The organism is Candidatus Berkiella cookevillensis, from assembly GCF_001431315.2.
In the GTDB taxonomy this organism is placed as follows: domain Bacteria; phylum Pseudomonadota; class Gammaproteobacteria; order Berkiellales; family Berkiellaceae; genus Berkiella_A; species Berkiella_A cookevillensis.
Map to the genome: position 1 here is coordinate 2249189 of NZ_LKHV02000001.1, position 230686 is coordinate 2479874.

220 protein-coding genes, 3 tRNA genes and 1 pseudogene (2 of these 224 cut by a window edge) are annotated in these 230686 nt (G+C 37.4%); 96 read left to right on the forward strand and 128 right to left on the reverse strand.

The window, feature by feature from the left end; genetic code table 11:
• The 5 genes from cas1f to CC99x_RS09355 all read right to left on the reverse strand — a co-directional run.
• A protein-coding gene (cas1f, locus tag CC99x_RS09335) for a type I-F CRISPR-associated endonuclease Cas1f (protein WP_057625028.1) crosses the window boundary here: on the reverse strand, positions 1 to 337 show its 5' end (the start). It extends 638 nt beyond the left edge of the window; only the first 337 of its 975 coding nucleotides appear in the window; it begins with the start codon at positions 335 to 337; the stop codon falls past the left edge of the window.
• 504 nt (positions 338 to 841) lie between these two features.
• Positions 842 to 1828 carry a HEAT repeat domain-containing protein gene (locus CC99x_RS09340; RefSeq protein WP_057625027.1) on the reverse strand — a complete coding sequence of 329 codons (987 nt, stop codon included), beginning with the start codon at positions 1826 to 1828 and terminating at the stop codon, positions 842 to 844.
• A 458-nt stretch (positions 1829 to 2286) separates the two neighbouring features.
• The gene (locus CC99x_RS09345) at positions 2287 to 2781 is read right to left on the reverse strand and encodes a hypothetical protein (protein ID WP_057625025.1); all 495 of its coding nucleotides are present in this window, start codon (positions 2779 to 2781) and stop codon (positions 2287 to 2289) included.
• Complete coding sequence (locus CC99x_RS09350; protein WP_158003224.1) at positions 2781 to 3107, reverse strand: type II toxin-antitoxin system Phd/YefM family antitoxin; 327 nt, start codon at positions 3105 to 3107, stop codon at positions 2781 to 2783. Before CC99x_RS09350 ends, CC99x_RS09345 begins: the two co-directional genes overlap by 1 nt.
• A gap of 513 nt (positions 3108 to 3620) precedes the next feature.
• Positions 3621 to 6974, reverse strand: coding sequence for a DEAD/DEAH box helicase (locus tag CC99x_RS09355; protein ID WP_057625023.1), 3354 nt, complete (start codon positions 6972 to 6974; stop codon positions 3621 to 3623).
• Between the two features lie 295 nt (positions 6975 to 7269).
• Here CC99x_RS09355 and galE point away from each other — a divergent pair, with 295 nt between their 5' ends.
• Together galE and CC99x_RS09365 are read left to right on the forward strand one after the other, a co-directional pair.
• Positions 7270 to 8250 (forward strand): UDP-glucose 4-epimerase GalE, encoded by a 981-nt coding sequence (gene galE, locus CC99x_RS09360; RefSeq protein WP_057625022.1) that lies wholly within the window; start codon positions 7270 to 7272, stop codon positions 8248 to 8250.
• A gap of 18 nt (positions 8251 to 8268) precedes the next feature.
• Positions 8269 to 9159, forward strand: coding sequence for a metal-dependent hydrolase (locus tag CC99x_RS09365; protein WP_057625021.1), 891 nt, complete (start codon positions 8269 to 8271; stop codon positions 9157 to 9159).
• Here the strand turns inward: CC99x_RS09365 and CC99x_RS09370 are convergent.
• Together CC99x_RS09370 and ald are read right to left on the reverse strand one after the other, a co-directional pair.
• The gene (locus CC99x_RS09370; RefSeq protein ID WP_057625020.1) at positions 9146 to 10069 is read right to left on the reverse strand and encodes an alpha/beta hydrolase; all 924 of its coding nucleotides are present in this window, start codon (positions 10067 to 10069) and stop codon (positions 9146 to 9148) included. The genes CC99x_RS09365 and CC99x_RS09370 overlap by 14 nt on opposite strands.
• A gap of 51 nt (positions 10070 to 10120) precedes the next feature.
• Positions 10121 to 11233 (reverse strand): alanine dehydrogenase, encoded by a 1113-nt coding sequence (gene ald, locus CC99x_RS09375; RefSeq protein WP_057625019.1) that lies wholly within the window; start codon positions 11231 to 11233, stop codon positions 10121 to 10123.
• A gap of 254 nt (positions 11234 to 11487) precedes the next feature.
• On the opposite strand from ald, the gene CC99x_RS09380 reads away from it, so the two are divergent.
• The 5 genes from CC99x_RS09380 (at position 11488) to CC99x_RS09400 (ending at position 17122) form a co-directional block, all read left to right on the forward strand.
• Positions 11488 to 12054, forward strand: a complete 567-nt coding sequence (locus CC99x_RS09380) for a tetratricopeptide repeat protein (RefSeq protein WP_057625018.1) — start codon at positions 11488 to 11490, stop codon at positions 12052 to 12054.
• Positions 12032 to 13153, forward strand: coding sequence for a GNAT family N-acetyltransferase (locus CC99x_RS09385; RefSeq protein ID WP_057625017.1), 1122 nt, complete (start codon positions 12032 to 12034; stop codon positions 13151 to 13153). Before CC99x_RS09380 ends, CC99x_RS09385 begins: the two co-directional genes overlap by 23 nt.
• A gap of 17 nt (positions 13154 to 13170) precedes the next feature.
• Positions 13171 to 15069 (forward strand): asparagine synthetase B family protein, encoded by a 1899-nt coding sequence (locus CC99x_RS09390; RefSeq protein ID WP_057625016.1) that lies wholly within the window; start codon positions 13171 to 13173, stop codon positions 15067 to 15069.
• A gap of 160 nt (positions 15070 to 15229) precedes the next feature.
• Positions 15230 to 16099, forward strand: coding sequence for a hypothetical protein (locus CC99x_RS09395; protein WP_057625015.1), 870 nt, complete (start codon positions 15230 to 15232; stop codon positions 16097 to 16099).
• 333 nt (positions 16100 to 16432) lie between these two features.
• Positions 16433 to 17122, forward strand: coding sequence for a hypothetical protein (locus tag CC99x_RS09400; RefSeq protein ID WP_057625014.1), 690 nt, complete (start codon positions 16433 to 16435; stop codon positions 17120 to 17122).
• Between the two features lie 167 nt (positions 17123 to 17289).
• Here CC99x_RS09400 and CC99x_RS09405 read toward each other — a convergent pair whose 3' ends face one another.
• From CC99x_RS09405 to CC99x_RS09485, 17 genes are all read right to left on the reverse strand, one after another.
• Entirely contained in the window at positions 17290 to 18279 is a 990-nt protein-coding gene (locus tag CC99x_RS09405; RefSeq protein ID WP_057625013.1) for a polysaccharide deacetylase family protein, read from the reverse strand.
• A 17-nt stretch (positions 18280 to 18296) separates the two neighbouring features.
• Complete coding sequence (locus CC99x_RS09410; RefSeq protein WP_057625012.1) at positions 18297 to 19592, reverse strand: putative O-glycosylation ligase, exosortase A system-associated; 1296 nt, start codon at positions 19590 to 19592, stop codon at positions 18297 to 18299.
• Positions 19589 to 20440 (reverse strand): phosphotransferase, encoded by an 852-nt coding sequence (locus CC99x_RS09415; protein WP_158003223.1) that lies wholly within the window; start codon positions 20438 to 20440, stop codon positions 19589 to 19591. Before CC99x_RS09415 ends, CC99x_RS09410 begins: the two co-directional genes overlap by 4 nt.
• Positions 20430 to 20996: a hypothetical protein gene (locus CC99x_RS09420; RefSeq protein WP_057625010.1), complete on the reverse strand. Its 567-nt coding sequence runs from the start codon at positions 20994 to 20996 to the stop codon at positions 20430 to 20432. The genes CC99x_RS09415 and CC99x_RS09420 overlap by 11 nt, the downstream gene beginning before the upstream one ends.
• An 87-nt stretch (positions 20997 to 21083) precedes the next feature.
• On the reverse strand, positions 21084 to 22064 hold the full coding sequence (locus tag CC99x_RS09425; protein WP_057625009.1) for a glycosyltransferase family 2 protein: 981 nt from the start codon (positions 22062 to 22064) through the stop codon (positions 21084 to 21086).
• Positions 22061 to 23533, reverse strand: a complete 1473-nt coding sequence (locus CC99x_RS09430) for a lipopolysaccharide biosynthesis protein (RefSeq protein WP_057625008.1) — start codon at positions 23531 to 23533, stop codon at positions 22061 to 22063. The genes CC99x_RS09425 and CC99x_RS09430 overlap by 4 nt, the downstream gene beginning before the upstream one ends.
• Before the next feature lie 12 nt (positions 23534 to 23545).
• The gene (locus CC99x_RS09435; protein ID WP_057625007.1) at positions 23546 to 24907 is read right to left on the reverse strand and encodes a phenylacetate--CoA ligase family protein; all 1362 of its coding nucleotides are present in this window, start codon (positions 24905 to 24907) and stop codon (positions 23546 to 23548) included.
• Positions 24888 to 25982: a glycosyltransferase family 4 protein gene (locus tag CC99x_RS09440; protein ID WP_077065457.1), complete on the reverse strand. Its 1095-nt coding sequence runs from the start codon at positions 25980 to 25982 to the stop codon at positions 24888 to 24890. Before CC99x_RS09440 ends, CC99x_RS09435 begins: the two co-directional genes overlap by 20 nt.
• A complete protein-coding gene (locus tag CC99x_RS09445; RefSeq protein ID WP_057625005.1) occupies positions 25966 to 27180 on the reverse strand; it encodes a TIGR04063 family PEP-CTERM/XrtA system glycosyltransferase in 1215 nt (404 codons plus the stop codon). The genes CC99x_RS09440 and CC99x_RS09445 overlap by 17 nt, the downstream gene beginning before the upstream one ends.
• Entirely contained in the window at positions 27149 to 29086 is a 1938-nt protein-coding gene (locus tag CC99x_RS09450) for an XrtA/PEP-CTERM system amidotransferase (protein WP_057625004.1), read from the reverse strand. Before CC99x_RS09450 ends, CC99x_RS09445 begins: the two co-directional genes overlap by 32 nt.
• Positions 29087 to 29331: 245 nt before the next feature.
• Complete coding sequence (locus CC99x_RS09455; RefSeq protein ID WP_057625003.1) at positions 29332 to 30438, reverse strand: glycosyltransferase; 1107 nt, start codon at positions 30436 to 30438, stop codon at positions 29332 to 29334.
• 8 nt (positions 30439 to 30446) lie between these two features.
• The gene (gene xrtA, locus CC99x_RS09460) at positions 30447 to 31970 is read right to left on the reverse strand and encodes an exosortase A (protein WP_259596677.1); all 1524 of its coding nucleotides are present in this window, start codon (positions 31968 to 31970) and stop codon (positions 30447 to 30449) included.
• A gap of 25 nt (positions 31971 to 31995) precedes the next feature.
• Complete coding sequence (locus CC99x_RS09465) at positions 31996 to 33198, reverse strand: TIGR03087 family PEP-CTERM/XrtA system glycosyltransferase (protein WP_057625001.1); 1203 nt, start codon at positions 33196 to 33198, stop codon at positions 31996 to 31998.
• On the reverse strand, positions 33195 to 34271 hold the full coding sequence (locus CC99x_RS09470; protein ID WP_057625000.1) for a FemAB family XrtA/PEP-CTERM system-associated protein: 1077 nt from the start codon (positions 34269 to 34271) through the stop codon (positions 33195 to 33197). The genes CC99x_RS09465 and CC99x_RS09470 overlap by 4 nt, the downstream gene beginning before the upstream one ends.
• Positions 34216 to 35115, reverse strand: coding sequence for an XrtA system polysaccharide deacetylase (locus CC99x_RS09475; RefSeq protein WP_200953478.1), 900 nt, complete (start codon positions 35113 to 35115; stop codon positions 34216 to 34218). The genes CC99x_RS09470 and CC99x_RS09475 overlap by 56 nt, the downstream gene beginning before the upstream one ends.
• Positions 35108 to 36262, reverse strand: a complete 1155-nt coding sequence (gene wecB, locus CC99x_RS09480; RefSeq protein WP_057624999.1) for a non-hydrolyzing UDP-N-acetylglucosamine 2-epimerase — start codon at positions 36260 to 36262, stop codon at positions 35108 to 35110. Before wecB ends, CC99x_RS09475 begins: the two co-directional genes overlap by 8 nt.
• 398 nt (positions 36263 to 36660) lie before the next feature.
• Complete coding sequence (locus tag CC99x_RS09485; RefSeq protein ID WP_077065456.1) at positions 36661 to 37686, reverse strand: L-threonylcarbamoyladenylate synthase; 1026 nt, start codon at positions 37684 to 37686, stop codon at positions 36661 to 36663.
• 133 nt (positions 37687 to 37819) lie between these two features.
• On the opposite strand from CC99x_RS09485, the gene purE reads away from it, so the two are divergent.
• A complete protein-coding gene (gene purE, locus CC99x_RS09490) occupies positions 37820 to 38305 on the forward strand; it encodes a 5-(carboxyamino)imidazole ribonucleotide mutase (protein ID WP_057624997.1) in 486 nt (161 codons plus the stop codon).
• Positions 38306 to 38308: 3 nt separating this feature from the next.
• Positions 38309 to 39391 carry a 5-(carboxyamino)imidazole ribonucleotide synthase gene (locus CC99x_RS09495; RefSeq protein ID WP_057624996.1) on the forward strand — a complete coding sequence of 361 codons (1083 nt, stop codon included), beginning with the start codon at positions 38309 to 38311 and terminating at the stop codon, positions 39389 to 39391.
• Positions 39392 to 39454: 63 nt separating this feature from the next.
• Here the strand turns inward: CC99x_RS09495 and CC99x_RS09500 are convergent, their stop codons facing one another.
• The gene (locus CC99x_RS09500; protein ID WP_057624995.1) at positions 39455 to 40663 is read right to left on the reverse strand and encodes a hypothetical protein; all 1209 of its coding nucleotides are present in this window, start codon (positions 40661 to 40663) and stop codon (positions 39455 to 39457) included.
• A gap of 158 nt (positions 40664 to 40821) precedes the next feature.
• On the opposite strand from CC99x_RS09500, the gene CC99x_RS09505 reads away from it, so the two are divergent.
• Complete coding sequence (locus tag CC99x_RS09505; protein ID WP_057624994.1) at positions 40822 to 41805, forward strand: endonuclease/exonuclease/phosphatase family protein; 984 nt, start codon at positions 40822 to 40824, stop codon at positions 41803 to 41805.
• Between the two features lie 48 nt (positions 41806 to 41853).
• Here the strand turns inward: CC99x_RS09505 and CC99x_RS09510 are convergent, their stop codons facing one another.
• The 11 genes from CC99x_RS09510 to CC99x_RS09560 form a co-directional block, all read right to left on the reverse strand.
• A complete protein-coding gene (locus tag CC99x_RS09510) occupies positions 41854 to 43233 on the reverse strand; it encodes a TIGR03016 family PEP-CTERM system-associated outer membrane protein (protein ID WP_057624993.1) in 1380 nt (459 codons plus the stop codon).
• 186 nt (positions 43234 to 43419) lie between these two features.
• Positions 43420 to 44229 carry a P-loop NTPase family protein gene (locus CC99x_RS09515; RefSeq protein ID WP_057624992.1) on the reverse strand — a complete coding sequence of 270 codons (810 nt, stop codon included), beginning with the start codon at positions 44227 to 44229 and terminating at the stop codon, positions 43420 to 43422.
• A gap of 12 nt (positions 44230 to 44241) precedes the next feature.
• Positions 44242 to 45801 (reverse strand): XrtA system polysaccharide chain length determinant, encoded by a 1560-nt coding sequence (locus tag CC99x_RS09520; protein WP_057624991.1) that lies wholly within the window; start codon positions 45799 to 45801, stop codon positions 44242 to 44244.
• Positions 45801 to 46430: an XrtA/PEP-CTERM system exopolysaccharide export protein gene (locus tag CC99x_RS09525; protein ID WP_057624990.1), complete on the reverse strand. Its 630-nt coding sequence runs from the start codon at positions 46428 to 46430 to the stop codon at positions 45801 to 45803. The genes CC99x_RS09520 and CC99x_RS09525 overlap by 1 nt, the downstream gene beginning before the upstream one ends.
• An 18-nt stretch (positions 46431 to 46448) precedes the next feature.
• Positions 46449 to 47855 carry a PEP-CTERM-box response regulator transcription factor gene (gene prsR / locus CC99x_RS09530; RefSeq protein WP_305790518.1) on the reverse strand — a complete coding sequence of 469 codons (1407 nt, stop codon included), beginning with the start codon at positions 47853 to 47855 and terminating at the stop codon, positions 46449 to 46451.
• Positions 47856 to 47860: 5 nt separating this feature from the next.
• Positions 47861 to 49975: an XrtA/PEP-CTERM system histidine kinase PrsK gene (prsK, locus tag CC99x_RS09535; protein ID WP_057624989.1), complete on the reverse strand. Its 2115-nt coding sequence runs from the start codon at positions 49973 to 49975 to the stop codon at positions 47861 to 47863.
• A 19-nt stretch (positions 49976 to 49994) separates the two neighbouring features.
• Positions 49995 to 51398: a TIGR03013 family XrtA/PEP-CTERM system glycosyltransferase gene (locus CC99x_RS09540; RefSeq protein ID WP_057624988.1), complete on the reverse strand. Its 1404-nt coding sequence runs from the start codon at positions 51396 to 51398 to the stop codon at positions 49995 to 49997.
• 83 nt (positions 51399 to 51481) lie between these two features.
• Complete coding sequence (locus CC99x_RS09545) at positions 51482 to 53059, reverse strand: methyltransferase regulatory domain-containing protein (protein WP_057624987.1); 1578 nt, start codon at positions 53057 to 53059, stop codon at positions 51482 to 51484.
• A 205-nt stretch (positions 53060 to 53264) separates the two neighbouring features.
• The gene (locus CC99x_RS09550; protein ID WP_259596574.1) at positions 53265 to 53402 is read right to left on the reverse strand and encodes a hypothetical protein; all 138 of its coding nucleotides are present in this window, start codon (positions 53400 to 53402) and stop codon (positions 53265 to 53267) included.
• An 11-nt stretch (positions 53403 to 53413) separates the two neighbouring features.
• Positions 53414 to 54088 carry a transposase gene (locus tag CC99x_RS09555; RefSeq protein ID WP_057625119.1) on the reverse strand — a complete coding sequence of 225 codons (675 nt, stop codon included), beginning with the start codon at positions 54086 to 54088 and terminating at the stop codon, positions 53414 to 53416.
• A gap of 60 nt (positions 54089 to 54148) precedes the next feature.
• The gene (locus tag CC99x_RS09560; protein WP_259596678.1) at positions 54149 to 54583 is read right to left on the reverse strand and encodes a hypothetical protein; all 435 of its coding nucleotides are present in this window, start codon (positions 54581 to 54583) and stop codon (positions 54149 to 54151) included.
• A 278-nt stretch (positions 54584 to 54861) separates the two neighbouring features.
• On the opposite strand from CC99x_RS09560, the gene CC99x_RS09565 reads away from it, so the two are divergent.
• Entirely contained in the window at positions 54862 to 56826 is a 1965-nt protein-coding gene (locus CC99x_RS09565; RefSeq protein WP_057624838.1) for a hypothetical protein, read from the forward strand.
• A gap of 146 nt (positions 56827 to 56972) precedes the next feature.
• Here CC99x_RS09565 and CC99x_RS09570 read toward each other — a convergent pair whose 3' ends face one another.
• The 3 genes from CC99x_RS09570 to CC99x_RS09580 form a co-directional block, all read right to left on the reverse strand.
• Entirely contained in the window at positions 56973 to 57989 is a 1017-nt protein-coding gene (locus tag CC99x_RS09570; protein WP_057624839.1) for a hypothetical protein, read from the reverse strand.
• A gap of 111 nt (positions 57990 to 58100) precedes the next feature.
• Positions 58101 to 58547 carry a hypothetical protein gene (locus CC99x_RS09575; protein WP_057624841.1) on the reverse strand — a complete coding sequence of 149 codons (447 nt, stop codon included), beginning with the start codon at positions 58545 to 58547 and terminating at the stop codon, positions 58101 to 58103.
• A 151-nt stretch (positions 58548 to 58698) separates the two neighbouring features.
• Positions 58699 to 59262 (reverse strand): AAA family ATPase, encoded by a 564-nt coding sequence (locus tag CC99x_RS09580; RefSeq protein WP_057624844.1) that lies wholly within the window; start codon positions 59260 to 59262, stop codon positions 58699 to 58701.
• A 126-nt stretch (positions 59263 to 59388) separates the two neighbouring features.
• Between CC99x_RS09580 and CC99x_RS09585 the strand changes: the two genes are divergently transcribed.
• Positions 59389 to 59964: a glucosaminidase domain-containing protein gene (locus CC99x_RS09585; protein WP_057624846.1), complete on the forward strand. Its 576-nt coding sequence runs from the start codon at positions 59389 to 59391 to the stop codon at positions 59962 to 59964.
• A gap of 66 nt (positions 59965 to 60030) precedes the next feature.
• Here the strand turns inward: CC99x_RS09585 and corA are convergent, their stop codons facing one another.
• From corA to CC99x_RS09605, 4 genes are read right to left on the reverse strand one after another with little or no spacing between them, the layout of a single operon-like run.
• Positions 60031 to 61005: a magnesium/cobalt transporter CorA gene (gene corA / locus CC99x_RS09590; protein ID WP_057624848.1), complete on the reverse strand. Its 975-nt coding sequence runs from the start codon at positions 61003 to 61005 to the stop codon at positions 60031 to 60033.
• A 30-nt stretch (positions 61006 to 61035) separates the two neighbouring features.
• Positions 61036 to 61998 (reverse strand): phosphotransferase, encoded by a 963-nt coding sequence (locus CC99x_RS09595; RefSeq protein WP_057624851.1) that lies wholly within the window; start codon positions 61996 to 61998, stop codon positions 61036 to 61038.
• Complete coding sequence (locus CC99x_RS09600) at positions 61998 to 63779, reverse strand: ABC transporter ATP-binding protein (RefSeq protein ID WP_057624854.1); 1782 nt, start codon at positions 63777 to 63779, stop codon at positions 61998 to 62000. Before CC99x_RS09600 ends, CC99x_RS09595 begins: the two co-directional genes overlap by 1 nt.
• A gap of 4 nt (positions 63780 to 63783) precedes the next feature.
• Positions 63784 to 64839, reverse strand: coding sequence for an SGNH/GDSL hydrolase family protein (locus tag CC99x_RS09605; RefSeq protein WP_057624856.1), 1056 nt, complete (start codon positions 64837 to 64839; stop codon positions 63784 to 63786).
• On the opposite strand from CC99x_RS09605, the gene CC99x_RS09610 reads away from it, so the two are divergent.
• The 6 genes from CC99x_RS09610 (at position 64838) to CC99x_RS09635 (ending at position 70670) form a co-directional block, all read left to right on the forward strand.
• Positions 64838 to 65266, forward strand: a complete 429-nt coding sequence (locus tag CC99x_RS09610; protein ID WP_057624858.1) for a YraN family protein — start codon at positions 64838 to 64840, stop codon at positions 65264 to 65266. The two genes, CC99x_RS09605 and CC99x_RS09610, sit on opposite strands and share 2 nt — an antisense overlap.
• Positions 65267 to 65319: 53 nt before the next feature.
• Positions 65320 to 65916 (forward strand): phosphoheptose isomerase, encoded by a 597-nt coding sequence (locus CC99x_RS09615; RefSeq protein ID WP_057624859.1) that lies wholly within the window; start codon positions 65320 to 65322, stop codon positions 65914 to 65916.
• A complete protein-coding gene (locus tag CC99x_RS09620) occupies positions 65904 to 66512 on the forward strand; it encodes a BON domain-containing protein (RefSeq protein ID WP_057624860.1) in 609 nt (202 codons plus the stop codon). The genes CC99x_RS09615 and CC99x_RS09620 overlap by 13 nt, the downstream gene beginning before the upstream one ends.
• A gap of 6 nt (positions 66513 to 66518) precedes the next feature.
• Positions 66519 to 67904, forward strand: a complete 1386-nt coding sequence (locus tag CC99x_RS09625; RefSeq protein ID WP_057624862.1) for an FAD-binding oxidoreductase — start codon at positions 66519 to 66521, stop codon at positions 67902 to 67904.
• Between the two features lie 155 nt (positions 67905 to 68059).
• Positions 68060 to 68512: a hypothetical protein gene (locus CC99x_RS09630; protein ID WP_057624863.1), complete on the forward strand. Its 453-nt coding sequence runs from the start codon at positions 68060 to 68062 to the stop codon at positions 68510 to 68512.
• Positions 68439 to 70670, forward strand: coding sequence for a WH2 domain-containing protein (locus CC99x_RS09635; protein WP_259596679.1), 2232 nt, complete (start codon positions 68439 to 68441; stop codon positions 70668 to 70670). Before CC99x_RS09630 ends, CC99x_RS09635 begins: the two co-directional genes overlap by 74 nt.
• Positions 70671 to 70880: 210 nt before the next feature.
• Here the strand turns inward: CC99x_RS09635 and CC99x_RS09640 are convergent, their stop codons facing one another.
• Positions 70881 to 71798 carry a histone deacetylase family protein gene (locus CC99x_RS09640; RefSeq protein WP_057624866.1) on the reverse strand — a complete coding sequence of 306 codons (918 nt, stop codon included), beginning with the start codon at positions 71796 to 71798 and terminating at the stop codon, positions 70881 to 70883.
• Between the two features lie 104 nt (positions 71799 to 71902).
• Here CC99x_RS09640 and def point away from each other — a divergent pair, with 104 nt between their 5' ends.
• Both def and CC99x_RS09650 read left to right on the forward strand, forming a co-directional pair.
• Positions 71903 to 72586 carry a peptide deformylase gene (def, locus tag CC99x_RS09645; RefSeq protein WP_057624868.1) on the forward strand — a complete coding sequence of 228 codons (684 nt, stop codon included), beginning with the start codon at positions 71903 to 71905 and terminating at the stop codon, positions 72584 to 72586.
• Between the two features lie 181 nt (positions 72587 to 72767).
• A complete protein-coding gene (locus CC99x_RS09650; RefSeq protein WP_057624870.1) occupies positions 72768 to 73676 on the forward strand; it encodes an SDR family oxidoreductase in 909 nt (302 codons plus the stop codon).
• A 130-nt stretch (positions 73677 to 73806) separates the two neighbouring features.
• Here the strand turns inward: CC99x_RS09650 and CC99x_RS09655 are convergent, their stop codons facing one another.
• The 5 genes from CC99x_RS09655 to CC99x_RS09675 form a co-directional block, all read right to left on the reverse strand.
• Positions 73807 to 74721 (reverse strand): class I SAM-dependent methyltransferase, encoded by a 915-nt coding sequence (locus CC99x_RS09655; RefSeq protein WP_057624871.1) that lies wholly within the window; start codon positions 74719 to 74721, stop codon positions 73807 to 73809.
• Positions 74722 to 74723: 2 nt separating this feature from the next.
• Positions 74724 to 75473: an outer membrane beta-barrel protein gene (locus CC99x_RS09660; protein WP_057624872.1), complete on the reverse strand. Its 750-nt coding sequence runs from the start codon at positions 75471 to 75473 to the stop codon at positions 74724 to 74726.
• Positions 75474 to 75531: 58 nt separating this feature from the next.
• Positions 75532 to 75777, reverse strand: coding sequence for a hypothetical protein (locus CC99x_RS09665; protein WP_057624874.1), 246 nt, complete (start codon positions 75775 to 75777; stop codon positions 75532 to 75534).
• Positions 75778 to 76185: 408 nt separating this feature from the next.
• Entirely contained in the window at positions 76186 to 77202 is a 1017-nt protein-coding gene (locus CC99x_RS09670) for a hypothetical protein (protein ID WP_057624876.1), read from the reverse strand.
• 91 nt (positions 77203 to 77293) lie between these two features.
• Positions 77294 to 78514, reverse strand: a complete 1221-nt coding sequence (locus CC99x_RS09675; protein WP_141651910.1) for an amidohydrolase family protein — start codon at positions 78512 to 78514, stop codon at positions 77294 to 77296.
• A 139-nt stretch (positions 78515 to 78653) separates the two neighbouring features.
• Here CC99x_RS09675 and CC99x_RS09680 point away from each other — a divergent pair, with 139 nt between their 5' ends.
• On the forward strand, positions 78654 to 79490 hold the full coding sequence (locus CC99x_RS09680; protein ID WP_057624879.1) for a hypothetical protein: 837 nt from the start codon (positions 78654 to 78656) through the stop codon (positions 79488 to 79490).
• Between the two features lie 21 nt (positions 79491 to 79511).
• On the forward strand, positions 79512 to 79730 hold the full coding sequence (locus CC99x_RS09685; RefSeq protein ID WP_057624880.1) for a hypothetical protein: 219 nt from the start codon (positions 79512 to 79514) through the stop codon (positions 79728 to 79730).
• A gap of 121 nt (positions 79731 to 79851) precedes the next feature.
• Here CC99x_RS09685 and CC99x_RS09690 read toward each other — a convergent pair.
• Positions 79852 to 79924: transfer RNA gene (locus CC99x_RS09690), tRNA-Thr, on the reverse strand.
• Positions 79925 to 80227: 303 nt separating this feature from the next.
• On the opposite strand from CC99x_RS09690, the gene CC99x_RS09695 reads away from it, so the two are divergent.
• The 16 genes from CC99x_RS09695 (at position 80228) to CC99x_RS09770 (ending at position 94841) form a co-directional block, all read left to right on the forward strand.
• A complete protein-coding gene (locus tag CC99x_RS09695) occupies positions 80228 to 80650 on the forward strand; it encodes a pilin (RefSeq protein ID WP_057624882.1) in 423 nt (140 codons plus the stop codon).
• Positions 80651 to 80778: 128 nt separating this feature from the next.
• Positions 80779 to 82632: a hypothetical protein gene (locus CC99x_RS09700; protein ID WP_141651911.1), complete on the forward strand. Its 1854-nt coding sequence runs from the start codon at positions 80779 to 80781 to the stop codon at positions 82630 to 82632.
• A gap of 251 nt (positions 82633 to 82883) precedes the next feature.
• Positions 82884 to 83243, forward strand: coding sequence for an endonuclease domain-containing protein (locus CC99x_RS09705; protein WP_057624884.1), 360 nt, complete (start codon positions 82884 to 82886; stop codon positions 83241 to 83243).
• Positions 83244 to 83368: 125 nt separating this feature from the next.
• Positions 83369 to 84298, forward strand: coding sequence for a glycosyltransferase family 2 protein (locus CC99x_RS09710; protein ID WP_057624886.1), 930 nt, complete (start codon positions 83369 to 83371; stop codon positions 84296 to 84298).
• Positions 84291 to 85247: a lysylphosphatidylglycerol synthase transmembrane domain-containing protein gene (locus CC99x_RS09715; protein ID WP_057624888.1), complete on the forward strand. Its 957-nt coding sequence runs from the start codon at positions 84291 to 84293 to the stop codon at positions 85245 to 85247. Before CC99x_RS09710 ends, CC99x_RS09715 begins: the two co-directional genes overlap by 8 nt.
• Positions 85248 to 85341: 94 nt before the next feature.
• Positions 85342 to 87063: a type IV-A pilus assembly ATPase PilB gene (gene pilB / locus CC99x_RS09720; RefSeq protein WP_057624890.1), complete on the forward strand. Its 1722-nt coding sequence runs from the start codon at positions 85342 to 85344 to the stop codon at positions 87061 to 87063.
• A 2-nt stretch (positions 87064 to 87065) separates the two neighbouring features.
• The gene (locus tag CC99x_RS09725) at positions 87066 to 88304 is read left to right on the forward strand and encodes a type II secretion system F family protein (protein WP_057624891.1); all 1239 of its coding nucleotides are present in this window, start codon (positions 87066 to 87068) and stop codon (positions 88302 to 88304) included.
• A 27-nt stretch (positions 88305 to 88331) separates the two neighbouring features.
• On the forward strand, positions 88332 to 89222 hold the full coding sequence (locus tag CC99x_RS09730) for a prepilin peptidase (RefSeq protein ID WP_057624893.1): 891 nt from the start codon (positions 88332 to 88334) through the stop codon (positions 89220 to 89222).
• Positions 89219 to 89839 (forward strand): dephospho-CoA kinase, encoded by a 621-nt coding sequence (gene coaE / locus CC99x_RS09735; RefSeq protein ID WP_057624894.1) that lies wholly within the window; start codon positions 89219 to 89221, stop codon positions 89837 to 89839. The genes CC99x_RS09730 and coaE overlap by 4 nt, the downstream gene beginning before the upstream one ends.
• 37 nt (positions 89840 to 89876) lie before the next feature.
• The gene (gene zapD, locus CC99x_RS09740) at positions 89877 to 90653 is read left to right on the forward strand and encodes a cell division protein ZapD (protein ID WP_057624896.1); all 777 of its coding nucleotides are present in this window, start codon (positions 89877 to 89879) and stop codon (positions 90651 to 90653) included.
• Positions 90650 to 90853 (forward strand): DNA gyrase inhibitor YacG, encoded by a 204-nt coding sequence (gene yacG, locus CC99x_RS09745; RefSeq protein ID WP_057624898.1) that lies wholly within the window; start codon positions 90650 to 90652, stop codon positions 90851 to 90853. Before zapD ends, yacG begins: the two co-directional genes overlap by 4 nt.
• A gap of 125 nt (positions 90854 to 90978) precedes the next feature.
• Positions 90979 to 91287, forward strand: a complete 309-nt coding sequence (locus tag CC99x_RS09750; RefSeq protein WP_057624899.1) for a hypothetical protein — start codon at positions 90979 to 90981, stop codon at positions 91285 to 91287.
• 161 nt (positions 91288 to 91448) lie between these two features.
• Positions 91449 to 91991 carry a hypothetical protein gene (locus CC99x_RS09755; RefSeq protein WP_057624900.1) on the forward strand — a complete coding sequence of 181 codons (543 nt, stop codon included), beginning with the start codon at positions 91449 to 91451 and terminating at the stop codon, positions 91989 to 91991.
• Between the two features lie 190 nt (positions 91992 to 92181).
• A complete protein-coding gene (locus CC99x_RS09760) occupies positions 92182 to 92517 on the forward strand; it encodes a hypothetical protein (RefSeq protein ID WP_057624901.1) in 336 nt (111 codons plus the stop codon).
• A 213-nt stretch (positions 92518 to 92730) separates the two neighbouring features.
• Positions 92731 to 93564: a hypothetical protein gene (locus CC99x_RS09765; RefSeq protein ID WP_141651912.1), complete on the forward strand. Its 834-nt coding sequence runs from the start codon at positions 92731 to 92733 to the stop codon at positions 93562 to 93564.
• Between the two features lie 266 nt (positions 93565 to 93830).
• Positions 93831 to 94841, forward strand: a complete 1011-nt coding sequence (locus CC99x_RS09770; RefSeq protein ID WP_057624905.1) for a hypothetical protein — start codon at positions 93831 to 93833, stop codon at positions 94839 to 94841.
• Positions 94842 to 94853: 12 nt separating this feature from the next.
• Here the strand turns inward: CC99x_RS09770 and mutT are convergent, their stop codons facing one another.
• From mutT to CC99x_RS09785, 3 genes are all read right to left on the reverse strand, one after another.
• Positions 94854 to 95291 (reverse strand): 8-oxo-dGTP diphosphatase MutT, encoded by a 438-nt coding sequence (gene mutT / locus CC99x_RS09775; protein WP_057624911.1) that lies wholly within the window; start codon positions 95289 to 95291, stop codon positions 94854 to 94856.
• Complete coding sequence (secA, locus tag CC99x_RS09780; RefSeq protein WP_057624912.1) at positions 95275 to 97983, reverse strand: preprotein translocase subunit SecA; 2709 nt, start codon at positions 97981 to 97983, stop codon at positions 95275 to 95277. Before secA ends, mutT begins: the two co-directional genes overlap by 17 nt.
• Before the next feature lie 247 nt (positions 97984 to 98230).
• Positions 98231 to 99193 carry a M23 family metallopeptidase gene (locus CC99x_RS09785; RefSeq protein WP_057624913.1) on the reverse strand — a complete coding sequence of 321 codons (963 nt, stop codon included), beginning with the start codon at positions 99191 to 99193 and terminating at the stop codon, positions 98231 to 98233.
• Positions 99194 to 99252: 59 nt separating this feature from the next.
• On the opposite strand from CC99x_RS09785, the gene CC99x_RS09790 reads away from it, so the two are divergent.
• From CC99x_RS09790 to CC99x_RS09800, 3 genes are all read left to right on the forward strand, one after another.
• Positions 99253 to 99720: a DciA family protein gene (locus CC99x_RS09790; RefSeq protein WP_158003218.1), complete on the forward strand. Its 468-nt coding sequence runs from the start codon at positions 99253 to 99255 to the stop codon at positions 99718 to 99720.
• 291 nt (positions 99721 to 100011) lie between these two features.
• Positions 100012 to 100821, forward strand: a complete 810-nt coding sequence (locus CC99x_RS09795) for an arylamine N-acetyltransferase family protein (RefSeq protein WP_057624915.1) — start codon at positions 100012 to 100014, stop codon at positions 100819 to 100821.
• Between the two features lie 188 nt (positions 100822 to 101009).
• Positions 101010 to 101684, forward strand: coding sequence for a hypothetical protein (locus tag CC99x_RS09800; protein WP_141651913.1), 675 nt, complete (start codon positions 101010 to 101012; stop codon positions 101682 to 101684).
• A 9-nt stretch (positions 101685 to 101693) separates the two neighbouring features.
• On the opposite strand, the gene CC99x_RS09805 is transcribed toward CC99x_RS09800, so the two are convergent.
• Positions 101694 to 102626 carry a DUF4238 domain-containing protein gene (locus CC99x_RS09805; RefSeq protein WP_057624917.1) on the reverse strand — a complete coding sequence of 311 codons (933 nt, stop codon included), beginning with the start codon at positions 102624 to 102626 and terminating at the stop codon, positions 101694 to 101696.
• 166 nt (positions 102627 to 102792) lie between these two features.
• Positions 102793 to 103872 carry a Fic family protein gene (locus CC99x_RS09810; RefSeq protein ID WP_057624918.1) on the reverse strand — a complete coding sequence of 360 codons (1080 nt, stop codon included), beginning with the start codon at positions 103870 to 103872 and terminating at the stop codon, positions 102793 to 102795.
• A gap of 1010 nt (positions 103873 to 104882) precedes the next feature.
• Between CC99x_RS09810 and CC99x_RS13050 the strand changes: the two genes are divergently transcribed.
• Both CC99x_RS13050 and CC99x_RS09815 read left to right on the forward strand, forming a co-directional pair.
• Positions 104883 to 104990, forward strand: coding sequence for a DUF4236 domain-containing protein (locus CC99x_RS13050; protein ID WP_077065444.1), 108 nt, complete (start codon positions 104883 to 104885; stop codon positions 104988 to 104990).
• A gap of 203 nt (positions 104991 to 105193) precedes the next feature.
• Entirely contained in the window at positions 105194 to 106747 is a 1554-nt protein-coding gene (locus tag CC99x_RS09815) for a VRR-NUC domain-containing protein (protein WP_057624919.1), read from the forward strand.
• A gap of 61 nt (positions 106748 to 106808) precedes the next feature.
• On the opposite strand, the gene CC99x_RS09820 is transcribed toward CC99x_RS09815, so the two are convergent.
• The 7 genes from CC99x_RS09820 to CC99x_RS09850 form a co-directional block, all read right to left on the reverse strand.
• Positions 106809 to 107501: a hypothetical protein gene (locus CC99x_RS09820; RefSeq protein WP_057624920.1), complete on the reverse strand. Its 693-nt coding sequence runs from the start codon at positions 107499 to 107501 to the stop codon at positions 106809 to 106811.
• A 556-nt stretch (positions 107502 to 108057) separates the two neighbouring features.
• Entirely contained in the window at positions 108058 to 108483 is a 426-nt protein-coding gene (locus tag CC99x_RS09825; protein WP_057624921.1) for a ClpXP protease specificity-enhancing factor, read from the reverse strand.
• Positions 108480 to 109115 carry a stringent starvation protein SspA gene (gene sspA / locus CC99x_RS09830; protein ID WP_057624922.1) on the reverse strand — a complete coding sequence of 212 codons (636 nt, stop codon included), beginning with the start codon at positions 109113 to 109115 and terminating at the stop codon, positions 108480 to 108482. The genes CC99x_RS09825 and sspA overlap by 4 nt, the downstream gene beginning before the upstream one ends.
• Positions 109116 to 109132: 17 nt before the next feature.
• Positions 109133 to 109897 carry a cytochrome c1 gene (locus CC99x_RS09835; RefSeq protein WP_057624923.1) on the reverse strand — a complete coding sequence of 255 codons (765 nt, stop codon included), beginning with the start codon at positions 109895 to 109897 and terminating at the stop codon, positions 109133 to 109135.
• Between the two features lie 23 nt (positions 109898 to 109920).
• Positions 109921 to 111165, reverse strand: coding sequence for a cytochrome b (locus tag CC99x_RS09840; protein ID WP_057624924.1), 1245 nt, complete (start codon positions 111163 to 111165; stop codon positions 109921 to 109923).
• Positions 111166 to 111168: 3 nt separating this feature from the next.
• A complete protein-coding gene (gene petA / locus CC99x_RS09845; RefSeq protein ID WP_057624925.1) occupies positions 111169 to 111753 on the reverse strand; it encodes a ubiquinol-cytochrome c reductase iron-sulfur subunit in 585 nt (194 codons plus the stop codon).
• Positions 111754 to 111971: 218 nt separating this feature from the next.
• Complete coding sequence (locus tag CC99x_RS09850) at positions 111972 to 112808, reverse strand: peptidoglycan DD-metalloendopeptidase family protein (protein ID WP_158003219.1); 837 nt, start codon at positions 112806 to 112808, stop codon at positions 111972 to 111974.
• A gap of 61 nt (positions 112809 to 112869) precedes the next feature.
• Between CC99x_RS09850 and CC99x_RS09855 the strand changes: the two genes are divergently transcribed.
• The gene (locus tag CC99x_RS09855) at positions 112870 to 114156 is read left to right on the forward strand and encodes a spore maturation protein (RefSeq protein WP_057624927.1); all 1287 of its coding nucleotides are present in this window, start codon (positions 112870 to 112872) and stop codon (positions 114154 to 114156) included.
• Positions 114157 to 114172: 16 nt separating this feature from the next.
• Here CC99x_RS09855 and CC99x_RS09860 read toward each other — a convergent pair whose 3' ends face one another.
• A complete protein-coding gene (locus tag CC99x_RS09860) occupies positions 114173 to 114802 on the reverse strand; it encodes a hypothetical protein (RefSeq protein ID WP_057624928.1) in 630 nt (209 codons plus the stop codon).
• Between the two features lie 214 nt (positions 114803 to 115016).
• On the opposite strand from CC99x_RS09860, the gene CC99x_RS09865 reads away from it, so the two are divergent.
• Positions 115017 to 115679: a tetratricopeptide repeat protein gene (locus CC99x_RS09865; RefSeq protein ID WP_057624929.1), complete on the forward strand. Its 663-nt coding sequence runs from the start codon at positions 115017 to 115019 to the stop codon at positions 115677 to 115679.
• 242 nt (positions 115680 to 115921) lie between these two features.
• On the opposite strand, the gene CC99x_RS09870 is transcribed toward CC99x_RS09865, so the two are convergent.
• Positions 115922 to 116476, reverse strand: coding sequence for a hypothetical protein (locus CC99x_RS09870; protein WP_141651914.1), 555 nt, complete (start codon positions 116474 to 116476; stop codon positions 115922 to 115924).
• 244 nt (positions 116477 to 116720) lie between these two features.
• Between CC99x_RS09870 and CC99x_RS09875 the strand changes: the two genes are divergently transcribed.
• Together CC99x_RS09875 and CC99x_RS09880 are read left to right on the forward strand one after the other, a co-directional pair.
• On the forward strand, positions 116721 to 117338 hold the full coding sequence (locus CC99x_RS09875) for a riboflavin synthase (protein WP_057624931.1): 618 nt from the start codon (positions 116721 to 116723) through the stop codon (positions 117336 to 117338).
• 170 nt (positions 117339 to 117508) lie between these two features.
• A complete protein-coding gene (locus CC99x_RS09880) occupies positions 117509 to 118330 on the forward strand; it encodes an SLC5/6 family protein (protein ID WP_057624932.1) in 822 nt (273 codons plus the stop codon).
• A gap of 499 nt (positions 118331 to 118829) precedes the next feature.
• Here the strand turns inward: CC99x_RS09880 and rpsI are convergent, their stop codons facing one another.
• The 3 genes from rpsI to CC99x_RS09895 all read right to left on the reverse strand — a co-directional run bounded on the left by rpsI (position 118830) and on the right by CC99x_RS09895 (position 120310).
• Complete coding sequence (gene rpsI, locus CC99x_RS09885; RefSeq protein ID WP_057624933.1) at positions 118830 to 119297, reverse strand: 30S ribosomal protein S9; 468 nt, start codon at positions 119295 to 119297, stop codon at positions 118830 to 118832.
• A gap of 41 nt (positions 119298 to 119338) precedes the next feature.
• Positions 119339 to 119773 carry a 50S ribosomal protein L13 gene (rplM, locus tag CC99x_RS09890; RefSeq protein WP_057624934.1) on the reverse strand — a complete coding sequence of 145 codons (435 nt, stop codon included), beginning with the start codon at positions 119771 to 119773 and terminating at the stop codon, positions 119339 to 119341.
• Between the two features lie 222 nt (positions 119774 to 119995).
• Positions 119996 to 120310 carry a (2Fe-2S) ferredoxin domain-containing protein gene (locus CC99x_RS09895; protein ID WP_057624935.1) on the reverse strand — a complete coding sequence of 105 codons (315 nt, stop codon included), beginning with the start codon at positions 120308 to 120310 and terminating at the stop codon, positions 119996 to 119998.
• A 41-nt stretch (positions 120311 to 120351) separates the two neighbouring features.
• Here CC99x_RS09895 and CC99x_RS09900 point away from each other — a divergent pair, with 41 nt between their 5' ends.
• Together CC99x_RS09900 and CC99x_RS09905 are read left to right on the forward strand one after the other, a co-directional pair.
• Complete coding sequence (locus tag CC99x_RS09900) at positions 120352 to 121680, forward strand: (Fe-S)-binding protein (RefSeq protein ID WP_057624936.1); 1329 nt, start codon at positions 120352 to 120354, stop codon at positions 121678 to 121680.
• Between the two features lie 78 nt (positions 121681 to 121758).
• On the forward strand, positions 121759 to 122181 hold the full coding sequence (locus CC99x_RS09905; protein WP_057624937.1) for a hypothetical protein: 423 nt from the start codon (positions 121759 to 121761) through the stop codon (positions 122179 to 122181).
• A gap of 105 nt (positions 122182 to 122286) precedes the next feature.
• Here CC99x_RS09905 and feoB read toward each other — a convergent pair whose 3' ends face one another.
• From feoB to CC99x_RS09960, 11 genes are all read right to left on the reverse strand, one after another.
• The gene (gene feoB / locus CC99x_RS09910) at positions 122287 to 124605 is read right to left on the reverse strand and encodes a Fe(2+) transporter permease subunit FeoB (protein WP_077065446.1); all 2319 of its coding nucleotides are present in this window, start codon (positions 124603 to 124605) and stop codon (positions 122287 to 122289) included.
• Positions 124553 to 124834, reverse strand: a complete 282-nt coding sequence (locus CC99x_RS09915) for a FeoA family protein (RefSeq protein WP_057624939.1) — start codon at positions 124832 to 124834, stop codon at positions 124553 to 124555. Before CC99x_RS09915 ends, feoB begins: the two co-directional genes overlap by 53 nt.
• A gap of 148 nt (positions 124835 to 124982) precedes the next feature.
• A complete protein-coding gene (locus CC99x_RS09920; protein WP_057624940.1) occupies positions 124983 to 125273 on the reverse strand; it encodes a type 2 periplasmic-binding domain-containing protein in 291 nt (96 codons plus the stop codon).
• Positions 125274 to 125523: 250 nt separating this feature from the next.
• The gene (locus tag CC99x_RS09925; protein ID WP_057624941.1) at positions 125524 to 126192 is read right to left on the reverse strand and encodes an alpha/beta hydrolase; all 669 of its coding nucleotides are present in this window, start codon (positions 126190 to 126192) and stop codon (positions 125524 to 125526) included.
• On the reverse strand, positions 126176 to 127450 hold the full coding sequence (murA, locus tag CC99x_RS09930) for a UDP-N-acetylglucosamine 1-carboxyvinyltransferase (protein ID WP_057624942.1): 1275 nt from the start codon (positions 127448 to 127450) through the stop codon (positions 126176 to 126178). Before murA ends, CC99x_RS09925 begins: the two co-directional genes overlap by 17 nt.
• Positions 127451 to 127559: 109 nt before the next feature.
• Positions 127560 to 129419, reverse strand: coding sequence for a hypothetical protein (locus tag CC99x_RS09935; protein ID WP_057624943.1), 1860 nt, complete (start codon positions 129417 to 129419; stop codon positions 127560 to 127562).
• Positions 129419 to 129721 carry an STAS domain-containing protein gene (locus CC99x_RS09940; protein ID WP_057624944.1) on the reverse strand — a complete coding sequence of 101 codons (303 nt, stop codon included), beginning with the start codon at positions 129719 to 129721 and terminating at the stop codon, positions 129419 to 129421. Before CC99x_RS09940 ends, CC99x_RS09935 begins: the two co-directional genes overlap by 1 nt.
• Positions 129722 to 129748: 27 nt before the next feature.
• Positions 129749 to 130366 (reverse strand): MlaC/ttg2D family ABC transporter substrate-binding protein, encoded by a 618-nt coding sequence (locus tag CC99x_RS09945; RefSeq protein WP_077065453.1) that lies wholly within the window; start codon positions 130364 to 130366, stop codon positions 129749 to 129751.
• Positions 130367 to 130386: 20 nt separating this feature from the next.
• On the reverse strand, positions 130387 to 130914 hold the full coding sequence (gene mlaD / locus CC99x_RS09950) for an outer membrane lipid asymmetry maintenance protein MlaD (protein ID WP_057624946.1): 528 nt from the start codon (positions 130912 to 130914) through the stop codon (positions 130387 to 130389).
• Positions 130914 to 131705 carry a lipid asymmetry maintenance ABC transporter permease subunit MlaE gene (gene mlaE, locus CC99x_RS09955; protein ID WP_200953474.1) on the reverse strand — a complete coding sequence of 264 codons (792 nt, stop codon included), beginning with the start codon at positions 131703 to 131705 and terminating at the stop codon, positions 130914 to 130916. Before mlaE ends, mlaD begins: the two co-directional genes overlap by 1 nt.
• Complete coding sequence (locus CC99x_RS09960) at positions 131702 to 132508, reverse strand: ATP-binding cassette domain-containing protein (protein WP_057624948.1); 807 nt, start codon at positions 132506 to 132508, stop codon at positions 131702 to 131704. Before CC99x_RS09960 ends, mlaE begins: the two co-directional genes overlap by 4 nt.
• A 206-nt stretch (positions 132509 to 132714) precedes the next feature.
• On the opposite strand from CC99x_RS09960, the gene CC99x_RS09965 reads away from it, so the two are divergent.
• The 13 genes from CC99x_RS09965 to CC99x_RS10025 all read left to right on the forward strand — a co-directional run bounded on the left by CC99x_RS09965 (position 132715) and on the right by CC99x_RS10025 (position 142827).
• Positions 132715 to 133692, forward strand: coding sequence for a KpsF/GutQ family sugar-phosphate isomerase (locus CC99x_RS09965; RefSeq protein ID WP_057624949.1), 978 nt, complete (start codon positions 132715 to 132717; stop codon positions 133690 to 133692).
• A 7-nt stretch (positions 133693 to 133699) separates the two neighbouring features.
• Positions 133700 to 134272, forward strand: a complete 573-nt coding sequence (gene lptC, locus CC99x_RS09970; protein ID WP_057624950.1) for an LPS export ABC transporter periplasmic protein LptC — start codon at positions 133700 to 133702, stop codon at positions 134270 to 134272.
• Complete coding sequence (lptA, locus tag CC99x_RS09975; protein WP_057624951.1) at positions 134262 to 134813, forward strand: lipopolysaccharide transport periplasmic protein LptA; 552 nt, start codon at positions 134262 to 134264, stop codon at positions 134811 to 134813. The genes lptC and lptA overlap by 11 nt, the downstream gene beginning before the upstream one ends.
• A 43-nt stretch (positions 134814 to 134856) precedes the next feature.
• Positions 134857 to 135585, forward strand: coding sequence for an LPS export ABC transporter ATP-binding protein (gene lptB, locus CC99x_RS09980; protein WP_057624952.1), 729 nt, complete (start codon positions 134857 to 134859; stop codon positions 135583 to 135585).
• A 199-nt stretch (positions 135586 to 135784) separates the two neighbouring features.
• Positions 135785 to 137272, forward strand: coding sequence for an RNA polymerase factor sigma-54 (locus CC99x_RS09985; protein WP_057624953.1), 1488 nt, complete (start codon positions 135785 to 135787; stop codon positions 137270 to 137272).
• A gap of 21 nt (positions 137273 to 137293) precedes the next feature.
• Positions 137294 to 137602, forward strand: coding sequence for a ribosome hibernation-promoting factor, HPF/YfiA family (gene hpf, locus CC99x_RS09990; RefSeq protein WP_057624954.1), 309 nt, complete (start codon positions 137294 to 137296; stop codon positions 137600 to 137602).
• A gap of 66 nt (positions 137603 to 137668) precedes the next feature.
• Entirely contained in the window at positions 137669 to 138145 is a 477-nt protein-coding gene (gene ptsN / locus CC99x_RS09995; protein ID WP_057624955.1) for a PTS IIA-like nitrogen regulatory protein PtsN, read from the forward strand.
• 14 nt (positions 138146 to 138159) lie between these two features.
• Positions 138160 to 139020 (forward strand): hypothetical protein, encoded by an 861-nt coding sequence (locus CC99x_RS13000; protein WP_057624956.1) that lies wholly within the window; start codon positions 138160 to 138162, stop codon positions 139018 to 139020.
• A 20-nt stretch (positions 139021 to 139040) separates the two neighbouring features.
• Positions 139041 to 139883 (forward strand): RNase adapter RapZ, encoded by an 843-nt coding sequence (rapZ, locus tag CC99x_RS10005; protein WP_057624957.1) that lies wholly within the window; start codon positions 139041 to 139043, stop codon positions 139881 to 139883.
• 5 nt (positions 139884 to 139888) lie between these two features.
• On the forward strand, positions 139889 to 140383 hold the full coding sequence (locus CC99x_RS10010) for a PTS sugar transporter subunit IIA (RefSeq protein ID WP_077065447.1): 495 nt from the start codon (positions 139889 to 139891) through the stop codon (positions 140381 to 140383).
• 150 nt (positions 140384 to 140533) lie between these two features.
• Positions 140534 to 140803, forward strand: a complete 270-nt coding sequence (locus CC99x_RS10015; RefSeq protein WP_057624958.1) for an HPr family phosphocarrier protein — start codon at positions 140534 to 140536, stop codon at positions 140801 to 140803.
• Between the two features lie 41 nt (positions 140804 to 140844).
• Complete coding sequence (locus CC99x_RS10020) at positions 140845 to 141813, forward strand: tetratricopeptide repeat protein (RefSeq protein WP_057624959.1); 969 nt, start codon at positions 140845 to 140847, stop codon at positions 141811 to 141813.
• 78 nt (positions 141814 to 141891) lie between these two features.
• Positions 141892 to 142827 (forward strand): pyridoxal-phosphate dependent enzyme, encoded by a 936-nt coding sequence (locus CC99x_RS10025; protein WP_057624960.1) that lies wholly within the window; start codon positions 141892 to 141894, stop codon positions 142825 to 142827.
• Between the two features lie 52 nt (positions 142828 to 142879).
• On the opposite strand, the gene CC99x_RS10030 is transcribed toward CC99x_RS10025, so the two are convergent.
• Positions 142880 to 143293, reverse strand: coding sequence for a DUF805 domain-containing protein (locus tag CC99x_RS10030; protein WP_057624961.1), 414 nt, complete (start codon positions 143291 to 143293; stop codon positions 142880 to 142882).
• Between the two features lie 343 nt (positions 143294 to 143636).
• Positions 143637 to 145349, reverse strand: coding sequence for a tetratricopeptide repeat-containing sulfotransferase family protein (locus tag CC99x_RS10035; RefSeq protein WP_057624962.1), 1713 nt, complete (start codon positions 145347 to 145349; stop codon positions 143637 to 143639).
• A 207-nt stretch (positions 145350 to 145556) separates the two neighbouring features.
• Here CC99x_RS10035 and CC99x_RS10040 point away from each other — a divergent pair, with 207 nt between their 5' ends.
• Positions 145557 to 147101 (forward strand): alpha/beta hydrolase, encoded by a 1545-nt coding sequence (locus tag CC99x_RS10040; protein WP_141651915.1) that lies wholly within the window; start codon positions 145557 to 145559, stop codon positions 147099 to 147101.
• Here CC99x_RS10040 and CC99x_RS10045 read toward each other — a convergent pair.
• The 4 genes from CC99x_RS10045 to CC99x_RS10060 all read right to left on the reverse strand — a co-directional run bounded on the left by CC99x_RS10045 (position 147090) and on the right by CC99x_RS10060 (position 150535).
• Entirely contained in the window at positions 147090 to 147542 is a 453-nt protein-coding gene (locus CC99x_RS10045; protein WP_057624964.1) for a hypothetical protein, read from the reverse strand. The genes CC99x_RS10040 and CC99x_RS10045 overlap by 12 nt on opposite strands.
• 217 nt (positions 147543 to 147759) lie before the next feature.
• Entirely contained in the window at positions 147760 to 148614 is an 855-nt protein-coding gene (locus tag CC99x_RS10050) for a hypothetical protein (RefSeq protein WP_057624965.1), read from the reverse strand.
• A 73-nt stretch (positions 148615 to 148687) separates the two neighbouring features.
• Complete coding sequence (gene hspQ, locus CC99x_RS10055; protein WP_057624966.1) at positions 148688 to 149008, reverse strand: heat shock protein HspQ; 321 nt, start codon at positions 149006 to 149008, stop codon at positions 148688 to 148690.
• Between the two features lie 186 nt (positions 149009 to 149194).
• The gene (locus CC99x_RS10060; protein WP_141651916.1) at positions 149195 to 150535 is read right to left on the reverse strand and encodes an alpha/beta fold hydrolase; all 1341 of its coding nucleotides are present in this window, start codon (positions 150533 to 150535) and stop codon (positions 149195 to 149197) included.
• A 427-nt stretch (positions 150536 to 150962) separates the two neighbouring features.
• On the opposite strand from CC99x_RS10060, the gene CC99x_RS10065 reads away from it, so the two are divergent.
• Positions 150963 to 151364 carry a hypothetical protein gene (locus CC99x_RS10065; RefSeq protein ID WP_057624968.1) on the forward strand — a complete coding sequence of 134 codons (402 nt, stop codon included), beginning with the start codon at positions 150963 to 150965 and terminating at the stop codon, positions 151362 to 151364.
• On the opposite strand, the gene CC99x_RS10070 is transcribed toward CC99x_RS10065, so the two are convergent.
• Both CC99x_RS10070 and CC99x_RS10075 read right to left on the reverse strand, forming a co-directional pair.
• On the reverse strand, positions 151356 to 151583 hold the full coding sequence (locus CC99x_RS10070; protein ID WP_057624969.1) for a helix-turn-helix domain-containing protein: 228 nt from the start codon (positions 151581 to 151583) through the stop codon (positions 151356 to 151358). The two genes, CC99x_RS10065 and CC99x_RS10070, sit on opposite strands and share 9 nt — an antisense overlap.
• A 12-nt stretch (positions 151584 to 151595) precedes the next feature.
• Positions 151596 to 152090, reverse strand: a complete 495-nt coding sequence (locus CC99x_RS10075) for a DUF2975 domain-containing protein (RefSeq protein ID WP_158003221.1) — start codon at positions 152088 to 152090, stop codon at positions 151596 to 151598.
• A gap of 275 nt (positions 152091 to 152365) precedes the next feature.
• Here CC99x_RS10075 and CC99x_RS10080 point away from each other — a divergent pair, with 275 nt between their 5' ends.
• From CC99x_RS10080 to CC99x_RS10100, 5 genes are all read left to right on the forward strand, one after another.
• Entirely contained in the window at positions 152366 to 152551 is a 186-nt protein-coding gene (locus CC99x_RS10080) for a hypothetical protein (RefSeq protein ID WP_141651917.1), read from the forward strand.
• A gap of 353 nt (positions 152552 to 152904) precedes the next feature.
• Complete coding sequence (locus CC99x_RS10085) at positions 152905 to 154080, forward strand: radical SAM protein (protein WP_057624972.1); 1176 nt, start codon at positions 152905 to 152907, stop codon at positions 154078 to 154080.
• A gap of 205 nt (positions 154081 to 154285) precedes the next feature.
• Entirely contained in the window at positions 154286 to 154981 is a 696-nt protein-coding gene (locus tag CC99x_RS10090) for a hypothetical protein (protein WP_141651918.1), read from the forward strand.
• Between the two features lie 285 nt (positions 154982 to 155266).
• Positions 155267 to 155608 (forward strand): type II toxin-antitoxin system RelB/DinJ family antitoxin, encoded by a 342-nt coding sequence (locus CC99x_RS10095; protein WP_057624974.1) that lies wholly within the window; start codon positions 155267 to 155269, stop codon positions 155606 to 155608.
• Positions 155592 to 155867: a type II toxin-antitoxin system mRNA interferase toxin, RelE/StbE family gene (locus tag CC99x_RS10100; protein ID WP_057624975.1), complete on the forward strand. Its 276-nt coding sequence runs from the start codon at positions 155592 to 155594 to the stop codon at positions 155865 to 155867. The genes CC99x_RS10095 and CC99x_RS10100 overlap by 17 nt, the downstream gene beginning before the upstream one ends.
• A 42-nt stretch (positions 155868 to 155909) precedes the next feature.
• Here the strand turns inward: CC99x_RS10100 and prmC are convergent, their stop codons facing one another.
• The 3 genes from prmC to hemA are packed head-to-tail and all read right to left on the reverse strand — an operon-like array spanning position 155910 to position 159089.
• Positions 155910 to 156746: a peptide chain release factor N(5)-glutamine methyltransferase gene (gene prmC / locus CC99x_RS10105; protein ID WP_057624976.1), complete on the reverse strand. Its 837-nt coding sequence runs from the start codon at positions 156744 to 156746 to the stop codon at positions 155910 to 155912.
• Positions 156746 to 157831 carry a peptide chain release factor 1 gene (gene prfA, locus CC99x_RS10110; RefSeq protein WP_057624977.1) on the reverse strand — a complete coding sequence of 362 codons (1086 nt, stop codon included), beginning with the start codon at positions 157829 to 157831 and terminating at the stop codon, positions 156746 to 156748. The genes prmC and prfA overlap by 1 nt, the downstream gene beginning before the upstream one ends.
• A gap of 1 nt (position 157832) precedes the next feature.
• Positions 157833 to 159089: a glutamyl-tRNA reductase gene (hemA, locus tag CC99x_RS10115; RefSeq protein WP_057624978.1), complete on the reverse strand. Its 1257-nt coding sequence runs from the start codon at positions 159087 to 159089 to the stop codon at positions 157833 to 157835.
• Positions 159090 to 159233: 144 nt separating this feature from the next.
• Between hemA and CC99x_RS10120 the strand changes: the two genes are divergently transcribed.
• Positions 159234 to 160973: a tetratricopeptide repeat protein gene (locus tag CC99x_RS10120; protein WP_057624979.1), complete on the forward strand. Its 1740-nt coding sequence runs from the start codon at positions 159234 to 159236 to the stop codon at positions 160971 to 160973.
• 128 nt (positions 160974 to 161101) lie between these two features.
• Here the strand turns inward: CC99x_RS10120 and CC99x_RS10125 are convergent, their stop codons facing one another.
• A complete protein-coding gene (locus tag CC99x_RS10125) occupies positions 161102 to 161809 on the reverse strand; it encodes a murein L,D-transpeptidase catalytic domain family protein (protein WP_057624980.1) in 708 nt (235 codons plus the stop codon).
• Positions 161810 to 162073: 264 nt separating this feature from the next.
• Between CC99x_RS10125 and lolB the strand changes: the two genes are divergently transcribed.
• From lolB to CC99x_RS10165, 8 genes are all read left to right on the forward strand, one after another.
• Positions 162074 to 162724 (forward strand): lipoprotein insertase outer membrane protein LolB, encoded by a 651-nt coding sequence (gene lolB, locus CC99x_RS10130; RefSeq protein ID WP_057624981.1) that lies wholly within the window; start codon positions 162074 to 162076, stop codon positions 162722 to 162724.
• Between the two features lie 4 nt (positions 162725 to 162728).
• Positions 162729 to 163649: a 4-(cytidine 5'-diphospho)-2-C-methyl-D-erythritol kinase gene (gene ispE / locus CC99x_RS10135; RefSeq protein WP_077065448.1), complete on the forward strand. Its 921-nt coding sequence runs from the start codon at positions 162729 to 162731 to the stop codon at positions 163647 to 163649.
• Positions 163629 to 163703, forward strand: a tRNA-Gln gene (locus tag CC99x_RS10140). The genes ispE and CC99x_RS10140 overlap by 21 nt, the downstream gene beginning before the upstream one ends.
• 20 nt (positions 163704 to 163723) lie before the next feature.
• A complete protein-coding gene (locus tag CC99x_RS10145) occupies positions 163724 to 164668 on the forward strand; it encodes a ribose-phosphate diphosphokinase (protein WP_057624982.1) in 945 nt (314 codons plus the stop codon).
• Positions 164669 to 164807: 139 nt separating this feature from the next.
• A complete protein-coding gene (locus tag CC99x_RS10150; protein ID WP_057624983.1) occupies positions 164808 to 165455 on the forward strand; it encodes a 50S ribosomal protein L25/general stress protein Ctc in 648 nt (215 codons plus the stop codon).
• Positions 165456 to 165475: 20 nt separating this feature from the next.
• Positions 165476 to 166060 carry an aminoacyl-tRNA hydrolase gene (pth, locus tag CC99x_RS10155; RefSeq protein ID WP_057624984.1) on the forward strand — a complete coding sequence of 195 codons (585 nt, stop codon included), beginning with the start codon at positions 165476 to 165478 and terminating at the stop codon, positions 166058 to 166060.
• Between the two features lie 35 nt (positions 166061 to 166095).
• Positions 166096 to 167181, forward strand: coding sequence for a redox-regulated ATPase YchF (ychF, locus tag CC99x_RS10160; protein ID WP_057624985.1), 1086 nt, complete (start codon positions 166096 to 166098; stop codon positions 167179 to 167181).
• Positions 167182 to 167269: 88 nt separating this feature from the next.
• Positions 167270 to 167346, forward strand: a tRNA-Met gene (locus CC99x_RS10165).
• A gap of 176 nt (positions 167347 to 167522) precedes the next feature.
• Here the strand turns inward: CC99x_RS10165 and CC99x_RS10170 are convergent.
• Genes CC99x_RS10170 through CC99x_RS10195 form a run of 6 tightly spaced genes read right to left on the reverse strand, consistent with a single transcriptional unit; the run spans position 167523 to position 172432 of the window.
• Positions 167523 to 168293: a hypothetical protein gene (locus CC99x_RS10170; RefSeq protein WP_259596682.1), complete on the reverse strand. Its 771-nt coding sequence runs from the start codon at positions 168291 to 168293 to the stop codon at positions 167523 to 167525.
• Between the two features lie 56 nt (positions 168294 to 168349).
• The gene (locus CC99x_RS10175) at positions 168350 to 169732 is read right to left on the reverse strand and encodes a multicopper oxidase family protein (RefSeq protein ID WP_057625642.1); all 1383 of its coding nucleotides are present in this window, start codon (positions 169730 to 169732) and stop codon (positions 168350 to 168352) included.
• 20 nt (positions 169733 to 169752) lie between these two features.
• Positions 169753 to 171192, reverse strand: a complete 1440-nt coding sequence (locus tag CC99x_RS10180) for a TolC family protein (RefSeq protein ID WP_200953523.1) — start codon at positions 171190 to 171192, stop codon at positions 169753 to 169755.
• On the reverse strand, positions 171179 to 171511 hold the full coding sequence (locus CC99x_RS10185; RefSeq protein ID WP_057625641.1) for a hypothetical protein: 333 nt from the start codon (positions 171509 to 171511) through the stop codon (positions 171179 to 171181). The genes CC99x_RS10180 and CC99x_RS10185 overlap by 14 nt, the downstream gene beginning before the upstream one ends.
• A gap of 37 nt (positions 171512 to 171548) precedes the next feature.
• On the reverse strand, positions 171549 to 172082 hold the full coding sequence (locus tag CC99x_RS10190) for a DUF2231 domain-containing protein (protein WP_057625640.1): 534 nt from the start codon (positions 172080 to 172082) through the stop codon (positions 171549 to 171551).
• An 8-nt stretch (positions 172083 to 172090) separates the two neighbouring features.
• Positions 172091 to 172432 (reverse strand): DUF6488 family protein, encoded by a 342-nt coding sequence (locus CC99x_RS10195; protein ID WP_057625639.1) that lies wholly within the window; start codon positions 172430 to 172432, stop codon positions 172091 to 172093.
• A 356-nt stretch (positions 172433 to 172788) separates the two neighbouring features.
• Here CC99x_RS10195 and CC99x_RS10200 point away from each other — a divergent pair.
• Positions 172789 to 173019: pseudogene (locus tag CC99x_RS10200) on the forward strand (efflux RND transporter permease subunit); the annotation flags it as partial.
• Between the two features lie 227 nt (positions 173020 to 173246).
• Here CC99x_RS10200 and CC99x_RS10205 read toward each other — a convergent pair.
• The 4 genes from CC99x_RS10205 to CC99x_RS10220 form a co-directional block, all read right to left on the reverse strand.
• Positions 173247 to 174701, reverse strand: coding sequence for an ATP-binding protein (locus CC99x_RS10205; RefSeq protein ID WP_057625637.1), 1455 nt, complete (start codon positions 174699 to 174701; stop codon positions 173247 to 173249).
• 41 nt (positions 174702 to 174742) lie between these two features.
• Positions 174743 to 175972, reverse strand: coding sequence for a site-specific integrase (locus CC99x_RS10210; protein ID WP_057625636.1), 1230 nt, complete (start codon positions 175970 to 175972; stop codon positions 174743 to 174745).
• A gap of 377 nt (positions 175973 to 176349) precedes the next feature.
• On the reverse strand, positions 176350 to 177336 hold the full coding sequence (locus CC99x_RS10215) for a HEAT repeat domain-containing protein (protein ID WP_057624050.1): 987 nt from the start codon (positions 177334 to 177336) through the stop codon (positions 176350 to 176352).
• A gap of 549 nt (positions 177337 to 177885) precedes the next feature.
• Positions 177886 to 179136 (reverse strand): Fic family protein, encoded by a 1251-nt coding sequence (locus CC99x_RS10220; protein WP_057624051.1) that lies wholly within the window; start codon positions 179134 to 179136, stop codon positions 177886 to 177888.
• A 277-nt stretch (positions 179137 to 179413) separates the two neighbouring features.
• On the opposite strand from CC99x_RS10220, the gene CC99x_RS10225 reads away from it, so the two are divergent.
• Together CC99x_RS10225 and CC99x_RS10230 are read left to right on the forward strand one after the other, a co-directional pair.
• On the forward strand, positions 179414 to 180565 hold the full coding sequence (locus CC99x_RS10225; protein ID WP_057624052.1) for a leucine-rich repeat domain-containing protein: 1152 nt from the start codon (positions 179414 to 179416) through the stop codon (positions 180563 to 180565).
• On the forward strand, positions 180562 to 181821 hold the full coding sequence (locus CC99x_RS10230; protein ID WP_057624053.1) for a hypothetical protein: 1260 nt from the start codon (positions 180562 to 180564) through the stop codon (positions 181819 to 181821). The genes CC99x_RS10225 and CC99x_RS10230 overlap by 4 nt, the downstream gene beginning before the upstream one ends.
• Positions 181822 to 182102: 281 nt before the next feature.
• Here the strand turns inward: CC99x_RS10230 and CC99x_RS10235 are convergent, their stop codons facing one another.
• The 3 genes from CC99x_RS10235 to CC99x_RS10245 all read right to left on the reverse strand — a co-directional run bounded on the left by CC99x_RS10235 (position 182103) and on the right by CC99x_RS10245 (position 185630).
• Entirely contained in the window at positions 182103 to 182879 is a 777-nt protein-coding gene (locus tag CC99x_RS10235) for a hypothetical protein (protein WP_141651881.1), read from the reverse strand.
• 365 nt (positions 182880 to 183244) lie between these two features.
• Positions 183245 to 184897, reverse strand: coding sequence for a tetratricopeptide repeat protein (locus CC99x_RS10240; protein ID WP_057624055.1), 1653 nt, complete (start codon positions 184895 to 184897; stop codon positions 183245 to 183247).
• Between the two features lie 154 nt (positions 184898 to 185051).
• Positions 185052 to 185630, reverse strand: a complete 579-nt coding sequence (locus CC99x_RS10245) for a hypothetical protein (RefSeq protein ID WP_057624056.1) — start codon at positions 185628 to 185630, stop codon at positions 185052 to 185054.
• 179 nt (positions 185631 to 185809) lie between these two features.
• Between CC99x_RS10245 and tmpT the strand changes: the two genes are divergently transcribed.
• The gene (gene tmpT / locus CC99x_RS10250) at positions 185810 to 186517 is read left to right on the forward strand and encodes a thiopurine S-methyltransferase (RefSeq protein ID WP_083477308.1); all 708 of its coding nucleotides are present in this window, start codon (positions 185810 to 185812) and stop codon (positions 186515 to 186517) included.
• A gap of 16 nt (positions 186518 to 186533) precedes the next feature.
• On the opposite strand, the gene CC99x_RS10255 is transcribed toward tmpT, so the two are convergent.
• Entirely contained in the window at positions 186534 to 187190 is a 657-nt protein-coding gene (locus CC99x_RS10255) for a class I SAM-dependent methyltransferase (RefSeq protein ID WP_057624057.1), read from the reverse strand.
• A 15-nt stretch (positions 187191 to 187205) separates the two neighbouring features.
• On the reverse strand, positions 187206 to 188114 hold the full coding sequence (locus tag CC99x_RS10260) for a cation diffusion facilitator family transporter (RefSeq protein WP_057624058.1): 909 nt from the start codon (positions 188112 to 188114) through the stop codon (positions 187206 to 187208).
• Between the two features lie 322 nt (positions 188115 to 188436).
• On the opposite strand from CC99x_RS10260, the gene CC99x_RS10265 reads away from it, so the two are divergent.
• From CC99x_RS10265 to ycaC, 4 genes are all read left to right on the forward strand, one after another.
• On the forward strand, positions 188437 to 189729 hold the full coding sequence (locus CC99x_RS10265) for a TolC family protein (RefSeq protein WP_057624059.1): 1293 nt from the start codon (positions 188437 to 188439) through the stop codon (positions 189727 to 189729).
• 32 nt (positions 189730 to 189761) lie between these two features.
• Complete coding sequence (locus tag CC99x_RS10270) at positions 189762 to 190721, forward strand: efflux RND transporter periplasmic adaptor subunit (RefSeq protein WP_057624060.1); 960 nt, start codon at positions 189762 to 189764, stop codon at positions 190719 to 190721.
• An 11-nt stretch (positions 190722 to 190732) separates the two neighbouring features.
• Positions 190733 to 193900, forward strand: coding sequence for an efflux RND transporter permease subunit (locus CC99x_RS10275; protein WP_057624061.1), 3168 nt, complete (start codon positions 190733 to 190735; stop codon positions 193898 to 193900).
• 233 nt (positions 193901 to 194133) lie between these two features.
• Positions 194134 to 194760: an isochorismate family cysteine hydrolase YcaC gene (ycaC, locus tag CC99x_RS10280; RefSeq protein WP_057624062.1), complete on the forward strand. Its 627-nt coding sequence runs from the start codon at positions 194134 to 194136 to the stop codon at positions 194758 to 194760.
• Positions 194761 to 194801: 41 nt separating this feature from the next.
• Here ycaC and CC99x_RS10285 read toward each other — a convergent pair whose 3' ends face one another.
• Entirely contained in the window at positions 194802 to 195638 is an 837-nt protein-coding gene (locus tag CC99x_RS10285; protein WP_057624063.1) for an SDR family NAD(P)-dependent oxidoreductase, read from the reverse strand.
• A gap of 223 nt (positions 195639 to 195861) precedes the next feature.
• On the opposite strand from CC99x_RS10285, the gene CC99x_RS10290 reads away from it, so the two are divergent.
• Positions 195862 to 196281: a hypothetical protein gene (locus CC99x_RS10290; RefSeq protein ID WP_057624064.1), complete on the forward strand. Its 420-nt coding sequence runs from the start codon at positions 195862 to 195864 to the stop codon at positions 196279 to 196281.
• 58 nt (positions 196282 to 196339) lie between these two features.
• Positions 196340 to 197119, forward strand: a complete 780-nt coding sequence (locus CC99x_RS10295) for a penicillin-binding transpeptidase domain-containing protein (protein WP_057624065.1) — start codon at positions 196340 to 196342, stop codon at positions 197117 to 197119.
• Between the two features lie 211 nt (positions 197120 to 197330).
• Here the strand turns inward: CC99x_RS10295 and CC99x_RS10300 are convergent, their stop codons facing one another.
• A complete protein-coding gene (locus CC99x_RS10300) occupies positions 197331 to 197996 on the reverse strand; it encodes a hypothetical protein (protein WP_141651882.1) in 666 nt (221 codons plus the stop codon).
• A 245-nt stretch (positions 197997 to 198241) separates the two neighbouring features.
• Here CC99x_RS10300 and CC99x_RS10305 point away from each other — a divergent pair, with 245 nt between their 5' ends.
• The gene (locus tag CC99x_RS10305; protein ID WP_057624067.1) at positions 198242 to 199273 is read left to right on the forward strand and encodes a methyltransferase; all 1032 of its coding nucleotides are present in this window, start codon (positions 198242 to 198244) and stop codon (positions 199271 to 199273) included.
• Here the strand turns inward: CC99x_RS10305 and CC99x_RS10310 are convergent.
• The 6 genes from CC99x_RS10310 to CC99x_RS10335 form a co-directional block, all read right to left on the reverse strand.
• The gene (locus CC99x_RS10310) at positions 199270 to 200532 is read right to left on the reverse strand and encodes a pyridoxal-dependent decarboxylase (RefSeq protein WP_141651883.1); all 1263 of its coding nucleotides are present in this window, start codon (positions 200530 to 200532) and stop codon (positions 199270 to 199272) included. The two genes, CC99x_RS10305 and CC99x_RS10310, sit on opposite strands and share 4 nt — an antisense overlap.
• Positions 200505 to 201521, reverse strand: a complete 1017-nt coding sequence (locus CC99x_RS10315; RefSeq protein WP_077065372.1) for a hypothetical protein — start codon at positions 201519 to 201521, stop codon at positions 200505 to 200507. Before CC99x_RS10315 ends, CC99x_RS10310 begins: the two co-directional genes overlap by 28 nt.
• Before the next feature lie 406 nt (positions 201522 to 201927).
• Complete coding sequence (locus CC99x_RS10320) at positions 201928 to 202401, reverse strand: GNAT family N-acetyltransferase (protein WP_057624070.1); 474 nt, start codon at positions 202399 to 202401, stop codon at positions 201928 to 201930.
• Between the two features lie 33 nt (positions 202402 to 202434).
• The gene (locus CC99x_RS10325) at positions 202435 to 202854 is read right to left on the reverse strand and encodes an acyl-CoA thioesterase (RefSeq protein WP_057624071.1); all 420 of its coding nucleotides are present in this window, start codon (positions 202852 to 202854) and stop codon (positions 202435 to 202437) included.
• Positions 202855 to 203068: 214 nt separating this feature from the next.
• Positions 203069 to 203755 carry an SDR family oxidoreductase gene (locus tag CC99x_RS10330; protein WP_077065373.1) on the reverse strand — a complete coding sequence of 229 codons (687 nt, stop codon included), beginning with the start codon at positions 203753 to 203755 and terminating at the stop codon, positions 203069 to 203071.
• 105 nt (positions 203756 to 203860) lie between these two features.
• Positions 203861 to 205177, reverse strand: coding sequence for a hypothetical protein (locus tag CC99x_RS10335; protein WP_057624073.1), 1317 nt, complete (start codon positions 205175 to 205177; stop codon positions 203861 to 203863).
• 232 nt (positions 205178 to 205409) lie between these two features.
• Between CC99x_RS10335 and CC99x_RS10340 the strand changes: the two genes are divergently transcribed.
• Both CC99x_RS10340 and CC99x_RS10345 read left to right on the forward strand, forming a co-directional pair.
• Entirely contained in the window at positions 205410 to 205640 is a 231-nt protein-coding gene (locus CC99x_RS10340) for a YheU family protein (RefSeq protein ID WP_200953425.1), read from the forward strand.
• Positions 205641 to 205681: 41 nt separating this feature from the next.
• The gene (locus CC99x_RS10345) at positions 205682 to 206866 is read left to right on the forward strand and encodes a hypothetical protein (RefSeq protein ID WP_057624074.1); all 1185 of its coding nucleotides are present in this window, start codon (positions 205682 to 205684) and stop codon (positions 206864 to 206866) included.
• 69 nt (positions 206867 to 206935) lie between these two features.
• Here CC99x_RS10345 and CC99x_RS10350 read toward each other — a convergent pair whose 3' ends face one another.
• The gene (locus CC99x_RS10350) at positions 206936 to 207904 is read right to left on the reverse strand and encodes a glycerophosphoryl diester phosphodiesterase membrane domain-containing protein (protein WP_057624075.1); all 969 of its coding nucleotides are present in this window, start codon (positions 207902 to 207904) and stop codon (positions 206936 to 206938) included.
• A gap of 272 nt (positions 207905 to 208176) precedes the next feature.
• On the reverse strand, positions 208177 to 210330 hold the full coding sequence (locus CC99x_RS10355; RefSeq protein WP_057624076.1) for a patatin-like phospholipase family protein: 2154 nt from the start codon (positions 210328 to 210330) through the stop codon (positions 208177 to 208179).
• 518 nt (positions 210331 to 210848) lie between these two features.
• Here CC99x_RS10355 and CC99x_RS10360 point away from each other — a divergent pair.
• Complete coding sequence (locus CC99x_RS10360; protein ID WP_057624077.1) at positions 210849 to 211448, forward strand: outer membrane beta-barrel protein; 600 nt, start codon at positions 210849 to 210851, stop codon at positions 211446 to 211448.
• A gap of 74 nt (positions 211449 to 211522) precedes the next feature.
• Here the strand turns inward: CC99x_RS10360 and fghA are convergent, their stop codons facing one another.
• From fghA to CC99x_RS10395, 7 genes are all read right to left on the reverse strand, one after another.
• Positions 211523 to 212371, reverse strand: coding sequence for an S-formylglutathione hydrolase (gene fghA, locus CC99x_RS10365; protein ID WP_057624078.1), 849 nt, complete (start codon positions 212369 to 212371; stop codon positions 211523 to 211525).
• A 16-nt stretch (positions 212372 to 212387) separates the two neighbouring features.
• Positions 212388 to 213497: an S-(hydroxymethyl)glutathione dehydrogenase/class III alcohol dehydrogenase gene (locus CC99x_RS10370; RefSeq protein WP_057624079.1), complete on the reverse strand. Its 1110-nt coding sequence runs from the start codon at positions 213495 to 213497 to the stop codon at positions 212388 to 212390.
• 19 nt (positions 213498 to 213516) lie between these two features.
• Positions 213517 to 214791, reverse strand: coding sequence for an acetyl-CoA C-acetyltransferase (locus CC99x_RS10375; protein WP_057624261.1), 1275 nt, complete (start codon positions 214789 to 214791; stop codon positions 213517 to 213519).
• 4 nt (positions 214792 to 214795) lie between these two features.
• Positions 214796 to 215761 carry a CorA family divalent cation transporter gene (locus CC99x_RS10380; protein WP_057624080.1) on the reverse strand — a complete coding sequence of 322 codons (966 nt, stop codon included), beginning with the start codon at positions 215759 to 215761 and terminating at the stop codon, positions 214796 to 214798.
• Between the two features lie 152 nt (positions 215762 to 215913).
• Positions 215914 to 216471 (reverse strand): GrpB family protein, encoded by a 558-nt coding sequence (locus CC99x_RS10385; protein ID WP_057624081.1) that lies wholly within the window; start codon positions 216469 to 216471, stop codon positions 215914 to 215916.
• Between the two features lie 66 nt (positions 216472 to 216537).
• Positions 216538 to 218193, reverse strand: coding sequence for a hypothetical protein (locus tag CC99x_RS10390; protein ID WP_057624082.1), 1656 nt, complete (start codon positions 218191 to 218193; stop codon positions 216538 to 216540).
• A gap of 735 nt (positions 218194 to 218928) precedes the next feature.
• The gene (locus CC99x_RS10395) at positions 218929 to 220368 is read right to left on the reverse strand and encodes a catalase (RefSeq protein ID WP_057624084.1); all 1440 of its coding nucleotides are present in this window, start codon (positions 220366 to 220368) and stop codon (positions 218929 to 218931) included.
• Positions 220369 to 220607: 239 nt separating this feature from the next.
• Between CC99x_RS10395 and add the strand changes: the two genes are divergently transcribed.
• The 3 genes from add to CC99x_RS10410 all read left to right on the forward strand — a co-directional run bounded on the left by add (position 220608) and on the right by CC99x_RS10410 (position 223849).
• A complete protein-coding gene (gene add / locus CC99x_RS10400; protein WP_057624085.1) occupies positions 220608 to 222026 on the forward strand; it encodes an adenosine deaminase in 1419 nt (472 codons plus the stop codon).
• Positions 222027 to 222154: 128 nt separating this feature from the next.
• The gene (locus CC99x_RS10405) at positions 222155 to 222715 is read left to right on the forward strand and encodes a LysE/ArgO family amino acid transporter (RefSeq protein WP_200953427.1); all 561 of its coding nucleotides are present in this window, start codon (positions 222155 to 222157) and stop codon (positions 222713 to 222715) included.
• 192 nt (positions 222716 to 222907) lie between these two features.
• Entirely contained in the window at positions 222908 to 223849 is a 942-nt protein-coding gene (locus tag CC99x_RS10410; protein WP_057624086.1) for a hypothetical protein, read from the forward strand.
• A gap of 5 nt (positions 223850 to 223854) precedes the next feature.
• Here CC99x_RS10410 and CC99x_RS10415 read toward each other — a convergent pair whose 3' ends face one another.
• The 4 genes from CC99x_RS10415 to CC99x_RS10430 all read right to left on the reverse strand — a co-directional run bounded on the left by CC99x_RS10415 (position 223855) and on the right by CC99x_RS10430 (position 227681).
• Positions 223855 to 225015 (reverse strand): hypothetical protein, encoded by a 1161-nt coding sequence (locus CC99x_RS10415; protein ID WP_057624087.1) that lies wholly within the window; start codon positions 225013 to 225015, stop codon positions 223855 to 223857.
• A 233-nt stretch (positions 225016 to 225248) separates the two neighbouring features.
• Positions 225249 to 225998: a hypothetical protein gene (locus CC99x_RS10420; RefSeq protein WP_057624088.1), complete on the reverse strand. Its 750-nt coding sequence runs from the start codon at positions 225996 to 225998 to the stop codon at positions 225249 to 225251.
• 62 nt (positions 225999 to 226060) lie between these two features.
• Positions 226061 to 226630, reverse strand: coding sequence for a hypothetical protein (locus CC99x_RS10425; RefSeq protein ID WP_057624089.1), 570 nt, complete (start codon positions 226628 to 226630; stop codon positions 226061 to 226063).
• Between the two features lie 298 nt (positions 226631 to 226928).
• Positions 226929 to 227681: an F-box protein gene (locus CC99x_RS10430; RefSeq protein WP_057624090.1), complete on the reverse strand. Its 753-nt coding sequence runs from the start codon at positions 227679 to 227681 to the stop codon at positions 226929 to 226931.
• A gap of 191 nt (positions 227682 to 227872) precedes the next feature.
• Here CC99x_RS10430 and CC99x_RS10435 point away from each other — a divergent pair, with 191 nt between their 5' ends.
• Entirely contained in the window at positions 227873 to 228916 is a 1044-nt protein-coding gene (locus CC99x_RS10435) for an NAD(P)-dependent alcohol dehydrogenase (protein ID WP_057624091.1), read from the forward strand.
• Positions 228917 to 228991: 75 nt separating this feature from the next.
• Here the strand turns inward: CC99x_RS10435 and CC99x_RS10440 are convergent, their stop codons facing one another.
• Complete coding sequence (locus tag CC99x_RS10440) at positions 228992 to 229249, reverse strand: hypothetical protein (RefSeq protein WP_141651884.1); 258 nt, start codon at positions 229247 to 229249, stop codon at positions 228992 to 228994.
• Between the two features lie 152 nt (positions 229250 to 229401).
• Positions 229402 to 230686: the 3' portion of an FAD-dependent oxidoreductase gene (locus CC99x_RS10445; RefSeq protein WP_158003200.1), read on the reverse strand. Its footprint extends 8 nt past the window's final position; 1285 of the gene's 1293 nt are visible here — the last part of the coding sequence; the start codon falls outside the window, past its right edge; it ends in the stop codon at positions 229402 to 229404.

Sequence of the window (230686 nt, forward strand, 5' to 3'; positions counted from 1 at the left end):
GCAGATATTCTGTAGGACGATATTCACTCTGAGGTGTCATCCATTCTATATCGTTCCCCATGTAAAGTGGGGTTCCGCCACCACCACAGAATCCTATCAAAACACCCGCTTGTGAAAGCATACGAACAGCCGCTTGAGTAATAGATGTTCCCGTGCCCAACAATATAACAGTGGTATTTGCGATAGGAATATTAAAGTAGAGATTCTCTTTTTTTGCTTCAGTAAGATAAAGCACGCGCCCATCTTTTTGCATCACGCGGCAGTGTTCTAAGTAATAAAGATTCGCCCTTTTTGAATGTAATATCGTTTTTAAGTCAGATGAGGAAATAGCATCCACGATTTTTGTTCTCTACTATTATGTTATTTTTTCATCAAAATGTTTTACATACACATTTTATCTGTCAATAAAGCCCGTATTTTATTGTATAATTAACAATTATGAAATAAGCACTATTAAATCAATAAAAAAAACAGGACTATTCAAGAAACATTTTGATATGAAAAGCAAATACAAAAGAATTTAAGATGTCTTGTTTGATTCAAACAGTATAGTCACTAATATTATTTTATAAAAAGGAAATAGATTCAGCCTGCTAGATTTTACAACTACTTTCAAAAATTTAAGTATCACTCATAGGCTGCATTCTAAGACTTGTATTTGGATACTCAGTATTAAATTAGCTCAAACAATGCCTGAAAATCTTTTTCAGTCAAACAACTTTATCTATATTTTTATCAGAAGGGAACGCTCTTTACATCAAAATACACTTTTAAAATTCTATATTTAGTTGTTTATTTTCTACTAGCATGCGCATCTTGATTATGCGTAATAATTAAAACCTTAGACATCTTCCATTAACCTCAAGATCTGTTTCGCAACACCTCCCACATTATTCAGAATACTCATTTCTGCAATATAAGAAATATTATTCTTACATTCCGGATCTATTGCAGAAATAATATCTGGATGATTTTTTATAATTTCACGAATAGAATATAAAGCCTTATTTCGATCTGAGTGTAACGGTAACATCGCCATTTTACAGTATGCAGGCATTATGTCTCTGAGAGCTGATTTATCTTTTACTAGGCTCATGAAATGAATATAAGATCTGGCAACATTATTTCTAACAGCACTATTAGGATCTTGCAGTAAATTTGCTTTTGCAATATAGCTAAGATTACTAGGATGTTGAGACCAAGAAAGAAGTATTCCAGCTGTTTCTCTTTCTTCTACATCTTTAGAAAAATGAAGAATTTTCAATAAATCATCATTATGCTTTTTGGCAAGAACACTGAGTTTCAGAGCAATATCATGCATAATAGGATCATCAAAATCCAAGAAGCCTTTGTCATAATATTCCTCATGATCTACGCGATTGTGCATCAATTCAATTCGACGCTCATTAAGCTTATTATAAAGAAAAACTAATTTTTTAGGTAATTGTTTAATTTTTTGAGAACATTCTGGAATAGTTCTATACATTATTGCACTATTTGTAGGAAGAACATCTAACACAAAATAAAAATCTCCATTTGAAAGCGCCATAAATGAACACTTCATATCCTCAACAGACAGTTTATTTTTAACTTGCTCAATGCTTTCTTCACAGTATTCATTTGAAGCTAATAATCTAAAAACATCGCCCACCTGCATAGTAGAAAGTTTTCTTATCTCTTTTGCTGTATCATGGTCTACTCCCATTACCTCAATTCCAGCACAAGTCACCTTTAAAGTATCCAAAGAAAAGTCTGATTTAACAATTTGAGGATGAAAAATGAAAAATATAAAAATAATACTGAGATAGATTTTTTTAAATATCTGCATAAATCTAGATGAGCCTTAAATTTAATTAATAACAATTTTCTGCACTTATAGTTCCTGATTTTAACATAAAGAATTGAAATACAAACATAAAATCATAAACAAGCGATTAAATGCTAGGAGGGTATCGGCAAGTAATTAGCTAAAAAAATATTTTCCAATATACCAATGAGTAGCCGTATGCAAAACAAAAAAACTATGCAGCAAAAAAAGAAAGATTAAGCCTTTTTTGAAGGTAACACTATTCAATCTTTTATCATTATCTGCAAATCCATAAAACCATGGTTTTCTTTTTTTTGCTATAGTAAAAAAAAGTAGTAATGGATATATATAATAAATAAAATTAGTTGTATTCATGTTAAAAAATTCATAAAATCAAAGTTATGTCATTATAAGATAAACTGCAAATAAAAAATTAACCGCTATGAGTATAGCCATTGGAAACGCACGAAAGATCTGAACTAATTTATTAGCTTAATAGGGAAAATAAATTCATTTGCTTTAGAGGGAATTTTCTTAAAGCCATATCGTATATAAAACTTTTCGGCCTTTTGATTTTTTGCATGCGCCACCACGAACACAGCACCTAAATCCTGAGATATTTGCTTTGCCTGTAGTAATGCTGCAGCTAGTAGCTCTCCACCACTTAGCAATGTTTGGTTTAAATCTTTTGCTAATCTGCCGATAAGAATAGCCGGAATATGTGGATATTTCCTTTCTTTAATATCAAAAAGCTCAGCAGCTACGCCTCGTAATAAAAAAAATGAATTTAAAGTAAAATAACCATATATTTTCTTCAATGGTAATTCATCACCTACCACCACATACACCGCTGCATAACCGTCTTCTAATTCCTTTCTTGCTTGTAGTGCCAAATAACTATTAAGTGCTTCCTCACCACAGTCAAAATTATCTCTATCATGCTTTTTTTTATCTAGCTTTTCTAAGGTCAGCACTATAAATTGCTTATTTTATCTTTCGCAGAACTAAACGCTTTTTTAGTTTCTCGATTTAGCTTACCAGGATTTTTTTCTAAAGCACTTAAAAACTCAAAATCTTCATCCGTGATATTAATTGCATAATTTGCAATTATTTTTGATAGTGATTTTTTTTGCTTAGATGCATCTAGCAGTTCTTTAAGAAGATATATCATTTCTATCGGAACAATACCAATATAAGGTTTATTATTCTTCGTCAAAATATAGTTTTCTCTACCATATTTTACATTATTACTGATTTCACTTAGTTCTTTTCGAACATTTTCAAAGCTGACAGATTTCATTTTCATACCCCACATACATAAAGAGTACCTACTACTATATGAATTATAGTACAATCTCAATAACATTACAAACTTTAAAGTTTTTAATTATTTTAAAAGTTTATCGGTCTAGATGCATATACTCATAACAGTCGATTTTTACCCTCAAGGGGCACAATGTAGGTGAGGCGGCAAGGGAGCGAATCCCCAGGAGTGCACAAATAGTGCAGACTTAAGGTGAGGAAGTGCTGCCAACAAAACCTAAAATTCGAATGTGAAGAGTATATACACCTTACAGTAGTAATGAGGATACCTTTGGTATACAGCTTTTTGCTCTTAAGGTTACGAATTTGTTGTGTATGCATATATTTAAACGGCTCTGACAAGCCACAATGCTTAGAAAGTTTAAATCTGATAAAAATCGCATCTGCTATTTTGCCAAGATTAATTAAAGATTGAGGCGGGATTATTCAGATACTTTTCTAAGCCACTCATCATGTGTACGCATTCGCTGCGCAAAGCCAGAGTCGTTATTTAAAATGGCTCAAACAATGCTTGAAAATCTTCTTCCGTAAAGCCGACCTTCGCAGCACCTTTATTAGAAGATAATACCCCTTGCATCAACGCATGTTTTTGGCTCTGCATATTCAGAATTTTTTCTTCAACGGTTGATTTCGCTATTAATTTATACACAAAGACTGTTTTATCCTGACCGATACGATGTGCTCGATCGGTTGCTTGATTTTCAACCGCAGGATTCCACCAAGGATCGTAATGAATAACCGTATCAGCAGCAGTTAAATTTAATCCAGTACCACCCGCTTTTAAACTGATTAAAAATAAAGGAACTTCACCGGATTGAAACTGCTGTACCGGCGTAGCTCGGTCTCGGGTTTGGCCAGTTAGTTTGACATAAGCTATTTTCTCTTTCAGTAAGGCCTGCTCAATCAGCGCTAGCATTTCAGTGAATTGAGAAAACAACAAAATTCGTCGCCCCTCTTGCAACAATTCTGAGATCATGTTCATCAACAACGACAGTTTTGCTGATTTATTTTGCTTTTTGCTACTTGCTAAGGCACCCTTAATCAATCGCGGATCGCAACATGCTTGACGCAGTTTTAACAAAGCTTCTAAAATAAAAATATGACTGCGTGCCAGTCCCAATTTAGCAATCTCTTTTTGCACTTTAGACCGCATCGTGACACGAATGGTCTCATATAGATCACGCTGCCATCCTTCTAATTCCACATGCTGTAAAATTTCAATCTTCTCCGGCAAATCAAGCGCTACTTCTTCTTTGTTTCGGCGCAATATGAAAGGAGCAATACGATTCTTAAGATGTGCACGTCGCACCTCATCTCCATGCTTTTCTATAGGGGTTCTAAAGATACTTTTGAAATGTTTTTCTTCCCCTAACACCCCTGGCAGCATAAAATGAAATAAAGACCAGAGTTCCCCCAAATGATTTTCCATGGGTGTACCCGTTAAGCAAATTCTATATTTTGCATTAATTTGTAATGCAATTTGCGCAGTTAAATTTTTTGCATTTTTAATAAATTGCGCTTCATCCAATATCAAAAAATAAAAGGATTGCTCTAATAATGTTGTTTTATCATAGCTTAACAGGGTATAAGTGGTTAATATCACATCGTATTGATTCAAATCAGAAAAATGTTTTATACGATCAGGACCATGTGACACCAGAACTTTTAAATTCGGTGCAAAGCGTTGCGCTTCCATCTGCCAATTAAACATCAAGCTTGTTGGCGCAATCACCAAGCTTGGCCCTTTTAATCTGCCACTTTCTTTTTCTACCACAAGATGAGCTAAGGCCTGAATGGTTTTTCCTAATCCCATATCATCTGCTAATATCCCACCTAACTCATACTCTCTTAAAAACTGTAGCCAATTTAAACCCTCTTGCTGATAGGGTCTTAACTCACCTTTAAATGTTTTGGGAAGAGGGACAGATTTAATACCTTTAAAGTGTGTTAATTTATCAGCAAGCTGTTTTAGTCGTTCCCCACCTATCCATCGTAATTGTGCCGCACCCCATGCTTTTTCCAATTCCACAAGCCTAGCAGCATGCAATCTTGATAGGCGCAATTGAGCAGCATCATTTAAACTTTCACGATCATATAGCTCAACTAAAACATTTAATATTTGACGCACGCGGTCTGTTGGTAACTGTAAATAACGACCATTCGGTAGCTTAACGACGACCTGTTCTGCTTCTTGGACATTCATATGCCCATTTATCTGCCACTTCTGAAGCAGATCTTTTATTATAGGTAGCAAATTTATTTTCTCACCATTAATAATAATCCCTAGCTCTAATCCAAACCAATCGTGGTTAGACTCTTCTTCAATCAGCGAATACCAGTCTTCAATCTCATTTTCTTCTAACTGATAAGGATAATTTTCTGCAATTTCAATATGCCATCCTTTGGCGCGTAGCTCGGGTATGGTATTGATACTAAAATAGGCAGGATTTTTGCACTCATAACCAATCAGAAAGTTATACTTGTGCTCTGAATTGTAATAAGACGCATCATCGACAAGAACCAAATCCTCCGAATTTAATTGTTCAAGGGCTTTTTTTTCCGCATTTTTATCTCGGCGCCATCTTATAATATTGTCATTTTCAAGGTGATGAAAAACATCTCGCTTATCACCTAGCTTGATTTTTGTGCCTTGATAGTCAAAACTGATTTCAGCCATAGGATGCTCTAGCGCAACAGACTCCCAGCCTGTTTTGTAATTACCAGGCAAGCTAACATTCCCTTGAAATAACCGCATACAGGGTACTGGCTTTATTTTTTGAGTGCGTGTGCTTTTAAATATTTTTGGCTTTGCAATTCCTGCTGTTACGGGTTCATTATCAAAAAAATCTGAAACTTCCTTGATATATTCTGGTGAAATTTTAGGCGCTTCTAATAATAACGATGCAACTCTTTTATTAACATTTAGCGCTAAGCAGCCTATTTCATTCTTTTTCTTATCTAAATACCAAAGATTATCAATTGAGAAAAAATGACAGGCTCGTTCTTCTATCTTGGGCTGTAAGCTTTGCAGACCTTCATTATCAATCTGCCATTGAAAATGACCTTGTATTTCCCCTCCCATTTTCAATGCATTACCTTTCACTGAATCCCAATAGCAACGCTCAGTAGCCAGGATTTCTGGTAATAGCTGTTCTGCATATTCTCCTTTTAATACATAATCACACCCCATTATGCTATGCCTTTCTTTAGCCAGCCTTTGACCAATCTCTAATTTGACAATCAATTCTTTGTCTACTAAAAGCAAATGTCTTCGTTGACTATTCGCTGTATTACTAAAATATTTTGTCGCCCCTAATCCCCCTGCTTTTAACTGCCTGATAAGTATCAATTCTACTTTCAAGCTAGCAGGAGGATATTGGCTTGGTTTCAAAAGATAAAATAGGGAATAGCTTTTATCAATTTGGCTTTCAATAGATTGTTTGGTCTCTTTTGCACAAGCATTTCGAATCTGCTCTAGCCAAGTTGTCAATTTTGGATCTTTTGGCATTTGTACATTAGGTAAGAGTGCACGAGTCATGCTACGTGTTTGTGCTTGATTTTTGATGCACATCAACAACGTAGCCACAGCGTGTTTACAATTATATTGTACTGGACAAGAACAAGTGCTGAATAAATGAAGCTTATACGATTTCTTTGTTACATCAATTCTGGTTTTATAGAGTTCTTTACCTTGAACAGTTGAATGAACACGCGTTATGTCATCATCACTCACTATTTCTAAATCACTGACTCGTTGCTGAAGAAAATATTTTTTTCCCTTTTCGTAGACAACACTAGAGAAGTAACTTCTAATATCTGAAAGAAAGAGTTGGTTTGATGACATTTTTAACCAGTAAAAGTTCTAAAATCCGTTTAAGCATATTTTATGTAAATTGCGCTTATATGCCAAATTGAGACGCATGCGTTACTCAACAATTATCTGAATTATCTAGACATCTACTCATATATGATTGCTTGGGATAATAAATTCGTCTTAACAAAAATAATGAAATATATCCTAGCGACCCTTTTTAGTTGGTCAAATTTCTACATTATATTGTTTATTTTCCGTTAACGCACGCTTATACTCGTGCTCATCAATATTTAAGAATTATACTTGACCCAATAGGAGCAAAATCATGGCTTGCAATGTTCTCGTCACAGGAGGCGCTGGTTACATTGGATGTCATGTTGTCAAAGATTTGCTTAAAAATAATGCCTACAATGTGATTGTGTTTGATAATTTAAGCTCAGGTTATGCAGATCTAGTCCAGCAAGCAAAATTGGTAGTCGGTGATCTTCAAAACAGCGATTTGCTATGCAATGTATTAATACAAGAAAAAATTACCGCAGTGATGCATTTAGCTGCTAAAACATCCGTGCCAGAATCAATAGCCGATCCTGAAATCTATTATGACAATAACACCATGGGTACTCTGAGCTTACTTTCTGCCTGTAAAAAGGCTCAAATCCCTCATTTTATCTTTTCTTCCACTGCCGCAGTCTATGGCTTACCCACAGAAAGCTATGTACAAGAAAGCTCACCCACCGCCCCCATTAATCCTTATGGCCACTCAAAACTCATGGGTGAACAGATGATTAAAGATTTTGCTAATGCCTATGCTATGAAATTTGTTATTTTGCGCTATTTTAATGTTGCTGGTGCCGATCCTGAAGGAAAATTAGGCCAGCGCTCTAAAAAAGCTGAGCATCTCATTAAAGTCGCGCTCGAAGCAGCCTGTGGCAAACGCACAGCCTTGCCCATTTTTGGCACTGACTATCCAACCCCAGATGGAACCTGTGTGCGCGATTTCATTCATGTCAGTGATATTGCCCATGCGCATATTGAAGCTTTAAATTATTTACAAAACAAAGGTCAATCTACAATCCTCAATTGCGGTTATGGTCAAGGTTATAGTGTAAAAGACGTTGTCAAAACTGTAGAAAAAATTGCTGGTGTTCATTTAAAGACAGAAAATGCGCCACGCCGAGAAGGCGACAGCCCTTCTGTCATTGCCACTAATGAAAAAATAAAAAAGATACTGAAGTGGCAACCCCAATTCAATGATCTAGAATTTATCGTTAAAACTGCTTACAATTGGGAAAAAAAAGCAAGTTAACACTTGCTTTATCACCTTATGCAAAAGTATTCACCAAATATAGAGCCTCGCGTCTTAGGCTTTTCTTATCAAAATACCCCTAGCATCGAAGGATATTATGAATCAGATATTCATGCTTATCATTTTCATGCTGTCGCGCTTTTTCTGCCAAGCTTAGAAAAAATGCTGGTACTCAGCTTGAGAAAAGCACTAACGCTTGTCGAAAATACACAATTACGTCAAGAAATTACGAGTTTAGTTGCACAAGAATCAATTCATGGTGCTGAGTTTAATCGTTACAATCATGCTTCGTTGCATAATACACAAAAAACGATTGTAGCAGATGCTTATGGTATGAAATGCTTTCGTTTTATCGCAAGCATGATACATCACCTCTCCCCCACTTTTCATTTTGCACTGTCTGCCGCTGGAGAACATTTTACCGCCATTTCTGCTGAACTTTTTCTCAAAGAAACAAGATGGTTTGCAAACGTCCCCCCAGAATACAGTGCGCTCTGGCGATGGCATTGTATTGAAGAGTTAGAACATAAAGCAGTTGCTTTTGATGTTTATCAATCTCTGAATGGGCGCTATACAACACGAATAAGCGCTATGCTTTTGATGACTATTGCTTTTAATTGGTTATATCTGGTCGCTATTTTTAAAATAGCCAAACACAATAAAAAATTATTCGATTTTTCTTTTTATAAAAGAATGCTGCATTTTTATTGGGGAAGATATGGTCTTATGCGTTCATTGCTAAAACCCTATTGGCAATATTTTAAGCCTCGCTTTCATCCTGCAACCCATATCGACAGTACAATCATTACAAAATGGAAAGATTTTCTCAACACAGCCACAAAAGAAGAAAGTTTACAGGGGCTACAAGCGACGACTCCCCCACAAGTAAAGAATCTCAGCAATTCTTAATATAATCTGCAGCATACTCTATCGCATAACGTGCAAGTGGCACTCTGGGTGCATACCATAAAAAACCATGAATCATGCCTGGTAAGCATAAGCCATGTACACTCACTTTAGCATCTCTTAATCGTTCAATATATTGAGCAGCCTCATCTCGCATAGGATCGTATTGAGCCAAAATAAGCAGTGTCTTGGGTAATTTAGCGAAGTTATCTGCTAACAGTGGTGAAACGCGTATATCTTCATAATCATCTACTGTTCGCACATACTGACTTAAAAACCAATCACTGAGCCGCTTATCCATGAGAAAGCCTTCAGCATACAAACGCTTGGAGTGATATTCATTGAGGTTTGAATAATCCAACATGGGATAAAAGAGAATTTGTTTGCTAATAAAATTAACCTGCTCACTGGCCAAATACTGACAAAGTGCTGCCGCTATATTCGCACCGGAGCTTTCACCCCAAATCGTTGCATTTTGAATATCCAAATTCAACTGCGGATGATGATTATAAATATATTCAATACTTGCAATACAATCTAAGAAAGGCTCTGGGAATTTTTGCTCTGGTGAAAGCCTTGGCTCAATGGATATCACATTGACATCAAGCGAGTTTGCTAAAGTATGACAAAAATACCCTGCATCCTCTATGCTACCCAACACATACGCACTTGCTCTTAAGTAGAAAATCACAGGTTTGCATTTTCCTGTGGACTTGCTCATACTCGGTCGATAGATACGCAAGGAAACCTTTGGTTTTATTGCATGTTCTTCATAAACATGCGCACTTAATTGTTCAATTGGGTGCTGATAATAATAGTGGCGGACTTGTTCCAGTGATTTTGTGGGTAAATCTGCATGACCGTGGCGATAGGCGCGTTGAATCGCTCGTAGAATAACGGGATTAACAGCCATATCACCACCTTTATTGATAAGATAAACAACAGAAAATAGCCTATGAGAAGACTACAAGATTTGCTCAGCAGCATGGTACTCATAACCTAAAGCCTGAGCAACTGCTTGATAGGTTACTTTTCCTTTGTGCACATTCAAACCATTTTTTAAATGAATATTATCTAATAAAGCTTGTTTTGCACCTTTATTGGCAATATCAATGACAAAAGGCAATGTTGCATTATTCAAAGCAAAAGTCGAAGTACGAGGTGCGCCACCAGGCATATTAGCAACACAATAATGCACTATACCCTCTACTTGATAGGTTGGCTCTTTATGAGTCGTTGGAATGCTGGTTTCAAAGCATCCGCCTTGATCAATAGAAACATCAACAAGCACCGCACCGCGTTTCATTTCTTTTAAGAGTGTGCGTGTTATCAATTTAGGTGCTGAACCACCAGGGACAAGCACTGCCCCAATAACCAAATCCGCTTTTTTGACATAGCTTTCAATCGCAGCATCGGTTGCAAATATAGTATTTAAAGAAGCCCCATATTGATTGTCTAAACGGCGCAGCTGCGCGATTGATTTATCGATAACGGTTACATGAGCCTCCATACCAATGGCAATTCTCAATGCATTAGAACCAACCACACCGCCACCTAAGACAACGACATCTGCAGGAGGTACGCCTGGCACACCGCCCAGCAATACGCCACGGCCACCTTGTGCAATTTCCAAAGTATGTGCGCCAGCTTGCACCGCCATCCGCCCTGCGACTTCACTCATCGGTGCTAATAAAGGTAATCCGCCTGTTGCATCTGTAACAGTTTCATAACTAATAGCCGTACATCCAGAGGCGAGTAACAACTTGGCTTGTTCAGGATCGGGCGCTAAATGCAAAAAGGTAAACAATATTTGGTTTTCTTTGAGCATTTTGCATTCTTTAGGCTGGGGTTCTTTCACTTTAACAATCATATCTGCGCGCGCAAATATTTCTTCTGCGGTGTCTACAACAATAGCACCTGCTTGACGATAGGCATCATCTGTTAAATCAATGGCTGCGCCTGCCCCAGCCTCTATCATAACACTGTGCCCACGAGCCACTAATTCTCTAACGCTACCCGGTGTTAAGCCAACGCGATATTCATAACTTTTAATTTCCTTTGGAACACCAATTTTCATTTTTCAGCTACCTTACTATATGACTTTCCTTGATGGATTATTAAAACATGTTATGGATTTGAAGAGAATGTTTGTAGAAATAACAAATCTGAATATTTAGTTTTTCAACCAAACATGGGTGTCCTAAATATTATCTTGGGTGTCCCAATAATTTAGTTGATTTAAGAACAATATTAAGTGCATTGTATAAAGTAGTTACAAAGGATCAGTCTTCGTTGATGAATATGCATATAGTCAGGATAATTACTATAATAATGCTTTTGCATACAAGTTATTTATCTGCAGGAGCCGACGAACCCCATAACTATTATTTCCCTGCGCCAGACAAATTACTTGAAAATGTTGAAAAATATCACCTACAACCAGGGATTGATAAAGTTAAAAAAGGTGAATTTGAATATGCATGGAACGAGTTTGCCTTCATATTGCATTATTTCCCTAACCATCCTCAAACACTACAATTAATCGGCGATTTAAGCTTGCAAATGGAAGACAATGCACGTGCATTGAAGTATTTTGAACGAGCGTTAAAGCTCTACCCCAATGAAGCTTCTACTTATGCACTCTATGGTGTTTTCTTACATAAAGCTGGCCAACCTGAAAAAGCCATTGAGCAATACATGCATGCACTCAAAATCGACAATCAACCTGCTGAATACCATTATAATTTAGGTCTTGCTTACTACGCGGTACATCAATTTGATAAGGCATATGATGCTGCTCAAAATGCCTATCGTCGCGGTTATCCATTACCAGGACTCAAAGACAAACTTATTAGCAAAGGTGTTTGGAAGTCAGATGCAAGCACTCAAACAGGATAAATCACTCTGCAATAAGTTAAAACTACAGTGGATCACCGATGCAACGACATTTTATCAACTTAAACTGGATTGGAACAAACTGGCATCTTATTATCCCACTCAATTTTATTTTAGACATGAGTGGTTTGACAGTGCCTGGCAATGGGCGCAAACGCTTGGACAATTAAAAATTCTAACAGTCTATGATCACGATCAGCTGATTGCCATAGTACCGCTTCTCCTTAAAAATATTATTTACAAAGGTATTCCTTTCAAACAACTCGAATTTCTCACCGTTCCTGATACACAAATGTGCGATATCATCATTTCTCCACCTTATTATGCAACTGGCACATTTATCTTAGAGTATATTCTCAAAGACAAATCCTGGGATAAATTAAAATTACACTATTTAAAACCCAATAGTCTGTTATCTCTCTTTTCTCAAATGCTCTCACAGTCTTTTACCTTGGAAGTTACAACACAACACCCTATTGTGCGTATCAATGAGAACTGGGACAGCTTTTACGCAACTAAAGGTAGACGACTCAAAAAAGGCAATAATCTTTGCCGCAATCATTTAGAAAAGGAAGGCACGGTAGTACTTGAAAATCTAATATATCTCCCCAAAAATGAATTATTACAGGTGATTCAACGAATTTCCCAACATAGCTGGAAGCAAAGCACACATACCACCTTTGATCAAAAAGCCCCCTACGCCTTTATCAAAAGGCTCACTGAACTTGCTTTAGAAAAGCATTGGCTGAATGTTTGGGGATTGCGCGTCAATCATGAAATAATCGCGCTTGAATATCACATTGAATATAGTCATCAAATTTACGCACTTCGTGCAGATTATTTAACATCAAAAGCCAGTCTATCACCAGGCACTTACTTGAACTGGAAAATATTAGAGACCCTTTTCGAACAGAAAAAATCTATTTACTACATGGGACCAGGTAAAAATACTTACAAAAATCGTTGGCAAAATTATTTAGAAGACGTTTGGACTTTTAGCAGCTTTAATAAAACAATCTGTGGCACCCTTTTAAAAACCATTGAACAAAGCCTGATCCCAAGGCTTCGCATCATTAAAGACAAAGCCCAGATACTGACGTAACAAGAATAAGACAGAAAATGAATAAATTATTTGGCTGGATGGGTAATCGTCAAACAGAAAATCAAATAGAAGTGCAGATCAAAAATCATTCACATCATGCACCTTTCCGCACAATGCTGCTGCAAAATAGTGCGATTGGTTACGATCAAGACAACATCGCTATTTTAAAAAATGATCAGGCACTGATTGCATGCATCGGAAGCGCTTATCTAAAAAATAATATTTACTATCCTAATGATGCAGAAAAAAATCTTGAAGCCATACTTGAGCAATATTTACATCTGGGGCCTCAAATTACCCATCAGCTTGAAGGGCAATATCTATTGCTGATACTGCGACCACAAATACAAGAAGTTTTTATTGTGCAAGACAAATTAGGCACTCATCCAATATTTTACAGCAAAAATCACCAAGGCTTATTTTTTGGAAATCACCTTAGACCTTTTAGCAAAATTTTACAGTTGAAAGATAATATATCCACAGATGCTTTATATCATTACTTGTATTATCACAATATTCCAAGACCTTTATGTATTTATCAAAAATTCTCCAGCATTTTACCAGGACACTATTTAATCTTTCAAAATGAGCATTTACAAATACTCCCCTATTGGCACCCGACTTATGTAGAACATGCCACAATAAGCACTGCTCAAAAACAATCTGAGCTGCACGCTCACTTAAGAGAATCTGTGCAAAAAAGTATAACGCATCAAAATGCCGGCGTCTTTCTCAGTGGCGGTATCGATAGTACCAGTGTATTGGCAATGATGAGCGAGCAAACACAAGCACCTGTTGATGCCTTTACCATTGGTTTTGATGTGGATAATTATGATGAAGTATTTTATGCAAAAACAGCAGCAAAGGCTTATAAAGCCAATCACCATATCTACTATTTGCAAGCTGAAGATATTATTCATTGTTTTGATAATTTGCAGGATTCGCTTTCGCAGCCCTTTGGTAATGCTTCGATTATTCCAACTTATTATTGCGCTAAAATGGCACAAGAACAGAATATTTCTTTGTTATTAGCCGGGGATGGTGGAGATGAACTCTTTGGTGGCAATGCACGCTATGCCAAACAACGATTACTCTCTTATTATCATTTGATACCTAAATTCTTTAGGAAAAATCTGATAGAGATACTTGATCAAAAACTATCTCCCTTAAAGAAAATATCGCTTATTAGCAAAATATCAAGCTACATTGAGCAGGCAAATACATCTATGCCGGCGCGTATGGAATCCTATAATCTCTTAAATCACATTGGTAATCAGACTTTATTACATCCAGATATGATGGCGCAGATAAACATGCATGCACCCCTGCAATTACTCAGTCATTATTATGCTCAGGTTGATGCCAAAACAATGCTGGGAAAAATGTTGGGGACGGATTTGAAATTTACTTTAACAGACAGCGATCTTGTCAAAGTCCGCAACGCTTGCCAGCTTGCGAACATAAACGTAAATTTTCCATTTTTACAAGCACCCCTCATCGATTTTTCTTTGCAGTTATCCGATAAAGACAAAGTAAGTGGCAGGCATTTAAGATATTTTTATAAAAAGGCCATACAGGCTTATATTCCTTCTTCTATTATACAAAAACAAAAACACGGCTTTGGTATGCCCTATGGATTGTGGCTGCTTAGCAATCAAAAACTCAAAGACTTTAGTTTCGAGCGGCTCCACGCATTTAAACATCGTTCTATTATTAAAGCTTCTTTCATAGAGAGTCTTACTCAGAATCTTATTCATCAACATCCCAGCTATTATGGTGTATTGTGCTGGATCTTCTTAATGTTAGAAGGATGGTTAGACAAACATGAACACCCTCAAAATGAATATGAACTCGTTTTTAAGCATCATAGTGCTTCCCCCATTACACCCACTACATTAGAGAAGCATCCAAATTAACTCTAAAATAGCCCTATTCAGGGTTATCTTCACCATATGCGCCACTCATACAACAGATAAAACCACTTATCATTTTTTGCTGAAATATGTTTGAACTTTGCAAGCTGGCTAGATAATATGCTGGGAGTTTTCAACCACAATCAATATGAGGCAATTAATTATGAAACGCGGAATATCTGCATTAGACAATAACGACCAAGATCTAGGTTCTGTTGATACACCAGAACAAATCGCAGATCGCCCCAAAGTACGCGCAAGAAGCAAAAGTCTTAGGAATACAGTAGTAGCTGGTGGTCTTACAACTGCAGGCTGGGCAGGTGGTGCATTAGCACTATCAAGCGCACCTCTCACTGCACCTTTAGTACTCGGAACGGTTGGTATCGCTGGTGTACAAGTAGGTGGCATCATGTTGGCTGGCTATGCTGGTTATAAAACAATAGAAGGCGTTGGCCGCCTTGGCTATAAAGCAGCGTCAGGTGTTACAAGCATGTTTGGCAACTACTTCAACAGAAATACAAATGCACAAGAAGTAGCGCAAGAAGTAGCAGAGGTACTTGCAGACAATAGTATGGACGTTCAAGCAGAACAAACTGTTGAACAACAAGAAGTAGCGCAAGAAGTACTTGCAGACAATGGTGTGGAAACTCAAGTCGAAGAAGTACTCGTAGAACAACCTACTAAACGCCGCAAACTTGTAGAAGAAGCAGAAACAGAAGAAACGACTTATCAAGGTAATCTTGTGAGTGTGAATTTACAAATTGCAGCATTAAGATCAGAGCTAAAGAACTGCAAAACGCTTTTTAATGCATTTGATAAAGAAGCAGAAAAATTCCAAGATGCTCAATTTGAAAACGGTACCCTAGCAGCGGAACAACCTGGTAGAAACAAATTACAGTTTTTACGTTGGGAATTGAAGAAATTAGGTGAATTAAGTGAAACTGGTTCTAAGCTTCAACCAAGACTCAAAAAAGAGATTACTAACCAAGTAACGGACAAAATTTCTAAAGCATCGAACAAGCCCAAAATCTAAACGGCTGCTTTAGATCGCTCTCATAAACGCCATCACTATCCTACCCCCTAAGGTAGTGATGGCTCCTATCTTAAAGCCCACAATCTTTTATCTCTTTTTCCAAGTCAGTAAAGACTAAAAATCTTAAGCAAAGAATAGATCTTAGATAACTCATTTTATGTTCAGTATAACGCTTACTCAGGATATCCAAGAAATTCAGCTTGAGAACTTGGCTATTATACTAGTAATCTCGGTCTTTATTACAAGCAAGCCATTTCTATTCGTTTGTCTGACTATTTTTAATATGTCTTACTGGATATCCCCTTTAGCAAACAAACATTGACAAGGAATGTCATGAGTAAATCAACTGAAGGTGTAGTTATACCAAGCAATCAAAACCGTAGTTTTCACATACTACCAGAGCACATCGAGCAGGAATTGAGCGCAGCTCATATCCCATTGGCTTCGCTTCTAAAAATTGCTCGCTCGCAATTTGTACAGGATGTGAAAAAAGCGATTGGTGTTATAGCCAATCAAAGCCTGCCACTCAGTGTTGTTCCTGCCTTAGAAGCGGTATTGTTAGAAAGCGATCATTATCTTGAGCACGGTAATGAATCTTCTTTTGTTCATACTTGTGAACGCGCTATCCACGTCTGTGGTCAAGGATGGAATTATCTCAGTTATTGGGTTTCGACAGAACAAAGCACTTGCTACTCAATTTTTTGGGGACTCAAGGCTGCCATCGAAAAACATAACAAATACATGGTAATGTACCAAGGATCTAAAAATGATGGACAGCCTAAAAACGATCCTTTTTTACCTAAGAAAGAAAACAATAATATTGCTCAACTGCTAGAATGGAGAAAAAAGCTTTTAGCTAAGGCTTCACACCAGCAAGCGCCAAGTAAGTTGATGGATATTTTAAAAGCGAAAGCCAAGAAATTTCAAGAAAACTTACACAATAATCTTTCGTCCAATAGCGCTCATGGATTAGATCGCTATTTATATGTGCGACAGAAGGTTAGATCAGAAAAACAAAAGTAGAAGTTGTATGTATGCAGATGTTGATTTATGGCTCTTTATATAAAACAATAATAACCATAAAACAAAAATAAAACTTATCAATACTTCTCTTTTTCCTGCGTCTCTTATACATCATTGCAGAAGATTATAAGAGACGCTCCTAAGTAAAGCCATCACCTATACTATAGTCACAGCGCATGTATTTTATTGGGTATAGTCTTCCTATTCATACGATATTGTGTCATACGCAGCATAAATTTAAATGCACTTTTATCCCATGGTGTAAAGCGAGGTAATTGAAATTTATCTTGCATTCTGGTTGCAGCACCCCACCACGTTGAACAAGCAGCATCAAAACCAATATTTTTAACCATCTTACAATGAATAGAGGAATAATCTCTTGTTGGACAACCATTCGGATAAGCAAAATATTTGAGCCTTTCTTGAATCAGCGCTTCCAATACCTCTTTGCTTTGACCAATTTCATTTCTGGCTGCTTCAGGACTAATGCTATTTAAAATAGGATGTGTAACCGTGTGTGCGCCTATTTCCATGCCTTTGCGGTGCAAGGTCACAACCGACTCCTCTGTCATCATCATATGTGGCAATTGACATTGGCTTTCTTCGACTATTTTATCCACAATGAGCATTCTATTTTGAGGTGGCAAATATTTAAGCTGATTCACCAGCCTGTAAATTGCTTTAACTTTTTGCTGTTCATTAAATAATGAATATTGCGATAACCCAATGGATCGCAGATCCAACTCATGCACTTTCATGTTACGCACACTTTCTATGATGGCATCATTCCACATAATGCCATCTCTCAAAAATTTCGTTGCGATAAAAAAAACGGCAGATAATTTATATTTCTCTAAAATCGGCAACGCTACAGAAAGATTATCTTCATAACCATCATCAAAAGTGATACAAACAGCCTGAGGCGGTAAAGAACCTTTCTCAAGGCGCTCTAAGCCTTCACTCAGTGACAGTACATTATAATAGCGCGATAATATACGCATTTGCTCATCAAATTGCACAGCTGCAATTTCCCAGGGTCTTAAGGGATCCAGCTCTGCCAAAACCCGATGATAAAGTAATATCTGTAATTTACCAAAACGCCCTCCTGGAGAAATCATACCTAAGCTTTGACGCAGAACTGTTGAATAGCTGCTCATATCATTTTTCTCAACATCTATGCCATGCTTGTTCGAAATTCTCGCTTAACAACAGGTATCACTCCCTGCTTTAAAACTGTTTGAGAATTAACAACACTGTGATGCGTTAAAATTAAAATAGCAATTAAGCTATAATATAAATCAAAATAGGCAACACCTAAAAATGCCCCCCCTACCATATAAGCAATGATGCTTACTTGAATCATTGCCACGAGCTCATGTGCCCATTTTAGATCGGGATTATTTTTAGATAATTTTTGTGTTTTTTGACAGGTTCGCCATGCTAAGGCCAAAATACTTAAAAAAATCAACAAACCGAAAAACCCTTGCTCACCCAGTATTTCAAAGTAAATACTGTGTGCATCATGATAATCTTCTGGAACAGGCGCATATCTTTCAAAAAGCCCTGGCCGAAAAGCTTCGAAACCACCTCCTTTGAAAGGTCTATCTTTTGCTAAATTGTAAGCAAAATACCAAGCATTGATTCTCCCCATTGCTGAAGCATCTTGCTCATAAGTTTGAATCGTATGCATTCTTTCAAACCAAGCTGCTGGCATAAAATGCACTAAGACAGGAATAATCAGCGCTAAAAAAAGTCCAAGATAAAATCTTCGTTGGCTTTTTAATACTAAAAAGAGTAGCATTGCACTCGCAGCAAGCAAAGCACCACGCGAATGAGAGCCTAAAATAGAAAGACCACACAGCAAAGTACTAACTAAAAGCAGCCATTTGAGCCATTTTTTATCGGTCATTCTACCTAAATAAATCATCAAAGGTACAACCATAATAAGCGCTAAGGCCAGTGTATTATTATCCTCAATTTGTGAACCACGAGGCCCCAAGACAAGAAGATTACCACCATTCATCAATGTGAAAATACCACCTTTGATGCCAAAATAAGCAACTGACAAGGTTATTACCCAAAGCAGTTGTATAATGCGTTTTTGCTCTTGCATGCATGATAATGCAATGAAAATAAAAATTTGTATTTTCATTACTTTTTTCCATTGATGAAAGGCATCCTCTGGAACCAGTGCATAGTAGGTTGTAACATTCATCCATACAATTAAGCATAGGAGCGCTACAACCAAAGGTGTCATAGGGATCATTTTTCTATCTTTTGAAAAAATGAAACCAATCATGGTTGTCGCTGCAATCACTGCGCCAAATTTAAAGTAAAATGCAGATCCCCACCCTAAACGATGTGGATTCATAAAACCAATCCAATTCCACAGCAAAACACCAATAGGTGTACGAATCAATGCCAGTGGTAACAGCGAAAACACAATGGCAAAGACAAGCAGATCTCTCACGGCATAGCCTTCAGCATGGCATATGAAGCCAATAAACTCTCTTTGGTTCGAAGAACGCTTTCTTTGCTATAACCCTGTTTTTCTTTTAATACTAGAAACAAGTACAGATATAGCGGCAATAATTGCATAAAGCTTTGTTTACTTATATTGAGTGCGGTCAGATAACTCATGATTATTCTATCTAGTTTTTCTGTTGCAAGCGCTTCAAAGAGTGTTGCACTATTGAATTGATGAATAGAATATAAAAATATTGCCAAATCAAAACCAACGATATTGACACGCGCATAATCTTCCCAATCAAAGACAATAAGATGTCCACGAGTGATCGCAATATTATTCAAAACAAAATCACCATGCTGAGGCTGATACCCCCAGCTCATTGCTTGGGAATATAGCTTTGCAAGATGCACTGCCACTTCATCTTCCAGTCCAAAGCTCTTTTCAATCTGCAAAGTAGATTCATCGTGTTTTCGTTGCAAAGACCAATCAGCAATAGAAGATATAAAATAATATTTAAGTTTATCTTGCAGATCGGTACTTGCTTCAATCTGAGCCTTATTAAAAGCTTCATGTTGATAAGCTTGGCAAATCAAAAATTCATATCCTTCATATTCAATATAATCAATAAACTGAGGAATATATTCTGAATATTTATTTTGAATTTTTTTTAAATTTTTACATTCAGTCTTTAGATCTTTGTGTGTATTTATTTTAATGTGGTAAAATTTTTTAGGTGGAGCAAATACAAGCATGCTCCAATTATCTACCAATCTTGATGAAAAGTAGATTTTATCTTTACTATTAATATAATCATATTCAAAAAGCATATTTGAAATTTTATTTAGCATTTTTAGAAATCCAAAATAAAAAATAATTCTCATTAAGATAAAATGCATTAAACATATACATCAGATGTTTAAAAAGCCGCTTCATTTTCTTTGACTCTTCATTATATTGCCAATGATAATATTTATGAAAATACTGCTGTGCCAAATATCTTTGACAGGATACAACCTGCGTAGGATTTGTCTCCTCTGGAAGCAAGAAATATCCTCTGAATTTTAACTGCCATTTTTTAGCACATAAATGAAGAGAGATGATACGAAGCGCAATGCATAATTTTTCTTTGAATGTTTTGTTTTTCAGCAAAACAACAGCACAACCACCCTCTGTTGCGTTGTCTAACAACTTCACAAGTTCAGAAGTTTTCCCCAAATTATCTAAAATCAACACATCATATTTGCTTGATATAGATGAAAGACTGCTTACATGCCTTTGCTCAATATCAGGACAAATATCAGCGTCTAAAAATGGTTTTTCCTCATACAAGGCCAATTTAGCCCCTTCAGAAAAAAGAGAGAAAACATTATTTATATTGGGAACAGAAGATTGATTCGATTTCATTATGTTATTCCAAAACATTCAGCACAGTTCTGCTATACTCTTCGCACATGAATTTTCGGGGGTGTTGTCTTCGTCCTCTCGCAATCCTCATGTACTTTTATGTACACTCCGGTTGCTCGAGGCTTGACGCCTACCCGAAGACTCATGTGCTGTGACTATATTTCTAACTTTAGATAATAATTTCTCACCTAAAAAAGATTTAAATAAAAGATAATATAGTTTTTTTTCAAAGGGCTTATAACGCAGTGCGTGCATAAGATCTCTACGTGCTTTAGGCAGCTGCAGTTTCCATAAATAATTTTCACCAAAAAACTGATGCGCTTTATAAAAGGCTTCTTTGACAAGCTGATTAAAATTGGGAAAATGATTATGATAGCTTTGTGCATTTTTTTCAAGCACATACAATCTATTTCTTCTCATTTTATCTATATTGTGGCTCATGTTATTATCATGTCGCCTGTAGCGTGTTAATGGCATGTCTATTACTGCAAGTTTTGAATGGGAGGCAAAACGCGTCCATAACTCCCAATTTTCACACGCACTAAGATTCTCATCAAACAATCCTGTTTTCTTGAGTAATGCTGAACGGATCATAACAGAAGATGCGACAATGGCATTTCCCATAAACAGTTCTCTTAAGCATTCTCCTTGAAGTTTAGCCTCAATCTCAAATTTCTGATGTATATGATCATCTACATCAATATAATAACCATTGGTATAGCACAGTCCAACGTCCCTTTCTTTTTCCATGCATGCATATTGATACAATAATTTTTCATTGTCCCAAACATCATCACTATCAATAAAGGCGATATATTTGCCTTTGGCAACTTTAAGCGCGTCATTTTTTGCTTTAGTTTGTCCTTGGTTTGCTTTATCAATCACAAGCATATTTTTATTTAAAAGCGAATATTGTGCTAATATTTTTGCTGTGCCATCGGTAGAACCATCATTGATGCAATACAGTTTAAATTCTCGGAATGACTGTGCGAATACACTGTCCAATGTTTTTTGAAGTGTTTTTTCACCGTTATAACACGGCATTACTACTGAAATAATTTCATTCATAATGTCTCTTCCCTTAGACTTCTGCGCTTAAACCGACTATAAAATTGAACTAAATGTTGAGAAAGCGGATGCTTAAAATACAGCACTACAGCTAACCAAAGCAAAGCACACAGCGCTATCGCACTCATTATTAACTGCCAGTGCGATATTGCATAATTTGCAGATAATAATTTTAAAGAGAAACAAACAACACCCAATAAAATACTAACAAGCAAACTCAATCGAACCTGCTCAAACCAATTCATAAAGTTTAGTTTAACAACTGATTTCAAACCATGAAATATGTATAGCTGCGCAATAAATTCGGACAGCACCAAACTCAATGCAGCATATATTAAACCATAACAACTACCTATCAAAATAGCCATAATCTTCATACCAGAAGTCATAAATTGAAGTTTTAAATTCAATTGAGTATTACCTAAAGCCACTAATAAAGGCGCACGAAAAGGAAATGATGCTTCAAAAATAGCCGATAAACATAGTATCTGAACCAAGAGAATAGAGGCATGCCATTGTTGCCCATACAGCAAAAGCACAATGGGTTCTGCTAATACCATTAATGCAATGAAAAATGGCCAAGCAAATATTGTATAAATCGATATTGCTGTTAAATAATCTGGCAGTAATTGAATACCTGCTCTATTTTTGATTGAGAAATAAGGCAATATAACAGGCCATACACTTGCTGTTACAAATATTTTAAATAAGCCAACACAACCTTGGGCACGGCTATATATACCGACAGCCTGCATATTCATGAATTTGCCAATAAATAAATCCGGCGCACCTTCTGCAAGATTTTCTATAATATTGGCAAGCGTAATATTAAAACCAAATTTTATAACCGCTCTTGCGCCTTGTAGACTTGGGAAATACCAATAGTTCTTTCTACAAACAAGCACACACCCCAGATTGGTTGCCAATACGCCTGCAAGTTGTCCCCATACCAAAGCCATAAAACTAAATTTGAAATAGCATAAAACCAAAGTCACAATAAAGAGTGTAATGTAAGAAAAGATATTTATTTTTGCGAGTGTTTTGAACATCATTTGGCGTCGCATTAATGCAATGCGAATAGAACCAAAGGGTGCGAGTAAGAAAATAATAATTAGTATGTTTAAAGCCGATGTTAACCTTGGCTCATCGTAAAATGCTGCCAAGAGATCTTTTCCAAGATATAAGATAAACCACATACTCCATGCAATCATAAACATTGTAGCAAAGGCAGCTTTAATTTTATGATCTCTTAAATCTTTTTCTTGAATTAAGTATTGCGCCACTCCAAAATCACGTAACACATGCCCTAAGCCAATAATCACAAAAGCAACGGAAAATATTCCAATTTCTTCAGGCGATAAAAGACGTGCAATAATGATGGTAGATATAAATCTTAAAATATATCCCAAATATTTATCCATAAAGGAAAATAAAAGAGAGCTTTGAAATTGCTGAGCTAATTGACTCAATCGAATACTTCCTTATTGGTACAATTCCGAAATAACAAATTTATATTTTCCAGACTTTTCAAACAGTAGATCATCAACATAATCAATTTTCAAATCAAGTTCTTGCCCTAATAGTATCTTCAAATCAGCGGTTAATTTAGAAACCTCTATCTTGTCTAGAACTTCTCCCTTGATCTTCAAAATAGAAGATTGAAGTGTTTTTTGAACAAACTGAAATCGCTCGATTTTTTTAAAAGCTGTAATGGGCTTAACAATTTCTGCACGATGTACAGCAGCACCATTAAAAGCGTAAATTAAATCACTTTTTCTTCCAATAATATCTTTTAAGATAGGCAACCCTCTATGACAAGCACAAGGACTTTCATCATAAATTGCTAAATCGCCTGTTCGATATCGAATAAAAGGAAAGCCATGGCTTGCTAAATGTGTAACAACCACTTCTCCCAAGTGCCCAGGTGGGACAACCTTCCCATTTTCATCAATAATTTCAACAATAATGTCTTCTGCTGTAATGTGCATATTTCCCATAGGGCAGCTATGTGCAATAAAACCTGCATCTCTACCCCCATAACCATTGGCAACCACACAGCCAAATGCCTTCTGGATCGTTTGCTTTAGTGCATCATCCAATACTTCCGAAGTAACAAAAGCAACTTTTATCCCAAGCTTATTGAGTGGCTGATTCGTTTGTTGCGAATATTTACCGATATATCCTAGAATAGAGGGATAACCAAAGAGCATTTTAGGTTTATAATCCTTTATAAAATTTATGATTTTATCCATTTCTTGGCTGCTTAGATTTTTAGCAGGAATCAGATAGCTTCTCATGAGTTTATCGCGCATATTTCTAAGCCAGCCTTGTCTCTGGCACTCAATACCAGAGCCCCAAAGCACTAATTCTTTATCACCCATATCAACACGCCACCAACGCGTTGCTCTCCATTTTGCAGCCACGTCATGTGCAATTCGCATTTTCGAAACCAATAAATGTAAAGGCTCACCTGTTGAACCACCGGTGCGATAAGCTATCAGGTTTTTAGCATGTCTGTGTTTAATACCTTCAAAATTTTCTCTGATTAATTTTTTGTCTAAAAATGGCAGTGTGGAAAGTATTTCTAATGATCGAATATTATTTGCATCCAAATTAGCTGCCACAAATACATCTCTGTAATAGGGAGAATGTAGTTCAGCCTCTTTTAAAAGTATGTGCAATCTTTGGAGCTGTCTTTTTTTAATTTGCTCTACGGTCTCCCATTGCGTCTTCTCAAGTTGTTTGAGACATTGTACCGTTCGATGTCCTTTGATCTTTTCATGCATCGGGAATAAAATTTTTGATACAAGTTTGCTATACATTTTATCGACACTCTTTGCCATAATAAGAATCCATCCATTGAGGCCCAATTTTTTCCCAAGTATAATTTTGGATATTTTCTAATCCATTGAGGGATAATCTTTCTCTTAATGCTGGATTTTTAATTAAATGAATGATTGCTTCCGCCATACTTTCAGGATTTCTCGGTTTGATCAGTATTGCATTTACATCATTTTTAACAATAAAGGGTATGCCACCAACATCAGTAGAAATAACAGGAACACCAAATGATTGAGCCTCTAATATTGCATTAGGCATATTATCAACCGTACTTGCATTCAATAAAATATCTGCTGACAAATATAATTCTGTCATTTGATTTCTAGCCAAACGCCCTAAAAATTCCACAGAATCAGTCAATGACAATTGCTGTACTAATTTTTCCAAGTTTTCTCTTTCTGAACCACTACCCGCAATTTTAAGTGTCACTTTAGGGTAGCTCTGAGAAACTCGATAGAATGCGCGAATAATTGTTTCAATGCCATAAATAGATTCTAAATTTCTTGTAACAATCAAATTCATGTTGTCATTCAATTTTATGGGGCGCAATGAATGTTCTTTATTTTCAGCAACAATATTGGGGATTATTTTGGCATCAAGATCATACGTCTTAAAAACATCTTTCAAAAAATCGGAAGGAACAATGATTTGATCGGCACATTTTAAAAAAGGTAAAATCCAACTTTTATGTTTATGAAAGAAAGATTGTGCATTTCCACCTCTATAGTTAATAATAACATAGCATCTTTTTAATTTTGCAATAGCAATTGCAGGTGTCGCATATAAATACCAAGACAGCCCTGAATTTGCCAAAATATGAAATATTTTATATTTTTTAGTAGCAGCCCTTAGTTTTGATAAATAAATAAAAAATCGAATGACGGCTCTCATAATCCGAATATTATTAAGCCAATAGGGGCGCAAAGAGAAGTTTACTGGCACATAGCCAACGCTAACACCCTCGCTTTTTAAGCGCTCACTCAATAACTTCCCTTGCATTGCCATACCTCCATTGGGTGGAGAAATTGGCCCAACGATAGCAACACTTAAATCATTTTTTTTATATACATTGCTCATACACATTCTCATAGCGCTTTACACTATTAGGCCAATTTCTTTCTAAAGTAACAAATTTAAGCCCACGTGCAACCAATGATTCTCTAAGTTTTTTATTACTGATTTCAATAATTTTGTTTTTAAAGTCTTGAGCATCTTCTGCCCTAAATAACAAACCATTCTCACGATTGCGAATGAGTTCTTTGTGTCCACCGACATCAGAAGCAACCACCCCTTTGCCCATTGCCATCGCCTCCAATGGTTTTAAAGGTGTCACAAGATCAGTTAATCGCATCTTTTTTCTTGGATACACAAGCACATCAATGATTTCATAAAACATTTTCACCTCATTATGTGGCACTTTGCCTGTGAAAATAATATCATTTGCAAATTTATTTGTTTGCGCAATGCGTCTCCAGACCTCAAGTTGTGGCCCATCCCCAACAATAAGTAACTTTGCATTGGGAATAACGCTTTTAATAGATCTAAAAGCTTCAATGGCCACATCTAAACCTTCATAGGCATACAATGAACCGATAAAACCTATAACAAACCCGTTTTGTAGTTGATATTTCTGTGCAATACCGTGTTTATTTTTTGAAATAAGTGCTACTTGAGTAAATTTACTCAAATCCACCGCATTTGGAATAACCGTTATTTTGTTATTTGAAATACCACGCGACAGTAAATCATTTTTTAATCCATCACAAATAGTGGTAATATGATTGGCTTGCATGCAAACTTTCGTTTCAAGATATTTTATCAGTCTGTATCGCAATCCCAATTCAGAATGTGTGCCATAATCAACAGCAGCATCTTCCCAAAAAGCGCGAATCTCATATACCAAAGGAATATGATAGTGGCGACAAATAGACAACGCAGCCAAAGCACTTAATACAGGCGAATGTGAATGGATCACATCTGGCCACCAATCTTCTACCACTGCTTTGATTTTTGTTCTTAAACTCATGATTGTTTCTATCTGCTTCACAATAGGAAAACGATAGAAGGAATGCTCTCCCATATCAGAGCGGTAGAATTCAATACCGTCAATGCTTTCTTGATTATGCGCTGTTTTTCCTTGTCGATTACTGGTAATCGCTTTAACCTCATAGCCCATCTGCTTTTGCTGCATTAATATTGCACGACTTCTAAAGCTATAACCACTTTGTAATGGGATGGAGTGATCAAACAGATGCAGTATTTTTTTTGTTGACATAATGATTCCCTTTATAGTCTTCGCACATGAGTTTTTTCTGAAAATTTTCAAACACCAATAGACTCCACAGCATAGCACTATGATCATGTGTTGCAGATAAATGTTGTTCGACAATTTTGTCAATTAATTTAATATTGAAAATATTCGATTGCTTTAATAGAGTACTCTCTTTTAAGGCATATACCCTGGCACGCAAACTACCTTTAAACCATTGTTGTAAGGGTACTGCAAATCCTTGCTTTTTTCTATATAAAATCTCTTTGGGAAGGCGTTTACACAAGGCTTTCTTAAAAAGATATTTACCATCATCTTGCTTGATTTTCAGTGTATCTGCCAAACGTGCAGACCACTCAACCCATTTATGATCCAAAAGTGGCACTCGCACTTCTAAGCCATGTGCCATACTGGCTCTATCCACTTTTGTTAAGATATCACCCGGCAAATAGGTTTTCATATCCAGATACTGAACCAGTGCTAAACCAGAATGCCCTTGAAAATTTTGAGCATGCTCTTTAAATACATCTAATGGATGACTGTCTCTCAGTTGACGACTAAAGCTATCGTGATACAAAAGCTTTCGGTAATCATCTTTAAACAAAGCAATGCTATTCATATAGCCAGAGAGCGTATCGCGGCTCAATGCTTGAAAAGTTGATTTTGCACGCAAATAGCGCGGCGCCCAATCTAGTTTTGGGTAGAATCTCCCTAATAATCCAAATAATGGAGAACGTATGGTATAGGGCAATATACTTTTTAAACGCTCTTCACGTGTGTGAAATCTATATCTTCTGTATCCCGCAATGGTTTCATCACCACCATCTCCTGACAACATTACTTTTACACGTGTACGCGCTACTTGACAGACTCTATAGGTAGGAATAGCAGAGCTATCTGCAAAAGGTTCATCATAAAGAGTAGAAAAATCATCTAATAAATCAACATCGATAGGCTCTAAGCGATATTCCTGATGCTCGGTCTTAAAGAGTTTAGAAAGTTGCGCAGCATACATAGCTTCATCGTGAGATTTTTCTGAAAATACCACTGAGCAAGTTTTTATATCATTTGTATATCGACTCATTGCAGAAACAACCGCACTTGAATCAACACCACCCGATAAGAAAGCACCTATAGGTACATCTGATATAAGGTGACTATTGACAGTAGCATCTAACATTTCCAAACATTCTTCTATGGCATCTGATTCTTTTATGATATTAGGCTCAAAACAAAGATCCCAATATTGCTTAGGCTGGCTCATAACGCCACTTTGATTGATTGTTAAATGGTGACCAGGCGCTAATTTAAAAGTATTTTTATAAATTGTTTTAGGATCGGGAACATAACCAAAAGTAAAATATTCATCCACACTTTGCGCATCGATTGTGAAATTAAAATCGGGATGTGCTGTTAGCGCTTTTAACTCCGAAGCAAAAATAAACATCCCTGAGCGTAAATAGCTATAGTAAAGTGGCTTAATACCCAATCGATCTCTTGCAATAAAAAGAGATTTTTTTAGATTATCCCAAAGTGCAAAAGCAAACATGCCTTGGAAGCGATTCACACAGGCTTCACCCCATTGCTCATAGGCATGTACAATAACCTCCGTATCTGTCAGGGTTTGAAATTGATGCCCTTGACTCACCAATTCATTTCTCAGCGCTATATAGTTATATATTTCACCATTAAACACCACAACCACTGATTTATCTTCATTGTAAATGGGCTGTTTTCCAGTGCTAAGATCAATAATAGATAAACGTCTATGTCCAAGCGCAATTTCAGACTGAAAATGAAATCCCTCATCATCTGGGCCACGATGTGAAATACGATGATTCATTGCAGTCAGCACTGCTTTATCAATTTGCTTTGATGCTTGATATGCAAAAATGCCTGAAATGCCACACATAGGCTAAATCTCCATAATATGCAGTATTTTTTCTGCAAAAACCTATACTCTGCTACTAATGAACGAAGTGAATAATTTTCTTCCCTTGAAGTCAAGGGAAGAGGCTCGCTTTAGCGAGTAGATGGATTTTTTCAAAACATTTTTTTGAAAATCCTTCTCTGCACCTAAAGGTGCCTCTTTCTTTGATAACAAAGAAAGAAATGATTCGCTACGCTCATCAAGACAGATACAAAAACATCTAACACTCAAAAACGAAGACTATACAGATTGTGATATTGCTCAACCATTAGCTCAAGCGAAAAACACTGCTCTACCCGTTTTCTGCTGTTTTCACCTTGCTGTATTCTCATTGATTGATTGACTACATAATCTTTTATTATATCCTTCAGTTGGATTGCATTATGGGGATCAAAAAGCTGTCCATTATAATCTTGTTGTATCAATTCAGGATTCCCACCGACCTCTGAGGCAATAATCGCTAAACCACATCCCATTGCTTCTAAAATAGTGTTTGAAACACCTTCAACCAATGAGGGTAATACAAACAAATCCGCCTCTTGCAACAATTCAGGAATATCCTGCCTTTCTCCCCAGAAAATAACGTTTTTTTCTATAGTGAGTTCTTGGCACAATGCCACTAAAGATTCTTTCAGCGGCCCATCTCCCACTATCCATAATTTTAATTCTGTCTGCATTTCTAGCTGCAATCTTGAAAAAGCTTTTATCAAAATCTCAAAATTTTTAACAGCTTGAAGTCTACCAACAGTTACAATAACAAAAGGCTCTTCTACATAGTTTTTTATGCGCTTGTACCGATTTTGAAATCTATTTATATTGACACCATTATAGATTTGTATAATTTTATCTTGTGCCACAGATGCATTTTCAATAAGCTTAGATTCCAGCTCTTTAGATAATGGTATAAATTTATGTATAAAGGGCTTTAACAGTGCCTTTAAACGTAGATTTTTTTTATTTTCACCTTTTAGATCGGTCGTGTCACGTCCATGCTCACCATGCAAGCGTACTGGAACAGATGCTAAAAAGGCCAGAAACTGGCATTCAATCGATGCTAAATTTCTCGTATGAACGATATCTGGCTGATATTGCTTTATAATATGAAAAATTTTCGCATAATACCAAAACAAAGGGCCTATTTTTTTGTCCAAACAACTCACAATACAATTACAACTTTTAATTCTCTCTTTGAAATGACTTGCTGTTGTTAAACTTAAAATATGATGCTCATATTTATCTTCTGGCAAGCTATTGATCAGATTTACCAATCCATTTTCTAGCCCACCGACGCTTAATTGATAAATAATGTGTAATATTTTTACTCTTTTAGTCATTATAATTATCAACCATGATCAATATTCAAATTTACAGCGGTTGAAAATTCTTTTAGCTCTGCGCGCGCCTGCTCTGGATAATATTGATAGCCAGAACTGACTGCAATCACCATGGGTGGCTGTAAATTCCCTAATAACTTAAAAAATACAATCAATATTTTTGTTATAATCGGACTGTGTGTATCAATGCCATTGACCCGATACCAGACCCAGATTAATCGCCGGTCAAATCGATTGAAAATATCATATTCAGTGCAGCGAATAGATTTTCCTGAAAACTGCATCTGCGTTGTTTTATGCGCTGCTAAACGCCAAACGCCAGAATCAAAAAAATAATTATTTGAGGCAATTAACTCTTTACCTTCGGCCTCACTCAAAAAACGTGCATAAAATAAGTCTATTTCTTTATTTTCTCTGCCTACAAAATGAGAAAGCACACGCTCATCAGCTCCTGGAAACACAGGCAACCATTCTATACTCTTTTTTTCAATGGGATGCCAATCTGCAGATGATAACTCAAAGCTAAAAGCTTTTTGCTGTATCGGAGCAATGTTTAGATTACCCCAAAAAGAGTGATTAATCGCGAGCAACCCAACAAATCCCAAGACAAGTATCCAGCTTTTAATGGCATCTATACTCACAACAAGTGAATCTTCGGCGTTGCTAGATTCGTTGCAGATTTTTTTAAGCGGCACATTCACTTCTACCTCTGTTTCAGAGCGCAATTTATTTCCCAACCAAAACAACGACAACATAATCAGCCCAAAAAACAGCCAACCGTAAATGAGATGATCAAAGCCAATGGCTAATTTCATATGTGTAAAATGCGCTAATACAATGATGCCATACGCTCTGATCCCATTACCCACCAGAGGTATGACAATACATAAGCCAATAAACAATGTCTTGCGCCAAAATGTGCGATAAGCAAAATGTGCAAAAATAATTCCTAAGGCAATGGATGCAATCAAATAACGAATACCACTACATGCAGCAGCAACCTCAAAGCTACCGCGCGAGGTTGTAATGTTCCATCCTTCCGCATAAACCGATATTCCTGAAAGCATTAGAGCTTTTACTGTGATAAAGGCAGTGAGATTTTGTAGAGGTTCAATCAAAAAATTACCAAAGGGTATACAAAAATATAAATAAGCCAATGGAAACCAAAGCGATTGAAAGATTTTTCGACCTAAAAACAAATAAACCAAGGCAATCAGAAGCGTTACAACACTCAATTGCTGCACTATCAACACATAAGCAAATTTGCCAGCTTGCCATAATAAAATACATGCAACAATCGGGAGCAATCCCCAGGCAGTTGGTTTAACTGTTAAGCTTGCCACCTCATCTTTTTTAAGCCAAATCAGGTATAAAGAAACAATAGGAATTAAAAAACCATGTGCATAGGTACCAGAAGTCATCCATTTTTGCCATAAAGTACCAAAGCTTTCATGAAATAAAACAAGTACTGTTAAAAAGCTAAACAGCAAACAGACATAAGGCTCTATCCGTTTTTTAGAGAATATTTGCATGCGCTCTTGCTGCACCCAAATATTATTATTTATCATCATTTGCATCTAAATACTGTATCAATGGTTCTAGCTTATTGTTCCATGCATAGCATTGCTCAATCACTACATGAGAATTTACTGATGGCCTGTTGCTTTGATTCATCAGCGTTTGGATTTGATGAATCCATTCATTTTTTTCATTGGCTATCTTAACCAGATTGTTTTGTGGTAGCTCTATACCTTCAAGTGCTGCCGTACTCACCATGATAGGTGTATTCATGCTTAAGGCTTCTAATACTTTATTTTGAATACCACGCGCAATACGCAATGGTGCAACTGCTAAATCTGCATATTTTAAAAATGGACGAATATCTTCAACTCTGCCAGTGATTCTAATCTGTGGTATTTGAGCAAGCATTTGAAGGTCAAGGCTCGGATTCGCACCTACGATATAAAATGAAAAGGGAATACTCTGCTGTTGCAACGCAGGTATTACCTCGGTAACAAACCATTTCACAGCATCAATATTGGGCCAATAATCCATCATACCCGTAAATACAATTTTAAATTCTTTGTTCACATACGGATTTTTAAATTCAATACTTGGATTAAAATATTCAGTATCTACACCATTGGCAATGCTGATCACATTTTTAAAAAGACCTGAACGTTTTTTAAATATATTTGCTTCACTTTCACTGACAAAGATATTTACATCACTGGTAATCGCCAGTTTTCGCTCAAAATAGGACAGTGTTTTTCCTTCTCTTTTATAAAGCCATTTCTTTATGCCCTTATGCTGCTGGCTGTATTGTTCCCATTTTAAGGAATCAACATCTACAAAATCTATCAGTATATTTAGATTGCGTTTATGCTTTTGAATATATTGTCCCATGCTCGACGAGAAAACAATGCTATCGTCTATTTGCTTTTCTGACAGAATTTTATCCACCCATTTTTGCATTTTAGGCTGATAAAATAAATCATTAGACAAGGGAGTATCTTTAAAAATTGATTTTGCAAATCCAGGTATTGCTTGATAATGTTTTCTTCTGGGCAATACAAAAAGCGCTGTGCATAAGTCTTTGACTGTTTCTACATATTGCCAATCATTGGGATCATCAATAAAAGTTCCCAAATAAACATCTCGGTGCTGCCTTAAAAACTTTAATAAATGATAAGAGCGAATTTTATCGCCTTTATTAGGTGGATATGGCAGCCTATGTACTAATAATAAAATGGGTTTCATCCAATTCTCCTGGCAATGAGGGGGCCAATTGTGTTACTCACAACCAAGGGCAATTTCCGCCATGTTTTAATCATGAATTGATATTTTGGATTCGTTGGATTTAAATTAGGCGGTGATTTTGCGCTGATCGGAATGATGGTGTAATGCAAGGGTGTTTCTTCAAATCCCCAATGTTTTTTAAAACGATAGGATCCTGTGCCTATCTTACTTCTCCCATAATCAAATTGCTTCAAGCCTTGCTCTGTGGCAGCCTTCATCAACTGATGGTACAGGTAATCGTTTGCCCCTAGCGCTCTGGCTTTAGGACTCCCTCCCCCATAATAAGGGAACACGGTATCTTGATGGTAAAAGCTCAACACAGAACTAACGGCTTGGTTTTTATGAAAAACGGTTAAAACTGAACACTTATCTTGCAATATTGTTTTCAAATTTTGAAAGTATTGTTTAGCTAATACAGGCGTTCCCAAATTACGGAGACTCTGTGCATATAAATTATAAAAATTATCAATACTATTTTCAAAGACATGAGATAAGTTGCATTGCTCTGACTTCCGAATGACTGCGCGTTGCTTGCGAGGAACGAGCTGCAGATTCTCTTCGTGTGTCAGACACAATTGGCGTTTGAAATTTACATAAAGCACTTGCTTCCATCCAATATCTATTCTCTTATGCTGACAACGTAAATCAATGTAATCAACCTCTTTTTCCTCGCCTAAGAGAATAGCTTTCTCAATTAAGCGTGCACGCGCTTTTTCTTCTCCCAAAGGCCCACCGTAAACCAAAAAAGGCGTTGAAATTAGAGCATGACCAAATAACCAACTTTTCATCTCAACTAAGGGTAAAATTGCTTTAATTTTATTCTCAGCTTCAAAAAATAAATAATAGGTATTAAAATGAAAAGTTGTTTCCATAATCCTTTTAAAATCGCTTCGATGATAGGGATGGCAACCTTGCGCATCAACAAAATCATCCCATCGCTTATAGTCAAGCGCAGTAAGCTGTTTTACACATCCAGAATTAAGAGATTGAGTATTGCTGCTTTGCTTCGTAGTTTGTGGTTCTAAGAAATACATTATCGATGGTTCCCCACTTAAACTCTTCTAATAATTTTGTAATTTTATTTTTCATAAAAGAAAGATTATGATAGTGCCGGAATTTTGTTTTGACACTTAAATTAGTCTGCTTAGGCTGATTCGGATCAATCTCCCATGGATGAAAATAAAAAATACTGGGTTTACCTTCTTTTTTATTAAGATGAGAGATTGCCCAACGGCTAAATGCGTATGGAAATAATCTGAAATAGCCCCCACCACCACAGGGGATATTACACCCAGCCCATTGTACAGTGGAAATAGGAATTTCAATCAGTCCACCGGGCGTTGAAGTAAAGCTAAAGCGTGGTGCCGATGGCCAACCATATAAATCATGTTTGATGGGATAAATACTAGAACTATAGATGAAACCACATTCTTCAAGAATAGCTAATGCCCATTGTGTTTGAAAATTAATACTATAAGTGGGTGCTCGATAACCTTTAACGGGCAAGCCGGACAAATCTTCTAATAATTGCTTGCTGTTTAAAACATCTTTTTTAAATTCTGCAGGGGTCAGTAAATTCACACGTTGATGCCAGTAACCATGACTTGCTATCTCATGCTTCTCTTTTACAATTTCATCAATCAACGCAGGAAATTTCTCTGCAACCCAGCCAAGGATAAAAAAAGTTGCCTTTACCCCCTGCTGATTAAACAATTCTAAAATTTCTCTTGTATTGTAATCAACCCTTGTTGGGAGTATTGACCACACATCTTTAGGAAATCTATTTTCAAAAGCACTGACTTGAAAATAATCTTCCACATCCACTGTCATTGCATTGGTTAATATAGCTGATTTTTGTTTTGTTTTGGCGTCAAGCAACTTTCTGCTCCTTTTTACTGGATGCAACTTCATGCATCCAGGGGACAAGGATCTCTGCAATGCGGTGTGCCGCTTTACCATCCCATAAAGGAGGCGTGTGGATCATTTGCTTAGGATGCTCTAATAATTGCCTAGCCATTTTAATAATATTTTGAGGATTAATGCCCACTAGGTGATTGCTTCCTTTTTCAAGGGTAATGGGACGTTCTGTATTTTCCCGCAAAGTTAAGCAAGGAACCTTTAATACAGAGGTTTCTTCTTGTATCCCTCCAGAGTCTGTAAATACAAGTTTGGCTGTTTTCATAAGCCCTAAGATCTCAAGATAATTCAGCGGTTTTGTGTAAATCAAGTTTTGCTTATTAAAATAGGACTCTAAACGAAATTGTTTTATTTTTTGCTGCGTTCTTGGATGCATGGGAAAAATAAGCGGTAAATCTTGAGAAACCGTTTGCAATGCGGTCAGAATATTTTCAAACACTGCTTTATCATCTACATTGCTCGGTCTGTGCAATGTGACAATACCATAGTGTTTTGCAAGCACAGCAGCCGATAGTCCATTCTCATTTATAATCTCAGAGGCTGTCTTTACTTTGGGCAAAAAACTGAATAATGAGTCAATCATTACATTACCAACAAAATGTATTTTTGCAGGTGAAATCCCTTCTTTGAGCAAATGCTCTTTAGCAGATTGCTCTGTGATAAAATGAAGTGCAGTTATTTGATCGGTCAGCTTACGGTTGATCTCCTCTGGCATACTATCATCAAAGCTACGCAATCCTGCCTCGACATGAATGACGGGAATCGCTTTTTTTACAGCAACCAGGCTACAGGCTAAGGTTGAATTGACATCTCCCACAACCAACACAGCATCTGGCTGATAACGCTCTATGATTGGCTCAAAGCGCTGCATAATCAAGGCCGTTTGTTCTGCATGTGTGCCTGAATGAACCTCTAAGTTTTCATCTGGTTGACGAATCTCTAGTGAGGCAAAAAAAGAAGCATCCAAGTCAGAGTCATAATGCTGACCTGTATGAATGAATTGAAGCATCAGTGATGATTGAGAAGTCTCTAGTACTTTTAATATAGGCGCTATCTTTACAAAATTTGGTCTCGCACCCGCAATGCACATCAACTTAGGAATGGGCATACTACAAATCCTTTTATGTAGAGAACTAGAGAACTCTGATCCTTAACTTATGATTTCATGCTCCTTGTCTTTTGACAAGGATCTTATCTATATGAGAGAAACAGATAGCATTCTAGCTTTACCCTCTCACTATCAAGGCTACGTTAAGCTCAGTAATGCGTTTTTACTAAGAATGGATAAGATAGATCATGTAGGGGCGGATCGCTGTGTCCTGACGGACCGGCACAGAGACCGGCCCCTACGAATGAATTGCACCCTGCGTGGCTCGGCTGCCACCAATTGCTAGGACCACCAATTGCTAGGACAGCCATAATTAGCAGGACAGCCACATTAAAATTTGCAAGTTAATTAAATAATGTAGATGTACGTGAGTAGTTTTAGAGTGGGTTTCTTAGGCGCTAACTTGGAATATCTGCCATCATTGCATGATTCATCTCTTTTAAATGATGCTGCGATTTTGCCGTAGACTTTAATAATCTATCCCAGATCCCATTCCATAGTACTGCACGCGAAGGTGCTTGAATTGCAATTGCTTGGCAAGATGATTGATCAGCTCTTCTTAAAGATTCATATAATTTTTGTGCATATTGCTCAACCGTAGTCGGCATTTGAATCCATTGTAAGCATTCTACGCTCTCATTAGTATTCGTGGCTTGAGCCAAGATACATAGCTCAGCGCTATATAATGCTTGTAAAAAAGCAAGCTCCTGCTCATTTTCATATAAATAGGTAGGTTTAGAAGGCTCATAATGATATTTCAAAGAGCCGGACACTTGCGGGCTTTGTTTACTACCTACAGTCACAAGAACCCTATCTCCCACTACTTTTTGAATATCTTCAATAGTGATCATACCAGGACGCAATATTCTGCACTGCGTAGGCTCTGTTGCATCTAAAATGGTTGATTCAATGCCAACCATACATTCGCCGCCTTCTAACACGCGTACCGATGTTCCAAATTCATCCAATACATGCTGCGAAGAAGTAGGGCTTACTTTGCCAAACTGATTGGCAGAAGGTGCCGCTAAAGGTGCGCCCACCTGCTCAATCAATGCCAAAGCAACAGGGTGATTCGGCATCCGAATACCCACGGTGTCTTGTCCACCCGTAACCCAATAAGATACCTTGTTTGATTTCTCTAAAATAAGGGTGAGTGGCCCAGGCCAAAAAGCCTTTGTAAGTGCTTGCACATAGTCAGGAATATTCACAGCATAATCAGACAAATTCATATCTTTGGCGATATGAATAATCAAAGGATGCTCGGTAGGGCGATGCTTTAATGCAAAGATCTGTCTCAGTGCTTGCTCTTGTGTGATATCTGCGGCTAAGCCATAAACCGTTTCCGTGGGTATAGCAATAACGTGGCCTGATTTAAGCACATTCGCTGCTACAACAATTTCATCCGGGTTTAGAATCAGTTTCATTTTTGAGGGATATACACAAATCACTAAGGTTTAGTCATTTTAACAACATTCATCCTTAATAGGCAAACCTTAAGCAAGTTGTTAAAATACTGCCCTGCACTCAATAGATGGCACATTTTTAAGGAAACACTCAATGAAAAAGCTTGTCGCAGTCGTTTATGGCTCATTATCAGACTGGGAAGTGATGAAAAATGCCACAGATATCTTAAATGACCTTCATATTCCTTACCATACCCAAGTGATTTCAGCGCACAGAACACCCCATCTTTTATATGAGTTTGCAAACTCAGCTAAAACCAAAGGCTTTGAAGTCATCATCGCAGGTGCTGGTGGCGCAGCTCACCTCCCAGGTATGATTTCTTCTCTCACAACTTTACCCGTACTCGGCGTGCCTGTTCCCAGCTCAAACTTAAATAGCATGGACTCTCTACTCTCTATAGTACAAATGCCCGGTGGTATACCTGTGGGTACACTGGCCGTGGGTAAAGCAGGCGCAAAAAATGCAGCCCTTTTGGCAGCAGCCATTCTTGCCAATAAATATCCTGAGATTGACAAGCAATTAACTGATTTTAGAGCCGAACAAACACAAAGCGTTTTGAATCAATTATATCCGGAGTAATGAATGAAAGTTGGTATTTTAGGTGGTGGTCAATTAAGTCGCATGTTGGCATTAGCAGGCATACCGCTTGGCTTTGATTTTTGTTTCTATGAACCCAGCCTTGAAAATGGTGTCTCTCAATTAGGTCAAGTCATTCAAAAGCCCTATAGTGATATTGAAGCGCTGGCGTCATTCATCGAAAGCTGCGATGTCATCACCTATGAAAATGAAAATATTCCCGTAGAAACAGCAACACTGATTGCAAAATGTAAGCCCTTACACCCCAATACCAAAGCACTCAAGACCACACAAGATAGGCTCTTGGAAAAAACCATGTTCGATCATTTGAGCATTCCCACCGTTGCTTATCAAGCCATTGATTCAAAAGCTACACTCGAAAATTTTCTTAAATTGCATGGTAGCCCAATAGTTCTTAAAAAAAGACGTCAAGGCTATGATGGTAAAGGGCAATGCAAAATCAATTCTATGCAAGACATTATCGAGCTTTCAAATGATTTTCTAAATGATGCTATTGCAGAACAATTTATTGCTTTTGATAGAGAAATATCCATCATCGCTGTCAAAGGAATCAATGGCGATTGTCGATATTATGATATCTGCCAAAACTACCATGAAAAAGGCATTTTGCATCATACTCAAAACAAAATTGACGATCCTATGTTTAATACGGCCAAAATCTATGTCGACAAAGTCATACAACATCTTGATTACGTGGGTTGTATTTCCTTTGAATTCTTTCAAAAAGGCACACAACTCTTTGCTAACGAGATTGCCCCTCGTGTACATAATAGCGGCCATTGGACGATTGAAGGAGCACAAACCAGTCAATTTGAAAATCACCTCCGCGCTATCACTGGCATGGGATTAGGCAATACCGCAAGCACAGATCATTTCCAGATGTTTAATTTGCTGGGTGCTATCCCTGATAAAGAAGGCATGATGAATTATGATTTTGTTCATTTGCATGATTATCAAAAAATTGCAAAACCAGGACGTAAGGTGGGGCATATTACACTACTACTATCAAAAGATACGACTGAACAAAAAGAGAAATTCTTAAAAGAATGTCTGAACAAAGTAATCTAAAACAGAGATCTCCTCTAGAAATTTTAAATATTCAAAACTTCTAGAGGATTGAACAAAAACCGATTAATGAACAATCTTTGCTTCCTTTGCTTCTAACTTTTTAAAATGCTCAATAGCCATTTTAATTTCAGAAATTAATCTTTCCTTGCTTAAAATAGGTGCATTTTTTGTTATATCTTCACCTTCTTCTCCGCGCATGAGCAAATAAGGCTCCGCGCTTTCAACCGGAGGTGCAGTAATAATTAAGGTTGCAATCATGTCCTCAGGATCAGAGATCAATCGATGAGCTAAGGTATAATGATGGAAATAAGACTGTCCCTCTTTAATTTCATGAACCACTGGAAAACCTAAATGTTTAAGGCCTATTTTTTTCAAGCCATATTGTCCAGATACATTAGGTAACGTTACATAACTCTCATGTACAGATATGACATCAAAAAAATCTTTTTCAGATAGATCAAATTTTTTCATAATATCTTCTTTGGTCAAGACAGATCCCTTATCTACACTACAGCGAAATTTTTCTTTCTGAAAGCGAGTCATTCCATACATAGACATTTCAATAATACTTATACTATCGAAAACTTTCTTTTGTTCTTCTTTAGAAAGAGCATTTACTTTCTCGATAAATTTGTCATAAACCATCTTTTCATCTGGTCGCACATCATTGATTAAATATAATTGATCTTCAAAGCTTCCCGAATACATCTTAGAAGCAAAACTCCATTTATGAGCATGTTTATCTTCAACAACAAGTTTTGTTGTATCTTTTTCAGCATTTGGCCACCACAAATGTAACCGTACTTTATATTCTTTGTCTTTGGGACCAGTTACTAAAACAATTTTTGTAAAGCCCGTCACATGGATATAAGATCGAGCAGCCATTTCGTCCAATAATTTATCATTTTCCAAAACAGATTCTAACGCACTGATTAAAGCTTGAGGCGTAATATAATTCATGAGCTCTTCATGAAATTGTTGAGCATTCGGTTGGTCATATTTGGTAAATAAATTTTTCGTTTTTTCTTCTAGATCCTTGATGTTTTTAATATCAGAAATAAAATTTTTATCCGAATCAAAAATTACAAACTGACCTTCAGGAATAATAGTAGGCGAATGTTTATATTCTTTTAAATCATGATTAACTAAATAATCTGTGGATACGCACTCTTTTTCCACATCTAATAGGAAAAATGAATCTGCATCTTCTGTTGCTTGAACTGCCTGTGAAAATGTGAATAAAACTAATATATATTTTAGAAAACGCCGCATTCTAAATTACTCCCTCATCCTTTCATATATTTTAAAGATTTATCAATGCATTCTTAAGCCATTATAGACAATTTTATAGACTTTATGGTTTGTTAACTGATATAATTAACACTTTTTTAGTGCATATACTTTAAATCATTTTAAATACGCAGGATATTATGGGCAAAGACACTATTCCTTATGAAATTAAAACCAAACCACTATTTACGCATGCCCTAAAACCTGTGAAATTTATCAAATCTTGGCTAAGCTGGTTTGGAAATTGGAAATCTGCATCATCACCCCCAATTAAATTGCCCTCTCCTGAACAGCTCAAGGTACTGAGTTATAACCTATGGGGAGCACCACAAGATGCCAAGAATCCATATTTTCAATTTAAACAAAGATCACAAGCGGTTTTAAAGCTCATTAGCACCATCGATGCTGATGTGATCTGCTTGCAAGAAGTCTCTAGAGATTGGGCCGATAAATTACTTGCAGATCCGTTTATTCGGAAAAATTTTTATTCAACAGATTTTAATACAGATAGAGTACACAGCTATTTTGGTCTTAGCCAAATTACACTGTCGAAATTCCCAATTATCTCTGCAACTGCATATGGGTTACCCGGATACGAAATATATTCTCTATTGAATACTCAGATACAGTTTGGTACACAGACAATATCTGTTAATAATGTACATTTGCATTCTGGTAAAGAACATTCAAGCTTCCGTATCGCACAACTAGAAACGATATTTAATATTCTAACCTCTCAAGAACAAAGTGATAGCACTCTCATTGCAGGAGACTTTAATTTTGGAGATAATTGGGATGAAAACAGTGTACTCGATTCAGCACCAATGCCATTAACTGACATTTGGAAGCATCTCAAAGACAACGATCCAGGATACACTGAAGATTCTCATATAAATATAATGCGCTTTAATCTAAAAGGTTGTCATAAACAAGAACGATTTGATCGTATTTTAGTACAAAGCAATACAATGGATGCAACTGATATTAAATTGATTGGTCAAGCCCCAATCGATCCAGATGCGCAGATTTGGCCTTCTGATCATTTTGGCTTATTGGCACGTTTTGATATCCATTCAAGAAAAGAGGTGATTAGCTCCAATAGTTCATCTTCTAAGTCAAGATAGTAAAAGCAATGAAAATGAGAGACACTTTAAAATGGGTTAACTGCCTTGTTAACCTCCATAACGAAAACCGATGGAGGCTAAATTCTCGCCTGTCTTGCGAAAATAATTGTCGGAATGATTTAAAAAATACTGATAAGAGCCACTTAAAGACAAACTTCTTGCCAACTGCCAACTCATCCCCATCGCCATCACATAGCGCTGATCTTGTTCTTGATTAAAATAACGTTGATACACATCAGAGGCTTTTGCAGAAATATGTATGTTTCGTCTAAACTCATAATCAGCAGAGAAACTAACACCTTTGCCTTTCTCTTCCGAGGAGGAAGCTAAGACTATATTCTTATTTTGAAATGCATTCACTGAAAATTGCACTCTCTCTAAATTGTAACGATAAACTGCATCTAAAGTTTTGCTAATCAAAATTTGGTTTATTTGTGTTGGTGTAAATTGAGAGGGAGAGAAAACAATATTATTCAAATTACCTCGGGGTGAAAAATCGATTTGTTGCCGAGCACGTGTCGTAATCTCTTCACCGTAATCAAGGCTAAAGCTTTGACGCTTTCTATACCATGAAGCATTGACAATGCTACTATCACCAAAAGAGCGATGACCTTTTTGAATGGTAATTTGTGTGCGCTTATTGGGAAAATACTGAAAACCTGCATACCAAAGATAGCCATCTAAAGATTGCTGTATGCCACGTAGGTTTTGATTATCTTCATAGCCAACACGGAAAAGCGCAATCAATCGTCTTGAAATTTCATACTGCATTAATCCATTCAGTGTTAATGTTTTTAATGTCAAATCATAAGATTGCGCTGTCTCTCTGTATTGATATTGAAAACTGGAACTTAAGCGTTGAACATGCGTACCCATCCAAGCCCCCCCCTCTGCAAGCCAATCATTGACGTGCGATAGGTTTGATGAGGGATAATGTGTTTGGCCATATTTTATTTTCAAATCACTACGAATCTTTTGACCAAACGAATATCTAAAATCAGGGCCTAACTGAAAACTACCAACATCTGATCGATTATCGCCACTTTGCATGCCGCTAAATGCTTGGTTTTCTGGATAAAGTACCTGCTGCGTATAAATGCCATCCATCGAAAAATCCATATGCTTTCTAGATATTTGACGCTCATAATGCAAACTACCACGGTGATATATTTTATCGGCGTGGCTTTTGTTCCAATAACCTAAACCTTGCAATAAATACTCCGCATCCATATGGCTACGAGGCGATTCTGCTTGCAATAAGAGTGCTGGCATTACCTCTAGAATCCATTCTGATTTTTTCATACTGCGTGGCATTAACTTTACATTATCAGAATAATACTGAGAAACTGAAATCTCAGGACTCAAATGATAATAAGCCGATGTATTTACAGAAAAAAAGCTAATAAAACTGAGTAATAATATACCCACAATAGATGATTCTTCGGTTAGGTGGCAAGCGTTCGAGCAATAGGCGTGTATACAAAATACATGACGATTGTGAGATTCGCGAAGCCAACAACACCGACATTGTGCCCCTTTGCGGGTAAGATTCATCTGTAAAGGGCATATTCGAGTTCTCAAAATATTAAGGCTCATTAACTGACAATCTAGCGATTATGTAAGAGATTGAGGAAATAAAGAGGCATGACTTGCAACAATACCCGCTATTTTATCCATAGGCATTGCTTGCAAGCTTTGTTTTAATACACTTTGCGGAGTCTTTAAAATGTTATTAACAAAAATAATACGATCACAATACTGAGATAATATTTTACTTGCTGGATCGACATACGATGGAGGGGCATCAATGATCACAAAAATTCTTGGACACATGTTTTGTATTTGGCTAAAAAATTCATGCATATGAACGCTATCAAAGTACTCTGAACGACAAGGATTCAAACGACCATGCGGAATAAAATAGAGCTGTGGTACAGGTAAAGTATGAATAATGTTGGTAAGCACGTGCTTATTTTCCAAAAAATCCATTAATCCTGGCAAAGCATCTGCCTTAAGCTGCGCACTTAGGCTATTAGCACCACCACAAGCATCCACAATAATTGCTTGATATTCTCGCTCAAGTGAAAAATTAGTCGCTAAATTAAAAGCAGTTGTTGATACTCCCTCAGAAGCGATACTACTGGTCACCATAAAGACATGCGAGCGCTTCTCCTGTTGAGATTTATTTTCAGGCAAAAGTAATTTTTTTATCTTACGATAATGCATCGTCAACTGGCCACTATGAAAAGGTGGCGCAACCAAAGCTGCATTATTTTCAAAGAATGCAGCCCAATTTTTCTTTAGTGTATTAGGCTTAAAATCGTCTTCTGTTCCAACAACTATTTTTCCCTTTAATGCTTCATGATTTTTTACATCACTTTGGGCTAGCATTTCTGTATTTTTATTTTTTTTGAAAATTGACATAGTTGTATCTACTTAAAACCTAGGCCCTATTTGATAATAATATAAAACCACTAAGCACAATGCGGTTAAAAACAAGAGTGCTGAACAACTGCAAACTGTCCATATTGTCCGATATCTGTATAGCAAATGGCTTGACGCGTGTGATGCAATAATAGGGATCTGCTCTAGCACAGGTAACCCTGTAAAGGATTCCAAATTCATTTTATGTAATGCCGCTGGATTTAATTGTGAACGTGCAAAGGCAACACCAAGGCCAGTAAACACACCTATCAAAAGCATCGCTAAGCCATACAATATTCTATTGGGTCCCGCGGGTTCCAAAGGCACAAAAGGCGGATCAATGATTCTGAACTTAATAATCTGTTGCGTATCATCCATTTCTTCGGCTAATTTAGCGGCTTCTCGTTTTTCAAGCAAAGATTGATATTTCTGTTTATGGGTTAAATAGTCTCTATTTAAACTGGCAAACTCCATCTCTGACTTAATAACAGCATCTATTTTCTGACGCATGTCGTTACTTATTGCCTCAAGCTCTCTGACAGCTGCTTGCACAGATGCTACTTCAGCATGGGCCTCATTGAATGCAATTCTCATCTGTTGGTATACTGGATTCTGGCTCAAAGAATCAAAGGCATCGCCGAGTAAATCAGTCTCTTCAATTTTACTAAGACTTATCTTTATTTCCTCAATTTCTTTTTTAAGATTCTTAACATCAGGGTGATTTTCGGTGTAGCGTGTTAAAAGTAAAATTTCTTGTGCTTCAAGTTGGTTCAATTTTTGTGCCAATGGGTGATTTTTTAGAGGATTTCGATGGCTTACAGAAAGGCCAAAGATAGGCTCTTCACCGTCAATTTGTTTCTGAATAGCATCTCTGCGCTTGATGGCGACTTCTAATTTCATCTTTGTATTTTCAAGCGTGCTCATTGTTGTCTGCAAGCGTTCATAATAAGTCTTATCTTCTCTTGGCAAAGTGCCAAGATGCTCACGCTTAAAATTTGCCAAACGCATTTCTGCCAAAACCAATTGTTCTTCGTAAGCACCAATCTGCTCATCTAAAAATTTTTGGGCTTGCATTGTATCTGTGCGTGTATTACTTAAAGTGGATTCTTGAAATAAATTCAAGATAGATTGCACAACCAATTTAGCCTTATCACGACTATGATGCTCATAACGAATGACAAATAAATTAGTAGCACCTTCTCGCTTTAATTTTATTTCATGCAATAATTTATCAAGCAATACTTCTTTGTCATGTCTGGATTTTACATTCAAATCTAAATCTGACATTTGAGCAATTTTTTCTAAATTAGGTCGGTTAAAAATAGTGCGTGCAACTTGACTGATTCTTTCATTTGAATCAGTACTGACAGATAAATCTTTCATCAATGGTTTGATGAGTGATTGTGTATCAATATAAACACGTGCAATAGACTGATAGTGATTTGGTAAATTAGCAATCACTGACCAGCCTATTAATACAACAATCCAAGCGCTAATCACAGCATACCAGCGATACAACCAAATACCGATTAAATAATTTTTTGCTTTATCTAATAGCAACGATAGATCCATTAAAAAAACGCCTCAGGAATTATAAGTACATCGCCAGGCAATACTAATGCATTTGCTTTAATATCTCCCTCTCTCAACAAATCATCTAAACGTGCGCGATATGATTTTTCTACATTATTCTGTTTTCTAACCAATGTTGCACGATTGCCATCTGCAAAATCTGTCAGACCACCCACAATAATCATAACATCCAATATCGTCATACCAGAACGATAAGGTATTGCCTGCGGTTGAGAAGCCTCACCGACAACCCTGATATTATCTTCATAAGTTCCCACAAAATTAGAAACCATAACTGTCACAATAGGATCTTTTAAATAATGCGAAAGTGCTTGTTCAAGATCATGAGCAAGCTGTGTAGGTGTTTTATGCGCAGCTGCAATATCCTCAATAAGTGGAATGCTTATTTTGCCATCCGGTCTTACGAGTACAGACAATGAAAATTCCGGATTCTTCCATACAGATATTTGTATGGAATCTCCTGGGCCAATATGATATTGCGTATCAGGTAAGGCATTGATAGGTACTTTTTCCAACAAAGGCAAACTTGAGTGGCATCCCAACAAAGCAATGAAACACAAAGCAATAATAATAAATAATCGCATAAATAATCTTTTTTTAAACTTCATTTCAAACTCATTTAGGTTTTATGTAAACCTTTCACATTGTGAACTTCCTTCCATTGCTGTGTATTCTTTTTCTTTGATATCCAATTTTTCCATCAAATTATAAAGTGTTGGCCTTGTAACCCCCAAAATAACAGCTGCTTTAGATACATTGCCTTGACTAAAATTTAAAGCACGTTGTATCGCTTGTTTCTCTGCCTCATGCTTTATGGCCTTTAAATTGAAAGCCATATCAGGTGCATCTGTGGCAGCAAAATCAAGATCTTCCTCTTTTATTTCATTGCCTTCCGCCATAATTACTGCGCGTTTAACACGATTTTCCAATTCTCGCACATTACCAGGCCAAGCATATTGCAATAAAAGCTTAAGCGATTGATGAGAAAAGCGTTTTGTTGTTTTCTTAAAGCTTTCGCTATATTTACTCATAAACATTTTTGCAAGCAGCAAGATATCTTCTTCCCGCTCTCGTAAAGGCGGGATCGTGATTGTCACTTCAGCTAAACGATAATATAAATCTTCTCTAAATTGATTCGTTGCGATCAGCTCTTTTAAATCTTGATGCGTGGCGCAAATAACACGAACATCTACAGCAATCGACTCTCTGCCCCCCAATCGTTCAATTTGTCTTTCTTGTAAAAATCTCAGCAATTTAGGCTGTAATTGAATCGGCAGATCACCTATTTCATCCAAGAAAAGTGTTCCTTCATTCGCTAATTCAATCTTACCCTTGGTTTGTTTATGTGCGCCTGTAAAAGCGCCTTTTTCATAACCAAATAATTCGCTTTCTAATAGATTTTCTGGGATTGCAGCACAATTAATTGCAATAAATGGCCCTTTCATCCGAGGGCTTAAATGGTGGATCCCTTTAGCAAGTACCTCTTTACCAGTACCACTCTCTCCTGCTAACAATGTCGTAACGTTATTAGGAGCAATTTTTTCGATCATTTTACAAACAGAAGTCATTGGTTTACTGGCTGTCAGCATCCCTGGGATCTGTGTTGTCACTGAATGCTCGAATATTTTCTTTCTTTCTACTTCTAAAGCTTGAAGATAAAAAGCACGTGTTACAATAAGATGTAAGTTTTCAGGCTCAATTGGCTTAACATAAAAATCATAAGCACCACGCCCAATTGCCTCTATTGCAATTTTTTTATCGCTTTGCCCTGTCACCATAATGACTTTAGTTAAGGGGGCTAATTGCAATATCTCACTTAATGTTTGCATTCCTTCTTCATAACTATCTGCTTTAGGTGGTAAACCTAAGTCTAATGTCACGACAGCAGGTTCAAAACGTCTTAATTGTTTAATCGCATCGTGTCTATTTTCAGCCTGCACCACTTCAAACTCATCAAAAGCCCAGACCAGCTGTTCTCGAATGCCTGCATCGTCATCGACTACTAATAAGCAAGGTTTATCATTCACTGGCATTTTCCTTAATTTGCTATATCGCTTACTTTTTCAATCTGTTCAATGATATCTGACTCACGATAGATGATGTTACTTTGTTGAACAACATGTAGTATCGGAAATTCTATACAGAATTGCGTGCCAAGCCCTTCTTGCGAAGTTGCTTGTATACGCCCTTTTTGATTCTCAACATAAGTTTTTGCTTGAAACACACCAATTCCCATGCCTTTTTTACCTTTGGTGGATACAAAAGGCTTAAATAAATGGCTTCTCATAAAATCCTGTGACATACCTTTACCTGTATCTATCACTTTAATCATTACTTTTCTATCTTGAATAGAAATCTCTATACTCACTGTACCTTCATGGGAGGTTGCTTGTTGCGCATTTTCTACCAAATGAGTAAGAATATTAACAAATTGGCTATAGTCCCCTATTATTTCAACCTCATCAAAATCACACTGCCAAGATAAAGAAGGGATAGGAAAATCTTTGCTGCGTATTTCAAGTACTTCTGCTAATGCTTTTCTCAAAGCAATTGTTTCAGAAATCTCTTGTGTGGGCACATTAATCTGCTTAAGAAGTTTATCAAATTTTAGGTTTAGATGATCGATGGTTTGATATACGCTTGCAATGAATTTAGGATTATCACCATGCTTTTCTTTGTTTCTACTCATCAAAATCAACTGAGCCGCAATATTCTTAAGATCATGGGCAATAAAAGTAGAAACTTGATTAAACGCTTCAAATTGCTTTGCAACCATTAAGTCTTTAGCAGCTTGTGCCTGAACCAAAGTAACGGCTAATTGTCTTCCCACCATCATCAAAACATCTTGTACTTCCCAATTAATAGAAAAAGATGTTCGTGGAAATCCTAAAACAATTAAATAAGCACAGTGATCCAAATATTTTAAAGGAACCATTAACCATATCCATGACTGCTCACGCATGGCCTCTGGCAATATAATGGCATCAGTGCTGAGATCGAGGGGTTTATTCAGTTGATCTAAGATAGCAGCAAAGGCAGGATCTTGTATCTCCAAACCTTGCTCAGGAAGTGCAATATTCCATCCTTCAATTAAAGAAAACTGATTATTTTTCCCTTTCTCAAATAGCCATCCTTTAGGACTCTCTACTAAATCCGCTATCATCTTTATCACAAGCTGATTTCTATTTTGATGCTCATTTTCAGATAATATATTAGAGATATTTAACCATTGCTGACGATAATCATAACGTAATCTAAATAAATTTTTAGCAAATAATTGTGAAATGAAGGCACGCACACGACCAGAAGTTAATAGCAATGCCAATACAAGCAAGCTACTCGAGAGAAACAAAACTTGTAATGCTTTTCCCCAATTGCCCCCAAATTGCCGAATACCATAACCAACAGATGCCATAATCAATAAATATACACCACACCCTACAAAGGCAGCGCTACTAAAAATAAGTTTACGAGATGGCGCCAATGGGTAATGCCAATTTTGATTACGAAAAACACCAATGGTGATAAAAGGAGCAATGAGTGCGCAAACAGCGCCCCTCATTTCCCACATAGTTGGATTAATTTGACTGAGTAATAACGCATTTGCAAATAGATAAAAATCATAGCAAAACATTAAGCCTAAACCGCAGGCAATAAACTGAATGCCCCCTCGACGTTCAGGCATTGTTCCCAAATAGAGCTGCTCAATCAAGGCCAAAGCAATAACGGACATTGAGATATTGCCAATAAAACTTAACTTAGCAAAACGATCCATCCACGCAGGATTGACTTCAATCTGTATTAAAACGGCATTAATGCTTAATATAGTAACCCATATTCCCATAAATATCTTAAAAAGCGAATGATTAAACCAACGCTTTCCTTCAATATTTTGTGTCAAAGCAATCAACTGAATCAGGCAAAAGCACCAACTCACATCTTGCAGTGCCTCCGTAAAGGCAACAATACCGTAATGTGGCAAAAATTCAGCAATATACAGGGACGCGAAAATGCACCACAAACTTGTAATAAAGGTGCTGATAATCAATAGTGGGATTTTTTCACGCGTGCTTCGATGAAAGCAGAGTAGTATCGTTGTCGTTAAAAATACAACAGCCCCAAAATTGTGACTGATAGAAGCTATCTGTGGCATAGATAAAAGAGCATCCTTGTTAGCGTGAGCCGCGCCTTAACAATACCACTTCGGCTGTTTGCAGTAAAATAACAAAGTCAAGAAACAAACTATTATTCTTCACATAATATAAGTCATATTGTAATTTTTCAAAAGCATCTTGTTCTGTGGCACCATAAGGATAACAAACTTGTGCCCAACCCGTAATGCCAGGTTTAACGGCATGCCGCTCTTGATAGTAGGGAATCGTCTTTTGCAGATTTTCAACAAATTCAGGACGCTCTGGCCTTGGACCTACAAAACTCATTTCTCCCCTGAAGACATTAATGATTTGAGGAAACTCATCAAATCGTAAACGACGTATGACATGGCCAACCCGAGTGATACGATTATCATTTTGCTGTGCCCATTGTGGAATGCCATTTTTTTCCGCATCCACTTTCATGCTGCGAAATTTAAGTAATTCAAAAATTTTACCATTCTCGCCAACACGTTTTTGCTTATAAAGCAAAGGCCCTTTACCCCTGTCTTCGACATAAATAGCAAAAGAGACCAATAGCATAATTGGCCAGAACAAAAACAATAGCCCTGCGCTGCACACCACATCAGAATAACGCTTTAAGCGTTTGCGCCATTTTCCTCTTTGAAAACCATCGGCAAAAATGAACCAACTGGGAGATATCCAATCAATTTTAATGATACCCGCTTCTCTTTCATAAAAAGTTACAATATCGTTTACTTCAATACCAAATAATTTACAACGTAATAAAGCGTTGGTAGGAAAACTTTCTTTTTTATTATCGACAGCGACGACAATTTCATCTGCTTTTACTCTTTTAGCAATCTCAAGTAAATTACTCTCTGTGGCCAACAACAGATTAGATCCTACTCCCTTTGTAATATCAACCAAAGGCACATATTCAACAATTTGAAATTGGCCATTGGCAAATTTCGATGCCGATTCTTTAAGGCTTGCTGCCTTTTCTCCAGAACCCAAGACCAAAACTCTGCGCTGTAAGGCTTGTGAAGATAAAGCTTGAAACATAAGCAACCGTGTAATCAAAACGCCTATAAAAGCAATAGAAATAACCGATAACCAAGCTTCTCTGCCCATATCCAATTCTGGCAATGTATAAGAAATTTGATGAATGAGAATCGTACCAATACCAACCCCCAACACCACCCTGGATATCATTTCTACACGCCCATTTTTCAGGCGTCGTTGATACAAACCTACAATAGATAAAGATATCAACATCACCGTAGCAAAAAAGATCGCTTCAGGTGCTAAGAGGTTGATGTAATCAAGCAATTCAAGCCAACTTACTCTTAAACCTGCCATCAATCCAAAATAAAGGGAAAAGATAAAAATAAATGCTTCTATTGTTGCGAGGACAATAAAGCGTGTTGCAACATACTGCCTAAATATCCGTATCGTACCCATAGGGTTGCATCCGTAAACCTAGGCTTAAAGCTAGGCACAAATTGAAGTTAGTAGAAAAACTATTACTATTTAAAAGTCTTCAATTAAGCATCTAACAATAAGGCATTCCCTGCAAATAAATTTAAAATTTCTTTAGATATATATTCACTGCGCCTATATATTTCTTCTTTTTCTTGTACAATGGAACCATCTTCTTTTAATAATGGTACTTTTTCAGCAATCAGTTTCTCGGCAAATGCACGTCCAATATGTTGTGGACTATGCGTACCATTGCATAATTTTAAAAGTACTTTTTCTACAGTGTTCAGCCTAACAACTTCATGTCGCTGATTGGTAACCAAACTAGAACGCAAGAGCTGGTGCTGTACTAAAGGCGTTGAACGCAGGGTTGTAGGTGGTTTTAATGCATAGTGTAAAGGCTCACATGACAGTGTAATAATGCCACCCAAAGCAAGACGCATCAAATTCAACTCCTGATTCAGCATGTGTTGAATTTTATTTCTGTCTTGAATTTTTGTTTCTCTGAGCAAAAGACTAATAAAATCCCCATAAAAAATAGGTTTTTTCTGCTGAGATAACAACCACATTGCAATTTTTGAAAAATGATTTTTAACGGTCAGTGTAATAAGGTTATTTTTAAAAGAAAGTGGTGCCTCATCGACAGAAAGCGCATTCTCATCACCTTCGACCACGCCTTCAAATTTCAGATGAAAATCCATGATCTGATCGGTTTGGAGATTGCGATTAAGCACAATAGATTCATGACACAATAAAGTTTGCCTAAATCGTTGATTACGAACAAAATCCATATATTGCCCTAAACGTACAATATCTGTAATTTTGCTGATCTCTTGAGAAATACCTGCCGGTAAATTTGCTGGAAACATATGAGAAATTTCAGTGTCTGACAAATAATTTAAACGATTTTGTTTTGCATGTTCAACAAATTCATAAAAATAAAGCGCATGATTTACATCTTCTAAATGATCGTGTAATAAATAATTGTCACTTTGCTTCGACAATAAATTAATTTCTGACTCTAAGAAATTTGAATAAGGCGTTTTCTGATCTTTGATACCCGCTAAAATAAATTTCAGAATAGAACGTGCTTGAGTTGCTTTTTCTTGTGGCGTGTTAAAACTTTGAACATGATATTTCATCATATCCCGAATACTTTTCACCATATTCCAACCAGGCAAAGTATTGTAACTCATAAATACAATGCCTTGTTCTGCTAAATTTTCTCGACAAATTTGCATGATTTTATTACGAATGGGTTCATCCACCCATGAGTAAATACCATGACAAATAATATAATCAAACTGCCCTTCACTCGCATGAAAATCCAAAATGGATTGATGTCTTAAATCAATATTTTTTAAGCCTAAGGATTGAACAACCTGTCGACCCTCTTCAATTTGTTTGATGGATAAATCGATACCCACACATTCATTCTCAGGCGCACCACATGCCATCGGAATAAGATTGCCACCACTGGCACACCCTAATTCAAGAATTCTGGCAGTAGCATAAGGTTTAGGTTTCAAACCAAATAAAGAACCTAGTGTATATAAATGGTTAGGATGTGTTTGCTTGTATGGAAAGCTTTCATACTGGGTAACATCATAAGAATAGGTATTTGAATCCATGGCTAACTCCATTTGTTCCTTCTAGGGAGGGATATGATTCATCGAAAGGATATGAAAGTCAATTAAGTACTCTGTCTTATTTTTCTTCTTTCTTGAGCATTTGAAACTTTCACTTTCATCGCAGCTAAAGATTGTAAAAATTACCATGCATCCTCACCTTCTAGGAAGATATAGCCACAGCTGTGTAATTAATACACGTATTGCCTCATAGCAAAACCTAACCCAAGGGGTCGTTCGTTGCCTCATAACTAAAGTAACCGAGAACATTTAATTCAAAGACTTTTATTTTGTTAAAAGCAGATAAAAAACAAACAGTAAGCTCGAGGCCGTTGCTGAATAGATATGCAATATTCATCTTTCTTCTCCTTAGAGTCGTTGCCTCACATTTGAACTAACTTTTATGTGCTTAAATATTTCAACCAATTTTGTTTCTATTATTTTCTTAAGTGTAAACGGATTAAGGGTTGCATGAATAGCCTGTAGTTTTTCTTTTGTGGTATCTGCAACAGAATCTGACTCTAATACCCGCTCATAAGGCGTTTTTGCAGGTTCATATTGTTTCTTGTATTTAGCGCCAATACGCTCTTTGCTTTTTAGCTTCATCGATGGCATGAAGTGATTTTGAAGCAGGCTCCATTCGTTTCGGTATAAATCATTCATCAAAACAACCGTTTTCTTTTTGTCTAGCCTGTCATACCCAAATAGGTTTCGCACATGCGTCCAATTTTTCTGTTCTACATGAGCATTATCATTCTTTTTATAGGGGCGTGAACGTGTAAACTGAACAGGCTTTTCTCTTTTAGTAAAATAATCATGTAATGCATGATTAATAAACTCACCGCCGTTATCACAATCAAACCCTAAAACCTCAAAGGGTAAAACCTTTTCTATATCACTGATACGTTCATAAACAAGGCCACCTTCTTTATTCCACATGGCTCGATTTTCTGTCCAACCTGTAAAAATATCTGTAACGGTTAGACTCCAAGCAAAACGACCAGCAACACTATCGCCACAGTGCGCAACAGTGTCTGCTTCCACATAACCTGGCCGTGTTATATCCCAATGACTAAATTGTATTTGTATATGAGATTTTAATAATCAGCCAGGTTTGGTTGTACAGCGTCCTTTAAGTTTGTTTGTCGCTCGTATAGGCTTTAGTAAGCGATCGATAGTAGCAGGGCTAATTGATAATAGCCGGTGCCTTATTTCAGGTGCTAGAGAGCCATAGGTTGACTCATAGCTTGGCAGCCAGAGTTTAATGATGGGTTTTAGCCTTTTGCCACAGGGTTGGTCGGCGGTAAACCAAATCTGCTTTAATGGCTCTAAGAGGGCGGGTTTATCATACACTGGTTTTAATCCCGCTCTCTTTTTTTCCTTAACTGGTTTCTTCTTTAGTAGCTGAATCGCATATTTTCTATTGTATCCACATACAGCACAAAACTCATTGAGTATTGCACTCTTTTTTGACCTATCAGCATTCACGTATCGCAACAAAATCGCTTGAAGATAGCTCTTTTTTTCTTGATACCCCATATGTGTAACCTCCCGTTCCCTGGTTACTTTTAATATGAGGCAACGAAGCCTACTTTGCGTTCATAGAGTTAGATTTAATTTGAGGCAATTCGATACAGTGATTGACGTTGATATACAGGGAACTATTTATATACCCCAAGGTCCTAAGCTATAGTCGCAGCACATGAATTCTAGCTGTAAGGGGCACAATGTCAGATAGACACTGAGCCCTGAATAATCTTCATTCCTAATGAAATACATGCGGATTGCAAGAAATAGCCATTAAAGAGGATAGTAATATGTCAAAGACAGGTCCCTCACAACCAACAGAATATTGTTTCGCGCAACAACGTGATTCAAGCTGTCACTTAATGCCCTTTATCAATTTACAAATACTAAATACACTGCGAACAGGAAAGGCTGAAGATTTAGACTTACATCAAAAGGGAAGTTGGCACACAAAACGTGCATGGTTGCCAGAAACCTTTAAACACACTAAGAGCTGGCAAAAAGCCATTACCGCTTTACACACAGTAGATGGTCCATTTTCTAAACGTCAAAAAAGACAACTTGCAGAAGGTATTCTAAATGGTCATATCTATAGAGCAGATGGCGTTCGCGTCGACAATACGTGGAATCCTATTACAAATTATGCAAATATGATGCTTTATCCCTATAATTTCACAGATGCAAATACACTTCCAGAGGATCTTGCTTGGCAACATTTTCACGCAGCTTTTAAAACGCTGCCTTTGTTTTGGAACGACGGTAAAGCACTTTGTTTTGATGAGGCGCAAAAAGATTATCTTGAACTAACAGAAGTCAATAATAGTGGAGATTGGGATATCGCACTTCCTATTATCTCTGGCACAAGCATGGCTAATCCCACTGTACTTGAACAAGACACACAAGACAATTCAAAGCTTAACCATTCACAAACAACAGAAAATACAATTAATTCTAGTATAGAAGGAATAGAAAATTCTGAAATATACTCACAAATCTATAGCTTAGCGGATGATTATTGGTCCAGCGTTGAAGAGAGTTATGATCGATTATTTCCCGCCACTGCTAGTAAAGTAGATCCAGGAACCCTTAGCCTTGACTATCAAAACAATCCTTATCATTCAACGACTACTCACCGATATTTCAAATTAAATCCTGCACAAAAGGCCCTATTAGACTTGCCTGAGAAAACGGTGTTGTTCTCTTCCTCTCCTTCTGTTTTAGGATTTGAGATGGCATTCAAATATCGCTATCTACCAGCAGAGTCCCAGGTACACTCATATTACATGTCTAATTTATGCCAACTTATATTATTTGGCATGGGATTAGACTCAAATAACAACCCCATTCAGGAAGGACATCCCGACTATGACGCTTTTATAGAATTCAGAGAGGCTATGTCAGAAGAAAAAGAGAATCCATGGAATTTTCAGTCTTTTGCAAAAGAGAATTTTTTAGAGTATCACATTACAGAAATGATTAAAGCAGATCCTAATTTAAGGAAGAAAATGGAAGAAACAGTATCTATATTCTTCCCTGCTTGGGAAAAATATCAAGAACTTGATCATTTATACGATGAAAATCATGTTTCTCTGAGAGACAAAAAGAAAGAGTTAATGGGAGAAGAACAATACTTAGCATATTGCTACGTCCAATCTGCTCGTTTTCTTTGGGGAGCCTCTGTCTCTCGAGCAGCATTTAATGCAATTTTAGAACTCAATCCAACTCTAGCACATTTATTAAGGTTACCCCTTGCGCCCGGTCCTAACCAAATCATTCGAAACGCACAAGTTAAAATAAATGGAAATTCTTTTTTAGATGTGTGGAAAGAAATTCAAGCAAATTTAGTCATTAATCCTAATATACCAAAAGATTTAGCCTCTTTTTCTGGCCACGGTATTGTCATGAGTGTACGAAATGATTTATTCGATGCACAAATGAAAGCCGGCGTGCAGAACCCCAAAATCATGAACCAATTAGGCTTTTCTATTATTGATTCTTATTATGGGGATCAACTACAACCCATGTATCGTCGTGCACAAGCCAATAAGACGCCACATGCAGCTTGCGATATACAAAAAATGACTACACCGGAAGTAGACACAACGATCTCTTTGTCAACAACCAAACCCTATAGTATCCGTGGCTCTCATATTTTGAAGGAAAATCCATCCGTCTCCGCACAAAATCAATCTGCCTCCTCAAAGAGCTTAGCCCACGAAAAAGATAGAAAATCAAATAAAAACCGAAAATTGTGAGGGAGAAAATCAGGACAGCCATAATTAAAAATCACTGATTCAAGTAATAATGCAATAGTTAAATAACAACAGTAGCAATTGCCACTATGATTGATAATGCTGGCTATGAATAATTTATAAAATGATTAACAAGATGAAATATTGAATTAAGCGACGTGTGTACTAGAATATAATTTCTTTACTTGGGTAATGCCTTTTAAAGCTTTCCTCCCCTCTTTAGCAAAATTTAACATTAAGATTTCACTGCCCACTGCATGAGAGAAGCTCTTGCTTAAATTTTTGACCAATGATATCCAGTTTTGAGGTTCAAACTGTAATCTGCTTAAAATGGGGGCTAGATGTTCAGGAATAGAGCCTGCTTCTTTATCATCTCGAATCACTCGACCTGTATAGTCTACAAGCTCTAAATAATCAACCAGTTTAAAATCAATGGCATGAGAATGATGCGTTGAAATGTTTGCAAAAGGTACTAAGAACTTGGGTTGTGCAAGATTATTATATATATCGGCTTTTTCACGCTTGAGCTGTTTGATGGATTTTGGCTTGTTGATTTTTAATTGCTTAGAAATATGCTGGATACGCTCATAAACAGAGGTAAATTCTGAATCTTCTGGTTTTTGAACAATACCTGCTCTGACTGGATTTAAATCAACATAGACCATTGCGCTTAAAAGAGCCCCTTCATCCAATAAAGCTTGGGATTTAAAACGCCCTTCCCAAAACCTCCCAGCGGTATCATCTTCTTCATTGACATCACGAGCAATTCGTTCATTTAAGCAACGCATAAACCAACTGATGCTTGTTAAACGCTCTTTCCAAAACTGAATTTTCTGTTTTAGGTGCTTATTTTTTTGAGCATCTTTGGGGAAAATAGAAGCCCAACGACGAATGATTTCTGCTTCTGACCATGCTTCAGCTTTTTTATCTTCAACATATAAAACAACATGATAATGGTTGCTCATGATGGCATAAGCACAGATTTTTATAGCAAAGATATCAGCTAAATATTTTAATCGATCAACAATCCATGCTTTACGATGCGAATAATCTTTTTGGGTTAGCTCATCAAAACCACACAAAAAGCTGCGGCGCACACATCGGTTCATGACGTGATAATACGGCGTTGCATTCAAATCAATTTGTTCTGAGCGAGCTAAAGTCATAACTTAAAAAATATCCCTATTACTGAAAGGAATTCTAGCTCAAAGATTTTGGGTAAAGCAACTTAATGTGGCTGTCCTGGATTTTGATATGCAAATATAAAGAGAAGAGTATTAGAGAGCATAGCGAAATTTAATACCATAGCCTCTCTCTGCATCATCACTCACATTGTTTGTACGCGGCAAAAATGCTTCATGCGTTTCGATGAGCTGCATTTGCTTATCACTCAAGGGGGCGAGTTTGAAGGTCCCTACTGTCACAGCAAGTTGATTGGTGACTTGCAATTCTGAGTATTTTCTCAAATTTTGAACATACTGCCTTATGTTGTGTGGCGACAGAAAAGAATGCTTTGGTCGTGTACTCTCAGGTGAACGATATAAAAAATCTCGATTATTTTTTACCTGATTTCGCTCAACCGCATCATATGAGTCTGCACTCTCTAAAAGTAGCGGCATCAACAATTTTAAATTTGGGAGACTGTGTATTTTACTAGTATTTGCATGAAGCATAGTTGTACAGCCTAATAATCCCAAAGGTATGATGATAATGCCGAGCCTCATTGATCTAATCCCTAAAATCTGAGTCTATGTTTTTAAGCTTAGAACAAGATTTTAGTTTATCAAGCAAGGTAACTTTATTCAGGCCTATGAAAAATTAAAGGCTGTAACTACTTACTCCTAGCCTGTCAAACTTAAGACTGGATAATATAGTTTAAGACAAAATATCAATCACACGATTAATAATAAACTTCGCTCTAGCAGAAGGTGTATCAAAAGGCACCTCTATCAAGTTATAACCTAAACCTCGATAGATGGATGAAACAGCTTCTCCAAAGTCACGAGCTTCCTCAAATGAGATGGTTCGCTCATCATCGATAGCATAAATATCTTTCCAGGCTGGTAATAAAAAAACGTTTGTATTGTATCGATAAACTTCTGAAGCTTTCATATCTGCACTATCATCCAACTCAAACAAACGTGCATACGCCACATTGTCAGGAATGCCACGATCAAAAAAGCAAGGGATCTGCTTATTGGCCATTTGCTCATAACGCAACAATGAGCGTGATAGCATTAATTCTTTAAATAACCGCTTATCTTTATCATAAACACCTGCCCCATCAATTGCACGTTGCTCTTTTAAAATCTCACGCGCTGGCTCATCTACACAGAAAAACCCAAGTGTTTTTAACTGCCGTACAATTGTTGATTTTCCGCCCCCCATTGCACCTGTGATGACAAATAATGGCTGGGCATTTTTTAGCGCTATCTTCATAGAAGGCCTCTTCTCAATATGTTAGTTGATATTCTTAATTTTTGACAATTGCTTCAAGAGCCGATATCATAGCCCCTCATTAAAAGTTATTATTAAAACTAAATTGGGTGTTAGAAGATTTACCGCATGATTTCACAAATAAAAAATAACTTCATTTATCCAATGCTTTTGACATTATGTTTGATAGTACCTACTGCCAGCATGGCAGCAGATCAGCCTACTGAAAAAACAAAATTTAATTCGGCAGCTGACTTTGCGCAAACTATTTACCCGCATGCAAAAGAAGCAGCAAAAGAACTGGGCATTGATCCAAAAGTACTCGTAGCCCAAGCGGCGCATGAAACAAACTGGGGTAAAAAGATCCCTAAATGTCGCGATGGCTCCAGTAGCTACAATATATTTGGCGTTAAATCCTCTCAAGGAACCTCACAAAAAAAGGTGATCACTAATACCAAAGAATATAGACGTGGCAAATTGGTGAAAGAAGTTGCTGGTTTTAGGGCTTATGATGGTTTTCAAGAATCCTTCTCAGATTACGTTGCTATGCTTAAAAGATGTGCGCGTTATCAAGCCGCTTTAGAAGCAGAAAGTCCCTATGATTTTTTAATTAACCTACAAAAATCAGGTTATGCAACCGATCCTTCCTATGCTAAAAAAATATTCTCTGTCTATCAAAGCAAAACCCTTAAATGCTTAGTATAAACACATAGACTGCTTGGTGTGGGCATTGCTGGTTCACACCAAACCTACACTACCTTTTAAAACTCACTATAACCATCGACGATATTTAAAATAGCAAAAAGGCAAGATGGCCGAAACAATCATCAAACCAATGGCAAATGGATAACCAAATAACCAATCAAGCTCAGGCATATATTTATAGTTCATACCATAAATACTAGCGATTAAGGTGGGTGGCAGGAAAACCACTGCGGCTACTGAGAATATTTTAATGATTGCATTTTGTTCAATGTTAATCAGACCTAAGGTTGCATCCAGCAATAAATTTACTTTGTTGGAAATGTAGGTAGCATGCTCTGATAATGAACTAATATCCTTTGCATAGGTATCTAACACCTCTTTATGTTTTGCTTTGTGCTCAGATCCAACCATTAATAAATAACTAAACACCCTAGAAAGACTAAGCAAACTTTCTCTAATTTTTCCATTTAGATCACCTTGTCTACCAATATTTTTTAATATATTTTGCAAGTCATTGTTTTTCTCTTCATCAAACCCATTATTTTGAAAAACAATATGTGAAGTTTCATCTAAATTTTTCCCTATCATTTCCAAGCTATCAGATAATCGATCAATAACTGCCTCCATCAATCCTAAGAATACCTGAAAACCATCTTCAATTTTAGAACTAGGGATACGGGATGCACGATTTAAAAATAAAGTAAAAGCTTTAGGATCAGAATATCTTAATGTAACAAGTACTTTATCTTTTACGATAAAGGTAACAGATTTGGTTTGTGGATTCTCTGAATCTGCTTGAGTGACTAAAGTCGTTGTGAGATAAATCGCCCCACCTTCAGCATAAAGTCGGCTGGAGGCTTCCAACTCTTGCATTTCCTTAGGCGTTGGCGCATCAATGCCTAATATTGCTTCTAAATTTCTTTCTTCTGCGGCATCAGGACTGATCATATCAAACCATATGATATCTTTCTTTGTCAGTGTAGAAAAATCTGCTTCACCCTCATACAATTTTCCATCTTTCTTTTTGTATGTTTTAATCATACTTACAGTCCTATTTTGTGGGTTGTCTTTTTAAGGTGCGTATTTCATAAATAATCTCAACGCTTCAGTAATTGTACCTTTATATTCACTGACTTTAATATTATCTTCATCTGTCTGTGCACACAATGTGATGCGATAGAAACTGATTGCGAATTTAATTGGATGGATGACCTTACTTAAATCATATACTTCTAATAACCTTTGATTTGATTCAAATCCAGTCCACATTTGCAAATAAGCATTTTTGAGCGCACTATCTATTTCACTATTCTCTGCAAAACCATGATTACGCCGAGCACTTTGTAAAAATGAATGTAACGAAAAAAATGGATGTGCAACCACAGCATCTGCCCAATCACTAATCGTGACACGCGCTTGTTGAAGCAAAAGATTATTGTCTTGAAAATCACAATGCTCTATTGTCTCAGGTATTTTATAGTACGCAAGTTGTTCACAAAGTTCACTAAACTGTGAATGTAATTTTTTCAAGTTATCAAGCTCAGTCATACTTAAGCCATCATTTAACAACCAAGCATCATGACTCAATAGCGTATGATAATGTTGCGGTAAGTACTGCAGCCGCCAATCAGGAATGCCCAGTGCAAAAAGTGCTTCAAGAGATTGGCTCGTTTCTTGCTGTATATTTGCATATGTAACCAGCCCTTGGATCGCAATATCTATGTCATAGTGTTGCATCAATATCGTGCGTAAGGTCGTCCCTGAGTCCTGCATCATAAAACAAAGCAAGGCTTCATTATAAGCAATCAATTTTGGCAACGCATGCAGCCCTCTACCCACAAGATAATGGATTAATTTTGCTTCAATCGCAAAAGGCGCCGTCATCTGTTTGATATAAATATACCCTTCTGACGTTAGGATTCGATACACCTTTGACCATAACATCAATCGAACCGGCTCTATAGAGCCAAGCAAGCTATAGCCTTTGCTTTTTAGTACTGTTTCACACCAAATAACAACTGCTTGGTGCTGCATTATTCAGCCCTCTCAGGAAAAGGCATATCTGGAATAAAACCACCTGCTTGCATTTCCCAGAGACATTTAAAATGCCCATCTGGTATTTTCAATAATGTTTCAAATGACCCATCTTCTATAATTTTTCCATTTTTGAAAAATAATATTCTATCCATCTCCGATAAAGTAGAGAGACGATGTGCAATCACAATGGTGGTTTTATTTTCCATCATGGCATGCAAACTTTCTTGAATATAGCGTTCTGTAACCGAATCTAAAGCGGATGTAGCCTCATCCAGTAGCAGGATAGGTGCATTTTTTAAAATTGCTCTTGCGATTGCAATACGTTGTTTTTGCCCACCAGATAATTTAATGCCACGCTCCCCTACTAAGGATTGATATCCCTCAGGTAATTGTTCAATAAATTCATGGCAATGTGCTTTTTTAGAAGCGGCAATAATTTCTTTTTCACTTGCCTCTAATCGCCCATATCGGATATTGTCAAAAACAGAACGATGAAAAAGCTCTGTATCTTGTGGAATGAATCCAATCTGATTGCGTAAACTATCTTTGCTCACCGTTTTAATATCTTGATCATCGATCAGAATACGTCCACTGTTTACATCATGCAATCGCAACAAGAGTTTCACAAAAGTTGATTTACCTCCCCCTGAATATCCCACCAATCCTACTTTTTGACCAGCAATAATTTCCACACTCAGTTCATTAAACAGTGAGCGATTGTCTGCATAGGTAAAATCTACTTTTTCAAATTTTATATTGCCTTGCTTGAGAATAAGAGGCACAGCATTGGGAAGCTCTTGGATTTCATGTGGTTCAGAAATAATGTTCAATGCTTGTTTACATTTTCCTACCTCTTTGGAAAAACGTATCATTTCTTTGCCAACGTTCCACACATTCATAATAATATAGCCGGATAGATTGAGCACTAATGCAAAGTCACCCACCGATACCCAGTTATGCAATCTTCCATATACTAAACCTACCATCATGGAAGCAGATAAAGTGGTCACCATAAGCCCTTGCACAAAGAAAGTTTTTAGCATATGCATTTGCAACTTTCGATCTTTATCGATTAATTTTATCGCTGCATCAGAAATGAGTGTTTTTTCATAGCGTGTATTAGAAAATATCTTTGCACTGATCATATTAGAAATACTATCAACCACATTGCCGCCCAGTTGATTATCTGTCTCTGATAATGCATAAGATAAAGCCTCAGAACGCTTGGAAAGCGTATATGAGATGCTCACAAAAAACACTGTCCATAACGACAATACAGCACAAAATATGGGGTGTACGGAGTACATGACAACCGAAGCAAGTATTGTAGCAATCGTCACAGGAATAAAATTAGTATTGGGGATCTGAATAATCGGCTCAATCCCTGAATACAGATCAAATATTTTCTTTGATAAATTACCAGAAAAATGCTGAGCAAAATAACGATGCGAATGCTTAGAAAGATATTCAAACATGGAGGTAACAATATCTGCTCTTATTTTCGGAAAAATTTTCAAACAGGTATAATCAAACATTCTAAAATTGAGATTAATGACAATGGACATACATGGATACAATATAGCTGGCAGTATAATGACCGCTAGCATTTGATCGGGAGAAGCCGCTGTACGGATCACACCATCAATCACCATTTTGAGAAGATAAGGGCTTAAAGAGAGTTCAATCGACCACACAATGGTCACGATGGCAAAAACAACCAACGCCCAACGATGAGATTTTAAAAAATACCACACGAATGATCTTAAATTTTTGGGCATATACTTAACCTGATTTCTCATTATCCTGGGGCTTTACCGCAAAAATATATTCAAGCTCGCGACTGATAATACGCGCAGCGAAGGCACTTCCTTTTGCTGTATAGTGATATGAATCATACATCATTTCTAAGTTTCTAGGGATTTGTTGTGCTAGATCAATCACTGTAATTTTATGCGCCAAACCAATCTCCCTGATAATATCGTTGAATCGATGATACAAGACATCATCCTCAACACGGTTTGCTTGCGTCATCAAGACAGGGACAATATTATTAATATTACATATTGCAATAAAGGTTTCTAAATTCCGCTTAAAAGCTTCTTCAATCTCGGCATTGCTTACCGCAGGATCATTCGGTGGATATTCAAAACGCGTAAACACATTTTTAGAGCTTTGTAAGTGGCTTTTAAGTGAAGTTTGATACCAATACGTTCCTTGCAAACGTAACATCACTAAATCATTAATATTGTGCATGAGCACAACAGCCTGAGGTTTCATTGCAAGTACTTTATTCAGTAAGATATTGATCGAATGCATGGACTCATTCGCGGAGACACCGCCATTATAACTATTGATTTTTAAACCTGTTGCTTTCTCTAAAGAGCGCCCTACCAAATAAGGAAAACGCTCTGTTTCTTCCATATACAAACATTCCGTTGTCGAGCCTCCCAGAAATACGATTTTTGCATCTGGCATCTCATGTATATGGCTTGGAGCAATGAAACCATCAGCATCTGTATTCAATGCATAGTATTTGCGCTCCAATACGCCAGGTATTTTTTGTACATAATGACGAGTGGGTCTTTCTTTCCGCTGCTGCAAAGGCGCATGCTCTCGCAATTTAATAAAACGCCCAATATTTTGATCAATCATGTTAGCAACGTAATATTGCTTAATCATCGTTTTGAGATTTTTTGCTTCAAACTCAGTATAACGATTATTAATACATTTAATGGAAAAAAGACCATACAATAATGCAAGAAGCACAGCTAAAATCACAAGGATAGATAGGGTAGGATGCTTTTCAAAAATATTTGATTTATGCTGTAGATCTTGCATGAATGGTAACTACGATATGTTCACAAAAGTTAACAAAGATAAACCCTTCTTTGCTAAAAAGCAAAGCAGTCTATCCAACACGAAACAAGTGGGTGATCTTGCCGAAAAAGTTGCGTTAGATTTCTTGATAAATAAAGGCTTAGGCTTATTACATCGACAGTTTCGCTGTGCCATGGGCGAATGTGATCTCATTATGAAAGAAGGCAAGGTGATTGTCTTCGTGGAGGTTCGCTATAAACAAAATACTTCTTTTTGTACCCCCGAGGAAACCATTCATCGTAATAAACAACGCAAGCTCATTCGAACCGCTGAGTTCTTTCTACAACGCTATCCTGACAGCGATTGCCGGATGGATGTCATCTCTATCTCAGGTAAACAACCAAATTTTAACATTGCCTGGATTCCTGATGCGTTTGGAGTAGAATGATGCGCTAAAGCATAAACATTTAACTTGTCAGAAATCCAAATATAAAAAAACCTATGCAAAACAAAATCAGACAATTATTCAACGATAGTATCGATACTAAGCTCGCCGCTTTAGATACCTTACCACCATCCATTGAAAATGCTGGAAAGCTATTGGTCGCTGCCTTACAGGATAAAGGCAAGATCTTAGTTTGTGGAAATGGTGGCTCTGCGGCAGATGCCCAACATTTCTCATCTGAGTTACTAAATAGATTTGACCGAGAGCGTCCCAGTTTAGCGGCAATCGCCTTAACAACAGATGCCTCTACGTTGACCTCTATTGCCAATGACTATCAATACCAAGAAATATTTTCTAAACAAGTAAAGGGATTAGGTCAACCTCAAGATGTGCTTATGGTGATCTCTACGAGTGGTAACTCAGAAAACATTACCAATGCCGTTTATGCAGCACATAGCAAAGGTATGCGTGTGGTTGCGCTCACTGGCCGAGATGGTGGTGAATTAACAAGAATTTTAAAAGGTCAAGATATTGAATTGCGAGTGCCTGGAACGAATACAGCACGTATTCAAGAAGTGCACATCTTGATAATCCATTGTCTCTGTGAATTAATCGATCATTTGTTATTTGGAACAGAATCATGCGTTGCTTAAAATATTCTCGCCTACTCAATTTAGCTAAAATGGCTTTACTCATTCCTGTAACACTCAGTGTGCTACAAGGTTGTGCAGCAGTTGTTGCAAGCTCAGCAGCCACAGGTGTTGCCGTGTCTCAAGACAGAAGAACCACAGGAACCATTGTGGATGACAAAGGCCTTGAATTAAAAGCCGTTCAATCTATTCATAATGCTCTGACCCAAGATGAGCAAAATACCAATGTCTCTGTTATTAGCTACAACAATAGAGTTCTGCTGATTGGTCAAGCGCCTTCTAACGAAGTCAGAAGTAGAGTAGAGGCAGCGGTTAAAGATGTTGCTAAGTTCAAACAGCTGCATAATGAAATTGTTATAGCAACACCAACCTCACTGATGACACGCTCTGCTGATAGTGTGATTACAACAAAAATTAAAAGCGCTATGTTACTTAACCGTGATCTCAATCCTGCGCGTGTGAAAGTGATCACTGAAGACAGCGTTGTTTATTTATTAGGTATTGTCACACCAGAAGAAGAGGAAATTGCAGTAGATATCGCTCGCAATACAAAGGGTGTAGCGAAAGTTGTTAAGATTTTCGAATACCAAAATCCCTAATACAAGATGAAAAAAGACGCGTCCCAGCTCATTGCCATATTAAAATCACAATTTGACGATGCGTCTTTTTATACAGAGCCTAGCGATTGCTGGGCTTATGGTTATGATAATAGTAGACGACATGCACTCCCAGATGCTGTCGTGTTTGCTTCTAACCACGAAGATGTTGTAAAACTTGTAAAGCTCTGCGCACAACATAGCATTCCTTTAATCGCAAGAGGTCGTGGCACTAATACAACCGGCGCAGCAATCCCTATCAACGGCGGTATTGTTCTCTCTTTAGAACGCATGCAAAAAATCATCGAAATCGATCCGCAAAACAGATTCATGGTTGTAGAGCCTGGCGTATTAAATCAAAATGCACAAGAAGCAGCCCAAAAAATGGGGTTATTTTGGGCACCTGATCCAACCAGTGCCCCCTACTCCAGCATTGGCGGTAACATTGCTTGTGGTGCAGCGGGTCCCCGCTCAGTCAAATACGGCACAACAAAGGATAATGTGCTTGGTTTAACCGCTGTTACAGGCACAGGGCATACCATTCATACTGGGGTATACACAACTAAAGGTTCTGTGGGTTATGATCTAACCCGACTCATGATTGGCTCAGAGGGCACTTTAGGCATCGTCACCTCTGCTATTTTAAAATTATTACCTATTCCAGAAACGAAACGTACTTTACGTGCCTTCTTTTCTTCCATGCCAAGCGCTTTATCGGCTGTCATTAAAGTAATGCAACAACCCATCATCCCCTGTGGCGTTGAATTTATGGATGGCAATGCTATTCGCATGGTGCGAAATTTCTCTCATCCTGAACTGCCTGAAAAGGCACAAAGCATGCTCATTATTGAAGTAGATGGTAGTCACTCTATTATCGATCATGATCTACAAGCCATTGTTAGGGCTATCCAGCATCCAGATTTACTCGAAGTAAATATTGCACGCTCAGAAAAAGAAGCCACAGAACTATGGAAAATTAGAAAGTCTCTTTCTGCTTCTTTAAGGAGCTTATCTCCGCATAAAATTAACGAAGATATTATTGTCCCTGTTAGCAAAGTCAGCGAAATTTTAGAATTCACCGAAGTGCTTTCTAAACAATATGAAATACAAGTTGTTAATTTCGGTCATGCTGGCAATGGGAATATTCATGTTAATTTTTTAGTAGATCCCTTTGATCCTATCAAAGGCCCTCAAGCCAAAGAATGTCTGCATCAACTTTTTGATAAAGTATTAAGTCTAAAAGGCTCTTTGTCTGGCGAGCATGGTGTAGGGATTGAAAAGCGAGATTATATTGGTAAAGAAATAAACAGTGACACACTCTGCCTAATGAAAAATATCAAAGCACAATTTGACCCCCAGAATATACTCAATCCAGGTAAAATCTTTCCTGAATAGCACTGACATTTACTTTATGTGTAGTCACACATCATATGACTTTTTAACCATTTAACCATCTGATTTTGCTCAGTATTAAAATGAATGAACTTTCTTAATTTTGCTTGAGTCACTTATGTCAAGCAAAGCTAATTCTTAAATGAAGAGAGAGTACTATGTCAAATACAGGCTCTGAATCCGAAGATACTTTCCCCTCCATACGTGTAGACACAGCCAAAATTGAAGAAATAAAGCAAAGGAAATATGGCCACAAGGGTGCTATAGCCAAAGTTTACAATGAGGCAACAGAAGCATTTTTACAACAAGTGAAAGATGCGCAAGATCAGATGAAACCTAAGATTTCAGAAGCTGAAGAGCGCCTTAATACTTTAGCCGTTGTCAAAAGTGCCAAACAGAGCATCATTTCAAAACTAGAAACGCAATCAAAACAAAATGAAAAAATAATCGCAGATGCAGCTGCAGAAATCAAAAAACTTGAAGCCCAAATTCGAGCTGCAGAAACAAAAACGAAGCTCCACGAGCCACAATCATCCAATGGCGGCCCACCACCTCCACCTGTTGGTGGCCCCACCCCCACCACCTCCACCACCAGGAGGTCCTGGATCTAAACAACAGAAAACAACGGCGCCTATAAAAAAAGCCTATGTATCTGCACCTATCGATAAAGGTGCTATGTTTGCGCAAATCCAACAGGGTGCAAAGCTCAAAAAAGTAGATTCTAAAGATCCCAATGCAGAAAAGCCCACGCCACCTGTTAACGACATGGCAGCTATGCTTCAGCAGATTAGAGAACGTGGTGGCACAAGAAAGGAACAACAAACAACGCATCAAGCAACATCAAATGAAGCCAAAAATCCAGGTAATGTCTCCAATGAAGAAGCCATTGCAGCACAAATTAAAGAACTAAGTGATAAAGCAAAAACCTTAGAAAACCAACAACACCGTGAATTAAGAGGACAAACTCGAAAATTAGCAGAATTAGAAGCAAATTTTGATGCGGCAAAAGATTTCTTATTCACTGCCGATGATCAAATTGCCTCCTTAGAAAGCTTAGTCTCTGCACAAACAAGTGCCATAGAACAACAAAAGCAACAATTAGCACATTTGCAAGCAGTTGCAAAACTATACCAAGAATTAGAACAAGCTACTCAAATAAAGCCTTTGCCTGAGGTGGTTCTACCTGAAGCTGAGCCAGAATCTGAAAGTAAAGAGCTGGAAGCTGAACAACCCGCAAATGATACTCCTTCAATATCAATGCCACCACCACCACCACCACCACCACCACCACCACCACCTCCTCCTCCTCCTCCTCCTCCTCCTCCTCCTCCTCCTCCTCCACCGCCTGGAATCAATTTAGGGGGTGCTAAATTACGCAAAGTAGAGAAAACAGAAAAAGTAGATAATCCAGAACCTCTCAAACCTCCACCTAAAACGCCTATGAACATGGCTGATATTATTGCATCCAGTCCAAAATTTAAGGCTACACAAAAACAACAAGAACAAGAAGCCAAACAGGAGATGCTAGCAGAACAACGAAGAAAGCAAGAAGAGGCTCAAAGAGATGCCGCAATATTGGCCGAACGTCAGGCCAAAGCGGCTATCATAATGGCAGATGCAAAAAAAGATTTTAAACCAAACGATGAATTTCTGAAGCAACAACAAGAGCGTCAAGCTCGCACAGTTGACTTAATACAACCCATTGTCAATCAGCAAGCACAAACTTCTGAGATAGAACAACTCAGAAAAAAAATCCAAGAAGCACAACTTGAACAAGAACGTGATTACAGAGAAAGATTGGATGCCAGAGATAATCCTTCACCTGTTGTAGAATCAGAACCTCTTCAATCTGAAGTTCTCGCAGAAGAAAACAAAGCTGAAGAAGAAGCGCAAGAACTTGAAGCACAAGAACCTGAGATAGCACTTCAATATCTTGAAGTGCAAGAACTTGAGGAACAAGAATCTGAAGTACAAGAACTTAAAGAGCCTGAAGCGCAAGAACCTAAGGTGCCAGAACCAGATCCAGAAGCTGAGATAGAGGAAAACAAAGATGAAGAGAGTCTTGAGCATGAAGAGGAAGCTGATCAAGAAATAGAGGCAAAGAGCAGTGTGGAAATACCCCAGAATCCACCCTCATCTAGTTGGATAAAAGCTGAACCTAGTGTTCAAGCAAAACGAGAAAGAGAAGCAAGAATACAACAAGATCAACCGCAGGAACAAAAAATACCTGCGCCTCTCGAACAAGATCAATTAGCGCAAACTATACAACTCACAGTTAAATTAGATGGTATGGATCTGTCTAAAGACAGCAAGAAAAGAGAAGCATCGGCAATTTCAGACGTTTTAAAAGGAACCTCATTTGAACCAAGGGATTTTTTAAGTGCTGCAAAAACCACGGACATCGCAAGCTCTTTATTCAGTAGGGCAAAACAAAAAGCGTCCAATCATCGCCTTTTATCTGACACCCAAGTATTAGACGGTATTAGTAAATTACTTGAAATCACAACACGACATCCACTAACAGATCCTAACGATGGTCTTAAGAATGCACATATCATTTATGGTGCTATTTTGGATTTGCAAAGAGATAACCCTAAGTTCACAGATCCTAAAAATAAAGCAGGATCACTGATGGAAGACATGAAACGTGTAATTGTTTCTTCGGCTGGAAGTGCTAACAAAGGCATCAGCCAAAATGAAGCAATCAAAGCTTATGAAGAAGTTAAACCAAAAGAACCTGATGTGCAGGGAAAATTAAAAAATAAATAATTAAATCTAAATAATACAGACAATATTTATTTTCTATATATGATATGGCTTAATGACTCAAATGCTACACTAGAAAAATCGCTTTTAAAGATAAAAGGTAGGTATCGTGCTTCATTATAAAAAGAAGAAAAACAGGAAAATGCGCACAATCAACTCAGCCTTTAGCACATATACCAAAGGCTGTGATTTGCTCAATCTAAACATTGTTCGCTAACGCATTGCTTTTAAATGCGCAGAAAAGCAATGCGACAAAGCTTTTAGATGATAACCACCTTCAAGCGTCGAAATCACTTTACCTTCACATACCCTTTCTGCAATTTTTACAATTTTATCTGTAACGTAAAAATAATCTTTTTGTAAGAAAAATAATTCTGCAAGCGGATCTTTGCGATGCGCATCAAAACCAGCAGAAATAAAAATAAGCTGAGGCGCAAAGGCTTCTAAGGCATCCACAAGATGGTTATCTACTAAATCATGAAATGCTTCACTACCACTACCCGCGGCAAGTGGATGAAAATGAAAATGAGAAGGTTGCTTATCCAGCTCAACACCCGGATAAAAAGGATGTTGAAAAGACGACCAATAAAATACGCGTGGATCATCTCGAAACATTTTCTCTGTACCATTACCATGATGGACATCAAAATCAATAATGGCAATGCGATCTAACTTATAGACATCTAAGGCAAATGCAGCACCTACAGCAACATTATTAAAAAAGCAAAATCCCATGGCTCTATCAGGCTCTGCGTGATGACCTGGTGGTCTTATCAAACACACTGCTCGTTTTGTTTGCTTATCCATCACTGCCTTCACTGCATCTTTAACGCTACCAGCGGCAAAACATGCGGCTTCCAATGTGAGAGGATTCATTGCAGTATCCCCATCAAAATAGTAATACCCTTCTTTAGGAGAAGCGGCAAATACGCTATTTATGTATTCTTCATGATGCACGCGCAACAAATCTTCTTTCAAAATGATGTGGGGTGTTTGCCATAAGAGTTCGTCATGCCATTGCAATTGATGCAAAGAACTAATAATGAGTTCTAGTCGTTGAGGCCGTTCAGGATGCCCCAATCCCATTTCGTGTTCTAAAAAGATAGGATGGTAAAAAAGAGTAATTGCCATAGTTTTCTTAAATTGAGTCTGAAACCTTAATTTTGTTAAGCCCGAATTCTACTTTCTCTATGCTATACTAGCCAATTATTATCCATTTTTAAGTTAGTTATGTTATGCCATTAGATGTTGTAACAATAGAGCATGGACCACATCCTGAAGTATTACGATCAGAAGCTCAAGCGGTTATTTTCCCACTCACAGAACAAGATATCACTTTTATTGACAACCTAAAGAATACCTTCCTACAGCTAAATGGCGTAGGCTTAGCAGCCCCTCAAGTGGGTGTTGCTAAGAAAATTATTGTTTATGGCATTTCACAAAAGGCCGCATTTATCCGAAAAAATGCTAAAGTCGTTCCTACAACCGTTCTCATCAATCCGCAATATGTTCCTACAACAGATGCTAAACGCGTATATGACTGGGAAGGTTGCTTCTCAGTTGAAAAACTTACTGGTAAAGTGCCTCGCTATGATAAGATTCACTATACCGCTTTCCTAACAGATGGTAACTTTATCTCTGAAACAGCAGAAGGCTTCACCGCACGCGTACTACAGCATGAAATTGATCATATTAATGGTAAACTGATCACCGATCGATTAAGCACGGATTGTATACAAGGCTCACCCCAAGAAATGTCACGGTTACGCTATAGCGAAATGACTATTGAGCAACTGGAGCACATTCAGAAAATGATAAAAGATGATAGCTTGTCAACTACAACAAATACCGATCGCAAACAAACTTTAGCGGCAACGCTCGAAATGGTTGAAGCCATCCTTGCAGAGAAATCATCATAAAAAGTATCCATAAAGCCCCTCTGTCGTATAAACTCGAGTGGCGCTTTGATATAGGCTTCAGGTACACTTCCCTCTTAAATCCCATAGGCAGGGGAGAATTCATGCATAAGCCGGTATCGCTTTAGGTAAATTTTCAGCCTTGTGGATGTAGCATATTTTCTAACTTACATGGGATGTTCGCATGAAATTTGTAAAACTCATTTTTGTATCGACTTTATTGTGTAGTCTGCCCTTTTCTCATCTAACAGCAAGAACAAATCCAAGTCAGCCAGCAAAAACTGTCCTTATTACTGGCGCATTCGATGGCATTGGTAAAGCAACCGCTCAAGCCTTCGCACAAAAAGGTTGGCAAGTATGGGCAACTGATCAATCGATAAATAATACTACCTTTAAAGCCTATCCCAATGTACATGTTTTAAAATTAGATGTTACAGATGAATTTGATATTCAGCAGGCCGTAGACAGTATTTTAGCAGAACAGCCTAACATAGATGTGCTCATCAACAATGCAGGTTATGGCTTAATCGGCGCTCAAGAAGCCGTGAGTAAAGAAGAAATTCAACATCAATTTGAAGTAAATGTTTATGGACCTATTATGCTAACGCAAGCAGTCCTACCTAGCATGCGCGAAAATAAGCAAGGTCATATTATTAACGTCAGCAGCACCTCAGGTATGCGAGCTATCCCTGGCCTTGGTACTTATGCGGCCAGCAAATTTGCAATGGAAGCTATTTCTGAAGCATTAGCGAGCGAAGTATCTCATTGGAACATCAAAGTCAGCGTTATTGAACCTGGCACCGTGTATACCAACTGGGCAAATCATTCTGTACTTACAGAAAAGAGTGTTGTTAAAGACTATGATAAATTAGCGAATAATCTACAGCGCTATCTAACCAAACGCCTCATAGAAGGACAGCCCCCAGAAGAAGTAGCAGAGTTAATTACTAAAGTCGTCGATGATCCGAATCCGCACTTCAGATATCAAACCAGCCATCATGCACGAGAAATTGCCAGCGTAAAATGGCGTGATGTTACTGGTGATACACAGATTAAACAACAGAAAATCTTTGTGGAAGAGCTGTATTCTTAGACTCTAATGAACGAAGTGAATAAAAAATCCCACTTTTTGAAGGGGGATGCGCACTGATAAGTGCGCAAGGGGGGGGGGTATACTGGGAATTTAAGTTCACTCTCCTCAATCCCCCATCCAACCTTACCCACTACCTCTTAATCCCCACCACAGTTGGAAACATCTTTGCTTCATCATAATAAAATTCAATATCTTGAAATCCAACCTGTGAAAGCATCTGTCTGATCTGAATGGTTTTGCGAAAGGATTGCCATTTTACGCCTAATATTTCACTAAATAATACTTTTTGTTTTCGTAACATCGCGGGGCAAATTTTAGAAAAATCCCATTCACATTCTATATCATGAGATGCAGGCGGTGTTAAAAAACAAGTGATAAACTTACCCTTCGTTTTGAGTGTAGTAAAACAACGTTGATAAAATTCTAATACTTTTTCATCATCCGGCTCATAGAGTGTTAAACCATTACTTGAGATGGCATCATAGCTTTCTTCTTTTGCAAACTTAAAGGCATCTATTTTTTGAAAGTTTAGCCAACGCGCTATACCACGAGATTCACAGATCCCTTTGGCAAGGGAGAAAGCTTTTTCATCATTGTCCATAGCATGTAGGGCAATATGATCGATATGTTTATAATCCAAATAAGCAACTTCTTCCATTAGACCCGATGGAATGCTTAAAAGACAAGCTTGATTCTCAATGGATTGTTGTAACTGTTCAACGAAGATTCTATGTCGCTGCTGCGTGGCCAAAACAATAGGGAATTGCGTCAAAATTTCCCATTCCAGCTGTGATTGTAACTTTTCCAACACGGGTGGACAGATAGAAATATAGTGGCGCCAATAACGCGATAAACTTCTATGCTCAATGAGAGAACGGCCTAATTCAAAATCACATAACTGATCAAGCAAGCTCAGTCGCTCAGCCAGTGGCGAATACGCGCTTTCAGGCGTCTTCAGCAACTTGGTTTTTAAAGATTGATAAGCCTTCTGAAACAAAGACACAGAGGATTGTAGTTCATTTTGTGTTACATCCACACTACTCATTATTATCCAAAATTCCACACTAGAGAAAATTTCCAAGCATGAAATTTCGGCGCAGTATCATTGATAAAAAAGGGATTTGTCAGGTTATCAATGATTAAGCCCTGTGACTGTAATTTTTTTCCACTCGATAAAAAGTTATATTCAAGCCTTGCTGTTAAGAAGCATAAATAAGGAACCACAGATTCTAAGCCAAAACCTGCTAATAATCGGTATATGCGTTTTCCATCAGTCGTTGTATATTGACCAGGATATTCAGGCGCGCCATGATAACTCACTCGGAGTTCGTCTTTGCTGGTGTCTATACCTAAACGAATAAAAGGCATTACATAAGGCGTCACTTGATAAGCAAGCCGAGTACTCAAGGCAACAGAAGTACCCTTTTCATATTCAGCCATGCCACCCCAGCCTCTTACACCAAATCTGTCTGCAATGGCAAAGGATTGTAGAAAATCTAAGTGATGCGCATCCACACCCAATTCTAAACCAAAAATCCAAGCTTGGTAGTTAATTTGGTATCCACCAAAGATACCACCAATGGCACTGTTACTATTAAGATTGTTATCAAAATAAGTTCTAAATATGCCAGGCGGTAAAGCATTTTGCGTATAATCAAGGCTACTATGCAGCTTAGCATCTTGATAAAGATAGCCACCTGAAAGACCAAGTAACCAATTTGATTCACAATGAGCATGCGCAGCATAAGGGAGTAATAATGTGGAGCAAGCTATTCCTATTGCTTTTTTTATATTCACAAAAAATCCTTTGCAGATGAAAAACTTTCCCCTATTTTACACGCTTCTTCAATAAGATCTAATGCTGCGCATAGGTGGCACCATGACTTATCTCTGCTAAGGCCTGATCTTCCACATCTATTAATTGTTGATAAACTGACTCGCTTATATGAGACTTTAGCTTTATCACTAATTCACAATAACCTGAAATAGCACCCAAGTAATGAAAACGCCAAATAGGGCAAGTTGTTAGCTTAATTTTAGCCAATAAAGCGCGAGACTCAATGACCAACGAATGCTCAAAATGTTTTGTATCTAAACTCATAATTCCTATATCCAAAGACCTAACACTAAATGATAATCATTATCATTTATGCAATGGTTAGTCAAACGAACAAATCTTACTCATACAGGACATCCATAATTATTATGTTCCTAATCCAGGACAGCCAATAAAAACAAATACCATAAATCTTGCTACATATAGCCACAAAAAATAATGATGCAAATAATAAATTAAGAGAAATGTATTTTTTAAAAGAATGTAAAGTCGTAGAAAATTATGAAGTTATAGTCACAGCACGTGACTTTTACCCGCAAGGGGCACAATGTCGGGTAGGCGTCAAGCCTCGAGCAACCGAAGTGTACATAAAAGTACATGAGGATTGCGAGATGGCGAAGACAACACCCCCGAAGACTCATGTGCGAAGACTATATTAATAATGCGGATAAATTAAGCAACATCTACATGAGTATATGTTTTCTTGGCCTGACCAATACCTTTCAACCCCTTCCTCCCCTCTTTGGCAAAATTAAGCAGTAAAATTTCACTCCCTACTGCATGAGCAAAACTTTTTCCTAAGTTTTTCACTAAAGATATCCAATTTTTAGGCTCAAATTGTAATCTGCTTAATATGGGTGCCAGATGCTCTGGAATAGAACCTGCCTCTTTATCTTCTCGAATCACTCGGCCTGTATAGTCCACAAGTTCTAAATAATCTGATAATTGAAAATCAATGGCATGTGAATCATGCTTTGAAATGTTCGCAAAAGGCACTAAGGATTTAGGTTGTGCGAGGCTATTATATATACCTGCTTTTTCGCGCTTGAGCTGTTTAATGGATTTTGGCTTATTAACCTTTAATTGCTTAGAAATATGCTGAATGCGTTCATAAATGGAAGTAAATTCTGAATCTTCTGGCTTTTGAACAATCCCAGCTCTGACAGGGTTTAAATCCACATAAACCATTGCGCTTAGAAGTGCGCCTTCATCCAATAAAGCTTGGGATTTAAAACGCCCTTCCCAAAATCGTCCTGCGATATCATCCTCTTCATTTACATCTCGTGCAATTTTTTCGTTTAAACAACGCATAAACCAGCTGATGCTCGTTAAGCGCTCTTTCCACAGTTGAATCTTTTGCTTTAAATGTTTATTTTTTGGGGCATCTTTGGGAAAGATAGATGCCCAACGATGGATAATTTCTTTTTCTGACCAAGCTTCGGCTTGTTTTTCTTCTACATACAAAACAACATGATAATGATTACTCATGATGGCATAAGCACAGATTTTTATTGCAAAGATATCGGCTAAATATTTCAACCTATTAATAATCCATGCTTTACGATGAGAATAATCTTTCTGTGTTAGCTCATCATAACCACAAAGAAAACTACGACGCACACATCGATTCATGACGTGATAATACGGCGTTGCATTTAAGTCAATTTGTTCTGAGCGAGCTAAGGTCATAAGCTAAATAATATTTCTTTTAATGGATGGGAGTTTAGCGTAAAAATTTTGGGTGCATCAACTTATTGTGGCTGTCCTAGATACCAGGAAGCTAGAGGGCTTCATGATTTAAGAATATTTTTACATCAAAGTTTTTGGCACTTTGTGGAGAGCTTAAAGTACGCTTTAGAACAAAATCAAAAATTAAAGGATTATAATAGTAGATTTCTTTTAGGTACTTTGCTTGCTCTTGACTAATAAAACCTCGACTCACCAGTTGATAGGTAGAAACCATTGCATTAATAGCGGGAATAGGATAATCGCTACCATTAACTAAACGGGTTTGCAAATCCTCACCTGACACAAGTGTCTCAATTACTTTTTCTTTACGATTGAAGGATGTAATAGAAGAAATATCTGCAAATAAATTATTGCGATATTTGTCCTCTTTTAACAGGCGCACCGTTAAATCAAAACAATCTACCTCTGGTGATACCCCGCTACTATCACGAGACTCAAAATCTTCACAAGTACCCAAGCTACCCGCATGTGCAAAAATCACTTTAGTACCGATAGACAATGCGTTGCGCCAACGTAAGGGATTACCATATGCTTGATGCGCTTCTGCATCTACAGCAATTTCTTCGCCCACATGCGTCAAAATCACCATATCTAAATCTTTTACCAAGCGATAAAAAGCCTCTAAGTTTTCATCCATGGGATCCATTCCCATAGCATTAGGCAACCATTTGATAAAACGCACACCTTTCTGATGCCACGCTTTGATAGCCTCAAGTGCATCTTTTCGATAGGGATGCACCGATATAACGGGAACAAACAAGGAAGGATCTCTTTGCGCGAGCTTATAAACATAGTCATTAGACACATAAAATTCTGTTTCATCAATATTCGCATCACCATTTCGTTCATAAAATTTATCAAAAGCTAACAGATGCATTTTTCCTGGTTTGGGAAATTGGGCACGTAATGCTTTTAATCGCGCTATATATTGCTCATTTGCCTTAGAAATATCTGTAATACCAGAGGCACGCAAATAAACCAAATAACGATAGTATTGATAAGGGTTCCATAAAGATTGCATCTTTGGGTTGACAAACAAATCTTCAGTTCCCATACCCACAACATGCACATGATAATCAAGCCACTCTTCTGGTAAGTCTTTAAAAGCTGCATCAACTAAGCTTTGTGCTTCTTTACTCAATGCTTTACCGGAATAGATTGGGTGTTTACCGCCTAAAATTGGCAATAATAAGAATAATGTCACACATGCAAAAATCACGATGCCAAAGCTAATTATGGAAAATTTTTTCATAGTCTTGACCCAATAAATTTTGTCTATCAAACTAAGTACATAAATATAAAGAATTGTAGTTAAAAAAATGACTTTTGCGAAAACAACCACGCTCATTATTATAGCACTATGTACTTTGGTCATAGGCTGCTTTTATTACATGGAATATGCAGAATCAAAAGCATCTCAATTAAAAAAAGCTATGAGCATTACCCATAATGTGTATTCAAATTTTTTAATGATGCGTCGCAGTGAAAAGGATTTTTTTACGGATTTTGACGCTACACAAGTGGATGATCATGCCTATTATGCAAATGATATTAGCCAAGAAATCCAAAACATCAACGCACTCAAAGTACGCACGGTAGAAAGTGCAAAATTATTACCTGAAATAGAAAATGCACTCAAAAAATATGTAGAAAGCTTTGCTCAGCTGGTAAAACTACAAACGAGCCTTGGGATCAACCCCAATCATGGTGATTATGGAAAATTAAGGCAAGCTGCCCATCAAATTGAACATTTTTTATCGCAAAATCATCAGGAATCACAGCTCAATCATTTACTGAATCTTCGTAGAATAGAGAAAGATTTCATGCTCTATCCGTCAGAAGATAAATTAGCGGAGTTTGAAGCACTCTTTAAAGCATTTGATGAAATAAATATCCACACAAACTACGCGCTTGCGCCACTCAGTAGCTACATTGAAGCCAAGAAAGCCTATTATTCACATTTTCGAGATTTTTCTCAAAAAACACTCAAAATGGGTTTAAACGATACAACCGGATTATTTGGTACCTTATCTCAACAAGCCGATCACCTAGAGCAACTCATTGAGGTTTTGGTGGACTCCTTTGTCAAATTGTCGAACACAACAGAAAACAAAGTACGTCAAGAAGCAAAAATTTTATCTTTTGTTTTTCCTATTTTAGTATTTTTACTTGCTTTCTTACCCTTCCTTTCATTACTATCTCAGCGTTCAAAAGAACCTGTCTTATAACTTACTGTGGAGAATATTCTGTTGCGATTACTTAATATTGAAGAAACAAATCATGTGAGCGCAGGAAGCGGAATCTGTCTTAATACAGGGATGGCAATTTTAACCGGCATCACAAGTGCGTACTTATGCTATGTTTTAAGCGAAGTGGCTATTCTCAGCCTTGGTGTAGGTGGCATTGTAACTTTTGCCTATTTAGTATCAAGTGAAAATGAACATTCAGGGGTGATGCATATGTGCTGATGAGCAGCACTTTGTTTTTTAGTTTTGAATCTACTGCCATCGCCTTCCACAAGCATCTTCCCAGATGCATGGTGCTTTTTAACTAACTTAATATGTCAGTCAAGATGTGATGCGAAGGATATGCCGGAGCGCGGAATCGAACCGCGGACCTACTGATTACGAATCAGTTGCTCTACCGACTGAGCTACTTCGGCGTAGTGCAAAGTATACGGATTCAGATCGATTCTCACAAGTAAATCAATGAGCTGCAAATATTTTTAGTATATTAACAAACAAATTCAAGATCACATACCTTAAGTATAGATAAGCACAGTCTGACAAATTTGGTCACCACCCGACCATTCTAGGTAAGCTTTTCTTTATTTAAAATGATGATTAACTTACTAAATGATATATATCTCTTTGATTCGATTAATCTATTTGCTTAAATCATGAATTGGCATGAATACTGCAGTAAAGGTTTTAGACCTTAATACTTAATCTTCTGGAGAATTGTTATGAACACTCAAAAAGCTGCTTCTGGTTTTACCTTAATTGAATTGATGATCGTCGTTGCTATCATCGGTATCCTTGCTGCCATTGCCATACCGGCTTATAACGACTATATGGTACGGGCAAGAACCTCTGAACTCATCAACGTTGCTGCTAATGCTAAAACGGCTGTGTCCGAATTCAGAATTGCTCAAGGCTCTTTCCCAACCTCAAATGCCACGGCAGGTGTTACCACCATATCAACAGCTTTAGTAAGTAGCTTAGGTGTTGGCGCAAATGGGGTGATTACCATTACCGGCAACCAAACAGCTTTAGGAACTGGTGCAGCCTTTGCTATCACTTTAACACCTTCCTTTGCAAATGGTGCTGTTTCTTGGGATTGCTCTGCTACAGGCGCCACCCAATTTGCACCCGCTTCCTGCAGGTAATTATCTACTTAAAAAAGGGGCAAAATTGCCCCTTTTTTTTTGAGTCTTTTTTAAGGTAGTCTTATTCAATGCTTTCTAAAATACAACGCCACCTTCCTCTCTCTCTCTGGATTCTACTGGGTTCTAGCATGAGCCTTCTAACTTTAGTTTCTCTCTACTGGTTTGGTTTGATGGGCCCTTATTTGCTGGATGATATGCAGTCCATACAGCCCGCACAGCTACAAACATTTTCATGGTCGATTCTTATCGAAATCAGCAGTCAAAATGAAACCGGACCTTTTGGGCGCCCCTTATCTATTTTGAGTTTTGCTTTAAACCATCTATGGTTTGGCGCTGAGCCTTTTAGCTATAAATTGATTAACCTATTGTTACATTTCTTAACCGGCATGACGCTTGCTTGGTTTGTGTATCTTCTGCAAGTAGCCTATAGACCAAAGCTTAAACATAAAGCAATGCTTTGCTTTCTCACTGCTTTTATTTGGTTAATACATCCCTTACAAGTCAGCACAGTACTCTATGTTGTGCAACGCATGACTATTTTATGCCAACTGTATACACTCTTAGCTTGTTGTTTGTATATTTATGCACGCTTACGCCAACGAAGCCAAAAATCTTATGTATTCTTCTTTATACTCAGTGGCTTTTCTGCAGTCTTGGCTCTTCTTGCAAAAGAAACAGCGGTGCTGATTCCTTTTTATCTCTTTATTATTGAATATTTTATTATAAATTTTAAACAGTCTTCACAAGAAAGCAGCAAGCGTTTTTATCAATACGCTAAAATTTTCATACTCAGCATTATTTTCTTCGCACTATCCGCCTATTGGTACAACCTTGATCATTATATGGCCATCTTTGCAGAAAAGCCTTTTTCATTATGGGAGCGTCTATTAACACAAATCAATGTGCTGAGTTTTTACATCAAGCTTATTTATCTGCCGAATTTATCACAGATGAGTTTATATCACGACGATTTTGCAATCGCAGGCAGCATCAATCTCGAGGTAATTTTAAATCTAATATTGCTCTCTTCTTTTCTTTTATGCATCTATCTCTGCCGAAAAAGAGCAGCGCTGATTGCCTTTGGCTTTGCCTGGTTTTTTGTTTCTCATTTACTGGAGTCAACACTTTTACCCTTAGAACTTGTCTTTGAACACCGCAATTATTTGGCAAGCTTTGGCTTAATCTTAGTGCCAGTGTATCTTATTCTTCATCTAACACACGTGAGCACTTCTAAATATCGATATATTTTTAGTCTGTTAGGGGTGAGCCTTATTGCTGTTCTGATGCTGATGACCTGGATGCGCAGTAATAGCTGGTCTTCAACAGAAAAGTTTCTACAAAACGCCTTAGTTGATAAGCCAAATTCAGCACGCACCCATATTGAATTTGCCAACTGGCTCATGGAAAAAGGCGCCTATAGCATTGCCTATGCCGAGCTATTGCAGGCACAAAAAATAGAACCCCATAATCTGGGTATTCTATTACACATGCTGTTAATGCACTGCTATGCAGAAGAGGTTCCTGAAGCACTCTATCAACAAGCAAAAGAGAAAATAAGCCAATACCCAATCACGCCCTATGCTATTTTGGTGTTAGATCAATTGGTTAATAATTTTTATCAACAACAATGTAAAAGTATAGATAAAGATAAAATACACAAGATCATTCAAAGCGCTTATAAAAATTCGTATTTAAAACACAGGCCTCGCTATAAAGCGGTGTTATATAATTTAGAAGCAGGACTTTTGCTCTTAAATAACAATAAACAAGATGCTAAAATATTGCTGATGCGTTCATTTGAAACTTACCCAAAACGCATGCAACCTCTGATTACAAAAGCAACACTTGAATTACAAGCGGGTGAACAAATAGAAGCTAAAAAAACCATTGATATACTGGATAAGAATAAAATGCTGCCCTATGCACCACGTACCCAACTCAATCAATTAAAGCATTTGTATGAATTGCAGGAAGAAGAGTAAGTGAGCATGGCCTTGTAGTTGAATATTAGATTCTTATCTTGAAGCATTAACAGTAGTTCTGATTTTCTGCTTCAAAAAATATTAGTATCTACACAAATACATAGTTTGTTGCTAAGCTATTTATCAGTGGTGCGAAGCACCCTATGCCCCCTTTGGAATCAAAGGGGGTCGCCGTCTGCGGCGGGGGGATTTATCATTTTAGATTAAACGATATACACAAAGAAAGTTATATGAGTTGCGACAAATCGATAATGAAAAATAATGCACGACATTTGCGCACTAATATGACGGAGCATGAACTGTTAATCTGGCATTACATTCGCAGAAAAAAAATAAACAATATCCAATTTTATCGCCAAAAACATCTTGGCCCATTTATTGTTGATTTTTATGCACCTTCTATAAGACTAGCCCTCGAAATTGATGGTTCACAGCACTTTGAAAAAGAGCATTACGAACAAGATAAGTTTCGCGATGCATATTTAAGAGAAGCTAAAATACATGTTTTAAGATTCAATAATCATGAAGTTAAATATCAGATGAATAGTGTGCTTGAAAAATTAAATGATATCATAGAACAGATAAAACAGTTTGGAACAGTAGAAGATTGATAAATCCCCCCGCCGCAGACGGCGACCCCCTTTGATTCCAAAGGGGGCATAGGGTGCTTCGCACCACTGATAAATAGCTTAACAACAAACTATACTGTGGATACTAATGTGAATGGAAAGAACAAATGACAAAACTCAACATTAATACCGACATTAGCTTAGTCTTACCTGCTAAGAATGAAGAACATGGCTTATCAAGCTTTCTGCCAGAATTATTAAAACGCTATCCAGGTTTAGAAATCATTGTCGTTGATGACGGCTCAACGGATAAAACCAAAGAGGTTGCCATTCAATGTGGTGCAACCGTTGTATCTCATCCTTATAGTATTGGAAATGGTGCTTCTGTCAAAACAGGAGCAAGACATGCAACGCGAGAATATTTAATGTTAATGGATGCGGATGGTCAGCATCAAGTAGATGATATTCAGAATATAATTAATAAATTTGAGCAAGGCTTTGACATGGTTGTAGGCTATAGAGATAAAGCCTCTCAAGCCAGTATGCCACGTTGGCTAGGTAATCGATTTTACAATTTTATTGCTTCTAATATCGTAGGCCAACCTATTTTAGATTTAACCTCTGGATTTAGATTGGTTAAGAAAGATAAATTTTTAGAATTCTTACATTTATTACCCAATGGTTTCTCTTATCCATCCACTATCACAATGGCTTTTTTTAGAAGTGGATACTCTGTTGGCTATCAAAAAATAACCGTAAAAAAGCGTATTGGCACCAGTCACCTGCGATTGTTTTCGGATGGTTTTAAGTTTTTGCTGATTATCTATAAGATGACCACACTGTATTCACCTTTTAAAGTATTTCTCCCTTTTGCCGTACTTCACTTCTTAGCGGGTACCCTCAATTATTTTTATACTTATTTTTCGCAAGGCCGCTTTACCAATATGAGCGCCGTATTTTTATCTGCTTCTGTGATTATTTTCTTGATTGGCTTAGTGTCAGAGCAAATTACCACCTTAATGTATCAGCGACATACACAAAATCAGACACCGCCTCCTAAATTATCCAAACAAAGCGCACAACAAGTTCATGAATAAGAAAGCCCTGCATTTTTCTTTGAGGCTCGCTGTTTATTTGCTTTTCGCGACTGCATTCATATATATCATTATGAATCATGGGCATGATATTCAAAATGCCTTATCCAAAATAGAATATAAATGGTTATTGGTTCTAGTTCCCTTGCAATTTGCCATGATTGCCATCAGTGGTTTTGCCTTTAAAATACTGAGCCTCCCCTTTCAATTCAAATTAAAATGGCAGGATTGGATGGGGCTGAGCTTTATTGCTAATTTTATTAATCAATTGTTACCCTATAGACCAGGGTTTGCTTTTCGCTATCTCTATTTAAAACAAAATTATAATATGCCGCTGAATACTTATTTATGGATCATGGCAGCCTATCTTGCTATTACTTGTTTCATTGCGGCATGCTTTTGTTTACTAGGCTGGTTATTTGGAAAATTATATATCATTGATGGACGCCAAATTTTGTGCATTTTAATTTTATGTGGTGGCCTACTATTGTTTGGTTATTTTTTAAAAAAATCTTCCCATGTACAAACCACCTCACGTTTTGATGCATTATTTACAGCGCTGAAAAAAATGATGCATGAGCCAGGCACCTTGAGCATAAGTAGTATAAGCTTCATCATCAGTTATTTAATCATTACTCTGTTATTTTACAGTATCTTTATATCATTGCATCATCCTATCGCTTTCACACACTGCATGTTCCTAACAGGTATTATCACCGTTGCCTCGATTGTACCTATCACAGCAGCTAATATTGGTGTAAATGAAAGTCTGATGGGCGTCTTAACCCAATTGTTGTATCAAGACTTTAGTTTAGGATTCAGTGCGACTCTAATATATAGAATGAGCCAATGGGTACCTGCTTTTATTTTTGGTACTTTGTTTAGTTTTTATCTTGTTGGTAACATTTTTCCTTGGCGTACAAAGCATATGCAAGATATAACCAAACCCTAACGGCATGATCCCAGAAGCTTGACTAATATTAATAGAGTCACAGCTGATGAATTTTAGCTTAACAAAGTAGATTAACCAAAGTGCAGTATGACCTATGACGAATAACAAAATGTTGAGTTTAAGTGGTTTGGCTAGAAAGCTTGTTGAAGAGCAATTAATCACTCAAGATGCCGCAACATTAGCTATCGAAAATAGCCGTAAAAAAAAGCAGCCTTTTGTATCCTATTTGGTTGAAAATAAGATACTCGCAAGTAGTGCGATCGCAAGAGCTGCCTCACGAGGATTTGGCGATCCTTTATTTGATTTACGCACGATGGATTTAGAAATGCTGCCTAAGGATATTGTCAGTGAAAAGCTCATTCGACAACATCATGCTTTGCCTATCTTAAAAAGAGGTAATCGACTCTATGTTGCATTGTCTGATCCCACAAACCTACAGGCTTTAGATGAATTTAAGTTCCATACCGGCATCAGTACAGAAGCTATTTTGGTTGATGAATCTCTTTTAGTTGAAATTATTGAAAAAATATTATCAGAACAAGAATCCTCTACTCTTTCAAATTTTGAAGATGCTGATCTTGATTCATTAGATATCTCTTCAATTGATGATGGTGATTTAAAAGATGATGATGGTGTCGGCTCAGATGTAGATGATGCACCTATTGTGCGATTTGTAAACAAAGTATTGGTCGATGCTATCAATAAAGGCGCCTCTGACATTCATTTTGAACCTTATGAAAAAATGTATCGCGTTCGTTTAAGACAAGACGGTATTCTATCAGAGTTTGCCACACCGCCTGTTAATTTAGCGCCTAGGCTCGCAGCACGATTAAAAGTAATGTCTAGACTGGATATTTCAGAACGCCGTGTTCCTCAAGATGGTCGCTTCAAAATGAAACTTTCCAAAAATCGCGCGATTGATTTTCGTGTCAGCACCTGCCCTACTTTGTTTGGCGAGAAGGTTGTAATGAGAATTTTAGATCCCTCCAGCGCCAAATTGGGTATTGATGCCCTTGGCTATGATGAAATCCAAAAGGCACATTTTTTGAATTCCATACATAAACCACAAGGCATGGTTTTGGTAACAGGCCCAACAGGTAGTGGTAAAACAGTATCCTTATATACCGCACTTAATATCCTAAATACTGCGGAAGTCAATATTTCAACCGCAGAAGATCCGGTAGAAATAAACTTACCTGGTATTAATCAAGTCAATATTAATCCCAAAGCAGGTTTACAATTCTCAAGTGCTTTAAGAGCTTTTTTACGCCAAGATCCAGACATTATCATGGTGGGTGAAATTAGAGACTTAGAAACAGCAGAAATTGCCGTCAAAGCGGCTCAAACAGGCCATATGGTGCTCTCTACCTTGCACACCAACAGTGCACCTGAAACCCTCACTCGAATGATCAATATGGGTGTGCCCGCTTTTAATCTTGCAACCTCTGTCACATTGATTATTGCACAGCGATTGGCGCGAAGGCTTTGTAAAGAGTGCAAACAGATACGAGAAGTGCCTCATGATGCTTTATTAGAAATTGGTTTTAATGAAGATGAACTCCATGAGAACATTGTTATTTACGAACCTAAAGGCTGTGATCACTGTAATCAAGGATACAAGGGTCGCGTAGGTTTATATGAAGTAATGCCTGTTACCAGTGCCATTGGCCGTATTATTATGGAAGGTGGAAATGCCATTCATATTCAAGAACAAATGATTAAAGAAGGTGTGCATACCTTAAGACGTGCAGGCCTAAACAAAGTCAAACTTGGCATCACTAGTATAGAAGAAGTCAATAGAGTCACCAAGGATTAAATATGGCCGCAGTCGCTAAAAAAAAGGAACTCAGCAAAAATCTAAGAACATTCAAATATGAATGCAAAAACCAGCAAGGACATAAAGTCACAGGTGAGGTGATAGCCTTATCCATGCCCTTAGCCAAAGCAGATTTGATAAGACAGGGTCTTACACCTGTCAAAGTTAAAAAATTAGCAAAACCCATTTTAATTGGTGGCAAAAAGAAAATATCCGCAACGGATATAGCCTATTTTAGCCGTCAAATGGCTACCATGATGTCAGCAGGTGTACCCTTAGTACAATCTTTTGATATCGTCGCCAAAGGCACGGATAATGCTTCTGTGCGTGCCTTAGTACTTAAAATAAAAAGTGATGTAGAAGAAGGACGTTCTTTTTCTGATGCGCTAAAACAGCACCCCAAAGAATTCGACAAACTCTTTTGTAATCTCGTCTCTGCAGGTGAAGCCTCAGGCGCATTAGAAACCATGCTCGATAGGGTTGCTACTTACAAAGAAAAATCAGAATCCATCAAGCGCAAAGTCAAAAAAGCTTTATTCTACCCTACCGCGGTGATGGTCGTGGCGCTGATCGTAACAGCGATTCTATTGATATTTGTTGTGCCACAATTTGAAGAACTTTTTAAAGGATTTGGTGCAGATTTACCTGTTTTCACTCAATTTGTCATTAATTTATCAGAATTTGTGCAAGCTTGGTGGTGGATAATATTGGCTGCTTTGGGGTGCTTTGGCTGGGTATTTGTTGTCGTCAAAAGGCGTTCTGTTATAGTACAAAGAATTCTAGATAAGATGATCTTAAAACTACCTATCATTGGCAATATTCTTCATAAAGCTGCTGTAGCCCGATATGCCCGAACACTTTCCACCACTTTTGCTGCTGGCGTTCCCTTGGTAGAAGCTTTAGATTCTGTAGCTGGTGCAACGGGCAATATTTTATACACAGAGGCTGTTTTACAAATTAAAGAAGAAGTGTCCACAGGTGCTCAAGTACAGCAAGCTATGCGAAATACTAATATTTTCCCTAATATGGTCATTCAAATGGTCGCCATTGGTGAAGAGTCTGGCTCATTAGATAGTATGTTAGGCAAAGTAGCCAATATTTATGAGGAAGAAGTAGATGCGGCTGTAGATGGACTCAGCAGCTTACTGGAACCACTCATTATGGCCATCTTAGGTGTCCTCGTGGGCGGTCTTGTTATAGCCATGTATCTACCAATATTCAAGATGGGATCGGTTATCTAATCTATTTTATTTTTGGACAAGAAAATCATGCTAGAAATGCTTATGCTATCTCCCCTCTTGTTTTTATCCTTTATTTGCCTGCTCGGTCTTATGGTTGGTAGTTTTTTGAACGTCGTGATTGTGCGTTTACCCATTATTTTACAAAAAGATTGGTTCAATCAATGTCAAAGTTTCTTATCAGAAAATCACAATATCACAATCCCAACCCCCACTTCTGAGAAAACAAGCTTTAACTTACTTGTACCACGCTCACACTGTCCTAAATGTAAACATACGGTGAGAGCCTTTGATAATATTCCTATTCTCAGCTATCTATTATTGGGCGGAAAATGCAGAAACTGTCGCACTGCTATCTCCATACGTTATCCCTTGATTGAAAGCTTCACGGCTATTTTATCACTCTTAACTGCTTATCATTTTGGTTTAAGTATTCAATTACTCCCAGCCTTGTTATTTACCTGGGCACTCATTGCATTGACGATGATTGATTATGATCAGCAAATTTTGCCCGATAACATTACCCTGCCTTTTTTATGGTTAGGTTTACTAGTCAATCTACAAAATTTTTATTGCACATTACCAGAAGCTATTTTAGGTGCCAGTTTTGGCTATATAATACTGTGGTCACTGTATTGGGTTTTTAAGCTCATCACAGGTAAAGAAGGTATGGGATATGGTGATTTTAAATTACTTGCCATGTTGGGCGCCTGGGTCGGTATCAAAGGCCTACTACCTATTATCTTATTCTCTTCTCTGATAGGTGCTATTGTAGGCATTACTTTAATACTACTTAAAAAGCATCAAAAAAATGTGCCTATACCCTTTGGCCCCTTTTTAGCCAGTGCAGGCTGGATAGTTTTTTTATATGGCGATAAAATAATTAACTATTATTTTGCTCTTTCAGGAATATCCGCATGACTTATGTGGTCGCCTTAACAGGTGGTATCGGTAGTGGCAAAAGCACCGTCTCAGATTATTTTGCCACATTAGGCGTCCCCGTCATTGACACAGATGTGATTGCGCGAGAACTTGTGGCGATTAATCATCCTTGTTATGAAGCGATTGTGCAAAAGTTTGGAAACTCTATTTTAGATGACAGGCTTTCTATCGATCGCAGAAAGTTAAGAGAGATTATTTTTCATAATGCGGATGCAAAGAAATGGCTAGAAAATTTGCTACATCCTCAGATCAAGCAAGCGCTCCGTGAACAAATCAGCAAGTTAAGCTACTTTTATTGCTTAATTGTAGTGCCCCTCCTCGTCGAAAATTTTGAGCACTATAAAAATTTTGTCAATCGTGTACTCTTGGTTGATAGCTTAGAAGAACATCAAATTAATCGCACTATGGCACGCGATCACAGTAGTTTAGCAACCGTTAAAAACATAATTGCCTCTCAAGCTTCGCGAGAAGCAAGACTGGCCATTGCGGATGACATTCTATTAAATAACAAAGAGTTAAAAATCCTCAAACAAGAAGTTGAGCTACTACATCAAAAATATTTACAAAAAGCCCAAGAGCTGATAAAACCTCAATAACCTCAATTCTCCAAAGTATATATTCATAGGATCAACTGTGGACGACACATCTATTTTAAATTACGAATTTCCCATATCTGAACGCTATAGAATAATGCTTCGATTAGAGCATTTGTTCCAATTTAGCAGAGACAGGATCAATTTGAACCATCCTGCTGATTTTGAATTATTCTTACAAACACTGATTGAGATTTCTGAACTCTTCAAAAGAACTGCTTATCAAAGTGAGTTGTTAGATGAAATTCAAAAATACCATAATTATCTACTAGGTCTTATGGAAATCCCGTCGGTTGACAAAATAGCACTCGACAGCATACTCACAAATATTGAATCATCCTCAAAAAGTTTAAAAAAATTCAATATAGACGCAATACAATTTTTCAAACATGAGATTGTGAAAGATTTTCGAAAGAGAGATGCTTTATCTCTTCATCATCCTTGCTTTGATATGCCCTTATTGCACTATTGGTCAAATCATAATCACGCCTTAACACGTCAAACAATGCTAACAGAATGGATTGAAGAATTCGCGCCGATTGAAGATACACTCTTATTACTCTTGCATCTAGTACGTCAAAGCGCTTACCCTAAAAGCGAAATAACAACCCAAGGAAAATTTTTGCTTAATTTGAGCAACGCTAGCACAAGCCCACTCATAAAAATCAGCTATGATGCAAATTTAAAAGTATATCCAGAAATCAGTGGCAGCAAACATAGAGTTTACCTTCGCTTTATGCCCGTTGACACAAATGTAGACTGCGACATTTTCAAACAAGAGATCCCTTTTGAACTAACGGTGTACCATTTATCATGAACAGCAAAATCTATCCATGCCCCAACTGTAAAGCATCTGTAAAATTTGATAAAAACAATCCTTTTCGCCCCTTTTGTAGTGAACGCTGCAAACTGATTGATCTTGGCGAATGGGCAACTGAATCTTATAAAATCCCTTCTCAAGAGCAACTCAATACCAATGATTATGAGTTCGATGAAGAGCAGGATAAACGTTCATAATTTAAATTTTAACCCTCACCCGCCCTTTCGGGACACCCTCTCCCAAAATTGGTAGAGGGAAAAATGTTCGCGTTGCGAACAAAGTGTTTGAAAATCCTTTAATGACCGTAAACAAGGAGTGTGCAATGAGAACATTACAATATGATGAATGCAATATCGTCAGTGGTGGCACCGACTATACAATATGGGCACAAGTAGGCGCAGGCTTGGGCGCCATGGGCGGCATGCTTTATACACTGAGTGGTCCTATGACAGGTGCTGCACTTGTTTTTAAACCTTTTGAAATGGTCTTAAAGGCCATCGTGGGGGCTGGTATTGGTTTAGGCGCAGGCTTTGTCGCAGCTGTCCTATACGAAACTGCTTACACCCTCTACGAACAGTCAAAACAAGCAGCAGAGCTTGGTGTGCAGCTAGCCCCTCTTTTGTTATTGTAATTTTTTCAGACTCGCTTCTCAAAGGCGTCAAAATTTTGGCGTCTTTGCTTATCCTTCCGACAAAAAAACAATAAATAACCTATGTTTCCTAAAGTAAAATGGCTTGTCATCCGACAAGTAATGGTCATTTTTACTTTTTTAAAATAGTAAGGGAGTTTATTATGTCGGCACCTGTTAAAATAGCAACTGCATTCTTAAGCTGTAGCTTCGTACTTTTCTCTCTTAATATTCAAGCAGGAGAGCCAAGAGTAGAAACAAAAGTAGAAACACAAAAACCAGAAAGCCAAACTATTTTTTTAGAACATAATATGTTGCTACAACAATCACAAGATCCAACCAATGCTGTTCCGCTCACCGCTGAAGAACAAAAAGCGGCCGATTTAAAAATGGCTGAATTAAAGGAAGCAGAATTAAAAGCTGCAGAAATGAAAGAACTGGGTTATAAAGTTGTATATAGCAAACAATCAATAAAAAAACCTGATCTAAACAATAAAAAAATTAAAGGGCAAATCTATAGATATCAATCGCCTTATCAAAAATTTGAAGTCAAAACCGATGAATTGGGTCAATTTTTACTTGATAAAAAATTAGATAAAAACGTAGCGATTTCCTTGTTTTACATAGAGGGACAAGAAAAATCAAATGTCAGATGTAATGGAAATGCTCTACCTGGCAAAAAGGAAATTACCGTATATTGTGAATAAATCACATTGCTGAGAGCCAAAGATATGGCTCTCAGCACATTCCTGCTATCTATCGCCAAACCAAGCTTCTTTATCTAATTCTATGAAACAAATCGACAGTCGGCAGCAATTAAACGCTCAAATTCAAGTAAAAAAATTTATTCTCTGTATACTTAAGTAACATTATTATTTAAGTGTTAGGATTATCATTATGCTTCAATTCTCCAAGAAAAAAAGGGGAAGTTCTAAGACCACCAAACGTATTCCTATTGCTAAGACAGCGCTTGAATCAGCATCTCTTCACGCATCAGAAAAAGAAAGCTTGCCAGAAAATAACTTAAACATCATGCTTTCTAGTACTAATCTATTAGAAATAGAAACTGAAGTAAGTACAAAATCATCAAGAGTTGAAGATATCCATCAGCCATCATCATCCTCTTGGGAAGATATTGATGTAACGCGCTCCATCGCCTATCAAACCAACTTAGAAAAAATCAGCTCAGAATCAAGAGAAGCATCATGGGAAGATATGCATTTAGAAGAATGAGAACAAACAGAGACTGATACAAATACTAATGCATATACAATTGATGAATGCGCACCCGATACAGATACAACCGCCTCATGCGCCGCAACGAGATCTACATCTACACTTCCCTCATACTCAAAATCAAAGGCAAGCAAAGAAACAACCAACCTTAAATTATTTTCTGACTTATCTTGCTTGAGAAAATTATCAAAAAAACCGCCTACCAATAGAATGAGCCAATTTGTAATGTTATTAGGAAATCCTGATGTACCAAGAAAACATCCTGGTGTAGATGACACATATCATCCTAAGAAAAACCTTGATCTGGAATGGAAAGATTTACTAGAACGTGGCATGACGACTTTGAAATATATCAATCACAAGAATCGTGTTTTCAAAGGAGCTTGCTCAAATACTATTTTTCTACGCACGCCTATTTCTAAGGAAGATGATGCGCTAACAAAGAGAATTCATACAGGTCATACTCTCGACTTCTATAAAGCATCTATTCAAAATGAAAAGCAATTACCTATAGAATTTCATTTTGCAGGTCATGGCAATGCAGAAACAATTGGGCCTATGTCATCTGACAAAAGACTCACACCCGCTGTAGTGGCCGAGCTCTTTGATTATATTGCTCAGAGCTGCGATTTAGCAGACACTTTAAAAGGCAAAAAACATTTGATTTTCAATTTCCATGTTTGTAATGCTGCATATATTGATGTAAGTGACTGTGTTACAGATGATGACATTCAGAAAAAATTACTGAATCAATCGGTTATTGGTAAGTTTTATCAACAAATGATTGCACTTGGATATACGAATATTACTGTAATTGGCTACCGCGGTTTTTATCAAGGAATGACAAATGGCTCAAATAGCTTTGTGACAGACACTATTCAAAGCAATCCAGGTAAATTAGAGCTTCCGATAAATAAAGTTACATACTCTATCGAACGAAAAGGTCAAGAAGATGTTTTTAGTTTGCCAAAAACGGATTTAGGCAAAAGATTTCATGTTGATTTGGAGCCTATCAGAAACGGACAGCAATTAAGACATATATAAGCCCTGTAATTTACACTGTAGTTTGTTCCCAGCAGCCCTTAGGCTACTGGGAACAAAACTGATCTAGCATGACACATTAACTAATTTTTTCATTACAAAACTTCTTCTTGATTCTATTGATGCAAATACACTCAAATATCTAGCTAAAGTTGCCTGCTGCTCCTAGAAGCCACATTTCTTCCTTAGTAGACAAACTATCTAGTATTTGCTACCATCCATCATCATACAATTCTTAGTATTTAACCCTAAATTACACAGTGAGTATTATGATCGGTAACACAGAAGCACAGATTGTTGAACCATCCATCTCTATGATAGATCGCTTCTATTGCACTTCAGCGAACACCTTAACCCAATATTTTGATACTCGTAAACGCATTCATAAAGGCAGATTCTCTGATTTTGTGTTATTACCATTGCCACTGATGCTTCTTGAGCAAGAAATTTCAGAATTAGATTCTGAAGTAACAGATATCTATCAATTCAGTAAATCGACCATCGGTATGCTAAAAAATACTAAGTCTAAGAAAGTATACCCATTTCCAATTATTCCTATAAAAAATTCTCTTAAAGAGGTTCAGCCCATTGAAACCTGCACACTTGCTGCATGCGCAACAGCCATTTTAAATGAAAAACAATTTATACCTACTTTTAACATTGTAGGACATGGCACACCATCGGGTGTTGGCTTTTCAGATGTTGATACTCAATTAAACCCTGCTGCTTATGCGGGGCAAATACAAGAATTATTTGAGTGGCACAAGCTATCTGCTTTAAAGCATCGCCCACTTAATTTTGTCTTTCATACTTGCAATAGTGCATATGCGAAAGTTTCATCAACGATGGAGCGAGCAGACATCTTGAGAGCAGTTTCCGACAATTCATTCATCGGTATTTTTTACAAAGCCATGCAAGAATTCGGCTATGAGAATTTAACTGTGACGGGATATCGTGGCTATTATTGTTCTCTGACAGCACGTGGCGCAAGCAGACCAATAGTACAAGATTCATTTCATACCCCAAGCACTACACTAAATGCTCTCAAAGGGCAGTATGTTATCTCTAAAGCAGGTTGCAAGACTTCAGCAAGCACTATTGATCAGATGTGTTTCCCAGTTTTACCCTACGATAATATAACAACAAGTACAGAAATGAGTAGTAATGATTGGCTTGATGCTCCCGATCACAGAGAAGGCACTAGTAGTAGCTCTTTACATAGTGGTAGCTCAGATGGCCAAGTTGCTTTATTAGCATCTATAAGAAGAATGAAAATATAAAGTTAAAGAAGTTTATAGGATTTCTAAGCTTTCCAAAGCCTGAATAATAACATCATTGGCTGGTAGTAAAGGATAGTTTTTTAATTCTGCTCGTGAACACCAGGCTAAACTCTGGCCTTCTTTGCCAAACGGTATTCCCTGGTAGTCTCGCACCCAAAAGACTCTCAACCTTACACAATATTCAGGATAAACATGCTGAACCGTCAAGAAAGAGTGGGCATCTAATTCAGAAATACCTATTTCTTCCGTTAATTCACGCACCAAGCCAACCAGCGGTGTCTCAAATTGCTCAATCTTACCGCCAGGAAACTCCCAATAATTTGAATAAGGCTGATGCGACTGACGTTGCGTCAATAGCAGCTGCTTTTGCTCATTGACCAAAATGCCAACAGCCACTTCAAGTGGTAAAACCCGAGATGGCTTTAATTTTGTATTATTCAAGTCGACCATGACAATGCTTATATTTCTTGCCAGAACCACACGGACAATCTTCATTACGGCCTACTTTAGGCGCAGCACGTGTTAAGGTAGCATGACCGCCGCCAACAGCTTGGAGCTTCTGCTCTTCTTCCATCTCTAAAGCATTGGCATCCGCATGCTGAAATTCCAAAGAAGATTCATCCACTTTTGATTGTTCAACTTCTTCAATTTGCTGGCCATTCTTGACTTCAACCAGCGATAAAATACCAATCACTTGACGACGAATACTCACAAGTAAGGCAGAGAATAAATTAAAAGCTTCTCTCTTATATTCTTGTCGGGGATCTTTTTGTGCGTATCCTCTTAAGAATACACTTTGTCTCAAATATTCCATTTGCGTTAAATGATCACGCCAATGCGTATCTAAACTATGTAACATGACTGATTTCTCAAAGCGTCGCATCACATCGCTACCAACAGAAGCTTCTTTTTGTGCATAGAGATCATCTAAAGATTGTCTAATTTTTTCTTTCAAAGTCTCTTCATGCAAGCTCTTATCTTGCTCTAGCCATTCTCTGATCTTAAGATTCAAACCAAATTCATTTTCGAGCGTTTGCTCTAGACCAGGAATATCCCACATTTCTTCAATACTGTGTGGTGGAATATATTCAGCTACGACAGCATTCACAACAGCACTTCGCACATCAGCAATGTGCCCAGAGATATCTTCTGTTGCCAGTAAAGCATCTCTTTGATCATAAAAAACTTTACGCTGATCATTGGCAACGTTATCGTATTCTAACAGTTGTTTACGAATGTCAAAGTTATGACCTTCTACTTTCCTTTGCGCATTCTCAATTGCACGGTTTACCCATGGATGTGTGATAGCTTCGCCCTTTTGCACTCCTAAACGGCGCATAATCTGGCTCACTTTTTCAGAGGCAAAAATACGCATTAAATTATCTTCTAATGAAAGATAGAAGCTGGATGAGCCAGGATCACCTTGTCTACCACTTCGACCACGAAGTTGGTTATCAATACGTCTAGACTCATGTCGTTCTGTACCAATAATGTGTAAACCACCCGCAGCAACAACCTCATCATGACGCAATTGCCATGCTTTTTTAATGTCTTCAATTTCTTCTGGCGTGATATCTTCGCGTGCTTTTATCTCAGACTCTAAAGAACCACCCAATGTGATGTCTGTACCACGGCCCGCCATGTTGGTCGCAATTGTAACAGCACCAGGTCGGCCTGCCTCAGCAACAATTTCAGCTTCTTTGTCATGGTGTTTTGCATTTAAAACCTGGTGCTTTATTTTATGTTTGTGCAGAATTTGAGATAAAAGCTCAGAGGTTTCGATCGATACGGTGCCCACCAAAACTGGGCGTTTCTTTGCAACACTCTCTTTAATTTCAGAGATAATCGCTTCAAATTTCTCTTCTTTCGTTAAATAAATCATGTCCGCATTGTCTTTGCGCACACAGGGTTTATTGGTCGGAATCACAACCACTTCCAAACCATAGATTTGCTGGAACTCATAAGCTTCTGTATCAGCCGTTCCGGTCATACCCGCAATTTTATCGTACAATCTAAAGAAATTCTGGAAAGTAATAGAGGCCAGTGTTTGGTTTTCACTTTGAATCGTAACACGCTCTTTTGCCTCAACCGCTTGGTGAAGGCCTTCTGACCAACGACGACCTGGCATCGTGCGGCCAGTATGCTCATCGACAATGACAACTTCATCGTTTAAGACTAAATAATCAACATCCCGCTTAAATACATAATGAGCACGCAAGCTTGCATTCAAATAATGCAACAATCCAATATGGCGAGAATCATATAAACTCTGCCCTGACTCCAATATACCCGCTTTTACTAAAAGGGTTTCAACTCTTAGATGTCCTTCTTCTGTTAAGAAGACTTGCTTAGATTTCTCATCAATGCTGAAATCACCTGGACCATCTTTAACAGGTTGTGGTTTCAACTGTGGCACAATCTCATTCATTTGCAGGTAATATTCATTACTGCTTTCTGCAGCACCTGAAATAATCAAAGGCGTACGTGCCTCATCAATCAAAATAGAGTCGACTTCATCGACAATGGCAAAGCTCAATTCTTGACGTAAACATTCATCTAAACTAAAGGCCATTTTATTACGAAGATAATCAAAGCCAAGCTCATTATTCGTTGCATAAATCACATCGCAGAGATAGCTTTGTCTTTTGACTTCTTGGCGCATGCGAGGCACCACAATACCGACGGTTAAGCCAAGCGTGTGGTATAAAGGACTCATCCAGTGTGCATCACGTCTCACTAAATAATCATTCACCGTTACAATATGCACAGAACGCCCTGTGAGTGCATTTAAATAGGCAGCTAATGTGGCCATGAGGGTTTTTCCCTCACCTGTTGCCATTTCGGCAATCTTGCCTTCATGCATCACCATGCCACCAATCAGTTGCACATCAAAATGACGCATATTCAGTGCGCGCTTACCTGCTTCACGCACCAAAGCAAAGGCTTCTGGCAAGAGCTTATCTAGAGATTCGCCCTTCTGATATCGTTGCTTAAAGCTTTCTGTTTTCTGAGGAATTTCCTCTAGCGAAAGAGCTTCATACTCTTTTTCTAGAGCATTAATTGCATGAACATATTTATGGTACTTTTTAAGTAAGCGTTGGTTACGGCTACCTACAATTAACTTAGCAACATTAGAAAACATAAGCGCTTAATTCTATATAATTAGGGTTGAAAAATATGCTCAATCTAAACGGATTTTAGGTTAGACATCGATCCCATTTCAAAACAAAATGAAAAAGATATCACTCAAAATTCGCCCATCTTAAAGCAAAGAGCTGAGTCAGGCACTATATCATAGCTAAGATAGAACATGGAGTTTCTTTGCCTAAATACAAGTCCTTCGTATTTATTTTCTTAATTGATTTATCCAACAAAAAAAAGAACATCAACTAACTTTTGGGTTTTAAATTTGAAAAATACAGTCCTGGATCAACGGCTTTGTTGTCTTGTAACACTTCTAAATGCACATGAGGCCCTGTCGAGCGTCCCGTTGAACCCATCAATGCAATTGCATCCCCTTTCTTTACCATATCGCCTGGTTTGACTAAAGTTTCTTTATTATGTGCATAACGCGTTGCTAAACCATTAGAATGTTGAATTTCAACTAATTTGCCATAATTATTTCTATCTTCGGAAATGCTCACGACACCGCTGGCAACCGCAAATACTTCATCACCTTCTCGCCCAGCAATGTCTACCCCATTATGCTGAACAATCTTGCCTGTAAAAGGATCGGTACGGCGACCAAAAAAAGATGAAACCCAACCATTTTTTACCAGCTTTGCTTTGCCCCATAGCTCAGATGAGCGTCGCTGATGGTGGTTACGAAAGAGATCTTCAAGGAAAGTTAATTGTTGAAAACGTTTATTTAACAACACTTCTAAATCAGACAAGTTCTTTAAAATGTCGCTCACTTCTATATCAGCAATTAAAGGACCACCTATGCCCATGGGTTCTGAAAAATTAAAGGCCTTGGGGTCAAGCTCTGCTTTTACGATTAATTGCTCACCCAAAGCGTTTAAGCGCAGCACACTATCCACCAAGCGACCAATATGTTCTGAAATGACGGTTAGTTGTTCATCTCTCTGCTCATCCTTGCCTGCGTCTGCTGGATGACTTGTTGATGCAGCAGCATCTTCTACATCGTGCTCATGAACATCATGTTCATGAAGAAGAATTTCAGCATTATTATGTTGTCTATCATACCAATATGTGAATTTGTAAGTTCCCCAGCTAGCAACACCTGTCAAAGCCACAATAGCAAATAATATAAAAATGACTGATTTTTTAAGGCTAATTTTGAATTTTATGACATCACCACAAGTAGGATGCGCAACTGTTATGATATGCATATATGATTTTTTTTTATATGATAGCTATTCCATCCTGCATAATGCTAAAAAATCATCAAATGAGCCAACAAACAAAAAAAATTGATAGTATTCTAAGTAACGATGATTCTGTTTTTGGTCGGCTAATTAACAAAGCAAAAGCATTGTCTAAGCTCGATGACATTATTCAAAGCGTTTTGGATGCAAAGCTAAAAGGACGATACAAAATAGCAGGATATGAAAAGGGTGTACTCACTTTTCTTACAGATAACAGTGCAACTGCAACACAAATACGCTACCAAACCCCCGAAATACTCAAACGATTACGCAGCCAATCGCAATGGGCTGGGCTTGTGACCATAAACGTCAAAGTACACCATCACTGGCACGAATATATTGCTCCTCCTCCTAAAGAGCCTGTCGGAGAGCCTGTGATGATGTCTGAACAATCCAAAGAAACCTTACGCATGCTGATCGAGAGTTTAAAAGAAGATCCACGCAATGAAGTGATTATTAAGAGCTTACATAAGCTCATTGCTTCAAGCTAAAAATCAATTTGCGCGATGCGGCTGGAAGGTGTGCGTTTCTACACAGCAACAAAACCTACTTTTCTATTCTTTTCTTTCGCAGTGGTATACACTTAAAATATAAAGATATCTTTATATTCTTGTATATACGCTTGAATTTATGAATAAATTTAATATTGTGAATGAAACAGTATTTTCTTAAGCGCCAGATAATACATTGAAAAAAACTGTGTTAGACAAGAGATCTTTAGCAAAGATAACGAAAGAAAAATTTAAAATACAAGCTCAAAAATACACACGAGGTATTTTAAAATGGCGATAGATCTAGATTTATATTTCAAACGAATTGGATATCAAGGATCTCGTGAGCTAAACAGCCAAACCTTAATTAATATTCACAGACAACAATCCTTAACGATTCCTCTTGATATGCTCGATCATCATCTTGGTGTACCCCTTAGCCTTGAACCAGAATTTATCTTTAATAAAATTCTTCGTCATAAACGAGGCGGTGGTTGTTCTCAACTTAATGAAATTTTAGCACTGGCACTCATTGCCTTAGGGTTTAAGGTCGAGCGTCTTATGGCTAGGGTGTTTTATGATTTAGAAGAAGATCAAGCACCTATTTTATCTCATAAAATGCTTCGGGTGACATTTAATGATGAAACTTGGATTTGTGATTGTGGGTTCTATTGCGGATTAATCGAGCCTATCCCATTTGTATTGGATACACAGTTTGATCACTGCAATCGCTCTTTCATTCTGACAGAGCACAAAGAACACGGCATTATGTTTAAAGCAAAAATAGAGGATAAATGGATAGAAATGTATACTTTTAATCTTATTTCATATATCCCAGAAGATTATAAAGCTGTCTTTTCTTATAACTGCATTAATCCCGAGAGACCTTTTTACGATCATGCCATTGTGACAATGAATACCATCGATGGCAAAAAAGTATTATATGACAGAACCTTCGATAAAAAATCTGGCAAGAAAACGACTGTTATTAATATTCGAACCTGCGAACAATATCATGAAATTTTAAGGGAAGAATTCAATATCGAGATACCAGAACACCCTAATTTTTTCCCAGACCCCATGCTGATGTTGAAACGGTGAGTATGCTTTGAAGCACAGCTGTGTTGGGTATCCTGAATGATTTTATATCGGCAAATTCGAAAGTATTTTGACGGATTGTTCAGCTTAGCTGAGATTGCTATTCTTACACGGCTCGTCCGTATAGAATCTTGTAAACTTATTACGTTTCCCAACGATAAATGTTAACAAACATCAAAAATGAATTATATATGTTTACTAAGATTGTAAAATATACTTTTCTGAAAATAATTCCAGTGAGCTGGACTATAATATCTATTATTGCTTTCTCTCTACAACAATTTGGTATATCACCCTACTATATAGATCTAAAAAAGAAAGATTATATAAGTCCATTTTTAGAGGTATATTCAGGAGAAAAGATAAGGTTAAATCTTGATCTTAAAAAAAACATATCGATTAAAAACATACGAGATATTCAATGGACAATTGAAACAAAAAATAAAAAATACTACGCACAATCTTTATCCCCTGATTTCTTTGTGCCTGATAACGGTGGTCTTTTAAATTGCTTTGTACATGTCATTACTGATGACAATCAAAAGTTTTCATCCCAGTTAAATTTTTCTGTGGTAGAAACTAAACCTATCGTTTTAAAAGCAAGTGAAAACATTCCTATATCATACAATGCCATAGATTTACCTCAACAAAAATTATACTTAACTGATCCTAAATTTGAAGTCTTAAATTCGGATAATAAATGGATCGATATTGAATCTAACAATAATGGTTATTACATTAAAGAGGGTTCTGAGTTAAAAATAGTTAATAATAAAATCTTTGTCAGAGAGAAAGGTGAAACCAGCAACATAGAAAATTATGGGATTATCAATAATAAAAACATTATGAATTTAAAAAATCATTAAAGTAAACATTCATACGACCAAATCTTCAGGGACAGTTAATTCTCTATTATTAGCGTGAAAAGTTTCATAATATGTCTTTAAGCCTTCTAGAATTTCATTACGTGTACCCCAAAATGAAATATTCTCATGAGGCGCATAAACTTGCTTTTTTGCAAAACATAAAATATTTGAATTTATCAAAGCAACCGTATCTTTTTCCGCATGAACAACTTGGTCATATCCTTCAAAATCGCCAATCAATGCAAGCTTCCTAGAGAGCGTAAAAAATACCTGCGTATCACCACATCCAAATCCAGGACCAGTATGATATTTTTCCGGATTTTTCCATATCAATGCAATAGGAAAATCGCATGTAACAAATCGCTGCTCATTAGGAGCCTTAACTAATGTCCATTTGCGATTTAACATTGTTGCTAGAACAGTTTCGAAAAACTCAAAATACTCATTATAAATATGAGTACTTTTAGAAAACTCAACCTTAAATTTATCTTCCTCAAATAGCTTTTTATGTTCTTCAGTAATCAAAACGCCATTTACTTTATAACCCACCTTGGAAGCAGCTATGTGCAGCACACGTTTCGCAATAAAATCGATCATGTTATTATGCTGCTCTCGTCTAAACGGGTTGCTTACTGCAAATAACGACATTAAATTTAGAATTGTAATTCTATCATCACCCTCGATTTTTTCTAGCGTCTCAACATTACGAATTGCCTTAGCAACATCGGCCTCAAATTTGCTACGAGCTGATTCGATCACGTTAGACATCATCCCATCCGCAGTTTTAAAACTGTTAAAATATGTTTCTGCCCCCACGTTGTGTGGACCTGCGTAAAAAACTCTACCGTCATTTAAGCTTAAAGTTGCTAATTTCCTACCGGAATTTGTGAACCCGTTTAAATAACATTGCGACAAATAATGTTGCTTCTTAGGATTGTTCATCTTTTAGCTCTATGTATTTTAAGGTTTAATTGTATATGCACTTCTAATATTTTCTATGCATATGAGTGACAACATGTATAGAAAAGTGCCATTTTCTATACATATCCAAAAAATATGTATAGAAAAAGCCCATTTCCTATACACGTTTTAGGTGATAAATGGCTAGTTAGAGGTCTTGAACATTACTTATTAAGTTCATTAACTCATTGTTAATGTAGTAGCTCTCACGCCCTAATTTGGTCTTTTGCATCAAACCAATACGACTCAGCTCATCAAGATAACGCGTGGCAGGAAGACGGGTAACATTAAGTTCTTTCTCAACAAAAGCTATTTTAGTATAAGGGTGACCGAAAATGATATTAAGCAAATCTTGACTGTAAATTTTTGGCAACTCTTCACGGATCTTATGTTTGTAATTCTGCATCAGTTCTTTCATGGCATGAATGAGATGTATCGTCTGAAGTGATGTTTTCCTTACACCTTCAAGAATATAGAGCACCCATTCTTCCCAAGCATTATTATCTCGCACTAACTGTAACAAGCGATAATATTCGGTCTTATTCTTATTGATATAGCGGGAAAGATAAAGCACTGGCGACTCTAAAAGATCTTGCTGCACTAAATAAAGAATATTAATAATCCTGCCTGTTCGACCATTACCATCATAAAACGGATGTATGCTTTCGAATTGATGATGAATAACTGCCATTTTCACTAAAGCATCCCATTCACACAATTCAGGGTTATTTATGAACTGCTCAAGATTATCCATTAATCCCTGTATTTCTTCAGGATGCTGAGGAGGCTCATAAATGATTTGACCTGTTTGCTCATTTTTCAAAGAGGTTCCAGGCAGTTTACGAAATCCCGCACCATTTTCTATCAATGTAGACTGGATTTCGATTATATGATTATTGGTTAGCAAAGAATTTTTTTTAACTTTTTCAAAACCACGCTTTAACGCTGTCGCATAGCTGTATACTTCTTTTGCTGCTGTGGTAGTAAATTGATGCGCCAGTGCATCGCTTTCATACAATTCATCTTGAGTGGTAATGATGTTTTCAATTGCAGAACTATCCTTAGCTTCCTGTAAGGATAAAGTATTAATGAGGATATTCTGATTAGGGATAATGCCTGTTACACCTTTTAATTCAGCTAATGCTGAACGGGCTTCACCAGCCTTTTTAAGGACAACTTTGCTTTCGATGTCAATATCTAAAGGCAAATTAGGAATTTGGTATGTCATTACTGCCTCGTGTGTATTTTTCTTACTTTCTGATCGATAGCTAAGTCATCACTAAATATGGTGTATGTTCAAAAGGTAATTATGCCACGCACTACTTGAAATTCAATAATTTCCTGCTATTTTATCATTTATTTCTCCAAAAATTAGTTATAAAACCCACAACGAATAAAACAATAAAACATGTTGCTGATTACTTGAAACTGAATGAAAAAATGACCTATTGCTTCGTTTCACGGGGTAAAATCCCAGGATGTAAAGCAGGTTTTAATTGTAATGAATTTGAAGGGTTAGTTATATAACAATGCAAACCTATTTCAAGCAAAGTTGAATAGGATTTAACAAATGAACCTGATACGAAACAAGCATTATTCCTACATATTGACTGGGCACTCACGACATTCTTTTTTACCATTAACTTCCTTGCAAGCAGTTTGCTTTTTCATGCTGATAAGCTGCTTTGTTTTTTCATCATAGATAACACGATTATCATTTGTGATAACTGTTGCGCTAGACAATGACTGCTGGATTTTTTTCTACCGCTTAAACCACCTTTGCCTTCTCAATCTTACCGTTCTAAAATCACAAACATCAAAACTATACATAAATAAAAGCAATTTACTTTTCAAATCAATGCGCCTCAGAATCATGAGCTATAAACTTCCCTAAATTAAATATCAATTAAGCCGAAACAATTGGAATCGAATACACAAAATATACCGCATGAATATTAATACAGCACTAAACAAAGTTTCACATCAGTTCAAAAACAACGTTGAAGGTATGGCTCATTTCATTGAATGGAAATTTTTTGAAGAAGAGACTAATGGTTTATCAAAATATATAAAAAATTAATAAAAAATCACTCTATACACCTGGAGATATTTTAGTTTTAATCCCAAGAAGACAAATATTTATAGCATAAGAGACAAGTTATCAGAAAATAAAATATCAACTCATAGTTTATATCTTGAAGCAGAACTGAAGCCAAAAGAAGCTCAAAAGGATAATATATGACACTCCGTTTTAGACGCACAATTAAAATTGTGCCAGGTATTAGGCTAAATCTAGGCAAACGTGGGATGAGTATCTCCACTGGGGTGCGGGGGGTGCATCAATAAATTTTGGTAGAAATGGCTTATACGCAAATGTAGGATTACCAGGAACAGGATTATCTTACAGGACTAGACTGGACAGTGACTCTACTAAAAGCAAACGTCCCCCTAGCATCACACAATCACCTCCCTACACAGCTTCTTTTAAAATTACAATCCGTTTTAATGACGATGGAACCATAGATTTTTTATCAGAGAATGGAACACCATTGCCAGAAAATTTATTAAGAAAAATTAAACAACAAAATTTATCAAATATAGAGAAGTTAATTGAAGAACACATAAAGAAAACAAATAAGGACTATGAGGATTGTTTGTCTGTCCATGAAAAAACGCCGTATCTACCTAGCTACAACGACTATCCTCACCCTCCTCCAGAACCGCCAGAATTAATTAAAATCAGTTTTATTAAAAATATTTTTGGTTTAGCTAAAGAGAAAAAAACTATCAATCAACAATTAATTGAGCAATACAATTCAAAACTCAATGATTGGGCATTACGAAAAGAACAGTGGCCCCTCATTATGAAAAAGTCAGATAATGGGAATATTGATGCAATGTCAATCGTGTTAGGCGAAATTCTACCAGGCATCTCTTGGCCAAAAGAAACATTAGTAAACTATGATTTCTCAACAGATGAAAAAATACTTGTGTTAGATATCGATTTGCCAGAAGTAGAAGATATGCCCAAAATATTTTTGACCCGCGCAGCACGAGGAATAAAAATTAACGTAAAAAAACTAAGCCCAACACAAATAAGGCGAGATTATGCCATATTAGTGCATGGCATAAATTTTCGTATAATAGGTGAATGCTTTTCAGCTTTACAATATTTAGATACTATTATTCTTTCGGGATATACACAAAGAATAAACACTGCTACTGGAGTTAGTGCTAACGAATATATATTGTCTGTTAAAGTAACACGACAACAATGGAATAAATTGAACCTCAGACACGTTAACTTGATCTCTCCTGTTGACGCATTAGCTCAATTCGAATTGGTTCGAAATATGAAGCGCAATGCTGAAATGAAAAAAATTGAACCCATATCACTATCTCAATACAATCACGATATAAATCATGCATTATTAACGAGATCACAATCAACAACGGAAGAAAGGTATCCTGCTATATTAAAGATGCCTTTATCTAAACAATGTTCTGAACTTGGAATAGAATTTGAAAAATTAAATTTCGCCTACCAACGCAAACCTGAAGTCTCTTTGTTATCTTACTACCAAGAATTGGGGTACATTGGATCAAGTTTAGAAGGGATTGCGATCCTGACTGTGCTCAAAGCGCTTATGCTAGACAAGCTTTCTGAACTAAATCCTTTTAAAGATCGATTAGACGCGTGCCAAAGATATCTTGAAGCTCAATTAACTATCTTGGAAAACGAGATAGGTGTAATAGTCGCTTCTATTAAGAATGTTTCAAAGCAACGCTATTTATCAAACTTCGAAGAAATAATTTTATCTCCATTTATTATGTCATCGCACCCTGGGCTATCCATGCAATTTGCAGATGCGATATTTAATGCAATAAATACTGACTATTTCATAAAATTGACACTAAAGATCGCTGAAGATCCATATACTTATCGTAGTGGATGGCCAGATTTAACCATTGTAAAAGATCAAGAAGTACGCTTTATTGAAGTTAAAACAACAGATAAACTCCATAAGTCACAATTAGTTACAATTTCCGCTATGCGTAAGGTACTGCCATACCAATTCAGCGTTTGCCAACTTACAAAATAGAACCTGATCTTCACCTGCATAAGAAGCTTTAAAAGGACAATTAGCTAAAATATCTCTATAATTACCTAAAAATTTCAGCATAAATTCGATCACCAATTTTTTCACCGATACTAGAATTCATGATTGTAAGCTTAGCATCTTCATCTATTTTAATTTCAAAGTCACCAAACATCGGCTCACGATAAAAATGAGGAAGATCTTTATATTCCTCAGGTATCTCACACTCAAATTCAAGCTTAAGATCATAATCACCATCAATATAAAGAACATCATTTTCTAAAGAATATTGAAGGTTTTTAACAGAAATCTCTTTTGCTATAAAATACTGATTAAATGGTAAATTCTGAAGTTCACTGCTACCTTCCTCAGTATGGAAATCGTTAAGCAGAAATGTCTGAACTACATCCTTCAAATTCGATTTCTCACAAACAGATTGGATGGCTGCAGCTGAATCTTGAAATTGTTTTAGTATATCTAATAATTCACCAATAGATATTTTAAAATCTTGAATGAATGAAATTGCAAACCGCTCTTTTGTAGATATGTCTTTTTCAGAATATATATTCTTCAAAAGGGTTTCTTTAGTAGAGGCTGCCTGCTTTTGTTTATCTTCTAAAACATTCAGATAATGTTTGTAATTATGAAATCCAAAGTACCTTGCAGCTTCATCATAAGCTTGGTGCTGACTTAGGGATTTTTCTTTTTTTAATTGCCTGGCTTTTTGTTTAATATATGAGGGGGATACAATTGTCATTTTCATATAAACCTTACATGTTACCCACTAAAGCTTTGTCGCCTGCTCCAAAACATCAATGAGCGATGTTAGGTAAATATGATTTAGAGAACCTTTGGTTCAATGACAGTACTCGAGAGCAAGCTTTAGTGTGCAGACGTATGGCTTCTGTCCAGCCAGAAGCTATTCTATTTATTTTAGAAAATATGTCAAGAAGAACAGATTTCAGAGAATGGTAGAAATACCAGGAAATTTTAATAAAAAAACTTATAGTCAATTCAACTTTATCAAACTTAATAATATTCGTTGTGATAACAGATCTAAGTAGAAAGATAGAGCACTAATCTTTCATTCAATATGCTCTTCCTCCTTTTGTCAGAAGAAATTGTGCAATCATGATATTGCTCATTCATGAAACATAGAAAAGCAATCCGTTGTGAAATTAAACAATGTAAACGGCAGGAAGCAGAAAAGGTTTAAGACTGATTACGCAACACATACCCTACTCCTGTTAATAGGAGTAGGAAGCTACGCGAGGCTAGATAAAATAAGATTTAATAATACAAACAGAAAAACGCTACTTAACAATCGTCAAGTTAGGGCGACCGCCTTTGCCCTTGCCACCGCTGCCCTTCCCAGAAGAACCGCCTGTGGTACTTTTATCTTCAGGAGGTGGTGTATCGTCTTCGTCATCATCTTCTTCTTTGAAGACCATGCCTCGACCATTTTCCTTAGCATAAATGGCTGTGATTGCTTTGATGGGCGCATACACGTCAAAGGGAGCACCACTAAAACGTGCGTTAAACTCAACATGATCGTTAGCAATCAATAAAGAACGAACCGCACCCGGTGAAATATTCAAAACAATGCGGCCATTCTCAACATATTGCAAAGGAACATGAGCATCTGGAAAGTCAGCGTTTACAACGATATAAGGCGTAGCATTATTATCGACTATCCACTCATAAAATGCTCTTAACAGGTAAGGCCTACTGGATGTCATAACTCTCTCAATGCTCTCTCTGTATCAGTTAAACTCACCTGGAAAGGTTCGCGTTTAAAAATACGTTTAGCATAATCATAAACAGGCTTTGCTTCTGGCCCAAGCTCAATACCCATAGAAGGTAAACGCCATAGTAAGGGAGCAACAGCGCAGTCTACTAATGAGAATTCTTCGCTAAAGAAAAAAGGCATTTCATTAAAAACAGGTGCTACAGAAGTAATGCTTTCTTTTAATGCTTTGCGCGCATCGTCTGCATCCATAGGATCTGTGGATTTATTGAGAATTTTTCTCATATAAACATACCAATCACGATTCACTCTATGCAGCATCAAGCGGCTTCTTGCTCTTGCAACAGGATACACAGGCATCAAGGGAGGATGTGGAAACCTCTCATCCAAATATTCCATGATGATTTCAGACTCATAGAGCACGAGATCTCTATCTACTAAAGTAGGAACTGAATTGTATGGGTTAATTTCTGACAATGCATTGGGTTGCATAGCAGGATCAATCTCATACAAATCAAAGGTAACCCCTTTTTCTGCTAAGACAATTCTTGCACGATGGCTATAGGGGTCGTTTGAACCAGAATACAAAGTCATTACGGAGCGTTTATTTGCTAGCACAGCTATTCAAGCCTCTAAGTAAATTAATGTACATCTTTCCAATACTCTCGCTTAAGTAAATAAGCAAACAGTGTGAAAATAATTAAGAATAGAATTACCCATACTCCAATACGCTGGCGTTCTAGTTTATGAGGCTCGCCTACATAGTCTAAAAAGTTTACCAGGTCTGTAATTGCACGATCATATTCCGTTTCAGACATCGCACCTGGAGAGGCTAATTCTAATTTGTCGACTACTTTATGTTCTGAAGTAGTACCATCCTCAGCTTTTAAACGGATCTTTTCAAAGCGAGGTATTTGAGTTCCTTGCAACTCATGTAATACATGAGGCATACCAACGTCTGGGAAGACTAAGTTATTGACTCCCCAAGGACGTGTTTCGTCCTTATAAAAGCTTTTCAGATAGGTATATACCCAATTTTTACCACGGACCCGTGCGGTCAAGGTTAAATCAGGAGGCGCAACACCAAACCACTCACCTGCATCTTTTTTAGGCATCGCTGATTTAATCGGTGATGTCACTTTATCGGATACAAAATTTAAATTTGTTTGCACCAAAGCCTCAAGCACCTCACCTTCTGGGGTCTTGATACCAATGTCTGCCGCCACTGATTTATAACGCGCATGTTCTAAAGAATGGCAACCTTGACAATAATTCACATACAACTTAGCGCCACGTTGTAAAGACGCCTGATCGCATAAATTATTCTCTACTTTCTGAAGAGGTGCATGTCCTGTTGCAGCAAATACATGGGTTCCAACAAGTAAAGAACCTATGATTACAACCATACTGTTGAAAAGCTTATTCTTCCTCATTTAAATGTCACTCTTTCTGGTACCGGTTTGGTTTTATCTAATTTTGTATAAATAGGCATAAGAACAAAGAATGCAAAATAGGCAATTGAGAATAATTGAGCAGCAATTGTTCTTAAGGGGGTTGGTGGTACCAAGCCCAAATAACCTAAGGATAAAAAGCTTATAACAAATAAAGCCAACATCCCTTTATAAAGCCCACCACGATAGCGAATCGATTTTACAGGACTTCTGTCTAACCATGGCAAGAAGCAGAAAACCAATACAGCTGCAAACATCGCACATACACCAAGTAATTTGTCAGGTATTGCTCTTAAAATAGCGTAATACGGTGTCATATACCAAACAGGTGCAATATGCTCCGGTGTTTTAAGTGGATTAGCAGGCTCAAAGTTAGGGCCTTCTAGGAAATATCCGCCCATATCTGGCCAGAAAAATACAACCGCAAGAAATATAATTAAGAAAACACCCACACCAAAAATATCTTTCACAGTGTAGTAAGGGTGGAAAGGTATACCATCCAATGGTTTACCCTCTTTGTCTTTATTTTTCTTGATCTCAATACCATCTGGATTATTTGAGCCAACTTCATGCAAAGCAATGATATGCATCCAGACCAATAGCAAGAATACCAATGGAATCGCAATCACATGTAAAGCAAAGAATCGATTCAATACGACGTCTGAAATGTTGAAATCACCACGAATCCATTCTACAAGCTCTGGCCCTACAAGTGGGAAGGCTTCAAATAAAGAGGTAATTACTTTTGCGCCCCAGAAAGACATTTGTCCCCATGGCAGTAGATAGCCCATAAAGGCTTCCATCATCAGACATAGGTAGATACCCATTCCAATTAACCAGAGCAATTCTCTTGGTTTTTTGTATGAGCCATACAACATACCTCTGAACATATGCAAATAAACAACAATAAAAAAGAAAGAGGCGCCAGTTGAATGTAAATATCTTAAAATCCAACCAAACTGAACATCGCGCATAATGTATTCTACAGAAGCAAATGCATCTGCAGCAGAAGGTTTGTAGTACATAGCCAACCAAATGCCCGTTACAAGCTGATTGACCAACACTAATAATGCAAGCGAACCAAAGAAATACCAAAAATTAAAATTCTTGGGCGCATAATATTCAGATAAATGCTCTTTCCATAATTTACTGGCTGGAAAACGTTCATCCACCCAACCCAACAATCCAGTCGATTTTTCAGAATCTTTCCCAGCTTCTAACATAGATTATGCCTTCTCATCTTCGCCAATCACAACCACAGTATCCGATGCATAACGGTGTGGCGGTACCAATAAGTTTGTAGGAGCAGGTACGCCTTTAAATACCCGACCCGCTAAATCAAATTTAGATCCATGACATGGACAAAAGAAACCGCCCTGCCAACCTGCTTCAACGCTACCTGCTTCAGGACGATACATTGGCACACAACCCAAATGAGTACACAAACCAACTAAAATCAAATATTCTGGTTTGATAGAACGATACTCTTTTGTGATGTACGCAGGTTGTTGTGCTTGTGTCGATTGAGGATCTCTGAGCTGGCTATCTAATTTTTTTAGCCCATCAACAGTGGATTCTGTACGACGAATAATCCATATAGGTTGTCCGCGCCATTCAATGGTTAATTGAGCACCAGGACTCAGTTTATTAAGATCAACTTTAACAGGTGCACCCAAAGCTTGCGCTTTAGCACTTGGAAACCAGGAGCCTATAAAAGGAGCCGCTGCGTACAACGCTCCAATGCCTCCAATAACTGATGTCGCGCCGGTTAAAAATCGACGCCTACCGCGATCGATACTCTCATCTGACATTCACACTGTCTCCCAGATGGCTTTAATTTTTCATTTTAGTTTGAAAGTTGGCGGCTAATGCTACCACAAATCAGTCCTTGTCTATACTCTTTAAGACAGTGAAATTAAAGACATGCGTCTTTTCACTCCACTTCTGAATCTAGGTTTTATGCCTTAGTTAAGCATGCACCATTATAGAGGCTCACATTGCTGAGTAAAAGGATTGATTAATATGTGTGCTAATTGACAAAAAATAATTTTGGCGACACACGAACATTATTAAGGCTTACACCAAAGTGAAGATGTGGCCCAGTTGCACGGCCTGTTTTACCAACAGTTCCAAGCTTTTGATTAGCCTCAAGCACTTCCCCTAACTTAACGCTTACAGTATGCAAATGACAGTAAATCGTCTTAAACCCCTGTCCATGATCTAAAACAACAGTATTACCTGTCATCACATAATTACCAACATCAATTACTTTACCACTTTGTGCGGCCATAATTGCAGTGCCTATAGGTGCAGCAAAGTCTAAACCTCTATGCTGCGAACGCAGCTCTCCATTTAAAATTCGCTTACTACCGTACTCACCACTTATTCGCCCTTTCACGGGTATTTTTAATTGAAAATTTTCTAGCGCCTTATCTGACCAACTTGAAAATACTGCCTCCAAGTGCTTTGTTTCTTCTTTAATTTTTGCAGCAAGTTCAGGATTGGGAGTAACCAACTTATTTTCTTTGAAGAATAGTTTTTCTTCTGTATACGCTTTATCCACAATTTCAAAATGAATAGATTCACGAATCTTAGCTTGTCTCGCTTCTATGCTTGCAATGCCAAGTTGCATAGTTAAGGGTATACCAACAATTGCATACCAATCTGTATTTTTGCCATCTTTAAGTACCGCAACTTTTACATCATCAAAGTAAACGCTCGGCGGTGTGGTTTGTTGATTATATTTTTTAGGCAACTTGATTACCGCAACACCACCAGGCACCTTTTCGTCTTCAGGCAATACAGCAAAGACTGTAAATGAGAAACATAACAAACAAAATAAAATAACAGATTTGATTTGTGACACAAGAAATGATTCCATTAGCCGATATTTTTTTCATTCTAACAGTATTTATACGCTTCCTATAATGAATATCATTTTTATCTTTATTGTCGTCACTGCTTTTGGGATTTCTGCGGTTAAACAGTGGTCGCATCCTACGGAAGCTATTATGCAATCTGTCACACAAGCACTACTACATAGTGCAACAGATGCCGTGACCATTGCGATAGGCTTGATTGGCGTGCTCGCCTTGTTTTTAGGATTCGTTAAAATTCTAGAAGACGCGGGATTTATTCGTACTTTAAGCAGACTCATTTACCCACTCTTGCGATTATTATTTCCAGAAATCCCCGCGAATCACCCAGCACTCGGTGCAATGACACTGAATTTATCAGCAAATCTTTTAGGTTTAGGCAATGCTGCTACGCCTTTTGGTATCAAAGCAATGCAAGCATTGGACAGCCTCAATCCACACCCAGGTACCGCAACCAATGCAATGGTTTTGTTTTTAGCCATCAATACCTCCTGTATTACACTACTACCAACCAAAGTAATTGCTTTACGTGTTGAAGCGCATTCCATAGATCCAACAGGCATCATTACAACCACTTTATTTGCCACGATTTGTTCAACCATTGTGGCAATTGCGATGGCAAAATTTCTAGAGCGTTTCTATACTATAAAACCCAATGCTACAACTACCAACTTTCAAACAGCTGACACGAATACGATAAGCACTAAAGTAGAAAATACTGAACAAACACAATTTTCTCCTTATCCAATTTGGGTTGCTTGGTTTGTGATTTTGTTTTTCATCACATTGATCCCTGTCACACTGGTATGGGGCGCTACTTTCTCACCGTGGATCATTCCAGCTTTATTTGTTGCTATTGTCTTGTATGGTACTTATAAAAAAATTAATGTTTATTTTAGTTTTGTAGAAGGTGCTAAAGAAGGCTTCGATGTTGCTGTCAAAATCATACCTTATTTGGTTGCGATTTTAGCCGCTATTAGTATGCTACGTGCCAGTGGCGCTTTAGATGTTTTTACACAATTTATTGGAAAATATACGGCTCCTTTAGGGTTACCCGCAGAAGCCATTCCAATGGTGATCATGCGACCACTGTCTGGTTCGGGTAGTTTTGGTATTCTCACAGAAATATATCAAAACCCAAATCTGGGTCCTGATAGTTATGTGGGGTATTTGGTAAGCACAATAATGGGCTGCACCGAAACAACTTTCTATGTACTTGCTGTTTACTTTGGTGCCATTCAAATCAAGCGCTTCCGACATGCAATTGCTGCGGCTTTATGTGCAGATGCAGCTGGCGTTGTTGCTTCTGTGGTCGCTGTGAAATATTTCCTAGGATAAATTTTTAGGGATAAATTTAGCGACTCATACCAAAGGGAATGGGTGCTGCACAACCTGTTCCACCGGCTCCGCCAATACCTGCCGCGCCTCCAGTTCCTCCTAAGCCACCATCACCCCCAATTGCGCTAGCAACACCTGTCGTACCACTTACGCTACTGCCAATGCCTCCTGCCCCACCAGTACAACCATATCCATAAGGACTATATACAATAGGAAAGTTACCCTCTCCATTGGAAGCACCGTATACATAGAGATGATTATAACTTTTATCAAACATTTCTATCGCATGCTGATGTCTTAGATTTGCTAAATCAACATCATTTTTATGCTGCCTATCTTGATAGGCAGCAATATTTCTTCTTTTATAGTTATATTCTTCTCTTTGCATATCAAGCTCATGAAAACGCTCTAGCATTGTTAATTCATGTTCTCGCAAAGCATCGTACATAATAGGTATGCCTTCATCGCTACTTCGTTCATAGCTTGGCAATGGCATGACTTTTTGCTCATCCTCTTTTGCACATGTCTTGTCCTGTAGCGTAATTTTTCCTGCTGTGTTTTTGCATTGATATACTTTTTCAGCAGCATATAGCTGACTCGAAGACAACGCGACTGATAATAAAAGGATGTTAAAAAAACCAGCCATAATACCTCCGACTGGGAACTGAAAATATCTTTATCTAGTTAAAAAACTATCATGATTTATGTATATAATTCAATCGCGGATACACGAATCGGTCTTAACTCCAAACGACCTAAAACAATACTTTGAAAATCTAAAAAATAGTTCTTGTCTGAGTTGCAGCAAATGTCTAATCTAAATCTATAAAATAAATACATGAACAACGAGGAGATGACACATGAGATCTTTTGTTAGAATGGTTTTACCTTTTACAATAGGACTGCTATTAGGTTTAGTTTTTTTTCCAACCGTACATGCAGCGCCTGCAGACCAACAAGTAGAACAGCTTAGAAAAGAATGGGCCGTGATCAAATATCAAACGCCTCAAAATCAACAACTCGCCAAATATGAATTACTGATCAAAAAAGCAGAAACTGCAACGAAAAACTTTCCTGGAAATCCAAGTGTTCTTACCTGGCATGGCACAATACTGAGTAGTTACTCTGCTACAAAAGGTGGTTTAGGTGCGCTGCCCTATGTAAAAAAGGCGCGTACCTTACTTGAGCAAGCCATTAAAACCAATAGCCGTGTTGAAAATGGGTTTGCACTTGCTGTACTGGGTACAATATATGCGCGTGTACCAGGCTGGCCTGTTGCCTTTGGTAGTAAAAAGACAGCACGCTCTTACTTAGAAGCAGCACTAAAGATTAGTCCACGCGGTATAGATTCAAACTACTACTATGGAGATTTTTTAGTAGATGTAGGTGAATATCAAGCAGCAAAACAACACTTAGAGATTGCAAGCCAAGCGCCTATTCGTAAGGGCTATGAATTACAAGATCAAGGTCGTAAAAGAGAGATTGCAGAATCACTTGCTAAATTGAAAAAATATTTAAGATAAGCATGAAAAGAGAAAAGGCGATTAAATACTTAATGCTAATCAGTGAAGAAATAAACGAAGTGAATGATGTTCTTCCCTTGGAATCAAGGGAAGAGGCTCAACTTTAGTTGAGCAGATGGATTTTTTTAAATCTATTTTTAAAAATCCCTCCGCCGCAAACGGCGACTCCCTTTGACGGCAAAGGGAACATACGGCGCTTTGCGCCACTGGGGAATAATTTATTAATAAACTAGTGGCTTTTTTTATCCCTCAATTCTTCTAAATAGCAATCCTGAAGTAGAAACCATTAAGACGTATTGTTGCTTCGTTTGCGCTGGCACAAATGAAGCAGAACCATATTCCGCATCCAATAAGAAATTCAAATGCGCAAATTGCTTTCTCAGCTCAAACATATCAAGCAATTTTGCTTCACTTAAAGAAAATACAGTTCTCGGTTTGGTTTGCTCATCTGCTAAATCAATGTAACGACCTGAAACACGAGCAAGCTCATAACTGGTATGGAAGCCTAAAATATTCGCCACTGGTTTCCATTTGAGTATATGGGCATCAATTAACAACTGATTGCCTGACAGCGTATATGTTTTACTCGTACCATTTGTAAAAACAAACTCTGCTTTAAACTGATTATTTTCCATAGGCTCTACAGTCACCGTCGCAGCCAGCTGCTCAAGTGTAAGTGCCTGATATCCTTGTACAGACAAGGCGCCTAATCCAAAAATGCCGCCCAATAAAATAAAGCAAAGTGACATAGCAAGATGCGTAGCCAATTGCCCAAAATGCCTACGACGCAAAGACATAATACTGCTCAAAAGAAAAATAACTGATAATACGCCCAGGGCAATTGCAAAATAATGTAATGGAGTTAAGGTTGTATACATAGCGTTTTAAAACTAATGAAGAATACTATTAAGTTTAGCAAGGACTTTGAAAATGACCTATGAGATCGACGCTTAAATTACCAAGAAAACAAATTGACTTAGTAACTCATAGTCATTAGACTCATATTTTTCCAAGATGCTGTCTTTTTGCGCAGGTTTTTTCATGTTTACAGGCATTGTTCAAGGCACGGGTATCGTCGTCAAGTTAAACGCGCTTCACAACCTAACGCAAGTGGGTATTGCTGTCTCACCTTCTCTCTCTCAAAACATCCAGAAAGGTGCCAGCGTCAGTATAGATGGTGTTTGCTTAACTGTCGTTGGGCAGGAAGATAATACCCTTTACTTTGATATTGTTGCAGAAACACTGAACTGCACAACCTTCCGAAATCTGTATATCAATCAAGTGGTCAATATAGAGCGCGCACTCAAAATGGGTGATGAGTTAGGCGGGCATTTACTTTCAGGCCATGTTATGGGTACAGCCTCTGTGACGCTTATTGAAAAACCAAGCCCTGAACAAAGTAAACTATTTTTCACTTGGCCTGAAAAGTGGATGTGTTACATCATCCCCAAAGGATTCATTGCCATTAATGGCGTAAGCTTAACCATCGTAGATACGGATCCAAGTGGTATATTTAGTGTTCATCTGATCCCTGAAACGCTTGAAACCACTAATTTATCAGCCTTAAAAGTTACGGCTGCTGTTAATATTGAAATCGACTATCAAACTCAAGTCTTAGTGCAAACTGTACAGCGCTTTTTAGCAGCGCAGAAAATCTAAATTGCTCGTTCTCTATTTATACGTCTTGGATGCTAGCCCTTCTCGCAACTTCAATTTCAAAACGTATGAATAGCAGTAACAATTAGATAATCGACTATTGCATTTCATACAATTCATTCTAAAATCGTATTAACTTTTTGATGCGTGCGCTCTTGCGGGAGAAGCAATAATTGAATATCACGAGTATCTTTTATCCTGCAATTGCAAACAAATTTCCCTGCACATTTGGCGCATTGTGCCAAATATCGCATCTTAAAATTCTAAAATCCAACCACGATGAAAAATCACTGATGCTCACGGCTCAAATCCTTTGGTGGGGATTAGGTCTGACTTTAAGCTACGATATCTGTGAGAGCTTATTACATTGGCCACATTGGATGGCCATGGCATCTTACGCCGCACTGATGATTGCCAGTACATGGTTTGGTTTAAGAAGCATGGTTTTAATCGCATTCTTAACTTTTCCATCTCTACTCGGTATTTTATATTTTTCTGCTTTTGATGTGCTCGCGGGTACATCATTCGTAGCACTCTGGAGCCAATTACTGGCAAGCAAGCTATTGGAGTATCTTGGCTGGTTTTTAATGGTACTAGGCAGTTTTATCAATGCTGCAGACGGTAATGCAAAAAAAATAACAATAAGTACCCTCGCTTGCTATGCCTGCTTAGCCTTAGGGAGCATACTCATGATCACTTCAGCAGTTCAATTGGCTCAAAATAACGATCCAGCCAAACAACTCTTTATTGGTGTACAACAGATCTCTTATTTCTTATGGGCTTTTGGCTTAACCTCTGCAAAAATCACTCAAGCTAAGCCAGAAAAACCAAGTATCAAGCTACCCTCTAAGTATTTTCTGCTCATCGCTGGCACTATTGGCATTGTCATCTATGATTGGATGTTTCTAAGTATCAGTGGTTGGATACAATGTGGATTTATGTTGCTTCCTCCCTTTGCTTTATTGTTGATAAGCCGATATTTTTCTTTTGATTAAGAGCAGTAAAAATTTTAAAAAACCATCTTATTGATGAGCAACGCGAATCGAGATCCCACTTTTTGAAGGAAGACGCTCGTAGTGCAAGGGGGATTGATGTAATGATACTGATTCTTCTACAAATTGAGCGTAGCGAATGATTTTTTCCTCTACCAATTTTGGGAGAGGACGCCCGCAGGGCAGGTGAGGGTTTTTAAAGATTATAAAGTTATTGATTTTGGGATAATGCTATTTTGAAAAATTTATAATGAGTTCTAGAACAAATTATTTTTGAGGCAGAATAATCAATAAATAATTAACTTATTTAACTCTCACCTGCTTCTTCGAAGCTCCCTCTCCCAAAATTGGTAGAGGGGAAAATGTTCGCTTTGCGAACGAAGCAAAAGACAGTATTTATTAATGCCAAATTCATCGCTGCGCTCATTAATACATGATTATAGGCATAAAAAAACCACGTGAGGTTAACCCTGACGTGGTTTTTATAGAAGCGGTGCAATAATTAACGTTTAGAGTATTGCTCAACTTTACGTGCTTTACGATGACCCACTTTCTTACGTTCAACACAACGTGCATCACGTGTTACAAAACCTGATTTTCTCAAAAGTTGTCTAAAAGTTTGTGGCCCGCCTTGGTTTCCGCCTTCAGAACTATCTTCTTCTTGGAAACTTTGGTTGCTTTGTATGCCAGACTCATCATAATTCATAAGGGCACGTGTAATGCCATGACGTATTGCACTGGCTTGTCCCATAGGGCCACTGCCTTCAACGCGAATACGGATATTGAACTGATTTGCCATGTTGACGCACTCAAGGGGTTGTCTAACAATCATATGCGCAGCTTTACGACCACCGAAGTATTCTTCCAAGCTACGATTATTAATTGTTATCTCACCATTACCACGTTGTATGAAAACACGTGCAATTGCAGATTTTCTACGACCGGTACCATAATATTGTTCAACTGTCATTTCACTTTTACCCTATTACTTATAATAAGTGTTTTTTCAATTTAGACTTCAACTGCATATGCTTTTGGTTCTTGAGCTTGATGTGGATGCTCAGCGCCCGCATAAACGTGAAGTTTCTTAAACATTTGTCTACCTAAAGGACCTTTAGGTAACATTCTTTTCACTGCATACTCAATGATCCGCTCTGGATATTTAGCTCTCAACTTTTCAAGGGTGACAGACTTAATACCACCTGGATAACCTGTATGGTGATGATAGTACTTGGTTTGTTCTTTCTTACCTGTTGCATGCACTTCAGCTGCATTAATAATAACCACCGCATCACCCATATCAATGTGAGGGGTGTATAAAGGCTTGTGTTTGCCTCTTAGTAATGTGGCTACCCTAGTAGCTAAGCGACCAATAGGCAAGCCTTTAGCATCAATAACGAACCAATCTCTTTTGATGTCTTTAGGTCTGGCAAAATACGTTTTCATTTTTCTTGCTCTAACTCCAGGGAATTGCCATTTAGAAGTTGGGGGATTATACAAGACTCAATACATAGTTACAATGGAATAGGGCCACCATTTTGCTTTTGCTTCTTGGTTTATTTTCTTAAAAACGCAGCTAAGTAGCCTTCAACTAACTAAAAAACAGTGTTAAATCTCATTATGCACTTTACACTATTAATGTATATTAGAGTACAAATAAAGTATTGGTTAATTAGCCAACCTTAATCTTTCAACAATCACGTCATTCACAACATGCTTTTCAATTATCTCATCAATATCAGCTAAATTTTCGTATCTATACCATATGTTATCTGGATAAATCACCATTACAGGGCCTTCCTCACATCTACCAAGACAGCCGCTGGTGCTTGTTCTCATAAAGGACTTGCCATGAATGCCTAATTTTTTTAGTTTCTTTTTAGCGTACTCTCGCATCGCATTTGCATCTCCTTGTGCACAACATTTTTTTTCGTTGCCACGAAGATTAGTACAAAAGAAAACATGTCGCTGGTAATATGACATCAATCACCTAAAAATTTTAAAGCGCCATTATACGTTAATCTATGAACGAATCCATTTCAGATCCCAGCTTGTGCGCTTCTCATACACACCCCTCTTCTGGTGCAAGTACTAATATGATTGTACGTGACCTTGCGAGTCAATGCGTGAAGTGTGGGTTATGTTTACCTCACTGCCCAACCTACACTACTTTAAAAGATGAGAATGAATCGCCTCGAGGACGTATCGAATTACTAAAGGCACTTGCAGAAGATCATCTTGCACTTACACCTAAGGTAAAGACCCATCTCGATCAGTGCCTAACCTGTCGCGCATGCGAACGTGTATGTCCGGCAAAAGTAGAATATGGAAAGCTCATCACCAAAGGCCGCGCGATGATCAAGCAACATCCGCAATCGCCTAAGATTCATTCTTTGACATCAACCTTATTAGGCTACATTGTTGCACACCCTAAACTTCTCGCTGCGCTGCATTGGCTATTATGGCTCATAGAAATAAGTAAAATCCGAGTAATTACCAGTAAAATTCACTTGCCTCAGCTAATCGGCTTAGGCAAACTGAATCAGTTTCTGCCAACGGTTTCCAAACCTATTTCTTTCAAATCTTTTTATCCTGCCATTGGAGCGCGCCAAGGATCGGTTGGGTTATTTTTAGGGTGCTTTCAGAAATTGACCGACCCTGAAATTTACACTGCGAGCCTTCGAGTACTCACACACTTGGGCTATGATGTTCACATACCTAAAGCGCAAAGTTGCTGTGCTGCTATTGCATTACATTCGGGTAATACAAAACAAGCAAATGAACTGATTGAAAAAAATGTGAACGCTTTTGAAAAACTCTTTGATGCAAAGGTGGACTATGTTGTATCACTTGCAACAGGATGTGGCACAACATTGAAAGATTATCCCGATCATATCGATGCAGAAAAAACTCAAACAGGTTTGCATCATTCTTTTGCAACCAAAATCGTCGATATCTCAAGATTGGTTCTTCGCTCTACTTGGCCTGAGAACTTAAAATTAAAAAATTTTGAAAAAAAAATTGCACTCCATTCTCCCTGCACTTTAAAAAATGTTTGGCAAACATCCGATCATGCAGAACAGATTTTAAAACGAATTCCAGGTTCAGAAATTTCTCTGATCCAAGACCCGTTTTGCTGCGGAGCAGCGGGAACGTATATGATTGATTTCACTAATATTTCAGAGAGTCTTGTCGATAAAATCGTAGATGAATTAAAGCCCATGAAAGTTGATATTTTAGCGACATCGAACATCGGTTGCGCACTCCATTTACAGCAAACTTTTAAGCGTTACAAACTACCTATTCAAGTTACACATCCCATTGTAATACTCTCGAACTCAATAATTTTTTGAAATGGGTACTACACATTATCTAAAAGTATGCTATCTTTATATCGGTAATCCTGCAGGTGTGTGACTAAGGAGAGCATCATGGCTGCCAGAAAAAAAACTGCTGCAAAAACGACAGGTACAACAGTGAAAAAAGCAACACGCAAAACGGTTAAACGCAAAACAGCTGCTAAAGCTGCTAAGAAGAAAACCGCTGCTAAAGCTAAAAAAGCTGTTAAGAAAAAAACCGCTGCTAAGCGCAAAACGGTTGCTAAAAAAGTAACCAAGAAAGTAACGAAGCGCAAAGTGACGAAAGCTAAAGTAACAAAAGCTAAAGCTGCAACAAAGCGTAAGACTGCTGCTAAGAAGCCAACGGCTGCTAAGACAGCAACCAAAAAACGCAAAACAACTGCTAAACCTAAAGCTGCTAAAGCGAAAGGAACTGTTGTTAAGGCTGTTAAAGCTGCCAAGAAAGTTGTTGCTAAAGTTAAGCGTACCGTTCGTAAGAAAGCAAAGAAAGCTTAAGATTTACTTCTTTAAGCTTGCAGTATCTTTCTTAAAAAGCCATCAACTTATCATTGATGGCTTTTTTTTATCTATCCCTTTTCCCATAAAGTAAACGTTTGATCTTTAAGAGCTTTTATAGACAATCTGTGTTGGCAGCGCTCGGCTTCCCTTTTGTTTTCCAACAAGGTGAATCCCCCAAATCGTAGCCGCCAATACAAGCGTTATTGCAGAACACCAAATTGAAGAAACAACTGGCTGCATAAACCAAACACTTAATTGGAAATACATGACAGAGATACAATAAGCCAACCCAGTCGTCCAGCAGACTGAAAATACGGTCCAACCTCTTTTGACTTCTCTAACCATTGCTGCAGTCGCAGATACACAAGGGAAATACAATAAGACGAATAACAGATATGCAAAGGCGGCATGCTCACTACCAAAACGCAATTGCATTTCTTGATGTGCTTTTTTATCAAGCGTTTCAACCGGCGCTTTCGCGGCAATAGGATTTGCAAATGCACCTCGTAAGGTGAGTATATTCTCAGGTATTGTCATGATTGCGCCGTATAGCGCTTGCTGATAATGCACTGGCTCGCTCTCAAGAGATGTACCCATATCTTGAGCGTATAAAGTGTTCAATGAACCTATCACCACTTCTTTAGCAAGAATCCCCGTAAAGAGTCCCACTGTTGCCGGCCAATTTTCTTCTGTCAGTCCCATAGGCGCAAAAATAGGCGTCACTTGCTTTGCCATTGCAGACAGCGCTGTCTGTTGCCCCGCTTGTGAATCACTGTCAGGAATATGTATTGCACTTAAGACACCAATCACAGCACATACTGGCACAATTAAACGCATAGCATTGATAATAAAGCGTTTTAAACGATGGTAACTTAAACGTGTCAAGCTACGAAAGGTTGGTAAGGTATATTCAGGCATTTCCATAATCAGAGGCGAAACAGATCCATTGAGGATGGTTTTCTTTAGCAGCAAGCCCGTAAAAATCGCCATGAGTATGCCAATTAAATATAGAGCAAACACCACATTCTGACCATTGTGTGGAAAGAAGATAGAAACAAATACCGTGAAAATAGCTAAACGAGCGCCACAAGACATAAAAGGACTCATCATCACGGTAAGAATTCTATCTCTTTTATGATCTAAGGTTCTGGCTCCAAGAATGGCTGGCACATTACAACCAAAGCCAATGATCATGGGTACAAATGATTTGCCCGGCAAACCTAAAAAGAGCATCAAACGATCCATCACAATAGCGGCACGCGCCATATAGCCACTTGATTCTAAGAAAGCTAAAGCAAAAAACATTGCGCCAATGACAGGAATAAAGGTAAGAACTGTACTCACTCCTTGCCCAACGCCTTGACAGAAAATCACCATCCATTCTGGTGCAAAGAACGATCTTAAAAGATCGCCTACACCATGCACAAACAAAAGCTCTGTCATTTGCTCGATACAATCTTGAAAGGCACCACCCACATTGATGGCAAAGAAAAATAAAAGATACATCACCGCTAAAAAGCACGGCAGCCCTAACCATCGATGACAAGTCCACTTATCTATCCAGCGTGTCATCTTGGAAGTTTTAATAAATTGTACATTTAGCATTTTAGAGGAAGGCGCAATGACACTCAGCATTAATTTTTCGATAAACGCATAGCGCGCACTTGCAATGTGGATATCTAGTTCTGCATCATTTTTTGCAGTATCTGATAATATTTCATGAATTTTATCTACCTCTGTATTCGACAATTGCTCCTGCGAATAAAGCTCCCCTTCTAACCATCGTACGGCCTGACTTCTTGAAACAGGAGGAGAGATTTCATTGACAAGGCGCTCAATCCTGCCTTCAATCATTGGGGGATAGCTTAAATGAAACTTAGGTATTTCTGGTTTTGCAAAGAGTAGTGTTTTTAATTCTTCTATGCCCGCACCTGTTTTGGCAGAAACAGCGACCACAGGGCAACCCAACAATTTTTGTAGCTGAAATAAACTAAAATGAATATTCTTTTTTTGGGCTAAATCGATACGCGTCAAGACAACAATCGTAGGCAAGCCTAACTCTAAGCATTGTAATGTTAGATACAGATTCCGCTCTAAACTTGAAGCATCTACGATATTAACAACAACATCAAACTGCTTTTCATCGATGAAGCGCCGTGTGATTTGCTCATCTTCATTGCCATCTTGATTTTCATCATGCGTAATTTGAGAAAATGTATAAATGCCGGGAAGATCAATCAATTGAATTTTTTGAGCATCTAGGGTGCATTCGGCAGATACCCAATCAACAGTAACACCACAAAAGTTACCTGTTTTTTGATTTGCGCCTGTTAATTTATTATAAAGTGTTGTTTTTCCACTATTGGGATTACCCACAAACGCAATGGTCTGCAGAAACGGCTTTGTCTCCACAACGCTCATACATGCCCTCTACTACAATATGTTGGCATTCGCTTGGTCTTAAGCTCAATTGATAACCTCTAAGCTCAACTTGGATAGGGCCACCGAAAGGCGCTTTCGATATGATTCTAATAGTAACGCCAGGCGTTAATCCCATCGCCAGTAATTTATGGCGATGAAGGACTGAACCTGCTTGGAAGGCAATTAATCTAACTTTTTCACCAACGGCAACACTCGATAAAGTTAGCATTTTAAGTATCCTGATTGATGCGACTATATTTCAGTTTCAAAATAGACCAAGAAATGAAATCAAATGAATTAGCAATATTAATGATAATTATTCGCATTTACAACCTTTATTACTCAATTTAAGATTAACTGCCTTCCAACCATATAAGTCAGCTATAATAATAATCTTTTGCTGCTGTTACACCTGAAGCAATACCTTGCCCAGCTCCCATGATTAATGTTCCCGTTAAAGACACAAGCTCAGAAACAAGATTAGCTGTTGTGGATACAGAAAAAGCAATAAAATTAACGGTTAAAATAAGGGGTGGCATAGCAGAACCCCATACAATTCCGGATGTAATACCGGAGTAGTAGTAAAACTGCTCCCAATAAATATCTGTCGTGACAGATGTATTCGCACCAGAAATAAAATTACATTCGTGTGTATTCAATAACCGCATTGGATTCCTCATTTAATGAAAAGCTATTATCTTGAAAAACGCATCATTGCGCTCTGAGCAATCCTCACGAATTTCTACTAGGTTGTCATCCCAGAATTTTGCGAAGCAAAATATCTGGGATCCACAGGCGTTTTGCGCCTGGTAGCCCTTTGGGCTACTAGGTGCCAGCCTTCGCTGGCATGACATATTATCTGATTTCTTCAGAATAAAAATTTTGTGGAGATCGCTCAGATTGCGATGATGTACTTAATTACAAATGAGCTACAAAATTCTCTTCAACAAGCGTGCGCAATGGAACCAGTTTGCCATGAAAAAAATGTGACGCGTCCAATTTAAGAAGTGACATAGGAAATTGCATCTTTGCTTTTTGCTTTTCGAACCATGTATATACATCTTCAGGCACAACGACTTCATCTTGCTGCCCTTGTATCACAATCCAAGGACATTCTAGGGCGGGCAACTTGTCATAAGGCTGATGATGAACCGCAGGCGCAACCGAAAACAGTTGTGCACATGGATACTTTGTCGCAGCCAATGCAGCAATGTAAGCACCAAAAGAAAAACCTGCTAGCCAAATCTTAGTATTAGGCATAACCAGATTTGCCCATTCAATCACGGCAAGTAAATCCTCAACCTCACCAATTGAGTCGCCAAAGCTACCTTGGCTTTTTCCGACTCCGCGGTAGTTAAAGCGAATCGTTGCCAAACCTTTATTGTTAAAAGCACGGCTTACAATATGCACTACTTTGTTGTTCATCGTTCCTTCTTGTAAAGGATGAGGATGACAAACAATACCTACACCTATCGGTGCATCAACAGAGCAAGTAATGGCTTCAATGATACCCGCAGATCCATTGAGATTTACATGCTTCTCACCTTGCGGGAACTCAAGTGGTGGAACTTCAAATGGATGATGCATCAGGGATCCGTTTAATATCAGCACCTAATTGTGCTAATTTTTCTTCAATACATTCATAACCTCTGTCGATATGGTAAATTCTATCAACCAAGGTCTGTCCTCTTGCCACAAGCCCAGCTAACACCAAGCTCGCAGAAGCTCTTAAGTCTGTGGCCATCACCTGTGCCCCTGTTAAATGCGGTGCACCAACAGAATAGGCTTTATTGCCACTTAACTTAATATTGGCTCCCATTCTTCTCAATTCTTGGGCATGCATAAAACGGTTTTCAAAAATAGTTTCTGTGATTTCGCCTTTACCACTCGCAATTGTATTCAAGGCTAAAAACTGTGCTTGCATATCAGTTGGGAATCCTGGATAAGGCTCTGTTGTAAAATTTACAGCCTTAGGGCGCTCTTTACGCATATCTAAGGTAATCCAATCTTTGCCAAAACTAATGTTTGCACCGGCCTCTTCTAATTTTTCTAGTACGACGGTCAACAAATCAGGTGAAGTATTTTTAGCTGTTATCTTGCCACCTGTCATTGCGGCAGCAACCAAGTAAGTGCCAGTTTCAACGCGATCTGGAAGCACTCTATAACTTCCACCAGACAATGCATCTACCCCATCAATCACAATTGTACTTGTACCAAATCCTGAAATTTGTGCGCCAAGAGAATTTAAGAAATTAGCCAAATCGCATACCTCTGGCTCTCTGGCTGCATTTTTAATCACCGTCGTGCCTTCTGCTAATACGGCAGCCATCATTAAGTTTTCTGTACCGGTAACTGAAACCACATCAAAACTAAGCTCTGCACCTTTCAAGCGCCCTTTTACCGAAGCATCGATATATCCGTTTTTCACATCAATATCTGCACCCATTTTGCGTAAACCCAAGACATGAAAATCGACTGGACGATGACCAATAGCACAACCACCTGGTAAGGAAACCCTTGCTTGCCCATATTTCGTAACCAGTGGTCCTAAAACCAAAATAGAAGCACGCATGGTTCTTACTAGTTTATAAGGCGCATAAAAATTATTGACCTCTTTTGCATTAATCTCAATCGACAGATCTTCTTGCACAGTCAACTTAACGCCCATCTGCCCAAGCAATTCCATCGTTGTTGTGACATCATTCAGATGAGGGATATTACTTAATCTAACATTTTGGTCGGTTAACAAACATGCTGCTAAAATAGGCAAAACACTGTTCTTCGCTCCTGAGATTTTGACTTCGCCATAGAGCGGGTTTCCGCCACGAATTAGATGTTTATCCATTGATTGGTTTCTCATTCTGAATAAAAGAAGTTAATGAAAGAATGATAGCCGAATTACCCTATAAAAGCGATTTTAGTGTGCAATATTCATACAATAAAAAATTAGTTTTTTAACTGTCTATTGAGACGTTTGCTATGCTTTCTATGCGTGCTGCCTTTAATCTTTCATGATGAACACGGTAGGTAATAAAATGATAGCGATTAGGCGCTTTAGCAACAACTTCAAAACAAGTAGGACATTGTGCAATGGCTGTACGCAAATAGGTAACAGCTGGCCCATCCATAATGGCATCATCCACATCTATCACATAATCAGGCTGTTTCTCTTCTAACTCATCTAATAATGCCTGCATATCATACTGAATATTCAAACGATAATTGGGTGTTGCCAGCTTTGTATGTGGATAAAACAATCCATAAATATAGCGACTCGGCACCCATAGCAATACAGACTGATTTTTATAAATATTTTGATAAATCCAATCAGCATCTTGTCCAAAATACCGGCTTAAACGGATCCGATCCCCATCATATAAGCTCACACCCTTTTGCTCTATGTAACAGACCTTGTACCAAAGTAAAGCGCTTATACTCACGCTAATCATCACAAGACACAAAGTAACTTGGCGTCGATACTGCATTATTTTTGTACTCAATGATGCAAGATGATACTCAAAATTAAAAAAATAAAATGCTTTAAATTGTGAGGCAACAATAACAAACCATGCGAGCACCATCAGATGCTGCCCCAACCGGAGCTGATAGGCACCAAAAATAAACCACAATAAAATACCTGGCACCAAAAACAACCCATAAATCACTTTTAATAAGCTATGTTGTTTGCAGGAAAGATAGGCCAAAACAAAGAGTACTAACAAGGTTGGCTGTGCTATTAAGTAAGTATAAGCAGAAGAAGCTAACTGTGAAAATAGGTTTCTATTTCCTTTCGATAACCAGATCACACCTTTATTTTCTTCGAAGTTATGTCCTTCTGTAGAAAGCCACAACCATGCTGCCCCCAACAACAACACCAATAAGCCCATTAATGCGCACTTAAAATAGGCTGTTCTTGGTTTTGAAAAGAGAAGGCCATGCACTATAAATACACTCAAGATGGCGACCCACTGCAACCCAGGTTGTTTACTTAAAAAGGCAGCAATAGCAGCAAGTACAGCAAATAAGAGGTAAGACAAGGCAATCTTTTCACTCTTGTATCCCTTAGAAATACGATTGATCCTCTGACACCAATGATGATAGCGCCAGTAACAAATTACAGAAAGAATCACCCCTGAAGTCATGAGTGGATCAGCATATCCATCATCAAAAAACTGAGATAAATTGCACACAAAAAGTAAAAATACTAAACCTGCTGAATACAAAATAATGTTAGGCGTACGATATGACTTCAACAATAAACCAATTGCATTTAGCATCATAAAAGGAAACAAGATAAGCAAAGATTTCACTGGCAACTGCAAGCTCAAATCACCCAGCAACTGATAGCAATAGCTTAATAGTTTTGGTAATAATTGCGGGTACGGCGCACCCGTATGTGAAATATCAATGGGGATCGATAAATAATGTTGGATTGCCCAAAAATTCCAACTATAAATCTCATCGCCTCGATCAAAGCCATGGGTCGCTAATTTAATAAAAAAAGGTAATAACACGACAGCATGGAAAAAGTAGAGCTTACATGCTGATTTTGACCAATAGTGCTGCACTGTCTGAAAATTTCTGCGCACCCTAAAGACTGCGATAGAACACAAAATAACAGATGCCATTATGACCGTGGATTGTTCGTAGAATCCTAAGATCAGAAAAAATGAAACCAGCAGATAGACGATCAGCGCACTGATCATGGGCGTCAATACAAACAATCTAGGATGTAAGGCAAGTTTGGGAAATAAAGCCAATGCAGGTGCAAAATACACACAGATAGCAAGTATCAAGCAGTAAACAACAAACACTATACTTCCGTTAGCGCAATCAAGCCATCCAAACCACTAACGCGACTTAAATCAAGCATTTGCGAAGGTACTTTTGTAAAGAGTAATTTTGTTCTCTTTCTCTTCGCCTCTCTCAAAACAGCCGTCACAAATGCTAAGCTTGCACTATCACAATATGCAACCGCTTCAAGATTTAAAATAAGAGTATCATCATAGGTAATGAGTACTTTTGTTTTCTCAAGGGCATACTCAACTGTATCAAAGCTAAGTTCGCCTTTGACATGAATAGCCCCTTTTTCCTGAGTAATATTAACTTCTTTCATTCGTTATTTAACTTCGTCTGTAAAACATTACTTGATCGGTTTTTTGTTGTGCTCTTTCATTCGTTGAATAACACTGTCCATACCGCTACGCTCAATTTCTTGAGAAAACTGTGATTGAAATCCTTTCAGAAGGCTCACACCCTCGATACTAATATCATACACTTTCCAAGCATCACTTTTAGCAATCAGTCTATACGTAACTTTGATCTGCTCTTTGCCTGGCTCTCTAATCACACTTGCAACTTGAACTCTTTGCTTGCCTTCAATACTGCCACGAATTGGGAAATATTCGACTCTCTGATTATCAAACTGCATCAAAGTAGAGGCATAAGTACGAATCAACAAATCCCTAAATTCATTGGTAAATAATGCTCTTTGTGAAGGCGTTGCTTTTTGCCAACCATTTCTACCCGCTACCCATCGCGCCATCGCTGTTTCATCAACATGTGGCACCAAGATTTTATCAATAATCTCAACAACACCTTGCGGATTTTTTTTAAGCTCACGATTATGTGTTTTAAGCGTTGAGAGCATTTGATCTGTCACACGCTCCAACATTTTCTCAGGACGCTCACTTGGGAACGCTTGCAAACTTTGCAAGGTTAATAAAAAGAAAAACGCAATTAATTTAAAATTCTTTAACATACCTGTACCTATGTTCGTCATTATTGTGCCTGTGGCTCGCTTTCAAGAGATTCGGAATCTCCTTTTTTATCCAGATCTAAACCACTCGCCTTGGAGGAGAAAAACTTATTAATCAAATCTTCTAAAACGACTGCTTGAAGGGTATTGCCAACATCAATATGATCCCCCTCTTTGAAAAATTCGTCCATACTCATACCAGGCGTAATGCTAATGTAGTTATCGCCCAATAAGCCCGAAGTCTTGATACTGGCCTCTGAATCTTCTGGAATATTATCGAAATTATTGTCTATGAGCATTGTTACCACAGCATTATACGTGTCTTTATTAAAATAAATATCAGTTACACGCCCAATTGCCACTCCTGCAATGGATACTTTTGCGCGCGGCTTTAATCCACCTACATTTGTAAATTCCGCTGTAATTTTGTAACCACCTTTTGATTCATAGATGTCATTTAATCCACTCACTTTAACCGCTAACATTAATAACGCTAGCATACCCAGCAATACAAAAATACCAACGGTAATTTCTATTATCCGTTTCTGCATTAATTCAACCCTCCAAACATAACAGCGGTTAAAAAGAAATCTAAACCTAATATTGCAAGGGAAGAATAGACAACCGTCTTTGTTGTTGCTCGCCCAATGCCTTCAGATGTTGGCAAACAGTCATAGCCTTGATAGACAGCTATCCAAGTAATGACTGTTCCAAAGACAACACTCTTAATGATGCCATTTAAGACATCCTCATAGAAATCAACTGAACTTTTCATATTGGACCAGAATGCGCCTGCATCTACGCCTAACCACTCTACACCCACCATATAACCGCCAAAAATAGCAACGGCAGAAAAAATGAGCGCGAGCAATGGCATTGAAAGTTGCCCTGCCCAAAATCGAGGTGCAATAATTCTTTTTAAAGGATCAACCGCTAGCATTTCCATGCTAGCTAACTGCTCTGTTGCTTTCATTAACCCAATTTCTGCGGTTAAAGCAGAGCCGGCTCGCCCAGCAAACAGTAATCCCGCTACCACAGGGCCTAACTCTCTGACTAAACTCAAGGCAACTAATTGACCCAGCGCTTGATCAGCACCAAATTTTGACAAAATAGTATAGCCTTGCAACCCTAAGACCATACCAATGAATAAGCCCGATACCACAATAATAACAAGCGATAACACCCCCACCGAATACATCTGGGGGATCAATAATCCAAATCCTTTCCAACCTTGTGGTTTTCCAAAGACAACTTGAAGCAAAAAAAGAGCGGTTTGACCTGCTCGCTGACACACTTCTAGTGAAGTTCTACCTAATTTTTGTAATTGACGTAGCAACTTTATTCCCCCAACAGATCGAATTCATAATTCGGTGCAGGATAATGAAAAGGCACAGGGCCATCTGGCAAACCTTGCATAAACTGCTTCACCCAACTTGAAGCCTTGTTCATGAGTTGATCCGGCGTACCTTCTCCAATCACCCGACCTTCTGCAATCACATAGGTATAATCAGCAATACTGATTGTTTCATGCACATCGTGCGACACGATAATAGAGGTTATATTGAGCGCATCATTCAACAATCGAATCAACTGCACAAGCACTCCCATTGAAATAGGATCTTGACCCGCAAAGGGTTCATCGTACATAACAACTGAAGGATCTAAGGCAATGGTTCGTGCTAAAGCGGCTCTTCTTTTCATGCCGCCTGACAGCTCATTAGGCATTAATTCACGCGCGCCTCTTAAACCCACCGCTTGTAATTTCATGAGCACGATATCTCGAATGAGTGCTTCTGATAAAGTCGTATGCTCTCGTAAAGGAAAGGCAACATTATCAAAGACACTCAACTCAGAAAATAATGCACCACTCTGAAACAACATGCCCATCTTCTTTCGTACTTCATAGAGCTTCTCCCTTTTGAGTGTTGGAACGTCCAATCCCTCAAACAGTACTTGCCCTTTATCAGGTGCTATCTGTCCACCAATCAATCTAAGCAAGGTTGTTTTGCCTGAACCACTGGGCCCCATAATGGCTGTTACTTTTCCGCGCGGTACAGAGAGTGTAATGTCGTCAAAAATGGCCCGATTGCCTCTATAAAACGACATACCTTTTATTTCTATGGCATTTGACTGATTAAAGGTCATAGCATTTCATCTTGTGGTTTCTTCTCTTAAAATGAATTTATCAACACTAGAATAATCGATATTGAAATAAAATGGCATGATATCATACTAAATGAGCATCATTATCCTAACCAACAAATAAAATGTGTCAACTAACTATTTTCGCGCTATTTTTTAAAATTGTGTTATAATTTTAAGTATTTTTGATATCCAAGAAAATTTTTTTTATGAAAACAATAACAAATAAGTTTATTGCCCTCGGCAAAGCCGTTGTGCAAACAGAAACAGAAGCCGTACAAGCACTCATCGAACGCATTGACGAACAATTTGCAAAAGCATGTGAGTTACTTATCCAAGTTGAAGGCCGGATTGTTGTAACAGGTATGGGAAAATCTGGGCATATTGGTGGCAAGATCGCCGCAACCTTAGCAAGCACAGGCAGCCCATCTTTCTTTGTACATCCCGGGGAAGCCAGTCATGGTGATATGGGCATGATCACCAAAAAAGATGCCGTTATCGCTATTTCTAATTCTGGCGAAACCAATGAAATTTTAACCATACTCCCTCTTATCAAACGATTGGGTGTACCTTTAATTTCTTTGACCAGTAATCCAAAATCTACACTCGCCTTATGCGCCGATATTAGCTTAGATATCAGTGTTAAAAAAGAAGCCTGTGCACTTGGACTTGCGCCCACCTCAAGCACCACAGTTACTTTAGTGATGGGTGACGCATTAGCCATTGCACTCTTAGATGCCAAAGGCTTCAGTGCAGAAGATTTTGCACTCTCGCACCCAGGTGGCAGCTTAGGACGACGATTGCTGCTAAAGATTGACGATATATTACATACGGGTAATGCTATCCCCATTGTACAGCAAACAGCCACCGTCAAAGAAGCGCTGATTGAAATGACCCGCTGCAACCTTGGCATTACTGCAATTGTGGATAGTGCGCAAAAACAAATTGGCTTGTTCACAGATGGCGACTTACGTCGTGCATTGGATTTAGACATTAATATTTCTAAAACCCCTATTACGCAAGTGATGACACCACGTGGCAAAGTGATTAATAAAGGTTTGCTAGCTGCTGAAGCATTACGCATTATGGAAAGCAATAAAATTAATGCATTACTTGTCGTAGATGAAGATCGAAAATTAGTAGGCGCTTTAAACATGCACGATTTGCTTCGCGCAGGCGTAATGTAGGCTGCTGATGCAACAACTCACTCTAAGTGTTCTCTTTGCTTTAATACTGAGTTTAGGTATCACTGCGTTTTGGCTTCAATATCAAGTACTCAGTGAACCTTCACAAACAGAATCCTCTCCCTCTGTGCTCAGTGAATCTATGCATACCGTTACTGCTTTTCGTTTTGATGCATCCGGCAATAAAGTCCAAACCATCAAAATGGAAAGCTGGTTCCAATATACAAAAGACCCTAATATCTTTATGGAATTTCCGATTGTTGAAGTTCAAAATCCAGATGGAACAGATTGGTATTTAACAGCAAATAAAGGCTTGGGCAAAGAAACAAAAGTAAAGGGTCAGTTTGATGTTATTTCACTCATCGATAGTGTTGATGTACGACAAAGAAAAAATGGCATCCTTCAACTAGCGCTGCAAACGCAACAATTAGACTATCAACCCAAAACCAAAGATGTGGCTACGAATCTTCCTGTGCAGATTAAAAATGAAAATTTAAACTTAAACGCAACAGGTATGAAAGCAAACATTACGGATAAACAAATTACTTTTTTAGGTAGAGTTAATTCAAGATATGTACCATAAGCATAACAATCCACTTCGTAAAACAAAACATTCTCCTTCGCCTTCTGCAAAAAGTATCCTTTGCTTGTTATTCTTTCTTGCAAGTTTCATATCTGTTTCTAGCTATGCAAATACCCTTTCTTTTAAGTCAGATGCACCCATTGAAATTGAATCTGATCATGTGGTTTTTGATCAGAATACAGGTGAATTAACCTATCAAGGAAATGTGATTGTCATCAGCGGCACTCAAAAACTGTATGCAAATAAAGTCATTTTGAAAAGAGATAATCAAAAAGGTATTCAATCCATTCAGGCAACAGGAACGCCAGCACACTTTATTAATTTATTAAAAGACGAAGTTACCCCTGTTCATGCTTACGCATCACAGATCGATTACGATCCCAATTTAGCGCTTTTAACCTTAACAGGCCAAGCAAAAATTGTACATCAAGCAGATACTTTTGAAGGCCCTTTGCTAAGATATATTATTGAAGACCAAAAAATTGAGGCCATTCACTCAAAAAATCAACGCCCTAAGATGACCATTACGCCCCAAGGTTAAAAATTAAAGGTTAAACATACAATAAAATGTGAATAGGTTGAACATGAGCCACTCTCTCATTGCACAAGATCTTTCAAAACGCTTCAAAAGCCGGCAAGTTGTAAAACAAGTATCTTTTAAAGTAAATAGTGGCCAAGTTGTTGGCTTACTTGGACCCAATGGCGCAGGCAAGACAACGTGTTTTTATATGGTTGTTGGGCTAATTGCCTGTAACACCGGACATGTCTTTCTCAATGATGAAGATATTACACAACTCCCTATGCATCTACGTGCCCAAAAAGGCATTGGCTACCTACCACAAGAAGCCTCTGTGTTTCGCAAACTCTCTGTTGAACAGAATATTCTCGCTATTTTAGAAACTCGTACGGATCTGGATAAGCAAAAAAAATCTCAGCACTTAGAAAACTTGCTCAAAGAATTCAACTTAAATCATATCAAAAACAACTTGGGTATCAGCTTATCTGGTGGAGAAAGAAGACGTGTCGAAATTGCGAGAGCACTCGCCCTATCTCCCAAATTTATTTTATTGGATGAGCCTTTTGCAGGTGTTGATCCCATTTCAATCCAAGAAATAAAACAGCAAATAAAATATTTAGCTCAACGTGACATTGGCATTCTCATCACTGATCACAATGTAAGAGACACACTTGCTATTTGTGACAATGCCACCATTATCAGTGAAGGCACCGTCATTGCTATGGGTGGTGCACAAGAGATACTCAGTAATCAAAAAGTAAGAGATGTGTATCTAGGGGAAGAATTTACTTTGTAATTCAACAAACAAATTCAGCCTCTCATCCAACCAAAATTTGGCATGGATAAGAAAGAAAGGGGGTAATATGGGATTGATATTACCCCCTTTAAGCTTCAAAAATCGAGTTATTTAATTAATCTAACAAATACTACTTCGCATTTCATTCATCTTTCCTTATATTATAATTAAGTATAAAGACAAGCTCATAGAGGTAGATGTGAAACCGACTTTGCAGTTACGCATTGGTCAACAACTTAGCATGACACCTCAGTTACAACAAGCCATACGGCTGTTGCAACTTTCCTCTCTAGATTTGCAACAAGAAATACAAGAAGCACTGGATAAAAATCCAATGCTAGAAGCAATGGATGATATAGAGCCATCAAACAGCACAAATGAAAACGATGTGACGGATCCTAACGCTGAACAACACGATAGCTATGACACGAATGAGTTACTAGACTCGCATCATGAAAATGACCGCAAGGATGCATCCGAAACCCAAGTGAATGACTATATTGATGATAATGCTTGGGCATCAGAAAAAATGAATGGGAAAACAAAAGAAAGCCATCATCAAAGTACCGGAAATGAGATAGAAAGACTCACCAGTCACGACGCAAATCTACAAGAACATTTGCTATGGCAAATGCAGCTTACCCCCTTTTCATTGACGGACTGCTTAATTGCTACAACACTGATCGATTCAATTAATGAAGATGGTTACTTAACAAGCACAATAGAAGATATCTATACCACACTCAAAGAAGAAGTCGATATTGATATTGAGGAAGTTGAAGCCGTATTACATCGTATTCAGCAGTTTGATCCTGTTGGGGTGGGTGCCCGAAATTTAAGTGAATGCCTTCGCGTACAACTCCAAAAGTTATCTCCAGATATGCTATGGCGCAATAAAGCCATTGAACTGGTTTGTACTTATTTAGATCTATTGGCAAAACGTGATTATGCTGCGCTACGCAAATATTTACAGCTGTCTTTGGAAGATCTAAGACAAGTTATACAATTAATTCAAACACAAAATCCAAGACCTGGTAGAGAGATTGGAGGCGCATCTTCAGAATATATTACGCCCGATGTATTTGTACGCAAACGCTTTAACCGTTGGGTAGTAGACTTAAATCCTGAGTGCACACCCTCTCTAAAAATTAATGCAAACTATGCAGGCATGATTCGCCGTGCTGATTCTAGTCGAGATAATCAGTTTTTAAGGAATCAACTACAAGAAGCAAGATGGTTTCTAAAGAGCATTGAAAATCGCAATGAAACTTTAATTAAAGTTTCTGAATGCATTGTAGAAGCTCAGCATGATTTTTTTGAATTAGGAGATGTAGGCATGAAGCCATTGATTCTTCATCAAGTTGCAGATAAGGTTGGCATGCATGAATCTACTATCTCACGCATCACAAACCAAAAATATATGCACACACCAAGAGGCACGTTTGAACTGAAATATTTCTTTTCTAGCCATGTAACTACAGCATCAGGCGGTGAATGTTCAGCAACAGCGATTAGAGCCCATATTAAAAAACTCATTGCTGAAGAAAATCATCAGAAGCCACTCAGCGATGACAAACTGGCTAAATTGTTAGCAGAAGAAGGAATACAAGTTGCGAGAAGAACGGTTGCAAAGTATCGCGAAGCAATGACCATCCCTCCTTCTAATGAGCGAAAAAAATTAATCTAACTTACATAATAAGGAAAAATTATGCAATTAAATATTACTGGTCACCATGTTGATGTAACACCTGCATTGAAAAGTTATGTACAAGATAAATTCAAAAAAATTGAACGTCGTTTCAACAATATTACCAATATTCATGTCACATTAACGGTAGAAACAAAAACATTGCAGCGTGCTGAAGCAACTGTAAATCTGGCGAAAGCAGAAATACATGCTACTTCTGAGCACGAAAATATGTATGCCGCTATTGATGCATTGATTGATAAACTCGATAGACAAGTCGTAAAACATAAGGAAAAATTAAACGATCGCAGCGATGATGGTCTGGTGTAAAGCGATTCACATTCATCATACTAGTGATAAAAAATAACAATTTGATATAAAAATTAAAGGAATATCATGTCAACGCATTTATCCATTCCAGCAATTACATTGTTGGATTTTCTTACTTGTGAACGCACAGTTAATGCTGTGCCTGCAACAAGTAAAAAGAAAGCGTTAGAGTTAATAGCAAAAACGCTATCAACAAATATTCCCGAGCTCAATGAAAATACACTCTTTGAACATCTAGTGCAAAGAGAGAAACTAGGTAGTACGGCAATAGGGCATGGCTGCGCCCTCCCTCATTGCCGCGCAAATACCGAGCAGGTATTTGGCTGTTTCTTAAAGCTAGCGGCACCTATTGATTTTGATGCCCCTGATAAAGAGCCGGTTGATTTAATATTTTCAATTGTCGTCCCCACTGAAGCAACGGATATGCATCTCAATATATTGGCTTATATTGCTGATTTATTTCATAATGACACCTTTAGAAGCCGGCTGCGAAGCGCCAAATCAAACGAAGAACTCTATCAGATTTTAAGACACCTTGCTTAAAAGTGTAGCCAATCGTGTTTTACGCCCATCTTACGATCTCAGATGTATATTTAAGGTTTAAAGAAGAATTTAAATGGCATCTTTGGTCACCGATTGGCAGCAAAAAATTAGGCGTCAAACCTGAATCCTTAGCACTTGTTCAATACCTTAATGTATTACGCCCAGCATGCATTAATATCATTAGCAATGAAGAAACCCTTTTTTTATTAACAGAACAAATAACACATCACAATGACTTTTTTTCCGCTATTAAGTCTGTGAATGGCTTCTTTATTTTCTGTGACGATACAGCAACAAAATTAAAGCATTTTGTGTCGCATCTACAAGCATGGTCTATCCCTTATCTGATGACCGAAGAATCCAGTGCGCAGATTCAGCCTATCCTAACGACATTTATACACATACATCTTGCACCACAAGTAATACAACATGGAACATTTTTAGAGGTTTTTGGCAAAGGCGTTCTCTTAACAGGTGAAAGTGGCGTGGGAAAAAGTTTAGCTGCTTTATATTGCTTGGAAAGACAACACTGCCTTATTGCAGACGATGCACCCAGCTTCAAAAGAGTCGGTACTCAGATCTTTGGAGAATGTCCAAAAGAGCTTCTACAACGCCTTGAAATTCGCCAAATTGGAATTATTGATGTTTCTCATAGTTTTGGCTCTTTGGCTTTTGCACGAGAACATCGACTCGATCTAGTTATTCAAATCAATGCAGATACTGCGGCACAAGCAACAGAAAGAGTCATTGCCCTAAATCCTGAGACAGTAAATATTTGGGGCATCCAAATACCTAAAATTCAACTTGCTTTCAATCCAAATATCGCTATCCTAATCGAACAGGCAATTCGTTTTTTATTAACAAAACAAACTTAATATCTGCAGGTAACATAATCATGCGTTTGCTCATTATCAGTGGGCGTTCTGGCTCTGGTAAGAGTATTACTCTTCAAGTATTAGAAGATTTGGGATACTACTGCGTAGATAACTTACCGATAGAAATGGTGCCTGACTTATCCATGAAATTGAAGTCTGAGCAACTCAAACTTGCCATCAGTATTGATGCACGTAATCTACCTACACGAGTTGAGATCCTAGAAGATGTTCTGCAAAAACTTAAAGCAATATGCGGCTCATTTGAGACCATCTACTTAGATGCGCACCAAGAAGTCCTATTAAAGCGCTTTAGTGAAACCAGAAGAAAGCACCCTCTTAGCAACAGTAAACTCTCTCTAACAGAAGCCATTCTATACGAGCGACAAGTACTCAGTACAATTGCCAATATTGCTAATATCACCATTGATACCAGTCAATTATCTAAACATGAATTATGTAATATGATTCGTGAACGCGTTACTCATGAGAATGCTAATAATTTACAATTATTAATTCAGTCATTTGCTTTTAAAAATGGCACGCCTGTTGACGCTGATTTCATGTTTGATGTGCGTTGTTTGCCTAACCCCTATTGGCAACCAAACTTAAGGATGCAGACAGGACTGGATGAGGGTGTAATACATTTCCTCGAAACACATGCAGACGTACACTTAATGGTTGAAGATATTCTTCGATTCTTAGACAATTGGATCCCTCGCTTTGAAGCGGACAATAGAAGTTATTTAACAGTCGGCATTGGTTGTACAGGTGGTCAACACCGTTCAGTTTACATCGCTGAACAAATTGCTAAGCGAGAAAAACGTTTACATTTAAATATACAAATTAGACATAGAGATTTATAAAAACCATGAGTGTAGGCATATTACTCATCACACACAGTGGTATTGGTGGGGCTCTTCTTAATGTAGCATATGGCACTTTCGGACAACTCCCTTTAGAAATTTCTCAGTTGTCTGTCAGTCGGGATCCTGATCCTGAACTTCTTATTGCTAAAGCCGGATATTTGGTAAGAAAACTAGATTCTGGTGAGGGTGTATTAGTCATGACAGACATGTTTGGATCAACGCCAAGCAATGTTGCGCAGGGACTACAACAACAAGGATTTGCTATTAGAGTCATAGCTGGCTTAAACCTTCCAATGCTATTTCGCGTTCTCAACTACCCAATACTACCCTTGGATCAACTTGCTAAAAAAGCAGTCAGTGGCGGTCAAGATGGTATTTTTGAACCATTAACCGACTTAAATCTAATGCTCACAAATGAAAGCTGTAATAGACCCTTTCATAAAAAAAAGAAAAAGATTTCAAATCTTGCTATTGTTGATCCTTATGGATATGAATAACCCATATTTTATCTGCCTTAGAAGTGCCCTTTAGGGCTAGAATTCATGTACAAAGACTCAAGACATTTAGCTATTTAAGCAAAGTAGTTGTGTGTGCAAATATCAGCACACTAACAACTACTTAAATAAAAATAATAAGCAGTTCATCCAATGATTAGAAAAAAAATCCAAATAATTAATAAACTCGGTCTTCATGCACGTGCTGCTGCTAAATTTGTGCAGATGGCAGCACGATTTGGCAGCCATATTGAAGTGATTAAAAGTGGTAAAACTGTAAACGGCAAAAGCATTATGGGTGTTATGATGCTTGCCGCTAGCCAAAACACTTGGATTGAGCTTAATATAAATGGAGAGGACGAGGAAGAAGCGATGCTTGCTTTAGAAACCTTGATGAATGAACGATTTGGAGAACCACGTTAAACGTGGAAGTGTGTGGTCGAAAATTTTAAGGAATAACTACCATGTATCGGAAAAATTGGACTTTTCTGACTCTTTTTGTTGTCCCACTTGCCACACTGGCAAATACTGTCCCCTCTACCCCTTCCTCTCTGACACCAACCACACAAAAGACTGAAAATACCTGTGTAGAACTTTACAATCAAGATGCTTTTAGCAATGCATTGAAATTCTGCCTTCAATCTGCACAAGAAGGAAATATTGATTCACAATATTTACTCGGCAAATTGTATCAAGAAGGCAAAGGAACGCCTCTCGACTATGCAAAGGCTCTACATTGGTACCAGCAAGCAGCTCAAAAAAATCATCCTGAAGCCTTATTTGAACTGGGTAAAGCTTATAGTACAGGTACATTAATGCCCATTGATTACCAAAAAGCCTTTCAATATTTCTCAAAGGCAGCGCAGCAAGATATCGTAAACGCTCAGCTCCTACTTGCGCTTTGCTATCAAATTGGCCATGGTACACCTCAGAATTATGAACGTGCTGCATATTGGTTTAACATCGTCCAAGAAAATGGTATGAGTACCCCTTTGGAAATCACGCTACAAGCAACTACACATGAAATAACACAATCAAAGCATAGCGTCTGGGCAGCACAAGATTTATATCTAAAAGCAATGCATTTTGTTGACAGCAAAAATACAGAAAAGCGTAATCATCATTTGAATTTATTACAAGAAGCGGCTGCACAAGGCAACCCCAAAGCCCAATATCAGCTTGCTTTATATTATTTCCAAGGCACATACCTGCCTCAAGATGATGCAAAAGCTTTTGAATGGTTTTCTAAAGCTGCTGCTTCCTCTTATCCTCCAGCGCAAAGCCTGCTTGCCTGGATGCACGCACTTGGATTAGGTATTCATGAAGATATGGTACAAGCGACCGTCTGGTTTGAGAAAGCACTGATGAATAAAGATTCTCTGACACAAAAGCTAGTGTCTGTGCAAAGCAAAATTCTCTCTGAAACAGATTAAAGAGGGAAAACGACACTCCACACAGAACAGTGTATACTCATTGTAATCTTTATAGTTAAGCGGCATAGAGTGGTAAGCATGACATCTGCATTACATATACATACCCCCTTATTAAAATCACATCCACTCAGTGAACTTATTGAACGCAATGTTTATGTGAAGATGGATGCCATGCAACCCAGCGGTTCCTTCAAAGATCGCGGCATTGGTAAACTATGCATACACTATGCTAAGCAAGGCAAAAAAGGCCTAGTATCCTCTTCTGCCGGAAATGCAGGTATTGCTGTAGCCTATGCGGGCCACCAACTAGGCTTAGATGTAAAAGTCATTGTGCCTACCAGTGCTTTATTACTCTCTGTCAGCAAAATGCTTTCTGAAGGTGCAGATGTCATTACTCATGGCCATGTATGGAATGACGCAGATATTTATGCCCGCCAATTAGCTAAAGAATTAGATTATGCTTATATCCCTCCTTTTGATCATCCTATTATTTGGCAAGGGTACGAATCTATCATTGATGAATTTAAAAAAGATAAAATAAAACCAGATGCCATTATTACTTCTGTCGGAGGGGGTGGACTCTTTACCGGACTCATACAGGGGTTAATAAAGCATAAATGGTCAAAGGTAGCGCTGATCACAGCAGAAACAGAAGGCGCTGCAAGCTTAGCGACGAGTTTCCAAAAGAAACAACGCATCACTTTAGACTCGATTAATACTGTGGCTACTACCTTAGGTGCAAAACAAATATGCGAACAGGCTTTTGACTACCTCAACACTCACCCAGTCTATCCTCAAGTGCTGTCTGATAAAGCTGCTATCCATGCTGTAGCTGCTTTTGCCGATCATCATCGTGTTCTGGTTGAGCCTGCTTGTGGTGCCGCATTAGCTGTCGCTTATCAAAACTTGCCTGTTTTAAAACAATTTAAAAATATAGCCATCATTATCTGTGGTGGAAATGGTGTCAGTGTAGAACTATTGAATGGTTGGAAGCAGCAATTTCAAGTTGGCTAGCGCAAGAAACGCAGCAACAACGAAAAAAGCCATTTTCTGAGGTAGCCTCTAACTATTGTGGTAAGCCAAATTGATTACGCCCTTCATCTCCTGGCATACACAATAAATATAAAATCAATAAAGCGTTAATAACAGGCACAAAAACCAAAATAGCCCAATAACCTGATTCACTAAAATCATGCAATCGTTTCATTGAAAAAATTAGAAACAAATATACGCCAAGGCATGCCAAGCTGAAAAATAGGAATGAAACAAAATAAAGCAAAATGATTAGCCACAGTTTATCACAGATATATGCCAACTCTGCAAAATTAGCCATTGCAACAGTTGCCAAGGTAGCAGAAATACTTAAGAAAAGAATACAGCCAAGATAAAACATTCTGTTAATCCGGCCTAAGGGCATTAAAAATGCCATGATTTTTTGCATAGAGAGCACGGACTCTGAGTTTGAAAACTTTGTGCTCATAATACTCTATATCCCAATGCTTTGAATGATGATTGATAAAACGACTTGAAATACATAATACCGCTATGCACACAATACTGCCAGTGTTGCGTGACAAAAGTTGTTAAATATCAGATAACTACAGTAATGAAGCGCTCAGCGGTTAGAAACGAGGGTTTAAGTGCTCCTCCTTCATAAAGTCATCTATCTTATTAGAAGCTGTCTCAAAAATACCATTTTTCATTGATTCTTCGTTGCCGCTCTTTTCGTGCTGCTCATTTACATCTACTATGATTAACTAATTACATACCTACCCAATGACCTTCTTGAGGGATTTTACTTCATCTCTTGGTAATTTTTTAATTTAAGAAAAATAATTCAATAATGGCTGTAGGAATTGATAATAAGGCTTATGGCTATTTATTTCATTTTGGTGTAAATGATGAGTAGGAAAACTACAATGGGGTTTCATTTGCAAATAACTAAAGATTTGACTCAGTGTATTCTTTGTATCGGTCATCAATGATTCGTAGGAAATTGTCAAAAAAGGCGCATCAAATTGCTGCTGCCAAAATGCCATCATTCTCCGATGCTCCGCAAAGTAACGGCCAATATCCTTTAAATCATAGCTGTATAAATGATACTCTGTATAAAATCGCGTATAAAGATTAAATCCTGCATCGAGTGGATTGCGGGTAATATGAATAATTTTCGCGCGAGGAAATAAATATTGGAGCAAACCAATATATTCAAAGTTATCCGTACTGGCATCAATAATATAAGCGGGCACTTTATCTATATCTCTATGAATTCTAGCCAAGTAAGCCTCTTTGAGTGCTAATGCCTCTATTTTAGTCATGTGCCCTAACCAGTAAGGGTATTTTCCTTTGGGCTTATTATCGAAGGTTGTTTTTTCAATCACATTGGTTATGCCCACATCCCAGCCGCGTTGAATTTTTTTATGTGATGCTAAAATCTTTTCCAATATGCTTTTTCCAGAACAACTTGCACCAACAATAAAAATCGGCTGTGTTTCATTTTCATCAGCACAAAAATATTTTTTCATTTTTCTTTTATTAAATTGACCGATGATATTACTGATTTTTCTTTTAAATAAGGCTGAATTGTAATCTATTGATTTAGATTTTAATTGATTAGCACGTTGATAATAATCAAATGATTTTTTAAACTGCTTACAATCTTGATAAATTTTACCCAATGCAAAATAATACTGTGCTTTATCGTCATCTGACTTTGAGGGTGACAACTGTTTTTTGATTTGCGCAATATCTGGATCGTCCAACGACAAATAATTTTTACAAAGTGATAATAATCGCCAAAGCTCAGGCTGAACAGGATCGATGTGCAAAGACTGTATAATAAACTCGGATGCTCTCTCTGGTTGAAAATTTTCCACACATAAAAATGCACTATTTTGCAATGATAATAAATGCCGGTTATCTATTAATAAGGTTTTTTCAATCACTCTCTGCGCCAAATCAAACTGATGATCTTTCATTAGCAGTTCTGCCAATAAAGATAAGGTCGGCAAATCATTGGGCTTTAATGCAAGTGCTCTTTGCAGAGTATAGATAGCATCCGAAAAATCAGACAGACGACAATATAAGGTAGCAAGACCAAAATAAGCTTTGAAATAATTAGGATTAATGTCTATTGAACTTTTATACGCGTTGATTGCAGATTTTATTTTGTTTTGTTTCTCTAGAGACTGCGCTAATTTTCTATAGGCAAGATAATGATTATCACTTTTTCTAATACACTCACGAAACGCTGTTTCAGCAGACTTATATTTTTTTTGAGAAAAAAGTGCATTACCTAAGAAAAAATAATAATCTGATTTTCTGGGGTTAATTTGAATCGCTTGATTAATTGATTTTTCTGCCAGCATATATTTTTTTTCATCTTGTAGTAAAATACCCCATAAACAGTGTACCTCAGGGTTTTGAGGAAAAGCTTGCAAACATTTTTTACACAGCTCAAGAGCACTTACGTGCTGGTTTTGCTCTCGCAATTGATATGCTTTAAGAATAATACTGAGCAATCCAGTTTCTTTCATATCTGTATTTCTACCCAATGTGTAAAGAGCAATACGCTACTCTATTGTTATCGGAAATATAGCTTTAATGTAAACAAGATAAAATAACATCATGTCATTTATTTGAGTGTATATCACCGATAATCTTTAAAAGTCTAGACCATTAAAAGGAAACTATTCAATTTAGTGATTGTCTTAACAGCAAAGGTATATGATTAAAATGGCATTATGATGTTAGAAAAAAAGCTGAGAAAAATCCTTTTGCCTATTACAGCAAAAAGTGTGGGCGCATCCAATAAGGCAAGGCTAAAAAAATTTATCGCAAGCCAAGACAAACTCATACAACAAGAAGCAGCAAGTTTAGGAATAAGTTTTCAAAAGATAGATTTTTCTGGAGGACAAGATGTTGCCACTTTTCGTCCACGCTCAGATATAGCACTTCCCTGTGTGATGGTGTTTATTGGTAACGATAGTTGCATGGAAGAGAAATATTCTCAATTCCTTGATATTGCTGTCACACTGAATTGCAATGTGATTGCTTGTAATTACCCAGGTGTTGGCAATAGCAAACATAAAGTCAAAAAATATTCAGAAGTCGTAGATACTTGTGTTGCACTTGCAGAAAATGCCAATCATATCGTCGGAGAGCATTCTTCTCTTTTACTCTATGGACATTCTTTTGGAGGCGCTGTTGCAACAAATGTTGCAAAAATCCTAACAGACAAAGGTGCTCAACCATTACTCATTAATGATAGAAGCTTTTCAAATACAACCAGAAAAGCACATGAACTTACTTTTGAGGATACCCTAAGTATTCCTTCTAATCGCCTCTCTAAAAAAGCAGTTGAAGTTGTTTTTAAATTAGGTAATTGGCATATTGATGTCGCTGCAGATTATCAATCTTTAGCAGCAGAACATAAATTATGTATTCAAGTAGAGAAAGATGGATACATCAGTGAATCGGCATCTCTAAAATATAAACTAGATCCAAAGGATAGTTCTGTGCAAACAGTCATAGCACTCGCAGATGAAAACATTAAAATAAAAGTTGATCCACATCAGCTTCCACTCGCAGATATTATCCACACAACCCCAGATGAGAGAACAGAAAATGGATTGCAGATGATGCAAAAACTTCTGAATACCAGCGATTACCGTGCCACAAATGACTTAAGTTTTAATCAATTGAAACGGAAAACCTATCAAGATCTTAGATTAGAAATTTTCAATTATTCATTAAAGAAAAGCCCATCTGTTTCTTTTGAAGAGATCCTTAATCGACATCTACAACGCTGCCCTGAAGTATTATATTACAGAAATGAAACAATCAATGCAGATGAAAAAAGAGAAGATTTTACACTCTTACATCTCACACTTTATTTAATGAGCTGTACAACAGAGGCAGAACAACGTGAAAAGTTCGAAACTGTACTTAAAACCTTTTTAGAAAAGGGAATGAACAAAGATTGCCAAAGCCTAACGTATGGAAGTGCTCAAGAATATGCGGAGCATCTACATCTTGACATAAACTGGCTTAGGCTATCTGGTACTGAAGTCACACCAAGTGCACCTGTTAACATTGAACTCACTGACGAGACGGAAAATAGTTTAAATCCTTCTATAAGCACTTCTGCATCATCCTCCGATATAAAAAAACGAAATACATATTCGCCTTATAGAGAAGACAGCAAAAAGCGGAAGACAAGAGCATCTGAGGATGATAATACAGAGTCTACTTCCCACCCTACTAAACACAAGCGTTCACGCAAATAAGACTTGGCGCTTGCTTTGAGCTTCTACAGTAGGTTCTTCTTCAATACTACTATCATCATAACTTTCTTTAGTCGTAGCACTTGAAAAAACCTTGTTGAATTGTGTGCACAATTGTATGACAAATTCTGATTGAAGATCCTCCTCTGTGCAACTACCCTCATCAAAATAATCACCAATAGTGTTGATAAATTCATTACAAAGATAAGGCTTTGTCGTATTTTGCATCACCGCTTCAATTTCGTCGTTAGAAAACCTAAGATCTTGCGCTCGTGCATTTTCCACAAAAGTTTTTAAAACTGCTATATTTTTCTCTTGCAAAAAAGCATCTTTAAGAATAACAATCAATCTTGCTACTAATGATTTAGAAAGAAAAACACCAAAATTTAATGTTTCAGTAGCACTTACACAAGTTTCGATAAAAGACGTAGCGTTCAGTGACATGCTCATATGCTCGCTTATAAAATATTCGAATTAAATGGTATACCATTCAATTCCAGCTTTCGATAAGCATATGCGTAAACCGTGCTGTAATCCAGATAAGCGGTATATATAGTCTTAGCGCATGTTGCTAGCTAAGAAACGCGCTTTTGAACAACCTTCATTGCTGTAGAGATTGTAAGGGGGAAAAGCCCCCCCCCGAAGACCATATACTGAAATTTTATTTAAGCCCGGCCATAGGTTTGGGGAATTCCATTTGAATAGCTGCATCTATGGCTTCCACATTTGGCCCATCCTCAGCAAGTACATCCCTTAGATTACTAATGGCTTGCTGCATAATAGCTCGTTGTGGGCAAAATTGATTATATAATGAATTTTCTGAAGCCGTATCGCTTCGCAACTGAATACCCAATAACTTCTGCGTTGTTTTAGTTATTGGACGTTGCTCAGCAAATACAGGATCATTACAAACACGTTTTAATTCATCCAAAATAGTCAGGGTTGAAAGGGGTTCTACGTTATTTGGCGCTTTAGATGGCATTCTAGGCTTTTTTAAGCCAATTAAAAGTATGCGTGCTCCTACCAAACGCAATCCTTCTTCTAAAACATCTGCCAACACGCTTTTACTGGGACGCGCATCTACTGTAAAAAACTGAGGAAAATTTGCTTTGAGTGCTTGCAATTGTTTTTGGCATGCTAAAATTTGTTGATACTGATCTTTATGCGGCTTTATAGGTAAAACTTGTTGACTTATATTTGTGGTTTCAACTTGCCTTTGCAATAATTCTTCAATCCTTAAAATATAATCAACTGTTTTAGCAACATATTTGTCAGCTAAAATATGCGTTGCTGTGCTAGGCGCTACAGCAAACCAATTTTTTATTTGAATGGGCAAATATGCACTGATACTTGAACGCCATGTATTTGGTTGCAATGCATCCAATGTTGTAGCACGTTGAGATAACTTCTCCAGCATATGGAAGCTATTTTCTCGAATCACATAAGTCAAAAATGTTGAGACAAATCGAGAGTCAGCACCTGAACCCGTTTGTAAGCCGTTTATTCTGTCTTGCATGAACTGATGATAATGTGCAAAAATTCTTTTGAATCTTTTAAAAATGCTACTGCCTGTGCAACCATGACTACTCCTAATTCTGCTGTTTTTTTTCCTTAATGTATATGCCATTGTCAAAACGAGAAAAATGTTGATTGATCATAGGGTGATCTATCGGTGTATGATTCAGTGTTGCATCCAAGTAACTCTCAGCAACATAGGTTGTATAATAAGCCTGATCGACCAAGACATGATACCAAGGCTGATTTTTAGCTTGAACATTAACAGCCAGTTGTTGATACCACTCCTCACTACCACTAAAAACAGGATCGACATCAACGATTACACCACGGTAATTAAACCTATTATTGTTAATTAACTGGCCAATTCTAAATTTAGCTCGCTTTGTTGTCATAGCAGAAGAATCATACACTTAACAGAATTAAAGAGTCGAGTATGTCTATATTCTCGATTTCATTGCTATCAGCAATTCGCCTTATTTAGCTTAAGAAAACCTATCTTTTAGATCTCAAAACTGTATGAGATACACAAAGAAAAGAAATAAGAATAACCATACTTGATAGTTAAACAACTTTAAAAGCTAAAATTTCTTATAATGTCTAGCACTTTTGCAAACATGACGACCTTCTGGCTCTACAAAATCATATAGCCTCTCCTGTCCGGTTAAAGGTCGCCCTGCTGCAGGATGAGCATAACGTGTAATAAACTGCTGAGGCCAATCCATATGCATACCTCCTGTCATTTTGGCGCTTGATAACTCAAACAAAGCTGATTTAATTTTACGAAGGGTATTATTAGATTGCTGCTCTGATAGTGCCTCTCTGTAAGATTGTTTCAATGATTGCTTTTGAGCATGGTGCTGATGCAACCTTTGATATAAAGCATGACGGTGATGAATAACTTTGTCATAAGTGTGCCCTTGAGTGTATCGTTCTCCCAGCACTTGAGAAGCACTACTCTTCTTCGCGTAGCCTTTGGTTATAGTATAGCGTTTTGCTTCTTGAGGAATGTTATCAAATAAAGGTGCTACATCCATGACCCAATTCCCATATTGCATCAAACGTCGCATTGTATTATTCAAAAAATTACCTACAAATTTATCCCACATTTGATAAGCTTTCTGCACATAAAAACTAGAAGCCAACACAAGCGATAGAACACTTAATTGTAAAAAAGAAATAAGCGAAAACGCAAACAATCCCATTAACAATGGCGTGAGAAGAAGTGTCGTTCCAACTTGAGTAATTACTTTTCGTGGTCTTGGTTTCTCAAAATTTACGCCAGTAGATACATTGATCAAATGATGGAAAGAACGATCATTGTAAATTTTTACTGGGTACCCTTCTTTTCTCAGTTTATCAACCGCCAGTATGGAAATAGCCCCACCCAAAGAATGACCATAGCAATAAATATCTTCTGGTTTAATGTTCTTTTCACAAATTAATCGTTTCACTTGCTGATAGTAGTCTTGTGCCACATCATTTTCTGTATAAGGCTGCCCAGATGAATGTCCAACACCACGATAGTTAAAACTCAGCACATGCACTCTTAGATTCAGTGTATCTGTTGCTAATCGTTCTAAGTTTTTCTCATAGCAATCTGAGCGTCCCCAACCATATACAACATATTTCTTGCTGCGCTGATGCCAGGGATGACACATTTCGATTGTGTCCAGCGCATTATCTTTGTCACAATTAACGGTATATCTTTCTATATCTAATTGATCACTTAGCTTGTTATTATTTTTTTCTACAAAATCATTATATAAATTTTGTATACGCCTTCTTTCTTTTCCAGAATAAAAAAGAAAAGCCCATACATGTTTGAGAGGGCCATTGGGTTTTAGCGGGATTAATTGTGCTGGCAACACAATTTTACCAACAATCATACCTACGAACCGTCTTAACCACGCATCCATCATTGCCTCTGTATTTATTTTGGTTTAATTATAGGGAAATTAAACTGCGCCTCCCCAGACTTTTTCCTCAACGATACTATCATGATTGGTTTGCCAAATGAATCAAGTTTTGATTGTGCTCAGCAGTAAACTAGAAACTGTCTCAGAAATAGTAATTTTTCATTCAGCTAAGGCGCAGATTCTTTGAGTAGCGCAGTTTACACAGATGTAAATGAGCAGCAAAAAAGAGGCTGCAACGAAGGATCAACGAAAAATGGCATTTTTGAGACAACTTCTAAGTATTGAAAATGAATAAGCATGCATAACCCTCCATCGACAATAAACAACCGCTTAGCAGCCACGCCTTGCACGTTAAAAACCATTAAACACACAATAGTTAAAATACTAAATTAATATCTAATGCACTATGCCGAAAAGAGGATATATCTAAATGTTTGAGTGGATATCAGAAGCAGCAGAGTCTCTTAAAACCTCATTTACAGACGCTGTATGTCCAGAATGCCCTATTGTGACTTGCCCCACGCTCTCAGAACAATTATGGAGCGCAGCAAGCGAACTGGGAGCAAGCGCACAAGAATCCATCGCCCAAGTGCCTGGGTATGCATATATAGCAGGTAGCGCAGTTATAGCAGGCATTGTTTATCATTTTGTAGCTAAGACCCATGAGAAAAACGAGGAAAACAAAGCCTGGCCTATTTCATACGATGAAATCACCCCAGTAACGCGTGAGAAAAGAGTGCGCCAAACAGATATCAGAGATTATTTCTCATCAAGGACTCAGCCACTGATTACCGATTATTTTAAAAAGAAAAGTAGCCTAACATCAGGTTGAACCAGCTGTTTCTTTTTCAGTTTTAAACTGTAAGATATCGCCGGGCTGACACTCAAGATGTTCACAAATTGCACTTAAGGTAGAAAATCGAATTGCCTTTGCTCTACCACTTTTTAAGATAGATAGATTCTGCTCAGTGATACCAACCCTTGCTGCCAATTCCTTTGAACGCATTTTGCGTTTTGCTAATACCACATCCAAACTAACACTAATTCCCATATTTGCCTCTGACTAGATGGTATATTTATGATCTTCATCCATTTGGTGTGCCTTCTCCATGATAAATGAAATAATGTAAATCGCTGCGCCAAAAATAATGGGGTACAACTGACTTGCGCCTATACCAACTGTTACCACCGTTTTCCCACTCAATACGATACTCATTAATATATCGGTAATAAAGTAAGTTACGGCTAATACCAGCAATCCTAAACCCACTCGTTTATAGCGTTTCGCATTTTCAATACAAAATACAGCACCATGGCTATAATTTTTGAAAATACATGCAAACTGATAAAAAATAAACATCAGTAAGCTTATGGGAATAGAAGTAACCAAAAATCCTAGGGTACGACTCACTGGCGTCAGCATAACGTGATCAAACGGTACTGAAGAGATAGTAAGTTGATTTATTGTCTCTTCTGATATCGCCAACCAATACAAAACATTCATTATCGGAATCAGATAATACATCATTTGCACAATAAATCTTAGACGTTTACTCAAAGCTTGTATTTTTTCCATAGTCAACCAACCAACAACATTAGTTTTTATTCGATCATTTTTTACCGTAATACAATCAAATAATATTGACTTACGGTTATTGCTACTCTACACTTTCCAAACCCTGATGGGAAGAGATGTTTAAAGATACTCTTAGTCATTGAACTTTAGGTAAAGTGCCGAACCAAATAAGCAAGGAAGCGCGGCAGGATTACGAAATGGTGCCAGCCCTCCCTAAAGTTTCAATGCTAGGCGTGCAGTTTAAAAAAGGAAGTAATATGAAGCACACAACTCAAGATCTAGTTCAGTTCATCAAAGGCTTGCAAGCAAAGAATAAGTCAAACGCCACATCCTATTCTCCCAAAACGCTCAATACTTCAATCTTGGCTGAATCTTTAGTCAAAGAAGTCTCTGGTGGAAAAATAGGTTCCATAGAGGTATTTGGGAAATGGAGTCGCTCTTAATCATTCTGAAAATATACACTCAAACCAGTTTGAATTTAGGCGAGACACCAAGCAAGCGAATCTCCAGGCGTGCACACTTTGGTGCAAACTTAAAGTGAGTGAGCGCAAGCAACAAAGCTTAAATTTAAAATGAAAAGAGTATAAGTATCGGTAATACACTCACAACAGATGATTCTTAGGTTAGGCGGCAAGCGTTCGAGCAATAGGCGTGTATACAAAATACATGACTACTGTGAGATACGTGAAGCCAACAACACCAAAGACTCATCTGTGAAGGGTAACACACACTGCTCTCCAAAGCTCCGGTGCTTATACTCTCCTATTAGAGCAGCAGTATTCAAGGAAGTACATACATGACAAACACTACCTCCTCTCATATAAAGCATATCGAATTAATACTAAAACTTACTGCACGCTGCAATATTAACTGCAGCTATTGTTACTATTTTTATGGCGCTGATTCAAAATGGACAGAAAGACCCAAACGCATTGATGAAAAAACCTTAAATGACACAATTATATTCCTAAAAGAAAGTATCTATAAATACGGCATTTCTTCTATACAAATTGATTTTCATGGTGGTGAGCCTTTATTGTATGGAAAAAAGCAATTTGAGCAAGCTTGTGATCTGTTTTTAAATGCATTAAGTGACATTGTAAATTTAAAATTTGCAATGCAAACCAATGCGATTTTAATTGATGATGAATGGATAACCCTCTTTAAAAAATATCAAGTAAGTGTTTCTGTCAGTTTAGATGGACCACCACAAATTAATGATCAATATCGCATTGATCATCAAAATAAAGGAACCTATCACAAAGTAGCAAATGGTCTGCAACGACTAAAAAATGCTGTTCAAAATATGGAAATACCCAATATCAGTACCTTAGCAGTGATTAATCCACATGCTTCTGGAAAAATGGTTTATAGACATTTTGTCGATACTTTAGGCCTTAAACATATGGATTTTCTATTACCTGGTTTTGACTATGATACTTATCAAGTCAATGATCTACCATTGTATGGGGATTATTTAATGGATGTACTGAATGAATGGATTACAGATAATAACCCAAGTATTAAAATTAGATTGTTTGGTGCTTTCGTTGCAAAATTATATGGGGAATCCACATTCATGTTCCCAGGCGAAAGATTTGAAAGCAAAAATGCAATTGCAATTACCATAGACACGGATGGCATGATGTATGGAGATGATTCACTGCGATCAAATCAAGCCTGGAATCATTATAAAGCATTAAATATTAGCGAACATAATTTTTCCACTTTTATTGCCACTGAAAAAGAATGGTTTACACAAAATATAAAAACACCTATTGCTTGTCAGAATTGCATTTGGGTAGATATGTGTGGTGGTGGACATCTTGAGAATAGATTTTCTAGCAAAAATGGCTATCACAACCCTTCTATCTACTGTGATAGCTTGCAAAGAATTTATCAACAAATTCTCCATTTCTTGATAGACAGTGGCATTTCTTTTGATCATTTAAATAAACATGTACCTGTTTGAGAACAAAAGCAAAGGACTATGAATGAGATACTTAAACACTAGTTTTATATTTTTCTTTTTATTTTATATAAATACATTACAAGCAAACACATCTACTGATGCCATGCAATGTATCAATTTTCCACTTACTTATTCAGAATTGAGTATTCCGCAAACAAGACTAAATATCAATGGCAAAATCATCGACTTTACTGTGGATTTAGGGATGAAAACTGCGTTCTCACTAGAGGAGACATTGGTCAATGAGCTATATGGTGATCAATTTCAATATGAAAATATTATTCAATCAGATTTAGGTGGCAATATTAATACCATTCAAAAAAGCGTGCTGCCAACTGTGGCTTTAAATGGAAAATTATTTAAAAATTCATCTTTCACCCTGTATAAACCATGGGGATTATGGATAAATGCTGATGCCCAAGAACATCCTATGCCCAATAATACGCTAGGCAGAGATCTCTTTTTAAAAAACAAAGGGACTTTATATTACAGTCGCAACAAAAAATTATTGCGCTGGTGCGATGGAGGATTCAATAATATTCAAGATACCACCTCACAAATTATTTGGATGCCGTTGATTGAAGATCAAGATGGCATTCATATCACTGCTTTTTATAAAGATCGCCCTCTTAATTTGGTATTTGATTCTGCTGCTACGGTCACACTGCTCAAACCACTCGATCGCTTAAACGCAGAACCCCAAGATACTCATACTCAAGATCATAGTTCAAGCTATCTTGATACACTGAAAATTGATCATGCCTCTATCCATACTTTAATGTATCAACATGAATTTCCGAGTGATTTTCAAGCAGATGGACTGATCGGTGACAGTTTTTTTCAGGATGTTGATCTTATCATTGATACTATCAATCAAAAGATTGGTTTGGTTTTTTTGTAGCGGCTGTCTCAAAAATAGTAATTTTTCGTTCAACCAAGCACAGATTCTTTGAGCAGCATAGTTTACACAGATGTAAATGAGCAACACAGAAGGATCTGCAACAAAGGATCAAGGAAAAATAGCATTTTTGAGACAAATTCCAGTGTATTTACTGATGAATAGTGTATATAAAAACTTGTACATGAATGAAAATACATTGCTGTACGCGTTTTCTAGTTAATTTCCATAAATCCGATAAAAGGTCCATAGTGGGTCTATAATTAATTTATTAAGGAGATTAGCAAAATGAAAACCGGAAAGAAACTTGATGACCGTGTGAATGTTAAAATTCGAATTGAGCCTACATTAAAAGCCAAGGTAGAAGAGGTTTTTGATCATTACAAACTAAGTACAAGTCAGGCCATTAATCTATTTCTCCATTCAGTGGCAGAATCCAAAAGCCTGAATTTTAACCTTAAGATGCCTAATGAGATTACTCAAAAAGTTCTTGACGAATCAAGACAAGGAATAAATGTTTCCTCTAACGCGAGTGTCAGAGAATTATTTGAAGAAATTGAAGAAGAATTAGAACAAGAAAATCAACAAGCACTAGAGTTAGGAAAAAAAGAGCGTGGTACTAGCTGTTAAAAAAACTTCTCAATTTAAGAATGATTTAAAGCTGGCTTATAGACAAAGACGTCCACTAAATGAACTTGAAAACACAATGGATATGATTGTCAATGAACAAACACTTCCTGCCCATTATAGAGATCATCCACTTGTGGAAAATTGGAAAGGTTCTAGAGAATGTCATATTAACGGATATGGCGATTGGCTTCTGATTTATAGTTTAAAACCTGGTGAAGTTATTTTTGAAAGAGTAGGCACTCATTCTGAGCTGTTCTAAATTGTGAGAATAAAGAAATCTTATGTTTGCGACAGTAGTGGCTCAACAATACGCATATGTAATGCGATCAAGCCCCGCGTAATCCTTCACAGTATGAATATTCTGGTACTGAGATGCGTGCAACAAAGCATGAAGCTCACGCGCTTGAGAAAATCCATGTTCAAAGCACAAAAGGCCTTTTGGTTTTAAGTATTTTTTAGCATGTTCAATAATATAAGTAAGGGCATCCAAGCCTGTTTCACCCGAAACAAGCGCAAGGCGAGGCTCGTAGCGAATTTCTGTTTGTAAATATTCAGAATTTGATTCCACATAGGGCGGGTTACTCACAATAGCATCAAATTGCATAGGTGCTATCTTATCAAACCAATTACTCGCATAGCAGCGAATATTCTTTAATTTATGATCATTGATATTATGCTCAGCAATCTGTAATGCTTTATCTGACACATCCACTGCTTGGATCTGCCATTCAGGTCGCATGCTCGCCAAAGCACAGGCAATAGCACCTGTGCCTGTACCTAACTCTAAAATAGATTGAGTTGTAATGGGTAACAGATTCAACACTGTTTCTACTAAAAATTCTGTCTCTGGGCGTGGGATCAAAGTATCTTCACTGACAGTAAAACGCATCGACCAAAATTCTTTGTGCCCAATAACGTAAGCAAGTGGCTCCCCTTGCTTACGTCTTGCAATTGCTCCCCGATAAGAGAGTGCCACAGAAGCGCTCAACTGTTTATCCGGCCATGCATATAAATAACTTTTATCAACCGCTAATAGCTCACATAACAGTAAACAAGCATCAACATAAGCATCTTCAGGTGAATACAGTCTAGATAGCTCTTCAGTGCCCCACTGCAACAATGCAGAAATGCTTTGCATTAATCACCTATCTGCGAAAGTAGATCGGCTTGATGCTCTTCACGTAAAGGCGTAATGACTTCATCCAAATCGCCTTCTAAAATTTCCTGAAGCTTATAGAGCGTTAGGTTAATGCGATGATCGGTTAAACGACCTTGTGGATAATTGTAAGTTCTAATACGCTCCGAACGATCACCTGAGCCGACCAATAATTTACGAGTAGAAGAAATTTCTTTTTGTTGTGCTTCTTTTTCCATGTTAAAGAGTTTTGTGCGCAACAATGCCATCGCTTTGGATCGATTTTTATGTTGCGATCGTTCCTCTTGGCATTCAACAACAATACCTGATGGAATATGGGTTATTCGAATGGCAGAGTCGGTTTTATTAACGTGCTGACCACCTGCTCCACTTGCTCTATAAGTATCAATACGCAAATCTTGTGTAGCAATCTCACTCTCTTCTACTTCTTCTGCTTCAGGCAAGACCGCTACAGTACAGGCAGAAGTATGAATACGACCTTGTGATTCTGTGGTTGGCACACGTTGCACACGATGTGCGCCAGATTCAAATTTCATTGTACTAAAAACTTCACTGCCCACAATGCGAGCAATGACTTCCTTGAAACCACCATGCTCACCAATGTTTTCACTTAATACTTCTACTTGCCAACCTTTATTTTCTGCATAACGACAATACATTCTAAACAGATCGCCAGCAAAAATAGCTGCTTCATTACCGCCGGTTCCAGCTCTGACTTCTAAATAAATATTTTTGTTATCGTCTGGATCTTTAGGCAATAACAAAATTTGTAATTTCTTTTCTGTCTTCTCAAGCTGCTCTGTCGCCTGCTCAATCTCTTCTTCCGCCATTGCTTTGAGCTCTTTGTCGGTTTCTTCATTCAGCATAAGTTCCGCAGAAACTAAATCTGCTTTAATTTTAAGATAGCTGCTAAAGACCTCTACAATTGGCATTAAATCACTATATTCTTTAGATAAGTCTCTAAATTTCTTTTGATCTTGGATGACTGAAGATTCAGAAAGTAGTGCACTGATCTCTTCATGACGTTCTTTAATATTTTCTAGTTTTATCTGAATCGATTGCTTCATATTATTCTATACCAAACATTTGCTTGTAGATGGATACCATTAATTCATCTTGATTAAATAATGCTTCTCTCATTCGAATGGTAGGTTCATGGATCAACTGATTGGTGAGAGAATAGGCTAATTTTTCAATAACTGCATGAGGGGATTGGCCGTTATTTATTTCTTGATGTGCCATCGATATTGCTTTTAGTTTAAGGCTTTCTGCTTTATCACGTAATACAGAAATTGACTGCATGTGTTGTTTGGCATGTAATTTTGCAATAAAAGCACAGGCTTCATAGGCAATGATCTTTTCTGCCTCAACAGCTGCCTTTTTTCTTGAGGCTTTGTTTTCATCTGCAATGGCTTGCAAATCATCCACAGAATATAAATACACATCCTCATGCTTCAATACATTAGGATGTATATCACGAGGTACACCCAAATCAATCATTAAAACAGGACGATGCTTTTGCCCTTTGAAAGCATGCTTTACACTTTCCAAGTGGATCAACGGCTCAGCACTATAAGTAGAGCTGATAATAATATCTGCTTTTGAAATTTCCGAAATAAGATTTTCAATAGGCGCTGCCTGTAATTGACACTGCTGTGCTAAAAGTGCTGCATTTTCATAAGTACGATTAACTATGGTTATGTGCTGCGCATGATGTGCTTTAAGATGCGCAATAATTTGTTTAATATTTTCACCCGCACCCAATAGCAGAATACGCGTCTTAGCAATATCTGTAAAAATTCTTTTGGCCAATAATATAGATAGATAAGCAATAGAAATGGGATGCTTCGTAATTTCTGTCGTGGTTCGAATTTTTTTAGCAACTGAAAAACTAGCCTCAAAGGTTTGCCCTAACATTTGACCTAGCACACCCACTTGTTTGGATTGTTGGTAGGCTTGTTTCAATTGCCCCAATATTTGTGTTTCACCCAGAGCCAAAGAATCTAAGCCACTCGCCAAACGCATTAAATGGGTTACGACTTTTTCATCAGACAGTTGATAATACACTGGCTCAATTAATTGTGTTGTGACAGCTGGCTGGAAACTTTGCCACCAAGCAATCAATTCTTTGATATCAAAGTTTTTTTGGCTTAAGCCCCCGTATATTTCCGTGCGATTACAAGTAGACAGTAATACAGCTTCTTCAAGTGCTGTATGAGAAATCAAGTTTGCAAGTGCAGTGGATACCTTTTCGGGAGAAAAGGCTAATCGCTCTCGAATATCTATCGAGGCTGTTTTGTGACTTACGCCAATTGCTACAAGCACCTAGGTTATTCCTAATAAATCTTTAGTAAATTTAATAAAAAATTTTCTTACGTTTTTCTTCATGACTGCCGAATAAGAAGTTAGGACTTAGTTATGTAACAAATAACCAGTTGCTACTCCAGCTACTGACTTTAAGGAAAATGTATGAAACTGGCTGCCACTTCTTTTGTTGTTTTATTACTTGCTTCAACCACTCTATTTGCAAACACCGACAATACTGTTAAGAAAGCCAGCGAACAAGAAAGTAGCTCCGTAAACAAGCCTTCAACACAGCCCGCTCCTGTGCAAAATACCCCCGCAGAAAGTTTGTATCAAATACTGGCTGCTGAATTTGCCCTAGACAGAATTGAACCAGAAATTGCATTGGCAAATTATATCGCCGCAGCGAAACAAACCCAAGACAAAAAGGTAGCTAAAAGAGCAACTGAAATTGCTTTAACGGTTGCATCCTTAGATGTGGCCCTACAACCAGCCACTTTATGGGCAAAATTAGCCCAAAATGATTTGGAAGCCCAAATAACAATTGCAGCAATTTATTTACGTTTACATAACCCTCAAGAAGCAGAGCCTTTCTTAATACAGCTCGCAAAAATTAATCCTGAATTGGCAAACCAACACTTTTTGCTACTCTACCAACAGCTCCCCGAAGAAAGTGAAAAGGCAGAGTTGGTTAAATCATTAACTCAAATTAGCAAAGAAAATGCAAAACCATTTGGCGCAGAATTAAGTCTCGCTGAAATTTATTTATCGCAAAAAAAGATAAAAGAGGCGCTCATTTTTAGTGAACTTGCAATCAAAAAACAACCTGATTCACTTGAATCTATTCGTATTCATAGCTTAGCTCTTGCCAGCATCAATAAACTACCTGAAGCAATTAAGTTAATTGAAGAAAAACTCAAAGCAAAACCTAGCTTGGATCTTAAAGAATATTATTTAGACTTTTTAACCAGCAATCAACAAATTGAGCCTGCTAAAGCCGTATTAAAAGACATTGTTAAAAATAATACCTTAGACGCCGAACAACAGCTCGAACTCGCAAAATTTGCCATGCAAGCACAATGGTATCCAGAAGCAGAATCTTTGCTAGATACCCTAAAAAATACAGATGAAAGCAAAGACATTGCTCATTATTTTCTAGCAAGACTTGCTGAGCTACGCAATAATACCAAAGCGGCCACTGAATGGTACAAACAAGTACTTACAGGCCCTTTTCATGTGCTCTCTCAAATTCGTGCAAGCACGCTCCTCAGTGAGGTAAAAGATTATAAAGGTGCACTAGAGGTTATTCGACATACCCAAGCCCAAACAGATGAAGATTATAAACGCATATTACTCTCTGAAGTTGATATCTTGATGGAGTCTAATCAATACGAAGCCGCTTTAGAAAAATTAAATGCAGCGCTCAATGAAGATCCAGAGGATGTTGACTTACGATATACACGTAGTTTGGTTACAACTTCATTGAAAAAAATTGATCTCGCTGAGAGTGATTTAAAATGGATTATTGAGCATGATGAAAGCCACGTAGATGCGTTAAATGCCCTAGGCTATTTGCTTACCAATCACACCAAACGTTACAAAGAAGCACATGAATATCTAAGCACCGCACTTAAACTTTCTCCCAACAACCCTGTGGTATTAGATAGCATGGGTTGGTTGGAATATAAAATGGGTAATCTTGAGAAATCACTAGAAATTTTACAAAAAGCAGCAGGCATTATCCCTGATCCAGAAATTGCAGCACATTTGGGTGAAGTATTATGGCACATGAAAGACTACCAAAAAGCTCAAGATGTTTGGAATCAAGGCCTGGCTTTAAATCCTAAAAATGAAAATATTCTAGATGCGATGAAACGTTTAATCACAAAAACACAAAAAAAATAGCAGACCTCTCCAACAACAAACGTAATGCTAGGTCAGTTAAAAAATGAACGAAGTGAATGATTATCTTCCCTTGAAATCAAGGGAAGAAGCTCAACTTTAGTGAGCAGATGGATTTTTTAATCGCTTTATTATCCAACAAAACTAGAATTCTTGAGCCAATTGGCTTCAGGAAAATAGGCAAATAACAATACACCATCCTTGATAGTGTTTATGATCGGCTGAGCCACTTTATGGTTTAAAGCGGGACACCCCCAACTTCTCCCTAAACGACCGTGTTGTTTAATAAATTGATCACTGACGTAATTTGCCGAATGTATTACAATGCGACGATTATAAGCATTATTGTTAATGCCTTTTTCTAAGCCTATTAAATTCAATGAACGACCATGTTTACCTTGATAGGTGCCACCTGTTACAAAAGTACCCACACTGGATTGATAACTGCCCGGACGATTTGAAAATGATTGTGCGTAATTACCGCCACTACCGCTACCATGCGCAACATGCGTATGATAAATCACTTTATTTTTATTTAAATCTACCACCCAAAATCTTTTTTCCGTAGAAGGTTTTGAATAATCAATCACTGTGAGTAATCTGCTTTTAGTGAGTCCTTGACTATATGCTTTTTGATGTGCAGCAAGCGCCATACTGAATACTTTGGGATTGATACCTGCTGTTTTACATAAGGCAGCATGTGGGGATGAATGTGTTGTCGTTGAGCGATTGAAAAAGAATTTGGCATTACAAGTTGATAACACAGAAAAATAAGTCATCAAACATAAAAATACACTGACAATAACACAAGAGAATTTAGATTTTTGGTACTTCAACATAAAACTTCCTAATATTCTTCAGGTTTATTAACATTCCATAAAAACCGAAGCCAAGCACTTTACCACAATATTTTTAAATTGAAAGTTGATATCCCCCTTATGCGCCATATACAACAAAGAAACAATTTAACTAACTTTCAAGAATATTTGTAGCGACAACAGAGCATAGAGAAACGAGAACCAGTCCCTAGGGTTCAACTAAGGTATTGGGTATACTACTAGGCCAACATTTGAAATCACTCATACAATAAGGTTTGTAACTTTGTGAAAAAACTTCAAAATTTACTTATCTGCTTTAGCTGTGTTGTCGTTTTAGTCTTATCAGGCTGCGCAAGCAAGTCAGCTAAACCACCTGCATTGCCTACGGAAAAATCCGCTCAGAAAATGTCTCCTGAAAAATTATGGGAAACCCATCTGCGTTATTTACAAAAAATGCAAAACTGGCAAATGGAAGGTCGTATCGCTGCAACCCAAGGTCAAGAAGGCGGTAATGCTTCTTTTGTGTGGCGACAAATGGGTGAAAGCTATCAAATCAAATTTTTTGGCCCCTTTGGTGCTGGCTCTGTCTCTGTCAATGGTTCTCCCAAACAAGTTTCCTTAAAAGAATCTGATGGCAAAGTACATCATGCGCAAACAGCAGAAGAGCTAATGAAAAAAGTTGCAGGATGGCATGTACCTTTAACAGGCATTCGATATTGGATGTTAGGGATCCCAACGCCTAAAACAAAAGTACAAGCACAACATATCAATGCAAAAGGCCACTTAAACCAATTACAACAATTAAATTGGATTATTGATTTCAGTGATTATCAAAATAATCATTCCGTCCCAATTCCGTCAAAATTGCATATGGAAAATGGCCCGTTGAAGGTAAAAATCATTGTGAAAAGCTGGAAAGATTTAAGTGCAGGATAATGCAATGAACACATTGGTGCTCTGCTCTCCTGCAAAAATCAATCATTTTTTGCACATCAATGGGCAAAGAGCTGATGGTTATCATCTCATCCAAACGCTTTTTCAATATTTGGAATATGGAGATGAAATAAGTTTCACACCTTTAGCCCAAAGCCATATTGCTGTACAGATGGCTTTTGCATCAGGTGAGGATTGTGGCGTGCCTGCTGAGCAAAACCTCATCTACAAAATTGCAAGCTATCTACAAACGACTTATCACGTCAATTCAGGGATCGATATTCGTGTCACAAAAAAAATTCCCATGGGCGGTGGTTTAGGCGGTGGCAGCTCCAATGCAGCAACAACCTTGCTCACCCTTAACTATGTTTGGAAGCTAAATTTATCATTAAAAACATTGATGCAAATAGGTGAAACATTTGGTGCAGACATTCCCTGCTTCCTCATTGGGCAAAGTGCGTGGGGTGAAGGGATTGGTACCCAACTAACCCCTACAATCCTCGATGAGCAGCATGTTGTGGTTCTAACTCCACCTTGTTTAGTCTCTACCCCTAAAATGTATCAACATTCCCAATTGACAAGAAACACATCTAGCCTCAGAATAGGCACCCTTGAAGGATTGCTCAAAAATGGACTGTTTGAGAATGCTGTGAGGAATGACTTTCAACAATTGGTTTGTCAAAACTATCCAATTGTGGCAGAGTATATGGCCTGGCTTAATCAGTATGCTAAAGCCAAGCTAAGTGGTTCGGGTGCTTCTATCTTCGCAATCGTTGAGAGTGAAGAAAAAGCGGCAAGAATCATGGAAGATCTTCCTCCTTGCTACCAAGCATTTGTAGCAAAAAGTGTGAATCATTCACCTTTGCATGCTCAGTTAAGTAACTTGGGTTTCTTTTTTGAATCATACTGGGGCGTCGCCAAGCGGTAAGGCACAGGGTTTTGATCCCTGCATACCTAGGTTCGAATCCTAGCGCCCCAGCCACTATTTGGGGCCGAGTAGCCGTGTCAGAAATTATGATCTTCTGTGGTAATGCAACCCCACACCTCGCTCAGAGCGTTGCAAAACACCTTGATATAAACGTCGGTAAAGCGACCATCGGCCGGTTCAGTGACGGCGAAATCATGGTGGAAATTTTAGAAAATGTTCGCGGTAAAGACGTATTCATTCTTCAATCAACCTGCGCACCTACCAATGACAATTTAATGGAATTGCTTTTTATTGCTGATGCATTAAGACGTGCTTCTGCTTTAAGAATCACCGCTGTTGTCCCTTATTTTGGTTATGGCCGTCAAGACAGACGTGTTCGATCTGCGCGCGTACCTATTTCCGCAAAAGTAGTAGCCGATATGATGGCTGCTGTGGGTATCGACAGATTACTCACCGTTGATTTACATGCCGATCAAATTCAAGGCTTCTTCCATATGCCTGTAGATAACGTATATGGAACCAATTCGATTCTGGACGACATTAGAAAGCAAAAATATGACAACATTGTTGTTGTATCTCCTGACGTAGGAGGCGTTGTTCGTGCCAGAGCTGTTGCAAAGCAACTAAATGACGCTGATTTAGCAATTATTGATAAGCGCCGACCACAAGTGAATGAAGCACAGGTCATGAACATTATTGGTGAAGTACAAAATCGCACCTGTATTCTGGTTGACGATATTGTAGACACCGCTGGCACCTTGTCGCTTGCTGTAAAAGCATTGCTCAACAAAGGCGCAGAAAAAGTAGTTGCTTATTGCATACACCCTGTTTTGTCGGGTCGTGCCATTGAAAATTTACGCGAGTCTGGCATTCATGAACTCGTTGTTACCGATACCATTCCATTGAGTCCTGCTGCGCAAAACGCGCCTTTTATTCGGCAACTTAGCTTAGACAGCCTACTCTCAGAAGCTATCAGACGGGTCAGTAACGAAGAATCTATCAGCTCAATGTTTCCATAGGATATTTCCATAAAGAAACACTTCGTTGATACAGTTTGTCTTTGCAATGGAATTGCATAAGACGAAAAAAATTAAAATGATTTTTTTAACCTTAACTTGGTTTGGTCGCGAGCAAGTTAAAATTTTTTAGGAGTCCGCTATGACTGGTACTTTCGAATTAGAAGTTGAACCACGTACGGTCGAAGGGAAAGGTGCGAGCCGCCGCCTTCGTCGTCTGGAGAAAAAAGTTCCCGCAATTATTTATGGGAATGATTTAGAATCAGCTAACATTATGCTTGAACATCGCATTGTTACAAAAGCGCTTGAAAACGAGGCTTTCTATTCGCATGTTCTTACCTTGATCGAAGGCAAAACCAAGCATAAAGTGGTTTTAAAAGATGTACAAAGACATCCATACAAGCCAATCATAATGCACATGGATTTCATGCGCATTAACGATAAAAAAGCAATCACGATGCACGTACCCTTACACTTCTTGGGCGAAGATGTTGCACCTGGTGTAAAACAAGGCGGCATGATTACCCATCATATGGTAGAAGTTGAAGTTCGTTGCTTACCAAAAGATTTACCTGAATTCTTAGAGGTCGATTTAAGTAATGCACAAATGGATCAAATCATTCATTTAAATGAAATTAAATTACCTAAGAACATCGAGTTAATGGCTTTGGTACACAACCCAGATGCAGATCAAACCGTTGCAAGCATTCATAAGCCACGTGCTGCTGTTGAAGAAGATGCCACTGCGGCAGAAGATGCAACTAAAGCTGAAGGCGACAAAGCAGAATAATTTTCTGATGAGGTCTTCCATTGGCTGATGAAATATCCCTTATTGTTGGCCTGGGCAATCCAGGTCAACAGTATCAAGACACCAGACACAATGCAGGTTTTTGGTTTGCTGAAAAACTCTGCCAACAACAAAATACTTCTTTCAATTTAGAAACTAAATTTCAAGCACTGGTTTCTGATTTTAATTTTCAAAATAGAATCATTCGTGTACTCAAGCCAATGACCTATATGAATTTAAGTGGCCAAGCCGTACAAAAGCTTGCGCACTTTTATAAAATCTCACCACAATCAATATTAGTTGTTTATGATGAAATTGATTTGCCACCCGGTTGCGTGCGTTTCAAATTTGAAGGCGGTCACGCAGGTCACAATGGCATACGAGATATTATTGCAAAGTTGGGTACCAAGGCTTTTTATCGCATACGGATTGGCGTAGGTCGCCCTAAACATCAAGAAGAAGTGCATGGCTATGTTCTCAATAGACCAACACGTGGCGAACAAGATGTCATTAACCTTGGCATTGAGCAAGCACTGACTGTCTTGCCGGATATACTCGCCGGCAACCTTGAAAAGGCAATGACACAGCTACACACGATAAGTAAATAAAAAATTACATCACAATCATACACTGGAGAAACAAAATGGGTTTTCGATGCGGTATTGTAGGCTTACCTAATGTTGGGAAATCTACCCTCTTTAATGCTTTAACCAAAGCTGGCATTGAAGCACAAAACTACCCCTTTTGTACCATTGAACCTAACGTTGGAATGGTCAGCGTACCCGATTTAAGACTCAATGCCCTCTCAGCCATTGTAAAGCCAGAACGCGTGGTACCAACGACCATGCAGTTTGTGGATATTGCAGGCTTGGTAAAAGGCGCCTCTAAGGGCGAGGGTTTGGGCAATCAATTCTTAGCAAACATTCGTGAAACAGAAGCCATTGCCCACGTGGTTCGCTGTTTTGAAAACGATGACATCGTGCATGTTAACAATAAAATTGATCCAGTCAGCGACATCGAAACCATTAACACTGAATTATTATTAGCCGATTTAGACTCTGTACAAAAAGCGCGTCAAAAAGCAGAAAAGCAAAGCAAAGGTGGCGATAAGAAAATCAAACTCCAAGCTGATTACCTCACTGCTTTAGAAGCCCATTTAGATGCGGGCAAACCTGCCCGTAGCTTTGACTATGACATTGAGCCTGAATTAAGACTCACTAACCTCTTAACTGCTAAGCCAACCGTCTATATTGCAAACGTTAACGAAGATGGGTTTGAGAATAATCCCTTCTTAGATGCGGTGAGAAAAATTGCAGCAGCGGAAAACAGTAAAGTGATTCCTGTGAGTTGCGCTATTGAAGCTGAAATCGTTGAACTGGATGATGCAGAGAAAGCAGAATTCTTAGCAGAACTGGGTCTAGAAGAGCCTGGCCTAAATCGCGTTATCCGTGGCGGCTACGAGCTTTTACATCTTCAGACCTACTTTACCGCGGGTGTGAAAGAAGTACGCGCCTGGACCATCCCAGTGGGCGCTACAGCCCCTGAAGCTGCGGGTGTGATTCATACCGACTTTGCCAAAGGCTTTATTCGTGCTGAAGTCATCAGCTACGAAGACTTCGTACAATATAGCGGCGAGCAAGGCGCTAAGAACGCTGGCAAATGGCGCCTAGAGGGCAAAGACTACATCGTCAAAGATGGCGATGTGATGCACTTTAGATTTAATGTGTAATCTTACAAACCTAATGAATATGCGGGGTAAGTTGACTGTTCTATTGACAAGCTTGCCCCAAATCGACACAATTGCGCCTGCAATTTATGGCTATGTAGCTCAGCTGGTTAGAGCGCGGCACTCATAATGCTGAGGTCGGTGGTTCGAGTCCACCCATAGCCACCATTTTGTACCTCTCTCTCTAGTCTCTCTTCTTAAATTAACTACCTGCAAAATTCTTTCTTTTTTTAAACAAAAAATTAGTTATTTGAAAAACATTATTATCTAAGATAGAAACGATGGTTGCTAATTGCTCGGCAATAAACTTATATCGGACTTCACACATAGTAATAATTAAAATTTTAGGTATTTTTGACTAACACCAAAATCTGTTTCGCAACGCCTCCCACGTCATCAATAATACTCATTTCCGCAATATATGAAATATTACTCTTACATTCTTGGTCTATTGCTGAAACAAGATCTGGATGGTGCTTAATAACTTCGCGAATGGAATATAGGGCTTTATTCCTGTCCGAATGTAATGGCAACATGGCCATTTTACAGTATGCAGGTATTATATCTCTGAGTGCTGCTTTATCTTTTACTTGGCTCATAAAATGAATATAAGATCTAGCAACATTATTTCTAACGGCACTATCAGAATCTTGCAGCAAATCTGCTTTTGCAATATAGCTAAGATTACTGGGATGTTGAGACCAAGAGAGGAGTATTCCAGCTGTTCTTCTTTCCTCTATATCCTTAGAGAAATGGATAATATTCAATAATTCATGATTATGTTTTTTTGCAAGCACACTCAGTTTCTTTGCAATACCATGCATAACAGGATCATCAGAATCAAAGAAACCTTTATCATAAGATTCTTCATACTCTACATGATTGTGCATTAATTCAATACGACGCTCATTAAGCTTTTCGTAAAGAGAAATTAATTCTTTCGGTAGCTTTTTTACTGCATGCGAAGGCTCTGGAATAACTTTTGGTTCCATTGGATCTATCCAATAAAGCGGTTTCTTTTCAGCAACTCTTTCAGGTGGGTTTAAAAGATATAATCCAAAAGCTGAAGCAAGAATGAGCGCAGTTGCGCTCAACGCTATAGGAACTTTTTTCAATTAGATTCCTTATATACTACAATAATTCCGTTTTTAATATTGTAAAAACACTCAAACTAATGGTGTTTTCCGGTAGGCTTGCGAATTTTTAAATTAATATCACCGTCTTTATCCATAGGAGATATTGCTCGTGCAGGTTCAGCAGTACTCCCTTGCCATTCATGCGCTACTGTTCCTTTAGGATATTGATACCACCCCGGATCTGTATAATCATTAGGCTTTTGGTTTTCACGGACTTTAACAACCGTAAACATTCCACCCATTTCTATTGGGCCAAATTGACCGGTTCCCGTCATCATTGGCAAGGTATTTTCCGGTAATGGCATTTGCATTTCCCCCATACTTGCCATTCCATTATCTCCCATTGCCATGTAATCAGGGATTAATTTGTTAATTTTCGTTTGAATATCTTTTTGATCTACGCCTATCATCGTCGGGACATCATGCCCCATTGCATTCATAGTGTGATGCGATTTGTGGCAATGAAAAGCCCAATCACCTAGTTCTGTAGCATCAAACTCAATAGCACGCATCTGACCAACCGCTACATCAGCGGTTACTTCAGGCCAACGCGATGCTGGGTTAGTCCAGCCACCATCTGTTCCTGATACAACAAACTCATGACCATGCAGATGTATAGGATGATTTGTCATCGTTAGATTTCCAACCCGAATACGTACGCGATCTCCTTGCTTACAAACCATGTGATCAATACCAGGAAAAACACGTGTATTGAAAGTCCACAAATTAAAATCTGTCATTGTATTGACACTGGGCGTAAAGCTACCAGGATCTACATCATAGGCGCTCAGCAAAAAACAAAAATCACGATCTACTTTCATGAAATCTATATCTTTGGGATGAGTAACCCAAAATCCCATCATTCCCATTGCCATTTGTACCATTTCATCAGCATGTGGGTGATACATAAAAGTCCCACTACGTCTTGCCTCAAACTCATAGACAAACGTTTTTCCTGGCTTTATCTGTGGTTGATTCAAACCTCCAACGCCATCCATTCCATTTGGTAAACGTTGGCCATGCCAATGTATGGTTGTATGTTCTGGAAGTCGATTAGTAACAAAGATACGCACTTTTTCCCCCTCTACTACTTCAATAGTAGGACCAGGAGATTGGCCATTGTATCCCCATAAATGCCCTTTCATTCCTGGCGCTATTTCACGAACTACAGGTTCAGCTACTAAATGAAATTCCTTCCAACCATTCTTAATTCTCCAGGGCAATGACCAACCATTTAGGGTAACAACAGGCAAATAAGGACGACCTTGATTCGGAACTAATGGTGGTTGAGTTTTTGCACTATTCATGATGAGCGCTTCTGGTAACCCTGCTAAAGCAAATTTACTAACGGTTCCAGCTGCAATTAATAATCCTGCGCCACTGGCGGTTTTTTTAATAAAATCGCGCCTAGATACCATGCTCAACTCCTTGGAATAGATTATTCATTACTTGCATTATCTGTTATAGCAGCAAGAGTATTATTATTAGGGGACCTAACCATAATCGCTGTTTGAAGCTCAGTATCAGCCAGCCAAAAATTAAGTAGAAATTCAATATAATTATTTACACTCGTGATTTGTTCACGAGCATCTGCTAATAACTCAAATGTACCAATCAGCATTCCATTATAGCGAAGCAGACTTTCATCAAAAATATTTTTCCGTAACGGCACAACCTCATCACGATAATGTTTGCTTAAATCATATGTAGCTCTATATGCATAGTATGCTTGTCTTGCTTCAGAACGAGCATTGACTGCTAACTCATGTAATTGCCAGACAGATTGCATATAAATGGCTTCAGCTCGTGCTACTTTAGCTCCGCCCCAATCAAACAAAGGAACTTGAAGAGAAATTTCATAACCATCAAGATGTAGCCGCTCATCTTCGGACTTACTACTGTCTCTAGCGTAGCCTAATTCAAGTACATCAATAAATCGTGTGGCTTTTGTTAGTCCCAGAGCTTTTGCTGTTCCTTCGATCTTATATTTTAGAACTTGAATATCTAGGCGGTTTAATAAAGTTTGTTGTTCAATTTCGGGTATATCTTGAACCACTAATGGCAACTCAGGTAGGCGCTTTGGTAATTGAAATTGTGTTTGTTCTCCCCACAGCCCCATTAGTTGAATTAAATGCTCACGTTCTGACATTGCTAAAAGATTAGCTTGAGCAAATCTCCCCATCGCTTCAGCATAGAAGGCCTGCTCTCTTGCTTGCTCTTGTTTATTTAAATTGCCGACTTGTGCCATTCTTAGTGCTAGAAGAGCACTTGCTTCTGCAGCATCTTTAATTTGCTCCCTATAGTCAGCAATTTGCTGGGCGGCAACTGCTCGATAGAATGCTTTTTTAGTTTCTGCTGCAAATTGTAAAATTTCTATTGCAGCATGAATTTTTGCCTGTTCGAAACGCCGTTTCTCTATTGCTACGCGTAATGGCATTGTCAAAACGCCCATTACATCAAACAAAATACGTCTCTCAATTTCATATTGCTCATCTTGAGACACACGTAAGTAAGATAAACTTGGATTATGAATTCTACCTGCTTGCACCAGATCGGCTTGAGCAATGCCTAGTTCATTTAACGATAACTGTAGCCCAGCATTATTCATCAATGCGATTCGAACTGCGTTGTCTGCAGAGAGTGACTGGCTTAGTAAGGATTGAATCAAAGATTGATTCTTAGCCAAATCAAGTTTTGATCGATGCCAAATAGGCTGCTGTTCAATCCTTTTATGCACAATCGAAACAGTATCAGAAAATCCTGCATCTTGAGAAACTGTAGCGCATCCTGACAGCAACAATAGAAAAGCTATATTAATAATTCTTCGAGATCTTTTATTTAAACCATTTTTCATGACAGTAGAACTAATGATGTGCATGGTTTTTAACACCCGGAGTCATATTAGATCCCATACCAGAGTCTTCACTTGAGTGACCACCATGCGCTTCACTCATCGAGTCTGAATTTTCCATATTATGATTCATATGAGCACCTGACTGCTGTACTTGCTTGTTAGCATCCTGCCAAGCTTTCCTTTTAACTACCTTTTGTGATTGATATTGTTTAAACAAAGAGTCATATGCCTTGACAGGCACTTGAGCCTCAGCATTCTCTGGTTGAGCTAAACAACAAGTCGGTATAAAAGCGTGGCAAGTAAAAATTAACATAAACAAAGATAAAAAGACTTTAATACGCATGAATAAAATTCCAATATTTCAAAAAAAAATTTTGATCCTAATGCTTATGTTTCTGGCCATCAGAATCCATTTCGAAAATATTATCATGCTGCGGTTTCTGAACAGATTGTTTTTGTAACTCTCTGAGTGCTGGATTAGATTTAACCCCTAGCCCATAATTATAAACTAAATTACCGCCTTTATAAGCAGTGATGCCTAATAAGGTACTTAAAATAACTAAACCTATCGTTAAAGGAGATGAATGGGTTTTCCCTTTGAAATAGCTTCTTATTGCAACAATTGTACATAAAAATAACACCAGGCCTGTGCCAATTGCCCAATTACGGTGATTAACCATTGCAAGGTGAGAAATCATGTCATGCTGAACAGAACCAAACTGTAGAAACCCAGTGATAATGGTGAGTATCGATGCAATAAATGCAAAAAAAATCATCCACAACGACATTATACCGAGTTCCTCTCGTAGTTTCGTTGAGGGTAAAAGATAAGCCAAGATGTATGTTCCAATCGCAGTAAAACTCAAAGCTACGGTAAAATGAACAAACACAGGATGAAGCGGATGATCTAACATCGATTTTCTTACTTTGCTGAATGATTCATAGCTGTAAACATACCATCTAAGCCAAAGAAAATAAATAAATGCGAGTCTTTGTCAACGCTAGTATTTAGATACTGAACTATCCATTCATCTTGATCATTACTTAGCTTTGCATCAATTAATTCCGCTTGCTTCCAAGAGGACACTAAAACATTTTTTTTAATTGCTGACTGAATAATCACTTTTGATTTTTCAATAATTTCCTTTTGAGTAGCAACAGAAGCATGATGCCCTTCATGCGCAAAAAGAAAAGAAGAATATAAACATATCAACAACCCAAAAAATGAAAAAATAACTTTATTATCAAAAAAAAATGATCTCATCTTTTTTACCTTAAAAATCAAATGGAAAAATTCGAATATTCAATTAGCATTAAATATTACGCTCTTTACGAATATGATTCTACGCTGGTTTTAGCAGTAAAAAAATACAAGGAAAGCCCAAGCCACTAGCTGACTAGCTGACTAGCTGTATATATTTGGCATATTTTCGCAAGATATTGAACAATAGTTCACCAATTTAATTACAATTAGTTAATTGAAAAGTTAATCTTCAAATCAGGGAAGAGAAATGTGAGTTTTATGGATATGCGTCTTACCACTATTCTATATTTCCTGCATTCACTCAAGAGCCACACTCTTCTAAATCCCATACTTATGATGAATCTGTCTATCAAGCAAATGGTGTGGTGATGGTTTCTTTTATCCGAAACTTAATAGACGAAGGCAAGGCTTCGGATGATGCAATATTTGAAGGTTCCCTCACACGCTTTCGTCCCATCCTCATGACAGCATTAGTGGCAAGTTTAGGTTTTGTTCCAATGGCTTTTAATATCGGCGGTATTATTTTTGTTTTACCCGCGCTTTATCGGTTAGGTAATACCCTGCGTTTACTACGTGGTATAGAGTAAACCAACCGATTCATACCCAAACGGATAGCTTGCATTTTCAGTAACAGAATTCAAGCTATACATTAATTATTAATCACTTTAGCTAATTGGAAATGTAAAAAAGTACATCTTGTATATACAACCAACTCAATCACATAGCCGTCACATAAGATTCTCAATGTAACTAATTGATATTAAACGATATTATAAAATTCTCTTTCTATGAATACCGATTCAAGTCACATAAACTAAGCCCAAAAGGGTATGTATCTTGCTAATTTTTTAGATTTACCGTCTGGGTCCTGAAGTTTAATTAAATTAGCTTTAATTGAATCAGCAATGATCCTTGAAGCCATTGAATAATTTTGTTTAGAAATATTGAATCGCTGTCTAAGACTCTCGTTTGTCATTACTTCATTTGATACGTGCTTGAGACAACAGTGCTGATAGCAGGCCCTAATTTTATCATCTTTACCCATTGCACTTAACGCCATATGTGAATATAAAATAACACGTAGGAAATTTTCTTCTTCTATGAAATCGGGGCCAGGTAATTGTTTATCTTCTATAGCACTGATGACCTTATCTATACCACTTCCACGCTCTTCGCATATTTTGATTCTTCTCATAAAATGCGCAAGCTTCTCATTCCTAGACTGGGGGCTATGATCCATAAAACGCTGAGGCTCAATAAGTGGTTTCCCTGGATTTGTTATTTCTACGCGATCAGAAAATATTTCGATCATTGGACCAGTTCCAGACTTAGAGAAATCCTGATGAATTACAGCATTGGCTACTAACTCTCGTATTGCAATCTCAGGAAAGTCAATTAAGTCTTGCCTAAAAACGGTGCCAATCTTTTCAGCCCTAGGGAGTTGATCATTCAAATATTCAATTAAACTTGAGAATCCTATAGCATATCCCTTAGACTCCATGTGTTCTTTTCTAGTCGTAATCCTATTTTTCCCTTCATACAAAACGACGCGGACTACTTTTCTTGCGATTCCATCAAATTGGTTCAAGTTTTTTGAAAATAAAATTGCACCAAGATTTGTGATTTGAAAGCTACTATTTTTCCGAGTAATAAATTTTTCTTCAATCAGCTTATCAATTATGCCACTTTTGTTAGTAGGCAGTTTAATTCCTAGCAGTTCGAAATATTTAGTGTAGTCTAACAACCCTAAAATCTCATCCTCGTCGACATCATCTTTTGCTACTCGCTCTTCAAAAGCTGCTACAACAGAATTACCCCATATTTTTCTGGCCTTCTCAGGATAGTCTGATAGTTTCTTTTTATATGTTCCGACTCTCACATATTCAATATTTTTGAATGCTACCGGTTGTATTTTAGCCGCCTCAATTTTAATAAGTGCGATATTTTTTCCTTGATAACAAAACTCGAAAATTTTAAAATCAGTATTTGGGTTTAAAAGCCTTGCAAGCCAATTCTCTAGCTCTTCATTGCCTATTTTAACATCTTTTGGTTTAAATTCTGTTCCGACAATTTCTAGGCTATTATCTTTCACACCAAAAACCATATACCCATATTCTTGCTCATTCAATAGGGCCGAATTTGAAAGAGCAGAAATATACTCTCCTAACTTTTCAGGTTTTGAGTTGTTTTCTTTAAATTCAAGCCACTCAGATTCTCGATTTCCTAATAATAGCTGATTTAACAAATCAACTAAGCGTTCTGGTTTCATTCGAAAAACTCATATAAGGGTTACACTAAAAAATTAATCTATTATAGCCTATCCAGCATTGCCACCGCCCTTTCTTTTTGCTCAGGTGCCAGATGGGCGTATCTTAATGTCATTTCAAGGTTGGTATGCCCCAACAACTCACGAACGGTATTCAGTGGCACCCCATTCATGACCAGGCGACTTGCAAAATGATGGCGCATATCATGCCAACGAAAATTCTCAATCTTTGCATCTTTACGAAGATTTTCCCATGAAGTTTGGACATTATCCATCTTCTCGCCGTTTTTAGATGTAAATACGAGTTTATCCGCCAAAGGTCGTATGCTACGCCATGCTTTTAGTGTTTGAAACGCCTCTTTATTTAAGGGGATATGGCGTGTGTGAGATTTCCGCTTTCCACGCATTACTAGCGCTAAGCTCTTACGATCAAGGTCAATATCTTCCCAATGTAGCCGAAAGAGTTCTCCTTTTCTTGCTCCAGTATTCAGAGATAGCAAGACTAGTGGCTTTAGATAATCAACAAATGATAGATGATTTATAGCAGGATATAGCTCATACCCCCTTTCAGCGCGCCATTGATTGCCTTTGACGCGATCTTCACGTGCCCTAGCTTCACGCACATCTAATGCAAGCCTTAGACGCTGCTCTTCCTCTTCGGACAAATAGCGAACATTAGGTGATCTATCTACTTTGAGTTGTTTCAATCGGGCCAACGGATGGGCTTCAATCAATCCCCATTCAACTGCCCTTGAAAGAACAGAGCGTAATAATGCAGTCCTACGATTAACAGTTGATGGAGCCAAATTTCTCTTCAAACAATCTGAGCGCCATTTCTCAACTGCTTGTATGTTGACTGCATCCAAAGGTAAATCAAGAAAAACTTTGAGGCTTAGTAAACAATCTAAATGAGATTTAGACCATTGGTGATGGGCTTCAGACCATGACTTATATTCACTTTCAATGAATTCTTTGAAGGTAGGGATCGCTGCATTACCCAACACTTTAGTTCTTTTCGGGTTTAACCCTAATGTTGCTACTTGGCCTAAAATCTTCTTAGCTTCGTCACGAGCTTGAGCTACTGAAAGCACACCATGATGACCAATCATTATACGATCACGTATACCTTTGATGCGGTAACGAACCCAAAATGATTTCAAGCCACTCGGTAAGACACGTACCAGAAAGCCCGTTAATAAGTCATCATATACTTCATATACACGTGAACGAATAGATAACGCATCTACGCTCTTTGTAGTAATTTTCATCTTCATAATTCTGGAAGCCCACTGGAAGCCTAGGTGAATTATTTTCAAGTCTATAGCGAGGAATTTCTAAAGTAAATAATTTACTTTAATGCATTGTTTTTTAATTAATTATTTAATATGGCTTGATACTGCGTAATACTAATAAATAGTTTAGAATTACACTCATAATGCTGAGGTCGGTGGTTCGAGTCCACCCATAGCCACCATTTTGTACTCTCTCTAGTCCCTCTTCTTAAATTAACTCTCTGAAAAATTCTTTCTTTCTTTTTTTAAACAGAAAATTAGTTATTTGGGAAACATTATTACCTAAGATAGAAACGATGGTTGCTAATTGCTTAGCAATAAACTTATATCGGACTTCACACATAGTAATAATTAAAATTTTAGGTATTTTTGACTAACACCAAAATCTGTTTCGCAACGCCTCCCACGTCATCAATAATACTCATTTCCGCAATATATGAAATATTACTCTTACATTCTTGGTCTATTGCTGAAACAAGATCTGGATGGTGCTTAATAACTTCGCGAATGGAATATAGGGCTTTATTCCTGTCCGAATGTAATGGCAACATGGCCATTTTACAGTATGCAGGTATTATATCTCTGAGTGCTGCTTTATCTTTTACTTGGCTCATAAAATGAATATAAGATCTAGCAACATTATTTCTAACGGCACTATCAGAATCTTGCAGCAAATCTGCTTTTGCAATATAGCTAAGATTACTGGGATGTTGAGACCAAGAGAGGAGTATTCCAGCTGTTCTTCTTTCCTCTATATCCTTAGAGAAATGGATAATATTCAATAATTCATGATTATGTTTTTTTGCAAGCACACTCAGTTTCTTTGCAATACCATGCATAACAGGATCATCAGAATCAAAGAAACCTTTATCATAAGATTCTTCATACTCTACATGATTGTGCATTAATTCAATACGACGCTCATTAAGCTTTTCGTAAAGAGAAATTAATTCTTTCGGTAGCTTTTTTACTGCATGCGAAGGCTCTGGAATAACTCTATACCTAATTGGCATGTCTGTAGGAATAATATCTAGCACAAAATAAAAATCACCATTAGAGAGTGCCATATACGAACACTTCATATCATCAAAAGGGAGTTTGTTTTTAAGTTGCTTAATAGTTTCTTCACAGTATTGGTTCGACTCTGATAATCTAAAGGCCTCACCAACCTGCATAGTAGAGAGTTTTCTTATCTCTTTGGCCGTATCACGATCGACACCCATCACCTCAATACCAGCGCAAGTCACTTCTAATGTATCCAATGAAAAAGATGACTTAACAATTTGTGAATACAAGATGAAAGATACAAAACTGATGTATAAAAATATCTTTTGAAATATTTTCATGATATCTGAATACACCTTACAACGAATAGTGATTTAATTTGCTTGGATAGCTAAAGCTATGATATCCCACACTCAAAAACTCATGGGACATATATAATATCACTACCTAATTAGTGAGAAAAATATCCTTTAATATACCAATACGTAGCGGTATGCAGCACTAGCAAGCTGTGCAACAAGAAAAGAAAAATTAAACCTTTTTTGAGAATAGCACTATTCAATCTTTTATCATTATCTGTAAGTCCATAAAACCATGGCTTTCTTTTTTTTGCTATCGTATAAAAAAATACTAATGGATATATGTAATAAATAAAATTCGTTGTATTCATGTTAATAAACTCATAAATCCAAGACTGTCTCAATTATAAGATAAAACATAAATAAAGGTAACCACTCACTCCACATTACAAATGATTTTAACAAAAAATATCTCAAAAACTGCTTATAACCCAAATACTATTCGAACTGTGCTCTAAAGTAGATTCACGATTTTAATTCTTGCCGATAGATAGCACATCATTTTTTTATTATTACAAAAGAATGATAGCATTACATGCCATATCGTATTCCAGGTTTTAAACTCCTCAACTCTTCCTCAATGCCATGAACTAATTCAACACTTTCTCGAACATGTAATTTGCTCATTGAATTTTCCTCAGGTAATTGGCCATATGTTTTGACACATTCGTAGTTTCTAAATCCTGTAATTACTTCATTCATTAATTCATTTGTACTAAAACAATCAAATCGATTAGGATCTTCTAGAATAACGGGAGGGAATCCATGCCGGATCAGTTCTTTGTTTAAGACCATGACGCATAATGTTCGACAATTGGCATCCCAAAATGGGTGGATTCTTTCAAGGTAAGCAATGTTTTCAACAATTAGATGGAGCTTTTGCTCTTTAGTGGATGCTAAACTCATTTTACCTTCGTATTCGGCTAGAATCTGATCGATTCGTGAGACTAGCCCATCGCCATATAAAACGGTTTGTACTCTATTACATCGAACGGTGTAATCTTTATCGATACCAGAATGCAAACAAAGTTCGCGGTAACCGTTTAGAGTTTGAGTAGGTTCCTGCCCACGATTGGCAATACCAAAGCCCACAATATCTTCACTTATTCGATAAGGTTCTTTGCTAAGAGGATCTTCATTTAATTCATTCACGCCATTAATACACAAGGTGTGAAGCTCAATAATTTGATTGAACGTCAAAGGAGTATTAACATTCTCCATAGCATGATGAAAGCTTCTTGCCATCGCCAATAGACATCCTGGTTCTCGCTGATCATAACTGGCAGCGGTTTCACTGCGTTGTTTGGTGCCATCTACAAATAAACGCCAACCGACATTATGATCTACTAAATCACTCATGATTTCCTTAAAATCGCTTGTTCCATAATACTCATTAGGAACGATAGCAGGTTGACTCGGTTCTTGAGGCAGAGCTAACTCAATGAGTAATCCCTGATTCACCCAATTACAAATGGTTTCAAAAGGCTCAGGTGTATCAAACTTTAACTTATTGTTTAGTACATCTTTTTGCAAGGTTTTTTGCACAAACACTGGGTTTTGATTGAGCAAAATTTGTAAATTCCCCTTCATGCCCCCACTAGAACCCAATGCTTTAGCTAAATCATTCATCGATTTAAATTCTACTGGTGTTTCTTGTAGACTGCGGTAGAAGTCAGTTAATGCTTTTTTTAATAATATTTCTAGTCTTTTTTGTTCATTTGCTTGATTATCGTATGCAATATCGTGTGTTTGAAACAAGATCTTTGCAGAGTATCTATTCATTATGAATCACCCTTCTTTAAAGCATTTATCTACTCATAAAGACCCAAGGATTGGTACGAAGTTCAAATTTCAAAATTTAAATCAGGGCAGTTACACGATTAAGTCTGAAATTAGATTGAGAAAATGCAAAGAAATTTAAAATTAATGAAGAATAGATTATGTGCACGCAATTGCGTTGTAAGAAATCTTTCCTTTTATCAAAATAAAAAGTATAATGACTGACTCAAAATACTTGATCATAATCATAACTTGTGTGAAGTCAAAATAGAGTATGTGCATGAAAATTAATTACCAGAGTTTAATTACACTTGATCCTAATCAGGTACTGAATATCGAAACTGGAGATTTTAAAAACCTTTCACTTAAGGAGTTAAGCGAAGAGCAATTTAAGGCATTCATTGAAAAAATATCCTTATGCCAGAACTTGCAATGTCTAAGCTTTGAGAGTTGTGAATTAGGTGAACTTTCTCCTTCTCGAATGCACATCTTATTGAACACAATAGCTCGGTTACCAAAAGTTCACAGTCTTGATTTATCCTGGAATAAACTTAAGCAATTTTCTGAAGAAGGATGGCATCAAGTCTTTAAAGATTCTTATCAGAATAAAACTTTGAGAGTCCTAAACCTAAGCGGCAACGATTTAGGTAGCGTCAACCAGCTATGGTTCGATGCTTTTTGGCAAGGTATGAACCAGCAATTTCAACTGCAAAACCTAGATCTTAGTTGGAACGAATTAAGCCAATTATCATTGGCAGCGACAGAAGCACTTTGGATAAATTTGAAAGCACTATCGAGTTTAACACATATCAACTTAGCAGATAATGATCTTGAACAGTTAGACAGCAATATTTTTGATAGATTTTTTGTCGGTATTCATCAATGCAAAGCATTACAACGATTAAATCTTAAAGGAAATAATTTTGGTAAATTGCCTATGGAATCATTTCAAGCCTCTTTGCAAAATGTAGTTAAGCTCCCATTAATATTGTTCAATATTGCATATTGTGGACTTAATCAATTTGAATGCCACCAAGATCAAGTCGTGTCATTATTTGAAACATTATTTGAATGTGGCTCACTCAAGCATTTACACATAGAGGGGAATAATTTTAGTGCAGAGTCAATCCAAGTCCTCACGGATAAATTAAGTCAATCACAAGCGCCCTTATTAGTAGACATCAAGGGAGATTTATCAGAGAGATTAAAAGAAGTTATTATTCAAAATCGTAAAGCTTTATTAGCATACTATAAAAATATTGGCAAAGATTTCGCTAATATTTTACCCTGCGAAATGGTAGAAGAAATCCTAAAAAAATATACATCTAATGAGATTGAAAAACCTATGCGTGAGAAAGTTTGGCAAGGGTATTTTCAAGAAAAAACTGAAGAAAACCCTGAACCATTATTAAATAAAAGGTATGATTTATGAATGACGGCCCCCTGAAATCACTATTTTTTTCATATGTCTCAGATCAAGATACTCGTGAATTTTGGTTACTGACAAAGCATGCCTTAAAAAAATTGCTATTTCAATATCAGCAAAACCTCGATCAATTTTCTGACTTTGATACTCGAAAGCTTGCAGAAGTGTTTTATCGACTATTATCCAACCCAGGCAAGCTCCAATTAGAAAAAGACCCGTTATTTATTAGAGAACTGAATAGTGAAATTGTGCTTAGGCGTTGCGGAATAAACCTGGAGAGTGAAGAAGGGAAACTCGTGCAACAATGGATAGAACAAGGATTATTTTCTTATGCTGCTTTCGGGAGCAGTGACACGCCTAAGTCCATGCCAGTCATTCCAGAAAAGTTTTTAGATGAACATAATTCCTCATTAGCAATCAGTGAGCTGATAAGGCAACACAATTTATGGCGACTGTTTGTCGGAGTAGGTAAGCAAAAAGAAGAATCTCCATTATCTTATCACCAGCGTCAACCAGGGGCATTGGCAGCGATGACCAAATCGCTTGCATTCGCGCTTTCAACTTTAGATCAGGATTTAGATTTTGATATATTAGTTAATATTCACCAAGCTTGTGTTGAGAGTGTTAATGGGGTGAATGATTTACAAAGTCAATATACTCATAGTCCATATCGAGATAATCCTACCACCATTGGATTTGGGATTTCAATGAATGGAAATGATTGTAACAAATCAATGGATGGATATCGTGAAGCTTGTTTGCACCCTGGTCTAGGGATAGATTATTCTCTTACATCCAATCGAGTGAATACGACCCTATGGGGAGAAGCATTAAAGATACGAGTAAACGAAATTTTAGCTGAATATAATGCCAAAATGTGTCTAGCTGCTACTCGTGAGGAGAAACTAAAAAATATTGTTTCTACCATTAGCTTGATTGAGCGTATTCACCCATTTTGGGATGCTAACTGTCGAGCTATTTGTGTGATAGCACTCTTTCGTGAGCTGGCAAAACAAGGATTCCCACTATGTGTGTTGGAAAATCCTAATCGGTTCGATTGCTTTAGCAGTCATGAGTTGATGCAAGATGTAATTGATGGATTTTATAATTATGAATATTTATCAATGCACCAAGCATTTCCTGATGAACCCGTATATTCTGGTGAAGAAACACAAGCTTGTCAGCTGTTACTACAGGAATTAAATGAAATCGCTATGGTTGAATTTAACTTATCTTCACCAAGAAATCTAAAATTCGCTTAACAAAATGGGTGCGCAGCAAGTTGGATAAACTAGATAATCCAATGAACCTCTAGTTTTACATCTTGCTGCCATAATCAGTGTATTATCGCATTTTTGAATTGGCTTACATTTATACTTACTGCTAAGGCTAAGCACTTTAACCCTTATTTCTCTAATTTTTTGAAAAAATTAGAGAAATACATTGACATTAAAGTACTCTCTTTGAATAGCAAAGTTAAATCAAGATATTTGTAATACTATTGCGAAGCGCTTAATCGTTAAAGCTGCAACGATCTTATTATTTATCTAGTCCATACTTCAGCTTTTTTCTCCTTAGCTGTAGGATATGGTTTATTCTTTGTTTGCTCATACAAAATAATGCTCAGTGGTATGAAATACATACAAGAAATAAAATACACAAAGATTTTGGAATTTTCAAATACAGTAAAGTGACCACATACATATATAATAAAACAATAAAGAACTACATGACAAAGCATCTCGATACCTTTGCCTTTCATACGCCTATTTGATTCAGATGCGGCTTTTCTAAAACTTATCTTATCAATAAGTATTATATTCACCATAATAGTAAGTCTGAACACTATATAGACCCAAACAGCAAAGTATAAAACAGCACCAAAAGCATATAAAGAGCTATTATATCCAATCAGAATTTTCATTAAAACAGGAAGCACCAAAAGATAAAACACAATTCCAAAAGCGTAGAGAAATAGCTCCTTATATATTTTAAAATCACACAGACCATCTATTAATCTAATATTTGCACCTCGAAATTTCTGGTGACTTATCTTTAGAAGCATGGGGTATAAAATTGAATAGCTAATTATTGAAAAAAGAACAGCTGCAATATAAGTATTCCAATTTTCTAACAATCCATTAAGATATGTGTCAGTACTGATATCTAAATCAAATGCCTTCGAAGAAACACTATCACCCTGAATACCAATAAACGTCATAATCAATGAAAAAATCAGAAAATAATGTGGTAACGAAATTGTTAGCTTGTAAGTTTCTTTAAATTGTTCTTTAATATTTTTTATCTTATTTTCAATCATATTACTGCCGTATTTTCTATATTTAATATTCAACTCAACTGATGAACATTTCATCAATATTACACTTAAAAATTTATTGATATATTGATGGATCACATCTGAGATATTTCATCAAGATACAATATGGTTGCAATCTACATTTCCTAAAACGCCTTGTCAACGACACCATACAATATCTTAAATATTTAATGTATACACACTAATAATTAGTCACTGCTATCAAAATCATTATTACGATCTTCTTATCTGGAAGGTGGATTATTGGCTCGTAGCAAAATACTCATAAAAAGTTATTATTGAAAGCATATTTAAACTCAGATTATCAACTCTCTAATCATTTTCAGTTTGCCAGACTATCTAAACGACTACCCCCTATGCCGCTTCACCCATTCTGCAACAAGTGCCTTAGATCTTTTAATCTGATCAGGAGACATTTTCTTTTCAAGAAGATTTAAATCTTGTTTAGCATTTGCATTGTCTTGACTTGCACTTAGGCTTAACCACATATGCGCTGTAGCATAATCTATCCCCATTCCCCCCTTCATATATTTTAGCCCCATCGCATGCTGAGCCTCTGCAAGATCTTGTTCAGCCGCTTTTAAATACCATTTTTCTGATTCTTTCTCATCTCGAACAACACCTTCTCCATTGGCATACATAATACCCAAATTATATTGCGCTTCAGCAATACCTTGTTCAGCTGCTTTTAGATACCACTTCGCTGCCTCTTTGTAATCTTGAGGCACACCATTACCATAATCATACATAATACCTAAACTATATTGTGCCCCACCTTCACCTTGCTCAGCCGCTTTCAAATACCACTTTGCAGCCTCTGTATAATCCTGAACAACCCCCTCACCCTGATCATACATGATACCTAGATTATACTGTGCTTCCACAATACCTTGCTCAGCCGCTTTTAAATACCATTTTGCCGCTTCCTTCTTATCTTGAACAATACCTTCTCCATTGGCATACATAACACCCAAATTATATTGTGCGCCAACATCACCTTGTTCCGCGGATTTTAAAAACCATTTTGCCGCTTCCTTCTTATCTTGAACAACACCTTCTCCATTAGTATACATGACTCCCAAATTATACTGTGCACGAATATCACCTTGTTCTGCGGATTTTAGAAACCATTTTGCGGCTTCCTTCTTATCTTGAGCAATGCCTTCTCCATTGGCATACATAATGCCTAAACTATATTGTGCTCTGATATTTCCTTGCTCTGCAGATTTCAGATACCATTTAGCCGCTTCTTTCCCATCTTTAGAGACACCTTGTCCACTAGCGTACATAATACCCAAATTATATTGTGCTTCAGACACGCCTTGCTCAGCAGATTTTAGATACCAGCTTGCTGCTTCTTTTGAGTCTTGAGTGACGCCTTTGCCTTTATCATACAAAAGCCCTAAATTATATTGCGCTTGTGCAACACCTTGTTCAGCAGCTTTTAAATACCATTTTGCGGCTTCTGTGAAATCTTGAGATACACCTTCTCCGCCAGCATACATAATTGCTAAATTATATTGCGCATCAGCGATGCCTTGTTCAGAGGCCTTTAAATACCATTTTGCGGCTTCTTTTGAATCTTGAGTGACACCCTTACCTTCATCATATAGAATAGCCAGATTATACTGTGCTTGCGCAACACCTTGTTCAGCAGATTTTAGATACCAATTTGCAGCTTCAGTATCATTTTGATCCACACCTTTACCTGTTGCAAACAAAACCCCAAGATTATATTGTGCTTCAGCATTGCCTTTTTCTGCATTTTTAAGAACTGTTTCATATATCTTGGTGTCATCAAGTGATGCTGGGTTTTCTGTAGATTCTATAGATTCCATAGATTCTATAGAATCTGCAGATTCGATAGACCCCATAGATTCCGTAGATTCTATAGAATCTGCAGATTCGGCAGACTCCATAGATTCTGTAAATTCTATAGATTGAGCTAAGATACTAGTTGAAATTCCTAAACTCAAAATCATACTGGCTAAAATTCTCATTTCTATTTGTCCTTAGCGCTTTTCAAAACCTTTGTAAAAAACTATACTCATATTCAGCATAAAAATATAACTTTCACTAGAAATGACCAAAAATATCTGGCTTTAGTTTCAATAACAACGATATTTATCAGTATATTTGGTTATAGCTCAAAACTTAAAACCGCTTATGTACACAAGCATTATGACTATTCAGTTCATCAATCCATAACGCCTTTTCTGCATTATTTTCATGCAAAGACTGCTGTTCTATGCCTTTTTGTGTTTGATATGCATTGCAATATGTTTTCTGAATATTTGTTTCTATTTTTGTCGATTCATATTTTTTGATTCTTCTATCTAATGTTAATACATCTTTTGCAGCAGTCTCCATACCAGATTTTAAATGTGTATTCACAAGTGTTTGCTCGCTATGCACTTGACCACTGGCCAACAGACAAGAATGTGCCATAAATATTTTTGCTAATTGAAGCGTATAATCGCTATTTATTGTTGGTACACCTTTACTTGGAAAACCATGTTTAATCGTTTTTTTTATCTGCTCACCCAAACGATATTTATGGTACAAGTTTGCATTTTCTATTTTTTTTCCTAAACAAACCATTTCCATGACAGTATTATGGTAATTAACATAAACATTATCTCTTTGGATAGACTGCTTATTGTATTCTTCAAATAAAGATATGAGTGCCTTTTCAAATTGTTCCCAATATTGAGTGAAGGTATAATTAATCACAGCTGTATCTCCTTGAAGATAATATATAGTCTTATGTTTTAAAATATTTTTTCTTTTTAAAAATCTATTTTGGATTGAAAATATATAGATTTTTTCTCTTAACTTGACACAAGGCTAGAATTGAAATTAAATTCAGTAACCTCATAAATATAAAATATGTCAAAGCTAAGAAAGTTGACATGATTAATAAGTGTAGTTCAATTACGCCACAACAATTATCAAGAGAACGTAGCATGCATAAAGAATTTTGGCACAATCGATGGCAAAAAAATGAAATTGGTTTTGATCAAGAACAACCTAACACTTTGCTACAAAACTACTTCCATCATTTAAAGCTCAAGCCTAATGCACGTATTTTTGTGCCTTTATGCGGAAAAAGTGTGGATATGGTCTGGCTTGCTGAGCAAGGCTATCAGGTCATTGGCGTAGAACTCAATCTTCAAGCTTGTGAACTTTTTTTCAAGCACTATCAAATCCCTTATCAAGAAACAAAAATCGAAGACTATACTATTTTTACTGCTAAAAATATCCGTCTGTTCGCAGGTGACTACTTTCAAGTCAGCAAAGAAATGATTGGATCTATTGACGCGATTTATGATCGTGCCGCATTGGTTGCCTTACCTGCTGAAATGCGTGATGGTTATGTAGAAAAGACCTTAAGTCTCATGCAAGCGCATACACAAATACTTTTAATTACGGCTGGTTACAATCAAGCGATCATGCAAGGCCCCCCATTCTCTATAGATGACGCAGAAGTACACAGACTCTTTGACGCACATCTAAACATCCAATCTCTGCATAACCAGCCTGCACATATACCTTCTCATCTACAAGCACGTGGATTAACAGAGGCTATAGAGATGGTTTATCAACTGTCAAATGATTAAAATTTACGTGTATACGCTATCTGAATTTATAATAAATATATACCCAGGCTTTCGCCCAACTTGCCTGATGAATGCCGGTATAGATAAGGGAAAATGACTGCGTATCTAATTTACGAGTCACCGTAATAATATGGCTTCCTACTTTTAATTTTTCAAATAATTCATGTAAAGCTTGCCATGTTGCATCCGTCAATGCAGCAGCATTTACATATACGATATCTGCATCAGAAAAATCATAATGCAAAAAGTTATCTTTTATAACGGTTACAGTAGAATTATTTTCCTTTATTTTAGAGAGCATAGGCAATATAACAGTTGATGCAATCTCTTGTAAGCTTGCAATTTTTTCAATACCAACTGCTTTTAAGTCCTTAAACAATAATACGGCCGCTAAAAGTAAACGAGCATCGCCACAACCCAAATCATAGATTTTACAGTTTATATTTTTAGGAATCAGTGCACACAGATATAAAAAATCTTTAACGGATAATTCCCCATAAATTAAATCTGGATTTGTAGGTTCATATTCAATACGGTATTGTTTAGAAATAGAGTAACTTGGAATATTTTTATAGGCTTTTCTAAGTGTTTCTTGAACACAAATAAATTTAAAAAATTTCAAGAACAAAATAATATAATATGCTTTAAATTTTTGTAACACTGAAATTGTCATTCAAGCTCAAACCCTTCAATGAGCGCGAAAACTACAAGCATCGTCTGCATCTAAGCATCTCTCACGTTCGTATTGGAAGGTTGTATGTGAAATATGAAAATCTGACAACAAGATCTCTCGAAGTTCTTCAAAAACGCTCTCATGATCATATTGTGAGTCAATCACAATGTGTGCCGTTAAGCTAATTTTATCACTGGTGATAGCCCAAACATGTAATTCATGAATATCTAAAATGCCTTTTACTTTATATGCTTTCTCTTTCAATTGATTCAAGTCAATACCATCAGGCACCCCTTCTAGTAAAACATTAATACTTTGTTTAAATAGAACCCAAGCACGTGGCAAAATCCATAATCCAATGAAAACTGCAATCACAGAATCAACCCAAGCCCAGCCTGTAGCATAAATAATTAAAGAAGCAATGATGACACTCACAGAGCTTATCATATCGCTCCATACTTCAAGATAAGCGCCCTTAATATTAAGGCTTTTATTTTTATCCGCTGCTAATAATCGCATCGATACAAAATTGACGATTAACCCAATACCTGCAATTACAAACATGCCAACTGAATGGATTTCTGGCGGAGAAAATGCTCTCTGAAATGCCTCGTATATAATATATATTGCGACAAAAAATAAAAGTATCGTATTAAAAGCAGCCGCTAAAATTTCAAAGCGATGATAGCCAAAGGTCCTCATCAGATCAGCTGGACGCTTACTTATTTTAATAGCAAAAAGAGCAATCGCAAGTGCAGTTACATCTGTAACCATATGAGCAGCATCAGAAATTAAAGCAAGACTGCCTGTGACAACACCACCGATAACCTCAACAAGCATGAAACTAAATGTTAAGATCAATGCCCATATCAACGGCTTCTCTTTGGTACTGCTTGAAATAGAGTGGTTATGGTTAGCTCCCATTGTCTTGCCTTCCTGTTTCCATACTGAAAATCTTAATTAAATAAATCATTCACCATATAATTATGGTGTCTGAACTTAAATATTGTACTCCCCTCATATATAATTGTGCAATTTTTCAGACTCATGACTACCGCTATGCTCTCTTAGCAAAAAATAAATATAACCTTAGAGTTATCATGCTGTATCACATTGAGACACATTCTATAGTCTACAAACTTAAAACCTTTACTTCATATTACAAACATGTAAATAATAGATCCTTGCTTAATCTTGCCATTATTTTGTCAAGCTTAAAACTCACTTTAAAAATAGGAATTATTGCATGCGGGTATTATGTATATGCTCAATATCATGGCTGTGTATATTTTCATTATGGGCCCAAGAACCACATTCTCCCCAATCACATACTTATGATGAATCTACTTATCAATCAAATGACATCATTACACTCAACCAAGCCATTCAAAAAACATTTATGTCTTCGCCCCGCTTACAATCTATTCAAGCACAAATAGAGGCAGCGCATGGTAATCAAAAACAAGCGAAATATCGGTTAAACCCTAGTTTTGAATTTGACGCAGAAAATTTTGCCGGCAACAATGAATATCATGGTACAGCCGCTTCCGAATTTACCTACGGTATTTCACAGACCATAGAAATAGGGGGCAAACGCACAGCCCGTCAAAAATCAGCTCAAGCCGCCATGCAAATAGCCAAATCAAAACTTCAAACTGAAAAAATCAATCTTGCACGTGACGTGCAAATCGCATACCTAAATGTTTTAGGTGCAGAGGAAGCATTAAAAATAACAACAGAACAAGAATCATTATCAAGAGAAATCTTAGCCAACGTCACTCAACGTGTTGCTGCTGCACGTGAACCAGAGATTCAATTGCATAAAGCTAAAGTAGCACTCTCAATGAGCATGATAAAACGTGAACAATCCGTTAGACAATTAAAAATAGCAAAAGAACACTTAGCTCGATTCTGGGATGCAACAAATCTTGAAGCATCATTGGATCATGCACATTTCTTCAATCTCAACGCACCTGAGAATTTAGAGCACTATTATCTGTGTCTAAAACAAGCGCCAGAACTCAGAGAATATGCTTTTCTAAAGGAAGAAAAAAAGTCAAATCTTGCACACGAAAAAGCCCAAGCCATACCAGATCCTACCTTTAATGCGGGTATACGCAATTTTCGTGAGAATAGAAATCATGCTTTTGTACTCAGCGTTTCTCTGCCTTTACCAATTTTTGATCGAAACCAAGGCAATATTTATCGCGTTGCAGCCGAAATAAATGAAGTTGATAGCAATCAAAAAAATACTGAACGCACCCTTAAAGAATATGTGAGTGAAAATTGGCATAATTGTCAGAGTGCTTATCAAGAAGCTTTACAACTAAAAACCCACATTTTGCCAACTGCTCAAAAAGCTTTTTCTTTGGCTTATGAAGGATATCAAAAAGGGAAATACTCTTATATTGAAGTATTAGACGCTCAGCGCACTCTTTCTGATGCAAACTCACAATATTATGAAGCATTGAAGCAATATCATAGTAGCCATGCAGAGCTAGAGCGTTTTAACAGAACACTTGAACAAATTGACATTTGAAATGCCTACATAACAACAGAAATGGGAAAAAAATGATCAGAAAAACCAAGTTCACTATAGCTTTCTTATCTATATTCACCAGCAGTCTAATATTGGGACTCAATACAATATTTAGTTCTGTTGCAATAGCCTCTGAACATAATCATGATTCTCAAGAACATGATTCAGAGGAAAATTCTGCAAGCTCACACATAACTGAAGAAGCCGCTCAACAGTCAAACATAAAAACAGAAATAGCAAAGAGTGGTATTATCAATCAATATACACCGCTGACGGGCAGAATAACGTTAAATCGTAATACAACTGCCCAAGTTCGCGCACGATTTCCAGGCATTGTAAAGCAAGTACATGTGAATTGGGGAGATTTTGTTAAGGTAGGACAACCACTTGCAAGTGTTGAAAGTAATGAAAGCTTAAAAAGCTACAATATCATTGCTCCTATCAATGGTATCGTATTAGCACGTAATACCAATTTAGGTGACGTTGCAAACAGCGATGCCTTGTTTACCATTGCGGATCTGTCTGAAGTTTGGGGTGAGTTTCATGTCTTTCCACGTGATTTAAATAAAATACAATCCGGCCAAGAAATAAAACTACAAACTATAGAAAATACAGTTAAATCAAATGCACATATTTCTATGCTACTCCCGACAGCAGATCCACTAAGCCAAACTGTTATCGCTATTGTTCCTCTTTCAAATCAAGATGGAAGATGGCGACCTGGTATGATTATTGAGGGTGAAGCTCTGGTTCACAAAAAAGAAGTGCCACTCGTGGTACGTACCTCAGCAATACAACGCTTTAAAGGTTCTAACGCCGTTTTTGCTAAGGTAGGAAGCACCTATGAAGTACATATGTTAGAGATAGGTGACAGTGATGGGATATGGACAGAAGTAAAAAGTGGTTTAAAACCAGGAACTGAATACGTCACTGAAAATAGCTTCATTATAAAAGCAGACATTGAAAAATCTGGTGCTTCTCACGCTCATTAATGGAATAAATTATGTTAGAAAAAATTATAAATTTTTCTATTCTGCATCGATGGATAGTCTTAATCATTGTTTTAGGATGTATGTTAATCGGTATTTATAATTTTAATAAATTACCTATTGATGCTGTACCTGACATCACCAATGTACAAGTTCAAATAAATACAGAAGCAGATGGTTATTCACCACTTGAAGTAGAACAACGCATTACTATCCCTATTGAAGCGGTCTTAGCAGGCCTACCCAAATTAGATTATACACGCTCTTTATCACGCTATGGCCTCTCACAAGTCACTGTTATTTTCGAAGAAGGCACTGATATTTATTTTGCGCGCCAACTCATTACTGAGCGATTACAACAGCTTAAAAATGATTTCTCAAAAGACATGCAACCTCAAATGGGACCTATTGCCACTGGCTTGGGTGAAATTTTTATGTATGTCATTGAGGCAGATCCCACTGCACTTAAAGAAGATGGAACACATTACAATCCAATGGATCTCCTTACCTTACAAAAATGGATCATTTTGCCACAATTAAAAAATCTAAAAGGCGTAATAGAAATTAATTCTATTGGTGGCTATGAAAAACAATTTCATGTAATGCCTTATCCACAAAAGCTTCTTGCCTATGATTTAACATTGAACGATCTCATTCAAGCATTGGAAAAAAACAATGCCAATATTGGCGCAGGCTATATTGAAAAAAATGGTGAACAATATTTGATCCGTGTTCCAGGACAAATCAAAAATATAGAAGACATACGTCGTGTCATCGTAACCAAAAAAGATGAACTTACCATTCGTGTAGAAGATATTGCAGATGTAGCGCTTGGTTCTCCACTGAGAACAGGCGCAGCAACACAAAATGGTAATGAAGTGGTTCTCAGTACTGTAATGATGCTGATTGGAGAAAATAGTAGAGAAGTCTCACAACGTGTTGCTAAAAAACTTGAAGATGTTAACCGTAGTTTACCCAAAGGTGTAACTGCCAAACCCGTTTATGATCGCACCATTCTTGTTGACAAAACCATCACCACTGTTTCAAAAAATCTTTTAGAAGGTGCGATTTTAGTCATTGTTCTTTTATTTCTGTTATTAGGCAATATACGTGCAGCACTCATCACTGCATCGGTTATCCCCATATCAATGCTTATGACTATCACCGGAATGCATGAAAATAAAGTATCTGGGAATTTAATGAGCTTAGGCGCTCTAGATTTTGGGTTAATCGTTGATGGCGCTGTCATTATCATTGAAAATTGTATCCGACGTTTTGCTATGGCGCAGCACGAATTAGGACGCCTGCTGACACAAGATGAACGCTTTACACTCACAGCAAAAGCAACAACAGAAGTCATTACGCCTAGCTTATTTGGTGTCATCATTATTACCGTTGTGTACTTACCCATATTCTCATTAACAGGCGTTGAAGGCAAAATGTTCCACCCCATGGCCTTTACTGTGGTGGTTGCTTTAATTTCTGCCCTTATACTCTCCATTACTTTTGTACCCGCAGCTGTTGCACTCTTTGTTACAGGAAAAGTGAATGAAAAAGAAAGTATTCTCATTAAAATAACGAAAACAGCCTATACGCCTGTTTTAAAATGGAGTCTTACTCATTCTTGGAAGATAATATGCAGCGCATCAATATTGCTTGTCTTAAGCTTATTTCTAGCAATGCGCATGGGCGTAGAATTTATTCCTAGTTTAGATGAAGGCGATATTGCACTCCATGCGATGCGTATTCCTGGTACCAGCTTAACACAAGCCATTGCCATGCAAGCCATACTAGAAAAAAGAATCAACGAGTTCCCTGAAGTTAAAGAGGTTTTTGGAAAAATCGGTACAGCAGAGGTAGCAACAGATCCAATGCCTCCCAGCGTAGCAGATACCTTTGTCATGTTAAAGCCTCGCAGTGAATGGCCAGATCCTAAAAAATCCAAACAACAACTTGTTGCAGAAATGGAAAAAGCAGTAAAAGAGATCCCTGGTAATAATTATGAATTCACACAACCTATTCAAATGCGTTTCAATGAACTTATCTCTGGAGTACGCAGTGATTTGGCCGTTAAGGTATTTGGAGATAATCTAGATACATTGCTTCAATCAGCGGAAGCGCTTGAGAAAGTTATAAAAAATATCCCTGGCGCAGCAGACACAAAAATTGAACAAGCCACAGGTCTTCCTGTACTATCCATCTTACCTGACAGGGCAGCTTTAGACAGATATGGTCTTAATATGTCAGATATTCAAGAGGTCGTTGAAGTCGCGATAGGTGGAAAAAAAGCAGGCTTACTTTTCGAGGGTGACCGTCGTTTTGATATTGTTGTGCGTATGGCAGACGATTTACGTACAGATATAAAGATCTTTGAATATTTACCTATTCCATTGCCACAAGCTGAAGAAAACCAAAATAATCTAGGAAATCGTCCTGATTATGTACCCCTTAAAGAAGTGGCTATGCTAGAAATCACTTATGGTCCCAATCAAATAAGTAGAGAAAATGGAAAACGTCGCGTAGTAATCACTACAAACGTTCGTGGGCGAGATTTGGGTGGCTTTGTAACAGAAGTGCAAGAAGCTGTTCGAGAAAAAATTACGCTCCCAGTTGGTTATTGGCTGGATTTTGGTGGTACTTTTGAGCAATTAATATCTGCGCGCGCTCGATTAACCATTGTAGTTCCCGTTGCCATGCTGCTCATCTTTGGCCTCTTATTTATGGCTTTTGGCTCAGGCCGAGCAGCATTACTTGTATTTTCAGGTGTTCCACTTGCTCTTACAGGTGGCATTATTGCTCTATGGCTAAGAGATATACCGCTCTCCATTTCAGCAGGTGTGGGATTTATTGCACTCTCTGGTGTCGCTGTTTTGAACGGTGTGGTTATGGTTGCCTTTATTCGGAATTTGATAGAGGAAGGAAAAGCTTTAGAGGATGCAATTTTTGAGGGCTCACTTACACGCTTTCGCCCTGTTCTCATGACAGCATTGGTAGCAAGCTTAGGATTTGTTCCCATGGCTTTTAACATTGGTGCAGGTTCAGAAGTGCAACGCCCCTTGGCAACAGTCGTTATTGGTGGAATCATTTCCTCCACGCTCTTAACGCTCGTGGTATTACCTGCACTTTATCGTTTAAGTCATGCAAGGAAAAAAGAAAAGTACAAGCAAACATCATCTATTTAAATAGAGGGCTTTGTCGTCAATATGTTAAAAGTTACAGTTAAAATCTTTTACAACTTGCCGAAAATCTAAGAAGCAAATTTCACAAAGCTTATAACAATGAATTTTTACAGCTACATAGTCTATTTTTTAGCTTGTTCGCAACATCATCAATATGCACTCATGATGTATAAATAACAGATCTTATTTTTTAACGAAAATATAAACCTCGAAAAGACCATTACAGGAAAAAAATTATGAGCAAACCCTATATTCGCTTAGATAAAAATAAAGCGGCTGTCTTATTAGTTGATCATCAATCAGGTTTACTATCACTTGTACGTGATGTCCAACCAGATACTTTTAAAAACAATGTCTTAGCATTAGCTGATCTTGCACAGTATTTCGAATTACCAACAATTTTAACAACCAGTTTTGAAAGTGGCCCGAATGGCCCATTAGTACCAGAGCTTAAAAGCATGTTTCCAAATGCGCCTTATATAGCGCGTCCTGGCCAAATTAATGCCTGGGACAATGAAGACTTTGTAAAAGCTATCAAAGCCACGGGGAAAAAACAATTGATTATTGCCGGTGTTGTTACTGAAGTATGCGTTGCTTTTCCAGCTCTTTCTGCTTTGGAAGAAGGCTTTGAGGTATTTGTGGTTACTGATGCCTCTGGCACTTTCAATGAAATGACACGACATTCTGCCTGGGATCGTATGTCAAATGCGGGTGCACAATTAATGACCTGGTTCGGTGTTGCTTGCGAGTTACATCGCGATTGGCGTAATGATGTAGAAGGCCTAGGCGCTCTATTTTCCAACCATATACCCGACTATCGTAATTTGATTTCTAGCTATACTACTTTGAAAGACAATAAATAAAAAATTAGACTCCAAGCTAAATTGCTTGGAGCTTAGATTTATCATTTTTTTCTCATCGCTTGCCAACGAAAAAAACGTGGTAATAAGCCTGGAAATACGCGATTCAAGATGACACCTAATTTACCACTCACTGTAATAATGCGTTCGCGCTGGCGTAGCCGTATGGCTTTTATGATAATTTTTGCCGCTTTATCTGCATCAAGGCGCAACCATTCTGGCAATGGATCTCGAGTACCTTCCTGATATATTCCCAGATTATTTACATTACGGATCTCGGTTTTAACAAAGCCTGGACTAATAAGCGTTACACTGATGCCATAAGGCGCTAACTCTGCGTATAAGGTTTCTGCCAAAGCAGTGATAGCATGTTTGCTCATCGCATAAGCTGCATATTTAGGTATAGAGATATGACCAGAAGCACTCCCAATAATAACCAACCTGCCCTGCGTCTTTTTTAAGTCATCCAAAGTAGCATACAGTGTCCGCAATACACCATATACATTCGTTTCAAATTGGCGCTGAAAATCAGTAAGCGTTAAATTTTCAACGTTTGCAACAACCCCAAAGCCTGCATTAGCAATCACGACATCAATAGATCCCAATTGCTGTTGTACTGTTGCAACAGCCTTTTCAATTTCTGTTTCCTTACTAACATCACAGACAAGCGCTAAGGCTTGGCTATCTGACATTTTGCACAAGGAAGCAATTACCTCAAGTTTGTTAAAGCGCCTCGCCAATAAAGCTAATTTAGCTTTCTCTTGCGCAAACCCCTTAGCCAATGCTGCACCAATACCAGAAGAAGCACCAGTAATTAGTATTACTTTATCCTTGAAACTGTTTTTGAAATTTTGAGCATTATTGTCTTTAAGCTTTGTCACTTTAATTCAACCTATTCGCAAATTTTAAGTTATTTAAAAAACATTAAATAATCATATTTCTTTGGCTGTCCTAAATAAAATACTAAATTTTAGGCTCAGTCTGGACACGGCAACTGCTTGGCACGTATATTATCAATTTAAATATCTAGCTGACATGGCACAAAATGTTCCGTGATATAGCCATATGATATTTTATGAGTGGCATATTATTTAAGGTTGTAACATGGGCCATATTTTTTCAAGTTTGAATATTTCCAATTGTGCAAATAAAGATACAGAAGACTTCGATATCGAAGCGCCTCCTCCAGCAGATAACACAGCATCCCTTTCCTCTCCAAATAGTTCACACACGTGTGTAATCGATGGTGGCGATGAAAGCAGTAGATCCAAGGAAAGTGATGACTGCATAATCATTCACGAGGATAAGCAATCTATTTTACCCTTCCCTCCCCAATTAGTAGCACAGAGACAGCTTCCACTAGATGAAATTTTTCTTGAAGTAACAGAAAGACTAAACTTCCAATACAAAGCTGCACGTAAAAGAGCATCTCATGCAAATTGTCAGACCAATGCATCTTCAACAGATGGCACTGCCACGAATACTCCAGCTCAAGACGAGATCAGACTTCGCAAAAAATTCTAGTTATACATGAAAAATTTTGGTGAAATTTTTAAATATATTTAATTTGTAGGTCTTCATAATGAATAAATGGCTCATATTGATTGTATGCTCTTTTCTCACAATCACTGCTCAAGGTTCAGAAAACTGTTTTCTAGCGACAGAAAATGGCAAAATTATCAAACAAGAAGGCGAATGCACAAAACGTCATTCCCCTTTTTCAACCTTTAAAATTCCACTTGCCGTAATGGGTTTTGATGCAAAGATCCTAAAAACACCATTAGAACCAGAATTAGCATTCACGCCTGAATTAAGACAACAATTGGGCGATCTCTTTCAACCCAATAAATACCCTATCATGAAATTTCATGAAAAAGTACAAACACCCACATCTTGGATGCAATACTCCGTTATATGGTACTCACAAGAAATCACCAAACATTTAGGAAAGGATAACTTTATTGCTTATATAAATAAGTTTAGCTATGGCAATAAAGATGTGTCAGGAACACCTGGTAAAAATAATGGCCTTTCTCATGCATGGCTTGGCAGTTCTTTACAAATATCACCTATAGAGCAAGTAGAATTTCTTGAGAAATTATCAAAAAACGAATTGCCTGCCTCAAAAAATGCTCAACAAAATACCATTCAAATTATTAAACAAGAAAAAATATGGGATGATTGGCAACTATTTGGCAAAACAGGTGGTAGCTATCAAACAGGCTGGTTCGTGGGTTGGATAGAAAAAGGAGACAGACGCATCATATTTGCTCAATACATTGAGGCTGACAACCTACCCATTAGTGCAGGCAGAATTGCCAAAGAGATAGTAAAAGATAATCTCATAAGCCTTATAACCTAAGGCTCAATTTTAGCTTCTTATCTTGAGGGTGTATTCCCTGAGTGCTCCCCAGGAATTTCTACTAGGTTGTCATTTCAGAATTTTGCGAAGCAAAATATCTGGGATCCACAGGCGTTTTGCGCCTGGTAGCCCTTTGGGCTACTGGATGCCAGCCTTCGCTGGCATGACATATTATCTGATTTTTTCGGAATAAAAATTTTGTTGAGATCACTCAGGGTGTATTCCTACATGCCCAGTAAGCAGAACGAGAAGCAGGATTGATAGCAGGGAAAGGGATTTTCTTTTGCATCTCTGCATTGAAAATCCCATCAACTCGAATACTAAAATTGAGTGTTTGAGCCGGATCAGACCCATGTAATTGATTGACCGTATCAAACCAAGCAGAATACGATTCGATATACTGTTTTTGCTTGTTGTGATAAACATAAAATCGTTTATTAAAATTCGTCCTAAACCAAATAAATTCATGACACAAATCTTGAAAAGAGTGATCGCGATGCGCAGTCACCCCATGCCCCCCCTTGTCAAAAATAATCATAATTCTCGCTGTTTTCTCAAAGGGTAAAGTACGGATAAAAGCCATTAAAAGAGGAACTTGCTTCGCATACTTTGTTAAATTCCATAGCTCAGGCTTATTAATATCAAGATAGTCATATTCAGTAGCATGTCGCGTTAGCTGCACAACGTAGCTTTTGGTTACTTTACTTTGCCACGGAAATTGTGTTATTTCTCCAGTTTCAAAATGTCGTGTATTCGCTTGCTCCGTCATTAAATAGGATTCAATAAACTGCGTTACTTCTTGATCAATTGCTTTTAATTGCTTTGTATCTATAAATTCATCCATCGATTTATAGCATGGATATTGTATGATTGGCATAACTGGATACTGCTTTGAAATTAGATTAAGCTTGATGTTTAAATATACATCTTTCATTCGCTGAAAGTAGTTAGAAAATAGGCTTGTTTTTTTCTTTTTCATAATGGCATGTTATATAATCACAGTATATGTGTTCAAAGGGAAAAGGTTCTTTAGAACTATAATACATGAGAATAACAATAAAACGGAACAAGCAAGTGCAACACAATCCAAGCCAATTGTCATGACAATAAATGGATGCTCATATGGACAATATTCAAGATTTCCCGCATGAAATAAGACGATTTGCTTTTAGCACGCTCGCAGGTGGCGTAAGAGCTAAATTATTTGAAACACTCATTCAATCAAAATTATTAGATATCTATCGACACAAAAGTGAATACACTGAAGATGAAATTATTGAGCAACTCAAAAGCCATCCACTTCGGACTAAAAAATGGCTCCATTTATTATCTGTAGAATATTTACTCAAAAAAACCACTCGTGAAAACATCATTTACTATTCTCTCTCTCCTATTTGTCAAAAATTTCTTGCAGAGAAAGGCAAGCCCATATGGCTAGAATGTGTTGACATGATTGAGTCTATACAACGCTTTGCAGAAGAAAATTTTCATGATGTGTTAAATGGATCTGCTATTAAATTCACAGTGAATTGGCCCCCCCAAAGCTATCAAGACACTGAACTCTTAGAAGAGTGGATGAGAGATACTGCTTTTCCACCTTATGAAGCTTTGAGCAAGAACTTTGATTTTACAAAAGTTAGCACAGTGCTTGATGTCGGAGGAGGAGACGGAACCATTGCATGCAATTTGGCCAAACGATTTCCTCATTTAAAGATATGTGTTTTTAATCTTCCACATGCGGCCACATTAGCGACACATAATATTCAAAAGCAAGGTTTGGCTGATCGTGTTAAGGTCATTGCTGGTGATTTTTTAAAAGATAATGAATTACCCAAAGGCTTTGATCTCATGATTTTCTCTCGCGTATTATGGGATTGGTCGCATGAGACCTCAGCCATGCTATTACATAAAGCATATGCCGCACTCCAAACTGGCGGCTTAATTGCCATTACAGAAGCTTTTCTTGAAGAAAACCGCGATTGCTCATTGGTTTTAGAATACCGTTACCTCTTTTGGGACAATTTTGAAGCCGCTGTTTTTAAATCAGGCAAAGAATATGAAGAGTTATTAACAAATGTTGGATTTAAGGTTGCAAGTTTTCATCGTGGTCGCGCCAGTAATGTGTTTTCTGTTTTGGTTGGTCAAAAATCCTAAGAAAATTGACTCGAAAAATATCCTTTTATATCACCTAACAATTGATAAATAAGATCTTCTGTCAACCCATAGCGTATCACGATCCTTGCAGCCCATGTTTGTGATGCGCCTTCATCCACAACATTGTTATTAAATACTGGCAAATGCCAATCTAGTTTTATAAGATACTGGGATAACGCTTGCAGATCATAATGCTTTTCATTTGATGACCGCATAATCACACCTGGGATAGAGAATAAATGATTTGGCGTTAGCATTTCAAGCTCTGGCACCTCTTTCAAAGCATCAACCATTAATTTATTTTTTTGATATAAATCCTTAACAATATCAGCATATCCAGACCAGCCTAAATTTTTAAAATAATAAAACTGTGTAGCAACATGTGATGCAGAGTGAGAAAAATGTAAAGGTAAACGCTTTATCGATTTCCCTAAATAGGTATTTTCATTTTTCAAGTTATCATCACAAATCATTTCATCGACACACAACCACCCTAAACTTGGATATACCAACCCATATTTATGACTAGATACATTGATGGATTTTACATGAGAAAGACGAAAATCCCATATAAAATCAGGATGAACAAAAGGCGCAATAAATCCACCACTGGCAGCATCAACATGAATCGGAATTAAATAGTCTGAATGCTCAGATATTGATTCTAAAACAGCATTTATTTTCTCAACCTCATCCATCACCAAGGTTGTTGTTGCGCCCAAAGTACAAACAACACCGATGGTGCCTTTATCTATATTTTCTTTAAGTTGAGATAAATTCCACCTAAGATTTTCATAATCTTTTTGTATAATTTTCAGCTCTACATCGAGCGCTTTCGCTGCCGAAACAAAAGCAACATGACTGGTTTGATGAATGATCAGATTAGGTTTTATCGTGCTATCTGGATGATGAACTTTCCAATGATTTTTAAATAATAAGATTGCTAAAAAAATTGCTTCTGAAGATCCGGATGTCGGAAAAAATTGATATCGCTCAGGAGAAGCAGCATGAAACATATTCAATAAAAAATTACCGCAATATTGCGACATTTCTTCTATTTCAGGATATGCACAACTATCAACTGCATTAATAGATGAAAATTTTATAAATACTTCTTCCGCCTCTTTGGACATATAGGTAGAAGAAAAAGCACCTAGATTTTTGACAGCTCTATTTTTGGTATCAAAATCACACAGTAAATCATCCATGACTATCTCTTTTTTTAATATTTTTATTGAGTGTAATAACGAATGCTCCACATCAATCCTACAAACAAGGCAAGAACGCTTGAGAGCCGAAGAAACATGCTTGCATATTTGTGATGCTTCATTTGTTCATATAAATATAAAAATGGATGCTCCATAATTATTTTTTTAAGCATTATTTTACTTACTTGTTGTGGGAATCCACCTCTACCACTTTCATGAATTGTGATATCTGGATCAACATTCACTTCAATGAATACACCTCTCGTCTTGGCAATAGGTTTTGTGATGTCTTCGCACAATACATCAAAACCTGCTAGATTCAGGCCTAAAGCTTCGGCTGCACGTACAGCCAATTTTTGATTATCTTCGCACACAATTTTAGGATTTAAACCTACAAAGGTGCCACCATGTGTTGAATTACAGATATAACGCAAAGGTATCTTTTCTCCCGCTTCGGGTACTGTATCAACACTGATATTTAAATCTTTGAAAATAGTCCAAGTTTCTTCATTTAAAGAAATTGGTCCCGTAGGAATCGTCTTTTTTTGCGATTTTCTTTTTTCATTTTGAATTTTAATTAATTCACGAATTGCATTTTTCCCATCCCCAATAATATGGGCAGGAATCCGCTCAACGAGTCCTATAACTTTACCATAATATACCAGAACTCTATAGGAACGTAAGCCTGGGTGGTATTCTTCTAAGCTAATACATTTAGTTAATTTAATATATTTATTAACATATTCCATCAATTTTTCTTCATCTTTGATGTTGCAAACCACTTTATAACCACAAGCGGTATCCCAAGTTGGCTTTGCAACCAATGGATATGTTAAATCTTCTGTGCTCCAATCATCTTTTTTAAACTGCTCCAAGGTAAACCCCGTTGATTTTGGTACTGGGATATTCGCCATCTCAAGCAGCTTATTCGTACTAAATTTATTGGCGCCAATAGATGCACTCACAACGCTATTAAAAGGCGTCAAACCACCTCGGAAGTAATATACATTTTTGCCTAAAGTAAAATAGAATCCAGCCATCTCTCTTTCCAATCGGACTGGATGCAATCCTAGATCTTGTGCGCTTTTATAGTACAATTTTGCGATATTATGCATATAACAATAAAAATATTATTGGCTTATGTTCAGTGTAACAGATAATTCCATGTATGTGAGACGAAGAATGCAAACTGTATAAAAATATAGAATCTTATTAGGACAGCCAAAATTAAGTATTTTATAAAAATACTATTTTGTGCTTTTTTTCTAATGTAAATTGGAGACAAAAATTAATAAGACAATGCTTTTTGTACTGAATTTTAAGCAATCACATGAATCTAAGAAACAAAGTCAGAAACTCAAACAATTCCCTTATTACTGAAAGAAATTCTAGCTCAAATATTTTTAGTGAAGCAACTTCATGTGGCAGCAACTTCATGTGGCTGTCCTATGTTTTTATGTGAATGCTCATTACTTTTACAGAGTGGCCATAAAGAGCGTCGTTTCCAATGATTTGCCAACCTAATTTTTCATACCACTGCGGAATGCTTTGATCAAAAGCTAAGAGATATATAGTTGGATATTTTAATTGTTGCGCTTTATGCTTAACTGCATTAATAAGTGCTTGTGCAATACCTTTCCCACGATATTCTGGTAATACAAACAAAGATGCTAACCAAGGTATTAAGTCAGGTCGGATGCCATCTGTTATTCGTACAGAGCTTGTGCCAACAGGCTTATTATCTTGTAATGCAATATAAGTGATGGGTAATGACTCTGTATTTAAATGATCATGCAATTTCAATATTGTTTTTTCATAGCGAGCCTGTGGATTGTAATGCCCCCATGTTTCAAATATCCATTTCGCTACCAATGGTATATATTCTGGATGATCTTTTAAATATGCGACCGTTAAACCCATGCTCATTGAACCTTAAAATGAAAAATATTAGCTTTAATCACTTACAGCGTTAGATTTGAGGAAAGAATCAATCAATATAGGTTTTTTTGAGCTATTAATAGCCACACCTATTAAAGAGGATTGTAAAATCAACCCTTTTTCAGCATGATATATTTCTTGAATAAATTTAATGCGTAATTTAGATTCAAGCATCATCTGACAGCTAACGCTAAAATCATCACCAGACTCCAGAGATTTTCTATATTTTTGCTGAGACTCGATGGCTACCAAATAAATTTCTCTCTGGGTAAGCTTCTTAAAATTCAAACCAATACTATCTAAGAACTCATGCCGAGTATGTTCCAAATAATTCAAATAAACAGAATTATTAACAATTCCTTGCATATCACATTCATAATCTCGTACTTTAAAAGATAGAGTAAAAATATTATTGCTGTTTAAATCATTCAACATACCGCGTTCTCTTTTTTTGAAAAATCATAATAATCTAAATATAGTCACAGCACATGAACTTTACCCGCAAGGGGCACAATGTCGGGTAGGCGTCAAGCCTTGAGCAACCGGAGTGCACTAAAGGTACATGAGGATTGCGAGATGGCGAAGACAACACCTCAGGCATTGTGCCCCTTGCGGACAAAACTCATGTGCGAAGACTATATCTCTTAATTTACCAAGGCAATAACTCTTTCTGATAACTATAAAACATTTCTGGCAGCTTATGCGCTTGCTCAATCACTTCATACAAAGCTTTGACCGAAGTTTCTGTATCAATCAAAGCATTCAAACCGCCCATGTCTGTTTTTACCCAACCAGGGTGGAGAACCAATACTTTCACACCTTTATCTTGCAAATCAATTTGTAAACTTCGCATCATGGCATTGAGGGCTGCCTTGCTAGAACGGTAAGCATAATATTGTCCAGAGGTATTATCTGCAATACTACCCATTCTGCTGGTAATATTGACGATGGTTTTTGTGCTTCCTCTTAGAATAGCATCTAGCACTGTTTGCGTCATTAAGATGGGGGCAAAGGTATTTGTCATAAAGACTTTCTGTAAAGCATCTATATTTAAATTACCAATGCTTTGATCTTGGTCACCATAAATACCAGCATTATTAATAAGGACATCTATGGTTTTAGTTTCAAAATATTTTTTTAATTTTTCATAAGCTTGAAAATGTGTAACATCGAAAGTAATCGTTTCTATGTTACTATATTTTTCTACTAATTTTTCAAATTCAGGATTACTTTTTCGCACAATGGCATATACTTGCCATCCTAGTTGAGCGTATACTTTTACAAACTCTAAACCAATACCTCTGCTACAACCTGTAATTAATATTGCTTTAGTCATCTTAAAATCCTTGTAAGCAAAATGTGAATGTACCATTGAGCCAATCATTTTTTGAAGCTGCTTCTCGTTACAAAACCAAGAAAACAGATAGCTCTGTTTAAGGCATTATAATATATCTTTTTTTGGCTTCTTTGCTACTGATAAAATACAATCCTCTTTATTTTTAATTTTCTCTTTATTTGCATTATCTCGCTCAAATTCTTCACGACTTCTTTTTTTAGCGCTGCTTTCTGTCTCTCCAAAATAAGGCGTATATCTATTTATAACAGAGCCAAGCCAAGAAAATATTCCACCAGCCTCTGACTGAGTTGCATTTCCACATTCTATATTTTTCAAGTCTTGGCATTCTTCTTGTAATTCACATACTTTCTGCGTTGCCTTCAGCTGCCGGGTAAATTCGGGGGAAAGTGATATATTACAGCCACTTTCAGTTAACATCTCTACGACACGATAACGAAAACTATCAAATAGCGCTGCATAATCATTGTCTAAATTCTTTAATAATCGTTCATCGTCACCAACATGCATGTTTGCAATATCTATTGCTTTAAAACCTGCAAAGAGAGCACAATTATATTTATCTCTTTGTTCACGTTTTGATAAACTATTATAGAGTACTCTAGAAAAACCCATATTTATAAAAAATTTTGCCAATTGCTGTTTGTATTTAGCATCCAAGCCAGCCCCTAAAGAATCATAATATTTGATATGTGCACACCGTTGTTCACCTTCTTGTGTGCATTGAACAACAGCAACTGTATAATGATTATCATCTTTTCGAAAAGGAATAATAAATTGATGACAGTTCTCAAATGAAATATGTTCATTTCCTTTATTACCAAGATAAGATTTCTCACTGCGTGCAATCCCTTCAAGATAATATAATAATAATGTATCTGAGCCGACGCCATTTTCTTTTAAAATTTTTGCGGCTTCTTGATTTGCTTCTCTATCTTGCGCAGAGCGCTTTGCTTCCTCTAAGTCTCGCTCTTCAAGTAATTCAGGAAAATCTTTTACTTCAGAGCGCTCAACCAAAGGCGTAGTATCTTTCACAAGATGTTGAAAACGTGGCTCTGTTAAGATCTTATTCACAACAAAATCTCGTGCCAATCGATAAAATGCATCTTGATTAAATACAGGAAAAATACCAAGTGTATTTACTAAATGTGCACGCGCCCCAACTAAATAGCGCAAAATACCATCGAGATGCTCTGCATCAAACCGTGAATGGCGCGTTACGATAGATGGAACTGTGTCACCCATCTGCGCACCTGGAATATTATGAAAATAAGAGATATGTTGTTCTTCAATGTATTGAATATAGCTTTGCGTTATCTCATCTTTACTTATCGCAATAAAAGCTTTGTCTAAAGCATTTTCATCATGACTGTCACTCTTACATAGCTTCTGGTCGCCTAACATACAAAACCTATCCCGTGCTATTCCTAAAATGATCGGATAGTATGAAAACAACAACATTCAATCAAGCAAAAGACGACCAACTTTCTTGTTCTGTTGACCAAGCGAGTTTTTCTAGAACAATTTTAGTGCATCTGCACCATTCTAGAGAGTAGTAAAATTACAAAGAATCTACATTGCTATCAGATGGTAATTGTTTATACTGACAAATCATATAGAAAAATAAGTAGATAAAATGGCAATTGATATTCCTTACCAAGAAATTCCTGAAGCAACTTTGATCTGCATGCTTGAAGAATTTGTCACTCGCGAAGGTACAAATTATGGAGAAAAAGAATTTTTGTTGGATGAACTAGTAGAGCAACTCAAGCAACAATTAATTTCTCATCGAGCCATGATTCAATACGATGAAATATCTGAAACTTTTAATATTGTTAGTACAGAAAATCAATCTTATCAAAAATAAAAGTTATTAATCTGAAATAGAGTACTCAAGGAAAACATATCATGATCGGAACAGAGTCTCTTAGCTCAAATAACAAGTTAATCAAATCTCTTCCATTCACAGAAAAAATTAGCTGTGAACAATTGATTTTTCTCACTGATGCACTTCTTCCGTTGATCCAAAGGCCTCACCACGATTTACTACGCTATAATATAGATCGTAATCTCTATTTAAAAATTATAGAAAAACTTAAATGCGTTAATCTCACCAAAGAAAAATCTAGACAAAAATTCATTTTGTTTTGTAAAGATATTTATAGCTCATTATCTAAAAATGTCGCGCTCTGTGAAAGGGAAGAAAACACGGCTCAACCCGATCATATTCTAGCAACCATTATTTTTACTGCCTTGATGGATACAAGTTTATTTCTATGTGATTTTGATCAATTTATGCAGTGCACTTTAGCCAAGAAAGCTTTCCATAAAGCACTTAGTGAAGTTGCAGAAGAATTATTTAAACATTTTCAAATTATTAAAGAAGCATTGCAGCAACAAAATGTTCAAACGACTAAATTATCGCTCTACAACTATGAGACATTTGCGCAACCTTATATACAAAACATGTCTGAAAGGCAATTAAACAGCCTAAAAATGCAATCTGAATTACAACCAAAAGTAAAAGCCGCTTTTGAAAATTTTATGGGGACACTCATTCAGATCAAACTACCTCATATTGCCATGACACTGCATACAATATTACATATTTTTAAAAGTAAATGTTTTGATTATGATGAAACCCAAAAAAGTTGTCATTACTTTGCCCCCTATTTTATCAGTGCGCTTGGCTTTGAAAAAGCCTTTCATTTTCAAAGCCAAGAAAATGATTTTATTGGCTCTGTTGCACTGTCTCATCAAGTAAATTTTTTCTCTTTTCTCCTTTGTGCTATTTTCTCGGACAAAATATTAGCTTCCGCGTACTTTAATGCGCATACTAGTTATTCAATTTATGATGAGCGCCCTTTCGATCAATTACAGTTAGAATTACTTCCTGAATTAAATAGTTTATTTGCGCCCACAAGCCACATTAGCTATTTCGAGCAACAGCCAAGCAGAAGTAGAACGAGAAGCAAAAACAATCACATAAAAATAGACTTAACAGATTTAACAGAAAAAATGAGAGAGCTTACAAACTCCGATAGCCCTAAAAGCAGTGGCAGAAGTGGTAGCGCAAGAAAAGATAAGAAATAATAAGGTTTAATGGTTATAGCCACATCCCGTGACTGTGTATAAACAATCACAGGATGGAATATTGCTCAACTATGCATTAGTTTGGAAAGGTTGCAAAGTTTCTACATAGGCTGTAATCGTAGCAGGAATGATAGGCGCAAGTACAAGTTGAACAATAAGCACAGCAATACCAAGCGCTATTCCAGCATACTCAGGAAAAACAAGACTACACACAGTGCTAAATATAAAAAAAGCAAGCATGTAGGGTAATGCTGCACCAAATATAACCACAAAAGTTTTCCAAAAGCGCCCTTTTGTTAATCTAAAACTTTCTTTTACAGCAGTAAATGGATTTTTATTTTGATTCACCACTAAAGGTATAATTAAAGCCAATCTAACTGAGAAATATATAAACCAAAGCAGTAATACAGCACCTAGTAGGAAGAGAGCTGTAGGCAACGGCTGCATTGATTGATTCATAGAACCAGAAACATCACTCAAAGAAGATTGAGATGATTGATATTTTGCATTTGTATCTGCCTGTGTGTGTATCATTTGAGGTTGATGAGAATCCATCTTAAATACCGTATGCGGCATATTTGCTTCATAGGCTGATATTTGATGTTTATTTTCTAATGTTGATTGAGCCGGTGTCACTAGTTGAGCAGTGCCTCCCATCATAACAAAGCCTATACCACCTACAATTACAGGTGGAATCAACACAATAATAGCTGCAAGAATCATTGCACCAATTGCAGGAAAGAATTTTTTCAATGCAACGATTAAAGCATCACCAATGCTCACATTTTGATTGTAGTAACCTCTAATCAAAACAGCATAAAGTGACAATCCAATAAACCAAGTAACTATGGCTTCCACAATCGTCAAAATTGATATGCCTTCCTTAGAGGGATCAGCAATCGTTGTTTCATTAAAAAGATTAATGCCACCTATAATGGTGATAATAAGACCAAGTGCAATTAAGGTCGGCAACATTTTAAAATAAAGTGAATAACCTTTTTTCAGGACACTCGATACAGATATACTTTCTGCGTTCATGACCTATCTCCAAGTCTATGATAATTATATAAACTTAAGTTAAACATATCACTTTATATAGCATAGGAACAATATTGAAATGATGAATAATTATTCTAAATTAGACCCAAAACGAATATTGATTTTATGTATGTGTCACTGAATAAATTTCTCTGCGACCTCAAATTAAACTTAAAAAAGATGTGTTTACACTGAAGAAAAACAGAAAAAGCCAATCCTGTAGAGGACTAACCACACCTCTACAAAATATTAAGAATAACATAGCGTCTTAATCAAAAAGGTCTGCCCATGAATAAGTGTAAAGCACGTTTACCATTTTCAGCAAAACCATAACCAAAATAAAAAGGGCCGATGATGGTATCAAAACCTAAAAATAAACTCCCGGCCTTTCTAAATGAATGTTCTCGAATAGAACTTCTACTTTGCCAGGTATTTCCTGTTTCCAAAGACATTCCTAAATACAGAGGAAAAGGATAATTGGGGATAATGCTGACATCTTTTAATGAATAATAATAGAGAAAAGTTAATAAAGCGGCATGCTGGCCAAAAAGCTGCTGCTCCGCTAAACCCGATAACCTAAACAATCCCCCCAAGGTAAATTGTGCATCAAACGATGCTTCTCCTGCTGTCGTTGTTTGATATTTTGTAACGATAGCCCCACTGTGTTTACCCACTGATTGTGCAAGCGCCCCTTGTATTTGAAATTGCTCAAAATCAGTATTGCCGCCGAGATCTTTCTTATACCAATAATATTGCGCGGCACCCACAGTTCCTTCATGCGGAAAAAAAGAATTGTCTAAAGTGTCCCATTCAAAGCGCGAATAGACAAAACCATCATCTTGATTACCATCGGGAAAACCATTACCTACTTTAAGCCGTGCTGAACTATTGGCTCTACCATAGCCAATTTCTACCCGACCCCATTCGTATAAATTTCGACCAATACCTAGTTCAGCGCGCATCGTAGAAAGGAGGTATTGTGCAAAAGCCTCATCATCAATATAGAGATGAAAAGGTTGCTGTATATAACCTACACGTGGGTTAATATACCAAACAAGATCGCGTGTGAAAGGCTGATAAATATCAGAAAGAATACCATTTACTTCACCAATTGAACCAAACAAACGCCCCTCTCCCGCATAAGCATTCATAAGCGTTTTTGTAATACCAAGTCCAACTCTAAAATTACTATTCCCTTCAAAATCAGTTCCTAATAAAAGGGAGCCTTGGATATAAGTAGGCCCCCAGCTTCTCTCATTAGGGGTCACCATTAAAATATTATTGTCAACGTTATATTCAATTTTCTCAAAGAGTTCAAGGCCATATAAACGACTGATATAATCATCTAATTCTGCTGGTGTATAATAGCCTGGGCATATGGGTAAATATGCTTGATATGTTTTAGTGTTAAGCACTGTTTCATTCTGAATATGAACACCTTTTATATAAAGATGTGTGCGATTGTGATTTGTATGATTTAAACCATATGCTAAGTGCGCCAATTTATCTTGCACTTGTTCTGTTGCTTCTTCTCCGTATTGAATTGCTTTTGCTAATTGATCATAGCTTGAAGTACCTACTTCTTTCATGATTGGCGAGATAAGAATATCTTTTTCTGACAACAGATGCAGGCTATGTTGCATATTTTCTTGAGTATAGATATTTGTTAATTGATCTAATACAGAATCAAAGCCTTCGATTTGATTCTTACTCAACATAGGTGCCCCTACATCTACAGCAATAATGATATCAACACCCATTTCTTTTGCAATTTCAACCGGCAGATTATTGGTGACACCGCCATCAACTAATAATTGACCATCAATCATAGCAGGCGAGAATAATCCAGGTACTGCCATACTTGCATACATTGCATTTGCAAGATCACCCTGTGACAAAACAACACATTTCCCTGAAATCAGATCTGTCGCAACAGCTCTAAAGGGAATAGGCAAAGCATCAAAATCTTTTAAAGGTTCATGCACAATCGTTTCTTTTTTAAAGGCTTGGTATAATTTGTGTCCTTGCACAACCCCTTGTGGAAAACGAATGCTGCCATTTTTCAAACCAATCAACTGACGAATAAGAAACAAATCATCATCTCTTTTTCTTCGATAATAGAGATAATCCCTATCAATTTTATTGATCAGAATACTATCCCAAGCCACTGAGCTTAATATTTTTTCTATTTCAATAGCAGAATTACCAACGGCATATAAACCACCAACCACCGCGCCCATACTGGTACCCACAATCACATCAATGGGGATCTGCATTTCATCAATTTTTTTCAACACGCCAATATGAGCGCCCCCTTTTGCACCACCGCCACTTAATACAAGACCTATCTTAGGACGTGTATCGGTTGTTTGTGCAAAAGCACATGTCGATAAAACAATTGATAAAAATAATGTGATTAGTTTCATAACAAATAATAGCCATTATTAGAACAAAGCCAAAGAAGCTTAGTATATTGTCTTCTATTCTTATCTTAGAAATGTTTTCTCATCGATTTTGACCTGCAATCCATGATTTATTTTTTGCTAAGCAACAAACTCTTACAGAAAATCAATATATTAGTTTGCAATCTTAATTTATTTCATTTGCCTTTCAATCATAGCTATCAATCACACACTGCTTTTTCACCAACACAAGTTAATAAATAAACTAAAATCATGCATTAAAACTCAAACTAACTAACAAAATATAATTTAATGATATTTATATACTTATTTTCAATTATCTTTGGCTGTCCCGTAAAAACTTATAAACAGTTGTGAATATCACAAAAATAATTATGGGTGTCCTGTAAAAAATGTAAAAAAGGGTTGCAATAGGAAATCTAACTACTTTAGGATGCAAAGCCACATAATTTTGCACTGCATAATATATAGGCAGAGCGTTGTGTGTTTGTTAAATATAATAATATTAAAATAGGTATCCTATGAAAGTAACCAATAAATTTTCGCTATGCTTGATTTCCTTGCTTATGATGTTCTGCGTAAGTGCACATGCTAACGCACCTTATGTCCTAGGCGAAGTAGGCATTTATGGATTAGGCGAGAATAACAATCTATGGAAAAATATTTATGATAATGACACCAAGTTAAATGCACGTCTTGCTGCAGGTTATCTATGGGATGTTGCTAACAACACCAAAGCTGGTATTGAAACCGGATTTAATCTTAACCAAAGTAATAAAGTACGTTATGACGATCTCACCATAAAGTTCAAACGTCATAGTTTTGATTTATTGGGTGTGCTTGATTTCTATCCTACACAAAAATTTGATGTGTTTGCTAAAGTAGGTACTGCGTACACTAAAAATAAACTTTCTCTCCATTACTTAAATCTTAATGACTCTGTTTCTCACAGCACATTTGTACCTAAAGCTGTAATCGGTGCAGGTTATGATTTTAGCAAAGATCTTAACGTAAACCTTTCTTTATCTCATGAATTCAAGAAAAACAGCGACTCAGTATTCAGCGTAATTCCTTCTGCTAGCACTTTTATGCTCGGAATGAAATATAACTTTGTTGTATAGTTTCTCGTTAATCTCAGTGCTTTCTTATTACCTTGTGCTTATTACTAGGCGCAAGGTAATACTCTGCTAAAATCTCACCTTATTTCGTTTAAATTTCTAGCATGAAAACGCAAGTGTTCTTCAATAAAGCTCGCAATAAAGAAATAACCATGATCATAACCCTCTTGCCAATCGAGTCTTAATGCAACACCTGCTTGCTCACAAGCAGCTTGCAATAACGCAGGCTTGAGCTGCGTATCTAGGAAAGGATCTCGGCTTCCTTGCGTAATGAGTAGTTCTGATCCTCTCCATATATGCTTATGTATTAAGGCTGCAACATCGTAATTCTGCCACTTTCGCTGATCAGCTCCCAAATAGTAGGTTAAAGCTTTTTCACCCCAAGGACAACGCGATAAAGCGCAAATAGGGGCAAAAGCAGACACCGATCTAAAATAATCAGAATTTTTCAGCGCTATCATCAGTGCGCCGTGTCCACCCATAGAATGGCCCATAATCGCAGTCCGCTTAATATCCACTGGAAAATGCGTTCCAATCAAAGCTGGTAGCTCTTTTGCAACATAAGAATACATTCGATAGCCTTGAGACCAAGGCGCTTCTGTGGCATCCACGTAAAACCCTGCACCAAGCCCAACGTTCTCGATATCCGATTCTCCCTTGATGTTTAAGCCACGTGGACTGGTGTCAGGCGCTACTATCACCATGCCTAGCTCCGCCGCCACGCGTTGAGCCCCCGCCTTAATAATAAAGTTTTCTTCGGTACAACTTAAACCTGATAGCCAATACACAACCGGTACAGGCGCTACCGCAGCTTGTGATGGAATAAAGACAGCAAAACGCATTTTGCACTTTGTTTCTGTAGAAAGGTGACTACAGATTTTTTGCATGCCCCCAAAACATTTACTCTCGGATAGTATCGTTAGCATTTGAGGTATTCCATAATTAAAAGCGTACAACAGAGCGTATCGATTGCCCCGTCTTCATTAAATCAAAGGCTTTATTAATATCTTCTAATGGCATTTGATGGGTAATAAAATCATCAACAATGATTTTACCATCCATATACCAATCGACTATCTTGGGTACATCGGTACGTCCTCTTGCGCCACCAAAAGCAGAGCCTTGCCACACACGCCCTGTTACTAATTGAAAAGGTCGTGTTGAAATTTCCTTACCACTTTCAGCCACGCCAATAATGGTGCAAACACCCCAACCTTTATGGCAGATTTCAAGTGCTTGACGCATCAGATCAACATTCCCCACACATTCAAAACTGTAATCAGCGCCACCTTTGGTGAGATTCACTAAATAAGGCACCAAATCTCCCCCTACTTCAGTAGAGTTTACAAAATGCGTCATACCCAGCTTTTCTGCAAAGTGCTTACGTTTAGGATTAATATCCACACCTACAATCATATTGGCGCCCACAAGCCGTGCTGCTTGAATCACATTCAATCCCACACCACCCAATCCAAAGACAACCACATTAGCCCCTGCCTCAACTTTTGCTGTGTAAATGACAGCGCCAATACCCGTTGTAACACCACAACCAATGAGACACACTTTGTCTAAAGGTGCATCGGGGTGGATTTTTGCAAGCGCAATTTCTGGGAGCACAATATAATTCGCAAAGGTCGAAGTTCCCATATAATGCAGAATCTTTTCTCCACCAATACTGAATCGACTGCTTCCATCTGGCATTAACCCTTTGCCTTGCGTTGTGCGTATGGCTTGGCATAAGTTGGTTTTTTGAGAGAGACAATATTCACAAGCTCGACATTCCGGTGTATAAAGCGGAATAACGTGATCGCCGGCTTTGACGCTTGTCACACCCGCACCGACCTCTACTACAACACCTGCGCCTTCATGTCCCAATATCGCAGGAAATAGCCCTTCTGGATCTGCACCTGATAAAGTATAAGCATCTGTATGACACACACCGGTTGCCTTGATCTCCACTAATACTTCACCCGCTCTTGGCCCTTCTAAATCAACAGTCTCAATGACTAAAGGTGCACTCTCTTTATAGGCCACTGCGGCTTTGACTTTCATGCTTATTTCCTTAAAAATTTTAAATGGCTTCTAAAATTGCTGCTATACCCATACCACCAGCCGTACAAATTGAAATCAAACCACGCTTTCTACCATTTTGATGAATTAATTTTGCAAGTGTACCTGCAATACGTGCACCCGTTGCTGCAAAAGGATGCCCAACGGATAAACTACTACCCACAACATTGAGCTTGCTGCGATCAACAGTTCCCAATGCCGCATCCAAGCCCAATACTTCTTTACAATAGCTCGGTGTTTCCCAGGCTTTGAGATTACATAAAACTTGTCCAGCAAAAGCCTCATGTATTTCTATATAATCAAAATCATCAAACCCAAGTTTATTTCTGGCAAACAATTGTGCAACGGCTTTAGTGGGCGCCATCAAAAGACCCGCTCCTTTTACAAAATTAACGGCCGCCACTTGCACATCAATAATCTTAACCAGTGGTTTTAAGCCAAGCTTTTCGGCTCCTTGTTGATTTGCAATTAATAGGCACGCCGCGCCATCTGTCAGCGGCGAACTGTTACCTGCGGTCAGACTACCCGTTTGCAGATCAAAAACGGGTTTGAGCTTAGCTAGCTTTTCCAAGGTGGTATCCGCTCTGAGTGTTGCATCTTGCTTGATGTTCATAAACGGATGCACTAACGCATCAAAAAATCCTGTGGCATATGCTTTAGCAGCATTAAGATGGCTTGCCAATGCAAGCTCATCTTGTTCTTGACGGCTAATGTTCCACTCTTTTACCATCAGCTCACAATGTTCTCCCATCGAGAGCAAAGTACGAGGTTCATTCACCGTTGGAATGCTGGGCTTGAGATCTTTAAAAGAAAGTCTGGCAATAATACTGATTTTTTCTGTTATTGATTTGGCTCGATACAAATTCATAAGCGCTGATTTTAAAGGCGCCGATACTTCAATCGGTACATCACTATTGCTGTCAACACCACCGGCAATCCCCATATCGATAGCACCGGTGTATATTTTCAAGGCAATTTGCCACGTTGTTTCAAGACCGGTTCCACAGGCTCGTTGCACATTATACGCAGGCGTATCAGGATGTAATTCTGTAGAAAGCAAACACTCTCTTGCTAAATTAAAATCTGCTACGCTGTTAATAACCGCGCCTAATGCAATATCACCCATCAACTGATTTTTAAGGTGATATTGATTTACCAAAGCATTCAGGGCAACTTCCATGAGCTGCTTGCGTGATACATTTGCGTATACGGTTTGGCTTTTTGCAAAAGGGATGCGCGCACTTCCTAAAATATAAACTTCATTATTTTGCGAGATCATTCTATACCCAACCTTTTTTCTTGAAATAGCGATAGGGGAAGAACGAAGAAAATAACATCAGCATCAGTGCAAAAGGATACGAAAATTTGAGAGAAATTTCTGGCATATATTCAAAGTTCATACCATAAATACTAGCAATCAAGGTTGGCGGCATAAAAATCATTGCGACAACCGTAAACATTTTAATGATATGCGTTTGTTCAATATTGATTAATCCTAAGGTAGACTGCAATTGGAAGCCCAATTTTTGATTCAACTGTTCTGCATGTTTTGATAAGCAAATAATATCTTGATTCAAGGCAAGGATATTATGATCTAATTTATTCGGAAACATTTTATGTTGTGTATCTTGAAAATAGGTAAGCAATAATTGGATGCTAGAAAGACTTTGATACGCTTTAGACACAAGAGTCTGTAAATAGTTAATTTCTCGTAATAATCCATTTAAATTTTCTTTTTTTGTAACATTTTTATTGCCATCAATGCTCCCAAGTAACGCTAAGCCTAATTCATCTGTTTTTGCATCTACCAATTCAAAAAGATCTGCAACAGAACCTACAATTTTGTTTAATAATATATCAAAAATCTCTACATGATTTTTTACCGATAGTGGATGATGTTGAATATGCTGTGTGAAGCTGTGAATAGGGTTTGGTTCAGAATATCTCAACGTGATAAGTATTTTTTTTGAAATGATAAAGGTAATGACATGACTCTCTGGGATGGGAGCAGCTTTGGTCACAACCGATAATGCTAAGTGGAGTGCATCGTTTTCTTCATAAAATCTATTTGAAAATTCCAATTGATGCATCTCGTGATGTTCAGGGAGATCAACATTCGTTTGATGCAATATGACATCGCTTTCTTCTGGTGTTGGATCAAATACTTCAATCCATAATACATCTTCGGTATTGGTTGTTGGCACCAACTTTTTAGTTTTCTCATCAATGCAAAAGTAAGTTATCATGCTATTCAAATATCCTTTTTCTTCATGAATAACTGCAATCGTTCGAGTTTAACAAGACTTAAACTGCAATTAAACCAATCTATGCCAATCAACACACATTAAAGAAAATACGCTTCAAGTTTGTTTTTTAACTACAAAATCACGAGAAATTGCTAACGAGACGTATCCCCTTTAAAGCCCGCTAGCCTGAGTATTTTAGTGATAAACTCACTTTTAGCATCTGTATAAGCTTCGCGGTCAGTATTATCTTTTGCAGCTAACGTTATTTTTAAGTGCTCATACTCACGTGCATAGCTTGGATGTTGAATTAAAAAGTCACGAAATGCTACTCTCGCTTTAAAATAGTCAGAATCATATTGCACAACATGTATATGATGTGTACGCCCCATACCAAAAGGCGGCATGCCTTTTACAAAAAACATTTTATTAGGATTTGGGTTTTCGGCCCAATATTGATATCCCATCTGTTCAATGATGCTGATTAAAGGCTGAGCCTCTGCAACAGAGCGAACACCGACATAGAGATCGATAATGGGTTTTGCTTTTATACCTGGTATTGCGGTACTACCAACATGCTCAACGTGAAGGATAATATTTGTAAGATCTTTGCTGTTTTTTTTCAATAAAGCTATTTCTACCATGGCCATTACAGACCATTCAGAATGATAGTCAGAAAATTCAATCATATCTTTGGCTGGGGGCTTGTTCATACATATTTCTTATATTCAACAGCTAAAAAATAGTATAACAAACTCCCCCAAACAACGAACTAAATATTATTTTATTTTCTTTGAATTTTTTACTGTGCTCATCAACGACTCATCGTTTAATAAACTCGCTTGATAACCTGCGTAATAATCATTAGCAGATCGATAGCCTTGCCACATAAAACAGCTTTTTGCTTGTGCAATAAAGCTCTGTGCAGCCTCTTTACCCATTGCAAATGCTTCTCTTTGCGCATCTGTGAGTGTCTCAGGCAAAGATACTTCTTTAGATTTATAATTTTTGTATTGCTTTGTTTTCAGGCTGTCTCTTAACCATTGAATAAGCTCTACGCCTAGTAATACCAGACCCCCTACCGATAAACAAGTAGCCCAGCTTGCTCTTAGACCCAACCAAAGCAGTGATTCAACTCTTATTGCAGCACTGATAACCGTTGCAACCAAGAGCGACCATTTTCTGTTTTTAATATGCTGCAAAAGAGATGTAGGCTTTAGAATATTTTTAATAACTGCCTCTGCATCATGCCCAAGATGTTGAACAATTACATATTGCGCTTTCATCTCTGGGTTGCAAATAGGACTAAAATTATTACCCTTTCTTTTTAAATTTTCAGCAATAGCAGCATCAACACTACCATAATTCATTTCATTACCTGTCGGAGCATGTGGATCGGAACAATTTGTGGTTGCCGTCATATGCGTTGAGGTAGGTGCCAATGCATCGTTTTTGTCACTTGCAAACTCAATGCCTTTTTGCTTACATAGCAAAGCTATTTTGTCTAGAATGCGTTGAATTTTTGGATTATTAGCAGTGTTGAAAAAAGGTAACTCAATTCTTTTTATCTGCGAATATGTATCTGGCGACTGTACCAGCAACAATTGTCTTAAACCCAGCAAAACACCCAGAGTAAGATGTACATCTAATTCTTCTCTGGCTTTACCTTTCAATGCTTCTGCAAAAAAGCCAGCACCATATTTCAGAAATTTAAAATTCAAGCTGCGTTGAGGATTATGCGCTTTTGCATGCCTGTTCAAGGCTTGAGCCGATAACACAAAATCCTGCGCAACAAAGGCATGAAACGCCTTCGTATCAAAGATGACAGCGGTATTCTTAAAAAACCCTGTTAAGAAGCGACCTGAATTGTCTGCTATCGCTTGCTGATAGGTCTTCTTAGTCTCACCTACTGTATTGAGATAGATGTCTTCATCTAAAGCCCCTTTGGGTAAATCGCCTTTTTCGGTCAGAAGCACATGTCTACCAGTATTATTGAGTGCTTGAAACTGTAAACCTGGCAAATCGCAGATATAAACTTCTTGATTTAATGCGAATCGTATCGTGCTTAAGTTGGGATAGCCACCATATTGTATAGCCACATCTTTGCCAACAATCACACAATGCTTTACTAAATCTCTTAAGGCAATAACGGTTGCTTCTGAGATATCTGGATACTGAGAAAAGTTTATTATTCCGGTTGTATTGACGCTTTCAGCGCGTGCAATAGCAACCAAATCAATCAAGGTCATGGTTTTATTAATGGTGTAATAACACTTTGATTCACCTACGTTGAATCGCATGTCTTGCAACTCAGCGCTTACTTTTTCAAGAGCTGTTTTTACCCAAAGTGGTGCAAAAATTGTAACCTCAGGATCTTTGGCAAGTTGAGTTAATGCTTGCTTGGTTCGCAGCTGGATAAAGCCCTGTTTAGACATAATAGAACCTCATTTCAAAAAGTCAGAATTATAGCTATTTAATGTGGTAATGTATATATCTTATTTAGGGTGAAGATGCACAAATATTTCAAAAAGAAACGCTGCGGTTGCGAGAAGCGTAGGGTAGGCAAAGCAAAGCGTATTTTCACCTTTCAATCAAAATATAGGACAGCCAGTATCTCAAAATCTCACACACATGCCATCGATTTTAAGTTGTCTGATTATCTAGAACTCGTTGATTATACGGGACGAGTGATGCAGCAGGCTCTATTCCAGAGCATTTAGCCCCCATCTTAACCAGACTACAATTTGAACCTCAAAACTGGATTTCATTAGTCAAAAATTTAGGCAAGAGCTTCTCTCATGTAGTAGGAAGTGAAATCTTGATGCTTAATTTTGGCAAAGAAGGTAGGAAAGGCTTAAAGGGCATCACCCAGGCAAAGAAAGTCTATTCTAATACACACATCGCTTAGTTCAATTCTTCATTCAACTGTCGTTTTGACTCTCTTTTGCATATTAAGCAGGATTACTGCAGTTATTTCTTATCCTCAATGAAAAATTCAGGCATGTTCCTCATTTTCTTTTTCTAAAGAGCGGATTATATTGGCTGTCCTAAATCTTACTTCCTAAATCTTAAAGGCGCCAAGTCTTGAGCAACGGAATGTACATAAAAGTACATGAGGATTGCGAAATGACGCAGACAACAACGCCTACAGTTGATTTACGAAGAACTCGCTAGTTTAGTTTATTGCGTACCCCATCCCCATACGCCTTATCAATCTTGTCAAAAAGCGCCAGCTGCCTATCTACAATAGATTTAGGTACACCTTGCATTGCTTCTGCTAAATTACTAAACAACCTCTCTTTTTGGGCATCATCAAAGAGATTAAATAAAGCTCTGGGTTGAGAGAAATCATCATTACCTTCACGGTGATTATATCTATCAGCATCTCCATCAATGGCTAAAGGAGGCTCTCTAAATTGCGTATGCTCCACAGGACCATTAAAAGAATTCGGCTCATAATAAGCATCTGGACTTGGCATATTTTCAAAAAACCGCATGGAACCATCTTTGTGGTAGTGATTCACTGGGCAATGCGGTTTATTGACAGGCAATGCTTCATAATGCGTTCCTAAACGATAACGATGCGCATCAGCATAAGAGAAAATTCTGGCTTGTAACATTTTATCTGGAGAAAAACTAACGCCCGGAATAATATTCGAAGGTGACAAAGCAAGTTGCTCAATGTCTGAAAAATAATTATCCGGGTTTCGATTCAGCTCAATCTCTCCCACTTCAATCAATGGAAAATCAGCATGCGGCCACACTTTCGTTAAATCAAAAGGATTAAAGGCGGTTTGTTTTGACTGCGCTTCTGTCATTACTTGAATAAAAAAGGTCCACTTAGGAAAGTCTTTTTTCTCAATGGCATAATATAAATCTTCTTGTGTTGATTCTCGTGTCTTACCAACCACTTCTGCTGCTTCTTTATTAGTAAAATGCTTATGCCCTTGCTGAGTTTTGAAATGAAATTTTACCCAAACACGTTCATTTTTCGCATTGATAAAACTGTAGGTATGAGAGCCATAACCATTTACATGACGAACACCAACTGGCAAACCCCGATCAGAAAATAATATGGTCAACTGATGCAAAGATTCTGGAGAAAGTGACCAGAAATCCCACATAGCAGTTGCAGAACGCATATTGGTTTTAGGATGTCGTTTCTGCGTATGAATAAAATCAGGGAATTTGTAAGGATCGCGAACAAAAAATACTGGCGTATTATTGCCGACAATATCCCAATTGCCTTCTTCTGTATAAAATTTAATCGCAAAGCCACGCACATCTCGCTCTGCATCCGCTGCACCCAACTCACCAGCCACGGTAGAGAATCGCATCACCAGATCGGTTTTTTTACCAACGCTTGAAAATAATTTTGCCTTTGTATACTTACTAATATCATGCTTTACAGTCAATGTACCAAAAGCGCCCCATCCCTTTGCGTGCACAACACGCTCAGGAATACGTTCACGATTCTGATGCGCAAGCTTTTCAATAAGTTGATAATCTTGCATAAGTACAGGGCCTCTTGAACCTGCCGTTATCGAATTTTGATTATCACTAATGGGGTTACCAGCGGTTGTGGTTAAAATTTTCTTATCTGATGGCATATTCTACTCCGTTAGAATTAATTTTTTATAAATTAATCAACAAAGTCTAATACAGATACACAGCAAAAGATACCACACCAAAGGCTCCCAGCATGGGAGCTTTAATCTCTGATTTTCCTTTTTTGCACCGCACTCAATGATACAGCCATCCTTTCTTTGCAATTGATTTGTTTGCGTGACTGAGCCGTACTAGATAATGTTAGGCAATTGCCGTATTAACCTTTTGAAATGGGTGTCCAATGACTTCGTTCACACGTATCAGCCTCGAGCAATTACCTAAAGCAGAATTACATGTTCACCTTGAAGGCGGAACATTACGTGCTTCGAAACTCATAGAACTGGCCGACAAGCATGGCTTACCTAAACCAACTCTCATATTTGGAGAGAACAATAACCTAAAATTTGCAGATCATGATTTCTTAGATTTTCTTAAAGTATATGATTTAGCTGCATCTTATATATTAACCGAACAAGACATTGAAGAAGTCACTTATGAATATTTAGAGCAATGTGCCAAACAAGGTACGCTTTATGTTGAACTCACATGTTCACCGGATCACGTAACACAAAATCGAAAAACCTACACAGATATACATCAAACTCTAGCACCAGAACAAAACACAGATCTTAAAGCTGCGTTTAGAGCAACACTGGCAAGAGCACTGCAAGAGAAGTACAAAACGCTACCCAATATTGATTATGCTCAATTTATAGCGGCTGTCGTACGCGGCATTGACAGAGCCAATGCACAATATGGCATTGAAGCACGCATCTTGATTGTTCTGCTCAGACACAATGGCAAAGAACATTGCCATACAACAATACAAAATATGCTTGATTACCCCCACCCTTATGTTGTTGGAATTAATTTAGCTGGCAATGAAACAGATTTTCCACCGACACTCTTTGTAGAACATTATCAAAAAGCAAAAAAGGCAGGCTATAAGCTAACAGCCCATGTCGGCGAACATACAGGTGCAGAATATATTAAGGAAGCGGTTGACATACTAGCGCTAGATAGAATCGGACATGGTACAAGTGCTTTCTTAGATACAACACTGATTGCAACTTTAGTTGATAAAAAAATAGGCATAGAAGCGAATATCACCAGCAATTTAGCACTCACAAATATTAAAGATGTTACCTCACATCCTTTTAAATTATTCTTAGATGCTGACATACTGGTGTCACTGAATACAGACGACCCAACCTATTTCAACACAGATATCGGTCGCGAATATGAAAAGGCTAAGAGCGCTTGGAATTTAAAAGACGAAGACTTACTCAAAATTACTCGAAATGCAATTCAAAGTGCTTTTTGTGAAGTTTCATTAAAAACAAAATTATTAGCAAGCATTGACTTATACGAAGCAGCGCGAGAAACTTTCAAACATGTCTTAGCATTGAATGATCGCTTTCTTTATTCAATGTTCATGAAATATCTCTTAGAAGCTACACAGCCTTCTCTAGAAACTTATCTACGCTTGCAAGCACAAAATCCAAAAGCATATGATTGCAAAGTGCTGGTTCAAAAACACATTGCCTATGAGCAAGCCTGTGAGCAACACAATAAATACATCCAATCCACAAAAATGCAACTAAGCAACCACAGCCATATAAAAAGTCAAAAGCCTAATAAAAAAACAGTGTCAATCTGATAAAAAGCATCTACAATCTCAGCTTTTCTCTTTGAGATCTGGCCTATCAGCAAAGATAGGCCAATGCGCTTTGAACTAAACATCTTTGTTTTTTGTCATTCTGTCATAAATATAAATAAGCATACAAAATGGAAATAGACTTTAGCGGTTTATTAACAGGCTTCGTTGCAAGCATCAGCCTCATTATGGCAATTGGTGTGCAAAATGCATTTATACTGAAGCAAGGGCTAAAAAGGCAGCATCTTTTTCTGATCGCTTTCACCTGCTCTCTCTGCGATTCTATTCTCATTGTCTTGGGTGTATCCGGTATTGAAATTCTCACCAATGACTATCCCATGCTCACAAAATTTATGGAATGGGGCGGTGCTTTGTTTTTGCTTGCGTATGGCTTGCGGTCTTTTTGGAGTGTTTTCCATCCGCATATACTTGTAGCCTCACTTGAGAATGCGCTCCCCACCAGCAAAATGTCAACATTGCTTGCATTATTAGGCTTTACCTTTTTAAACCCACATACTTATATAGATACTTTTTTGCTTTTAGGCACAATTGGTGCCGAACAAGAACCACACGAACAACTCTATTTTATGATAGGCGCTGTAGCAGCATCTGTCACATGGTTCTTTAGCCTCACTTATGGCGCGAGTAAGCTCGTCCACTTTTTAAAAGTCCACGCGCTTGGCAAGTATTAGACAGCATCATGGGTTGTATCATGATAGGTATTGCAATAAAACTCTTTCTTTAATATCTAAGGCCATTGCTTCCCAAACGATAGCGTTTTAGGGGAAAAATGGTGCAAATACATCATATATACCAATTTTAAGCTTGCATCCTTAACTTCTTATTTGATAGAGTGGTTAGCTCAATTTCAGTAGGTGCCCCATATGATTTCTTTTTACAATGAAGAAGCAATAACCAGCATTCAAAATGATGCATATAATTCATTTTCACTGTTAGATCAATATGATGGAGAGATAGGCACCTGCAAAAAAATGATAGATCTCGGAAAATTTAAAGCCGAATATCAAAACTTCGCACTGGTCTACAGTCGATATCTTCATGAAGCCAACCAAACCATTGTGCGTAATGAAAAAGAGTATTTAAACTATTTGTCTGAAAAAAACTATCCTGTAGTTACAGTCTATGGCAACGCATTTGTCGTGGAACAAAAATTAGAACAACCTAGGCTCGCCATGCTTATGCAATATATCCCTGGCGTGTTTATTGAAGCAAAAACAGCAGCACCACTCAATATATTGATCTTGGCTGCATTATTAGGAATTCCAGCACGCGCGCATCAAGAAGCATGGCTGGCGCTCAATCAAAATCACTTAGCAGCAAACATTATCCAAGCAATGGATCAACCTCAAAATTTCTCACAACTGCAAGAAAAGGCAAATATACTTGCAAAAAATTTCCAAGCCCTCATCCAAAAGATGGAGCAAGATCAAATTATGATCTGCGATCTGCAAATGATTATTTCAAAAGATGGGCGCTTAACCATCATTGATCCACTTGATATTGTGGATTATAGCAGCGCAAAATCTTTATTTAAGAATGAGATTCAAGACCCTACCCCTGATTTACGACAATTTCTTCAACACACAAAGAGCTGGCTAAAAAACGCCCTTGACTTTTGTCAAACTATTGCCCAATCCTCAACACCCACAGATCTACATGCCTTCGTCAGTGTAACGCCAAAAGCTCTAACATTTCAGCATGATGCGATGACACAAAAGAAAAAAGCGAGATCACGCGTAGAGATGCTCAGAGGCACCGAAACAAATACTCCCCTCTCTTCGTTATCAATTACAAACAAAATGTAATTTATTTAATCCCTAAAAGAAGTTCTATTTTTTGCTTCATATACACTATTGTGAATAGGTGGATAGTTTTCTTGATCGCTTGCATTATCAATATGCAATGAAGAAAAAATGAGTGGTACTATGTGATCAGAAGAAGAATTTAAGTCAACAATGGCACTCTCCTCACTCATTTGGCCTATATTCAGTTCTGCAAAGGGTCTTACACTATCTAACCTTGAAGGTATCACATGAGCAGACTGACGAAGAGAGGATTGGCTTCTCATTTCTTTATTTCTTTTCTCAAGCATATTTCTTCCCATCAAGCCTTTAAGTAATGATGTGGGTTTACGAGCAGGCGCACGTTCAGATGGCTGCATATTTAAAACAATTTCCAACAATTCAGATACAGAAGCAGCTGCCATTATACTGGCACACCATGCGATGGATCTTTTCAACATATTTTTCCCATCGTGTAATTGTTTAATAAAGTCTACATTATCAAGAACAGTGTCATCATAAATGCTTTTATATTGCCAATTATTTAATGAGCCACTATTTATATTTTCTATTTCTACAACATCAACAGGATCAATAATAAAAACCTCACCCTCTTGAGTAACCATTAACTGCAAGTCAGAAATCATAATCCGTTTTTCTTCAGAAACATTTAGAATATCCAGCAATTTATTGTGAAGCCTCTCTGCAAATAATTGTGCTTTCCCAAAAGCAGACTCATCGTCAATCAATTTTGCTTTAACTTCTTCTTCAATTTTATTTTTCTGTAAAACCCATCCTTCGCCATGTGGTATGGTAACGCCAAAGGCAAGGCTAAATAACTTATTTTGTGCCGATTCAAAATCCTTTACATCAATGAGGACAGCATCAGAAACCCAATCTAAAATCACAGCATATTGTCCTGTTGCTATTTTAAAGGGCTTACTATGAAATTGAATAGCAGGCAACCCAATTGAACGCATAAAATCTAATAAAAAAGCTTCTTTTATTAATGCTTGCTTAGCAGATGTTATCTTTTCTCTTATACAAGCAAGGCCTAATGCATCATCCTCTAATTGACATACTTGCTTAAAAGATCCAGCAACCCATTGCATATTAGCAAAATCAAGCTCTCCTGAAATTATGCACTGTTGAATCAATTCAATTTTTTCTGCTAAATTCTTCGCCAACATAGTTTTTCCCAAGTTTTATAGACCATCATAAAAAGATAGTGAAGGTAATGGTAACTAACAAGATAAAATCTTCATTTAAGTCAATCCATAGACGAGCACTGCTATCTTCTTGCATGAGGTTATTTCTGAAAAAGATCTCTGTCGCACACCATTGTAAGATTATGTTATAAGTAGAAGAAGCAGCGTTTTTGTGATACTGCTCCATACTATTATTAATAACACTGATTATATATTTATAAAGTATTTCTCTTTCCTTCTTCTACCGTCATATCGCTTGCATCAACATTTCCTTCTAACATAACCCAATTATCCATACTTTCTAATTCTTCTATAGCCTTTTGTTCTGCATCCATTTTTTCCGCAAGTGCCTTAAGTTTTGCTTCTCTGCGACTATCCCAAAAGTTGGTTATGGTAGGAGAAACATATTCATTGTAGAGATAACCGAATAAATTTAACGACTCAAGTGCAACAATCGTACCACCACCAGCCACAAGACCACCTACAGCAGCACCTTTGGTTGTCATGACTTTGACTGTCTCTTGATATGCCATTTCACCTGCTTCATGGGCAAGGCCAGTCACATTTGCTCGTATCAGCAGCTCTGCACCTGGAATCCCATTCATGCCTGTTTCTTCTAAAATTTGCTGTACAATCTGGTCTCCACTCTCTTTTACAGTTTCTTTTACTGCATTGCCAACTTTCTCACCTAATTCATAACCCATTGCATTTCCAATAAAACCACCAACAACAGGTCCTACCGTGGTTGCGGCAACGCCTGCGACTTTCATTACAGTAGCATGCTCAATCACACAATCAAATTGATTGACTGAAGGAGAAGCAACTACATCTAAAATCTCATTATCTGTAGACGCTACTTCAAGTACGGAACTTGGTTGTACTGGAACAAGCACGCCATTTTCTTCATCATTCAATTCTTCAATAATCACGGTTTGTTGAGTTGCTTGTTTAGGTGCTTTTAACATAATATACTTTCCTTATCATTTACTTTAATACTAATACTTTGATTTTTTAAATTCTGTGTTGTTTAAGCTGCTGCAGCTGCTGTTCGTTGTGGTGACAGCAACATGAAACTTGCGTTTAAATCTTCATCCACAATTCGAGTGCAGTCATAACTAGGACCTTGATGTTTGCAATATTTTAAAGCTTCCCATTCTTCACAATTCTTATAGTTGTTATACGCGGTTACAAAACCAACATCATAAAGATCTGCTACTTTATCAACAGCATAATCTGTTGCTATATTCAAAGGCATGGCACATAAAGGACCAACCGCCGCAGTATTTAAGGCGTACATACCACCTTTTACTAAAGCTCTACCCAAATTATCACCAGAAATAGCAGCATTTACGCCATTTGTAGCTATCGTTGTGACTGCTTGTGCAGCAAAATGAGCGCCAGGTACCGCAGTTGTAATCGCACCTGCTACTGCCATTTTACCCATTTCCATCGCTGTATTCTTTGCAGTATCTGCAACAAAGTCAGTTGCTACTTCTGTTGCTGGCGCACTGCCCAGGAAGAATCTTTTAAGGGCAAAATAACCATTTGTGATAAAGCTTGGTGTCAGCCTGGACACCAACGTATTTAATATGCTCATCTTGTTTTTCCTATTTATTTCAAATGTGAATATCTGTTCATTTATGCCAATTTACATTAGTGAACTGACTATGTCCAGCATATTGACCTTGAAATGGATAAGTGGGCATTCACAACGATAAATGGTGTTATAAGGGATTATTTTTATGAAATATCATGTAGATATAAAAAAACGGTGTAACTAATCCTAATGAATATGCAATCTAAAAATAGCTTTAAAACAGTTGCAGGAAGGAGCGGGAAAATGAGGAATCTCAACAAAGATAGGCTTGGTAACCTATCTTTGCCAAATTTTATCATTAGATTGTTAATGATTTATTGTAGCGCGCACCTGAATAGGTATTTTCTGCTTTATAAGCAATAGCCAAATCAACTTCTGCAATACAATTTTTGAAAAGCAGATCTGTGTATCGATTCAAGCTTGCTTTTAATCTATCCAAGCTTTCCATTGATTGGTTTACTAAGCGATTCCATCTAGGCATACCCTTTTCATCTACAAGAGGGCAGTTCAAATAAGTACAGATAAACTTATGTCGTTCTTCACGTGTTGCAAGGCAATTAAATTCTGTATTTAAAATACGCAATTTCTTATCATCATGATTCACAGATTGATAACGTTCTTTATCAATAAATAATAATATTTTCTGTATTGGCTCTCTTTCAAAAAAAGTAGGTTTATCTGGCACCCAACCCTTCTTACCATCATCGCGTACAAATTTATCCGTGTATTTCAATAATAGCTCATCCACACTATCTGGACATGGATGAATAGAAACATTAAAACCAACGATATTAGGTAATGCTAAGAACTTAGCATCCCAGCTATGATCATATATGTATTTTTCAGCACTCTTAATATCTTCTGAATTTAAAAGTGGAGCCAGATTAATATTATGAACCAACCAATGCCAAGATTTAGAGACACGCCTTAGTGTCAATAATGTCTTCAAATCAAAAAGCTGAAATATTATCCTCATGATATCATCTGGCAATAATCCAGCATTTTCTATGCGTGTCAGTGGTTTCTTCTCAGATGATATTCCAGATAACATAATATAGCCTCAAAATATAAATTTAAGGGGTATTGTACAATCTATTGAATAATAATAAAAAAAATAAAAGATGAGCGGTAATTTTATCAGCATAACTGAACAAATTATAGGAGTTCAATGAAGACAGATGGAATTTAAAAGATGGATACACTATGATAAATACTTGGCAAAGACAATAATGGATTATATGTATGATACCTTCTCGTGGCTATGCTGTTCAAAATAAAAACACCCCCTTAAGCCCTTATCATTTTCAGAGAAGAGAGCCAGGCCCACATGATGTATTGATTGATATTCTATATTGCGGCATCTGTCATTCAGATCTACATCAAGTTAAAAATGAATGGGGCAATGCACTATACCCGATGGTGCCAGGCCATGAAATTGTTGGCAAAATCCGTAAAGTTGGCGCTCAAGTAACACGCTTTAAAGAAAATGACCTCGCTGGTGTTGGTTGCCTCGTTGATGCCTGTAGAACTTGTCCAAGCTGCCACCAAGGCTTAGAACAATACTGCGAAAACGGCTTTATTTCTACCTACAATGGCTATGAAAAAGACGGGAAAACCCTTACTTTCGGTGGATATTCAGACTGTATTGTGGTGGATGAAAACTTTGTGCTTAAGATTTCTGATAAATTGCCTCTCTCTCATACAGCACCTTTACTCTGTGCAGGTATCACAACTTACTCTCCCTTAATACATTGGAAAGCTCAAAAAGGACAAAAAGTAGGCGTGATGGGTTTGGGTGGCCTAGGTCACATGGCTGTTAAAATCTCCAATGCTTTAGGCGCACATACAGTTTTATTTACGCACTCTGCCCATAAAGAAAAAGATGCATTAAGCTTGGGTGCAAAAGAAGTGATTCTCACAAAAGATGAAAATGCCTTTAAGAAACATGCGAATAGCTTTGACTTAATCATCAATACCATATCAGCAACGATAGATCTTGGACTCTACCTTGAAACACTCAAACGCGAAGGTACCTTAGTTTTTTTAGGTGTGCCTGAACATGAATTAAAACTTCATCCTTCGAATCTGATTTTTAAACGCCGTAATATTGCAGGTTCGCTCATTGGCGGCATCAAAGAAACTCAGGAAATGTTGGATTTTTGTGCACACCACAATATCTCTGCTGATGTTGAAGTTATTCCAATACAAAAAGTAAATGAAGCCTATGAACGCATGCTCAAAGGTGATGTCAAATACCGTTTTGTCATCGATATGCACACACTATAAAAAATTAAAGGGGTGTCCCAGATATCTTTCTATGAAAAATATCTGGGCTTATCTGATTAATATCTCATAAACAGATTATTTTCCAGGTCCAAATTTAGATCTTAACTCTTCTTCTTCCATCTTTGCATCTTCAGCAAGACCATTTACTTCATCATCAGAAATTGCCTCATATGACATTTCAAAATCCATTTCTTCTGTATTTAATTCATCTTCTGAACCAGCTTCATATTCTGGATGGCTTGCCTCAAAAGCTCTATCAACAATTTCATTTAAAGCATCTGTAAACGGATTCTTCTTTTCTTCTTCTTTCTTTGCTGTGAAAAAATTTAACATAATCATATACTATACCTCATTTTGGTTGAATTTTATTAACAATGTGAAGTTTATTCGCTAATTCAAAAAATGAAAGTATAGAGCGATGTACGGAATACATTCACTGATAAAATGAAATTATCTGTCTATTACTTGGTTTATAGTGCATGAAATCATTTAAAGGCAACCAGCCTAGAACTCTTTGGTGCAAGTCGCCTTGCAACTTCAACAGCAGCAGAAATAGCGCTTTCATGCGAATCATTTTCATGAATGCCTGGGAACCAAAGCCCCTTTTTGCCCTCTTGTTTTTGTGCGGCTTTATAAGCTTTATAGTAAGCCATATTCATATGTGTATGCTCAAAATTATAAACTGCATATGGATCTTCTGGCATAGCGCTCCCAGCATCATCTTTTGCTCGAATATCGTAAGTGACCCAGGTTTTTAATACTGGGGAAAGCTCATCACCTGTTTTCCAATTCTTACACATGGTCGTGGCAGCTGCTTTACCATTCCAACGAATATTTATAATTTGTGGCTGAGTATGAGGCATAAATCTTAAATTTTCACCTTTAGCCTCACTTAAGACAATTTTTGTATCAAAGGTCTTTACGTTATTAAATTTATGGACTAATTTATCAAGACTTGGAATATCTTTTAATATTTTTCCTGCAACTTTCGGGTTCACTGCAAATATCACATGATCAAATAATGCAGATTCACCCGTTTCCTTTGTAACACGATATTGTCCCGCTTCTTCAGTAATAGATTTGATGGGAGAATTAAGCTGAATTTCTGTATTTTTAAGCTTTGCTTGCAATGCTCTAATATAACTACCAAACCCATCTGTTATTTCCATCCACTCATTATTTGCTCTCTCTCCATCTATGAAATATTTGAGTCCTTGGTATACTGACACTTCCTTGATGTCTTCAATACTAACACCCCATGCTGCTGAGAGAAGTGGATAGAGAAAGTTGTCTTTAAAATTTTCAGTAACCCATATAGAATCTAGAAATTCCTTTAAGGTAACATTATATACTTTATTATCAACCAGATTTTTTCCTTTATACATCATCCATTTTAACTGTATAAGCCTAAAGAGATTACTAGGCCTCAAAGAATTAAACTCAATAGTGTTATCATGTATAGGCGGCAACACCATATGCTTTCGCGAGTTTACATCATAGAAATTGAAGGCAAGTGCAAAAGTGGTTGTGGTAACAACTAATAACTCTAATAATTTTATAAAATTGGGATATGATGCTCGATTGAAGAACTCAGCACCTGCATCAACAGCAACTTGCTTACCATTTCTATTGATATTTTCCGTTTTAGCATTTCCACCAAGCTGATCTTGCGCCTCAAAAACAGTTACATTGTGTGCTTCTTCTGTCAAATAAGCCGTTGCCAGACCTGCTGCACCGCCTCCTATTATGGCAACATTGTCTGCATACGCA

Excerpts from the sequence above, each read along its gene's own strand:
- CC99x_RS09340 (WP_057625027.1), bottom strand. The coding sequence starts at position 1,828 with ATGCAGATATTTAAAAAAATCTATCTCAGTATTATTTTTATATTTTTC.
- CC99x_RS09350 (WP_158003224.1), bottom strand. The coding sequence starts at position 3,107 with ATGAAATCTGTCAGCTTTGAAAATGTTCGAAAAGAACTAAGTGAAATC.
- CC99x_RS09355 (WP_057625023.1), bottom strand. The coding sequence starts at position 6,974 with ATGTCATCAAACCAACTCTTTCTTTCAGATATTAGAAGTTACTTCTCT.
- galE (WP_057625022.1), top strand. The coding sequence starts at position 7,270 with ATGGCTTGCAATGTTCTCGTCACAGGAGGCGCTGGTTACATTGGATGT.
- CC99x_RS09365 (WP_057625021.1), top strand. The coding sequence starts at position 8,269 with ATGCAAAAGTATTCACCAAATATAGAGCCTCGCGTCTTAGGCTTTTCT.
- CC99x_RS09370 (WP_057625020.1), bottom strand. The coding sequence starts at position 10,069 with ATGGCTGTTAATCCCGTTATTCTACGAGCGATTCAACGCGCCTATCGC.
- ald (WP_057625019.1), bottom strand. The coding sequence starts at position 11,233 with ATGAAAATTGGTGTTCCAAAGGAAATTAAAAGTTATGAATATCGCGTT.
- CC99x_RS09380 (WP_057625018.1), top strand. The coding sequence starts at position 11,488 with ATGCTTTTGCATACAAGTTATTTATCTGCAGGAGCCGACGAACCCCAT.
- CC99x_RS09385 (WP_057625017.1), top strand. The coding sequence starts at position 12,032 with ATGCAAGCACTCAAACAGGATAAATCACTCTGCAATAAGTTAAAACTA.
- CC99x_RS09390 (WP_057625016.1), top strand. The coding sequence starts at position 13,171 with ATGAATAAATTATTTGGCTGGATGGGTAATCGTCAAACAGAAAATCAA.
- CC99x_RS09395 (WP_057625015.1), top strand. The coding sequence starts at position 15,230 with ATGAAACGCGGAATATCTGCATTAGACAATAACGACCAAGATCTAGGT.
- CC99x_RS09400 (WP_057625014.1), top strand. The coding sequence starts at position 16,433 with ATGAGTAAATCAACTGAAGGTGTAGTTATACCAAGCAATCAAAACCGT.
- CC99x_RS09405 (WP_057625013.1), bottom strand. The coding sequence starts at position 18,279 with ATGAGCAGCTATTCAACAGTTCTGCGTCAAAGCTTAGGTATGATTTCT.
- CC99x_RS09415 (WP_158003223.1), bottom strand. The coding sequence starts at position 20,440 with ATGCTAAATAAAATTTCAAATATGCTTTTTGAATATGATTATATTAAT.
- CC99x_RS09420 (WP_057625010.1), bottom strand. The coding sequence starts at position 20,996 with ATGAAATCGAATCAATCTTCTGTTCCCAATATAAATAATGTTTTCTCT.
- CC99x_RS09425 (WP_057625009.1), bottom strand. The coding sequence starts at position 22,064 with ATGAATGAAATTATTTCAGTAGTAATGCCGTGTTATAACGGTGAAAAA.
- CC99x_RS09435 (WP_057625007.1), bottom strand. The coding sequence starts at position 24,907 with ATGGCAAAGAGTGTCGATAAAATGTATAGCAAACTTGTATCAAAAATT.
- CC99x_RS09440 (WP_077065457.1), bottom strand. The coding sequence starts at position 25,982 with ATGAGCAATGTATATAAAAAAAATGATTTAAGTGTTGCTATCGTTGGG.
- CC99x_RS09445 (WP_057625005.1), bottom strand. The coding sequence starts at position 27,180 with ATGTCAACAAAAAAAATACTGCATCTGTTTGATCACTCCATCCCATTA.
- CC99x_RS09450 (WP_057625004.1), bottom strand. The coding sequence starts at position 29,086 with ATGTGTGGCATTTCAGGCATTTTTGCATATCAAGCATCAAAGCAAATT.
- CC99x_RS09455 (WP_057625003.1), bottom strand. The coding sequence starts at position 30,438 with ATGACTAAAAGAGTAAAAATATTACACATTATTTATCAATTAAGCGTC.
- xrtA (WP_259596677.1), bottom strand. The coding sequence starts at position 31,970 with ATGCAAATATTCTCTAAAAAACGGATAGAGCCTTATGTCTGTTTGCTG.
- CC99x_RS09465 (WP_057625001.1), bottom strand. The coding sequence starts at position 33,198 with ATGAAACCCATTTTATTATTAGTACATAGGCTGCCATATCCACCTAAT.
- CC99x_RS09470 (WP_057625000.1), bottom strand. The coding sequence starts at position 34,271 with ATGTATTTCTTAGAACCACAAACTACGAAGCAAAGCAGCAATACTCAA.
- wecB (WP_057624999.1), bottom strand. The coding sequence starts at position 36,262 with ATGCCCATTCCTAAGTTGATGTGCATTGCGGGTGCGAGACCAAATTTT.
- CC99x_RS09485 (WP_077065456.1), bottom strand. The coding sequence starts at position 37,686 with ATGAAACTGATTCTAAACCCGGATGAAATTGTTGTAGCAGCGAATGTG.
- purE (WP_057624997.1), top strand. The coding sequence starts at position 37,820 with ATGAAAAAGCTTGTCGCAGTCGTTTATGGCTCATTATCAGACTGGGAA.
- CC99x_RS09495 (WP_057624996.1), top strand. The coding sequence starts at position 38,309 with ATGAAAGTTGGTATTTTAGGTGGTGGTCAATTAAGTCGCATGTTGGCA.
- CC99x_RS09500 (WP_057624995.1), bottom strand. The coding sequence starts at position 40,663 with ATGCGGCGTTTTCTAAAATATATATTAGTTTTATTCACATTTTCACAG.
- CC99x_RS09505 (WP_057624994.1), top strand. The coding sequence starts at position 40,822 with ATGGGCAAAGACACTATTCCTTATGAAATTAAAACCAAACCACTATTT.
- CC99x_RS09515 (WP_057624992.1), bottom strand. The coding sequence starts at position 44,229 with ATGTCAATTTTCAAAAAAAATAAAAATACAGAAATGCTAGCCCAAAGT.
- CC99x_RS09520 (WP_057624991.1), bottom strand. The coding sequence starts at position 45,801 with ATGGATCTATCGTTGCTATTAGATAAAGCAAAAAATTATTTAATCGGT.
- CC99x_RS09525 (WP_057624990.1), bottom strand. The coding sequence starts at position 46,430 with ATGAAGTTTAAAAAAAGATTATTTATGCGATTATTTATTATTATTGCT.
- prsR (WP_305790518.1), bottom strand. The coding sequence starts at position 47,855 with ATGCCAGTGAATGATAAACCTTGCTTATTAGTAGTCGATGACGATGCA.
- prsK (WP_057624989.1), bottom strand. The coding sequence starts at position 49,975 with ATGCCACAGATAGCTTCTATCAGTCACAATTTTGGGGCTGTTGTATTT.
- CC99x_RS09540 (WP_057624988.1), bottom strand. The coding sequence starts at position 51,398 with ATGGGTACGATACGGATATTTAGGCAGTATGTTGCAACACGCTTTATT.
- CC99x_RS09545 (WP_057624987.1), bottom strand. The coding sequence starts at position 53,059 with ATGGAGTTAGCCATGGATTCAAATACCTATTCTTATGATGTTACCCAG.
- CC99x_RS09550 (WP_259596574.1), bottom strand. The coding sequence starts at position 53,402 with ATGAATATTGCATATCTATTCAGCAACGGCCTCGAGCTTACTGTTTGT.
- CC99x_RS09560 (WP_259596678.1), bottom strand. The coding sequence starts at position 54,583 with ATGGGGTATCAAGAAAAAAAGAGCTATCTTCAAGCGATTTTGTTGCGA.
- CC99x_RS09565 (WP_057624838.1), top strand. The coding sequence starts at position 54,862 with ATGTCAAAGACAGGTCCCTCACAACCAACAGAATATTGTTTCGCGCAA.
- CC99x_RS09570 (WP_057624839.1), bottom strand. The coding sequence starts at position 57,989 with ATGACTTTAGCTCGCTCAGAACAAATTGATTTGAATGCAACGCCGTAT.
- CC99x_RS09575 (WP_057624841.1), bottom strand. The coding sequence starts at position 58,547 with ATGAGGCTCGGCATTATCATCATACCTTTGGGATTATTAGGCTGTACA.
- CC99x_RS09580 (WP_057624844.1), bottom strand. The coding sequence starts at position 59,262 with ATGAAGATAGCGCTAAAAAATGCCCAGCCATTATTTGTCATCACAGGT.
- CC99x_RS09585 (WP_057624846.1), top strand. The coding sequence starts at position 59,389 with ATGATTTCACAAATAAAAAATAACTTCATTTATCCAATGCTTTTGACA.
- corA (WP_057624848.1), bottom strand. The coding sequence starts at position 61,005 with ATGATTAAAACATACAAAAAGAAAGATGGAAAATTGTATGAGGGTGAA.
- CC99x_RS09595 (WP_057624851.1), bottom strand. The coding sequence starts at position 61,998 with ATGCAGCACCAAGCAGTTGTTATTTGGTGTGAAACAGTACTAAAAAGC.
- CC99x_RS09600 (WP_057624854.1), bottom strand. The coding sequence starts at position 63,779 with ATGCCCAAAAATTTAAGATCATTCGTGTGGTATTTTTTAAAATCTCAT.
- CC99x_RS09610 (WP_057624858.1), top strand. The coding sequence starts at position 64,838 with ATGAATGGTAACTACGATATGTTCACAAAAGTTAACAAAGATAAACCC.
- CC99x_RS09605 (WP_057624856.1), bottom strand. The coding sequence starts at position 64,839 with ATGCAAGATCTACAGCATAAATCAAATATTTTTGAAAAGCATCCTACC.
- CC99x_RS09615 (WP_057624859.1), top strand. The coding sequence starts at position 65,320 with ATGCAAAACAAAATCAGACAATTATTCAACGATAGTATCGATACTAAG.
- CC99x_RS09620 (WP_057624860.1), top strand. The coding sequence starts at position 65,904 with ATGCGTTGCTTAAAATATTCTCGCCTACTCAATTTAGCTAAAATGGCT.
- CC99x_RS09625 (WP_057624862.1), top strand. The coding sequence starts at position 66,519 with ATGAAAAAAGACGCGTCCCAGCTCATTGCCATATTAAAATCACAATTT.
- CC99x_RS09630 (WP_057624863.1), top strand. The coding sequence starts at position 68,060 with ATGTCAAATACAGGCTCTGAATCCGAAGATACTTTCCCCTCCATACGT.
- CC99x_RS09635 (WP_259596679.1), top strand. The coding sequence starts at position 68,439 with ATGGCGGCCCACCACCTCCACCTGTTGGTGGCCCCACCCCCACCACCT.
- CC99x_RS09640 (WP_057624866.1), bottom strand. The coding sequence starts at position 71,798 with ATGGCAATTACTCTTTTTTACCATCCTATCTTTTTAGAACACGAAATG.
- def (WP_057624868.1), top strand. The coding sequence starts at position 71,903 with ATGCCATTAGATGTTGTAACAATAGAGCATGGACCACATCCTGAAGTA.
- CC99x_RS09650 (WP_057624870.1), top strand. The coding sequence starts at position 72,768 with ATGAAATTTGTAAAACTCATTTTTGTATCGACTTTATTGTGTAGTCTG.
- CC99x_RS09655 (WP_057624871.1), bottom strand. The coding sequence starts at position 74,721 with ATGAGTAGTGTGGATGTAACACAAAATGAACTACAATCCTCTGTGTCT.
- CC99x_RS09665 (WP_057624874.1), bottom strand. The coding sequence starts at position 75,777 with ATGAGTTTAGATACAAAACATTTTGAGCATTCGTTGGTCATTGAGTCT.
- CC99x_RS09670 (WP_057624876.1), bottom strand. The coding sequence starts at position 77,202 with ATGACCTTAGCTCGCTCAGAACAAATTGACTTAAATGCAACGCCGTAT.
- CC99x_RS09675 (WP_141651910.1), bottom strand. The coding sequence starts at position 78,514 with ATGAAAAAATTTTCCATAATTAGCTTTGGCATCGTGATTTTTGCATGT.
- CC99x_RS09680 (WP_057624879.1), top strand. The coding sequence starts at position 78,654 with ATGGAATATGCAGAATCAAAAGCATCTCAATTAAAAAAAGCTATGAGC.
- CC99x_RS09695 (WP_057624882.1), top strand. The coding sequence starts at position 80,228 with ATGAACACTCAAAAAGCTGCTTCTGGTTTTACCTTAATTGAATTGATG.
- CC99x_RS09700 (WP_141651911.1), top strand. The coding sequence starts at position 80,779 with ATGAGCCTTCTAACTTTAGTTTCTCTCTACTGGTTTGGTTTGATGGGC.
- CC99x_RS09705 (WP_057624884.1), top strand. The coding sequence starts at position 82,884 with ATGAAAAATAATGCACGACATTTGCGCACTAATATGACGGAGCATGAA.
- CC99x_RS09710 (WP_057624886.1), top strand. The coding sequence starts at position 83,369 with ATGACAAAACTCAACATTAATACCGACATTAGCTTAGTCTTACCTGCT.
- CC99x_RS09715 (WP_057624888.1), top strand. The coding sequence starts at position 84,291 with ATGAATAAGAAAGCCCTGCATTTTTCTTTGAGGCTCGCTGTTTATTTG.
- pilB (WP_057624890.1), top strand. The coding sequence starts at position 85,342 with ATGACGAATAACAAAATGTTGAGTTTAAGTGGTTTGGCTAGAAAGCTT.
- CC99x_RS09725 (WP_057624891.1), top strand. The coding sequence starts at position 87,066 with ATGGCCGCAGTCGCTAAAAAAAAGGAACTCAGCAAAAATCTAAGAACA.
- CC99x_RS09730 (WP_057624893.1), top strand. The coding sequence starts at position 88,332 with ATGCTAGAAATGCTTATGCTATCTCCCCTCTTGTTTTTATCCTTTATT.
- coaE (WP_057624894.1), top strand. The coding sequence starts at position 89,219 with ATGACTTATGTGGTCGCCTTAACAGGTGGTATCGGTAGTGGCAAAAGC.
- yacG (WP_057624898.1), top strand. The coding sequence starts at position 90,650 with ATGAACAGCAAAATCTATCCATGCCCCAACTGTAAAGCATCTGTAAAA.
- CC99x_RS09750 (WP_057624899.1), top strand. The coding sequence starts at position 90,979 with ATGAGAACATTACAATATGATGAATGCAATATCGTCAGTGGTGGCACC.
- CC99x_RS09755 (WP_057624900.1), top strand. The coding sequence starts at position 91,449 with ATGTCGGCACCTGTTAAAATAGCAACTGCATTCTTAAGCTGTAGCTTC.
- CC99x_RS09760 (WP_057624901.1), top strand. The coding sequence starts at position 92,182 with ATGCTTCAATTCTCCAAGAAAAAAAGGGGAAGTTCTAAGACCACCAAA.
- CC99x_RS09765 (WP_141651912.1), top strand. The coding sequence starts at position 92,731 with ATGAGCCAATTTGTAATGTTATTAGGAAATCCTGATGTACCAAGAAAA.
- CC99x_RS09770 (WP_057624905.1), top strand. The coding sequence starts at position 93,831 with ATGATCGGTAACACAGAAGCACAGATTGTTGAACCATCCATCTCTATG.
- mutT (WP_057624911.1), bottom strand. The coding sequence starts at position 95,291 with ATGGTCGACTTGAATAATACAAAATTAAAGCCATCTCGGGTTTTACCA.
- secA (WP_057624912.1), bottom strand. The coding sequence starts at position 97,983 with ATGTTTTCTAATGTTGCTAAGTTAATTGTAGGTAGCCGTAACCAACGC.
- CC99x_RS09785 (WP_057624913.1), bottom strand. The coding sequence starts at position 99,193 with ATGCATATCATAACAGTTGCGCATCCTACTTGTGGTGATGTCATAAAA.
- CC99x_RS09790 (WP_158003218.1), top strand. The coding sequence starts at position 99,253 with ATGAGCCAACAAACAAAAAAAATTGATAGTATTCTAAGTAACGATGAT.
- CC99x_RS09795 (WP_057624915.1), top strand. The coding sequence starts at position 100,012 with ATGGCGATAGATCTAGATTTATATTTCAAACGAATTGGATATCAAGGA.
- CC99x_RS09800 (WP_141651913.1), top strand. The coding sequence starts at position 101,010 with ATGTTTACTAAGATTGTAAAATATACTTTTCTGAAAATAATTCCAGTG.
- CC99x_RS09805 (WP_057624917.1), bottom strand. The coding sequence starts at position 102,626 with ATGAACAATCCTAAGAAGCAACATTATTTGTCGCAATGTTATTTAAAC.
- CC99x_RS09810 (WP_057624918.1), bottom strand. The coding sequence starts at position 103,872 with ATGACATACCAAATTCCTAATTTGCCTTTAGATATTGACATCGAAAGC.
- CC99x_RS13050 (WP_077065444.1), top strand. The coding sequence starts at position 104,883 with ATGACACTCCGTTTTAGACGCACAATTAAAATTGTGCCAGGTATTAGG.
- CC99x_RS09820 (WP_057624920.1), bottom strand. The coding sequence starts at position 107,501 with ATGACAATTGTATCCCCCTCATATATTAAACAAAAAGCCAGGCAATTA.
- CC99x_RS09825 (WP_057624921.1), bottom strand. The coding sequence starts at position 108,483 with ATGACATCCAGTAGGCCTTACCTGTTAAGAGCATTTTATGAGTGGATA.
- CC99x_RS09835 (WP_057624923.1), bottom strand. The coding sequence starts at position 109,897 with ATGGTTGTAATCATAGGTTCTTTACTTGTTGGAACCCATGTATTTGCT.
- CC99x_RS09840 (WP_057624924.1), bottom strand. The coding sequence starts at position 111,165 with ATGTTAGAAGCTGGGAAAGATTCTGAAAAATCGACTGGATTGTTGGGT.
- petA (WP_057624925.1), bottom strand. The coding sequence starts at position 111,753 with ATGTCAGATGAGAGTATCGATCGCGGTAGGCGTCGATTTTTAACCGGC.
- CC99x_RS09855 (WP_057624927.1), top strand. The coding sequence starts at position 112,870 with ATGAATATCATTTTTATCTTTATTGTCGTCACTGCTTTTGGGATTTCT.
- CC99x_RS09860 (WP_057624928.1), bottom strand. The coding sequence starts at position 114,802 with ATGGCTGGTTTTTTTAACATCCTTTTATTATCAGTCGCGTTGTCTTCG.
- CC99x_RS09865 (WP_057624929.1), top strand. The coding sequence starts at position 115,017 with ATGAGATCTTTTGTTAGAATGGTTTTACCTTTTACAATAGGACTGCTA.
- CC99x_RS09870 (WP_141651914.1), bottom strand. The coding sequence starts at position 116,476 with ATGTCTTTGCGTCGTAGGCATTTTGGGCAATTGGCTACGCATCTTGCT.
- CC99x_RS09875 (WP_057624931.1), top strand. The coding sequence starts at position 116,721 with ATGTTTACAGGCATTGTTCAAGGCACGGGTATCGTCGTCAAGTTAAAC.
- rpsI (WP_057624933.1), bottom strand. The coding sequence starts at position 119,297 with ATGACAGTTGAACAATATTATGGTACCGGTCGTAGAAAATCTGCAATT.
- rplM (WP_057624934.1), bottom strand. The coding sequence starts at position 119,773 with ATGAAAACGTATTTTGCCAGACCTAAAGACATCAAAAGAGATTGGTTC.
- CC99x_RS09895 (WP_057624935.1), bottom strand. The coding sequence starts at position 120,310 with ATGTCATATTACCAGCGACATGTTTTCTTTTGTACTAATCTTCGTGGC.
- CC99x_RS09900 (WP_057624936.1), top strand. The coding sequence starts at position 120,352 with ATGAACGAATCCATTTCAGATCCCAGCTTGTGCGCTTCTCATACACAC.
- CC99x_RS09905 (WP_057624937.1), top strand. The coding sequence starts at position 121,759 with ATGGCTGCCAGAAAAAAAACTGCTGCAAAAACGACAGGTACAACAGTG.
- feoB (WP_077065446.1), bottom strand. The coding sequence starts at position 124,605 with ATGAGCGTTGTGGAGACAAAGCCGTTTCTGCAGACCATTGCGTTTGTG.
- CC99x_RS09915 (WP_057624939.1), bottom strand. The coding sequence starts at position 124,834 with ATGCTAACTTTATCGAGTGTTGCCGTTGGTGAAAAAGTTAGATTAATT.
- CC99x_RS09920 (WP_057624940.1), bottom strand. The coding sequence starts at position 125,273 with ATGCGGTTATTGAATACACACGAATGTAATTTTATTTCTGGTGCGAAT.
- CC99x_RS09925 (WP_057624941.1), bottom strand. The coding sequence starts at position 126,192 with ATGCATCATCCATTTGAAGTTCCACCACTTGAGTTCCCGCAAGGTGAG.
- murA (WP_057624942.1), bottom strand. The coding sequence starts at position 127,450 with ATGGATAAACATCTAATTCGTGGCGGAAACCCGCTCTATGGCGAAGTC.
- CC99x_RS09940 (WP_057624944.1), bottom strand. The coding sequence starts at position 129,721 with ATGAAAGAAGTTAATATTACTCAGGAAAAAGGGGCTATTCATGTCAAA.
- CC99x_RS09945 (WP_077065453.1), bottom strand. The coding sequence starts at position 130,366 with ATGTTAAAGAATTTTAAATTAATTGCGTTTTTCTTTTTATTAACCTTG.
- mlaD (WP_057624946.1), bottom strand. The coding sequence starts at position 130,914 with ATGCAGAAACGGATAATAGAAATTACCGTTGGTATTTTTGTATTGCTG.
- CC99x_RS09960 (WP_057624948.1), bottom strand. The coding sequence starts at position 132,508 with ATGACCTTTAATCAGTCAAATGCCATAGAAATAAAAGGTATGTCGTTT.
- CC99x_RS09965 (WP_057624949.1), top strand. The coding sequence starts at position 132,715 with ATGAAAACAATAACAAATAAGTTTATTGCCCTCGGCAAAGCCGTTGTG.
- lptC (WP_057624950.1), top strand. The coding sequence starts at position 133,700 with ATGCAACAACTCACTCTAAGTGTTCTCTTTGCTTTAATACTGAGTTTA.
- lptA (WP_057624951.1), top strand. The coding sequence starts at position 134,262 with ATGTACCATAAGCATAACAATCCACTTCGTAAAACAAAACATTCTCCT.
- lptB (WP_057624952.1), top strand. The coding sequence starts at position 134,857 with ATGAGCCACTCTCTCATTGCACAAGATCTTTCAAAACGCTTCAAAAGC.
- hpf (WP_057624954.1), top strand. The coding sequence starts at position 137,294 with ATGCAATTAAATATTACTGGTCACCATGTTGATGTAACACCTGCATTG.
- ptsN (WP_057624955.1), top strand. The coding sequence starts at position 137,669 with ATGTCAACGCATTTATCCATTCCAGCAATTACATTGTTGGATTTTCTT.
- rapZ (WP_057624957.1), top strand. The coding sequence starts at position 139,041 with ATGCGTTTGCTCATTATCAGTGGGCGTTCTGGCTCTGGTAAGAGTATT.
- CC99x_RS10010 (WP_077065447.1), top strand. The coding sequence starts at position 139,889 with ATGAGTGTAGGCATATTACTCATCACACACAGTGGTATTGGTGGGGCT.
- CC99x_RS10015 (WP_057624958.1), top strand. The coding sequence starts at position 140,534 with ATGATTAGAAAAAAAATCCAAATAATTAATAAACTCGGTCTTCATGCA.
- CC99x_RS10020 (WP_057624959.1), top strand. The coding sequence starts at position 140,845 with ATGTATCGGAAAAATTGGACTTTTCTGACTCTTTTTGTTGTCCCACTT.
- CC99x_RS10025 (WP_057624960.1), top strand. The coding sequence starts at position 141,892 with ATGACATCTGCATTACATATACATACCCCCTTATTAAAATCACATCCA.
- CC99x_RS10030 (WP_057624961.1), bottom strand. The coding sequence starts at position 143,293 with ATGAGCACAAAGTTTTCAAACTCAGAGTCCGTGCTCTCTATGCAAAAA.
- CC99x_RS10035 (WP_057624962.1), bottom strand. The coding sequence starts at position 145,349 with ATGAAAGAAACTGGATTGCTCAGTATTATTCTTAAAGCATATCAATTG.
- CC99x_RS10040 (WP_141651915.1), top strand. The coding sequence starts at position 145,557 with ATGATGTTAGAAAAAAAGCTGAGAAAAATCCTTTTGCCTATTACAGCA.
- CC99x_RS10045 (WP_057624964.1), bottom strand. The coding sequence starts at position 147,542 with ATGTCACTGAACGCTACGTCTTTTATCGAAACTTGTGTAAGTGCTACT.
- CC99x_RS10050 (WP_057624965.1), bottom strand. The coding sequence starts at position 148,614 with ATGCAAGACAGAATAAACGGCTTACAAACGGGTTCAGGTGCTGACTCT.
- hspQ (WP_057624966.1), bottom strand. The coding sequence starts at position 149,008 with ATGACAACAAAGCGAGCTAAATTTAGAATTGGCCAGTTAATTAACAAT.
- CC99x_RS10060 (WP_141651916.1), bottom strand. The coding sequence starts at position 150,535 with ATGATGGATGCGTGGTTAAGACGGTTCGTAGGTATGATTGTTGGTAAA.
- CC99x_RS10065 (WP_057624968.1), top strand. The coding sequence starts at position 150,963 with ATGTTTGAGTGGATATCAGAAGCAGCAGAGTCTCTTAAAACCTCATTT.
- CC99x_RS10070 (WP_057624969.1), bottom strand. The coding sequence starts at position 151,583 with ATGGGAATTAGTGTTAGTTTGGATGTGGTATTAGCAAAACGCAAAATG.
- CC99x_RS10080 (WP_141651917.1), top strand. The coding sequence starts at position 152,366 with ATGAAGCACACAACTCAAGATCTAGTTCAGTTCATCAAAGGCTTGCAA.
- CC99x_RS10085 (WP_057624972.1), top strand. The coding sequence starts at position 152,905 with ATGACAAACACTACCTCCTCTCATATAAAGCATATCGAATTAATACTA.
- CC99x_RS10090 (WP_141651918.1), top strand. The coding sequence starts at position 154,286 with ATGAAAACTGCGTTCTCACTAGAGGAGACATTGGTCAATGAGCTATAT.
- CC99x_RS10095 (WP_057624974.1), top strand. The coding sequence starts at position 155,267 with ATGAAAACCGGAAAGAAACTTGATGACCGTGTGAATGTTAAAATTCGA.
- prmC (WP_057624976.1), bottom strand. The coding sequence starts at position 156,746 with ATGCAAAGCATTTCTGCATTGTTGCAGTGGGGCACTGAAGAGCTATCT.
- prfA (WP_057624977.1), bottom strand. The coding sequence starts at position 157,831 with ATGAAGCAATCGATTCAGATAAAACTAGAAAATATTAAAGAACGTCAT.
- CC99x_RS10120 (WP_057624979.1), top strand. The coding sequence starts at position 159,234 with ATGAAACTGGCTGCCACTTCTTTTGTTGTTTTATTACTTGCTTCAACC.
- CC99x_RS10125 (WP_057624980.1), bottom strand. The coding sequence starts at position 161,809 with ATGTTGAAGTACCAAAAATCTAAATTCTCTTGTGTTATTGTCAGTGTA.
- ispE (WP_077065448.1), top strand. The coding sequence starts at position 162,729 with ATGAACACATTGGTGCTCTGCTCTCCTGCAAAAATCAATCATTTTTTG.
- CC99x_RS10150 (WP_057624983.1), top strand. The coding sequence starts at position 164,808 with ATGACTGGTACTTTCGAATTAGAAGTTGAACCACGTACGGTCGAAGGG.
- ychF (WP_057624985.1), top strand. The coding sequence starts at position 166,096 with ATGGGTTTTCGATGCGGTATTGTAGGCTTACCTAATGTTGGGAAATCT.
- CC99x_RS10175 (WP_057625642.1), bottom strand. The coding sequence starts at position 169,732 with ATGGTATCTAGGCGCGATTTTATTAAAAAAACCGCCAGTGGCGCAGGA.
- CC99x_RS10180 (WP_200953523.1), bottom strand. The coding sequence starts at position 171,192 with ATGCACATCATTAGTTCTACTGTCATGAAAAATGGTTTAAATAAAAGA.
- CC99x_RS10185 (WP_057625641.1), bottom strand. The coding sequence starts at position 171,511 with ATGCGTATTAAAGTCTTTTTATCTTTGTTTATGTTAATTTTTACTTGC.
- CC99x_RS10190 (WP_057625640.1), bottom strand. The coding sequence starts at position 172,082 with ATGTTAGATCATCCGCTTCATCCTGTGTTTGTTCATTTTACCGTAGCT.
- CC99x_RS10195 (WP_057625639.1), bottom strand. The coding sequence starts at position 172,432 with ATGAGATCATTTTTTTTTGATAATAAAGTTATTTTTTCATTTTTTGGG.
- CC99x_RS10205 (WP_057625637.1), bottom strand. The coding sequence starts at position 174,701 with ATGAAACCAGAACGCTTAGTTGATTTGTTAAATCAGCTATTATTAGGA.
- CC99x_RS10210 (WP_057625636.1), bottom strand. The coding sequence starts at position 175,972 with ATGAAGATGAAAATTACTACAAAGAGCGTAGATGCGTTATCTATTCGT.
- CC99x_RS10215 (WP_057624050.1), bottom strand. The coding sequence starts at position 177,336 with ATGAAAATATTTCAAAAGATATTTTTATACATCAGTTTTGTATCTTTC.
- CC99x_RS10220 (WP_057624051.1), bottom strand. The coding sequence starts at position 179,136 with ATGAATAGATACTCTGCAAAGATCTTGTTTCAAACACACGATATTGCA.
- CC99x_RS10225 (WP_057624052.1), top strand. The coding sequence starts at position 179,414 with ATGAAAATTAATTACCAGAGTTTAATTACACTTGATCCTAATCAGGTA.
- CC99x_RS10230 (WP_057624053.1), top strand. The coding sequence starts at position 180,562 with ATGAATGACGGCCCCCTGAAATCACTATTTTTTTCATATGTCTCAGAT.
- CC99x_RS10235 (WP_141651881.1), bottom strand. The coding sequence starts at position 182,879 with ATGATTGAAAATAAGATAAAAAATATTAAAGAACAATTTAAAGAAACT.
- CC99x_RS10240 (WP_057624055.1), bottom strand. The coding sequence starts at position 184,897 with ATGAGAATTTTAGCCAGTATGATTTTGAGTTTAGGAATTTCAACTAGT.
- tmpT (WP_083477308.1), top strand. The coding sequence starts at position 185,810 with ATGATTAATAAGTGTAGTTCAATTACGCCACAACAATTATCAAGAGAA.
- CC99x_RS10255 (WP_057624057.1), bottom strand. The coding sequence starts at position 187,190 with ATGACAATTTCAGTGTTACAAAAATTTAAAGCATATTATATTATTTTG.
- CC99x_RS10260 (WP_057624058.1), bottom strand. The coding sequence starts at position 188,114 with ATGGGAGCTAACCATAACCACTCTATTTCAAGCAGTACCAAAGAGAAG.
- CC99x_RS10265 (WP_057624059.1), top strand. The coding sequence starts at position 188,437 with ATGCGGGTATTATGTATATGCTCAATATCATGGCTGTGTATATTTTCA.
- CC99x_RS10270 (WP_057624060.1), top strand. The coding sequence starts at position 189,762 with ATGATCAGAAAAACCAAGTTCACTATAGCTTTCTTATCTATATTCACC.
- CC99x_RS10275 (WP_057624061.1), top strand. The coding sequence starts at position 190,733 with ATGTTAGAAAAAATTATAAATTTTTCTATTCTGCATCGATGGATAGTC.
- ycaC (WP_057624062.1), top strand. The coding sequence starts at position 194,134 with ATGAGCAAACCCTATATTCGCTTAGATAAAAATAAAGCGGCTGTCTTA.
- CC99x_RS10290 (WP_057624064.1), top strand. The coding sequence starts at position 195,862 with ATGGGCCATATTTTTTCAAGTTTGAATATTTCCAATTGTGCAAATAAA.
- CC99x_RS10295 (WP_057624065.1), top strand. The coding sequence starts at position 196,340 with ATGAATAAATGGCTCATATTGATTGTATGCTCTTTTCTCACAATCACT.
- CC99x_RS10300 (WP_141651882.1), bottom strand. The coding sequence starts at position 197,996 with ATGCCAATCATACAATATCCATGCTATAAATCGATGGATGAATTTATA.
- CC99x_RS10305 (WP_057624067.1), top strand. The coding sequence starts at position 198,242 with ATGGACAATATTCAAGATTTCCCGCATGAAATAAGACGATTTGCTTTT.
- CC99x_RS10315 (WP_077065372.1), bottom strand. The coding sequence starts at position 201,521 with ATGGCTGGATTCTATTTTACTTTAGGCAAAAATGTATATTACTTCCGA.
- CC99x_RS10320 (WP_057624070.1), bottom strand. The coding sequence starts at position 202,401 with ATGGGTTTAACGGTCGCATATTTAAAAGATCATCCAGAATATATACCA.
- CC99x_RS10325 (WP_057624071.1), bottom strand. The coding sequence starts at position 202,854 with ATGTTGAATGATTTAAACAGCAATAATATTTTTACTCTATCTTTTAAA.
- CC99x_RS10330 (WP_077065373.1), bottom strand. The coding sequence starts at position 203,755 with ATGACTAAAGCAATATTAATTACAGGTTGTAGCAGAGGTATTGGTTTA.
- CC99x_RS10335 (WP_057624073.1), bottom strand. The coding sequence starts at position 205,177 with ATGTTAGGCGACCAGAAGCTATGTAAGAGTGACAGTCATGATGAAAAT.
- CC99x_RS10340 (WP_200953425.1), top strand. The coding sequence starts at position 205,410 with ATGGCAATTGATATTCCTTACCAAGAAATTCCTGAAGCAACTTTGATC.
- CC99x_RS10345 (WP_057624074.1), top strand. The coding sequence starts at position 205,682 with ATGATCGGAACAGAGTCTCTTAGCTCAAATAACAAGTTAATCAAATCT.
- CC99x_RS10350 (WP_057624075.1), bottom strand. The coding sequence starts at position 207,904 with ATGAACGCAGAAAGTATATCTGTATCGAGTGTCCTGAAAAAAGGTTAT.
- CC99x_RS10355 (WP_057624076.1), bottom strand. The coding sequence starts at position 210,330 with ATGAAACTAATCACATTATTTTTATCAATTGTTTTATCGACATGTGCT.
- CC99x_RS10360 (WP_057624077.1), top strand. The coding sequence starts at position 210,849 with ATGAAAGTAACCAATAAATTTTCGCTATGCTTGATTTCCTTGCTTATG.
- fghA (WP_057624078.1), bottom strand. The coding sequence starts at position 212,371 with ATGCTAACGATACTATCCGAGAGTAAATGTTTTGGGGGCATGCAAAAA.
- CC99x_RS10370 (WP_057624079.1), bottom strand. The coding sequence starts at position 213,497 with ATGAAAGTCAAAGCCGCAGTGGCCTATAAAGAGAGTGCACCTTTAGTC.
- CC99x_RS10380 (WP_057624080.1), bottom strand. The coding sequence starts at position 215,761 with ATGATAACTTACTTTTGCATTGATGAGAAAACTAAAAAGTTGGTGCCA.
- CC99x_RS10385 (WP_057624081.1), bottom strand. The coding sequence starts at position 216,471 with ATGAACAAGCCCCCAGCCAAAGATATGATTGAATTTTCTGACTATCAT.
- CC99x_RS10390 (WP_057624082.1), bottom strand. The coding sequence starts at position 218,193 with ATGTCTAAACAGGGCTTTATCCAGCTGCGAACCAAGCAAGCATTAACT.
- CC99x_RS10395 (WP_057624084.1), bottom strand. The coding sequence starts at position 220,368 with ATGCCATCAGATAAGAAAATTTTAACCACAACCGCTGGTAACCCCATT.
- add (WP_057624085.1), top strand. The coding sequence starts at position 220,608 with ATGACTTCGTTCACACGTATCAGCCTCGAGCAATTACCTAAAGCAGAA.
- CC99x_RS10405 (WP_200953427.1), top strand. The coding sequence starts at position 222,155 with ATGGAAATAGACTTTAGCGGTTTATTAACAGGCTTCGTTGCAAGCATC.
- CC99x_RS10410 (WP_057624086.1), top strand. The coding sequence starts at position 222,908 with ATGATTTCTTTTTACAATGAAGAAGCAATAACCAGCATTCAAAATGAT.
- CC99x_RS10415 (WP_057624087.1), bottom strand. The coding sequence starts at position 225,015 with ATGTTGGCGAAGAATTTAGCAGAAAAAATTGAATTGATTCAACAGTGC.
- CC99x_RS10420 (WP_057624088.1), bottom strand. The coding sequence starts at position 225,998 with ATGTTAAAAGCACCTAAACAAGCAACTCAACAAACCGTGATTATTGAA.
- CC99x_RS10425 (WP_057624089.1), bottom strand. The coding sequence starts at position 226,630 with ATGAGCATATTAAATACGTTGGTGTCCAGGCTGACACCAAGCTTTATC.
- CC99x_RS10430 (WP_057624090.1), bottom strand. The coding sequence starts at position 227,681 with ATGTTATCTGGAATATCATCTGAGAAGAAACCACTGACACGCATAGAA.
- CC99x_RS10435 (WP_057624091.1), top strand. The coding sequence starts at position 227,873 with ATGATACCTTCTCGTGGCTATGCTGTTCAAAATAAAAACACCCCCTTA.
- CC99x_RS10440 (WP_141651884.1), bottom strand. The coding sequence starts at position 229,249 with ATGTTAAATTTTTTCACAGCAAAGAAAGAAGAAGAAAAGAAGAATCCG.